The organism is Streptomyces coeruleofuscus (assembly GCF_039532725.1).
Lineage (GTDB): Bacteria > Actinomycetota > Actinomycetes > Streptomycetales > Streptomycetaceae > Streptomyces > Streptomyces coeruleofuscus.
The window spans coordinates 1-217,524 of record NZ_BAAASE010000015.1; the positions used below are offsets into that span (position 1 = coordinate 1).

General features: G+C 70.5%; 203 protein-coding genes, 1 rRNA gene, 2 pseudogenes and 1 riboswitch. Of the genes and pseudogenes, 84 read left to right on the plus strand and 122 right to left on the minus strand.

All coding sequences use genetic code 11. The annotated features are described in order from the left end of the window. Positions 1 to 654: thiamine pyrophosphate-dependent enzyme (locus ABFX81_RS38090; RefSeq protein ID WP_346139370.1), on the plus strand; the 654-nt coding region annotated here is incomplete at its 5' end. Positions 655 to 672: 18 nt separating this feature from the next. On the opposite strand, the gene ABFX81_RS38095 is transcribed toward ABFX81_RS38090, so the two are convergent. After that, positions 673 to 1,077 carry a winged helix-turn-helix transcriptional regulator gene (locus ABFX81_RS38095; RefSeq protein WP_086847170.1) on the minus strand — a complete coding sequence of 135 codons (405 nt, stop codon included), beginning with the start codon at positions 1,075 to 1,077 and terminating at the stop codon, positions 673 to 675. 91 nt (positions 1,078 to 1,168) lie between these two features. Here ABFX81_RS38095 and ABFX81_RS38100 point away from each other — a divergent pair, with 91 nt between their 5' ends. Further along, complete coding sequence (locus ABFX81_RS38100; protein WP_086847172.1) at positions 1,169 to 2,023, plus strand: NAD(P)H-binding protein; 855 nt, start codon at positions 1,169 to 1,171, stop codon at positions 2,021 to 2,023. Between the two features lie 196 nt (positions 2,024 to 2,219). Then, a pseudogene (gene rarD / locus ABFX81_RS38105) lies at positions 2,220 to 2,957 on the plus strand (EamA family transporter RarD); the annotation flags it as partial. Here the strand turns inward: rarD and ABFX81_RS38110 are convergent. Beyond that, positions 2,942 to 4,405 carry an MFS transporter gene (locus ABFX81_RS38110; protein WP_346139371.1) on the minus strand — a complete coding sequence of 488 codons (1,464 nt, stop codon included), beginning with the start codon at positions 4,403 to 4,405 and terminating at the stop codon, positions 2,942 to 2,944. The pseudogene rarD and the gene ABFX81_RS38110 overlap by 16 nt on opposite strands. A 91-nt stretch (positions 4,406 to 4,496) precedes the next feature. Here ABFX81_RS38110 and ABFX81_RS38115 point away from each other — a divergent pair, with 91 nt between their 5' ends. Further along, positions 4,497 to 4,952 (plus strand): winged helix-turn-helix transcriptional regulator, encoded by a 456-nt coding sequence (locus ABFX81_RS38115; RefSeq protein ID WP_086847174.1) that lies wholly within the window; start codon positions 4,497 to 4,499, stop codon positions 4,950 to 4,952. Here the strand turns inward: ABFX81_RS38115 and ABFX81_RS38120 are convergent. Beyond that, the gene (locus tag ABFX81_RS38120; protein ID WP_086847176.1) at positions 4,949 to 5,131 is read right to left on the minus strand and encodes a hypothetical protein; all 183 of its coding nucleotides are present in this window, start codon (positions 5,129 to 5,131) and stop codon (positions 4,949 to 4,951) included. The genes ABFX81_RS38115 and ABFX81_RS38120 overlap by 4 nt on opposite strands. Positions 5,132 to 5,154: 23 nt before the next feature. Continuing rightward, positions 5,155 to 5,778, minus strand: a complete 624-nt coding sequence (locus tag ABFX81_RS38125) for an ABATE domain-containing protein (RefSeq protein WP_086847178.1) — start codon at positions 5,776 to 5,778, stop codon at positions 5,155 to 5,157. 21 nt (positions 5,779 to 5,799) lie between these two features. Between ABFX81_RS38125 and ABFX81_RS38130 the strand changes: the two genes are divergently transcribed. Next, a complete protein-coding gene (locus ABFX81_RS38130; protein ID WP_086847179.1) occupies positions 5,800 to 6,273 on the plus strand; it encodes a VOC family protein in 474 nt (157 codons plus the stop codon). Between the two features lie 159 nt (positions 6,274 to 6,432). Then, a complete protein-coding gene (locus ABFX81_RS38135; RefSeq protein ID WP_086847181.1) occupies positions 6,433 to 7,380 on the plus strand; it encodes a M28 family peptidase in 948 nt (315 codons plus the stop codon). Between the two features lie 6 nt (positions 7,381 to 7,386). Here the strand turns inward: ABFX81_RS38135 and ABFX81_RS38140 are convergent, their stop codons facing one another. Next, positions 7,387 to 8,706 (minus strand): hypothetical protein, encoded by a 1,320-nt coding sequence (locus tag ABFX81_RS38140; RefSeq protein WP_086847183.1) that lies wholly within the window; start codon positions 8,704 to 8,706, stop codon positions 7,387 to 7,389. Between the two features lie 160 nt (positions 8,707 to 8,866). Between ABFX81_RS38140 and ABFX81_RS38145 the strand changes: the two genes are divergently transcribed. The 3 genes from ABFX81_RS38145 (at position 8,867) to ABFX81_RS38155 (ending at position 11,217) form a co-directional block, all read left to right on the plus strand. Next, on the plus strand, positions 8,867 to 9,370 hold the full coding sequence (locus tag ABFX81_RS38145) for a DUF6668 family protein (RefSeq protein WP_086847185.1): 504 nt from the start codon (positions 8,867 to 8,869) through the stop codon (positions 9,368 to 9,370). 5 nt (positions 9,371 to 9,375) lie between these two features. Continuing rightward, positions 9,376 to 10,530, plus strand: coding sequence for an amidase family protein (locus ABFX81_RS38150; protein WP_086847187.1), 1,155 nt, complete (start codon positions 9,376 to 9,378; stop codon positions 10,528 to 10,530). Positions 10,531 to 10,635: 105 nt separating this feature from the next. Next, positions 10,636 to 11,217: an NAD(P)H-dependent oxidoreductase gene (locus ABFX81_RS38155; protein WP_086847188.1), complete on the plus strand. Its 582-nt coding sequence runs from the start codon at positions 10,636 to 10,638 to the stop codon at positions 11,215 to 11,217. Between the two features lie 3 nt (positions 11,218 to 11,220). Here ABFX81_RS38155 and ABFX81_RS38160 read toward each other — a convergent pair whose 3' ends face one another. The 4 genes from ABFX81_RS38160 to ABFX81_RS38175 all read right to left on the minus strand — a co-directional run bounded on the left by ABFX81_RS38160 (position 11,221) and on the right by ABFX81_RS38175 (position 15,579). Continuing rightward, on the minus strand, positions 11,221 to 12,099 hold the full coding sequence (locus ABFX81_RS38160) for an ABC transporter permease subunit (RefSeq protein WP_086847190.1): 879 nt from the start codon (positions 12,097 to 12,099) through the stop codon (positions 11,221 to 11,223). Next, on the minus strand, positions 12,086 to 13,072 hold the full coding sequence (locus ABFX81_RS38165; protein WP_346139372.1) for an ABC transporter ATP-binding protein: 987 nt from the start codon (positions 13,070 to 13,072) through the stop codon (positions 12,086 to 12,088). Before ABFX81_RS38165 ends, ABFX81_RS38160 begins: the two co-directional genes overlap by 14 nt. Positions 13,073 to 13,098: 26 nt before the next feature. Then, entirely contained in the window at positions 13,099 to 14,337 is a 1,239-nt protein-coding gene (locus ABFX81_RS38170; RefSeq protein WP_086847191.1) for an outer membrane lipoprotein carrier protein LolA, read from the minus strand. Positions 14,338 to 14,568: 231 nt separating this feature from the next. Beyond that, the gene (locus ABFX81_RS38175) at positions 14,569 to 15,579 is read right to left on the minus strand and encodes a polyprenyl synthetase family protein (RefSeq protein ID WP_086847193.1); all 1,011 of its coding nucleotides are present in this window, start codon (positions 15,577 to 15,579) and stop codon (positions 14,569 to 14,571) included. 530 nt (positions 15,580 to 16,109) lie between these two features. Continuing rightward, positions 16,110 to 16,283, plus strand: a riboswitch (cyclic di-AMP (ydaO/yuaA leader). A 3-nt stretch (positions 16,284 to 16,286) separates the two neighbouring features. Here ABFX81_RS38175 and ABFX81_RS38180 point away from each other — a divergent pair. Further along, positions 16,287 to 17,054 (plus strand): LysM peptidoglycan-binding domain-containing protein, encoded by a 768-nt coding sequence (locus ABFX81_RS38180; protein ID WP_086847195.1) that lies wholly within the window; start codon positions 16,287 to 16,289, stop codon positions 17,052 to 17,054. On the opposite strand, the gene ABFX81_RS38185 is transcribed toward ABFX81_RS38180, so the two are convergent. Continuing rightward, complete coding sequence (locus tag ABFX81_RS38185; protein WP_086847197.1) at positions 17,018 to 17,875, minus strand: Cof-type HAD-IIB family hydrolase; 858 nt, start codon at positions 17,873 to 17,875, stop codon at positions 17,018 to 17,020. The two genes, ABFX81_RS38180 and ABFX81_RS38185, sit on opposite strands and share 37 nt — an antisense overlap. 191 nt (positions 17,876 to 18,066) lie before the next feature. Here ABFX81_RS38185 and ABFX81_RS38190 point away from each other — a divergent pair, with 191 nt between their 5' ends. The 3 genes from ABFX81_RS38190 to ABFX81_RS38200 all read left to right on the plus strand — a co-directional run bounded on the left by ABFX81_RS38190 (position 18,067) and on the right by ABFX81_RS38200 (position 21,386). Next, a complete protein-coding gene (locus ABFX81_RS38190) occupies positions 18,067 to 19,131 on the plus strand; it encodes a GNAT family N-acetyltransferase (RefSeq protein WP_346139373.1) in 1,065 nt (354 codons plus the stop codon). A gap of 18 nt (positions 19,132 to 19,149) precedes the next feature. Then, positions 19,150 to 20,487 (plus strand): glycosyltransferase family 2 protein, encoded by a 1,338-nt coding sequence (locus ABFX81_RS38195; RefSeq protein WP_346139374.1) that lies wholly within the window; start codon positions 19,150 to 19,152, stop codon positions 20,485 to 20,487. 140 nt (positions 20,488 to 20,627) lie between these two features. Continuing rightward, positions 20,628 to 21,386 (plus strand): polysaccharide deacetylase family protein, encoded by a 759-nt coding sequence (locus tag ABFX81_RS38200; protein WP_346139375.1) that lies wholly within the window; start codon positions 20,628 to 20,630, stop codon positions 21,384 to 21,386. A gap of 12 nt (positions 21,387 to 21,398) precedes the next feature. Here the strand turns inward: ABFX81_RS38200 and ABFX81_RS38205 are convergent, their stop codons facing one another. From ABFX81_RS38205 to ABFX81_RS38225, 5 genes are all read right to left on the minus strand, one after another. Then, positions 21,399 to 22,550, minus strand: a complete 1,152-nt coding sequence (locus ABFX81_RS38205) for a glycosyl hydrolase (protein WP_346139376.1) — start codon at positions 22,548 to 22,550, stop codon at positions 21,399 to 21,401. Beyond that, positions 22,547 to 22,987 (minus strand): hypothetical protein, encoded by a 441-nt coding sequence (locus tag ABFX81_RS38210; RefSeq protein ID WP_086847201.1) that lies wholly within the window; start codon positions 22,985 to 22,987, stop codon positions 22,547 to 22,549. The genes ABFX81_RS38205 and ABFX81_RS38210 overlap by 4 nt, the downstream gene beginning before the upstream one ends. Next, positions 22,984 to 24,798, minus strand: coding sequence for a glycosyltransferase (locus ABFX81_RS38215; protein ID WP_086847203.1), 1,815 nt, complete (start codon positions 24,796 to 24,798; stop codon positions 22,984 to 22,986). Before ABFX81_RS38215 ends, ABFX81_RS38210 begins: the two co-directional genes overlap by 4 nt. A gap of 197 nt (positions 24,799 to 24,995) precedes the next feature. Continuing rightward, positions 24,996 to 27,377 (minus strand): polysaccharide biosynthesis protein, encoded by a 2,382-nt coding sequence (locus ABFX81_RS38220; RefSeq protein WP_086847218.1) that lies wholly within the window; start codon positions 27,375 to 27,377, stop codon positions 24,996 to 24,998. Then, the gene (locus tag ABFX81_RS38225; RefSeq protein ID WP_086847205.1) at positions 27,370 to 28,629 is read right to left on the minus strand and encodes a DegT/DnrJ/EryC1/StrS family aminotransferase; all 1,260 of its coding nucleotides are present in this window, start codon (positions 28,627 to 28,629) and stop codon (positions 27,370 to 27,372) included. Before ABFX81_RS38225 ends, ABFX81_RS38220 begins: the two co-directional genes overlap by 8 nt. 310 nt (positions 28,630 to 28,939) lie before the next feature. Between ABFX81_RS38225 and fahA the strand changes: the two genes are divergently transcribed. The 8 genes from fahA to ABFX81_RS38265 all read left to right on the plus strand — a co-directional run bounded on the left by fahA (position 28,940) and on the right by ABFX81_RS38265 (position 38,450). Beyond that, complete coding sequence (gene fahA, locus ABFX81_RS38230) at positions 28,940 to 30,151, plus strand: fumarylacetoacetase (RefSeq protein ID WP_346139377.1); 1,212 nt, start codon at positions 28,940 to 28,942, stop codon at positions 30,149 to 30,151. A 263-nt stretch (positions 30,152 to 30,414) separates the two neighbouring features. Then, the gene (locus ABFX81_RS38235; RefSeq protein ID WP_346139379.1) at positions 30,415 to 31,353 is read left to right on the plus strand and encodes a M56 family metallopeptidase; all 939 of its coding nucleotides are present in this window, start codon (positions 30,415 to 30,417) and stop codon (positions 31,351 to 31,353) included. Positions 31,354 to 31,533: 180 nt separating this feature from the next. Next, the gene (locus ABFX81_RS38240) at positions 31,534 to 32,322 is read left to right on the plus strand and encodes a GntR family transcriptional regulator (protein WP_346139380.1); all 789 of its coding nucleotides are present in this window, start codon (positions 31,534 to 31,536) and stop codon (positions 32,320 to 32,322) included. Positions 32,323 to 32,355: 33 nt separating this feature from the next. Continuing rightward, entirely contained in the window at positions 32,356 to 32,583 is a 228-nt protein-coding gene (locus ABFX81_RS38245; RefSeq protein ID WP_086840040.1) for a 4Fe-4S dicluster domain-containing protein, read from the plus strand. A gap of 15 nt (positions 32,584 to 32,598) precedes the next feature. Then, complete coding sequence (locus ABFX81_RS38250; RefSeq protein ID WP_346139381.1) at positions 32,599 to 33,960, plus strand: ABC transporter substrate-binding protein; 1,362 nt, start codon at positions 32,599 to 32,601, stop codon at positions 33,958 to 33,960. After that, positions 33,957 to 34,835, plus strand: coding sequence for an ABC transporter permease subunit (locus ABFX81_RS38255; RefSeq protein WP_086840038.1), 879 nt, complete (start codon positions 33,957 to 33,959; stop codon positions 34,833 to 34,835). The genes ABFX81_RS38250 and ABFX81_RS38255 overlap by 4 nt, the downstream gene beginning before the upstream one ends. Beyond that, entirely contained in the window at positions 34,819 to 35,616 is a 798-nt protein-coding gene (locus ABFX81_RS38260; protein ID WP_346139382.1) for an ABC transporter ATP-binding protein, read from the plus strand. Before ABFX81_RS38255 ends, ABFX81_RS38260 begins: the two co-directional genes overlap by 17 nt. Before the next feature lie 11 nt (positions 35,617 to 35,627). Beyond that, positions 35,628 to 38,450 (plus strand): fumarate reductase/succinate dehydrogenase flavoprotein subunit, encoded by a 2,823-nt coding sequence (locus ABFX81_RS38265; protein ID WP_428837257.1) that lies wholly within the window; start codon positions 35,628 to 35,630, stop codon positions 38,448 to 38,450. A gap of 43 nt (positions 38,451 to 38,493) precedes the next feature. Here the strand turns inward: ABFX81_RS38265 and recQ are convergent, their stop codons facing one another. From recQ to ABFX81_RS38340, 15 genes are all read right to left on the minus strand, one after another. Then, the gene (recQ, locus tag ABFX81_RS38270; RefSeq protein WP_346139383.1) at positions 38,494 to 40,566 is read right to left on the minus strand and encodes a DNA helicase RecQ; all 2,073 of its coding nucleotides are present in this window, start codon (positions 40,564 to 40,566) and stop codon (positions 38,494 to 38,496) included. Positions 40,567 to 40,944: 378 nt separating this feature from the next. Continuing rightward, complete coding sequence (gene nuoN / locus ABFX81_RS38275) at positions 40,945 to 42,594, minus strand: NADH-quinone oxidoreductase subunit NuoN (RefSeq protein WP_086840036.1); 1,650 nt, start codon at positions 42,592 to 42,594, stop codon at positions 40,945 to 40,947. Continuing rightward, positions 42,591 to 44,162: an NADH-quinone oxidoreductase subunit M gene (locus ABFX81_RS38280; RefSeq protein WP_086840034.1), complete on the minus strand. Its 1,572-nt coding sequence runs from the start codon at positions 44,160 to 44,162 to the stop codon at positions 42,591 to 42,593. The genes nuoN and ABFX81_RS38280 overlap by 4 nt, the downstream gene beginning before the upstream one ends. Before the next feature lie 5 nt (positions 44,163 to 44,167). After that, a complete protein-coding gene (gene nuoL / locus ABFX81_RS38285) occupies positions 44,168 to 46,132 on the minus strand; it encodes an NADH-quinone oxidoreductase subunit L (protein ID WP_086840032.1) in 1,965 nt (654 codons plus the stop codon). Positions 46,133 to 46,147: 15 nt separating this feature from the next. Next, positions 46,148 to 46,447 (minus strand): NADH-quinone oxidoreductase subunit NuoK, encoded by a 300-nt coding sequence (gene nuoK / locus ABFX81_RS38290; RefSeq protein WP_003992252.1) that lies wholly within the window; start codon positions 46,445 to 46,447, stop codon positions 46,148 to 46,150. Beyond that, positions 46,444 to 47,286 carry an NADH-quinone oxidoreductase subunit J gene (locus ABFX81_RS38295; RefSeq protein WP_086840030.1) on the minus strand — a complete coding sequence of 281 codons (843 nt, stop codon included), beginning with the start codon at positions 47,284 to 47,286 and terminating at the stop codon, positions 46,444 to 46,446. The genes nuoK and ABFX81_RS38295 overlap by 4 nt, the downstream gene beginning before the upstream one ends. Beyond that, positions 47,283 to 47,924, minus strand: a complete 642-nt coding sequence (gene nuoI, locus ABFX81_RS38300; protein ID WP_086840028.1) for an NADH-quinone oxidoreductase subunit NuoI — start codon at positions 47,922 to 47,924, stop codon at positions 47,283 to 47,285. The genes ABFX81_RS38295 and nuoI overlap by 4 nt, the downstream gene beginning before the upstream one ends. Continuing rightward, positions 47,917 to 49,293, minus strand: coding sequence for an NADH-quinone oxidoreductase subunit NuoH (nuoH, locus tag ABFX81_RS38305; protein WP_086840026.1), 1,377 nt, complete (start codon positions 49,291 to 49,293; stop codon positions 47,917 to 47,919). Before nuoH ends, nuoI begins: the two co-directional genes overlap by 8 nt. Further along, complete coding sequence (locus tag ABFX81_RS38310; RefSeq protein ID WP_086840024.1) at positions 49,290 to 51,794, minus strand: NADH-quinone oxidoreductase subunit G; 2,505 nt, start codon at positions 51,792 to 51,794, stop codon at positions 49,290 to 49,292. Before ABFX81_RS38310 ends, nuoH begins: the two co-directional genes overlap by 4 nt. Then, on the minus strand, positions 51,791 to 53,137 hold the full coding sequence (nuoF, locus tag ABFX81_RS38315) for an NADH-quinone oxidoreductase subunit NuoF (protein ID WP_086840022.1): 1,347 nt from the start codon (positions 53,135 to 53,137) through the stop codon (positions 51,791 to 51,793). The genes ABFX81_RS38310 and nuoF overlap by 4 nt, the downstream gene beginning before the upstream one ends. Next, positions 53,137 to 53,997, minus strand: a complete 861-nt coding sequence (gene nuoE / locus ABFX81_RS38320) for an NADH-quinone oxidoreductase subunit NuoE (RefSeq protein WP_086840020.1) — start codon at positions 53,995 to 53,997, stop codon at positions 53,137 to 53,139. The genes nuoF and nuoE overlap by 1 nt, the downstream gene beginning before the upstream one ends. Next, positions 53,994 to 55,316, minus strand: coding sequence for an NADH-quinone oxidoreductase subunit D (locus ABFX81_RS38325; protein ID WP_086840018.1), 1,323 nt, complete (start codon positions 55,314 to 55,316; stop codon positions 53,994 to 53,996). Before ABFX81_RS38325 ends, nuoE begins: the two co-directional genes overlap by 4 nt. Beyond that, complete coding sequence (locus ABFX81_RS38330; RefSeq protein ID WP_086840016.1) at positions 55,313 to 56,053, minus strand: NADH-quinone oxidoreductase subunit C; 741 nt, start codon at positions 56,051 to 56,053, stop codon at positions 55,313 to 55,315. Before ABFX81_RS38330 ends, ABFX81_RS38325 begins: the two co-directional genes overlap by 4 nt. After that, positions 56,050 to 56,604 carry a NuoB/complex I 20 kDa subunit family protein gene (locus ABFX81_RS38335; protein WP_018528252.1) on the minus strand — a complete coding sequence of 185 codons (555 nt, stop codon included), beginning with the start codon at positions 56,602 to 56,604 and terminating at the stop codon, positions 56,050 to 56,052. Before ABFX81_RS38335 ends, ABFX81_RS38330 begins: the two co-directional genes overlap by 4 nt. Positions 56,605 to 56,617: 13 nt before the next feature. Continuing rightward, entirely contained in the window at positions 56,618 to 56,977 is a 360-nt protein-coding gene (locus ABFX81_RS38340; RefSeq protein ID WP_003974383.1) for an NADH-quinone oxidoreductase subunit A, read from the minus strand. 724 nt (positions 56,978 to 57,701) lie between these two features. On the opposite strand from ABFX81_RS38340, the gene ABFX81_RS38345 reads away from it, so the two are divergent. Continuing rightward, positions 57,702 to 58,550, plus strand: a complete 849-nt coding sequence (locus ABFX81_RS38345; RefSeq protein ID WP_086840014.1) for a C40 family peptidase — start codon at positions 57,702 to 57,704, stop codon at positions 58,548 to 58,550. A 128-nt stretch (positions 58,551 to 58,678) separates the two neighbouring features. On the opposite strand, the gene ABFX81_RS38350 is transcribed toward ABFX81_RS38345, so the two are convergent. Then, positions 58,679 to 60,502, minus strand: a complete 1,824-nt coding sequence (locus ABFX81_RS38350; protein WP_086840012.1) for an FAD-dependent oxidoreductase — start codon at positions 60,500 to 60,502, stop codon at positions 58,679 to 58,681. Positions 60,503 to 60,590: 88 nt separating this feature from the next. Here ABFX81_RS38350 and def point away from each other — a divergent pair, with 88 nt between their 5' ends. After that, positions 60,591 to 61,217 (plus strand): peptide deformylase, encoded by a 627-nt coding sequence (gene def / locus ABFX81_RS38355; protein ID WP_086840010.1) that lies wholly within the window; start codon positions 60,591 to 60,593, stop codon positions 61,215 to 61,217. A 90-nt stretch (positions 61,218 to 61,307) separates the two neighbouring features. Here def and ABFX81_RS38360 read toward each other — a convergent pair whose 3' ends face one another. Next, entirely contained in the window at positions 61,308 to 62,600 is a 1,293-nt protein-coding gene (locus tag ABFX81_RS38360) for a geranylgeranyl reductase family protein (RefSeq protein ID WP_086841667.1), read from the minus strand. Between the two features lie 97 nt (positions 62,601 to 62,697). Here ABFX81_RS38360 and ABFX81_RS38365 point away from each other — a divergent pair, with 97 nt between their 5' ends. Together ABFX81_RS38365 and ABFX81_RS38370 are read left to right on the plus strand one after the other, a co-directional pair. After that, a complete protein-coding gene (locus ABFX81_RS38365) occupies positions 62,698 to 63,228 on the plus strand; it encodes a GNAT family N-acetyltransferase (RefSeq protein WP_086841666.1) in 531 nt (176 codons plus the stop codon). Between the two features lie 110 nt (positions 63,229 to 63,338). After that, positions 63,339 to 63,650: a PASTA domain-containing protein gene (locus ABFX81_RS38370; RefSeq protein ID WP_086841664.1), complete on the plus strand. Its 312-nt coding sequence runs from the start codon at positions 63,339 to 63,341 to the stop codon at positions 63,648 to 63,650. A gap of 10 nt (positions 63,651 to 63,660) precedes the next feature. Here ABFX81_RS38370 and ABFX81_RS38375 read toward each other — a convergent pair whose 3' ends face one another. After that, the gene (locus tag ABFX81_RS38375; protein ID WP_086841662.1) at positions 63,661 to 64,356 is read right to left on the minus strand and encodes a demethylmenaquinone methyltransferase; all 696 of its coding nucleotides are present in this window, start codon (positions 64,354 to 64,356) and stop codon (positions 63,661 to 63,663) included. Between the two features lie 146 nt (positions 64,357 to 64,502). Here ABFX81_RS38375 and ABFX81_RS38380 point away from each other — a divergent pair, with 146 nt between their 5' ends. After that, positions 64,503 to 65,540: a glycoside hydrolase family 18 protein gene (locus ABFX81_RS38380; RefSeq protein ID WP_086841659.1), complete on the plus strand. Its 1,038-nt coding sequence runs from the start codon at positions 64,503 to 64,505 to the stop codon at positions 65,538 to 65,540. A 55-nt stretch (positions 65,541 to 65,595) separates the two neighbouring features. On the opposite strand, the gene ABFX81_RS38385 is transcribed toward ABFX81_RS38380, so the two are convergent. The 4 genes from ABFX81_RS38385 to ABFX81_RS38400 form a co-directional block, all read right to left on the minus strand. After that, positions 65,596 to 66,042, minus strand: coding sequence for a hypothetical protein (locus tag ABFX81_RS38385; protein WP_086841657.1), 447 nt, complete (start codon positions 66,040 to 66,042; stop codon positions 65,596 to 65,598). Between the two features lie 18 nt (positions 66,043 to 66,060). Then, complete coding sequence (mqnC, locus tag ABFX81_RS38390) at positions 66,061 to 67,260, minus strand: cyclic dehypoxanthinyl futalosine synthase (RefSeq protein ID WP_086841655.1); 1,200 nt, start codon at positions 67,258 to 67,260, stop codon at positions 66,061 to 66,063. A gap of 192 nt (positions 67,261 to 67,452) precedes the next feature. After that, complete coding sequence (locus ABFX81_RS38395) at positions 67,453 to 68,226, minus strand: prepilin peptidase (RefSeq protein ID WP_086841676.1); 774 nt, start codon at positions 68,224 to 68,226, stop codon at positions 67,453 to 67,455. Continuing rightward, positions 68,223 to 71,219, minus strand: a complete 2,997-nt coding sequence (locus ABFX81_RS38400) for a BTAD domain-containing putative transcriptional regulator (RefSeq protein WP_346139385.1) — start codon at positions 71,217 to 71,219, stop codon at positions 68,223 to 68,225. The genes ABFX81_RS38395 and ABFX81_RS38400 overlap by 4 nt, the downstream gene beginning before the upstream one ends. 531 nt (positions 71,220 to 71,750) lie before the next feature. Between ABFX81_RS38400 and ABFX81_RS38405 the strand changes: the two genes are divergently transcribed. The 3 genes from ABFX81_RS38405 (at position 71,751) to ABFX81_RS38415 (ending at position 74,215) form a co-directional block, all read left to right on the plus strand. Then, positions 71,751 to 72,419, plus strand: coding sequence for a hypothetical protein (locus ABFX81_RS38405; protein WP_346139386.1), 669 nt, complete (start codon positions 71,751 to 71,753; stop codon positions 72,417 to 72,419). Then, on the plus strand, positions 72,407 to 73,492 hold the full coding sequence (locus tag ABFX81_RS38410) for a hypothetical protein (RefSeq protein ID WP_086841651.1): 1,086 nt from the start codon (positions 72,407 to 72,409) through the stop codon (positions 73,490 to 73,492). Before ABFX81_RS38405 ends, ABFX81_RS38410 begins: the two co-directional genes overlap by 13 nt. Positions 73,493 to 73,576: 84 nt before the next feature. Further along, the gene (locus ABFX81_RS38415; protein WP_086841648.1) at positions 73,577 to 74,215 is read left to right on the plus strand and encodes a hypothetical protein; all 639 of its coding nucleotides are present in this window, start codon (positions 73,577 to 73,579) and stop codon (positions 74,213 to 74,215) included. 55 nt (positions 74,216 to 74,270) lie between these two features. Here ABFX81_RS38415 and ABFX81_RS38420 read toward each other — a convergent pair whose 3' ends face one another. Together ABFX81_RS38420 and ABFX81_RS38425 are read right to left on the minus strand one after the other, a co-directional pair. Further along, a complete protein-coding gene (locus ABFX81_RS38420; RefSeq protein WP_346139388.1) occupies positions 74,271 to 74,747 on the minus strand; it encodes a hypothetical protein in 477 nt (158 codons plus the stop codon). A gap of 9 nt (positions 74,748 to 74,756) precedes the next feature. Then, positions 74,757 to 79,283: a DUF6531 domain-containing protein gene (locus ABFX81_RS38425; RefSeq protein ID WP_346139389.1), complete on the minus strand. Its 4,527-nt coding sequence runs from the start codon at positions 79,281 to 79,283 to the stop codon at positions 74,757 to 74,759. A gap of 180 nt (positions 79,284 to 79,463) precedes the next feature. Here ABFX81_RS38425 and ABFX81_RS38430 point away from each other — a divergent pair, with 180 nt between their 5' ends. Then, positions 79,464 to 79,820 carry a hypothetical protein gene (locus tag ABFX81_RS38430; protein WP_086841642.1) on the plus strand — a complete coding sequence of 119 codons (357 nt, stop codon included), beginning with the start codon at positions 79,464 to 79,466 and terminating at the stop codon, positions 79,818 to 79,820. A 64-nt stretch (positions 79,821 to 79,884) separates the two neighbouring features. Here the strand turns inward: ABFX81_RS38430 and ABFX81_RS38435 are convergent, their stop codons facing one another. Beyond that, complete coding sequence (locus tag ABFX81_RS38435) at positions 79,885 to 80,112, minus strand: hypothetical protein (RefSeq protein WP_086841640.1); 228 nt, start codon at positions 80,110 to 80,112, stop codon at positions 79,885 to 79,887. A gap of 440 nt (positions 80,113 to 80,552) precedes the next feature. Between ABFX81_RS38435 and ABFX81_RS38440 the strand changes: the two genes are divergently transcribed. After that, positions 80,553 to 82,382 (plus strand): protein kinase domain-containing protein, encoded by a 1,830-nt coding sequence (locus ABFX81_RS38440; protein ID WP_086841638.1) that lies wholly within the window; start codon positions 80,553 to 80,555, stop codon positions 82,380 to 82,382. Positions 82,383 to 82,842: 460 nt separating this feature from the next. On the opposite strand, the gene ABFX81_RS38445 is transcribed toward ABFX81_RS38440, so the two are convergent. From ABFX81_RS38445 to ABFX81_RS38485, 9 genes are all read right to left on the minus strand, one after another. Then, the gene (locus ABFX81_RS38445) at positions 82,843 to 83,313 is read right to left on the minus strand and encodes a pilus assembly protein TadG-related protein (RefSeq protein WP_086841636.1); all 471 of its coding nucleotides are present in this window, start codon (positions 83,311 to 83,313) and stop codon (positions 82,843 to 82,845) included. Positions 83,314 to 83,324: 11 nt separating this feature from the next. Further along, positions 83,325 to 83,750 (minus strand): TadE/TadG family type IV pilus assembly protein, encoded by a 426-nt coding sequence (locus ABFX81_RS38450; protein ID WP_086841671.1) that lies wholly within the window; start codon positions 83,748 to 83,750, stop codon positions 83,325 to 83,327. Between the two features lie 45 nt (positions 83,751 to 83,795). Further along, positions 83,796 to 84,176, minus strand: a complete 381-nt coding sequence (locus tag ABFX81_RS38455) for a TadE family protein (RefSeq protein ID WP_086841634.1) — start codon at positions 84,174 to 84,176, stop codon at positions 83,796 to 83,798. A 110-nt stretch (positions 84,177 to 84,286) separates the two neighbouring features. Beyond that, a complete protein-coding gene (locus tag ABFX81_RS38460; protein WP_086600464.1) occupies positions 84,287 to 84,538 on the minus strand; it encodes a hypothetical protein in 252 nt (83 codons plus the stop codon). A gap of 57 nt (positions 84,539 to 84,595) precedes the next feature. Then, positions 84,596 to 85,504, minus strand: coding sequence for a type II secretion system F family protein (locus ABFX81_RS38465; protein ID WP_086841669.1), 909 nt, complete (start codon positions 85,502 to 85,504; stop codon positions 84,596 to 84,598). An 11-nt stretch (positions 85,505 to 85,515) separates the two neighbouring features. Continuing rightward, positions 85,516 to 86,457, minus strand: coding sequence for a type II secretion system F family protein (locus tag ABFX81_RS38470; protein ID WP_346139407.1), 942 nt, complete (start codon positions 86,455 to 86,457; stop codon positions 85,516 to 85,518). Positions 86,458 to 86,503: 46 nt separating this feature from the next. Beyond that, the gene (locus tag ABFX81_RS38475; protein ID WP_086841629.1) at positions 86,504 to 87,811 is read right to left on the minus strand and encodes a TadA family conjugal transfer-associated ATPase; all 1,308 of its coding nucleotides are present in this window, start codon (positions 87,809 to 87,811) and stop codon (positions 86,504 to 86,506) included. Next, on the minus strand, positions 87,808 to 88,710 hold the full coding sequence (locus ABFX81_RS38480; RefSeq protein WP_086841626.1) for a hypothetical protein: 903 nt from the start codon (positions 88,708 to 88,710) through the stop codon (positions 87,808 to 87,810). Before ABFX81_RS38480 ends, ABFX81_RS38475 begins: the two co-directional genes overlap by 4 nt. 17 nt (positions 88,711 to 88,727) lie before the next feature. Then, positions 88,728 to 89,462 (minus strand): SAF domain-containing protein, encoded by a 735-nt coding sequence (locus ABFX81_RS38485; protein WP_086841624.1) that lies wholly within the window; start codon positions 89,460 to 89,462, stop codon positions 88,728 to 88,730. 451 nt (positions 89,463 to 89,913) lie between these two features. On the opposite strand from ABFX81_RS38485, the gene ABFX81_RS38490 reads away from it, so the two are divergent. The 3 genes from ABFX81_RS38490 (at position 89,914) to ABFX81_RS38500 (ending at position 94,033) form a co-directional block, all read left to right on the plus strand. Then, positions 89,914 to 90,630, plus strand: a complete 717-nt coding sequence (locus tag ABFX81_RS38490; protein WP_086841622.1) for a hypothetical protein — start codon at positions 89,914 to 89,916, stop codon at positions 90,628 to 90,630. Between the two features lie 156 nt (positions 90,631 to 90,786). Further along, on the plus strand, positions 90,787 to 92,808 hold the full coding sequence (locus ABFX81_RS38495) for a hypothetical protein (protein WP_346139390.1): 2,022 nt from the start codon (positions 90,787 to 90,789) through the stop codon (positions 92,806 to 92,808). Next, a complete protein-coding gene (locus ABFX81_RS38500; protein ID WP_086854114.1) occupies positions 92,798 to 94,033 on the plus strand; it encodes a hypothetical protein in 1,236 nt (411 codons plus the stop codon). Before ABFX81_RS38495 ends, ABFX81_RS38500 begins: the two co-directional genes overlap by 11 nt. Here ABFX81_RS38500 and ABFX81_RS38505 read toward each other — a convergent pair whose 3' ends face one another. Beyond that, positions 94,034 to 95,206, minus strand: a complete 1,173-nt coding sequence (locus ABFX81_RS38505; RefSeq protein WP_428837258.1) for an LCP family protein — start codon at positions 95,204 to 95,206, stop codon at positions 94,034 to 94,036. 35 nt (positions 95,207 to 95,241) lie between these two features. Then, a complete protein-coding gene (locus ABFX81_RS38510; RefSeq protein WP_086854116.1) occupies positions 95,242 to 97,167 on the minus strand; it encodes a glycosyltransferase in 1,926 nt (641 codons plus the stop codon). Positions 97,168 to 98,028: 861 nt separating this feature from the next. On the opposite strand from ABFX81_RS38510, the gene ABFX81_RS38515 reads away from it, so the two are divergent. The 9 genes and pseudogenes from ABFX81_RS38515 to ABFX81_RS38555 all read left to right on the plus strand — a co-directional run bounded on the left by ABFX81_RS38515 (position 98,029) and on the right by ABFX81_RS38555 (position 104,931). Continuing rightward, positions 98,029 to 98,700 (plus strand): hypothetical protein, encoded by a 672-nt coding sequence (locus ABFX81_RS38515; RefSeq protein WP_086841206.1) that lies wholly within the window; start codon positions 98,029 to 98,031, stop codon positions 98,698 to 98,700. Beyond that, a complete protein-coding gene (locus ABFX81_RS38520) occupies positions 98,691 to 99,782 on the plus strand; it encodes a hypothetical protein (RefSeq protein ID WP_428837259.1) in 1,092 nt (363 codons plus the stop codon). The genes ABFX81_RS38515 and ABFX81_RS38520 overlap by 10 nt, the downstream gene beginning before the upstream one ends. Before the next feature lie 40 nt (positions 99,783 to 99,822). Beyond that, complete coding sequence (locus ABFX81_RS38525) at positions 99,823 to 100,122, plus strand: hypothetical protein (protein ID WP_086841208.1); 300 nt, start codon at positions 99,823 to 99,825, stop codon at positions 100,120 to 100,122. Continuing rightward, positions 100,119 to 101,474, plus strand: a complete 1,356-nt coding sequence (locus tag ABFX81_RS38530) for a spectrin repeat-containing protein (protein ID WP_086841210.1) — start codon at positions 100,119 to 100,121, stop codon at positions 101,472 to 101,474. Before ABFX81_RS38525 ends, ABFX81_RS38530 begins: the two co-directional genes overlap by 4 nt. Positions 101,475 to 101,483: 9 nt before the next feature. After that, positions 101,484 to 101,897 carry a hypothetical protein gene (locus tag ABFX81_RS38535; protein ID WP_086841212.1) on the plus strand — a complete coding sequence of 138 codons (414 nt, stop codon included), beginning with the start codon at positions 101,484 to 101,486 and terminating at the stop codon, positions 101,895 to 101,897. Then, positions 101,884 to 102,516 carry a hypothetical protein gene (locus tag ABFX81_RS38540; protein WP_346139391.1) on the plus strand — a complete coding sequence of 211 codons (633 nt, stop codon included), beginning with the start codon at positions 101,884 to 101,886 and terminating at the stop codon, positions 102,514 to 102,516. Before ABFX81_RS38535 ends, ABFX81_RS38540 begins: the two co-directional genes overlap by 14 nt. Positions 102,517 to 102,559: 43 nt before the next feature. Continuing rightward, positions 102,560 to 103,201: a hypothetical protein gene (locus ABFX81_RS38545; protein ID WP_086841214.1), complete on the plus strand. Its 642-nt coding sequence runs from the start codon at positions 102,560 to 102,562 to the stop codon at positions 103,199 to 103,201. A 412-nt stretch (positions 103,202 to 103,613) separates the two neighbouring features. After that, positions 103,614 to 104,269 (plus strand): annotated as a pseudogene (locus ABFX81_RS38550) (hypothetical protein). Positions 104,270 to 104,322: 53 nt separating this feature from the next. Next, the gene (locus ABFX81_RS38555; RefSeq protein ID WP_086841216.1) at positions 104,323 to 104,931 is read left to right on the plus strand and encodes a hypothetical protein; all 609 of its coding nucleotides are present in this window, start codon (positions 104,323 to 104,325) and stop codon (positions 104,929 to 104,931) included. Positions 104,932 to 105,018: 87 nt separating this feature from the next. Here the strand turns inward: ABFX81_RS38555 and ABFX81_RS38560 are convergent, their stop codons facing one another. From ABFX81_RS38560 to ABFX81_RS38585, 6 genes are read right to left on the minus strand one after another with little or no spacing between them, the layout of a single operon-like run. Then, positions 105,019 to 105,561 carry a hypothetical protein gene (locus ABFX81_RS38560; RefSeq protein WP_346139393.1) on the minus strand — a complete coding sequence of 181 codons (543 nt, stop codon included), beginning with the start codon at positions 105,559 to 105,561 and terminating at the stop codon, positions 105,019 to 105,021. After that, positions 105,558 to 106,094, minus strand: coding sequence for a hypothetical protein (locus ABFX81_RS38565; protein ID WP_346139394.1), 537 nt, complete (start codon positions 106,092 to 106,094; stop codon positions 105,558 to 105,560). The genes ABFX81_RS38560 and ABFX81_RS38565 overlap by 4 nt, the downstream gene beginning before the upstream one ends. A 38-nt stretch (positions 106,095 to 106,132) precedes the next feature. Beyond that, the gene (locus ABFX81_RS38570) at positions 106,133 to 106,801 is read right to left on the minus strand and encodes a hypothetical protein (RefSeq protein WP_086841220.1); all 669 of its coding nucleotides are present in this window, start codon (positions 106,799 to 106,801) and stop codon (positions 106,133 to 106,135) included. Continuing rightward, complete coding sequence (locus tag ABFX81_RS38575) at positions 106,782 to 107,378, minus strand: hypothetical protein (protein WP_086841222.1); 597 nt, start codon at positions 107,376 to 107,378, stop codon at positions 106,782 to 106,784. Before ABFX81_RS38575 ends, ABFX81_RS38570 begins: the two co-directional genes overlap by 20 nt. A gap of 33 nt (positions 107,379 to 107,411) precedes the next feature. Further along, positions 107,412 to 108,638 carry a putative T7SS-secreted protein gene (locus ABFX81_RS38580; RefSeq protein ID WP_086841224.1) on the minus strand — a complete coding sequence of 409 codons (1,227 nt, stop codon included), beginning with the start codon at positions 108,636 to 108,638 and terminating at the stop codon, positions 107,412 to 107,414. Then, positions 108,635 to 108,946, minus strand: coding sequence for a type VII secretion target (locus ABFX81_RS38585; RefSeq protein ID WP_086841226.1), 312 nt, complete (start codon positions 108,944 to 108,946; stop codon positions 108,635 to 108,637). The genes ABFX81_RS38580 and ABFX81_RS38585 overlap by 4 nt, the downstream gene beginning before the upstream one ends. 153 nt (positions 108,947 to 109,099) lie before the next feature. On the opposite strand from ABFX81_RS38585, the gene ABFX81_RS38590 reads away from it, so the two are divergent. Further along, positions 109,100 to 109,780: a hypothetical protein gene (locus tag ABFX81_RS38590; RefSeq protein WP_086841228.1), complete on the plus strand. Its 681-nt coding sequence runs from the start codon at positions 109,100 to 109,102 to the stop codon at positions 109,778 to 109,780. A gap of 67 nt (positions 109,781 to 109,847) precedes the next feature. Here ABFX81_RS38590 and ABFX81_RS38595 read toward each other — a convergent pair whose 3' ends face one another. Beyond that, positions 109,848 to 110,147 carry a WXG100 family type VII secretion target gene (locus tag ABFX81_RS38595; RefSeq protein WP_082319687.1) on the minus strand — a complete coding sequence of 100 codons (300 nt, stop codon included), beginning with the start codon at positions 110,145 to 110,147 and terminating at the stop codon, positions 109,848 to 109,850. A 346-nt stretch (positions 110,148 to 110,493) separates the two neighbouring features. Between ABFX81_RS38595 and ABFX81_RS38600 the strand changes: the two genes are divergently transcribed. Continuing rightward, positions 110,494 to 115,140 carry an FtsK/SpoIIIE domain-containing protein gene (locus ABFX81_RS38600; protein WP_086841232.1) on the plus strand — a complete coding sequence of 1,549 codons (4,647 nt, stop codon included), beginning with the start codon at positions 110,494 to 110,496 and terminating at the stop codon, positions 115,138 to 115,140. Positions 115,141 to 115,145: 5 nt separating this feature from the next. After that, entirely contained in the window at positions 115,146 to 115,811 is a 666-nt protein-coding gene (locus ABFX81_RS38605) for a hypothetical protein (RefSeq protein ID WP_086841234.1), read from the plus strand. On the opposite strand, the gene ABFX81_RS38610 is transcribed toward ABFX81_RS38605, so the two are convergent. Together ABFX81_RS38610 and ABFX81_RS38615 are read right to left on the minus strand one after the other, a co-directional pair. Further along, positions 115,726 to 117,480 (minus strand): protein kinase domain-containing protein, encoded by a 1,755-nt coding sequence (locus ABFX81_RS38610; RefSeq protein WP_086841236.1) that lies wholly within the window; start codon positions 117,478 to 117,480, stop codon positions 115,726 to 115,728. The genes ABFX81_RS38605 and ABFX81_RS38610 overlap by 86 nt on opposite strands. A 92-nt stretch (positions 117,481 to 117,572) precedes the next feature. Continuing rightward, positions 117,573 to 118,421 carry an MqnA/MqnD/SBP family protein gene (locus tag ABFX81_RS38615; RefSeq protein WP_086841238.1) on the minus strand — a complete coding sequence of 283 codons (849 nt, stop codon included), beginning with the start codon at positions 118,419 to 118,421 and terminating at the stop codon, positions 117,573 to 117,575. 319 nt (positions 118,422 to 118,740) lie between these two features. Between ABFX81_RS38615 and ABFX81_RS38620 the strand changes: the two genes are divergently transcribed. From ABFX81_RS38620 to ABFX81_RS38630, 3 genes are all read left to right on the plus strand, one after another. Then, a complete protein-coding gene (locus ABFX81_RS38620; RefSeq protein WP_003992177.1) occupies positions 118,741 to 118,944 on the plus strand; it encodes a cold-shock protein in 204 nt (67 codons plus the stop codon). A gap of 140 nt (positions 118,945 to 119,084) precedes the next feature. After that, positions 119,085 to 119,336 (plus strand): glycine zipper domain-containing protein, encoded by a 252-nt coding sequence (locus ABFX81_RS38625; RefSeq protein ID WP_086841240.1) that lies wholly within the window; start codon positions 119,085 to 119,087, stop codon positions 119,334 to 119,336. Positions 119,337 to 119,587: 251 nt separating this feature from the next. Then, positions 119,588 to 120,247 (plus strand): methyltransferase domain-containing protein, encoded by a 660-nt coding sequence (locus ABFX81_RS38630; protein WP_086841242.1) that lies wholly within the window; start codon positions 119,588 to 119,590, stop codon positions 120,245 to 120,247. A gap of 7 nt (positions 120,248 to 120,254) precedes the next feature. Here the strand turns inward: ABFX81_RS38630 and kstD are convergent, their stop codons facing one another. The 6 genes from kstD to ABFX81_RS38660 all read right to left on the minus strand — a co-directional run bounded on the left by kstD (position 120,255) and on the right by ABFX81_RS38660 (position 128,744). Next, positions 120,255 to 122,036: a 3-oxosteroid 1-dehydrogenase gene (gene kstD, locus ABFX81_RS38635; RefSeq protein ID WP_086841245.1), complete on the minus strand. Its 1,782-nt coding sequence runs from the start codon at positions 122,034 to 122,036 to the stop codon at positions 120,255 to 120,257. Between the two features lie 89 nt (positions 122,037 to 122,125). Then, positions 122,126 to 123,337, minus strand: coding sequence for an MFS transporter (locus tag ABFX81_RS38640; protein WP_086841247.1), 1,212 nt, complete (start codon positions 123,335 to 123,337; stop codon positions 122,126 to 122,128). A gap of 87 nt (positions 123,338 to 123,424) precedes the next feature. Next, entirely contained in the window at positions 123,425 to 124,024 is a 600-nt protein-coding gene (locus tag ABFX81_RS38645; protein WP_086841249.1) for a TetR family transcriptional regulator, read from the minus strand. A 55-nt stretch (positions 124,025 to 124,079) separates the two neighbouring features. Then, positions 124,080 to 125,201, minus strand: a complete 1,122-nt coding sequence (locus ABFX81_RS38650; RefSeq protein WP_086841251.1) for a substrate-binding domain-containing protein — start codon at positions 125,199 to 125,201, stop codon at positions 124,080 to 124,082. A 108-nt stretch (positions 125,202 to 125,309) separates the two neighbouring features. Continuing rightward, positions 125,310 to 127,193, minus strand: coding sequence for an AMP-dependent synthetase/ligase (locus ABFX81_RS38655; RefSeq protein WP_346139408.1), 1,884 nt, complete (start codon positions 127,191 to 127,193; stop codon positions 125,310 to 125,312). 267 nt (positions 127,194 to 127,460) lie between these two features. Further along, positions 127,461 to 128,744, minus strand: a complete 1,284-nt coding sequence (locus tag ABFX81_RS38660; protein ID WP_086841255.1) for an acetyl-CoA C-acetyltransferase — start codon at positions 128,742 to 128,744, stop codon at positions 127,461 to 127,463. A gap of 90 nt (positions 128,745 to 128,834) precedes the next feature. Here ABFX81_RS38660 and ABFX81_RS38665 point away from each other — a divergent pair, with 90 nt between their 5' ends. Together ABFX81_RS38665 and ABFX81_RS38670 are read left to right on the plus strand one after the other, a co-directional pair. Continuing rightward, positions 128,835 to 130,142 carry a 3-oxoacyl-ACP reductase gene (locus tag ABFX81_RS38665; RefSeq protein ID WP_086841257.1) on the plus strand — a complete coding sequence of 436 codons (1,308 nt, stop codon included), beginning with the start codon at positions 128,835 to 128,837 and terminating at the stop codon, positions 130,140 to 130,142. Then, positions 130,142 to 130,987 (plus strand): MaoC/PaaZ C-terminal domain-containing protein, encoded by an 846-nt coding sequence (locus tag ABFX81_RS38670; protein WP_086841260.1) that lies wholly within the window; start codon positions 130,142 to 130,144, stop codon positions 130,985 to 130,987. The genes ABFX81_RS38665 and ABFX81_RS38670 overlap by 1 nt, the downstream gene beginning before the upstream one ends. On the opposite strand, the gene ABFX81_RS38675 is transcribed toward ABFX81_RS38670, so the two are convergent. The 9 genes from ABFX81_RS38675 to ABFX81_RS38715 form a co-directional block, all read right to left on the minus strand. Then, on the minus strand, positions 130,975 to 131,664 hold the full coding sequence (locus tag ABFX81_RS38675) for a TetR family transcriptional regulator (RefSeq protein ID WP_086841262.1): 690 nt from the start codon (positions 131,662 to 131,664) through the stop codon (positions 130,975 to 130,977). The genes ABFX81_RS38670 and ABFX81_RS38675 overlap by 13 nt on opposite strands. Before the next feature lie 79 nt (positions 131,665 to 131,743). Beyond that, positions 131,744 to 133,045, minus strand: coding sequence for a cation:dicarboxylate symporter family transporter (locus tag ABFX81_RS38680; RefSeq protein ID WP_086841263.1), 1,302 nt, complete (start codon positions 133,043 to 133,045; stop codon positions 131,744 to 131,746). Positions 133,046 to 133,107: 62 nt separating this feature from the next. Further along, positions 133,108 to 133,185 (minus strand): putative leader peptide, encoded by a 78-nt coding sequence (locus ABFX81_RS38685; RefSeq protein ID WP_330219385.1) that lies wholly within the window; start codon positions 133,183 to 133,185, stop codon positions 133,108 to 133,110. 165 nt (positions 133,186 to 133,350) lie between these two features. Next, positions 133,351 to 133,656 (minus strand): DUF4229 domain-containing protein, encoded by a 306-nt coding sequence (locus ABFX81_RS38690; protein WP_086841307.1) that lies wholly within the window; start codon positions 133,654 to 133,656, stop codon positions 133,351 to 133,353. Positions 133,657 to 133,760: 104 nt separating this feature from the next. After that, positions 133,761 to 134,285, minus strand: a complete 525-nt coding sequence (locus tag ABFX81_RS38695) for a GNAT family N-acetyltransferase (protein ID WP_086841265.1) — start codon at positions 134,283 to 134,285, stop codon at positions 133,761 to 133,763. Positions 134,286 to 134,301: 16 nt separating this feature from the next. After that, complete coding sequence (locus tag ABFX81_RS38700; protein ID WP_086841267.1) at positions 134,302 to 134,952, minus strand: UdgX family uracil-DNA binding protein; 651 nt, start codon at positions 134,950 to 134,952, stop codon at positions 134,302 to 134,304. Between the two features lie 73 nt (positions 134,953 to 135,025). Further along, positions 135,026 to 136,189 carry an aminofutalosine synthase MqnE gene (gene mqnE, locus ABFX81_RS38705; protein ID WP_086603781.1) on the minus strand — a complete coding sequence of 388 codons (1,164 nt, stop codon included), beginning with the start codon at positions 136,187 to 136,189 and terminating at the stop codon, positions 135,026 to 135,028. A gap of 38 nt (positions 136,190 to 136,227) precedes the next feature. After that, positions 136,228 to 136,683, minus strand: coding sequence for an Lrp/AsnC family transcriptional regulator (locus ABFX81_RS38710; RefSeq protein ID WP_059424549.1), 456 nt, complete (start codon positions 136,681 to 136,683; stop codon positions 136,228 to 136,230). 80 nt (positions 136,684 to 136,763) lie between these two features. Further along, a complete protein-coding gene (locus tag ABFX81_RS38715) occupies positions 136,764 to 137,450 on the minus strand; it encodes a UbiX family flavin prenyltransferase (protein WP_086841270.1) in 687 nt (228 codons plus the stop codon). Positions 137,451 to 137,541: 91 nt separating this feature from the next. Here ABFX81_RS38715 and ABFX81_RS38720 point away from each other — a divergent pair, with 91 nt between their 5' ends. Further along, positions 137,542 to 138,144, plus strand: coding sequence for a rhomboid family intramembrane serine protease (locus ABFX81_RS38720; RefSeq protein WP_086841272.1), 603 nt, complete (start codon positions 137,542 to 137,544; stop codon positions 138,142 to 138,144). Here the strand turns inward: ABFX81_RS38720 and mqnP are convergent. Both mqnP and ABFX81_RS38730 read right to left on the minus strand, forming a co-directional pair. After that, complete coding sequence (gene mqnP, locus ABFX81_RS38725) at positions 138,134 to 139,036, minus strand: menaquinone biosynthesis prenyltransferase MqnP (RefSeq protein WP_086841274.1); 903 nt, start codon at positions 139,034 to 139,036, stop codon at positions 138,134 to 138,136. The two genes, ABFX81_RS38720 and mqnP, sit on opposite strands and share 11 nt — an antisense overlap. Then, complete coding sequence (locus tag ABFX81_RS38730) at positions 139,033 to 140,484, minus strand: menaquinone biosynthesis decarboxylase (RefSeq protein WP_086841276.1); 1,452 nt, start codon at positions 140,482 to 140,484, stop codon at positions 139,033 to 139,035. The genes mqnP and ABFX81_RS38730 overlap by 4 nt, the downstream gene beginning before the upstream one ends. Positions 140,485 to 140,551: 67 nt before the next feature. On the opposite strand from ABFX81_RS38730, the gene ABFX81_RS38735 reads away from it, so the two are divergent. From ABFX81_RS38735 to ABFX81_RS38745, 3 genes are all read left to right on the plus strand, one after another. Next, on the plus strand, positions 140,552 to 140,854 hold the full coding sequence (locus ABFX81_RS38735; protein ID WP_086841278.1) for a PLD nuclease N-terminal domain-containing protein: 303 nt from the start codon (positions 140,552 to 140,554) through the stop codon (positions 140,852 to 140,854). A 521-nt stretch (positions 140,855 to 141,375) separates the two neighbouring features. After that, a complete protein-coding gene (locus tag ABFX81_RS38740) occupies positions 141,376 to 141,981 on the plus strand; it encodes a DUF6232 family protein (RefSeq protein WP_086841283.1) in 606 nt (201 codons plus the stop codon). Beyond that, the gene (locus tag ABFX81_RS38745; RefSeq protein WP_086841284.1) at positions 141,978 to 142,325 is read left to right on the plus strand and encodes a hypothetical protein; all 348 of its coding nucleotides are present in this window, start codon (positions 141,978 to 141,980) and stop codon (positions 142,323 to 142,325) included. Before ABFX81_RS38740 ends, ABFX81_RS38745 begins: the two co-directional genes overlap by 4 nt. Position 142,326: 1 nt before the next feature. On the opposite strand, the gene ABFX81_RS38750 is transcribed toward ABFX81_RS38745, so the two are convergent. Continuing rightward, on the minus strand, positions 142,327 to 142,440 hold the full coding sequence (locus tag ABFX81_RS38750; RefSeq protein ID WP_346139409.1) for a DUF397 domain-containing protein: 114 nt from the start codon (positions 142,438 to 142,440) through the stop codon (positions 142,327 to 142,329). Then, a complete protein-coding gene (locus ABFX81_RS38755; protein ID WP_086841289.1) occupies positions 142,388 to 143,347 on the minus strand; it encodes a Scr1 family TA system antitoxin-like transcriptional regulator in 960 nt (319 codons plus the stop codon). Before ABFX81_RS38755 ends, ABFX81_RS38750 begins: the two co-directional genes overlap by 53 nt. A 105-nt stretch (positions 143,348 to 143,452) precedes the next feature. Here ABFX81_RS38755 and ABFX81_RS38760 point away from each other — a divergent pair, with 105 nt between their 5' ends. Further along, entirely contained in the window at positions 143,453 to 144,058 is a 606-nt protein-coding gene (locus ABFX81_RS38760; protein WP_086841290.1) for a DUF7848 domain-containing protein, read from the plus strand. A 51-nt stretch (positions 144,059 to 144,109) separates the two neighbouring features. Here ABFX81_RS38760 and uvrA read toward each other — a convergent pair whose 3' ends face one another. Further along, entirely contained in the window at positions 144,110 to 146,614 is a 2,505-nt protein-coding gene (gene uvrA, locus ABFX81_RS38765) for an excinuclease ABC subunit UvrA (protein ID WP_086841292.1), read from the minus strand. A gap of 81 nt (positions 146,615 to 146,695) precedes the next feature. Here uvrA and ABFX81_RS38770 point away from each other — a divergent pair, with 81 nt between their 5' ends. Next, positions 146,696 to 147,427, plus strand: coding sequence for a MerR family transcriptional regulator (locus tag ABFX81_RS38770; protein ID WP_086841294.1), 732 nt, complete (start codon positions 146,696 to 146,698; stop codon positions 147,425 to 147,427). 160 nt (positions 147,428 to 147,587) lie between these two features. After that, positions 147,588 to 148,985 carry a condensation domain-containing protein gene (locus ABFX81_RS38775; protein WP_086841296.1) on the plus strand — a complete coding sequence of 466 codons (1,398 nt, stop codon included), beginning with the start codon at positions 147,588 to 147,590 and terminating at the stop codon, positions 148,983 to 148,985. 39 nt (positions 148,986 to 149,024) lie between these two features. Here ABFX81_RS38775 and ABFX81_RS38780 read toward each other — a convergent pair whose 3' ends face one another. The 12 genes from ABFX81_RS38780 to hemL form a co-directional block, all read right to left on the minus strand. Continuing rightward, complete coding sequence (locus ABFX81_RS38780) at positions 149,025 to 150,233, minus strand: MFS transporter (RefSeq protein WP_086841297.1); 1,209 nt, start codon at positions 150,231 to 150,233, stop codon at positions 149,025 to 149,027. Positions 150,234 to 150,241: 8 nt separating this feature from the next. Next, positions 150,242 to 152,947 (minus strand): SAV_2336 N-terminal domain-related protein, encoded by a 2,706-nt coding sequence (locus tag ABFX81_RS38785; RefSeq protein ID WP_346139395.1) that lies wholly within the window; start codon positions 152,945 to 152,947, stop codon positions 150,242 to 150,244. Continuing rightward, positions 152,944 to 153,927 carry an AAA family ATPase gene (locus tag ABFX81_RS38790; RefSeq protein WP_086848363.1) on the minus strand — a complete coding sequence of 328 codons (984 nt, stop codon included), beginning with the start codon at positions 153,925 to 153,927 and terminating at the stop codon, positions 152,944 to 152,946. Before ABFX81_RS38790 ends, ABFX81_RS38785 begins: the two co-directional genes overlap by 4 nt. 36 nt (positions 153,928 to 153,963) lie before the next feature. Then, positions 153,964 to 156,075, minus strand: coding sequence for a VMAP-C domain-containing protein (locus tag ABFX81_RS38795; RefSeq protein WP_346139396.1), 2,112 nt, complete (start codon positions 156,073 to 156,075; stop codon positions 153,964 to 153,966). Between the two features lie 16 nt (positions 156,076 to 156,091). Beyond that, positions 156,092 to 156,469, minus strand: a complete 378-nt coding sequence (locus ABFX81_RS38800) for a CU044_2847 family protein (protein WP_346139397.1) — start codon at positions 156,467 to 156,469, stop codon at positions 156,092 to 156,094. Between the two features lie 146 nt (positions 156,470 to 156,615). After that, positions 156,616 to 157,695, minus strand: a complete 1,080-nt coding sequence (gene ccsB, locus ABFX81_RS38805) for a c-type cytochrome biogenesis protein CcsB (protein ID WP_086848359.1) — start codon at positions 157,693 to 157,695, stop codon at positions 156,616 to 156,618. Beyond that, positions 157,692 to 159,434: a cytochrome c biogenesis ResB family protein gene (gene resB / locus ABFX81_RS38810; RefSeq protein ID WP_086848357.1), complete on the minus strand. Its 1,743-nt coding sequence runs from the start codon at positions 159,432 to 159,434 to the stop codon at positions 157,692 to 157,694. Before resB ends, ccsB begins: the two co-directional genes overlap by 4 nt. 3 nt (positions 159,435 to 159,437) lie before the next feature. After that, positions 159,438 to 160,208, minus strand: a complete 771-nt coding sequence (locus ABFX81_RS38815; protein WP_086848355.1) for a cytochrome c biogenesis protein CcdA — start codon at positions 160,206 to 160,208, stop codon at positions 159,438 to 159,440. Positions 160,209 to 160,221: 13 nt separating this feature from the next. Beyond that, positions 160,222 to 160,869 carry a redoxin family protein gene (locus ABFX81_RS38820; protein WP_086848353.1) on the minus strand — a complete coding sequence of 216 codons (648 nt, stop codon included), beginning with the start codon at positions 160,867 to 160,869 and terminating at the stop codon, positions 160,222 to 160,224. 66 nt (positions 160,870 to 160,935) lie between these two features. Further along, the gene (locus ABFX81_RS38825) at positions 160,936 to 162,225 is read right to left on the minus strand and encodes a polysaccharide deacetylase family protein (RefSeq protein ID WP_086848351.1); all 1,290 of its coding nucleotides are present in this window, start codon (positions 162,223 to 162,225) and stop codon (positions 160,936 to 160,938) included. 119 nt (positions 162,226 to 162,344) lie between these two features. Beyond that, positions 162,345 to 163,046 (minus strand): histidine phosphatase family protein, encoded by a 702-nt coding sequence (locus tag ABFX81_RS38830; RefSeq protein WP_086848349.1) that lies wholly within the window; start codon positions 163,044 to 163,046, stop codon positions 162,345 to 162,347. Then, positions 163,043 to 164,359, minus strand: coding sequence for a glutamate-1-semialdehyde 2,1-aminomutase (gene hemL / locus ABFX81_RS38835; protein ID WP_086848347.1), 1,317 nt, complete (start codon positions 164,357 to 164,359; stop codon positions 163,043 to 163,045). The genes ABFX81_RS38830 and hemL overlap by 4 nt, the downstream gene beginning before the upstream one ends. A 287-nt stretch (positions 164,360 to 164,646) precedes the next feature. Here hemL and ABFX81_RS38840 point away from each other — a divergent pair, with 287 nt between their 5' ends. The 3 genes from ABFX81_RS38840 (at position 164,647) to ABFX81_RS38850 (ending at position 166,652) form a co-directional block, all read left to right on the plus strand. Beyond that, the gene (locus ABFX81_RS38840; RefSeq protein WP_346139398.1) at positions 164,647 to 165,288 is read left to right on the plus strand and encodes a hypothetical protein; all 642 of its coding nucleotides are present in this window, start codon (positions 164,647 to 164,649) and stop codon (positions 165,286 to 165,288) included. Positions 165,289 to 165,365: 77 nt separating this feature from the next. Continuing rightward, complete coding sequence (locus ABFX81_RS38845; RefSeq protein WP_086848342.1) at positions 165,366 to 166,058, plus strand: NAD(P)H-binding protein; 693 nt, start codon at positions 165,366 to 165,368, stop codon at positions 166,056 to 166,058. Positions 166,059 to 166,175: 117 nt separating this feature from the next. Next, entirely contained in the window at positions 166,176 to 166,652 is a 477-nt protein-coding gene (locus tag ABFX81_RS38850) for a tautomerase family protein (RefSeq protein ID WP_086848340.1), read from the plus strand. A 39-nt stretch (positions 166,653 to 166,691) separates the two neighbouring features. Here the strand turns inward: ABFX81_RS38850 and ABFX81_RS38855 are convergent, their stop codons facing one another. Then, positions 166,692 to 167,276 (minus strand): LmrA/YxaF family transcription factor, encoded by a 585-nt coding sequence (locus ABFX81_RS38855; RefSeq protein ID WP_086848338.1) that lies wholly within the window; start codon positions 167,274 to 167,276, stop codon positions 166,692 to 166,694. Positions 167,277 to 167,396: 120 nt separating this feature from the next. On the opposite strand from ABFX81_RS38855, the gene ABFX81_RS38860 reads away from it, so the two are divergent. The 4 genes from ABFX81_RS38860 to ABFX81_RS38875 are packed head-to-tail and all read left to right on the plus strand — an operon-like array spanning position 167,397 to position 170,208. Beyond that, complete coding sequence (locus ABFX81_RS38860; protein ID WP_086848336.1) at positions 167,397 to 167,828, plus strand: tautomerase family protein; 432 nt, start codon at positions 167,397 to 167,399, stop codon at positions 167,826 to 167,828. Continuing rightward, the gene (locus ABFX81_RS38865) at positions 167,821 to 168,831 is read left to right on the plus strand and encodes an alcohol dehydrogenase catalytic domain-containing protein (RefSeq protein ID WP_086848335.1); all 1,011 of its coding nucleotides are present in this window, start codon (positions 167,821 to 167,823) and stop codon (positions 168,829 to 168,831) included. Before ABFX81_RS38860 ends, ABFX81_RS38865 begins: the two co-directional genes overlap by 8 nt. Then, the gene (locus ABFX81_RS38870; protein WP_086848333.1) at positions 168,824 to 169,528 is read left to right on the plus strand and encodes a hotdog domain-containing protein; all 705 of its coding nucleotides are present in this window, start codon (positions 168,824 to 168,826) and stop codon (positions 169,526 to 169,528) included. Before ABFX81_RS38865 ends, ABFX81_RS38870 begins: the two co-directional genes overlap by 8 nt. Before the next feature lie 26 nt (positions 169,529 to 169,554). Then, the gene (locus ABFX81_RS38875; RefSeq protein WP_086848332.1) at positions 169,555 to 170,208 is read left to right on the plus strand and encodes a M15 family metallopeptidase; all 654 of its coding nucleotides are present in this window, start codon (positions 169,555 to 169,557) and stop codon (positions 170,206 to 170,208) included. Between the two features lie 86 nt (positions 170,209 to 170,294). Here the strand turns inward: ABFX81_RS38875 and ABFX81_RS38880 are convergent, their stop codons facing one another. Next, complete coding sequence (locus ABFX81_RS38880) at positions 170,295 to 171,134, minus strand: alpha/beta fold hydrolase (RefSeq protein ID WP_086848330.1); 840 nt, start codon at positions 171,132 to 171,134, stop codon at positions 170,295 to 170,297. A gap of 66 nt (positions 171,135 to 171,200) precedes the next feature. Here ABFX81_RS38880 and ABFX81_RS38885 point away from each other — a divergent pair, with 66 nt between their 5' ends. Next, positions 171,201 to 171,680 (plus strand): MarR family transcriptional regulator, encoded by a 480-nt coding sequence (locus tag ABFX81_RS38885; RefSeq protein WP_086848328.1) that lies wholly within the window; start codon positions 171,201 to 171,203, stop codon positions 171,678 to 171,680. Between the two features lie 94 nt (positions 171,681 to 171,774). Next, positions 171,775 to 172,584 (plus strand): GNAT family N-acetyltransferase, encoded by an 810-nt coding sequence (locus tag ABFX81_RS38890; RefSeq protein WP_086848324.1) that lies wholly within the window; start codon positions 171,775 to 171,777, stop codon positions 172,582 to 172,584. Positions 172,585 to 172,612: 28 nt separating this feature from the next. On the opposite strand, the gene ABFX81_RS38895 is transcribed toward ABFX81_RS38890, so the two are convergent. Then, on the minus strand, positions 172,613 to 173,695 hold the full coding sequence (locus ABFX81_RS38895; protein WP_428837260.1) for a LacI family DNA-binding transcriptional regulator: 1,083 nt from the start codon (positions 173,693 to 173,695) through the stop codon (positions 172,613 to 172,615). A 139-nt stretch (positions 173,696 to 173,834) separates the two neighbouring features. On the opposite strand from ABFX81_RS38895, the gene ABFX81_RS38900 reads away from it, so the two are divergent. After that, entirely contained in the window at positions 173,835 to 174,434 is a 600-nt protein-coding gene (locus ABFX81_RS38900; protein ID WP_086843877.1) for an antibiotic biosynthesis monooxygenase, read from the plus strand. 33 nt (positions 174,435 to 174,467) lie between these two features. On the opposite strand, the gene ABFX81_RS38905 is transcribed toward ABFX81_RS38900, so the two are convergent. The 3 genes from ABFX81_RS38905 to ABFX81_RS38915 form a co-directional block, all read right to left on the minus strand. Next, entirely contained in the window at positions 174,468 to 175,886 is a 1,419-nt protein-coding gene (locus ABFX81_RS38905; RefSeq protein WP_086843879.1) for an ATP-binding protein, read from the minus strand. Continuing rightward, complete coding sequence (locus ABFX81_RS38910) at positions 175,887 to 176,606, minus strand: response regulator (RefSeq protein ID WP_086843881.1); 720 nt, start codon at positions 176,604 to 176,606, stop codon at positions 175,887 to 175,889. Between the two features lie 117 nt (positions 176,607 to 176,723). Next, positions 176,724 to 177,800: a CE1758 family FMN-dependent luciferase-like monooxygenase gene (locus ABFX81_RS38915; RefSeq protein WP_086843883.1), complete on the minus strand. Its 1,077-nt coding sequence runs from the start codon at positions 177,798 to 177,800 to the stop codon at positions 176,724 to 176,726. Positions 177,801 to 178,079: 279 nt separating this feature from the next. Between ABFX81_RS38915 and ABFX81_RS38920 the strand changes: the two genes are divergently transcribed. After that, positions 178,080 to 178,415: a YnfA family protein gene (locus ABFX81_RS38920; RefSeq protein WP_086843885.1), complete on the plus strand. Its 336-nt coding sequence runs from the start codon at positions 178,080 to 178,082 to the stop codon at positions 178,413 to 178,415. Between the two features lie 34 nt (positions 178,416 to 178,449). On the opposite strand, the gene ABFX81_RS38925 is transcribed toward ABFX81_RS38920, so the two are convergent. Further along, a complete protein-coding gene (locus tag ABFX81_RS38925; RefSeq protein WP_086843888.1) occupies positions 178,450 to 178,884 on the minus strand; it encodes a nuclear transport factor 2 family protein in 435 nt (144 codons plus the stop codon). Between the two features lie 122 nt (positions 178,885 to 179,006). Here ABFX81_RS38925 and ABFX81_RS38930 point away from each other — a divergent pair, with 122 nt between their 5' ends. Further along, positions 179,007 to 179,783 carry an SDR family NAD(P)-dependent oxidoreductase gene (locus tag ABFX81_RS38930; protein ID WP_086843890.1) on the plus strand — a complete coding sequence of 259 codons (777 nt, stop codon included), beginning with the start codon at positions 179,007 to 179,009 and terminating at the stop codon, positions 179,781 to 179,783. Continuing rightward, a complete protein-coding gene (locus ABFX81_RS38935) occupies positions 179,783 to 179,941 on the plus strand; it encodes a hypothetical protein (RefSeq protein WP_346139400.1) in 159 nt (52 codons plus the stop codon). The genes ABFX81_RS38930 and ABFX81_RS38935 overlap by 1 nt, the downstream gene beginning before the upstream one ends. Before the next feature lie 26 nt (positions 179,942 to 179,967). Here the strand turns inward: ABFX81_RS38935 and ABFX81_RS38940 are convergent, their stop codons facing one another. Then, a complete protein-coding gene (locus ABFX81_RS38940; protein WP_086843892.1) occupies positions 179,968 to 181,161 on the minus strand; it encodes an RtcB family protein in 1,194 nt (397 codons plus the stop codon). A gap of 171 nt (positions 181,162 to 181,332) precedes the next feature. On the opposite strand from ABFX81_RS38940, the gene ABFX81_RS38945 reads away from it, so the two are divergent. The 3 genes from ABFX81_RS38945 to ABFX81_RS38955 all read left to right on the plus strand — a co-directional run bounded on the left by ABFX81_RS38945 (position 181,333) and on the right by ABFX81_RS38955 (position 184,568). After that, positions 181,333 to 182,187 carry a hypothetical protein gene (locus ABFX81_RS38945; protein WP_086843894.1) on the plus strand — a complete coding sequence of 285 codons (855 nt, stop codon included), beginning with the start codon at positions 181,333 to 181,335 and terminating at the stop codon, positions 182,185 to 182,187. Positions 182,188 to 182,320: 133 nt separating this feature from the next. After that, the gene (locus ABFX81_RS38950; RefSeq protein ID WP_346139401.1) at positions 182,321 to 183,211 is read left to right on the plus strand and encodes a DUF3558 family protein; all 891 of its coding nucleotides are present in this window, start codon (positions 182,321 to 182,323) and stop codon (positions 183,209 to 183,211) included. 112 nt (positions 183,212 to 183,323) lie between these two features. Next, positions 183,324 to 184,568 carry a DUF2637 domain-containing protein gene (locus ABFX81_RS38955; protein ID WP_086843898.1) on the plus strand — a complete coding sequence of 415 codons (1,245 nt, stop codon included), beginning with the start codon at positions 183,324 to 183,326 and terminating at the stop codon, positions 184,566 to 184,568. A gap of 51 nt (positions 184,569 to 184,619) precedes the next feature. On the opposite strand, the gene lysS is transcribed toward ABFX81_RS38955, so the two are convergent. Continuing rightward, positions 184,620 to 186,365, minus strand: a complete 1,746-nt coding sequence (gene lysS / locus ABFX81_RS38960) for a lysine--tRNA ligase (RefSeq protein ID WP_086843899.1) — start codon at positions 186,363 to 186,365, stop codon at positions 184,620 to 184,622. Between the two features lie 149 nt (positions 186,366 to 186,514). On the opposite strand from lysS, the gene argS reads away from it, so the two are divergent. After that, the gene (argS, locus tag ABFX81_RS38965; RefSeq protein WP_086843901.1) at positions 186,515 to 188,278 is read left to right on the plus strand and encodes an arginine--tRNA ligase; all 1,764 of its coding nucleotides are present in this window, start codon (positions 186,515 to 186,517) and stop codon (positions 188,276 to 188,278) included. A gap of 77 nt (positions 188,279 to 188,355) precedes the next feature. Here the strand turns inward: argS and ABFX81_RS38970 are convergent, their stop codons facing one another. After that, positions 188,356 to 188,739: a peptidase inhibitor family I36 protein gene (locus tag ABFX81_RS38970; RefSeq protein WP_086843904.1), complete on the minus strand. Its 384-nt coding sequence runs from the start codon at positions 188,737 to 188,739 to the stop codon at positions 188,356 to 188,358. A 319-nt stretch (positions 188,740 to 189,058) separates the two neighbouring features. Between ABFX81_RS38970 and ABFX81_RS38975 the strand changes: the two genes are divergently transcribed. Both ABFX81_RS38975 and ABFX81_RS38980 read left to right on the plus strand, forming a co-directional pair. Next, entirely contained in the window at positions 189,059 to 189,877 is an 819-nt protein-coding gene (locus tag ABFX81_RS38975; protein ID WP_086843906.1) for a peptidoglycan-binding protein, read from the plus strand. Beyond that, on the plus strand, positions 189,874 to 190,791 hold the full coding sequence (locus tag ABFX81_RS38980) for a helix-turn-helix domain-containing protein (protein WP_346139402.1): 918 nt from the start codon (positions 189,874 to 189,876) through the stop codon (positions 190,789 to 190,791). The genes ABFX81_RS38975 and ABFX81_RS38980 overlap by 4 nt, the downstream gene beginning before the upstream one ends. 12 nt (positions 190,792 to 190,803) lie before the next feature. Here the strand turns inward: ABFX81_RS38980 and ABFX81_RS38985 are convergent, their stop codons facing one another. Next, positions 190,804 to 191,304 carry a mycothiol transferase gene (locus ABFX81_RS38985; RefSeq protein ID WP_086850347.1) on the minus strand — a complete coding sequence of 167 codons (501 nt, stop codon included), beginning with the start codon at positions 191,302 to 191,304 and terminating at the stop codon, positions 190,804 to 190,806. Positions 191,305 to 191,390: 86 nt separating this feature from the next. On the opposite strand from ABFX81_RS38985, the gene ABFX81_RS38990 reads away from it, so the two are divergent. Next, positions 191,391 to 192,176: a DUF4253 domain-containing protein gene (locus ABFX81_RS38990; protein WP_086850348.1), complete on the plus strand. Its 786-nt coding sequence runs from the start codon at positions 191,391 to 191,393 to the stop codon at positions 192,174 to 192,176. Positions 192,177 to 192,185: 9 nt separating this feature from the next. Here the strand turns inward: ABFX81_RS38990 and ABFX81_RS38995 are convergent, their stop codons facing one another. The 3 genes from ABFX81_RS38995 to ABFX81_RS39005 all read right to left on the minus strand — a co-directional run bounded on the left by ABFX81_RS38995 (position 192,186) and on the right by ABFX81_RS39005 (position 195,331). After that, positions 192,186 to 193,019: an arylamine N-acetyltransferase gene (locus ABFX81_RS38995; protein WP_086850349.1), complete on the minus strand. Its 834-nt coding sequence runs from the start codon at positions 193,017 to 193,019 to the stop codon at positions 192,186 to 192,188. An 86-nt stretch (positions 193,020 to 193,105) separates the two neighbouring features. Then, positions 193,106 to 194,329: an aminotransferase class I/II-fold pyridoxal phosphate-dependent enzyme gene (locus ABFX81_RS39000; protein ID WP_086850350.1), complete on the minus strand. Its 1,224-nt coding sequence runs from the start codon at positions 194,327 to 194,329 to the stop codon at positions 193,106 to 193,108. A gap of 99 nt (positions 194,330 to 194,428) precedes the next feature. Further along, on the minus strand, positions 194,429 to 195,331 hold the full coding sequence (locus ABFX81_RS39005) for an SAM-dependent methyltransferase (protein ID WP_086850351.1): 903 nt from the start codon (positions 195,329 to 195,331) through the stop codon (positions 194,429 to 194,431). An 86-nt stretch (positions 195,332 to 195,417) separates the two neighbouring features. Between ABFX81_RS39005 and ABFX81_RS39010 the strand changes: the two genes are divergently transcribed. Continuing rightward, entirely contained in the window at positions 195,418 to 195,774 is a 357-nt protein-coding gene (locus ABFX81_RS39010; protein WP_086850352.1) for a hypothetical protein, read from the plus strand. A gap of 22 nt (positions 195,775 to 195,796) precedes the next feature. Here the strand turns inward: ABFX81_RS39010 and ABFX81_RS39015 are convergent, their stop codons facing one another. Next, entirely contained in the window at positions 195,797 to 197,254 is a 1,458-nt protein-coding gene (locus tag ABFX81_RS39015; RefSeq protein WP_346139403.1) for a helix-turn-helix domain-containing protein, read from the minus strand. A gap of 228 nt (positions 197,255 to 197,482) precedes the next feature. Between ABFX81_RS39015 and ABFX81_RS39020 the strand changes: the two genes are divergently transcribed. Beyond that, positions 197,483 to 198,193 (plus strand): DUF4232 domain-containing protein, encoded by a 711-nt coding sequence (locus tag ABFX81_RS39020; protein ID WP_086851973.1) that lies wholly within the window; start codon positions 197,483 to 197,485, stop codon positions 198,191 to 198,193. Here ABFX81_RS39020 and hemB read toward each other — a convergent pair. Further along, entirely contained in the window at positions 198,187 to 199,185 is a 999-nt protein-coding gene (hemB, locus tag ABFX81_RS39025; protein WP_086851974.1) for a porphobilinogen synthase, read from the minus strand. The genes ABFX81_RS39020 and hemB overlap by 7 nt on opposite strands. 315 nt (positions 199,186 to 199,500) lie before the next feature. On the opposite strand from hemB, the gene ABFX81_RS39030 reads away from it, so the two are divergent. Beyond that, on the plus strand, positions 199,501 to 200,889 hold the full coding sequence (locus ABFX81_RS39030; protein ID WP_346139404.1) for an FAD-binding oxidoreductase: 1,389 nt from the start codon (positions 199,501 to 199,503) through the stop codon (positions 200,887 to 200,889). Positions 200,890 to 200,913: 24 nt separating this feature from the next. Here the strand turns inward: ABFX81_RS39030 and ABFX81_RS39035 are convergent, their stop codons facing one another. From ABFX81_RS39035 to ABFX81_RS39055, 5 genes are all read right to left on the minus strand, one after another. After that, positions 200,914 to 202,620: a uroporphyrinogen-III synthase gene (locus ABFX81_RS39035; protein WP_086852384.1), complete on the minus strand. Its 1,707-nt coding sequence runs from the start codon at positions 202,618 to 202,620 to the stop codon at positions 200,914 to 200,916. Continuing rightward, a complete protein-coding gene (gene hemC / locus ABFX81_RS39040) occupies positions 202,617 to 203,576 on the minus strand; it encodes a hydroxymethylbilane synthase (protein WP_086852382.1) in 960 nt (319 codons plus the stop codon). The genes ABFX81_RS39035 and hemC overlap by 4 nt, the downstream gene beginning before the upstream one ends. Then, entirely contained in the window at positions 203,573 to 205,327 is a 1,755-nt protein-coding gene (locus ABFX81_RS39045; RefSeq protein ID WP_086852380.1) for a glutamyl-tRNA reductase, read from the minus strand. Before ABFX81_RS39045 ends, hemC begins: the two co-directional genes overlap by 4 nt. Beyond that, the gene (locus ABFX81_RS39050; protein ID WP_020275182.1) at positions 205,324 to 206,088 is read right to left on the minus strand and encodes a redox-sensing transcriptional repressor Rex; all 765 of its coding nucleotides are present in this window, start codon (positions 206,086 to 206,088) and stop codon (positions 205,324 to 205,326) included. The genes ABFX81_RS39045 and ABFX81_RS39050 overlap by 4 nt, the downstream gene beginning before the upstream one ends. Positions 206,089 to 206,401: 313 nt before the next feature. Continuing rightward, positions 206,402 to 206,680 carry a glutaredoxin family protein gene (locus ABFX81_RS39055; protein WP_086603661.1) on the minus strand — a complete coding sequence of 93 codons (279 nt, stop codon included), beginning with the start codon at positions 206,678 to 206,680 and terminating at the stop codon, positions 206,402 to 206,404. Between the two features lie 161 nt (positions 206,681 to 206,841). Between ABFX81_RS39055 and ABFX81_RS39060 the strand changes: the two genes are divergently transcribed. From ABFX81_RS39060 to ABFX81_RS39070, 3 genes are all read left to right on the plus strand, one after another. Next, positions 206,842 to 207,759, plus strand: a complete 918-nt coding sequence (locus tag ABFX81_RS39060) for an HAD-IB family hydrolase (RefSeq protein ID WP_086852378.1) — start codon at positions 206,842 to 206,844, stop codon at positions 207,757 to 207,759. Between the two features lie 363 nt (positions 207,760 to 208,122). Continuing rightward, the gene (locus ABFX81_RS39065; protein ID WP_086852376.1) at positions 208,123 to 208,893 is read left to right on the plus strand and encodes an ECF subfamily RNA polymerase sigma factor, BldN family; all 771 of its coding nucleotides are present in this window, start codon (positions 208,123 to 208,125) and stop codon (positions 208,891 to 208,893) included. A 236-nt stretch (positions 208,894 to 209,129) separates the two neighbouring features. After that, positions 209,130 to 210,377, plus strand: coding sequence for a DUF5667 domain-containing protein (locus tag ABFX81_RS39070; RefSeq protein WP_086852374.1), 1,248 nt, complete (start codon positions 209,130 to 209,132; stop codon positions 210,375 to 210,377). 78 nt (positions 210,378 to 210,455) lie between these two features. On the opposite strand, the gene ABFX81_RS39075 is transcribed toward ABFX81_RS39070, so the two are convergent. From ABFX81_RS39075 to rrf, 9 genes are all read right to left on the minus strand, one after another. Next, on the minus strand, positions 210,456 to 211,511 hold the full coding sequence (locus tag ABFX81_RS39075; RefSeq protein ID WP_086852372.1) for a 1-acyl-sn-glycerol-3-phosphate acyltransferase: 1,056 nt from the start codon (positions 211,509 to 211,511) through the stop codon (positions 210,456 to 210,458). Between the two features lie 14 nt (positions 211,512 to 211,525). Further along, positions 211,526 to 212,587: an NAD-dependent epimerase/dehydratase family protein gene (locus tag ABFX81_RS39080; RefSeq protein WP_086852370.1), complete on the minus strand. Its 1,062-nt coding sequence runs from the start codon at positions 212,585 to 212,587 to the stop codon at positions 211,526 to 211,528. A gap of 202 nt (positions 212,588 to 212,789) precedes the next feature. After that, positions 212,790 to 212,888 carry a 30S ribosomal protein bS22 gene (locus ABFX81_RS39085; protein WP_003948845.1) on the minus strand — a complete coding sequence of 33 codons (99 nt, stop codon included), beginning with the start codon at positions 212,886 to 212,888 and terminating at the stop codon, positions 212,790 to 212,792. Between the two features lie 156 nt (positions 212,889 to 213,044). After that, positions 213,045 to 213,257, minus strand: a complete 213-nt coding sequence (locus ABFX81_RS39090; RefSeq protein WP_004984898.1) for a helix-turn-helix domain-containing protein — start codon at positions 213,255 to 213,257, stop codon at positions 213,045 to 213,047. Positions 213,258 to 213,386: 129 nt separating this feature from the next. Further along, the gene (locus ABFX81_RS39095; protein WP_086852368.1) at positions 213,387 to 214,202 is read right to left on the minus strand and encodes a phosphatase; all 816 of its coding nucleotides are present in this window, start codon (positions 214,200 to 214,202) and stop codon (positions 213,387 to 213,389) included. A gap of 84 nt (positions 214,203 to 214,286) precedes the next feature. Next, on the minus strand, positions 214,287 to 215,459 hold the full coding sequence (locus ABFX81_RS39100) for an acetoin utilization protein AcuC (RefSeq protein WP_346139405.1): 1,173 nt from the start codon (positions 215,457 to 215,459) through the stop codon (positions 214,287 to 214,289). Continuing rightward, positions 215,410 to 216,624, minus strand: a complete 1,215-nt coding sequence (locus tag ABFX81_RS39105) for an MFS transporter (protein ID WP_346139406.1) — start codon at positions 216,622 to 216,624, stop codon at positions 215,410 to 215,412. The genes ABFX81_RS39100 and ABFX81_RS39105 overlap by 50 nt, the downstream gene beginning before the upstream one ends. A 75-nt stretch (positions 216,625 to 216,699) precedes the next feature. Next, on the minus strand, positions 216,700 to 217,344 hold the full coding sequence (locus ABFX81_RS39110; RefSeq protein ID WP_086846169.1) for an HAD-IA family hydrolase: 645 nt from the start codon (positions 217,342 to 217,344) through the stop codon (positions 216,700 to 216,702). A gap of 61 nt (positions 217,345 to 217,405) precedes the next feature. Further along, positions 217,406 to 217,522 (minus strand): 5S ribosomal RNA (gene rrf / locus ABFX81_RS39115). Positions 217,523 to 217,524 lie beyond the last annotated feature (2 nt).

Below are 217,524 nucleotides of genomic sequence, written 5' to 3' on the forward strand. Positions count from 1 at the left end.
AACCGGATCTACGGTCTGACCAAGGGCCAGTACTCCCCGACCTCCGAGGTCGGCAAGATCACCAAGTCGACGCCGATGGGCTCGCTGGACGCGCCCTTCAACCCCGTGTCGCTGGCGATCGGCGCGGAGGCGTCGTTCGTGGCGCGGACGGTCGACTCCGACCGCAAGCACCTGACGGAGGTGCTGCGCCAGGCCTCCGCCCACCAGGGCACGGCCCTGATCGAGATCTACCAGAACTGCAACATCTTCAACGACGGCGCCTTCGACGCCCTGAAGGACAAGCAGCAGGCCGAGGAGGCCGTGATCCGGCTGGAGCACGGCAAGCCGATCCGCTTCGGCAGCGACCTGGCCAAGGGTGTCGTACGGGACCAGGTGACCGGTGATCTGAAGGTGGTGGCGGTGACGCCGGACAACGAGGACCAGGTGCTCGTCCACGACGCGCACGCCGAGTCCCCGACCACGGCGTTCGCGCTGTCCCGCCTCGCCGACCCGGACACCCTGCACCACACCCCGATCGGTGTGCTGCGCTCCGTCGACCGGCCCGTCTACGACACACAGATGGCCGACCAGCTGGACAACGCGATCGAGCAGCACGGCAAGGGCGACCTGGCCGCGCTGCTGGCGGGCGGCGACACCTGGACGGTCGTCGGCTGAGCACGACCCGCCGTACGGCTACGAGGCCCGGGACTGCTGGGAAGCGGCCCGGGCCTCGTCGTACGCCCGGCGGGCCTTCTCCACGTCGTCCATGCGCCGGTCCGTCCACTGCGAGAGCGCCCGCACCTGCTCGGCGGCCTCGCGGCCCAGGTCGGTGAGGGAGTAGTCGACGCGGGGCGGGATCACGGGCTTGGCGTCGCGGTGGACGAGGCCGTCGCGCTCCAGGGTCTGGAGCGTCTGCGTGAGCATCTTCTCGCTGACGCCCCGGCCTCCGTAACCACTGATCGCCCGGCGCAGCTCGCTGAACCGGTACGGGCGGTCCAGAAGCTCGATCAGCACGAGCACGCCCCAGCGGCTGGTGACGTGCTCCAGCACCAGCCGGTTCGGGCACAGGGCCTCAGCCTCGCCATTACTTACTGCCATGCCAGTACCTTACTTCAAAGTGGGTACTATCCAAAAGTTAGCGCTCCTCTTAGGGTTAGTGCCATCGCACCCCACAAGGAGAGCCATCACCATGAGCATCGTCGTCACCGGAGCCACCGGAAACCTCGGCCGTCACGTCGTGGAGCAGCTGCTGGAGAAGGTCCCCGCCGAGCAGATCACCGCGGTCGTCCGCAACGCGGAGAAGGCCGCCGACTTCGCGGAGCGCGGTGTGAAGATCGCGCTGGCCGACTACAACGCGCCCGCGTCCTTCGACGGCCTCTTCTCCGCCGGCGACAAGGTGCTGCTGGTCTCAGGCAACGAGTTCGACAAGGGCCGTGTGCAGCAGCACAAGGTCGTCATCGACGCCGCCAAGGCGGCCGGTGTGGCCCTGCTCGCCTACACCAGCGCCCCGGGCACGCTGACCGCCGCGCTCGCCGACGACCACCGTGGCACCGAGGAGCTGCTGCTGGACTCCGGCGTGCCCTACGCCCTGCTGCGCAACGGCTGGTACCACGAGAACTACACCGAGAACCTCGCCCCGGTGCTGGAGCACAACGCGGTCGTGGCCGCCGCCGGTGAGGGCAAGGTCTCCTCCGCCGCCCGCGCCGACTACGCCGCTGCCGCCGTCGCCGTGCTGACCGGCGAGGGGCACGAGAACAAGACGTACGAGCTGGGTGGCGACACCGCGTGGAGCTTCGCCGAGTACGCGGCCGAGCTGAGCCGCCGGACCGGCAAGGAGATCACCTACAACCCGGTCTCGACCGACGTGCTCACCGGGATCCTGACCGGCGCCGGCCTGCCCGAGCCGCTGGCGCAGACGCTCGCGGGCGTGGACGCCTCCATCGAGAAGGGTGAGCTGGTCGTCTCCACCGGCGATCTGTCCCGGCTGACCGGCCGTCCGACCACCCCGTTCGCCGACGCCATCGCCGCGGCGCTCAAGGGCTGAACTCCCCCGGCGGACACGCCCTTGAGCCGCCCCACCCCCGACTGTCATGACCGTATACCGATACGGGCATGACAGCCGGGGGCGCTCGGCGTTACCGTCGTGAACGCGGAACACACGTACGGAGGAGGGGCCCGTGAGCGGCAAGCCGAGGGGTGAGCGGCACATAGGACTGCTGAACGGCTTCGCGGCCTACGGGATGTGGGGCCTCGTCCCGCTGTTCTGGCCCCTGCTGAAACCCTCCGGGGCGCTGGAGATCCTGGCCCACCGGATGGTGTGGTCGCTGGTCTTCGTGGGAGCCGCCCTGCTCGTGCTGCGCCGCTGGGCCTGGGCCGGAGAGCTGCTGCGCCAGCCGCGCAGGCTGGGCCTCGTCGCGGTCGCCGCGACCTTCATCACCCTCAACTGGGGCCTGTACATCTGGTCCGTGAACTCCGGGCACGTCGTCGAGGCCTCGCTCGGGTACTTCATCAACCCGCTGGTCACCATCGCGATGGGTGTGCTGCTGCTGAAGGAGCGGCTGCGGCCGGTGCAGTGGCTGGCGGTCGGGACCGGCGGCGCGGCGGTCGTCGTACTGACCGTCGGCTACGGCCGGCCCCCGTGGATCTCCCTCGGCCTCGCCTTCTCCTTCGCCACGTACGGGCTGGTGAAGAAGAAGCTGAACCTCGGCGGCGTGGAGTCGCTGGCCGCCGAGACCGTGGTCCAGTTCCTGCCCGCGCTCGGCTTCCTGGTGTGGCTGACCGCGCGGGGCGACTCCACGTTCACCACCGAGGGCGCGGGGCACGCGGCGCTGCTCGCCTCGGCCGGGATCGTCACCGCGCTGCCCCTGGTCTGCTTCGGCGCGGCCGCCATCCGCGTGCCCCTGTCCACGATCGGCCTGTTGCAGTACCTGACGCCGGTCTTCCAGTTCCTGCTCGGCGTCTTCTACTTCGGCGAGGCGATGCCGCCGGAGCGCTGGGCCGGGTTCGCGCTGGTGTGGCTGGCACTGACACTGCTCACCTGGGACGCCCTGCGCACCGCCCGCCGGGCCTCCCGCGCGCTCACCAGCGAGATCAGCGCGCCCAGCACCACCAGGACCAACGGCACGATCAGCGCCACCCGGAACGCCGACAGCGTGGCCTCGGGGCCGGACCCGGTGGACGCCAGGCCGTAGACCGCGGTTACCGCCGAGATGCCGATCGCGGAGCCGAACTGCGTCGCCGTGGTCAGCAGCCCGCCCGCCAGGCCCTGCTCCGACTCGTCGACCCCGTCCGTCGCGGCGATCGTCAGCGGCCCGTAGGCCAGGGCGAACGCGAGGCCGGACAGCAGCAGCGTCGGGAACATCATCGCGTAGGACCAGTCCATGCCCACCGGCAGGAACAGGGCGTAGGCGGCCACCGCCAGGAGGAATCCGCCGAGGATCACCCGGGCGTTGCCGAAGCGGGCGACCAGTCTCGGGGTGAGCGTCGGTGCGAGGACCGCGTCGATGCCCATGACGATCAGGGCGACGGCGGTCTGGAAGGACGACCAGCCGCGCAGTTCCTGGAGGTAGAGCGTGACGACGAACTGGAAGCCGAAGAAGGCGCCGAGGAAGAGCAACGCCCCCAGGTCGGCGCGCACGACCGGGCCGTGGCGCAGGATCCCGAGGCGGACGAGCGGGTCCGGGCAGCGACGTTCGAGCGCGACGAAGGCACCGGCCACGAGCAGAGCCGCGAGCCCCGAGACCACGGTGAGCGGCCAGTCGTGCAGGCCGTGTTCCAGGCGTACGACGGTGTAGGCGGCCAGCAGCATGGCGCCGGCGGCGGTGATCGCGCCGGGCAGGTCGAAGGTGCGCCCCCGCGCGGGTGGGGCGTCCTGCCGGGGTACCAGGCGCACGGCCGCGACGAGCAGGGCGGCGGTCAGCAGTACGGGCGCGAAGAACACCCAGCGCCAGCCGAGCTCGGTGAGCAGGCCGCCGATGACCAGGCCGAGGGAGAAGCCGGCCGCGCCGGTCCCCGCGAAGACCAGCAGGGCCTTGTTGCGCTTCGGCCCCTCCTCGTAGGACGTGGTGATCAGGGAGAGCGCGGCCGGGGTCATGAACGCGGCGGCGACGCCGGTGACGAACCGGGCGACGACCAGCATCCAGCCGTCCGTCGCGAGGCCGCCGAGTCCGGAGAAGGCGAGGAAGACGGTCAGCCAGAGCAGGAACATCCGCCGTCGGCCGAGCAGGTCGGCTGCCCGGCCGCCGAGGAGGGTGAAGCCGGCGTACCCGAGCACGTAGGCGCTCAGCACCCAGGCCGCCGTACCGGTGGCAAGGCCCAGATCGGAGCGGATGGCCGGGATCGCCACCGCCATCATCGCGACGTCGGCGCCCTCAAGGAAGATCGTCCCGCACAGGACGAGCAGCAACGCCCAGGCACGCGTGCCCATGAGTCAACACTCCTCTGGTCAAGGTCGGTTACGCAAGCGAGGGTCGGTTCCCTCTTGTAACCACGACCACCCTGCGGCAGCATCGACAGACATGGAAGTAGGCACTTCGAAGTCACCGAGTAACTGCGAGAGCACCATGGATTACGGCGACGCCGATCCCTTCCAGTGGGACACCCGCGAGGACTGCCAGGTCCGGCAGATCCTCGACCGGATCGCCGACAAGTGGTCGCTGCTCGTCATCGCGCTGCTGGACAACCGGCGGCTGCGCTTCACCGAACTGCGCCGGGAGATCGACGGGGTCAGCCAGCGGATGCTGACGGTGACCCTGCGGTCGCTGGAGCGGGACGGCCTGGTGAAGCGGACGGTGCACCCGGTGGTGCCGCCGCGGGTCGAGTACGAACTGACCTCCCTCGGCAGGACGCTGCACACCACCATCCAGTCCCTGGTCACCTGGACGGAGCGGCACCAGGACGAGATCGCGGCGGCCCGCAGCGCGTACGACGCCCGCGAGGCGAAGGCTCGGGGCGAGGAGGCTACGGCGTCCTAGCGGGCCCTGGCAGGCACGGGGTCCTGGCGGGCCCTGGGGGGCACGGCGTCCTGGCCGGCCCCGGAGGTCACGGCGTCCTGGCCGGCCCCGGAGGTCACGGCGTCCTGGCCGGCCCCGGACGTCACGGCGTCCTGGCCGGCCCCGGACGTCATGGCGTCCTGGCCGGCCCCGGACGTCATGGCGTCCTGGCGGACCGCGCGGGCTACGGCGTCCCAGGAGCCCGGCGCGACCGGTGTGCCCGGGCCTTCTCGCGGTTGCCGCAGTGCTCCATCGCGCACCAGCGGCGGCGGCCCGGGCGGGAGGTGTCGACGAAGAGCAGGTAGCAGTTGTGGGCGCCGCACTCGCGGACGCGGTGTGCGTAGGGGCCGGTGAACAGGTCGATCGCGTCCCGGGCGATCGTGGAGAGCAGGTGGGATCCGGTGGCGCCCGGGGCCCAGGCGCGCGTGCCGTCCGGCTCGATGCGGGCGACGAGCGGGGGCCCGGCCGCGGCGCTGTTGACGACGTCCAGGTGGGCGGCTCGCAGCGGGCGGCCGTGGGCGCGGTCGGCGGCGAGGGGGAACACGGCGTCGCGCAGCGTGCGGACGCGCTCCAGCTCGTCCTCCGTGACGGTGATGTCCAGGCCGTCCGGGAGGCGGCTGCGCGCGGTCCAGGCGACGAGGTCGGCGGGCTCGTGCAGCACCTCGTAGCGCGCGAACTGACCGGGGCCGCCCGCCGTCAGCAGCTCCAGGCACAGGGCGCCGGGATCGAAGCGGTAGGCCTTCCCCTGGTGCGAGACCAGTGTCAGGCCGGGTGTCCGGTCCGGCGTTTCCCCTGCGCGCCCACTCATGTAACCAGTATAACTGGTTACATGACTCAGACCCCGGCATCACCCGCCCCCCTGCACTGGAAGATCGCCATCGACGCGAACGACCCGCACGCGCAGGCCGACTTCTGGGCCGCCGCCCTCCGGTACGAGGTCGAGGACAACAGCGCCCTCATCGAGAAGCTGCTCGGCTTCGGCGCCCTGCCCGAAGAGGCCACGGTCGAGTTCCACGGCCGCCGCGCCTTCCGGGACCTGATCGCCGTGCGGCACCCCGAGGACCCGTTCGAGGAGGAGAGCGGGACCGGGCTGGGGCGGCGGCTGCTGTTCCAGCGGGTGCCGGAGGCCAAGACGGTCAAGAACCGGCTCCACCTCGATCTGCACCCGGGCGAGGGGCGGCGCGAGGAGGAGGTCGCACGACTGGAGGGACTCGGTGCGCGTGCGCTGCGGCGGGTGGCCGAGCAGGGGGGCGAGTGGGTCGTGATGGCGGACCCGGAGGGGAACGAGTTCTGCGTGCAGTGACCTTCCCGTGAGCACCGGCGGCCCGGTCCACCTCAACGCCGTGGCCAGATACGTCCCTTGACGGAGAGTCAGTACCAGCTTCACCATCCAGGCACCCCATTCACCGTGGGCTGCCTGTGGCCACCCCACGGGCTTCCCGAAGGAAGTCGGAGCCCCCACATGAAGCTCTCCGTTTCCGCGCGTGCCGTGGCGGCCGGTGCCGTGGCCACCGCCATGCTCCTGACCGGCGGGGCCGTGGCGGACGCCGCGTCCGCTCCCCCGAGACCGGCCGCCGCGCCCGACATACCCCTGGCGGGCGTCAAGGCCCACCTGTCCCAGCTCCAGTCCATCGCCACCGCCAACGGCGGCAACCGCGCGCACGGCCGCCCCGGCTACAAGGCCTCCCTCGACCACATCAGGGCCAAGCTGGACGCGGCCGGATACACCACCGCGATCCAGCAGTTCACCGCCTCCGGCCGCACCGGCTACAACCTGATCGCCGACTGGCCCGGCGGCGACGCGAACCAGGTCGTGATGGCCGGCTCGCACCTCGACAGCGTCTCCGGCGGACCCGGCATCAACGACAACGGCTCCGGCTCGGCCGCCGTCCTGGAGACCGCGCTCGCCGTGTCCCGGGCGCAGTACAAGCCCGCCAAGCACCTGCGCTTCGCCTGGTGGGGCGCGGAGGAAGTCGGCCTGGTCGGCTCCCGCCACTACGTCAGCCGGCTGGCCACCGGGGACCGTTCGAGGATCAGCGCCTACCTGAACTTCGACATGATCGGCTCCCCGAACCCCGGCTACTTCGTCTACGACGACGACCCGGCGATCGAGAAGACCTTCAAGGAGTACTTCGCCGGCCTCGGGGTACCGACCGAGATCGAGACCGAGGGCGACGGCCGCTCCGACCACGCGCCCTTCAAGAGCGCGGGTGTGCCGGTGGGCGGCCTGTTCACCGGGGCGAGCCGGGCGAAGACGGCGGCGCAGGCGGCCAAGTGGGGCGGTACGGCCGGGCGGGCCTTCGACCGCTGCTACCACTCCTCCTGCGACACCACCGCCAACATCGACGACACCGCCCTCGACCGCAACAGCGACGCCGTGGCGCACGCGGTGTGGGAGCTGTCGCGGTAACGGCGCCTACTGGTTGCGGGCGCGTTCGGTCAGGCGGCCCATGCGGGCGCGGGCCGACTCCAGTTGCTCGATCTCCTCGGCGGCGGGGCCTTCCTCGGCGGCGAGTTCGGTCCACAGCCCGATCAGGTCCCGGCCCAGCTCCAGTCCCACCGCCGGGTCACGCACCGCGCGCCAGGCGGTGGCCGCGCTCTGCACGTTGCCGTAGGCGGCCTCCGCGTCGCCCGTGCGGCGGTGGGCACCGGCCAGGTCGAGGGACAGCCGGAAGGCACGGAGCGGGTCGCCCGCCAAGTAGGCGATGTACGCGGTGAGTTCGCGCAGCCGGAGCACCTCGGGGTGCTCCGGCCCGAGCGTCCCCGACGCGTCCGCGACGGTCTGGTCCGCCAGCCCGGCCGCCGCATCGATCCGGCCCTCCTTGACGGCCTCGTTGATCCGCGCGACCGGCTCCGCGAGGAGGGCGGGAGCGCCCGGGGCGCCGATGGGTTCGTCGCCGAGCATGGCCTCCGCGACGGCGTCGAAGCCCCGGACGGGAGTCGGCTTGGCGTCGGCTTCGGCCGCGAGCAGCTCCGCTTCGGACATCGGCAGGGGTTCCCGTGTGCGGTTCGGACCCGGGCCGGTTCCGGGGACGGGGAGCGGCCTGACGTCCATGAGCGGAGGCGGCCCGAACTCGCCGGTCGGGGGTGCGACGGTGCCGGGGGGCGCGGCCGGGCTCGGAGGTGTGTCCTCCGGCTCGGGGTGCGGCGCCTCCGGTACGGCTCGCGACTCGAACGCCGGTGGGGGCTGATCGGCCGGCTGCGGCTCGGGGACCGCCCGCAGCGGGAACGTCGGGGCCGTGCCACGGCCGGGCTCCGGTACGGGGCGCAGGACGTGCGTGGCCCTGTCGTCCTGTGGGTCCTGTCGCTCCGGCGCGGGCGGCGGCGGGGCGGGCGGCTGCGTCGCGGCACCCGCCGCGGGCGTTTCCGCGGCGACGGCGCCCTCCGGCGGGGCGGTGCGGACCGGCTCGGCGGTGAAGCGGCTGGAGCCGTCCGGGTCGACCTGGAGCGGCACGACGTAGCCGATGCGCTCGTCGTGGACCGTGGCGAGGACGGGGTGGCCGGTGGCCTGGGCGATGTGGTGAAGGCGGTTCAGGACGGCCTGCTGGATCTCCTCGCCGGGGGCCGCGAAGACGGGGACACCGCCGACCGACGCACCGTCGGAGACGGCCCCCGCGCCGGCTCCCACCGGGTCCGTTCCGGCCCCGGGGACACGGACGTCGATCGGCGCCGCCGGGGTCGCCGCGTGTGCGGCCTGCTTCTGTTCCCGCTTCTTCTCGCGGCTGAGTCGAGCCATCGTCCCCTCATTCGGCGTCGTACACCTAGTGTCGAGTGTGTCCGCTCGCTCCGGTTTCTCACGTCACCGCGGTGTCACAGGCTCGTCCCAAGGGTTCCTGGGCCCGGCATGGATCGTTCCGGATGGCATGAGGATCGAGAGTACGAGGGAGGAGAGGGGCATGCAGACAGGCATGCGACAGGGGCCGGAGATCTGGATCCGCGGCCCGGTGACCAGCCAGGAGCCAGGGGCGCCGGGGCCCGCTCGCGCCCATGCCGCGGCACGGCGTTTCTCCTGGGTCGGCACACACGGCGGCGCGGGCGTCTCCACCCTCGCCGCGGTCTACGGCGGTCATGACAGCGGCCGCGCCTGGCCCGGGCCGGGCGACCCGGCGTCGGTGCTGCTGGTCTCGCGGACGCACGCGGCCGGGCTGGACACGGTCGCCGGGGCGGTGGAGATCTTCCGGCGGGGTCAGGCCCCGCCCGGGCTGGACCTCGACGCCGTCGTCCTCGTGGCGGACGCTCCGGGCCGGCTGCCGCGTCCGCTCGCCCAGCGGGTCAGGTCCCTGGAGTCGGTCATCGACGTGTACCGCGTGCCGTGGGTGGCGGCCTGGCGGCTGGGCGAGCTGGGGCATCCGCCGCGTGAGACCTCGGCCCTGGTCCGGCTGACGGGAGCGGCGCGCTGACCCCGGTGCCCCTGCCGGCCGGGGAGATCGCGGCGGGCGTACGGGCCCGGGAGCTGCGCGCGGTCGACGTGGTCGCCGCGGCGCTGGAGCGGATCGAGCGGGCCGATCCGGAGCTGTGCGCGTTCGTCGAGGTGTGGCACGAGGAGGCGCTGCGGCGGGCGGGCGAGCTGGACGCGCGCCTCGGCCGACGGGCCGGGAATGTCCCCCGAAAGGAGGACGCGCTGCCGCTCGCCGGGGTGCCGATCGCCGTGAAGGGGCGGCACGGGCTGCGTGCGGCGGAGCCGCTGCTCGCGGCCGGTTGTGTCGCCGTGGGCGCGACCTCCGTGCCCGGGCCGGGAACGCCCTGGCAGACCTGGGGGCTCGGCGCTCGTGGCCGGACGGTCAATCCGTGGCGGGCGGACCGTACGCCGGGCGGCTCGTCGGCCGGGGCCGCGGTGGCGGTGGCGGCCGGGCTGGTGCCGCTGGCGACGGGCAGCGACGGGGCCGGTTCGGTGCGGATCCCGGCGGCGTGGTGCGGGGTCACCGGCCTCAAGACCACGGCCGGACGGCTGCCCTCCGGCGACCGTACGGGGCTCGCCGTGCAAGGCGTGCTCGCCCGCTCGGCGTCGGACGCGGCGAGCTGGTGGCGGGTGGTGTCACAGGAGCCGGTGCCGGCCGGCACGCCTCTGCCCGTCACCGCCGCCTGGTCGTCCGACCTGGGCTTCGCCGGGCCCGACCCGGAGCCCGTCGCCCTCGCCCGGGCGGCGGTCGAACGGCTCGCGGCGGCGGGTGTCGTACGGCTCGTACGGCCGCGGGCGCCGCTGCGGCTGATGGATCCCGGGCCCGCCTGGCTCGCCCTGCGCACGCGCGGTGCCGATCCGGGCGAAGCCCACCGCGTCCGGGCGGAGAACGACCGGCGCCTGGCCGGACTGTTCGCCGACGCGGAGCTGCTGCTGACGCCGACCACGCCCACCGCACCGCACGGGCACGACGGCCCGGGCGATCGCTACTCCACCTCTCTCACCTGGGCGTTCAACCTCAGCGGGCATCCGGCGCTGAGCGTCCCGGCGGGCTTCGGCGGCGACGGCTGCCCGGCGGGACTGCACCTCGTGGCGCCGCACGGCCGGGAGGCGCTGCTGCTGGCCGTGGCGCGGGAGGCGGAGGTGCGTACCGGGAGCTGACGGGCGGCCTTCGCAGGCGACGGGTGACCCTGGCGGATTTGGATGCACGCGCATATGATGCATGCGCGTGCAATTGATGTGCGCCTACCTTCTGAGGGGATACCCATGACCCGTCGCTTCCTCTTCGTCCTGGGCAGCGCCCGTGCCGACGGCAACACCGAGCTGCTCGCCCGCCGGGCCGCCGAGCAGTTGCCCCCGGACGTCGAACAGCAGTGGATCGACCTCGCCGAGCATCCGGTGCCCGACTTCGAGGACCTGCGGCACGACAGCGACCACGTCCGCCCGACCGAGGGCAACCTGGCGCTGCTGCTCGACGCCACCCTCGCGGCGACGGACATCGTGATCGCCTCGCCCCTGTACTGGTACTCGCTCTCCGCACAGACCAAGCGCTACCTGGACTACTGGTCGGGCTGGCTGCGCACCCCCGGCCTCGACTTCAAGGCGACCCTGGCCGACCGCACCCTGTGGGGCGTCACCGCGCTCGCGCACAGCCAGCCGGAGGTGGCCGACCCGCTGGTCGGGACGCTCAACAACTCGGCCGCGTACATGGGGATGCGGTTCGGCGGGGTGCTGCTCGGCAACGGCAGCAAGCCGGGTGACGTGCTGAACGACACCGAGGCACTCGCCCGCGCGAAGACGTTCTTCGCGCAGGAGGCGCCACCGGCCCGGTTCGTGTACGAGGACTGAGCGCTACGCGGTGATGTCCTTCGTCGTGAAGCGCGCCCAGGCCGCCGAGCCGAACACCACCGCGTACAGGGCCTGGAGGCCGAGGTTCTTCATCAGGTCGTCCCAGTACACGGGCTCGCGCATGAGGTCGGCGAAGGACAGCCAGTAGTGCGAGAAGAAGTACGGCTGGAGGGCGTGCAGTTGCGGGATCTGGTCGAGGATCTGGACCGTGATCAGCAGGCCGACGGTGGTCGCCATCGCCGCGATGCCGCTGCCCGTGAGCGTCGAGACGAACAGTCCGAGCGCGGCGACGCCGATCAGTGACGCGGCGACGGCCAGGGCGATCAGCAGGGCTCTGCCCAGGCCCTCGGCGAAGCTGATCTGCGTGCCGGAGATGGTCGTCAGGTCGCCGAGCGGGAACAGCAGCGCGCCGACCGTCAGCGCCGAGACGGCCACGACGAGGGTGGCGGCCAGGCAGAAGATGACGACGGTCGCGTACTTGGTGAGCAGCAGACGGCTCCGGCCGGCCGGGGCGACCAGCAGGTAGCGCAGCGTGCCGGCGTTCGACTCGCCGGCGATCGCGTCGCCCGCGACGACACCGATCGCCATCGGCAGGAAGAACGGGAGGGTCGCGGCCAGCGCGGTGAAGACCAGGAACAGGCCGTTGTTGGTGATCTGCGAGATGAAGGCCGGTCCTCCGCCGCCGCCACCGCCGGGCGACGAACCGTCGCTCGTCTCCATCTTGACGGCGATGCCGACCAGGACGGGAACGGCCGCCAGCACGGCGAGCAGCGCGAGGGTGCGCCAGCGCCGGAAGGTGGTGGTGAGCTCGCTGCGCAGCAGCCCGAAGGTCCACAGCGGGCTCACCGGCCGTACGCTCTCCACGACTTCAGCCCGCGACATCGAAGCCCTCCCCGGTCAGCGCCACGAACGCGTCCTCCAGCGAGGCGCGTTCGACCGTGAAGCCGCGCACGCGCACACCGGCCGTCACCAGCGCGCTGTTCACGTCGGCGAGGTCGCTCTCCGGTGGTTCGCCGGTCACCCGGTCGTCCGTGACGACGACGTCGCCGACGCCCTGCTCCTTCAGCACCCGGGCCGCCTCCGCCGGATCCGGCGTGGTCACCACCAGCCGGCCGCGCGCCCCGGCGGACAGCTCGGCGACCGGGCCCTGGGTGATCAGGCGGCCCTGCGTCATCACGGCCGCGTGCGTGCAGACCTGCTCGATCTCGTCGAGCAGGTGGGAGGAGAGGAAGACGGTCGTGCCGTCCGAGGCCAGCTCCCGTATCAGGGTGCGGATCTCGCGCATGCCCTGCGGGTCGAGGCCGTTGGTCGGCTCGTCGAGCACGAGCAGCCGGCGCGGCTGGAGCAGCGCGGCCGCGAGGCCCAGGCGCTGTTTCATGCCCAGCGAGTAGGCCTTGGCCTTCTTGCCCGCGGCGGCCGTCAGGCCCACCCGGTCCAGCGCGGCGGCGACCCGGGCCTTGCGGGTGCGCGGATCGGCGGCCGGGTCGGCGGAGTCGTACCGGATCAGGTTGTCGCGGCCGGAGAGGAAGCCGTACAGGGCCGGGCCCTCGATGAGGGCGCCGACGTGCGGCAGCACTGCGCGGGTGGACCGGGGCATGGGCCGCCCGAGCACCCGTGCCGTGCCGGCGGTGGGATCGATGAGGCCCATCAGCATGCGGATGGTGGTGGTCTTGCCGGAGCCGTTGGGGCCGAGGAAGCCGAAGACGCTGCCCGCCGGGACGGTCAGGTCGAGGCCGTCGACGGCGAGCTGTCCGCCGCGGTAGCGCTTGGTGAGCGAGCGGGTGGCGATGACCGGTTCCCCGGCCTCGGCCCGCACCTCGCGGTGCTCCGGCTCCGCGGCGGACAGTTCGCCCATCGGCTTCCTCGTTCTCTTGAGAGGACTTACTTCCCGGCGTCGGCCGCCTTCACGAGCGCGTCCTTGGTGACGGCGCCCACGTAGACCTTGCCGTCGTCGGTGATCAGGGCGTTGATCAGGCGGGTCGAGAAGACCGTGCCCGAGCCGAACTTGCCGGTGACCTTGTCGCCGAGCGAGTCGATGAAGCCGCCGAACTCGCCGCCGGCCTTGCCCGAGGGCACGCCCTCGCCGCCGGTGTCGAAGGTGGCTATGGAGCTCCAGCCCTCGCCGATGGTCTTCATGCCGTCGAGGCCCTTGCCGAGGTCCTCCCCGGCCTTGGGGGCGTGCTCGCGCGGTCCGCCCTTCTCGAAGCCCTTGCCGAAGTCCTTGTCGGAGCCCTTGCCGGCGTCCTTCTCCTCGGTGACCTTCGCGCCCTTGGGCGGGGTGAAGTCGAAGGTGGACGCGGCCGGCTTGGCGAAGCTGACCTGGGTGAAGCCCGCGTCGACGACGGCGGCGCCGCCGCTCGCCGGTGTCAGCGTGAACTTCAGCGGCATGCCGGTCTCGGCGTCCACGGCCACGCTGACCGCGCCGACCGTCGAGCCGGACTGCTTCGGCTTGACGACCAGCTTGTAGGCGTCCCGGCCGGCGACCTGGGCGGTGCCGTCCACGCTCACGGATGTCGTGTCGTCGACGGCCTTCAGGGCCTCCTCGGCGAAGTCCTTCGGCGTGGCCGGCGGCTGCTCCTTCTCGTGCTCCGGGCTCTCGGAGGCGGTGCCGTGGTAGACCTCGTTCGACTTGCTGTCGTAGCCCCAGACGTCCTTGCCGTTGTGGACGAGGCTGTACTCGGCGGCGTTCTCCAGCAGGGACAGCTTCTGCTTGTCCGGGCCGTCGGCCGCGATGCGCAGGGTGTGCGTGCCGGAGGCCAGTTCCGTGAGCTTGGCCGTCGGGTCGGCGGAGGAGCCGCCCTCGCCCTGGCCCGCGGCGCCGGACATCAGGCTGCTCTCCAGGCCGCCGAGGTCCGGCAGGCCGAGGTCCGTGCTGATCTTCACCGTGCCGGACAGCTGCTGGACGTCCGACTTGGCGATCTTCTCGATGAGCTGCTGGGCGGTGATCTTCGGGAGGTCGGGGTCACCGGAGTCGGCGAGTGCGGGGACCAGCCCGATCGTCGCGGCCGCCACCCCCATCACCGTGACCGGGACGACGTACCGCGCGGCTTTGCGCCGCCCGGAGCGCCGCTCGTCGGCCTCCCCGCCGGTCGTGCTGTCGTCGGATGCGTACGGTGCCATGTGTGCCCTACCTCCGTGATCGGCGGCGGCTGTCCGTGTCGTCCACGCACTCGTCCCTGAGCCGCCATTCTCACCCGAACTGGTGAGGAGTGGTGTTTTCCGTGGTGTCCATCTGACCAAATCGGCCAGGGAGATACGTCAGACCCCGGGCTCAACTCCACGTACTGCTGCGGTATGACACGACAGGGCTGCTTCTCCCCCGACCCGTAGGGGTCGTGCAGGGAAGAAGGGCTAGCCGGCCCGGTGCACCACCGCGTCGGACAGCTCCACCAGCGCCGTCTTCGCGGTGCACTCGGGCAGCGGCGCCAGCGCCGAGCGGGCGTCCTGCGCGTAGCGGATCGTGTCCTGGCGGGCCTGTTCCAGCGCCGGGTGGGCGCGCAGCAGGCGCAGGGCCTCGGCGTGCCGGTCGTCGTCGGTGAGGTCGGAGTCCAGCAGCTCGCACAGGGCGACGTCGTCCGCGAGTCCGAGCCGGGCGGCGCGCTCGCGCAGCCGCAGCACCGGCAGCGTGGGGATGCCCTCGCGCAGGTCGGTGCCGGGGGTCTTGCCGGACTCGTGGGAGTCGGAGGCGATGTCCAGGACGTCGTCCGCGAGCTGGAAGGCGACACCGAGCCGCTCGCCGTACTGGGTGAGCACGTCCACGACCGTCTCGTCGGCGCCGGACATCATCGCGCCGAACCGGCACGACACCGCCACCAGGGAACCGGTCTTGCCGCCCAGCACGTCCAGGTAGTGCTCGACGGGGTCGCGGCCGTCCTGAGGGCCGGCCGTCTCCAGGATCTGCCCGGTCACCAGCCGCTCGAACGCCTCGGCCTGTACCCGCACCGCCTCCGGGCCGAGGTCGGCCAGGATGTGCGAGGCGCGGGCGAAGAGGAAGTCGCCGGTGAGGACCGCGACGGAGTTGCCCCAGCGGGCGTTCGCGCTCGCCACCCCGCGGCGCACGGCGGCCTCGTCCATCACGTCGTCGTGGTACAGCGTGGCAAGGTGGGTCAGCTCCACGACGACGGCCGACGGCACGATCCCGGGCGCGTACCGGTCGCCGAACTGGGCGGAGAGCATCACGAGCAGCGGACGGAACCGCTTGCCGCCGGCCCGGACCAGGTGCTGGGCGGCCTCCGTGATGAAGGGCACCTCACTCTTGGTGGCCTCGAGCAAGCCTTCCTCGACAGCCGCCATCCCGGCCTGGACATCGGCTTCCAGAGCCTGGTCCCGCACGCTCAGCCCGAACGGCCCGACGTCGGTCACGAGGGGTCTCCTGTCTGCTGGTGTCTGCCGGTGTGTCTGCTGGTGTGTGCCGGTGATTACGCGGTTTGTCGATAGGTCGCTGCCATCACTCGAGTCAGCGTATCCGGTCACGTTTCGATCACCGCCAGCACCCATGGTTACAGGCCGGGCGGTATCCGATCACGACCGCAATATTTTCGATCAGCTCATAAGAGCAGACATTTATCGACTTACCAGGAAGTACTGGGCTATGTGCGATTTGCCGTATTGAGTAAGCAAATTCCTCTTGGCGTGCATTGCCCCATGGACTTGTGATCAGTGAGTTGAATCACGTTATCCCCTGTGACGCCCCACTCCGGCACCAACCCGTACCTCCTTCCGCCGAACGTCAGTTGAGCCTTGGCTCCCGCAAAGGATCAAGCGGCTCATATCCCCCTGACCAAGGTCGACCGGCGCGACGTGTGACTCAGGTGCTTGTTCCCGACATGTGCTCTCGCATACGTTCCGGGCCTGTCCGGCGGACGCCGAATCCTGCCACCGCCCGGACTCCCCACACGAACCCACTCACTCACGCATGGCAGGAGCGGGGGACCCAGGTAAGTCGCCGGTCCGCACAGCGGAACGGCTCGGGGTGAAGCCGCCCACGGCATACAGCACCGTGGGCGGCCGGGCACCTCCCGGCCCGAACCCGACAGCTCACCTCGCAGGCGTCGGAGAGGAATATCGCCATGCCCCGAGGCAAGCACCGTCGCCCCAGAAACAACCAGCTCACCCGCCGTGCCGTGGCCGTCGGCACCGGCGGAGCGGCACTCACGCTCCCGCTGCTCGGCGCGACGCAGGCCAGCGCCGCCCAGCCGAGCCAGAGCGCACCCGCCGCCGCACAGTCCGTGCCGCAGGCGGCCCAGCCCGCCAAGTCCCTCACCTACACCGTGGCCAAGGGCGACTCGCTCTACCGCATCGCGGACAAGTACGACGTGTCGGGCGGCTGGAAGCAGCTCTACAAGGACAACCGCTCCACCGTCGGCGACGACCCGAAGCTGATCCACCCGGGTCTGAAGCTGAAGGTGAAGACGGCCGAGGCGGGCGCCGCGAAGAAGTCGGCGACCAAGTCCTCCGCCCCCGCCAAGCCCGCCGGTGGCGTCGCGAAGGCCACCCAGGCCTCCGCGAAGACCTACGCCGACAACCTGGACGGCTGGATCCGCGAGGCGCTGGACATCATGGCGCAGAAGGGGATCCCGGGTTCGTACGACGGCATCTACCGCAACGTCATGCGCGAGTCGTCGGGCAACCCCCAGGCCATCAACAACTGGGACTCGAACGCCGCCAAGGGCACCCCGTCCAAGGGTCTGCTCCAGACCATCGACCCGACCTTCCAGGCCTACCACGTGGACGGCACGTCGTGGGACCCGTACGACCCGGTCGCCAACATCACCGCGGCCTGCAACTACGCGGCCGCCCGCTACGGCTCGATCGACAACGTCAACGGCCCGTACTGAGCCGTCCGAGCCGTCCCGCCCAGCAGTCGTTCGAGGACGACGGCGATGCCGTCGTCCTCGTTCGACAGGGTGACCTCGTCGGCCACGGCCTTGAGTTCGGGATGGGCGTTGGCCATCGCCACCCCGTGAGCGGCCCAGTCGAACATCGGGATGTCGTTGGGCATGTCGCCGAAGGCGACGGTGTCCGCCGGCCGCAGCCCCAGGTGCTCGGCCGCCAGCGCCAGACCCGTCGCCTTGGTGACGCCGCACGGCTGGAGCTCGACCGTGCCGGGCCCCGACATCGTCACCGTCGCGAGTGAACCGACCACCGAGCGGGCCGTCGCCGCCAACTCGTCGTCCGTCAGGTACGGGTGGCGCAGCAGCACCTTGCTGATGGGCTCGCCCCACAGCTCGTCGCGCCGGTCGACCCGTACCGCGGGCAGGGTCGGGTGCGGCATGAGATAGCCCGGCTCGATGAGCGTGAGCCCGTCGACCCCGTCCTGGTCGACCGCGGCGTACACCTGCCCCACCTCGGCCTCGATCTTGCCGAGGGCGGTCTCGGCCAGTTCCCGGTCCAGCGTGATGGACCACAGCAGCCGGTCCGCGCCGGCGTCGTACACCTGCGCGCCCTGCCCGCACACCGCGAGCCCCGTACAGCCGAGGTCGTCCAGGAGCGGCCGTACTCTCGGCGCCGGCCGGCCCGTCACCACGAGGTGCTGGGCACCGGCGTCCGCCACCCGCGCGAGCGCGGCGAGGGACCGGTCGGACAGGGTGTCGTCGCCGCGCAGCAGCGTCCCGTCCAGGTCGGTGGCGATGAGTGAATATGCGATGGGTGCGGCCATGATCAGAGAATACGGACAGCGCGCCCCTTCGTTTCATCGCGCGTCGGACGCCGATTGCCCGGTTGAAGGCCTCTGCACCAGTTGCAACAACATGGTCCGCTACCTACCGTCAGGGCCGTCTCGGGCGGTACCTTCCAAGTGTCCAGGGGGGACTTGATCGGGGGGTCAGGTTGAGCAGTGGGCGCATACGTGTGGCTCGGCCCGGAGAGCTCGGCGAGGGGGAGAGGGAGCGCTGGCGCGCGCTGCGCGCTGCGTCGGAAGCGCCGCGCAACCCCTTCATGGAACCGGAGTTCAGCGATGCCGTCGGTCTGGTGAGGCCGCGGGCGCGGGTCGCGGTGGTGTACGAGGGGCTGGAGCCGGTCGGCTTCCTGCCCCATGAGCGGGGCCCGTTGGGGCAGGGCCGGGCGATCGGACTCGGCGTCTCGGACGCGCAGGGCGCGATCCTGCGGCCCGGCCTGGACCTGGACACGGGTGAACTGCTGCGGGCCTGCGCGCTGTCGAGCTTCGCCTTCGACAACCTGGAGGCCGAGCAGCGGCTGTTCGTCCGGTACGCGGCCGAGGAGCACGCCACCTACGTCATCGACGTGGAGAAGGGCTACGAGACGTACGAGTCGGTGCTGCGCGCCCAGTCGCCGAAGTTCCTGAAGACGACTTTGGCCAAGGAGCGCAGGCTGGGCCGGCAGGTCGGCGACCTGCGGTTCGTCTTCGACGAGCGCGACCCGGCCGGGCTGCGCACCCTCATGGAGTGGAAGTCGGCGCAGTACCGCAGGACGGGCCGCCGGGACCGGTTCGCCCGGGAGTGGATCACCCGGCTCGTGGGGCGGCTGGCCCGGACCCGGGCGCCGGAGTGCAGCGGCACGCTGTCCGTGCTGTACGCCGGGGACCGGCCGCTGGCCGCGCACTTCGGGCTGCGCTCGGCCTCGGTCCTGGCCTGCTGGTTCCCGGCCTACGACCCGGAGTTCGCGAAGTACTCGCCGGGTCTGGTGCTGCACCTGCGCATGGCCGAGGCGGCGGCCGCCGAGGGCATCGGCATGCTCGATCTGGGGCGGGGTGCGGCCGAGTACAAGGACGCGCTGAAGACGGGCGAACTGCCCGTGTACGAGGGCGCGGTGACGCGTCCGGGGGCGGGCGCGGCGCTGCACTGGCTGAGCCGCGAGCCGGCGCGCCGCGTGCACAGTTTCGTCCGCGGCAGGCCACAGCTCGCGTCGCTGGCCGCGCGGACCCTGAAGGGCGTGGCTCGGCTGCGCCGTACCTGACGACGAGGGGGTGGGCGCATGGCGCGTTCGGCACGTGCGCAGGAGGAGATACGGCGGTTCCTGGACATCGGGGCGGTGCAGGTCGCCGAGCTGGACCTCGACGGCGACGAGGCGGTGCTCAGACCGGGCCCGGGGAGTCCACCGGTGACGCACGGCGAGGTGTTCGTGCTGGTCAGGCGAGGTGGGCGGCCCGTGGGGACGCTGCTCGCGCGAGTACCGGAGGGGGCGGACGCGAAGTCCGTGCTCACGGCGCGGGCGCGGGCGGAGTGTGCGCCGGCGCCCGCGCCCGCTCGTGGACCCGGGGCAGCCGGCGACCCCGGGGAAGCCGGCGAGTCCGGGGCAGCCGGCGAGTCCGGGGAGCCGCCGTACGCGAGTGTCGTCATCGCGACCCGGGAACGGGCCGGGCAGCTGGCCCGGGCGCTGGACTCGCTGCTGGCGCAGGACCATCCGCGGTTCGAGATCGTGGTCGTGGACAACGCTCCCGTGACGAGCGAGACGCGGGAGCTGGTCGAGCGGAAGTACGCCGAGCGCGTGCGGTACGTCCGCGAGCCGGTGCCCGGCCTCGCGGTCGCGCACAACACGGGGCTCGCGGCCGTGCGGGGCGAGGTGGTCGCCTTCACGGACGACGACGTCGTCGCCGATCCGCGCTGGCTGACCGAGCTGACCGCGCCCTTCGCCGCCGACCCCGGACTGGGGTGCAGCACCGGGCTCATCCTGCCCGCGCGGCTGACCACCCCGGCCCAGGTACTGCTGGAGAGCCACGGCGGCTTCGCGAAAGGCTTCACTCCAAGGACGTACGACCCGGCGCGTCCCCCGGGCGACGAGCCGCTGTTCCCGTTCACGGCGGGGCGGTTCGGCTCGGGCGCCAACATGGCCTTCCGGACGGCCGCCCTGCGGTCCGTCGGCGGTTTCGACCCGGCCACCGGTGCCGGCACGGCCGCCCGGGGCGGCGACGACCTCTACGGCTTCGTCCGCGTCCTCGCCCAGGGCCACCGGCTGCGCTACACCCCGTACGCACTGGTGTGGCACCACCACCGGGAGACCTGGCGGGACCTGGAGACCCAGGCGTACGGCTACGGCGCCGGACTCACCGCCTATCTCACCGCGGTGCTCGTGAACCGCCCGGCGCTGCTGCCGGCGTTCCTCGCGCGGCTGCCCCGGGGCCTCGCCCACGCCCGCACGCTGACCGCCGTACGCGAGACGGAGGGCGGCGGGGCGCCGGGCGACCACGACGTGCGGACGCACCCGTGGCCGCGGCGGCTGTCGCGGTTGCAGCGCAGGGGGATGGTGTACGGGCCTGTCGGCTATCTGCGCGCGCGGCGGGCGCTGCGCGCGCGTGTTGAGGGGGCGAGATGAGGGCGTCTGCACGCACGCGTGGTGAGAGGCGAGGGGACGGCAGAGGCCGGGCGGAGCGGGGTGCGCAGGACGGTGAGGGGCCGATATCGCCACCGGGTGCGGCCGGCTCCCCGGCCATCCCGGTCTTCCTGTACCACTCCGTGACGGACGACCCGCCCGACTGGATCGCCGAGTTCACGGTCACGCCGAAGCAGTTCGCCGCACATCTCGACGCCGTGGTCCGCAGCGGCCGTACGCCCGTCACGATCAGCGCGATCGCCGACCACCTGGCCGGGCGCGCACCCCTGCCGCCCCGGCCCGTGCTGCTCACCTTCGACGACGGCTTCGCCGATCTGCCCGGCCCCACCGCCGAGGCGCTGGCCGAGCGGGCGCTGCCCGCCACCGCCTATCTCACCACCGGCGCCATCGCCCCGGGCGGCCGCAGTCTGCTGCCGCCCGCGCCGATGATGACCCTGGACCGGGCGGCGGAGCTGGAACGTTACGGCATGGAGATCGGCAGCCACACGGTCACGCACGCACAGCTCGACACCCTGTCCGGCAAGGAACTGGCGTACGAACTGCGCTCGTCGAAGGCCGTGCTGGAGGACGCCCTCGGGCACGAGGTCCGCCATCTCGCCTATCCGCACGGCTACAACAGCCCGCGCGTGCGGGCGATGTCGGCCCGGGCCGGCTACGAGACGGCGACCGCCGTGCGGCACGCGCTCAGCTCCGACCGCGACGAGCGCTACCGCATCGCCCGGCTCATCGTCCGGCGCACCCACACCGTCGCCGACGTCGAGGGCTGGCTGGCGGGTGCGGGCGCCCGGGTCGCGCCGTACCGGGACGGGCCGAAGACGATCGCGTGGCGTTGGTACCGGCGGGCCCGCGCGGTGGTGCGCGGGCCCGAGTTCGCGGGCTGATCCCCGCCCGGGTTACTTGAGCGGCTGGTTGAAGTAGGGGTCGGCGACGGTCTCGCGCAGGCTGTCCCAGGCCGCGTCGTTCGCCAGGGCCAGGTTGCAGTGCGGTCCGGGGTCGCGGTAGTTCCACTGGAGGGCGGCCTTGACGCCCTCCAGGCCCTTCAGCACCCCGGGCACCTGCGCGTACCACTCGGCCTGCCGCTGCGGGCGGGCCGAGTCCGCGGCGGTGCCGAACTCGGAGAGCATCAGCGGCTTGTCGTCGGAGATGTTCTTACGGATCCACTCGTGCGCGGCGTGCTGCGTCTGCGCGAAGCTGAGCCAGCCGGTCTTGTGGCAGCGGTAGTAGTTGTACTGGTTGTAGCCGACCCAGTCGACGTACTCGTCGCCGGGATACATCGCCTTCATCTCGTCGGCGTTCTCGAGGTAGCCGGTGGTGATCCACGTCCACACCACGTTGTCGACGCCCAGTTCGCGGAACCGGTCGTGGATGTGCCGGTACGCCTTCACGTACTCGGCGGGGGTGCCGTTGTCCGGGGTGCGGGTGTCCATCTCCAGGTCGAAGGAGAGGAACACCTTCTTGCCGTAGTCCTTGATGCGCTCGGCCTGGACGTCGATGACGGTCCTGTCCAGCTCGCCGGAGGCGATCTGCTTCCAGGTCGGCTGCTGCTTCTTCGTGCCGCCCCACCACTTGCTCTCCCAGGACAGCAGCAGCAGGCGGTCCTCGCCGACGCGCTGTTCCTCCGGGGTGAGCAGCTGGCCCTCCCGGCGGGTGCCCTCGGGCAGGGACATGTCGTGGTACGTGTACACGATGTCGAGCTCACGGCCGACGCGCTTCTCGTAGGCGCGGACCTTCTCCGGCAGGTCGTTCCTCTCGTGCGGCACGAACGCCCCGAACCAGGCGCCGCAGGGCGGTTCCAGGAGCGCCGTGGGGCGGCAGTCCGCCTTGGAACCGGCGGCTCCCGGGTCCGGCCCGGAGGCGTTCCGCAGGGCGAGTGCGCCGACCAGGACCGCGCTGACGATCGTGGCGGACGTGATCAGCAGACGGCGCCGGCTCGATGTGAACGGGCCGGCGGACGGCTGCTCCTCGTGCGGCTGGGGCCTCCTGCGGTGCTGTCCGGTCGTGGTCGGCTTGCGGCGGAAGGGACGGTGGGGACGGTTGAACCTCACGGAGCAGAACCCTTCGGTGTCCTCGGTGTCGTCCTCGGCGGCGGGGAGGCGCGCAGCGGCGGGCAGAACGCGGCGAGTGTGGTCAGCAGCGTCAGCGTCAGCAGCAGCCGTTGGGCGCTGAAGGTGTGGGTGGCGATCAGCACGGTCGCGACGAGCATCACGGCGCCGATGCTCAGGAACAGCACCAGCATCAGCCGCTCCAGCAGGTCGGAGTGGCGGGTGAAGTCCGGGTCCCGGCGCTCGACGGGCCCTTCGGCCGGCCGCGCCCCCAGCGCGGGGGCGCAGACTCTGACCACGACCGCGCCCGGGCCCGCCGCCAGGAAGAGGACGACGGCGGCGCCCCGCAGCGGCGATCCGCCCGGCAGCGCGAGCGCGGCGAGCGCGAGCCAGCCGCCGAACGGCGGCAGCATCCGGACCACGAGTTCCTGCGGTGTCATCGCTCCGCTCCCCCGCCCTGCTTCAGTACGTAGAGCCATCCGGCGCTGTTCTCCGCCACGAGCCGGAACCGTGGTGAGGCGGCGACGGACTTCTGTATCCGGTCCAGCTGCGCCTCGTCGAGCTGTCCGTTCATCTCGGAGTTGGCCAGCTGCCCCTGGGTGAGCAGGAAGTAGGCCCGGGCCGGCCGCTCCACCCCGGCCATGTCACTGGCGAGGGTGCCGGCCGGGTCCTCGACGATCCGGTCGACGTGGCTGCGGGCGTCGTCGAGGAACCAGTAGTGGTCGACGCTCCAGTAGGAGGCGTACGCGAGCGGGTAGTTGCGGTTGGCGGCCACGACGAGCGAGCCGTCGGGCGCCTGGTCGAAGAGCTGCCGTACGAGGGCCACTTCCTGCGGCGGGAAGTAGTTGATCCGGTCCTTGCCCGAGTAGGCCGGGACGAACGCCAGGGTTCCGCCGAGCAGTGCGGCCAGGCCCACCCATGTGCCGGTCCCCCGTCCGCGGCCCCTCACGGGGGCGGCCTGCCGGCCGGCGGCCTCCTTCGCCGCGGCGTCGGCGGCCAGCGTACGGACCTTGGGCAGCAGCGCGGCGGCGGCGAAGAACGCGGCGCCGGGCAGCATGAACAGCAGCACCCGGAAGATCATCTCGCTGCCGTAGCTGCTCGCCGCGAACATCGGCAGCGGGGCCGCCGCGATCAGCAGCAGGGGCCGGGCCCGGTGCCGCAGCACCCGTTGGCGCAGGACGCCGAGGGCCGCGAGCAGCAGGACGGAGCCGGACAGCAGCCGGGCCGCCCAGGAGGTCGCGATCGCTCCGGTGCCGGTCGGGGTGGCGCCGTACCCCGTCTCCACGTTGGCGCCGACGTCGCCGACGGAGCGGATCATGTCCGGCATCGCCGCGGACAGGAAGGGCAGCGCGGCCGTGAGACACCAGGCCAGGAAGATCACGACGGTGGTGACCACCGGGACCCAGTCGCGGTAGCGGCGGCTGAGGCACAGGGCGAGCAGGCAGACGACCAGCATGCCCGGGGTGAGCTGGTGGGAGATGACGATCGCCGTGATCATGACGGTGAGCACCAGCGTCCACACGGCCGGCCGGGGCCGTCCGCGCTGCCCGGCGGACCGGCCGAAGCGGCGCAGGACCACGGCCAGGACGCCGACGTGCAGCGCGTAGGCCACGGACTGGGGGGAGAAGTAGTCCTGCCCGACCCAGTTGGCGACGTAGAAGAGCCAGACCGCGGTCCAGATCAGCCGCCGGTCCTCGGTGAAGGTGCGGTAGATCAGCAGCAGCGGGACCAGCAGCATCAGGCTGGAGACCAGGGGCCACCAGGCCATGAACATCGCCGCCGAGTCCACGCCCAGCAGCCGCATCAGGGCGGCCTGCGCGGCGAAGAAGCCGGGCCACTGGTCGTACACCGCCATGTCGCCGACCTGGTCGGCGGTTTGCAGACCGCCCGCCGTCAGCAGGTGGTCGATGACCGCCTCGTGCTTCCACGCCCAGGCGTACAGCGGGGTCGGGTAGACCACGGCCTGCGTCACCCGCTCCATCACCAGCAGCCCGAGGACGTACGCCGCCGCCCAGGCACCCGGCCGGCGCGGATCACGGACCGTGAACCAGAACCCGGTCGTGAGCACCACGAGACCGGCCCAGAAGGTGGGGTGCAGCGCGGTGACCAACCCGTAGTCGTCGAGCCGCGAGACGTCTGTGTGCCGCATGGCGTACGCCCACAGGGCGAGCGCGACGAGCAGCGGTACGCCGGGCCAGGCCGGAGCACGCCGCCCGGACCGGGCAGGGGGCAGGTCGGACAGGTCCGTCACGGGCTCATGGGCGGGGCTCGACGACTCCGAGGAGGAGGGGCTGGAGGACTGGCTGGAGACTTCGGGGCTGCTGCCGGGGGTGCTCGCGCCGTCCCGTGCGGGTGTGGGTTCCGGCGTGGATCTCTCCCTCGGAGTTACTGGCGGACGCACGGTGGTTCCCCCCTGGCGGTTCGGCTCTGTTCGGCTCTGGAGCTTGATCAGTCGCTGGGTCGGCCGTTCGGCCTATTGCGGTGCGGTAGCCCCATGGCCGACGCGACGCGGCGACAGACCGGCAGGAGCAGGACGAGTACGGCGAGTACGGCGAGCAGGGGCGGCGCGACCGGTGCGAGCGCCTCACGCCACACCCAGCCGCCGACCGCGACGAGATACAGAACCCCCCAGCGCCCCGGCCACGGCAGCCGCCCGCCCGCGCTCGCGAGCAGCAGCCACAGCGGTACGAGGCACAGCAGCTGGCAGACCGGCGGCGCCCAGCGAAGCAGCGGCTCGGGCCCGTCGAGCCCGAACGCCTCCGCGAGGAAGCCGGCCGTCTTCCCGTACAACGCCCCGTCCACAGGCCGCGGTTCCCGCCCGAGCGCGACCGGTGCGGCGTACAGGGAGAGCAGGGCGGCGTACAGCGCCGTGCCGGGCAGCCACGGGTCGCGGCGGGTGCACAGCGTGACGGCGGCGACGAACACCACGAGCAGCAGGCCTCCCGCGGTGAGCGACGGCAGCGGCAGGCCCTCCAGCAGCTGACGTCCCGTCAGTGCCGCTTCGGTGGCACGGTCGAGCCAGGGCAGGTCGCGCAACGGCGCCCAGAAGAAGACGGTGGCGACGGCGAGCAGGCTCCAGAGGGCGCCTCTCAGCCGCCGCTCCCGGGTGTCGTCCTCGGCACCGGCGGTTGCCTCGTACCCGGGGGTGTCCTCGTAGTCGGCGGATTCCTCACGCTGAGGTGCTCTCGGCTCCCCGTGACTGCCGCGGTCCTCGCCCGCGTCCGCCGGCTCGACGGCCTCGGCGCTCGCCCCCTTCTCCGCGGCGACCGGATGGTGCGGCCCGTCCGGATGCTGCGGCCGCACGATCAGCGCCAGCGTGTCCGCCTGGAGCGCCTCACGCTCATATCCGGGGCGCCCTATGAACAACGTGACCGTGTCCTCGTCGCCCTCCTTGGGCTGGTACGCGGCCCGGCGGGCCCAGGTCGTGCCGTACCCGGCGGTGGCGTTCAGTTTCGCCCAGCGGGTGCCGTAGGAGGGATGGGAGGGATCGGCGGGCGTACGGACCGCGGGGGCGCTGTCGTTGCGCCGCAGTGCCGCGCGCAGCCCGGCCGTGGAGACGACGGCGATCAGCGTCATGCTCAGCAGCACCGCCCAGCCGGCACCCGCGATCCCGGCCGGGGTGAACAGCACGGCCGCGCTGCCCAGCACCAGGACGCACATGGCGCCCTGGAGCGCGGCGAGCACACCCGTGCGCCCCTGCACGCGCAGTACGCCGATGTACAGCTCCACCACCACCCGCGGCAGCGCGCCGAGGGCGAGCAGCCGCAGCACGGTCGAGCCGTGCTCGGCGTAGTCCGGGCTGAAGGGCGTGAGGATGTAGGGGGCGAAGAGGACCAGCACCAGCACGACCGGGACCAGCAGCAGCGTCATGCGCCGCAGGGCACCCCGGACTCCGTCGGCGAGCTGTCGCGGGTCGTGGGAGGCGTGCGCGGTGAGGGACGAGGCCATGTTGATGGCCATGAACTCCATCGTGCCGCCGACGGTGTACGCCACGTAGAAGTAGCCGTTCTCCGCGGCGCTGAAGCGGACCGCGACCATCACCGGCAGCAGGTTGATCATCGCCAGGCTGAACAGCGCGCCCAGCGAGTCCCCGGCCAGGAAGCGGCCCATGTCGCGGAATTTCGGGGGCTCTTTGTCGCGCTCGAGTTCGGCCTGGCGGGGGATGAGCCGACGGAAGATCAGCCAGCCCAGCGGCAGTGTGGAGAAGGCGATCGCGACGGCCCAGGAGACGAAGATGCCGAGGACGGGCAGCGTGCCGGCGAAGACGGCCAGCAGGACCAGCTTCCCGACCGAGAACACCGCGTTCCCGGCCGGCACCCACTCCGCCTTGCGCAGCCCGGTGAGCACCCCGTCCTGGAGCGTGAGCAGCGCCCAGGCCACGCACGCCGCGACGAACACCGCGCCCGCCATGGGCGTGCCCAGGGGGGCGTACGACGCTCCCCACGCGTCGAGGGTGAGCAGGAAGACGGCGGCGGCCAGCGCCACGATCAGGGAACTGGCCGCGTACGTGCCCCACACCAGCCGCCCGGTCTCCCGTCCCGCGCGCGGGACGAAGCGGACCACGGCGCCGATCATCGTCGTCGCCGTGATGCTGGCGAGCAGCCGCATCGCGGCGATGGCGGCGGAACCCTGGCCGACGGCCTCCTCGGAGTAGTAGCGGGCGGCCACCAGCCAGAACCCCAGGCCCAGTACGGCGGACACGCCGGTGCTGAGCATGAGGAAGTACGCGTTCTTGAACAGCGAGTCGTGCGTGTGCTCGTCGACGGCGGGCTTCGGACCGCCGCCGTCGGCGCGCGTGGTGGCGGGCTCGTGCACCTGGATCTCAGCCACGGGACTGATCCAGCCTCCCCGGGGCCGGCCTGCCGCGGGGCGGTTCACCCGGAGCCTCGACCGGCCGTGCCCCGGACCGCTCCAGCACCTCGACGACCGTCCGGGCCCGCAGCGGGTCCACGGGCAGCGCGTGCCGCGCGAACCAGCGGGCCGCCTCGGGGGCCGGTGAGGGGTCGGTGAACTCCGCGCCGGCGTAGTCGTCCAGGGGCGGGTCGTAGAGGTAGCCGACGACGACGCCTTGCCGTGCCAGCGCGGCGATCGCCGCGTCCCGGTCCGCCACGAACAGCGGGACGCGGAACAACGGCTGGGTGCCGTACGCGTCACGCGGCTTGGCCCAGGGCGTGGACAGCAGCAGCTCCGTGCCCGCCCGGCAGGCGTCCAGCACGTCGTCCAGCCGGTCGAGCTTGTGCCCGATGCGCCGCAGCCGCAGCCGGCCGGACTCCTGGCGGTAGTCGTGCATGTCGACGCGTACCCAGGGGTGGTGGGCGTCGAGCCCGGGCGCCCGGCGGGCGGCGCGCGCGAGTTCGTCCGGGCGCAGCGGCATCCGGATCTCCTCCCGGTCCGCCAGTCCCAGCAGCCGGATCGCGGCCCAGGCGGCGCGCCGCAGCCGCAGCCCGCGCACCGCCCCCTCCGCGTACGGCCGGATCGCATAGGCGAGTTCGGAGCTCAAACGGCGCGGTGCGAGCAGTCCCGCGCAGGTCTTCCCCACCGCCTCCCGCAGCCCCGGGTCGGCGAGGGAGAGCATGCCTCCGGCCTTGGCTCCGACGTGCTTGGACAGGCTGAACGCGGAGGCGTCGCCCCACGCCCCGACCGGCCGGTCCCCCACCCGGCTGCCGATGGCGTGTGCCGCGTCCTCGAACAGCGGGATGCCCAGCGCGTCGCACTTCTGCCTGAGGCGGGGCGCCGGGTCCGGGTTCCCGTACAGGTTCGTCGTGAGCACGGCCGACACCGATCTCCACGTCCCGTCCGGCACGGCATCGATGTCGATGGACGCGTCGAGCGGGTTCAACGGCGCCTGCACGGGGCGCAGTCCGGCCGCGAGCACGACGAAGAAGATGACGTCGTCGTTGACCGGCGACATCAGCACCCGCCCGCCGGGCGGGCACCAGTGGCGCAGCGCCACGTACAGCCCGAAACGACATGACGGTACATACACACATTCCCGGCCGAGCCGCACGCGCATGGTCTCTTCCAGCCGTTTGAGCTGCGAACCATGCCGTACCGAGCCCGGACCGGCCTCCCCAATGGCCATCCGCCCCCCTGGTGTGCCGTCGGAACGCCCCCTCCCCGAGGCCTTCCGGCACCCGCCCAGAGTCGCCCCGTTCGCACCGCTCCGTCAAGATTGCGTCGCGTCCTGTGGATAACTTCCGGCACGTACGAATGGGGCGTCCCGTCCGCCGCGCCGGAGTCGCACCGTCCGGTCCCACCCGGGCCCACCTGCCCCGTTCGTCCGTGTCCGCCTCCTCGGACACTGCCCAGGACCGGTGTGCCACCCGTAACGTGTGGCACGACCACGAACACGTGGCGACGACATGGCACACCCGAAAGCGAGGCAGCACCCGATGCCCCCCTTCGATGTCCCCGAGGGCGACCCCTTCGGTCCGCACAACCTGCCGTACGGCGTGTTCTCCCTGCCCGGTTCCTCCCACCGGACCGTGGGCGTCCGGCTCGGCGACCACGTGCTGGACGCCGGCGCGGCGGCCCACGCCCTCGGCTCCCCGTACGCCTCCCTGCTCGCGCGGCCGACCCTCAACCCGCTGCTGGCCGCGGGCCGCACCGCCTGGTCGGACGTGCGCCGGGCGCTGACGGCCTGGGTGTCCGTGCCGTCCCACCGCGAGACCGTCGAGCCGATGTTCCACCCCCTGTCCTCGGTGACCCTGCACCTCCCCTTCGAGGTCGCGGACTACGTCGACTTCTACGCCTCCGAGAACCACGCCCGGAACGTCGGCCGGATCTTCCGCCCCGACGCCGAGGACTCCCTGACCCCCAACTGGAAGCACCTGCCGATCGGCTACCACGGCCGCTCCGGCACGGTCGTCGTCTCGGGCACGGACGTCGTACGCCCCTCGGGGCAGCGCAAGGCGCCCGCGGACCCGGCTCCCGTCTTCGGTCCGTCCGTCCGCCTGGACATCGAGGCGGAGGTCGGCTTCGTGGTCGGCGTGCCGTCCCGGATGGGCGAGCCGGTGTCCCTCGACGACTTCCGCGAGCACGTCTTCGGCCTGTGCCTCCTCAACGACTGGTCGGCGCGCGACATCCAGGCCTGGGAGTACGTCCCGCTCGGCCCGTTCCTCGGCAAGTCCTTCGCCACGTCGGTGTCGGCGTGGATCACCCCGCTGGACGCCCTGGAGGAGGCCCGGGTGGCCCCGCCGGCCCGGACGCACGAGCTGCTGCCCTACCTGGACGACAGCGGCGAGGAACCCGGCGGCTACGACCTGCGGATCACCGTCGCCGTGAACGGCCACGTCGTCTCCGAGCCGCCCTTCTCCACCATGTACTGGACGGCCGCCCAGCAGCTGGCCCACATGACCGTCAACGGCGCCTCCCTGCGCACCGGCGACCTGTACGGCTCGGGCACGGTCAGCGGCCCGGCGGACCGTGAGCGCGGCTCCCTCCTCGAACTGACCTGGAACGGCCGCGACCCGCTCGAACTCCCCGACGGCAAGCGGACGTTCCTGGAGGACGGCGACGTGGTGACCCTGTCGGCCTGGGCCCCGGGGCCGGACGGTGTGCGGGTGGGGCTGGGCGAGGTGACGGGGCGGGTGGTGCAGGCCTGACGGCGCTCCAGACTCCCCATAGGGCTCCGGGTCTGGCCGACAGTCGCCCCTCCCGGCGCTTCTGATGCCGCTCGACTCCTGACTCACACCGCCCGGCACCGTCATACTGGGCGTCGGGCGGTGTGCCCGCACGTACGCGGTGCACGGCACGTTCGAGGCGCTCGCCGGTGTGCACTTCAGCCGCGTCACCGGTGCGCTCGGCAGCCGCCCTCCCCCGCACGACCCGTAGCCGCCCCTCTTCCGACCGACCGGAGCCCGTGGCCATGACTGTCTGCCTGCTCCTGCTGAGCGTTGTCGCCGTGACGGCCGCCGTACCCGTTCCCCGGGCGCTGACCCGGGCCGACTGGCCCGAGCGGGAACCGGTGGTCGCGCTGTGGGTGTGGCAGTGCCTGGTCGCCACCGTCCTGCTGTGCTGCGTGACGGCACTCGCCCTGGGTGCCGCCGCCGTCTTCGGCACCGTCCGCGCCCAGCTCTTCGCCCCGGCGCCGCCCGCGGTAACGGCGGCGTACGACCTGTCCACCGCCCCGCCCGGGGCGGCCGCCCTCACCCTGCTGCTGGCCTGCGGTGCCGCCTGGACGACCGCGCTGCTCGCGCGTGAACTCGTCGAGGCGCGCCGGCGCCGCGCCCAGGCCCGCGCCCACCTCCGCGAACGCGCCCCCGACCTGCCGGCCGGACTGCCCGCCGCCCGCGGCCCCCTCCTGGTCCTGGAGGACGAATACCCCGACGCCTGGTGGATGCCCGGCAGTCCGCCCCAGCTGATCGTCACCACGGGCGCCCTGCACCGCCTCACGGACCACCAGCTCGACGCCGTCCTCACCCACGAGCGCGGCCACGCCCACGCCCGCCACGACTGGCTGCTGCACCTGTCCACCGCCCTGGCCACCGGTTTCCCCCGAGTCCCGCTGTTCGCCCACTTCTGCGACCAGACGCACCGCCTGGTCGAACTGGCCGCCGACGACACGGCGTCCCGCCGCTGCGGCCACCTGACCACGGCCCTGGCGCTGATCGAGCTCAACCAGCACCGCGGCGTCCTGTCCTGCGCCTCCAGCCACCGCCTGCTGGGCGAGCGGGTCGACCGGCTCCTGGAACCGCCGCCCCGGCTGGGCCGTCGGCACCGGGCCCTGACGACCACCACGGCCGCACTGGTACCGCTGCTTCCCCTGCTGATCGCGTTCGCGCCGGGTCTGACCGCCCTGTCGTAACCGGGCGGGACCAGAGGCCGGTGGCGAGTCTCTGTCACAGCCGTGCCGGACCGGCGGCCGGTGGCGGATCTCCTCACCGGCCCGCCGAAAACCCAGCTCAACGACCGAACCGGTCGCACTCCCGATGGCGCAACATTCCCGCAACACCACTTTTCCTATCGGATAGGTATGGTCCGAGCCATGCCCAGTGACCGCATCCGAGACCACGCCGGACAGGGAGCCGCGACCACCGTCGCCGCCCACCGCGCGCGGCGCCGGCTGCGCGCCGACCGGGCCCGGCAACTGGCCGACCTGCTCCGCCGGCAGTTGCTCGCCGGCGCCTTCCCCGAGGGCACGCTCCCCCACGAGTCGACCCTCGCCGCCGACTACGGCACCAGCCGCAACACGGTCCGCGAGGCTCTCGACCTGCTGCGGGCCGAGGGCCTGGTGGAACGCCAGCCCGGCGTCGGAACCGTGGTCGTGGCCCACAAGTACCCCCACGGCCTCGACCGTCTGATGGGCCTCGCGGAAACCCTCCGCGAACACGGCCGGGTCACCAACGAGGTCCGCACGATGGGCCCCGCCCCGGCACCCGCGCCGGTCGCCGAACGCCTTCACCTCGCGCCCGGCACCGACGTCCTCTGCATCGAGCGCCTGCGCCGCCTCAACGGCCTGCCCCTGTCCCTCGACCTCACCTACCTCCCCCTTGACATCGGCACCGGACTGCTCGGCGCCGACCTGGAGAACACCGACGTCTTCCGCCTTCTGGAAGCCGTCACCGGACAAGCCCTCGGCCACGCCGAGATCACCCTGGAAGCGGTCAGCGCGGATCCCCACTCGGCAACCGTGCTCGAGGCCCCGCGCGGCGCCGCCGTCCTCATGCTGGAACGCCTCACCCACCTCGCGGACGGCCGGCCGGTCGACCTGGAGTTCATCCGCTTCCGCGGCGACCGCATCACCATGAGCGGCCTGCTGCACCGGTCCCGGTAACCAACCCGCTCGCGCAGATTCCTGGAGACAGCCATGACCTTGGCGCCCCAGCGGGCCGACGTGCCCGTGACCATCGACGAGTCGAAGTGCATCGACGGCTGCACGCTCTGCGTGGACATGTGCCCGCTGGACTCCCTCGCCACCGACGAGCGCAACGGCAAGGCCTACATGCATGTCGACGAGTGCTGGTACTGCGGCCCGTGCGCGGCCCGCTGCCCCACCGGAGCCGTCACGGTCAACATGCCCTATCTGCTCCGGTGAGAGGCCCGAACTCCCATGTCCCGAACCTCCCTGAAACGCACAGCGGTCACCGTCTCCGCGATCGTCCTCCTGCTCCCGTTGAGCGCCTGCGGCGGTGACGCCGAGGCCGGCAGCGGCTCCACGGTCACCGTCACCGTCGGCTACCAGTCCCGGACGATCAACACCGTCACGGCGGGCACCCTCCTCCGCTCCCTCGGCTCCTTCGAGAAGCAGCTCAACGCCCTGCACGACGGCGTCCGCTACAAAGTGGACTGGCAGGACTACGCCACCGGCGCGCCCATCACCGCCCAGATGACCGCCGGGAAGATCGACATCGGCTCGATGGGCGACTTCCCGCTGCTCATCAACGCGGCCCGCGGCAAGCAGCTGAACAGTCCGACCCGGCTGGTCTCGGTCACCGGCTACAACCTGCGCGGTGGCCTCAACACGGTCGTCACCGCGCCCGGTTCGAAGCTGACCTCCCTGAAGGACCTGAAGGGCAAGAAGGTCTCCACCAGCGTCGGCTCGGCCGCCGACGGCACCCTCGTGCGGGCGCTCCAGCGCGCCGGCATCGACCCGGACAGCGGCATCGAGAAGCTCAACCAGCAGCCGTCCGTCGGCGCGTCCGCCCTCGCGGCGGGCAGCACGGACGCGCTGTCGCAGTTCGTCGCCTGGCCCGGCCTGCTCGCCTACCAGGGCAAGGCGAAGGCGATCTACGACGGCGCCCGGCTGAACCTGCCCACGTTCCACGGCGTCACCGCACGCGAGGAGTTCGCGAAAGAGCGGCCGGCCGTGCTGGAGGCGTTCCTGAAGGCCCAGGCGGAGGCGACCGACTACCTGAACGAGCACCCGGTGGACGCCGCCGAGAAGGTCGCGAAGGCGACCGGCCTGCCCGCCGAGGTCGTCTACCTCTACAACGGCGCTCACGGCATCGCCACCTTCGACCCGGCGATCAAGCCGCAGCTCGTCTCCGCGCTGAAGCAGGACGTCTCGGTCCTCAAATCGGCGAAACTCACCGGCGACGTGGACGTCGACTCCTTCGTCGACGACCAGTACGTGAAGAAGGCCCTCGGAGCGAAGGCGTACGCCGAGCGTCTCGCCACGAAGCCGGCACCGGCCGCGAGCGAGGCCTGGCCCAAGGGCGCCTCCAAGACCGTCACCTTCACATCCCCCTCCGAACTGCTGCGTTACGTCGCCGGGCACCGCGACGGTCTCCGGGCCGCCTACGTCCCCGACACCACCACCGGCACCCTCTGGTTCGCCGACAAGGCCGTGTGGGTGGCCGACGGCGGCAAGCTGCTGCCCTTCGTCGCCCCCGACACGGCGCAGGCGTACGCCGCCGGGCACGGCGGGGCGCGTGTCGTCTCCTACGCCGACGCTCTGGAGCGGGCCTCGTGAAGCGGTATGTGCTCCGGGTGATCTCGTTGGCCGCCGCCCTCGCCCTGTGGCAGGCACTGACCAGCCTGAATGTCGACCTGTGGCTGCGCTTCTCGCAGTTCCCGACGGTCACCGAGGTGGCCCGGGCCTTCGCCGCCCGGATGTCCGGGCCGGACTACTGGACGGACCTCACCGACAGCCTCATCCGGATCCTCACCGGCTTCCTGCTGGCCGCCGTCCTGGGCGTGGCCACGGGCGTGCTCGTGGCCCGCTCGCGTCTCGCCGAGGACCTGCTCGGCCCGGTGCTGGAGGTGATCCGCCCGATCCCGGCCATCGCGCTCGTCCCCGTCGCGATCCTGCTGTTCCCCTCCAACGAACAGGGCATCGTCTTCATCACCTGCACCGCCGCCTTCTTCCCTGTCCTGGTCTCCACCCGGCACGCGGTGCGCGCCCTGACCCCCATGTGGGAGGAGGCCGTGCGCACCATGGGCGGCGGCCGATGGCGGATCCTCGGCTCCGTCGTCCTGCCGGGCGCGCTGCCCGGCGTGTTCGGCGGCCTGTCCGTCGGCATCGGCGTGTCGTGGATCTGTGTGATCTCCGCCGAGATGATCTCCGGCCAGTACGGGGTCGGTTACCGGACCTGGCAGGACTACACCGTCGTCGACTACCCGGGGGTGTTCGTCGGCATGGTCACCATCGGCGTGCTCGGCTGGGTCACCTCCACGGCCGTGGAACTGCTGGGCCGCCGCCTCACCCGCTGGCTGCCCCGCACCGCGTACGCCCCGGGCGCCCGGCCCTCCGGGCCCGTCCGGTCCCCGAAGCCCGCGCCGACCGCCCCCGCCGCCGTACCCGGCGGGTCCGCATCCGAGGAGGCACGCGATGAGCACCTCGTCTGAGACCGTCCTGAGCACCTCGCCCGAGGCCATCGCCGCCGGCGCCCCGGTCCACGGCACCCGGCTCGCCCTGTCCGGCGCCTCCCTCGGCCGCCCCGGCGCGCCCGCCCTGGACGGCGTCGACCTGGACATCGCCCCCGGCGAGATCCTCACCGTCGTCGGCCCCTCCGGCTGCGGCAAGTCGACCCTCCTGCGCACCCTGGCCGGCCTGCTGCCGCCGCTCGCCGGGGAGGTCACCCAGGAGGGGAGCCCGCTGACCGGTCCCTCGGCCGACCGCGCCCTGGTCTTCCAGGAGGACGCCCTGCTTCCCTGGCGCAGCCTGCGCGCCAACGTCGAACTCCCCCTCGCCATCCGCGGCGTGCCCCGCACCGAGCGCCGGGAACAGGCCCAGGCCTGGCTGGAGCGGGTCGGACTCGGCGCGCAGACACGGCAGTTGCCGCACCGGGTCTCCGGCGGCCAGCGCCAGCGCGTCCAGCTGGCCCGCGCCCTGGCCGCACGCCCCCGCGCCGTCCTGATGGACGAGCCGTTCGGCGCGCTCGACGCGCAGACCCGCGCGGGCATGCAGGCACTGCTGGTCGAGGTGCTGCGCGGCACCGGCGCGACCGTCGTCTTCGTCACCCACGACGTGGACGAGGCGCTCTTCCTCGGCGACCGCGTCGCCCTGCTCGGCGCGGGCGGCCTCATCGCCGTACGGGACGTGCCCCGCCCGCGCGACCGGGGCGCGCACGACGACCCTGCGCGCCTGGCCCTGCGGCGCGACGTCCTCACCTCGCTCGGTACGTGAAAGGCACCCCGGTGACCACCTCCGTGAACCGCCCTGCGGACACCCCCCTGGCCGTCCCGTCCCTCAGCGACGCCGAGGAACTGACCTGTGACGTCCTCGTCGTCGGCGGCGGCACCGCCGGCACCATGGCGGCCCTGACCGCCGCCGAGCACGGCGCGAACGTGCTGCTCCTGGAGAAAGCCCACGTCCGCCACTCCGGCGCGCTCGCCATGGGCATGGACGGCGTCAACAACGCGGTCATCCCGGGCCGCGCCGAACCCGACGACTACGTCGCCGAGATCACCCGCGCCAACGACGGCATCGTCGACCAGTCCACCGTCCGCCAGACCGCCACCCGCGGCTTCGCCATGGTGCAGCGGCTCGAGTCGTACGGCGTGAAGTTCGAGAAGGACGAGCACGGTGACTACGCGGTCCGCCAGGTCCACCGCTCCGGCTCCTACGTCCTGCCGATGCCGGAGGGCAAGGACGTCAAGAAAGTCCTGTACCGGCAGCTGCGACGGCGCGAGATGCGGGAGAAAATCCGCATCGAGAACCGGGTGATGCCGGTGCGTGTGCTCACGTCCGGGGGTCGGGCCGTGGGGGCGGCCGGCTTCAACACGCGCACAGGGCGGTTCGTCCAGGTCCGCGCCGGTGCGGTGATCCTCGCGACGGGCGCCTGCGGCCGCCTCGGCCTGCCCGCCTCCGGCTACCTCTACGGCACCTACGAGAACCCCACCAACGCGGGCGACGGCTACGCCATGGCCTACCACGCGGGCGCCGAGCTCACCGGCATCGAGTGCTTCCAGATCAACCCGCTGATCAAGGACTACAACGGCCCGGCCTGCGCCTACGTCGCCAACCCCTTCGGCGGCTACCAGGTCAACCGGCACGGTGAACGCTTCGTCGACTCCGACTACTGGTCCGGCCAGATGATGGCCGAGTTCGCGGCGGAGGTGGCGTCCGACCGGGGCCCGGTCTACCTGAAGCTGAGCCATCTCCCCGAGGAGTCGGTCTCCGCCCTGGAGACGATCCTCCACTCGACCGAACGCCCGACCCGCGGCACCTTCCACTCCGGCCGCGGCCACGACTACCGCACCCACGACGTCGAGATGCACATCTCCGAGATCGGCCTCTGCGGCGGCCACTCCGCTTCCGGCGTCCGAGTGGACGACCATGCCCGCACGACCGTCCCCCGCCTGTACGCGGCGGGCGACCTGGCCTGCGTGCCGCACAACTACATGATCGGCGCGTTCGTCTTCGGCGACCTGGCCGGCGCGGACGCGTCCCAGTACTCGGCGTACGAAGGGGAGTTGCCCGGCGAGCAGCTCCGGGAGGCGCACGAGCTGATCTACCGTCCGCTGCGCAACCCCGACGGCCCGCCGCAGCCCCAGGTCGAGTACAAGCTGCGCCGCTTCGTGAACGACTACGTGGCTCCGCCGAAGTCCGGTGCCCGGCTGTCGCTGGCCCTGGAGGCGTTCGAGCGGATGCGCGCCGACATCGCCGCGATGGGCGCCCGCACCGCGCACGAGCTGATGCGCTGCGCGGAGGTGACCTTCATCCGCGACTGCGCGGAGATGGCCGCGCGGTCCTCCCTGGCCCGCACGGAGTCCCGCTGGGGCCTCTACCACGACCGTCTCGACCATCCCGCTCGCGACGACGCGTCCTGGTTCCACCATCTCGATCTGCACAAGTCCCCCTCTGGTGCGATGGAGTTCACGGCCCGTCCCGTGGCTCCCTATCTCGTTCCGGTCGAAGGCTTCACGCCCGTCGGCGGCCTGTCCCGTTCCCTCGGCGAGGTCCACGCCGAGGACGTGGCGACGGCGGGGTCGCGGGTTGTGGCGCCGGTGGCGGCCGGGGCCGGAGCGGAAGACTCCGAGCAGGGGCCAACTCCCGGTGAGCGGTACGAGCCCTCCGCTCCCGCCCCGGAGCAGTCCTCCGCCCGCCTGCTCGAACTCGTCGCGCTCGCCGATGAGGAGCCCGAACTCGCCGCCCTCCAGCCGTACCTGAGCGACCCCGTGCCCGCGGTCCGGCGCGAGGCGGTCGCCGTGCTCACCGAGACGCTGCCGCCGGGAACCGGCTCCGCCCTCGCCGCCGCCCTGTGCGACACCGCCGCCGAGGTCCGAGCCACCGCCGCCGCCTCACTGCGCGAGCTCGTCGAGACACTCCCGCCGGAGCCCGAACTGCGCGACGGCCTCGCCGCCGCCCTGGCCGAGCCCGACCCGGTCGTCCGCACCGCCGCGCTGGACGTCCTGCGGGCCCTGCGCCTGGGCGACGTCGACCTGTTCGCGGACGCCCTGGCCGACTCCGACACAGCTGTCCGTATCGAGGCCGTGCGCGCGCTGGTGTCGGTCGACGCCGCCGGCGAACTGGCCCGAGCGGCCGTCACCGACCCGTCCCGCGAGGTCCGGGTGACGATCGCCAAGGGGCTGGCCACGGTGGGTGCGGAACGGCTTGCGGATGACCTCCCGCCGGGCACCGACCCTGCCGCCGGCCTGATCGCCGCGGCCCTCACCGCCCTCCTCGACGACCCCGACGCCCTGGTACGCGCCGCGGCCTACGGAGCACTGGGCACCACCGGCTGCCCGGCAACCCTCACCGAGCGCGCCGTGGCCGCCCTGTCCGAGCAGGCCTGGCAGGTGCGGGCCGGAGCCGCCACGGCCCTGTCCGTCGTCGGCCCCGAGGTGGCCGTCCCCGCCCTCGCCAAGGCCCTCGCGGACGCCAACGGCGATGTCCGCAAGGCCGCCGTCCTGGCACTGACCCGGCACCGCGCCACCGAGGAGGCCCGCGCGGCCCTCGCGACGGCGACGTCGGACTCCGACGCGGATGTCAGGGCGTACGCGGCACGGGCGTTGTGACCGGCCCGGCTCGCCACTCCCCGTGACTGGCCGGAGCCCGGCTCTATATCCAGTCGTCGGGCTCCGGCTCCGCGTCCATCTCCGGCCAGTGGTCCGGCTCCCCCGCGTCCTGACCGGCGGCGGCGTGAGCCGGAGCCTGGCCGGACGCCTGGGCCGAGGGTGAGCCGCCCGCAGGAGCAGAGTCTGAGGGCCCACCCAGCGACGCGAGGACCTCTAGCACGCCCTCCCCGTACGTCGTGAGCTTCTTCTCCCCCACCCCGCTGATCCCGCCGAGCTCGGCCACGGAGCTCGGCCACACCGTGGCGATCTCCCGCAGCGTGGCGTCGTGGAAGATGACGTACGCCGGGACGCCCTGCTCGCGAGCCTGCTCGGCCCGCCAGGCGCGCAGTGCCTCGAAGGCCGGCAGCAGTTCCTCGGGCAGCTCGGCGGCGGCCGTTCTGCTCTTGCGCTCGCCCCGCCCGGAGCCCGAGGACCCCGACGCTCCCGACCGGGAGGTCAGCGGCTTCTTCGGCTCCTTCCGCAGCGGCACCTCCCGCTCCCGCCGCAGCACCTCACCGCTGGCCTCGGTCAGTACCAGCGTGCCGTACTCGCCCTCCACCGCGAGCAGCCCCTGGGCCAGCAACTGCCGGATCACACCGCGCCATTCGACCTCGGTCAGCTCCTCGCCGATGCCGAACACCGACAGCTGGTCGTGGTCGAACTGGATCACCTTGGCGGTCCGCTTGCCCAGCAGGATGTCGACGATCTGCACCGCGCCGAACTTCTGCCCGCGCTCCCGCTGGAGCCGCACTACCGTCGAGAGCACCTTCTGCGCCGCGACCGTACCGTCCCAGGTCTCCGGCGGGGTCAGGCAGGTGTCGCAGTTGCCGCAGGCAGGCTGGTCCGGGTCCTGGCCGAAGTAGGCGAGGAGCTGGCCCCGGCGGCACTGGGCCGTCTCGCACAGCGCCAGCATCGAGTCCAGGTGGGCCTGGGCCCGCCGCCGGAACGCCTCGTCTCCCTCGCCCGACTGGATCAGCTTGCGCTGCTGTATGACGTCGTTCAGCCCGTAGGCCATCCAGGCCGTCGACGGCAGCCCGTCACGCCCCGCACGGCCCGTCTCCTGGTAGTAGCCCTCGACCGACTTGGGCAGGTCGAGGTGGGCGACGAAGCGTACGTCCGGCTTGTCGATGCCCATGCCGAAGGCGATGGTCGCCACCACGACCAGGCCGTCCTCCCGCAGGAAGCGTGACTGGTGGGCCGCGCGCGTACCCGCGTCCAGCCCCGCGTGGTACGGCACCGCCTCGATGCCGTTGCGGCTGAGGAACTCGGCGGTCTTCTCGACCGAGTTGCGCGAGAGGCAGTAGACGATGCCCGCGTCGCCCGCGTGCTCCTCGCGCAGGAAGCTCAGCAGCTGCTTCTTCGGGTCTGCCTTCGGCACGATCCGGTACTGGATGTTGGGCCGGTCGAAGCTCGCCACGAAGTGCCGGGCCGACGGCATGTTCAGCCGCTCGGTGATCTCCTGGTGCGTCGCGTGCGTGGCCGTCGCCGTGAGCGCGATCCGCGGCACGTCCGGCCAGCGCTCGCCGAGCAGCGACAGCGACAGGTAGTCCGGCCGGAAGTCGTGTCCCCACTGGGACACGCAGTGCGCCTCGTCGATCGCGAAGACGGAGATCTTCCCGCGGGAGAGCAGGTCGAGGGTGTTCTCCAGCCGCAGCCGCTCCGGCGCCAGGTAGACCAGGTCCAGCTCACCGGCGAGGAACTCCGCCTCCACCACCCTCCGCTCGTCGAAGTCCTGCGTGGAGTTCATGAACCCGGCCCGCACGCCCAGCGCCCGCAGCGCGTTCACCTGGTCCTGCATCAAGGCGATGAGCGGGGAGACCACCACACCCGTACCGGGCCTGACCAGGGCCGGGACCTGATAGCAGAGGGACTTGCCGGCGCCGGTCGGCATGAGCACCACCGCGTCGCCGCCCGCGACCACGTGCTCGATGACCGCTTCCTGTTCGCCGCGGAAGGCCTCGTATCCGAAGACCCGGTGCAGCGTGGCCAGCGCCTCGCTCGCCTCGGCGCCGAGGGGCCCGGCGGGGCCCCTGCCCGCACCGGTCCCGCTCGCGGTCACCGCGTCCAGTTCCGTCATCACACCCGTCCCGCCTGTAGCGACCATCGTTCCGTCCCCCGTGCGTCGCGCCTCGACCACTGCGTCCACCATAGGCGCCCGCACCGACAGCCCCGGAGTTATCCACAGGCCGCTCCGAACGCCTGCGTCAAGGACACGACAGTCGTTCACACGTTCGCGGGAGGCCCCGCCCGTTTCCGCCCGGTAGCCACCGGCGCGTACACCGGCACCGGGATCTTCCGTGAGCGGATGAAGGTCAGCGTCCCGTTCCCCGTGGATCTGGATCTCACCGGCATCAAACCGCGCCGCCAGAGCGGCGAGTAACCGCCACGACGCACAGGACAGCGGCCCGGCACCCCCTGAGGGGAACCGGGCCGCTGTCTCGCAGCAAGCGGAGCGTCAGCGCACGAACACCCCCGCCTGCCCCGCCAGATCCAGGAAGTACTGCGGTGCCACGCCGAGCACCAGCGTGACCGCCACACCGACGCCGATCGCCGTCATGGTCAGCGGCGACGGCACGGCCACCGTCGGGCCCTCGGGCCGCGGCTCGCTGAAGAACATCAGCACGATGACGCGGATGTAGAAGAACGCCGCGATCGCCGACGAGATCACACCGATCACGACGAGCGGGGCGGCCCCGCCCTCCGCCGCCGCCTTGAAAACGGCGAACTTCCCGGCGAAGCCGGAGGTCAGCGGGATGCCCGCGAAGGCCAGCAGGAACACCGCGAACACGGCCGCCACCAGCGGCGAACGCCGGCCCAGCCCCGCCCACTTCGACAGGTGCGTCGCCTCGCCGCCAGCGTCGCGCACGAGCGTGACCACCGCGAAGGCGCCGATCGTCACGAACGAGTACGCGGCCAGGTAGAACAGCACCGAGGAGACACCGTCGGGCGTGGTCGCGATGACACCCGCGAGGATGAACCCGGCGTGCGCGATCGACGAGTACGCCAGCAGTCGCTTGATGTCGGTCTGGGTGATCGCGACGATGGCGCCGCCCAGCATGGTGACGATGGCGACGGCCCACATCACCGGCCGCCAGTCCCAGCGCAGGCCCGGCAGGACGACGTACAGCAACCGCAGCAGCGCACCGAACGCCGCCACCTTCGTCGCCGCCGCCATGAAACCGGTCACCGGCGTCGGCGCGCCCTGGTACACGTCCGGCGTCCACATGTGGAACGGCACCGCGCCCACCTTGAACAGCAGGCCCATCACCACCAGCGCGGCACCGATCAGCAGCAGCGCGTCGTTGCCCATGGTGTCCGCGAGCGCCGGGTTGACGTCCGCGACCGTACCGTCGACGACCTGCGCGATCGTCGCGTACGACATGGAGCCCGCGTAGCCGTACAGCAGGGCGATGCCGAACAGGGTGAACGCGGAGGCGAACGCGCCGAGCAGGAAGTACTTGACCGCCGCCTCCTGCGACATCATCCGCTTGCGGCGGGCCAGCGCGCACAGCAGGTACAGCGGGAGGGAGAAGACCTCCAGTGCCACGAAGAGCGTCAGCAGGTCGTTGGCCGCCGGGAAGATCAGCATGCCGGCGACGGCGAACAGCAGCAGCGGGAACACCTCGGTGGTGGTGAATCCGGCCTTGACCGCCGCCTTCTCGCTCTCGCTGCCCGGCACGGACGCGGCCTGCGCGGCGAAGGAGTCGACGCGGTTGCCGTGCACCAGCGGGTCGAGCCGCCGCTCGGCGAAGGTGAACAGGCCGACCAGGGCCGCCAGCAGGATCGTGCCCTGGAGGAAGAGGGCCGGTCCGTCGACGGCGATCGCGCCCATCGCCGCGATGCGCGCCTTGGTCGTGCCGTAGCCGTCGGCCGCGAGGGCGACGACCGCGGCGAAGGCGGCCGCGAGCGCGACGACGGACACGAACATCTGGACGTAATAACGCGATTTGCGCGGTACGAACGCCTCGACGAGGATCCCGACGATCGCCGCTCCGACGACGATCAGGGTGGGCGCCAACTGTCCGTACTCGAACTTCGGCGCGTCGATCTTGGTGATCGGTTCGGCCGCGGTTGTCCACAGGCTGTGGACGGCTGTTGCGCTCACTTGGCCGCCTCCACCTCGGGCTGGGGGTCCTTCTTCTGTACGTCGGACATGGTCTGTTTCACCGCAGGGTTGACGATGTCCGTGACGGGCTTCGGGTAGACGCCCAGGAAGATCAGCAGTACGACCAGCGGGGCGACGACCACGACTTCACGCACCCTGAGGTCCGGCATCGCGCTGACCTCGGGTTTCACCGGCCCGGTCATCGTCCGCTGATAGAGGACGAGGGTGTAGAGCGCGGCGAGGACGATGCCGAAGGTGGCGATGATGCCGATCACCGGATAGCGCGTGAACGTGCCGACCAGGACCAGGAACTCACTCACGAACGGTGCGAGACCCGGCAGGGAGAGAGTCGCGAGGCTGCCGATCAGGAACGTGCCGGCGAGCACCGGGGCGACCTTCTGCACTCCGCCGTAGTCGGCGATGAGCCGCGAGCCGCGCCGGGAGATCAGGAAGCCCGCCACCAGCATCAGCGCGGCGGTCGAGATGCCGTGGTTGATCATGTAGAGCGTCGCGCCGGACTGGCCCTGGCTGGTCATCGCGAAGATGCCCATGATGATGAAGCCGAAGTGGGAGATCGACGCGTAGGCGATCAGCCGCTTGATGTCCCGCTGGCCGACCGCGAGCAGCGCCCCGTAGATGATGCTGATCAGGGCCAGCACGAGGATGGCGGGCGTCGCCCACTTGCTGGCCTCCGGGAACAACTGGAGGCAGAAGCGGAGCATCGCGAAGGTGCCCACCTTGTCGACGACCGCCGTGATCAGCACGGCGACCGGGGCGGTCGACTCCTGCATCGCGTTGGGCAGCCAGGTGTGCAGCGGCCACAGCGGCGCCTTCACCGCGAAGGCGAAGAAGAAACCGAGGAACAGCCAGCGTTCGGTGCTGGTCGCCATGTCGAGGGAGCCGTTTGCGCGGGCCTCGGCGATCTCCGTGAGCGAGAAGTTCCCGGCGACCACGTACAGGCCGATCACCGCGGCCAGCATGATCAGACCGCCGGCCAGGTTGTAGAGGAGGAACTTCACCGCCGCGTACGACCGTTGCGTCGCCGCCGTCTTCTCGCCGTGCTCGTGGGCACGGTCCCCGAAGCCGCCGATGAGGAAGTACATCGGGATCAGCATGGCTTCGAAGAAGATGTAGAAGAGGAAGACGTCGGTGGCCTCGAAGGAGAGGATCACCATCGCCTCGACGGCCAGGATCAGGGCGAAGAAGCCCTGCGTCGGCCGCCACCGGGTGCTGCCGGTCTCCAGCGGGTCGGCGTCGTGCCAGCCCGCGAGGATGATGAACGGGATCAGCAGCGCGGTCAGCGCGATCAGCGCCACCGCGATGCCGTCCACGCCCAGTTCGTAACGGACACCGAAGTCCGCGATCCAGGCGTGGGACTCGGTGAGCTGGTAACGCTCGCCGTCCGGGTCGAAGCGCACCAGGACGGTGATCGCCAGGACGAGCGTGGCGAGCGAGAAGAGCAGCGCCAGCCACTTGGCGGCGGTGCGTTTGGCGGCCGGTACGGCGGCCGTGGCGATCGCCCCGACGGCCGGGAGCGCCGCTGTCACTGTCAGCAGAGGAAAGGACATCGGTATCAGACCGCCCTCATCAGCAGGGTCGCGGCGACGATGACCGCCGCGCCGCCGAACATCGAGACCGCGTAGGAGCGGGCGAAGCCGTTCTGCAGCTTGCGCATCCGCCCGGAGAGGCCGCCGACCGAGGCCGCCGTGCCGTTGACGACGCCGTCGACCAGGGTGTGGTCGACATACACGAGGGACCGCGTGAGGTGCTCGCCGCCGCGGACCAGGACGACGTGGTTGAAGTCGTCCTGGAGCAGGTCGCGCCGGGCGGCGCGGGTGAGCAGCGAGCCGCGCGGGGCGACGGCCGGGACCGGGCGGCGGCCGTACTGCGCCCAGGCGACGGCGACGCCGAGGACCATCACGGCGACCGTGGCCAGCGTGACCGTGAGGGCGCTGATGGGCGGGTTGCCGTGGTCGTGTCCGGTGATGGGCTCCAGCCAGTGCATGAAGCGGTCGCCGATGCTGAAGAACGCACCGCCGCCCACCGACCCGACGGCCAGCACGATCATCGGGATCGTCATGACCTTGGGCGACTCGTGCGGGTGCGGCGGGGTGTACTCGCCGCGGGTCTCGGCGGCGGGCTCCACGTCCGGTTCGGCCGGGGACGGAGTCGGGGCGTTGCGCCAGCGCTCCTCGCCGAAGAACGTCATCAGCATCACCCGCGTCATGTAGTACGCGGTGATGGCCGCGCCGAGCAGGGCGCAGGCGCCGAGGATCCAGCCCTCGGTGCCGCCCTTGGCGAACGCCGCCTCGATGATCTTGTCCTTGGAGAAGAAGCCGGACAGGCCAGGGAATCCGATGATGGCCAGATAGCCGAGGCCGAAGGTGACGAAGGTGACCGGCATGTACTTCCTCAGGCCGCCGTACCTCCTCATGTCCACCTCGTCGTTCATGCCGTGCATGACCGAACCGGCGCCGAGGAACAGCCCGGCCTTGAAGAAGCCGTGCGTCACCAGGTGCATGATCGCGAAGACGTAGCCGATGGGGCCGAGGCCCGCGGCGAGGATCATGTAGCCGATCTGCGACATGGTCGAGCCGGCCAGGGCCTTCTTGATGTCGTCCTTCGCGCAACCGACGATCGCACCGAACAGGAGCGTGACGGCACCGACGATGGTGACGACGAGCTGCGCGTCGGGGGCGCCGTTGAAAACGGCTCCGGAGCGAACGATCAGGTACACGCCCGCCGTCACCATGGTCGCGGCGTGGATGAGGGCCGAGACCGGGGTCGGGCCCTCCATCGCGTCCCCGAGCCAGGACTGGAGCGGCACCTGGGCGGACTTGCCGCAGGCGGCGAGCAGCAGCATCAGTGCGATCGCGGTGAGCTTGTCCTCACCGGCGGCTCCGGCGAGCCCGGCCTCCTCGTGACTGCCGAGCACCGGCCCGAAGGCGAAGGTGCCGAACCAGAGGAACATCAGCATGATCGCGATGGACAGGCCCATGTCGCCGACGCGGTTGACCAGGAAGGCCTTCTTCGCGGCCGTGGCGGCGCTGGGCTTGTGCTGCCAGAAGCCGATCAGCAGGTAGGAGGCGAGACCGACGCCCTCCCAGCCCACGTACAGCAGCAGGTAGTTGTCGGCGAGGACGAGGATCAGCATCGCCGCGAGGAACAGGTTCAGGTAGCCGAAGAAGCGGCGGCGCCGCTCGTCGTGCTCCATGTACCCGACGGAGTAGAGGTGGATCAGCGATCCGACGCCCGTGATCAGCAGCACGAACGTCATGGACAGCTGGTCGAGCTGGAAGGCGACGTCCGCCTGGAAGCCCTCCACCGGGATCCAGCTGAACAGGTGCTGGGACATGACCCGGTGTTCGGCGTCCTGGCCGAGCATGTCGGTGAACAGCACCAGGCCGAGCACGAAGGAGGCGGCCGCGAGCAGCGTGCCGATCCAGTGGCCCACGGCGTCCAGCCGGCGTCCGCCGCACAGCAGGACCGCAGCTCCGAGCAGGGGCGCCGCCACCAGCAGCGCAATGAGGTTCTCCACGATTCTTCCGACCCCTTACAGCTTCATCAGGCTGGCGTCGTCGACCGAGGCCGAGTGGCGGGCGCGGAACAGGGACACGATGATCGCGAGCCCGACCACGACCTCCGCGGCGGCGACGACCATCGTGAAGAAGGCGATGATCTGGCCGTCGAGGTTGCCGTGCATCCGGGAGAAGGCGACGAACGCGAGGTTGCAGGCGTTGAGCATGAGCTCGATGCACATGAACACGACGATCGCGTTGCGCCTGATCAGCACGCCGGTGGCACCGATCGTGAACAGCAGGGCCGCGAGGTACAGATAGTTGACCGGGTTCACTTCGACGCCTCCTCGGGCCGCTTGAACGTGGTCGGCTCGATGGCCTTCCGCTCCAGGCGCTCCTCGGCACGCTGCTCCAGGGCTCGCAGGTCGTTGAGCGCCTCCTGCGACACGTCCCGGATCTGGCCCCGCTCCCGCAGCGTCTTGCTGACGGTGAGGTCGGAGGGCGTGCCGTCGGGCAGCAGGCCCGCGATGTCGACCGCGTTGTGCCGGGCGTAGACACCAGGGGCCGGCAGGGGCGGCAGTTGCCTGCCTTCGCGGACGCGCTCCTCGGAGAGCTCGCGCTGGGTCTTGGCGCGCTCGGTGCGCTCGCGGTGCGTGAGCACCATCGCGCCGACGGCGGCCGTGATGAGCAGGGCGCCGGTGATCTCGAACGCGAAGACGTACCTGGTGAACAGGAGGGCAGCGATGCCCTCCACGTTGCCGCCGGCGTTCGCCTGGCCGATGCCGTTGAACTCGCTGAGGGAGGCGTTGCCGATGCCGGCGATCAGCAGGACGCCGAAGCCGAGCCCGCACAGCAGGGCCAGCCAGCGCTGGCCCTTGATGGTCTCCTTCAGGGAGTCCGCCGCGGTGACGCCGACGAGCATCACCACGAACAGGAACAGCATCATGATCGCGCCGGTGTAGACGACGATCTGGACGACGCCCAGGAAGTAGGCGCCGTTGGCGAGGTAGAACACCGCCAGGATGATCATGGTACCGGCGAGGCAGAGCGCGCTGTGCACGGCTCTCTTCATGAGGATGGTGCACAGGGCGCCGATCACCGCGATGGTGCCGAGGATCCAGAACTGGACGGCCTCTCCGGTGGAGGTGGAGTAGGCGGCGAGCTGGGTGGTCATCGGTCGATCACCTTCTCCGACGCCGGTTCCGTCCCGCCGAAGGTCGAGTCGCCCTCCTGGACGACCTCGCCCTTGGAGTGGGCGACCTGCCGCTCCGTACCGGGTGCGGCCTCGGTGACCAGGCCCCGGTAGTAGTCCTGCTCGTCCGTCCCCGGGTAGATGGCGTGGGGCGAGTCGACCATGCCCTCCTCGAGACCGGCGAGCAGCTGCTCCTTGGTGTAGATGAGGTTGGCCCGGCTGGAGTCGGCCAGCTCGAACTCGTTCGTCATCGTGAGCGCGCGCGTGGGGCACGCCTCGATGCACAGGCCGCACAGGATGCAGCGGGCGTAGTTGATCTGGTAGACGCGGCCGTACCGCTCGCCCGGCGAGTAGCGCTCCTCGTCGGTGTTGTCCGCGCCCTCCACGTAGATGGCGTCGGCGGGGCAGGCCCACGCGCACAGTTCGCAGCCGACGCACTTCTCCAGGCCGTCGGGATGGCGGTTGAGCTGGTGCCGTCCGTGGAAGCGCGGAGCCGTGGTCTTCTGCTGCTCCGGGTACTGCTCGGTCAGCCGCTTCTTGAACATGGCCTTGAAGGTCACGCCGAAGCCGGCCACCGGGTTCTGGAACCCGGGCTTGGTGTCCTTCGGTTCCTCAGCCATCGGACGCCTCCTTTCCATCCGTAGTTCCGCCCAGAGATCCGTCACTCTGAGTATCGGGCCCACCACTGACAATCAGCTCCCGCTCACTGCGCGAGCGGCGTCGCGGGACCGGTGGAAGTTCCTGTCCCGGCAGTGGCGGTACGGGGAATCCGCCCGCCATCGGGTCGAAGGCGGCCGGGGTCTCGGCCGGCGGCTCGGCCTGCTTCGCCTTCTCGCGGAACATGTCGACGACGAAGGAGAGCACCAGCAGGGCCAGGACGCCGCCGCCGACGTAGAGGGCGATGTCGGCGAAGTCGTAACCCTCGTTCCTGAAGGCACGCACGGTCGCGACGAGCATCAGCCACACCAGCGAGACCGGGATGAGGACCTTCCAGCCGAGCTTCATCAGCTGGTCGTAGCGGACGCGTGGGAGCGTGCCGCGGATCCAGATGAACATGAACAGCAGCAACTGGACCTTGACCGTGAACCAGAGCATCGGCCACCAGCCGTGGTTCGCGCCCTCCCAGAAGGTGCTGATCGGCCAGGGGGCCCGCCAGCCGCCGAGGAACAGCGTCGTGGCGACGGCCGAGACGGTCACCATGTTGACGTACTCGGCGAGCATGAACATCGCGAACTTGATCGACGAGTACTCGGTGTTGAAGCCGCCGACCAGGTCGCCCTCGGACTCCGGCATGTCGAAGGGGGCGCGGTTGGTCTCGCCGACCATCGTCACGATGTAGAGGACGAAGGAGAGCGGCAGCAGCAGGATGTACCAGCGGTCGGTCTGCTGCTCCACGATCGTCGAGGTCGACATCGACCCGGAGTAGAGGAACACGGAGGCGAAGGCGGCACCCATCGCGATCTCGTAGGAGATCATCTGCGCGCAGGAGCGCAGGCCGCCCAGCAGCGGGTAGGTCGATCCGGAGCTCCAGCCGGCGAGGACGATGCCGTAGATGCCGACCGAGGCGACCGCGAGGATGTAGAGCATCGCGATCGGCAGGTCGGTGAGCTGCATCGTGGTGCGCTGGCCGAAGATCGAGACCTCGTTGCCGGCCGGGCCGAAGGGGATCACGGCGATCGCCATGAAGGCCGGGATGGCCGCGATGATGGGCGCGAGGACGTACACCGCCTTGTCCGCGCGCTTGACGATGACGTCTTCCTTGAGCATCAGCTTGATGCCGTCGGCGAGCGACTGGAGCATGCCCCAGGGGCCGTGCCGGTTGGGGCCGATGCGCAGCTGCATCCAGGCGACGACCTTGCGCTCCATGACGATGGAGATCAGCACGGTCACCATCAGGAAGGCGAAGCAGAACACCGCCTTGATGACGACCAGCCACCAGGGGTCGTGGCCGAACATCGAGAGGTCTTCAGCGGCGAGGTACGGGCTCATGCCTCCACCTCCTTGGGGGCCTCGCCGGCGAGGGCCGCCGGGCCGATGCGGACGAGGGAGCCGGGCCGCGCCCCGGTGTCGGAGGCGACGCCGGCACCGGTGGAGTTCAGCGGGAGCCACACCACCCGGTCCGGCATCTCACTGATCTGGAGGGGGAGTTCGACAACTCCCTGGGGGCCGGTCACCGCGAGGAGGCCGCCCTCCGCGACGCCCGCCTCGGCGGCCGTCGCGGGCGACACACGCGCGCGTGCGGCGTGCCGGGTGCCGGCTAGTGCCTCGTCACCCTGCTGGAGGACGCCCTGGTCGAGCAGCAGCCGGTGTCCGGCGAGCACCGCCTCACCGGCGGCCGGACGGGGCAGGACGCCCGCCGTCTCCAGGGGTTCGGTGGCCCGCGGGCCGTCCCAGGCGCCGAGCCGGTCGATCTCCGCGCGTACGGTGCGCAGATCGGGCAGTCCGAGGTGGACGTCCATGGCGTCGGCCACCATCTGGAGCACGCGCGCGTCGGTGGGCGCGAGGCGTCGGGTCATGTGGTCGGGCTTGAGCGCGGCCTCGAAGAATCGGACCCGGCCTTCCCAGTTGAGGAAGGTCCCGGCCTTCTCGGCGACCGCGGCGACAGGCAGCACCACGTCGGCCTTGCGGGTGATCTCGCTGGGCCGCAGTTCGAGCGAGACCAGGAAGCCGACCTCGTCGAGTGCCGCACGCGCGCGTGCCGGGTCGGGCAGGTCGGCGATTTCGACGCCCGCCACCAGCAGCGCCTGGAGTTCGCCGGTCGCGGCGGCCTCCACGATCTGGCCGGTGTCGCGGCCGTAGCGGTGCGGGAGACCGGCGACGCCCCAGACGCCGGCGACCTCGTCACGCGCGCCTGGGTCGGTTGCCGGACGTCCGCCGGGCAGCAGCGACGGCAGCGCGCCCGCCTCGACGGCGCCACGCTCCCCGGCCCGGCGCGGGATCCACGCCAGCCGCGCTCCGGTCGCGGAGGAGGTGCGTACGGCGGCGGTCAGGCCGCCGGCCACCGCGGCCAGCCGCTCACCGACGACGATCACGGCCCCCTCGGCGCGCAGCGCCTCGGCGGCGAGAGCGCCGTCGTCCTCCAGGCCGACGTTGCTCGCGAGCGCGTCCAGCCACTCGGTCTCCGTGCCGGGGGCCGCCGGCAGCAGCGTCCCGCCGGCCTTCTCCAGACCGCGCGTGGAGTGCGTGGCCAGGGAGAACACCTTCTGCCCGTGCTTGCGCCAGGCCTTGCGCAGCCGCAGGAAGACGCCGGGCGCCTCCTCCTCCGCCTCGAAACCGACCAGCAGGACGGCGGGTGCCTTCTCCAGTGCGGTGTACGTGACGCCCGTACCGTCGAGGTCCCGGCCGCGCCCGGCGACCTGGGCGGCGAGGAAGTCGGCCTCCTCGCCGCTGTGCACGCGCGCGCGGAAGTCGATGTCGTTGGTGTCGAGCGCCACGCGCGCGAACTTGCTGTACGCGTAGGCGTCCTCGATGGTGAGCCGGCCGCCGGTCAGGACGCCGGTGCGGCCCCGTGAGGCCAGCAGCCCCTGGGCCGCGATCTGGAGGGCCTCCGGCCAGGAGGCCGGTTCCAGCTCACCCTCGGCGTTGCGCACGAGCGGCGTCTCCAGCCGGTCCCGCTGCTGCGCGTACCGGAAGGCGAACCGCCCCTTGTCGCAGATCCACTCCTCGTTGACCTCGGGGTCGTGGGCGGCGAGCCGCCGCATGACCTTGCCGCGCCGGTGGTCGGTGCGCGTGGCGCAGCCGCCGGAGCAGTGCTCGCACACCGACGGGGACGAGACGAGGTCGAAGGGGCGGGAGCGGAATCGGTACGCCGCCGAGGTCAGAGCGCCGACCGGGCAGATCTGGATGGTGTTGCCGGAGAAGTACGACTCGAACGGGTCGCCCTCGCCGGTGCCGACCTGCTGGAGCGCGCCCCGCTCGATCAGCTCGATCATCGGGTCGCCCGCGACCTGGTTGGAGAACCGGGTGCAGCGGGCGCACAGCACGCACCGCTCGCGGTCGAGCAGCACCTGCGTGGAGATCGGGACGGGCTTCTCGTAGGTCCGCTTGCGGCCGTCGAAGCGGGACTCGGCGTCACCGTGCGACATCGCCTGGTTCTGGAGCGGGCACTCGCCGCCCTTGTCGCAGACCGGGCAGTCCAGCGGGTGGTTGATGAGCAGGAGCTCCATCACACCCTTCTGGGCCTTCTCGGCGACCGGCGAGGTGAGGTGGGTCTTGACCACCATCCCGTCGGTGCAGGTGATGGTGCAGGACGCCATGGGCTTGCGCTGGCCCTCGACTTCGACGATGCACTGGCGGCAGGCGCCGGCCGGGTCGAGGAGGGGGTGGTCGCAGAACCGGGGGATCTCGATGCCGAGCTGTTCGGCGGCCCGGATGACCAGGGTGCCCTTGGGCACGCTGATCTCGACGCCGTCGATCGTCAGCGACACGAGGTCCTCCGGCGGGACCGCCGCCTCTCCCCCGCCTGAGGGAGCGTTGGTGGTCACGGTCATGCGGTCACCTCCGTGCGGTCGGCCCAGGCCGTCGACTTGGCCGGGTCGAAGGGGCAGCCCCGGCCCGTGATGTGCTGCTCGTACTCCTCGCGGAAGTACTTGAGCGAGGAGAAGATCGGCGAGGCGGCGCCGTCGCCGAGAGCGCAGAAGGACTTGCCGTTGATGTTGTCGGCGATGTCGTTCAGCTTGTCGAGGTCGGACATCTGTCCCTTGCCGGCTTCGATGTCGCGCAGCAGCTGCACGAGCCAGTACGTCCCTTCGCGGCAGGGCGTGCACTTGCCGCAGGACTCGTGGGCGTAGAACTCGGTCCAGCGCGTCACGGCCCGCACCACGCAGGTCGTCTCGTCGAAGCACTGGAGAGCTTTCGTGCCGAGCATGGAACCCGCGGCGCCCACTCCTTCGTAATCAAGAGGGACGTCGAGGTGCTCGTCGGTGAACATCGGGGTCGAGGAGCCGCCCGGCGTCCAGAACTTGAGGCGGTGCCCGGGGCGCATCCCGCCGCTCATGTCGAGGAGCTGGCGGAGGGTGATCCCGAGCGGCGCTTCGTACTGGCCGGGGCTGGCGACGTGGCCGGACAGGGAGTAGAGCGTGAAGCCGGGCGACTTCTCGCTCCCCATCGACCGGAACCATTCCTTGCCCCGGTTCATGATCGCGGGAACCGACGCGATCGATTCGACGTTGTTCACCACAGTCGGGCACGCGTAGAGGCCCGCGACGGCAGGGAAGGGGGGACGAAGCCGCGGTTGACCCCGGCGGCCTTCGAGCGAGTCCAGCAGTGCTGTTTCCTCACCGCAGATGTACGCGCCCGCGCCCGCGTGCACGGTGATGTCGAGGTCGAGTCCGCTGCCCTGGATGTTCTCGCCGAGGAAGCCGGCCTCGTAGGCCTCGCGGACGGCCGAGTGCAACCGCCGCAGCACCGGGACGACTTCACCACGCAGATAGATGAAGGCGTGCGAAGACCTGATGGCGTAACACGCGATGATCATGCCCTCGATGAGGCTGTGCGGGTTCGCGAAGAGGAGCGGGATGTCCTTGCACGTCCCGGGCTCCGACTCGTCGGCGTTGACAACCAGATAGTGCGGCTTTCCATCCCCCTGGGGAATGAACTGCCACTTCATGCCCGTGGGGAAGCCCGCGCCGCCGCGCCCGCGCAGACCGGATTCCTTGACGTACGCGATCACGTCGTCCGGCGACATGGCGAGCGCCTTGCGAAGCCCTTCGTACCCGTCGTGCCGCCGGTAGACGTCGAGCGTCCAGGACCTGTCCTCGTCCCAGAAGGCCGACAGCACCGGTGCGAGCAGCTTCTCGGGGCTCATGTCTTTCAGCTCGGGTGCCAAGGTCATCACTCCCCCTCCTCGGCGGTGGGCCCGGCCGGGTGGGCCGGGTCGGAGGCCGACGTGTCCTGCGGCGCGTCGTGCGAGCTCAAGTGCTCCGTCGGTGACGGCTCGTGCGGCTTGTCGTCCCGGGGCGCCTCGCCGCGCGGGTGCACCACGCGCGCGGGAGCGGACTCGCCCTTGGCGAGCTTCAGGCCGATCAGGGAGGCGGGTCCCGCGCTCCCCCCGGACTCGACGGCTCCGTCCCGCTCGTCGGGGAAACCGGCCAGGACCCGGGCGGTCTCCTTGAAGGTGCACATCGGTGCCCCGCGGGTGGGGGTGACCGGCCGTCCCGCGCGCAGGTCGTCGACGAGGCGCTTGGCGCTCGCCGGGGTCTGGTTGTCGAAGAACTCCCAGTTGACCATCACGACCGGCGCGAAGTCGCAGGCGGCGTTGCACTCGATGTGCTCCAGGGTGACCTTGCCGTCGTCGGTGGTCTCGCGGTTGCCGACGCCCAGGTGCTCCTGGAGCTCCTCGAAGATCGCGTCCCCGCCCATGACGGCGCACAGGGTGTTGGTGCACACCCCCACCTGGTAGTCACCGCTCGGCCGGCGGCGGTACATGGTGTAGAAGGTGGCGACCGCGGTGACCTCGGCCGTGGTCAGGCCGAGCATGTCCGCGCAGAACCGCATCCCGGTGCGCGTGACGTGGCCTTCCTCGGCCTGCACGAGGTGCAGCAGCGGCAGCAGGGCGGACCGGGAGTCCGGGTAGCGGGCGATGACCTCGCGCGCGTCGGTCTCCAGGCGGGCCCGGACGTCGTCCGGGTAGGCGGGTGCGGGCAGTTCGGGCATGCCCAGGCTGACGCCCCGCTCGGAAGAAGAGGTGGTCACCGGTCGACGCCTCCCATCACGGGGTCGATGGACGCGACGGCGACGATGACGTCGGCGACCTGGCCGCCCTCGCACATCGCCGCCATGGCCTGAAGGTTGGTGAAGGACGGGTCGCGGAAGTGGACCCGGTAGGGGCGGGTGCCGCCGTCGGACACGACGTGCACCCCGAGTTCGCCCTTGGGCGACTCGACCGCCGCGTACGTCTGTCCCGGCGGGACGCGGAAGCCCTCGGTGACCAGCTTGAAGTGGTGGATCAGGGCCTCCATGGAGGTGCCCATGATCTTCTTGATGTGGTCGAGGGAGTTGCCGAGGCCGTCAGGGCCCAGGGCGAGCTGGGCCGGCCAGGCGATCTTCTTGTCGGCGACCATGACCGGGCCGGGCTGGAGCCGGTCCAGGCACTGCTCGATGATCCTGAGCGACTGGCGCATCTCCTCCAGCCGGATCAGGAAGCGGCCGTAGGAGTCGCAGGTGTCGGCGGTCGGGATCTCGAAGTCGTAGGTCTCGTAGCCGCAGTACGGCTGGGCCTTGCGCAGGTCGTGCGGCAGGCCGGTGGAGCGCAGGATCGGTCCCGTCGCGCCGAGGGCCATGCAGCCGGCCAGGTCGAGGTAGCCGACGTCCTGCATACGGGCCTTGAAGATGGGGTTCCCGGTGGCGAGCTTGTCGTACTCCGGGAGGTTCTTCTTCATCTTCTTCACGAACTCGCGGATCTGGTCCACCGCGCCGGGCGGCAGGTCCTGGGCGAGTCCGCCGGGGCGGATGTACGCGTGGTTCATCCGCAGGCCGGTGATCAGCTCGTAGATATCGAGAATGAGTTCACGATCACGGAATCCGTAGATCATGATCGTGGTGGCGCCGAGCTCCATGCCGCCGGTGGCGATGCAGACCAGGTGCGACGACAGCCGGTTCAGCTCCATCAGGAGCACGCGGATGATCGAGGCGCGGTCCGGGATCTGGTCCTCGATGCCGAGGAGCTTCTCGACCCCGAGGCAGTACGCCGTCTCGTTGAAGAACGGCGTCAGGTAGTCCATGCGCGTCACGAACGTGGTGCCCTGCGTCCACGTCCGGTACTCGAGGTTCTTCTCGATGCCGGTGTGCAGGTAGCCGATGCCGCAGCGGGCCTCGGTGACGGTCTCGCCGTCGATCTCCAGGATCAGGCGGAGCACGCCGTGCGTGGACGGGTGCTGCGGGCCCATGTTGACGACGATGCGCTCGTCGTCGGCGCGGGCCGCGGACTGGACGACCTCGTCCCAGTCGCCACCGGTGACCGTGTAGACGGTGCCCTCTGTGGTCTCCCGAGGGGAGGCGTGCGAAGTGCTCATGAGTACGACCTCCGCTGGTCCGGAGCCGGGATCTGGGCGCCCTTGTACTCGACGGGGATGCCGCCGAGGGGGTAGTCCTTGCGCTGCGGAAAGCCCTGCCAGTCGTCCGGCATCATGATCCGCGTCAGGGCGGGGTGGCCGTCGAAGACGATGCCGAAGAAGTCGTACGTCTCGCGCTCGTGCCAGTCGTTCGTCGGATAGACCGAGAACAGCGACGGGATGTGCGGGTCGCTGTCGGGGCAGCTGACCTCCAGGCGGATCACCCGGTTGTGGGTGATCGAGCGCAGGTGGTAGACGGCGTGCAGCTCGCGGCCCTTGTCGTTCGGGTAGTGGACGCCGCTGACGCCGGTGCACAGCTCGAAGCGCAGGGCCGGGTCGTCGCGCAGGGTCCTGGCGACCCTCACCAGGTGCTCGCGCTCGATGTGGAAGGTCAGCTCGTCGCGGTCGACGACCGTCTTCTCGATGGCGTTGCCGGGGAGCAGGCCCTGTTCCTCCAGGGCTCCCTCCAGCTCGTCGGCGACCTCGTCGAACCAGCCGCCGTAGGGCCTGCTCGCCGGTCCCGGGAGCCGGACCGAGCGGACCAGGCCGCCGTAGCCGGAGGTGTCGCCGCCGTTGTTCGCGCCGAACATGCCGCGCTGGACGCGGATCTCCTCGCCGCCCTGGCCGCGCTGGCCCGGGAGGTTCGAGGCGCTGAGGTCCTTCTCGGGGTTGACCCCGTTGTCGTTCGCGTCGCTCACCGCAGCAGCCCCTTCATCTCGATCGTGGGTAGGGCCTTGAGCGCCGCCTCCTCCGCCTCGCGGGCCGCCTCCTCGGCGTTCACGCCGAGCTTGGAGCTCTGGATCTTCTGGTGGAGCTTGAGGATGGCGTCCATCAGCATCTCCGGCCGTGGCGGGCAGCCGGGGAGATAGATGTCGACCGGCACGATGTGGTCGACGCCCTGGACGATGGCGTAGTTGTTGAACATGCCGCCCGAGGAGGCGCAGACCCCCATGGAGATCACCCACTTGGGGTTCGGCATCTGGTCGTAGACCTGCCGCAGCACCGGCGCCATCTTCTGGCTCACCCGGCCGGCGACGATCATCAGGTCCGCCTGGCGCGGCGAGCCCCGGAAGACCTCCATGCCGAAGCGCGCCAGGTCGTAGCGGCCGGCGCCGGTGGTCATCATCTCGATGGCACAGCAGGCGAGGCCGAACGTGGCGGGGAAGACGGACGACTTGCGCACCCAGCCCGCGGCCTGCTCGACGGTGGTCAGCAGGAAGCCGCTCGGCAGCTTTTCTTCGAGTCCCATGACTTGTGGCCCCTCAGTCCCATTCCAGGCCGCCGCGCCGCCATACGTACGCGTACGCGACGAAGACGGTGAGCACGAAGAGCAGCATCTCCACGAGCCCGAAGATCCCCAGGGCGTCGAAGGTGACGGCCCAGGGGTAGAGGAAGACGATCTCGATATCGAAAATGATGAAGAGCATCGCCGTCAGGTAGTACTTGATCGGGAAGCGCCCGCCGCCGGCCGGCGTGGGGGTCGGCTCGATACCGCACTCGTAGGCCTCGAGCTTGGCGCGGTTGTACCGCTTGGGACCGATCAACGTGGCCATGACCACGGAGAAGATCGCAAAGCCTGCCCCGAGGGCTCCCAGTACGAGGATGGGCGCATAAGCGTTCACCGCTCCTCGCTCCTCTCAGTCGGCACTGACTGCTGGCGGTTTGCGTCGGGCTCACTTCGGCCCCACCTGTCCCTCGAACCCCGCCTGCCCCGGCGAAGATCGGGAACATGTGAAGCAGGTCACAAGCCCAACCGCGTGCATCTTATGCCCGACCCTCTGTGATCTGCGACACGGGGTATTGCACAAGCTTTGTGATCTCCACCACCTGACGATCGATCATGAAGTCGGATGAGCGGTGATCTTCACACTCGAAGCGTCCGAGTGATCACCAGAGGTGACATTTTGCCTCGTCAGCGCAGGCCGGAGGGGGCGTCTCAATATCAAGAGGGTTCCCTTGCATGCAAATTGGCGAAGGAGTCGATCTCTTGATAGAGGCGCGTTCACACATCGGTGGGCGCGTGAAGCGGGGTGTGGACGCGTGCATTCGTTCACGATCTTCGCGAGGCCGTGATCCGGCCGTGATCTACGGCGCCGGACGCGCCCGCTTCGGCAACCGTTCCGTGACCTCCGTCACATGCATGAGAGGCGCATGAGAACGGGGCTTGGCCAATCAACCCAACCGATGGTAGGTGCGGGGCAATTCGGGCGTATTGATCAAAGACCGTGATCACAGGCTGGTCACGGGGGGCCCGCAATGTCCGTTACGGCGTCAATAAAGGGCCTCGTGCGGGGTTTTTGAGGGCCCGATTGAACAACTGTGGCGCAGCCCACGTTTCTTGAAGATATGAAGGAGCCCCTGGTACCGGTTGTTCCCATGTCCCACACCGCTCACATACGCAGCCACCGGAAGCCCCGCCGCAGCGCGACCTCTTCGATCGCCCTGCGTGCCGGAGTTGCCGGTGGCGTTCTCAGCATGGCAGCGGCGGGTGCGTCGGCCTCGGCGAACGCCGCCGAGCCGGTCACCCAGACCATCGAACTGCCCACCCTGACGGCCGACATGTCCGCCCAGGTCGCCCAGTCCGCCGCCGCCACCCAGCAGGCGGCCGCGAATTACGAACTGCGCGCCGAGCGTGACGCCGCCGCCGCCAAGGCAGCCGCCGAGGCCAAGAAGGACCTCGCCGAGGCGAAGAAGAAGGCGGAGGCCAAGAAGAAGGCCGCCGAGGCCGCCCGCAAGGCCGCCGCCGAGCGCGCCGCGCGCAGCGCCGAGCGCGCCACGCTCTCCACCGCCTCCGCCTCCGCGTCCGCGTCGGCCTCCACGTCGGTCTCGGCGCCCTCCAGCGGCAGCGTCGCGACCGTCATCGCCTTCCTGAAGGCCCAGGTGGGCGACGCCTACGTCATGGGCGCCACCGGTCCCAACGCCTGGGACTGCTCCTCCCTCGTGCAGGCCGCGTACAAGCAGGTTGGTGTGGACCTGCCGCGCGTCTCGCAGGACCAGTCGATGGCCGGCACGGACGTCTCGCTGTCCAACCTCCAGGTCGGCGACATCCTCTACTGGGGTGGCAAGGGCTCCGCGTACCACGTGGGTGTCTACATCGGAGACGGCCAGTACCTGGACGCGGCCAACCCGTCCAAGGGCGTCGTCATCCAGGACCTGTCGGGTTACCCGGCGGACGGCGCGGTGCGCGTCCTCTGAGGCCGCGCCCGCACCGAATTCACGCATAACGGGTCAGAGGGCCGTTGCCGAACGAGGCAACGGCCCTCCCGGACCGTCCGGAACACCCCCCGTGGGCCGTCAAGGCCCTCCATGGCCCCTCAGGGCGCCTATCCGAGGTCGAAGGTGTTCGGCAGTCCCAGCCGGTACCGCAGTTCGTCCACGCGCTTCAGAGGCTCCAGCTCCGGCGGCCGGTACAGCTCCCAGACCCGGCAGCGCGCGGCGTCCGAATTGTCCGCCTCCAGCAGGGCGTTGACGGCGTGCCGCGCGGACTCGTTGGCGCCCTCCATGGAGGCGAGGTCGACGTCCGTACGGACGTAGTCGCCCGCGAGGAAGAGGTTCGGCACCTTCGTGCGGGCGGTCGGGCGGTTGCCGAGCGTGCCCGTGGGGTGGACGAGGAGCTGTTCGCGGTTCCGCGGGTCGGGGCCGCCCAGGCCCGTCACCGCCGGGTCCATGAACCAGCCCAGCCGGTCCTCGTCCCGCAGGGTCGTCTCGCCGGCGTCGTTCAGCCCGTCCTTCAGCTGCGCCCAGAGCTCGGCGACGACCTCCTCCCTCGTGCACTCCTTGGCCGTCTTGCCGTACAGGATGCCGGGCTTGTCCCACTCCGAGATGATCGCGGAGAGACAGTCGCGGGCCCGGCCGTCGCCGTAGTCGCGCGAGAAGTCCCGTACGTCCCAGAACTGGGCCTGGCCGATGGCGGTCACCGACCAGGGCGAGTCGAGGCAGTTGACGTGACCGTGCACGACCGGGGTCGGGGTGCGCAGGTAGAACATCACGCCGGTCATCCAGTCCGTCCGGAGCGCGTCGCACCGGGCGAGCTGCGGGTCGGCCGCGCGCAGGGCCCGGCCCCAGGTGAGGCGGGCGTGCTCGACGGGCAGCGCGCTGACGTAGTGGTCGGCGGTGACCGTGCGCTCCCCGCCGCCGTCGCGGTCGGAGACGCGGACGCCGGTCACGCGGCCACCGTCGTAGAGGACCTCGTGGACCTGCGTGCCGAGGACGAACTCCACGCCGAGTGAGCGCAGGTGGGTCTCCCAGGGATCGATCCAGGCCTCGCTCGTCGGGGCGTTCAGGACGCGGTCGACGTCGGCGTCGGGGCCGTCCATGCCGCGGCCGAGCAGGCCCCACAGCAGCAGGGCCTCGATGATGACGCGACCGACGGTCCTGGTGGACGCCACCTCCGCGCGCGTGGCGACGAGATTGCGGGTCTGGCCGATACCGAGGAGCGTGCGGTACTCCTGGCTCATCTCCTCGGCGCGGATGAAGTCCCACCAGGCGACCTGCTCCCACTGGCCCTCGCGGCGGGCCTCGCAGCTGGTGAGGTGGACGAGGAGACGGTTGGCGAAGTAGGCGGCCTCGTGGGCGGGCAGGCGGGTGCCGAGGTCGAGGACGGACAGGATCTGGTCGCGGATCCAGGACGGCGTGAGGTCGCCGGGGCGCGGCGGGGTGGTGGCGCGGCGGAGCGGGAAGTGCAGGTCCGGCCGTCCCGAGCCGCGGGCGAACAGCGCCTCGGTGCCGGAGCGGAGGTTGCCGCGGACGCCGTCGGCGTTGCCGGCGAAAGGGATGCGGCGCATGGTGTCCGGCAGGTTCCGGTAGAAGCCGGGGAAGAAGCGGAAGCCGTGCTCGCCGGGGAGCGGCCGGCGGCCACCGGTGCCCGTGCCCGGGACGTCCATCGAGCGGGCCTTGCCGCCGAGGGCGTCGTAGTACTCGTAGACGGTGACGGCGTAGCCGCGCTCGGCGAGTTCGTGGGCGGCGCTGAGGCCGGAGACGCCACCACCGAGGACGGCGACGCGTCCGCCGCCGCCGGGGGCCGGTGCGGCACCGGCGATGCCGGACCCCAGGGCGACGGCCCCGGCGGCTCCCCCGGTGGCCGTGAGGAAGCGTCTGCGGGTGTGGCCGGACTGCTCCTGGGACTGCTGCGCGTGTTCTGTTGTCATGATTCCCGGAGGGTAGGCAGGGGCGTCCGGTGCCGGAAGCCCGGTTCCCGCCACTCACAGCATCCTCACCATCACAGGGAGACAGCAGATGCCCAGCGTTTTCGTGCAGGGACGGCCCGTCGACTCCTACCCTCGGCTCGCGCCCGAGGCCGGGAACGGGAGGGTACGGCGGATCACCGAGGTCGGCGAGGAGGTTCTGCACAAGCCGTGCCGGGACGTCACCGAGTTCGGTCCGGACCTCGCCGCGCTGATCGACGACATGTTCCTGACCATGTACATCGCGGACGGAGCCGGACTCGCCGCGAACCAGGTCGGGGTCGATCTGCGGCTCTTCGTGTACGACTGCCCGGACGACGACGGGGTGCGGCACGTCGGGCACATCGTCAATCCGGTGCTGGAACCGCTCGACCCGGCGGGCCGGCGGCTGCTCGACGACGGCGAGGGGTGCCTGTCGGTGCCGGGCGCCGCGATGGACGTACCTCGTCCGGACCGGGCCGTGGTGCACGGGTACGACCGGGACGGCGAACCGCTCGTCATCGAGGGCACGGGCTACTTCGCCCGCTGCCTGGCGCACGAGACCGACCATGTGAACGGGCAGGTGTACCTGGACCGGCTGTCCGGGCGGGAACGCAAGGACGCGCTGCGGCAGATGGCGGACCGGCGGGACGAGGTGCTCGCGCGCCGGGCCGCCAACGTCGCGGCCCTGAGCGGCTGACCGGGCCTTCGGCGCCGAAGGCCCGGGGCCTGGGCCTGGGCCTGGGCCTGGTCAAACCTTCGGCGCCGAAGGCCCGGGGCCTGGGCCTGGTCAGGCCTTCGGCGCCACCTTGCTCAGGCCGTTGATGATGCGGTCCATCGCGTCGCCCCCGGTCGGGTCGGTGAGGTTCGCGAGGAGCTTCAGCGTGAACTTCATCAGCAGCGGGTGCGTGAGGCCGCGCTGGGCGGCGATCTGCATGACCTTCGGGTTGCCGATGAGCTTCACGAAGGCCCGACCGAGCGTGTAGTAGCCGCCGTAGGTGTCCTTCAGGACGCGCGGGTAGCGCTGGAGGGCCAGTTCACGCCCCGCGGGGGTCGAGCGCGCGTGGGCCTGGACGATGACGTCGGCGGCGATCTGGCCGGACTCCATGGCGTAGGCGATGCCCTCGCCGTTGAAGGGGTTCACCAGACCGCCGGCGTCGCCCACCAGCAACAGCCCCTTGGTGTAGTGGGGCTGGCGGTTGAAGGCCATGGGGAGGGCGGCGCCGCGGATGGGCCCGGTCATGTTGTCGGGGGTGTAGCCCCAGTCCTCCGGCATGGACGCGCACCAGGCCTTCAGGACCTCGCGCCAGTCCAGCTCCTTGAAGGAGTCGGAGGTGTTCAGCACGCCCAGGCCGACGTTCGAGGTGCCGTCGCCCATGCCGAAGATCCAGCCGTAGCCGGGCAGGAGACGGTCCTGCGCGCCGCGGCGGTCCCACAGCTCCAGCCAGGACTCCAGGTAGTCGTCCTCGTGGCGCGGGCTCGTGAAGTACGTCCGCACGGCCACGCCCATCGGGCGGTCCTCGCGGCGGTGCAGGCCCATCGCGAGGGACAAGCGCGTGGAGTTGCCGTCGGCGGCCACGACCAGCGGGGCACGGAAGGTGACCTCGCGCTTCTCCTCCCCCAGCTTGGCGTGCACGCCGGTGATACGGCCCGTGCGCTCGTCCAGGATCGGCGCGCCGACGTTGCAGCGCTCGAACAGCCGGGCGCCCGCCTTCTGGGCCTGCCGGGCGAGCTGCTCGTCGAAGTCGTCACGCTTGCGGACGAGGCCGTAGTCGGGGAAGGAGGCGAGATCCGGCCAGTCGAGCTGGAGCCGCACGCCGCCGCCGATGATCCTCAGGCCCTTGTTGCGCAGCCAGCCGGCCTCTTCCGAGATGTCGATGCCCATGGCCACCAGCTGTTTGACGGCGCGTGGGGTGAGGCCGTCGCCGCAGACCTTCTCGCGCGGGAACTCGGTCTTCTCCAGCAGTAGGACGTCGAGTCCCGCCTTGGCGAGGTGGTAGGCGGTCGTGGAGCCGGCCGGCCCCGCGCCCACGACGATCACATCGGCGGTGTTCTCGGAGAGCGGCTCGGTCACGACGGTCACGGCGGGATCTCCCCAAGTTCGAAATCTGCGTGCCGACCGGCACAGGACATGGGCAGTCTATGCAGCGGCGATCGTCACCTGCTGAAGGGCTGCCTCCATGAACCGAGCTCTCCCCGCCGTGCGGCTGCGCGTCCCCACCCACGAGGACGCGTTCGTCTGGCACCGGCTCTTCGACGACCCGGACGTCATGGAGTTCCACGGCGGCAGGGCCGCCGAGCTGTCGGTCTACGAGGAGCTCACCGCCCGCCAGCGCCGGCACGACGCCGAGCTCGGTTTCTGCCTGTGGAGCATGCTCGACGAGTCCGGGCACGTCATCGGCTTCACGGGCGCCCAGCCCTGGGAGCGGGACTGGGGGCCGGCGGGCCAGATCGAGATCGGCTGGAGGCTGGGCCGGGAGCACTGGGGCAAGGGCTATGTCACCGCGGCCGCCCGGCAGACGCTGGAGCGGACGCGGGCGGCCGGCGTCCCGGGCGTGGTGGCGATGGTCGACGCCCGCAACACCCGGTCCATCGCGGTCGCGCGGCGGCTGGGGATGCGCCTCGCGCAGACGTTCACGACACCGGCCTCGGAGCGGTCGGGACACTGCTACCGGCTCGACCTCCGGCCACCGCCCGTTGACGCTGCGTAGTCGACTGTCACAGAAAGACATCTGTCGCTTCCGGCCGGTGTGGGGCGGGAGTTACCCTGCCTGTACCGCTGGGGGTGACATCTGTGCACATATCCCGCAAAACACCCGATGTGCGTGTACCGCGTCTTGTGGGCCTGATGGCCGTGGACGCGCGGGAGACGGCCCGGGCGCAGGGCCTGCTCCTCAACGCACCGGACCGGCCCGACTTCCATCTCGCCGTCGTCGACTACGTCGTGCGCCAGTATCCGCGGCCCGGTGCGGCGGTGCCGCGGGAGTCGATGGTCTACGTGTGGTTCGACTTCGGCCCCGGCGAGGGCGGCGGGGGCGTGCACGAGCCGCGGATCCCGAAGCCGCCCAGGGGTGGTCTCCAGCGGGAGCTGGACGAGCCCGGCGACCCGTACATGGTCCTCAGCTCCCCTTAGCGCCTTGCGGTCAGCTCTTCTTGAAGCCCCGGTGCAGGGCGACGATCCCGCCGCTCAGGTTGCGCCAGGCCACCCGCGACCAGCCGGCCTCGCCCAGCCGCCCGGCCAGCGCGGGCTGGTCGGGCCAGGCCCGGATGGACTCGGCGAGGTAGACGTAGGCGTCGGGGTTGGAGGACACGGCTCGCGCCACCGGCGGCAGGGCGCGCATCAGGTACTCGGTGTAGACGGTGCGGAACGGCGCCCAGGTGGGGTGCGAGAACTCGCAGATCACGACCCGTCCGCCGGGCCGGGTCACCCGGTACATCTCCCGCAGGGCGGCATCCGTGTCCTGCACGTTGCGCAGCCCGAAGGAGATGGTGACGGCGTCGAAGGTGTCGTCCTTGAAGGGGAGCCGCGTCGCGTCACCGGCGGTGTAGGGCAGCCAGGGCTGCCGCTGCTTGCCGACCCGGAGCATGCCCTGGGAGAAGTCGCAGGGGACGACGTACGCGCCGGTCCGGGCGAAGGGCAGCGAGGACGTGCCCGTGCCCGCCGCCAGGTCGAGGACCTTCTGCGCGGGGCGCGCGTCGACCGCCTTGGCGACCTCCTTGCGCCATCGCCGGTCCTGGCCGAGGGACAGCACGTCGTTGGTCAGGTCGTACCGTTCCGCCACGTCGTCGAACATCGAGGCGACTTCGTGCGGCTGCTTGTCCAGGGATGCGCGGGTCACGGGCCCATTGTTGCAGTACGCCCACCCGGGAGAAGCCGCGGCTTCCGCCGTGACACGGCGTTCCATGCCGCCTCGGGAGACGTTCGCGGCCGGGAAACGTACTTGGTGTGTACCCCTGAGGTCTCACGAGAACGGGAGCACGTGTCATGAGGAGTCACCGGAAGCCGGCGGCGGTCGCACTGGGCTGCCTGGTCGCCCTGGTCGCCACGGCGTGCTCCGAACAGGGCGAGGCGGCTCGCCCGGCGCCCTCGCTGCCGGCCGCGCCCGGCACCTCGCCACCCGCCTCCTCCTCACCCCCTGCCGGGGCCGGCACCGCGTACGCCCCGTACGTGAGCGCCGCGGAGGCCGCCGGCACCGAGTCCGCCGGCTCCCCGACGACGTACAACCTCGCCTTCGTCCTGGCCGACGGCGACGACTGCACCCCGCGCTGGGACGGCACCCAAGCCATCGGCGACCCTGCGGTGAAGTCCCGTATCGCCCGGCTGGTGAAGGACGGCGGCCAGGTCCGGGTCTCGTTCGGCGGCGCCTCCGGCAAGGAGCTCGCGGCGGCCTGCGACAGCGCGACGGAACTGGCGGCGGCGTACGGCAAGGCCCTCGACGCGGCCGGTGCCACCCGGGCCGACTTCGACGTCGAGGGCGACGAACTGGCCGACTCCGGCTCCGTCGCCCTGCGTTCGGAGGCGATCGCGCTGCTCCAGAAGGAGCGTACGGATCTGGAGGTCTCCTTCACGCTCCCGGTCATGCCCTCCGGCCTCGGCAAGGACAGCCTGGCGCTGCTCGGCTCCGCCAACGACAACGGCGTCCAGGTCGCCACGGTCAACCTGATGACGATGAACTACGGCACCTCGTACGACGGTGACATGGGCGGCTACGCGATCACGGCCGCCAAGGCCGCGCACTCCCAGCTGAAGAAGGTCTTCGGCACTTCGGACGCGGCCGCCTGGCAGGGCATGGCGCTCACCTCGATGATCGGCGTCAACGACGTCGACGGCGAGACCTTCACGCTCGCCGACGCGGCCGAGGTCCGGGCCTTCGCCGAGGAGAAGGGCATCGGGTGGGTGTCGATGTGGTCGGCCGCGCGGGACCGGCAGTGCGCGAACGGCTCCACGCCGGGCCAGCCGGCGACCGATTGCAGTGGGGTGAGGCAGGCGCCGGGGGCGTTCGGGGAGGCGTTCGCGGGCTGAAGGATCAAAAGGGTGCTGCAGAAGGCCCGCCTCAAAGCCCTTCACGACGACGCCGTCAGCGCCGCCTGTGCACCAGCCGCCCCGCGCACACCGTCGCGACGCACTCCCCCGCCTCGTCGAAGACGGCGAGGTCGGCGCGGCCGGTCGGGACGATCGCGGTGCGGCGCGCACTCGGCAGGACGACGACGTCGTTGCGGTCGGCCGCGGACCGGAGTTCCGGCGAGTCGACGTACTCCTCCAGGACCGCGACCGCGCCGAGCTTCAGCACCTCGTGGACGCGTTCGCGCGGGCTCGGGGCGTCCGGGAGCGGGCCCTCGTGGACTCGGGCGGGACCGAGGGTCCCGGGCCACCTGCGGACCCTGGCCCGGGGGAACGCCTCGCGGACGTCGTCGAGCTTTCCGACGGCACCGATCCGGTCCCGTCCGACGGCAACGGCACCGCCCTTGACGGGCTCGGAGTCCCAGGTGACGCGGACGGCGTCGGCCGTGTGAATGGTTTCCAACTGCCTCTCCGTGCCGACTCAGTTGGAGGCGAGCAGCTTCAGCTCGGGGTGAGCCGTGCCGCCCTCGATGGCCGTGGAGGAGATGTGCGAGACCACGCGGTCGTCGACGGGGTCGTTCGCCGGGTCGTCGTGCACGACGAGGTGCTCGTACGTGGTCGCCCGCTGCGCGGGCACCCGCCCGGCCTTCCGGATCAGGTCGATGATCTCCATCCGGTTGGAGCGGTGCTTGGCGCCCGCGGAGGAGACGACGTTCTCCTCCAGCATGATCGAGCCGAGGTCGTCGGCGCCGTAGTGCAGGGAGAGCTGCCCGACCTCCTTGCCCGTGGTCAGCCACGAGCCCTGGATGTGGGCGATGTTGTCCATGAACAGCCGGGCGACCGCGATCATCCGCAGGTACTCGAAGAGGGTCGCCTGCGTCCGGCCCTTCAGGTGGTTGTTCTCGGGCTGGTAGGTGTAGGGGATGAAGGCGCGGAAGCCGCCCGTGCGGTCCTGGACGTCCCGGATCATCCGCAGGTGCTCGATGCGCTCGGCGTTGGTCTCGCCGGTGCCCATCAGCATGGTGGAGGTGGATTCGACGCCCAGGTTGTGCGCGATCTCCATGATCTCCAGCCAGCGCTCGCCGGACTCCTTCAGCGGGGCGATGGCCTTGCGGGGCCGCTCGGGCAGCAGCTCGGCACCGGCACCGGCGAAGGAGTCGAGCCCGGCGGCGTGGATGCGCTGGATCGCCTCCTCGACGCCGACCTTGGAGATCCGGGCCATGTGCTCGACCTCGGACGCCCCCAGGCTGTGGATGACCAGCTGCGGGAAGGCCTGCTTGATGGCGGAGAAGTGCTTCTCGTAGTACTCGACGCCGTAGTCCGGGTGGTGTCCGCCCTGGAACATGATCTGGGTGCCGCCCAGCTCGACCGTCTCGGCGCACCGGCGCAGGATGTCGTCCAGGTCGCGGGTCCAGCCCTTGGCGGTGTCCTTGGGGGCGGCGTAGAAGGCGCAGAAGCGGCACGCCGTGACGCAGACGTTCGTGTAGTTGATGTTGCGCTCGATGATGTACGTCGCGATGTGCTCGGTGCCGGCGTACCTGCGGCGGCGTACGGCGTCGGCGGCGGCGCCCAGCGCGTGCAGCGGTGCGTCCCGGTACAGCAGGAGCGCCTCGTCGGGGGTGATCCGCCCACCGGCGGCAGCACGGTCGAGGATGGGCTGAAGGTCGGCCTTCTCGGTCACCGGGCGTCCCTTTCGTAAGGGTTGTGGACGGACCAGCCCAGCGTACGCCAGCCGTTCGGGGCGCTGGACGCCAGGCCTTGGGGCCCTGAGGACGTCAGGCCTGGGGCCCTGAGGCACGTCGGACCTTGGGGACCTGAGGCACGTCGGGCCTTGCGGCGCTGAGGCACGTCGGACCTTGGGGCCCTGAAGACGTCAGGCCGCGTAGGCCCCGGCCAGCAGTCCGAGGAGGGCGCCGGAGATCAGGAACGGCCCGAAGGGGATGGCCGTCTTGCGCCCGGCCCGCCGCGCGACGACGAGGGCACCGCCGTACAGCGCCCCGAGCAGGAACCCGGCGAACGTGCCGAGCATCACCGTCGGCCAGCCGTACCAGCCGAGTACCGCCCCCGCGCCCAGGGCGAGCTTGACGTCGCCGAAGCCCATCCCCGCGGGGTTGATGAGGAACAGCACGAAGTAGCCGCCGCCCAGCGCGAGCGAGCCGAGCAGGGCGGTCGTCCACTCCCCCGCGTGTTCGGGCACGAGCGCGGTGAGGCCGAGCAGGACGAGCGCGGCCGCGGCGAACGGGAGCGTGAGCGGGTCGGGCAGCCTCCGCACCCGGAAGTCGACGGCCGTGAGCAGCACCCCGACGGGCGCGAGCAGCAGCCACACCCCGAGCTCGGGCCGGGTGCCGGTGGCGGCGGCGAGGGCGGCGCAGACGAGGGCGGTGGCGATCACCAGTGGTGTCGTACGGGGCCCGTATCCGGCCTCTTCGCGCTCCGCGCCCTCTGCACCCGCCGCGCCCTCTGGGCCCTGCGCGCACTCCGGGCAGGAGGCCCGTCCCAGCCAGCCCTTGAGGGCGTGCCCGCCGGGGCACCGCTCCCGCCAGGGCTCCCCCGAGGGGGCCGAGAACCGGTAGGCCGCGCGCGGCAGAAACGCACCCGCCGCCGCGCCCCACAGCGCGGCGGCGATGACCAGGATCCCGGTGTTCATCCCACCGCGGCGATCGCGTCGCGCCACGTCGGCAGCAGCTCGTCGAGCAGTGCCTCGGTGCGCGGCGGCAGGCCTCGGGCCCCGCTGCGGCCGATGAGATCGGTGGCGAGCGCGGTCAGCCGGGAGGTGTCGCCGGTGGCGTGGGCGGCGCGCAGCAGCTCGTGCCACAGGCGCTCGTCGGCCGGGGCGGTGCGCAGGGCGGCGTTGAGGGCCTCGATGGCCTTCTCGGCGCGGTTCTTCTCCATGTGGAACTCGCACAGCGCGAGCCCCGTGTCCGCGACGAGCAGCGGCAGCTGGGCGTCGACGATCTCGTGGGTGAGCCACCGGTAGCGGCCCTCGGGCCGGTCGGCGAGCAGCGGCCCGCGCACCAGCACGAGCGCGTCGGTGAGCAGCCGCCCGCGCACGGCCCGGCTGTCGACGCCCTTGCCCTGCGTGGCCTCGTGGTAGAGCGACCGCAGGACGTCCAGGTCGGAGACGACGGACTTGGCGAGCGTGAGCCGGCCGCTGCTGTCGGTGCCGAGGCGAGGGGTGCCGTCGGGGTCGGCGCCGAGCCAGTCGCGCAGCCGGTCCAGCAGCGCGCCCCGTACGTCGTCGGTGACGCCGCGCGGCCACAGCGCCGAGGACAGCACGCGCGGGTGCACACCCTCGCGGTGCAGGAGCAGCAGGGCGAGCGCCTCGTGGAGGAGGGCGCTGCGGTCCCCGTCCGGGGTGTCGAGGCCGATGATCTCGTACGGCCCGACGAGCCGGGCGTAGACGGCCGGCCGCCCCTGCTCGCTGATGTCGACGAGGAACGGCGGCCTGTTGGCCGGGCCGCCGTCGGGCCGGTTCTCGGGGTCGGCGTCGACGAACAGCTCGACGACGGCCCGCTGCTGGGCGGCGGGCAGCAGCTGGGCGTCGAGTTCCAGCCCGAGGAGGGGCGCGAGCAGCTTGCCCTGGCCGGTGATCTCCATCTCCCACGCGGCGCCCGGCAGGTCACCGGTCTCGGTGCCGACGAGGTAGCCGATGCCGAGGCGGCCGGCGTCGGCGGCGAGTTCGGCGAGCTTGACGGCGTCCTCGGCGGACGGCTGGGCGGCGAGCAGGACGAGGTGCGGGGCCCAGCGGGTGTGCTGGGCGGGCCCGGTGCGCCCGGTGAGGACGGAGTCGTGCCCGGCCGCGCCCAGGGCGCCCCGCCGCTGCCGCGTCTCGGCCTCCATGGTCTCGACGAGCGCCTCGACGTCCTCGAGGTGCCGGATCCGGTTCGGGGCGAGAGGCGTCAGGTCCTGCCCGAAGCCGACGAGCGTGATGGTCATGCGGTCGGACCACCCGTTGGTCGCCAACTCGGCGGCGACGGACGCGAAGACGGCGGCCCGGTCGGCCTCCCGGCCGGAGAGGGAGACGATGCCGGGCACGGCCTCCAGGTTGAGCAGCAGCCGCGAGTCGTCCATGGTGCCGAGGCTGACGAGCCCCGGGTAGGGCGCGGCCGTGTCGACGTCCTCGTAGCGCTCGGCGTCCGTCCGGGCCAGCATCCAGAAGGTCTGGTCCTGCCCCTGCTGCCAGGGGGCGGGCGGCTTCCCGGCGGGCTGGGCGAGCTGGAGGTGCAGGTCGCCGTTGCTGAGCCAGGCGGCGTACACGACCGGCAGGGGCCGCGACTCCTCGGCGAGGGAGGCGGCGAGACCGCGCAGGCTCCGGTCGAGCAGCCGCACGCCCTCGGGGTCGGCGCCGACGAGCAGCGCGTCCTGGACGTCCTGCGCGTCGCCGCTCGGCGTGGGCGGCTCCATACCGCGCCGCCCGCCGACGGCCCCGAACGCCGACTGCCAGAGCGCCTGCCGGCGCCGCCGCCCCAGGGCACCGAGGAGACCGGCGGCGAGGAGGGGTGCGGTGAGCAGCGCCTCGGGCAGACCGAAGGAGCTGTCGGACTCGGCTCCGACCCCGGTGGCCTGCTGGTGGCCGGTGTCGGGAGCGGGCCGCTGCTCGGGCAGGGAGACCTGGGAGGTGGAAGGACCACCACCGGCGTGCTCGTGCCCGCCGCCCTGGGCACCACTGCCGCCGCCTTGGGCGTGGTCCCCCGTCTGGGCGTAATCGGCGATCTGCTGCTGCACGTCCGGCGACACGTTGGGAGCCTCGTCGGGCATCTCGACGAGCTCGCCACCGCGCGCGTCGCCCGGCATCTCCATGATCCATCCGGGCCGGATGAGACTGGCCTCGGAGAGCTTGGACCCGTCCGGCTGGACGCGGTCCTTGTTGAGCTCGAAGATCTCCTTGTAGCGACGCCCGTCACCGAGGTGCCGTTCCGCTATCTCCCACAGGGAGTCGTGGTGACGCCCCTCGGGCGGCTGGATCCGGTAGTACTTCGTGTCGCCCTGCTTGGCGGTGCTGCCACCGGCGTCGGCGTGCGAGGCGGCGTGCGAGGCCTGCTCGGCGAGGGCGGCCGCGGTGTCGGCGGCCTGCTCCTGCTGCTGGGCGAAGAGACCCGGGGTCTGCTGGGCCGCGGCGGAGGCGGGCTTGTGGTTGGCGTCGTAGCCGCTCTGCCCGAGCTGCGACAGACCGGGCGCGAAGCTGGCGGCGGTGGCGCCGACGAGCAGCAGCGCGGCGACGAGCTGCCGGGCGAGCAACTGACTGGGCCCGGCACCCGGCACCCGCCCCGGCACACCGACACCGGACAGCGCGGCCTTCATCTCCACCAGCACGCAGGCGGTGAACTGGGCCCACGCCAGCCACACCACGACGGTGAGGATGTTCAGGAACGTGTCGACGGTGATCTCTTGCTGAAGCCAGTCGAGGCTCGGCACCCCGTTCGGCAACGGCCACCCGATCTGCGTGGCCAGCGCGCCCGGCACACCGACGAGGAGAACGGCCAGGGCGACGAACGCGAAGAACGCCTTGACGAAGTCCCCGAACGACCGCCGCCGGATCCTCACCGGCTGCGGCGTCCGATTCCTCGGAGCCGTCGTTCCCGTCGTTCCCGACGTACTTCCCGTCGAGCTTGACGAGCTTGAGGTGCGGCGTCGCGGCATGGCGGGTGTCCTGGGGTCGTGTGTGGAGTGCGGTGAGGCGAACTGTGGGCCTAGAGGTGTGCTGAGCCTACAGAGATCTTATTGACTCTTATTGAGGTCGTCGAAGTGCGTAGGAACCGAAGGTCGTTGACGTCCGATTTGCCCTCGTAGGTGGCTGCGCTCGCGCCTGCGACCGAGCGGCAGGGTTCGCTACCTTCGCGATTGCCACGCACGCTCCTCACATTCCCCACGCATCCGCTGCGACCCCGACGGGGCGTGACGAACCCCTGATGGTTTCACTGCCGCACACACCGAACTTCGGGGGAGGAAACGTGGCCCGCCGCGCCCTGACCACCACTGCGACCGAGCTGAAGGGTTACCGGAAGGTGACGCGTTCCCCGAGGCGCTCCAGCGTTCGCAACTGCCACGCCATGCTCCCCACATTCCCCACACATTCCGTCACTGCTCCCCAAGGTCCCATTACCCGCCCCTGATAGCTTCGTTCTCTGCCGCACACATCAGACGATGATCCAACACCGGGGGAGAACGCCCGTGGCCCGCCGCGCTCTGAAAACGACAGCCGTGACGCTCACCGCGACAGCGGCACTGCTGCTCACCGCATGCGGCGGTGGCGGCGACGACTCCTCGGACGACATCAAGGGAGCGGACAAGGGAGCAAGCAGTCCTACCGCTTCGGCCCCCGGCTCGGCGTCGACGGACGTCGACCGGCCTGACGTGAGTCTTCCGAAGGACCTCGACTTGGTCTTCGACTTCGAGAAGCCGTCGGACCAGGACAGCGCGGCAGCCCTCGCGGACGCCGCCAACTACATCCGAGCGCTGAACCACGGCATCACGGAGCAGGATCCGGGCGACCCCGCCTTCCAGTTCTACTCCTCGGGCCAGGCTGCCCAGTACGCGCACTCGCAGATCAAGGAGTACGTGGACGGCGGCTGGACGCTCACGGGCGAGGACCGGTACTACCAGGCCGAAATCAGCCCGGGCGACGAGTCGGAGAAGGTCAAGACGGTCAGCGTCACGTTCTGTGAGGACCAGTCCAAGGTCTACGGCAAGGAAGTCAAGTCCGAGAAGGTCCACCGCACGAAGGAAAGCCTGGCCAGTTTCCAGAAGTTCACCATCCTCATGACGTCCGTGAAGGGCAATCCGGTGTGGCGCGCCCAGCAGGTCACCGTCGAGGGGAAGGCGGAGGCATGTCGAGGCTGACCACATCCAGGCGAACGCAGCTCATCGTGGCCTTGGCGGCGGGATCCCTCGTCTGCACCGCCGGCCCGGCTTACGCCAACAAGCCGGTCTCCGGCGAGGCGACGCCCCCCGGCGCACAGGGCGGAGCTGACGGCAAGGGAAGCCTCTCCGCCTCCGTCTCCAACATCCAGGTCACGTATCCGAGCGGTGGGGGTGGCGACGGCAAGGAAGGAAACCTCGGCACAGTCGATCCCAACTGGAAGCCGCCTGCCTGCTGGTACGAGCCCGCCTTCACTCCGGAGCAGCTCAAGCACTTCGTGGACACGGACAGCGGCGGCGACGTCGGAATCCACGAGTCCTGGTGGGGCAAGGGGCTCTGGACCGATCACTACCGGGACGGCAAGCCGGCGGACAACTTCGATCTGCAGGCGCCGACGAACAGCACCGCCGAGGGCTACAAGAACTACAACCTCGGCAAGGACGGCTACTTCTGGCGCGGCGTCGCCCCCGACCCCAACGACTCGGAGTCCTGGGACTGCGGCCGCATCATGTTTTGGGTCGACGCCGGCGAGGTCCCGGACGACCCGAACACGCCCACCCCGAAGACACTCGCCGAGTACGCCTACAACAAGGTCAAGGTCCCGGACACGAAGGTCGACCTGAAGCCGGCGGGCAAGTCCACGGTCAATCTGCCGACCTGGGTCTGGCTGGACAAGGGCACCTTCAAGGAGGTCAAGGTCCGCGCCGAGCTCCCGAACACGGGCCTGTGGGCGGAGACCACCGCCAAGCCGGTCGCCCTGCACCTGGAGCCGGGCACCGAGGACGCCGAGGTCTTCCCCGCCTCCGGCGACTGCGAGATCAACGAGGACGGTTCGATCGGTACCCCGTACACCAAGGGCGACGCCGAGAAGACCCCGCCCTGCGGCATCCGCTACCTCCGCGCCACCAACGGCACCCCGTACCAGCTCTCCGCCAGCGTCACCTGGCAGATCACCTGGGAGGGCTCCGACGGCACCGGCGGCGCCCTCCCCGACGGCACCTTCGAGACCACCCAGGACATGAACGTCCAGGAGATCCAGTCGATCAACCGCTGACGCGATGGGAGCGCTGCGTGGGGTCGCGGGGAGCGGGCGGCTGCGTTCCCTGCCGCACACACCGAACATCATGGGAGACGAACCGTGGCACGCCGCGCTCTGAGCACCACCGCCGCCACGCTGACCGCGACGGCGGCACTGCTGCTCACCGCCTGCGGTGGAGGTGGTGACGACAAGTCGTCGGACGGCATCAAGGGCACGGATTCAGGGCCGAGCCCGTCGGCATCGTCACCGCCCGGCCCCGAGCGCCCTGAGATCACCATCCCGAGCAGCTTCCGGTTGACCTTCGAGAACTGGACAAGCGGCGATCCCGTCGAGCAGGCCGTGCTCAACGACGGCAAGGAGGAAATCCGGGCCGGGTACGCGGCGATCATCGAAAACGACCCCGACAGCGAGGCCGTCGCCTTCTACGACACAGAAGGGGTTCGCGGGCTGACCAAGGAATGGATCAAGTCCTACACGGACAAGAACGTCACCGTCATCGGCAAGCTGCCCGCCTTCAATCCCAAGGTCAACCTAGCAGGGAACGGCAAGGGAGCATCGCTCAGTTACTGCACGGACGAAAGCGCGGCGAAGACCAGGAACCGCAAGACCAGCGAGGTCGAGGGGAACCCGGCAGGCACGGACCCCTACGTCCGCTACTCGGTCTCCCTGGCGAAGAACGAGCAGGGCGTGTGGCAGAACGCGTCGGTGCACTCCGAGCGAGGGGCATGCTCCAGGTGAGGATGCAGTACTGGCTTCGAGAGCACCCAGGGCATGAACGGTGGCCACCCTGCGGTCAGACGGACGGGTTCTCGTTCGAGACCAGGGCCGCCGTGAAATACAGCGGCAGACCGTCTTCGGGGTCCACGGGGACCTCCTGGGATGTCCAGCGGTTGAAGGCGATCGTCAGGTCGAGCACGACGGGTTCCTCGGGGTTGGAGTCGTCGATTCGGTATCCCGCCTCGGAGAACGCCTGGAGCAACTGACGAGCAGGAGTCCGGAAGACGTCGAATCCGCGCCACATGACACGCAGGTCTGAGTCCTCCTCCTCGGGAGCCGAGACATCGACGGCATTGACCGTTTTCTGATCCTTGAGGACGACGACGACGTCGAAGTCGTCCCCCATAGCCTGAATCTGCACCGTGGGATCATGATCGAAGGGCCCCATCACGCGCACTTCGCCCCAGGAAGCAGCAGCTGTGACGGCCTCCTCGAACGGCATCCCCATGGTCACCGGCGGAACACCATTCGGAGGGTCCAGGATGATTTCCATTGTCTTGCCTCACTTCAGCAGGTCGTAATTGATCGCCCAGCCGTTGTCGGACAGCATCTTCTGCAGACCGGCGTTGTCCTTCAAGCTGGCGACCATATCGGCTATATGCTGGTCATATTTCGTACCGAAACGCGCACGGATGTCGTCGATGTCCATCTTCATGGCCTCGTCGAACTTGCCCTGATCGATCAGGTCACGCTGCGCATTGCGCCATGGAGTGGCCGAGTAGCCGCGCGAATCCGTACTCGAGACGAGCCGGTGGTCACGCCGCTCCATGCGAATGGCAGGACCCATATGGTCGGTCAGGCTGAGATGAGCGTAAGCCGCCTTGGCCGGTATGTGGTTGATCTCATTGCCCTTACGCGCGGGCGAAAGCCTCCCGTACCAGCCACCGAGGTCTGTACAGACCAGGCCGAAGGGGTCGCTCCATGTGAACGGGTTGGGGACATAGGAATAGTTGTTGGGGGCCGCGTCCAGTCCGAGTGGGTCCGGTGCTATGTATCGGGCGTTCTCCGCGTCGTAGTAGCGCCGGACGTTGTAATCCAGCCCGGACTCGATGTCGTGATACTGGCCCGGAAAGCCCAGCGGACACGCTGGTTCATTCCCCGCGGTCTCGAACGGCACGCCCCAGACCGAGGTATGGCGCCTCCAGTGAATGCTTCCGTCACCATCGACGAGTTCGGTCGGTGTGCCGACCAGATCGGTGACGATCGCGTAGAATCTGGCGTCGATCTCCTCCTGGCCGCCCGCATCTCCGCCGGACGCCGTGAAGACCCGCTCGGTCTGCGCGAGTGGCCTGTGCTCGCCCGGCTGCCAGTGCCATGTGGTCGCCCTCGACGCGCCGTCGCCCTGGGGCTGGATCCGTTCCGCGAGGCGGGTTCCCTCCCAGGCAAAGTCGGTCTGCTCGATGACCGTGCCGTCCTGCGCCAGCAACTGCTTGGCGATGCGGCGACCGTGCGGGTCGTACAGGTAGTGCCAGTGGCGGTCGTCAGGAGTGACGACATCGGTCAGGCGGTCGAAGGCATCCCAGCGGTACTGCCACGTCCGGGATCCACCCGACAGCAGGCGCCGCGTGACGGACACGACTCGGCCTTGACCGTCGTATGCGTAACGGGTGCGCCCGCTGCGGCGCAGCAGCAGTCCCTGATACTCCCGGTCCACGACAGGCGCGCCGGCCTGGCCTCCCGGCTCGGGTACTCCCCCGCTGTGTGCGAGGTTGCCGGCGGCGTCGTACGCGTAGTGCTCCCGCCGGCGCGGAGAGTTCGCCGCGAGGACCCTGCCGTGGGCGTCGAGGTCGAACCGGTCATGCCCCTGGACGCTGTCGTCGTTGTCCGTCAGGAAGTTGTCGGGACGGTAGCCATAGGTTCGCCGCCAGACCTCGACGCCTCGGCCTTGGCTGCCGAGAGCACGTCCCGTGGCGTACAGGACCTGACCGGTGGTCCGGCCGACGGCGTCCCACGACTGGCTGAGCGAGGCTCCCGCGCCCAGCCTGCGTTCGGTCTCGCGCCCCATGGAGTCGTAGCCGAGCTGAACACTGATGCCCTTGGTGTGCAGCGCTGTCAGACGGTGGCCCGCATCGTACTCCCATGCGGTCACGGCCCCGGAAGAGGTGCGGCGGCGTATTCGGCGCCCCATGAGGTCGTAGTCGAGTTCCAGTGACCGGCCGTTGCACGTCTCCCGCAGAACTGCGCCGAGTTCGTCCCGCTCGTAGGTGACCACGGCGTCCGGCCCTGCTGCCTCCATGAGGCGGCCGACCCGGTCGTATCGATAGTGGATCACTCCGTCGTCCGTCGCCTGGCTCAGGAGGTTCCCCCGGGAGTCGAAGGCGCAGACGAGCCGCTGCCCAGCGCCGTTGGTGCGCTCGACGGGTTGCCCTGCCGCGTCGTACCCGTACGTTGTCTCTCTGCCGCTGAAATCACGTTCGCGCGACAGATGCCCGGCCGCGTCATAGCTGTACGACCAGGTGTGGCCGAGGGCGTTGGTGACAGCCGCGAGGCGGAGCTCCGTGTCGTAGGCATACTCGATGCGTGATCCGTCCGGGCACGTCACGGCGACGGGGAGTCCGAAGGGCCCCTGCTCGTAACGCGTGACGGCGCCTGCGGCGCTCGTGAAGGAGACCGGGTTGCCTGCCGCGTCGTGCTGCCAGAACTCGGCCGAGCCGTCCGCCAGCCGACGTTCCAGCAGTCTGCCCTCCGGCGTCCATGCGAGCGAGGTGACCGCCCCCATGGCATCGGTGATGCGGACCACCTGCCCCAGTGCGTTCCGTTCGTAGCATGTGGTGTGTCCGAGTGCATCGGTGACGGTGTGAGGCAGACCCGCTGCGTCATTGGCAATCCGGTACGAAGCGCCCAGTGGATCGGTGATCTGTGACCTTGCGCCCCTCTCGTCGTACGAGAAGCGCGTCGAGGCACCGACCGGGTTCACCATCCCTGACAGACGGCCCCGTTCGTCATAGCTGCGCTCCCAGCGGGCGCCGTCGGCTTCGACGAGGGCGATGGGCCGGCGTTCCTCGTCGTACTCGGCCCGCACGGTGGAGTTGTCGGGAAGGCGTACCTCGACGAGGTCACCCCGGCCGTCGTAGGTGTAGCGGGTGGTGCGGCCCAAGGGGTCGGTCTCGGACAGCAGTCGGTCGTACCTGTCCCACTCACGCACAATCGTTCCACCCACGGGGTCGATCTCCCGGACCACTTGAAGGTGATCGTTGAGTTCGTACGTGGTGGAATGCCCGAGCGAGTCGGTGTACACCGTCCGCCCGGCCGCTTCGTCGTACTGGAACGTGCTGCTGAGCAGGCCGTCCGGGCCGGTCGTCCGCACGCAGCGGCCTTGGGCGTCGTATGTGTAGCGAAACACCGTACCGATGCGGTCTTCCCAGCCGCTGATGCGGTCCTCGTCGTCATGGAAGAGCTTCTCCGCGTGACCGGAGGCGTCACGGACATGCGTGAGTCGCCCCTTGCGGTCGTACCCGTATCGGCACAGCGTCGGAGTATCGGGTGCACTCGCGAGGGAGAACTCGGTGATCCGGCCGGACACGACGGACACGTCGATGCGGTACCCACCGCTGTGCGAGACGCCGAGGGGCATACCCTCCTCGTCGTAGAAGACCTCGATCGAGTTTCCGTGATCGTCTGTCATGGCGACGAGGGACAGCTCTGCCGGCCGGTGCGGGGTGACCTGAGCGAAGTGGAGTTCCTGGCCGATCTCCCGCTGGCTGACAACCATCGGGCTGGCGGCCGTACCGTCCCAGGAAAGCTCCCAGCGCGGCCCCTCGACCGGCATGACCGTCAAGTACCGCTCAGGCGTCGGGTATTCCAGCACCATGCCGTCCTCGGTGACCAGACGGACACCGAACTGTTCCAGAAGCAACCGCTGGTCCAACGTCGAGGTCCATGAACGCCCGAACCAGCGGCCGGCGCGCTGATCCGTGACGTAGTGCCGCCGGAGAATCAGCGGAAGCACGCCCGGCAGGAAGACGTCGTCCTCGGACATGACCATCTCACCGGTGGCGACGTCGATCGGATCGTTCTTGCACGTGCGCTTCAACATGCTCAGTGCGCTCTTGCGCAGGTTGCCGCCGAGCCCCTTGGCCATGCCCCTGAGGCCGACCTTGCCAAGGCCCTTCAGGCCCTTGGCGAGGCCGCCGAGGGTGGTCAGCCCCTTCATGCCGGGTATGCAATCCAGGGCAGCGAGCCCCACGTCCCATAGGGATGCCTGTCCCTTGGAGTATTTGTAGAGCGTGTCGGCCAGGACGACCGCCGCGGCGATCAGCACGATCGCACCCAGGATCGGGCCACCGATGATCATCGCGACGATCCCGACCACCGCCACGACGACCTTGCACACCGCGACGATCGTGTCCCAGTTGTCGACGAACCAGTCGCCGACCTCCTCCCACCACGACCGGTTCTGAATACCGGCATCCGAGGCCTCGTCGATCTTCGACTTCGCCTCCCGGGCGGCCTCCTCGCGCATCTTGCGCGCGTCCTCGGCCATCTTCTTCGCCGCCGCCAGCGCATCCTGAGCATCGGACACGTCCGACTGCGCCTTGGACTGATCCGACTTGGCATGCTGCACATCCCGCGTCGCGGCACGCACCTTCGCCTCGTCCGGCTTCTCAGCGCTCTTGCTGCCGGTCGGGTCGTCCTTGTACTTGTCCGCCTCCTTGCCGGCCCGCGTCACCCACGAATCAGCCGAGGCGAGACGGGACTGGGCCGAGGAGAGGTTGTCCCGCGCCTCACGCCCCTTGACCAGAGCCTTGTCCGCCAGCGACTGCGCCCGCTCCAGCTTCGGCCAGAAGTCCGCCAGCGCGTCCCCGCACATCTCGTAGGACTTCTTCAGCTTCTTGAGGTTCTTCGGGACGTCGGCGAAGTCCTCCTTGAAGACGTCCGCCGACTTGCCCGCCCACTCAAGCAGCGTGCCCTCCCCCGCCATGCCCTTGACCAGACGCAGCGCCTCGGAGACGTCATCGGCGAAGTCGTGAAGATGCTTCGCAAGCGTGCGCACCCGCTGCGGATCACCAGGCGTCGGATCCTTGTCCAAGTCCAGGACATGCCAGTCCGCAGGCCTGTGCCCCGCCATACCGCAACCCCCGTCACGTGCACACCAACGTCAACAACCGTATGCACACGTGAACTTACAGGGCACAGCCGTTCGACGGGAAGATCGGCTCGGGGTACGGTGCAGGTGGGATCAGAGCGTTGGACGTTGGGGGGCTGCCATATGGGCAACGGCAAGAGCGACCTCGCGCTCCCACTGACCGAGTTGGAGAGCTACGGGCGCCGGCTGCGTTCCATCAAGACACGTCTGAATCACACGAAGAAGCTCTTCGAGTCTTACAAGGACGACATCGGCGACGGCAGTGTCAATGACGCGCTCGGGGATTTCGAGTCCAACTGGGAGGACGGACGCGAGGACATCACGCAGCAGCTCGATGCGCTGGCGAGTATGTCCGATGCCGTTGTCCGTGAGTTCAAGAAGCTTGATGACGAACTCGCCAAGCAGGTCAACGATGCGATGAAGACCGAGGACAAGCGAGGCGGGAAGGGCGGCAAGGGGAAAGCCGGCGGCGGCAAGTAAAGCCGCGCCCTTGACGTGAAAAGGCCCCGGATACGGAGATCCGGGGCTTTTCGCGCGGCTGGAGTCAGGAAGCGACCGCGGCGTTGAGGTGCAGGTCCGCCGCGATGCCCGCGGGCGAGACGGCGAGGCCCACGCCGCCGCCGAGACCGGCGTTGACGCCGGCGGCCGACGTCTCGACGTAGAGACCGGCCGCGGCGCCGGCACCCGCGGTGCCGCCCGCCTGGCCGCCGGCGATGGTGTCCAGCTCGGCGTCGGACATGTGGGCGGTCTGGATCTGCGGGGTGAAGGCCATGGAGGGCGGTTCCCTTCGTTCAATAATTCGAAGTGCTCGAGCGCGACCGATCAAAGCACGTCGGGTGAAGAGTCGGCCAGTCAGCGGTTATGAGGGTGCGATGGATTCCGGTGACCGAATTCATGTGTGTGACCATTCGGTCACCGAAATGCTCGTCGCCTTCACAAGTTCGACTCCTGCGCGGTATCAGACTGCAATGCACGGCGGGGTAAGTGAGTGGTGCTCAGTTCGTGCCCTGGTTTGTCACGACCTCACCGTGAACGGTGTGCAGATCCGTCGAATGTTCGGGATCACCGGTTCACCGGCTGGATCTTCTGCACCGTCACGCCCTGGCGCGGTCCGGACGCAAGGGCGATGGTCATACTCCGGCCGCACCACCGACCGCTCCCACCCCTTCCGTAACATGGCGTAGCCCCCACAAGCTCCGGAAGGACTCCCCCATGGACGCACTGTCGCCCGACGACGCCCAAGAGATAGCCGGTTACCGTCTCAGGGCACGGCTGGGCGAGGGCGGCATGGGCATGGTCTACCTGTCGCACACCCGGGGCGGACAGCCGGTCGCACTCAAGGTCGTCCGGCGGGAGTACGCGCAGGATCCGGAGTTCCGCAAGCGTTTCGCCCAGGAGGTCACAGCAGCACGTCGGGTGCAGGGGCCGTACACCGCACCCGTCCTCGACAGCTTCACCGACGGTCCCGAGCCGTGGCTCGCGATCGGATACGTTCCCGGTCCCTCTCTCGCGTCCGCCGTGTACCAGCACGGGACGCTGCCGCTGCGTACGGTGTTGCAGTTGACTGCCGGTATCGCGGAGGCACTTCAGACGATCCACGGGGCCGGCGTCATTCACCGGGATCTCAAGCCCTCCAATGTCCTGTTGGCCTCCGACGGCCCACGTGTCATCGATTTCGGCATCGCCCGCGCCGCCGACACGACAGCGTTGACTGGTACGGACGTACGGCTCGGGACGCCTGCGTACATGGCGCCAGAGCAGGCCATGGGCGGTGACGTCACGCCTGCTCTGGACGTCTTCGCGCTCGGTCTTGTCGCATACTTCGCGGCGACCGGTCGGCACCCCTTCGGCGAGGGTGCCTCGCACGCGCTGCTGTACCGGATCGTCTCGAACGAACCTGATCTCGATGCGTGTCCGGAAGAACTGCGTGGCGTCGTCGTCGGCTGCCTGGCCAAGGATCCGGCCGCCCGGCCCACTCCTGGGCAGATCATCGAGGCGTGCAACACCCTGGCCGGTACAGAGGGGTTGATCCGGCATGAGGGCTGGTGGCTGCCACCGGCCGTGCAGGAGCAGATCAGCCTGCAGGAGGAGACACTTCGCCTGCATTCCTCTCCCGCGCCGACCGCAACGAGCTCCTCGCCGACACCTCCGGTCCCCACCCAGCCGGGGCTGCCTCCTCAGGCCGCCTTCGCGGCCGCCGCGCCGACACGGCCGGCACACTCCCCGGGGGATGCGTTCGTGGCCGCGGCTCCCACCGCCCCTTCGTACCCTCCGCAGTCGGCACCGGCCGCTGGAGCCGAAGCGCCGGCCCGTCCCGCCAAACCCCGTCCTAAGGCACTGATCACCGTGATCGCCGTCGTTGCGGCGCTGGCGGTGGGTGGGGGTTCCGTCGCCGCTTACCAGGTGATGACGGACGACTCGAGGGACATCACCGCTTCCGGCGACGCCCAGGACCTTTCCGGAGGAGCCGACCCCGCTGCCGGCACGGCCACCTCCCCCAGCGCCTCGCCCACGATCACGGACGCCCCGAAGTCGGAAGCCGGCTGGCAGATCAGCGCACGGGACAAAAACCTCGTGTTGCGGGCGCCGAAGTACATCCCCACCGCCGAGGACATCGGATCGGGGACGATGTGCAGGCCCTCCGACGCGACGATCCTCGACATCAACGACCTGAGCGTGGAGACCGGAGCCGGCTACATACCGTCCTCCGGCGGCTGGCTCACCTACACGGACTGCCCTGACCCCATCAAGACGAACGGGATCCGGCTCGCCGACGACGAAGGCTCCTACGGCACCACCGCCGAGCGGCGCCCCACGCCCACCGCCTGCCGCGGCTCAGCCCTTGAGGGCTCGCTCCCCAACCCCATCCCGCTCAGCCGGATCAGGGACGACTCGCTTCTCAAGGCAGGCACCGGTCTCTGCGTCGTGTCCGGCGAGGGCGCCGTCACTCACCTCTGGATCACCAAGGTCAACGCGGGGACCGCCGACAACGACCAGCTTCGCACCTACGTGGCCACTGCCACCCAGTGGAAGCCCGAGTAGCCGTCCGATGCGAGGCACACACCTCCCGCGTCGGCATGGTCAGTTCACGCGTACGCACGTCGTGGGGATCTGACCGCCCCGGACGACGTACCAGTCCCTCCCGTACCGTCCGCAGGCGCGGTACTGCGGGCCCCCGCGGTTGAACGTCATGACGCAGCTGTGAAGTCGGTCCCCTCGGTGGACGTAGTGATCCACGGGGCTGTTCGGCCGGGCTGAGAATTCGTCCTTCGCCGGTCGGCGTACGGCGACCTTCTTCCCCGTCACCGTCAGCCATACGCACTTGCCCCGCGGTGCAGCCGAGCTGGCCACCGCGTCGGCGGCAGGCACGGCCGTCAGCATCAGTGATCCCGCGAACGCGGTCACAAGGGCCGAGTTGATCCACCGTTTCATGCCCGGACCAACGGCGAACGGCGTTGACAGCAACGGCACCTGGTCGGGGTTCACCCGCAGTAGTGGCCGCTCACCCGACTTCGTTCTCCGCCACCGCCTGCCCGTGGACGACCACGTCACCGCCGTAGAACATCCCGGTGAAGACCGGGGAGTAGGTGAGCTGCACCTCGACCTGTACCTCCTCGGCGTTCGCCGCCACGCAGTGGGTCGCCGCGATGTCCGGGCCCGTCATGTCCATCTCGCGGGCGAAGGTCTTCACGCGGGCGTTGCAGTTCTCGAAGTTGATCGGGGCCGGGCCGCCCTCGTTCTCGTAGAGGGCCTCGCGGTCGATGTCCTGGGCGGCATAGCGGGCGGCCTGTTCGGCGATGTCCGCGGCGCGTTCCCGCTTGGAGATGGACAGGCCGCCGTCGATGACGAAGGCCGAGAGCGAGATGAAGACGAGCGCGAAGATGATGACCGCGCCGGCGCCGGAGCCTCGGTCGTCCAGCCGCTCGTGGCGGGACGACAGCCAGGTACGGAGGGCGGTGGTCTTGAAGGACATGGTCAACTCCCTCAGCCCGCCTTCCTCTTGAACGGGTCCAGCGGTGCCGTGAAGGATCCGGACATCCGGGTCTTGATGTCCAGGCCGACCATCGCGAGACCACGGACCTGACAGCTCACCTCGACGGTGAACAGGTCGGCGTCGGCGAAGCCCGCGCTGGTCTTGGTGACGGTCACCGGGCCCGTGCAGACGTCCGTGAGATTGGCCTGGGCCGCCTTGCGCGCTTCCGCCATGGCGTTGCCGACGTCCCACTGGAGCGATCCGGCCCGGGCCGCGTCCCGTGCGGCGCCGTCGATCGCTCCGCGTCCCTCGACCATCTGACCGAAGGCCACCAGGACGAGGATGAAGAGGATCATCACCGGCGCGAGGATCACGACCTCGACCGTGGACAGGCCCCGGTCGTCCCGGGCCACCGACAGCCCCTCCTCGCCCCGCAAGGCCTCGACCGGGGACCGACGGTCCCGCAGGGAAGAGACGTTCACCTAGTTCCCCTCATCCCGCACGAACCGCTCCACCGGTCCCACCGACTGGGCGTGCACGGTCATATCGAGCCCGGGGAACACCGTCGGGACCCGTGCCGTGATCTCCACGCCCACCGTGTTCTGCTCCGGCTGGAGCAGCTCCACGTCGGGTGACAGCACCAACTTGGGGCCCAGTTGTCTGATGTAGCTGTCCACCACGTCCCGTGCCTCGCCCCGCCAGGCACCCGGCTGTTCGTCGGCCGTGGCGCGGGCCTTCCGGGCACCTGCCTGGGCCGCCGCCTGGGCCACGTGGTCGGCGAAGAAATACAGCGCGAACTGCACCGTGGCGAAGATCATGAAGAAGAGCACCGGGGTGAGCAGCACGAACTCGATCGCGGTCATGCCGGAGTCGCCGCGGGATGCCGCCGACTTCCGTACGGCTTCCACCCTGCGGCGCACCCATCTGCCCACGCTCACGTGCAACCCCGTCAACCCCGTTGTCCGTACGACGCTCAGCAGGTGCCGCTCTGGTTGGCGCCGTTGATGCAGTTCTCGACCTTCTCGGCACCACCCTCCAGCGCGCGGTTGATGATCGCGGCGACGACGCCGACGATCGCCACCACCACGGCGGAGATGATGACCCACTCGACCGCGGAGGCGCCGCGGTCGAGTTCGCCGGACCGGGCACGCTCCACGCGGCCCTGCAGGAAGACGACCAGGAAGTCCACCGCCGGGATGCCCGTGTGGAAGTTGCGTCCGTTCATAGGGGTTGTCCTCTCAACTCAGCTGATTCTGTGGGCGGTCGGATGGGCGAGCAGCTTTCACACCTGGAACACCCGCATCGCCGCCGGGTAGATCAGGAACACCAGGAAGCCGGCGCACAGCAGCAGCTGGGCGACGAGCATCGACTGGGACTTCTCGCCCGCGCTGCCCTCGATCTCGGCGAGTTCGCGGTGCCGCATGGTCTCGGCCCGGGAGGCGAGGGACTCGCGCACCTTGGCACCGTCGTCCGCGACCAGGGCCAGGGATGCGGAGAGGTCCTTGAGCTCCTCGACGCCCAGTTCCTCGCCGAGCTGGCCGAGTGCCTGCCACTGGCTGACGCCGGTGATGCGGGCGTCGGACAGGGCGTTGCGGATGCGCTGGTTGGCCCAGCCTTCGGAGATCTCGGCCGCCGCCATCAGCGCCTCCGGCAGGCCGCGTCCGCCGGCGAGGCTCATCGACACCAGGTCGAGGTACGCGCCGATCACACGCCGCAGGTCGCGCCGCTTCTTGGCCGCGTCACGCCGGATCTCCAGGTCGGGCAGGAAGAAGAAGACCGCCGCGCACAGCAGCGCCAGCCACACCGGGATGATCGGGCTGTCGGCGATGGCCAGCGTCCAGACGATGGCGAAGAGGAACGGACCGAAGAACAGGCCCGCCACCCCCAGCAGCACCTTCGTCGCCAGGAACTTCTCCCAGCTGCGGTCCAGGACCGCCAGGTCCGCCCGCAGCGAGCGCTGCTCCCAGCCCTGCTGGAGGTAGAACTCGGCGACCCGCTGCCCGACTTCGGCCCGCAGCGAGCCGAACCGGCTGGTGTCCGCCTGCCGCCGCGCGGACTCGTAGGCCGAGCCGCGCGCCCGCATCGCGTCGATCCGCGCGACCTGGGAGATCGCGCTGCGCTTCGACGGCATCAGGGCACGCACGAGGACGTAGATGCCCAGGCCGATGACCGCGCCGACCGTGATCGGCATCGTCAGGTCGTTCACCGTCGTACCCCCTCTTCCGGCTGGAGCGTCTGCTGCGCGGGCGTGCGGGGCCGTACGAACTGGATCGACGACTCGTCCCGGACGAGGAAGCGCTCGGGCGTCTCGATGGCCGACAGCTTGCGCAGCCACCAGAAGCCCATGGCGAACAGGGCGCAGACGCCGGCGAGCACGACCTGGCCGAGGGGGGAGCCGTACGGCTCGACGAACTCACGGTTGAAGATCGACAGGCCGAGGACGAAGGCCACCGAGACGGCGACCACGATCTGCACCGATCGCCGCGTGGACGCCCGCTGCGCCATCACCCGCTGCCGCATGTCCACTTCCTCGCGCGCCGACTTCGCCAGCGCGCCCAGCACCTGGCGCAGACCGGGCCCGCGCAGGCGGGCGTTGAGGATCAGGGCCGCGACGATGATGTCGGCGGAGGCGTCGTCGATCTCGTCGGCGAGGTGCTGGAGCGCCTCCGGCAGCGGGGTGCGGGCGCGCAGGCGGTCGACGAGGGCGTCGAGGTGGGGGCGCAGGACCGGGGCGGCGGCGCGGGCCGAGGCCGGGATGGCCTGCTCCAGGCCCACCGCGCCGGCGATGGTGTCGCGCAGCGACTCGGTCCAGGAGGCCAGGGCCTCCACGCGCTTCATGGCGGCCCGCTCCTCGCCGGCGCCGCCGAACAGGCGGTCCCAGAAGAAGACGAGGACGCCGGCCGCGATGCCCGCGACCGCCCAGCGGGTGAGGAGCAGGACGACCAGGCCGACGATGGCGGCGAGCGAGCCGCGCTGGCCGGCGAAGCGGATGAGTTCGCTCGCCCGCTCGGCGGCCTTCTGCTTCTCGTGGTCGGGCTTGACGGGCAGTCCGCGTACGGCGACGAGGAAGAGCGCGAGGCCGCCGCCGACGGCGACGCCGCTTCCTATCGAGTACAGGACGGTGGTGGAGAACAGGCCGCCCATGGAGCCGAGCGAGCCGATTGCTGCGAGAGTCGTGTTCATCCCCGGCTCACCCCCAGGTCCCGGACGGCCGGTAGCCGTGTGCCATCAGTTCCTCCAGGCAGGCCAGTGGGGCGTGGGGCACGATCCGGCCGTCGGGGGCCTCCGCGAACACCTCGCTGGACAGGACGCGTCCGTCGACGCCGTTGACCTCGCGGACGGAGGTGACCATGCGCTGGAGGCGGCCGCCGTTGCCGAAGTCGTTGCGCCGCTGGATGAAGACGACGAAGTTCACCGCGCCCGCGATCAGCAACTGGCTGGCCTCGATGGGCAGCCGCTCGGAGGCCTGCAACGCGTAGGTGGAAATACGGTTGAAGACCTCGCTGGAGCTGTTGGCGTGGATCGTGGACAGCGAGCCGTCGTTGCCCTGCGACATCGCGTTGAGCATGGTGACGATCTCGTCGCCGAGGACCTCACCGACGATGACGCGGGAGGGGTTCATACGCAGCGAGCGTCGCACCAGTTCCGCCATCGAGATGGCGCCCTGGCCCTCGGAGTTGGGCAGGCGCTCCTCGAAGGCGACGACGTTGGGGTGCAGGTCGGGGAAGGTGTCGAGCCCGAGCTCCAGGGCCCGCTCGACGGTGATGAGGCGCTCGTGCGGCGGGATCTCGTTGGCGAGGGCGCGCAGGAGCGTCGTCTTACCGGCGTTGGTGGCACCGGCGATCATGATGTTCTTGCGGGCGCGGACCGCGCAGGCCAGGAAGTGGGCGACCTCGGGGGTCAGCGTGCCGTTGCCGACGAGGTCCGAGATGAACACCTTGCCCATGCGCGCGCGGCGGATGGACAGCGCGGGTCGCCGGGCGACGTCCATGACGGCGGACAGCCGCGAACCGTCCGGAAGCCGCAGGTCGAGCTGCGGGTTGGCCGAGTCGAAGGGGCGGGAGGACAGACCCGAGTAGGCGCCGAGGACCTGGATGAGCTCGATGAGCTCCTCGTCGGTCTCGGCGACGGGGTCGCCCTTCACCTCGCGCCCGTCGGCGTAGCCGACGAAGACCTGGTCGCACCCGTTGATGTCGATGTTCTCGACCTCGGGGTTGTCCAGCAGCGGCTGGAGCCGGCCGACGCCGAACAGCGCCGCGTGCACGGCGGCCGCGTACTGCTCCTCGGTCTCGGCGTCCAGCGGCGTACGGCCCGCGTTGATCTCGGCGCGGGCGTACTCCTCCAGGATCTGGGCTATGACGGCGCGGGCGTACTGCCGTTCGTCCTCCGTGGACATCGGAGTGACGTTGTTGATCTGGTCCTGTCGGCGCTGCTCGGCGATGCGGTCGCCGGCGTCCTGGCGGAACCGCTTGACCAACTGGTGGTCGACAGCGGTCATGTGCCGGCCCCCGCGTGGCCCTGCATCTGGCCCGGGTGGTTGTGCTGGACGTGGTGGGCCTGCTGAACCTGGTGGGCCTGGTTCGCCTGGGCGGAGGCGGCCCAGGCGGCGCCGTACTGCTGGTACAGGTCGGCGGCGACCTTGCGGGCCGAGCGGATCAGCAGCGACTTGTCGAGACGGCCGCGCCTGCGGCCGGCCAGCTGGTCGGCACCGGCCGGGTCGTCGGCGATGGTGCCGACCACGCGGGCGCCGGTCTGGGCGTGCACGAGCATGTCGTTGACCTGCGAGGCGAGCTTGCCGGCGTTGCCCGTGTCGGCGATCAGGACGACCCCGATCACCGGGTTGGCCAGGCTCGCGGCACCGCGCGGGCCGCCGTGCAGCTTGCCGGCCAGCGTGGCGGCACGGTCACGCACCCGCGCGATCGCCTCGGGCTCGGTGCGGGAGAGCAGCAGCACGAGCGAGGCGTGCGGGAACAGCTCGACGGCAGGGGTGTCCCCGCTGATGCGTCCGCAGTCGGCGATGACGTCGGCGGCGGCGTTCGGGGAGTCGGCGAGGGAGGCGAAGGCGTGCCCGAGGGTGGGCCACAGCCCGGCGAGCCCGGCGGCCTGCTCGGCGATACCGAGCCCGACGAGCACCTCCAGTCCCCCGCTCAACGGCTGTACGTGGTCCCAGAGCTGGTCCGGCACCAGGCCGCGGCGCGCGGTCGCGGCGATGGACAGCATGCCGGTGTTGGGGTTGAGCGGTCCGCCGTGCGCGGCGGCACTGCGGTAGACGAGGTCACCGCCCGCCGGGTCCGTCTCGGCGAGCAGGACGCGCCGCGGCCAGACCGCCGCGAGGGCGACGGCCGCGGTGGTGACGCCGGGGGAACCCTTGTCGGCGGCGAGAGCGATGAGCGCCATGGGTTGGGTGCCGCCTTCTAGTTGCCGGACTTACCGGAGACGAGAACGAGAGCGACCTCGCCGTTGGAGGCGGCCTGGGCCAGGTCGGCGGCCTTGTCGCTGTCGACGGTCAGGGTGACCGCCAGGTTGGTGCTGCTGACGAGTTCGTCGCCGGAGCTCTTCGCGCCCGGGACGTAGGTGACCTGGGCCTGGTCGACGATGACGGAGTTACCGGCAGCCGACGAGGACGAGCCGCTGTTGCTGTTACCGGCCCCCGAGTCGGCGCTGACGCGGTAGGCGGCGACGGTGTCGCCCCGCTGGAGCCCGGTCGGGTACTGCCCCGCCTTGAGCGAGAGTCCGACGGTGGACTTGCCGGCGGCGACGCCGCCCTCCTCGCCGAACATCTGGCCCATGACGACGGTGTCCTTGTAGATCGTCGTCCGTGCCTTGAGGTTCTTGAGGGCGCTCAGCTGGTTCCACTTGACGTAGTTGATGCTGTCGTCGGCCGCCACGAGCGCGGAGGTCACGTCGTCAGCGGTGACGGACTCGCCCTGCTGGATGTCCCGCGTCACCTTGACGACCTCGACCCGGTCCCCGACCTGGAGCACGAGCATCGTCGCCCCCAACGCCCCCACCAGAATGAGCAGCACCGCAAGCGCGGCCAGTGCCGGTTTGCGCTCGCGAGGTGGTGTGGGAAGCCGGTCTCCGACCGACGGCTGAGCCGGAGCGGCGGAACGACCGGCGCCCGCCCCCGTACGCTCTTGGATCTTCACGCAACCGCTCCCCGTACACCCAAGATTATGTCTGTCAATTTGCCTTCAAAAGTGGACACTTCACCCGCACCCTCCCACGCGAAAAAATGCGGGATGGGCCGGACGTACCCGCCCCACCTGGGCGAATAGCCAGCACTGGGGGGGAGTGTCAAGCCATCGCACCGTATCAGCCGCACATAAGCCCCTCAAGGCGCGTCCGGCGTCACGCACCTCACCACGCGCACCGTTACTCATCTGCAACTTCAAGGCTGGACAAACCCGTTGATGGCGGCACGCGGACAGGCCCATTGCTGTGCGGCAGCGAATTCGGCACGGGGGGACGCCTGGTGGGCGGGCGTCCGGCCGCCGGGGTCTTCGTCACATACCGGCCATGAGGCCCACACCATTCACTCACGTGATACCGGCGTGGCCGTGCCATGATCTTCGCTTTGTCCCCCACGAGGAGTGCCCCATGAAGCGAGCCGCGCTCGCCGTCTCCACCCTGTCCCTGCTGTCCCTCACGGCGTGCGGCGGAAGCGCCGACTCGGACACGGCGACCGGGGAGCCCCGGCCCACCGCGACCCGGGCGAAGCAGGCGACCCCGGCCGAACGGCTCGCGAAGCTCATGATCACGAAGGCCGACGTGCCGGGGCTGGACGTGAAGGCCACCTCCAGGGACAAGGGGGACGACAAGTACGTCTTCGCCAAGTCGCCGGAAGACGTCACGGTCGACAAGCCGGCCTGCGCCCAGCCCGCCTACGCGACGAACCAGCTGCCTGTCGGCGAGCCGCAGGGCGACCTGACCCACTATGTCCCGCAGGGCAACGAGTTCACGTACATCACGCTCACGACGTACGCGCCCGGCAAGGCGGAGGCCGCGTTCGCCGGGCTGGCCAAGGGCGTCGAGTCATGCGGCGACGGCTTCACGGCGAAGGCGAACGGCTCAGTCACGTACGACTCCGTCACCGCCGAGGAGCCGGTGGCGAAGGCCGGTGACGAGTCACTCGCCTTCCGCGCCACGATGCCCTTCCAGGGCATCACCCACACCCTGCACGCCCAGGCCGTCCGCAAGGGCGATGTCATGGCCGTCTACGTCTCCGTGGACGGCATGGCCATGGTCCAGGACAGGCCGGGCGACGCGAAGCTCCCGGCGACGGTGGTGAAGGCCCAGAACGCGAAGCTGGGCTGAACCGCCGGGTACCGGATTCGCAACCGGCGGCGATCTGTAGCACTCGCGAAGCCCCGAGTAAAGTGCGGCCCGGACAGCGATCGGACCGTCGGGGGCACACCGGTGAGAACAGTCAGGGCGAGCGAACACGCAGTAGGGATAGGGACATTGGGGGCATTGAGCCCCCATCGGACCCGCGTCCTCCCCCTGCTCCTCCTCGCCCTCTGCTCGCTGACGGCTCTCTTCGCAACCGCCACGCCGGCCCGGGCAGCGGACAGCGCTCCCGTCACCCAAGCCGCGTACTTCGCCGACCGCCTCCGCCAGGACCCGGTCTACGTCACCGACCAACTCCCCCGCGAGATCCCCCGGTCCACGGCCCCCGACTTCGCGAGGCTGGCGAAGAAGACCGGCGTCCCGACCTACGTCCTGGTCCTGCCCGGCGAGAGCGGCGTCGACGGCAGGCAGTTGCTCGGCGCGGTGCACGACCGGCTCGGGCGGGACGGGTTGTACGTACTGGTCGACGACATGCAGGTCGCGGAGGCCACCGCCTACGGGGTGCGCGCGCCTGCCGACGCCGCCTCGACCGTCGCGCAGTACGAGCTTCCCTTCGACGCGGGGCCGTTGCGCAGTTTCGAACGCTTCGTCGACGTCGTCGCCCTGGGCGGGGAGAAGGCCGCGGCCCGTGCCGAGGCAGCGCGTGAGAAGTACCCGGACGACGGACCCGCCGACATGTACATCGGCCCGTCCGACCGCAAGAACCAGTCGTTCCTCACGGGGATCCTGCTCACCGGCGTACCCCTGCTGATCCTGCTGACGGCCGGGTACGCCAGGCGCCGCCGCCGGCGTTCCGGGGCCGAGCGGCGCATCCCCCGTTGGGTCGTCCCCGGCGCGGCCGTCCTCACCGCCACCGCCATCGCCCTCACCGCCCCCGCCGTCTTCGACCAGACCAGGTCGAGCGCGGCACCCCCGCCCACCCCCGCCGACCTGTCCGCCCGCGTCGAACGAGTGGCGGCGGGCCTCAAGCAGGACCCCGTCTACGCCGATCCGGAGAGCCCGCGGGTGCTCGACGCCCGCCAACTGGACCGGCTGCACGACCGGATCCGGGACTTCCGGCGCTCCGCAGGAGGTGGCCCGGTGTTCGTCTCGGTGGTGCCGCAGACCCCCGAGAGCGAGTCGGCCGGTGACTCGATGCTGTTCGCCGCGGCGGTGCACGCCAAGGTGCGCGAGGACGGGCTGTACGTGGTCGCCGATCCCGACGACGGCACGATCGACTTCTACAACCACGGCCTGCGCCGGGACACCGACCACCTGTCCTTCAACCTGCCGGACTCCGTCACGTTCGGCGACAGCAGGGCGGACGAGGCCGACGACCACCTCCTCGGGGAGCGCCTCGACCGGCTGATGGACTTCCTCGACGAGACCCCGCGCACGGACCGGCCCGGATCGGAACCCGCACCGGCCCCCGCCCCGAGGGCCGCCGACGAGGACGCCCTTCCGCCTCTCTTCGCCACCGACTTCACGCCCGGCCTGTTCGTGGGCGCCTTCCTGGCACTCCTGCTGTCCGGGATCGCGGCCGGGGCGGTGTGGATCGTGACCGCCCTGCGACGGCGGCGTTCACCCGAACCCGAGCCGGCCGGCCTCCTGCCCGTCACCTCCCCGACCGAACCGTCGGCGTCCTACCTCCGCCGCACCGCCTATGCGGAAATCAGCGCACTGACCAGGGAGTTCACCGGCTCCGAGGGGCAAGCCCGCGCCTGGGACTGCCTCGACGCGGCGATGCTCCTCCTGGACGGCGACCCGGACCGCGCCCGGAGGCCGGGCACGGATCCCGCGACCCTCACGGCCGTCGTCGTACTCGCCCGGGCGGGCCGGGCCGCGCTCACCGGCGACACCAACGACCTGTGCTGCGGCGTCAACCCCCTGCACGGGCCCGCCGTCAGCCGCCACCACGTACGCGTATCGGCGGAGGCGGCGGAGGGCAACCGCAGGCGCCTGCTCCCCGTCTGCGAGCCCTGCCGCGACACGGCCATCGCCCAACCGAGCGGCATCCCGGGCAGGTTGCTGAGGCTGCCCGGCTCCGCGTCCGGTGACGGCGGCCGACCGCCCTACTACGACGCGACCGACGGCCCGCTGACCGCCGTACCCGGCGGCATCGCCCGGCTCATCGACAAGGTGAGGGAGACCGCAGGTGTCCACTGACGTCAAGCGCGTTGTCACCGTCCTCGCGGCGCTGCTGCTGGCCGCGCTGACCACCGCCCCGGCCCGTGCGGCGGACGGCGACGCCCCGAGCGCCGGGCAGCGCATCGCCGAGGCCCTGCGCACCTCGCCCGTCTACGTCGACGAGGCGTACGCCGAAGCCGTACCGCCCTCCCGGCAGCGGGAGTTGGCGGAACGGATCCGCCGGACGGGCCTGCCGATCAAGGTCGTTCTCACGCCGCTCACCAAGGGCGACGCCTTCGACGGCGACTCCGACGACCTGGCCGGAGTCGTCCGCGACCGGCTCCCGGACCAGCGCGAACTCATCCTCATCACGACGGACGGCGACTTCCCGGACTCCCTGAACGGCTACGAGTGGCCCGCCGACACCCACCAGGCCCGGGACGCCGTGACCGCCGCCGGTTTCCTGGACGAGACGCGGGACGCGGGGCTGGCCGACCTGACCGCCAAGGCGGTGGAGTTGGTGGCGGAGGGAAAGGGCACAGAGCGGTACGAGGAGGCGATGAAGGACCTGGACGACGCCGCCCCCGCACGGAAGCGGGAACACGGGGAGCCCGGCGACTCGCGGTGGTGGCTGTGGCCCCTGGTCGCCGTACCGGCCCTGATCCTGGCGGCGCTCGCGACCCGCGCCCTGGTCCGCTCCCGCTCTCGCAGGGCCCCTCATGCCGTTCCCCAGCTGGTGTTCGCCACGGCCCGCGCGGCCGACGAGGCGGAGCTGCGGCGCCGGGGGGAAGCGGAGGTGCTGGCCCTCGGCGAGGCGACCCAGGCGGCCGGTGTCGCCACGACACCCGGTCTCCAGCGCGCCCTCGACGCGTACGCCGCCGCGGGCAGGGTCCTCGACGAGGCCCGGGGCGTGCCGGACCTGGCGGGCGTCCTGGCCCTGGCGCAGGAGGGCCGCGACGCCCTCGCCGGCTCCCCCGGTCTGCCCCTCTGCTTCTTCGACCCCCTGCACGGCCGTGCCGCCCTCCGCACCGGCTGGCGACCGCTGGGCCGGCGGGACCGGCTCGACGTGGCGGTGTGCCAGGACTGCGCGGACGCGCTGCGGGACCGCCGCGCCCCGGAGGTGCTCACGGACAGGACCGGGGACGGCCGTACCGTCCCCTACTTCGAGATCCCGGCCGGGCGGAGCGTGTGGTCGGCGACGGGATACGGGTCGCTGATGCAGCCACTGGACGGCTTCAACTCCCGCAGAACCAAGACTGGTTGATCAGCCGGGGGGCCGGTCCTCGCGCAGTGCCGCGAACAGGGCGCGGGCCCGCCGGTCGTCCCACTTCACCGCGCTGCCCTGGGGCGTACGCAGGTCCGGGTCGGCCACGGGCACGTTGAGCTGTCTGCCCCCGCCCGACGCGGCCTTCCGCATGGCCTCGAACAGCGACATGAGGTCGGGCAGCTCCGTGCTCTCGTCGACGATGAGCGTGTCGAGGCCGGCGCGCAGGGTCGGGAAGGTCTTGGACGGGTCGGCGAGGGTGGACGGGGTGGCGGCCTTGCGGGCGAGGGCGGCGAGGAACTTCTGCTGGTTGCGGCTGCGGCCCAGGTCCCCCTGCGCCTCCTGCTTGCGCTGCCGTACGAAGGCCAGCGCCTCGGCGCCGTCGAGGGTCTGGCAGCCGGCGGGCAGGTCAGCGCCGGAGTCCTCGTCCCGTACGGGCTTGTCCAGGCACAGGTCCACGCCGCCGACCGCGTCCACCACCCCCACGAAACCGGCGAAGCCGATCTCCGCGTAGTGGTCGATGTGCACGCCGGTGTTGCGTTCCACGGTCCGCACGAGCAGGTCGGGGCCGCCCAGCGAGAACGCCGCGTTCAGTTTGTTCGGCGCGGCCCGGTAGCTCCGGCCGGTGTCGGGATCGACGTACGGCGGGAGGGTCACCCAGGAGTCGCGCGGCAGACTGAGCATCGTGGTGCCGTTCGCCCCGGTGTGCAGCAGGATCACCGAGTCGGTACGGCGGCCCTCGGTCGAGCCGGTGTTCAGCTCCTTGCGGTCCTGCTGCGACAGTCCCTCGCGGCTGTCGGAGCCCACGACCAGGTAGTTGGTGCCCTCGCCGCGCGGCACCCGGCCGGAGAGCGTGCCGAGGTCGACCTGCTGGTTGAGCCGGGTGTCGGCCCAGACGTACGTACCGGCACCGGCGAGCAGCAGGACGGACGACAGCACGGCCGCGGTACGCAGGAACCGGCGGCGCCGGCTGGGGCGGCGCCGGTTCCTGCTGCCGCGGCCGTCGCGTCCGTGAGGCCCGCTGTCGTAGCGTCCGGGTGCGGCGGGCGAGGGCATGCCCGGCAGGGGGGCGGTGCGGGTCGAGGGCGGTGGCGCCAGAGAGGGCGCGGGAGGTTCCCGCCGTGGGGTCCACTCCGGAGGGGGTTGTCGCGGACGGTCGGTCCAGTCGCTCATCGACGCCTCGAAGGTGCTGTGGGGGGTCTCTCGGGTCAGCGCATTGGCACGCTCCTATACGGAACGGGCCCGCCGATCTGTTCAGCGGCCGTCCCGGAGCGCTTCATCCGCTGCCACCTCAGCCGACTGCCGAGCAGCAGCGCGACGAGCGACTGGATGACGACGAGATACATCAACTGCCGGTAGACGACGATCTGGAACGGCATCGACCACAGGGCCCGGACCGGCTCGCCGTCGAGTCTCAGCGCGTAACCGGAGCAGACGATCTGCACGCCGAGGAACGCGAACCACACCGCGGCCGACTCCCACGGGTCGCGGAACAGCACCCCGTACAGGGCGTAGACGTCGATGACGGGCGCGAGCAGCGGCAGGGCGACCTGGAAGAGCGCGAGGTAGGTCAGCCCGCGCCGCCCGAACCGCCCGGCGGGCCCCATGCCGAAGAGAGCCCCGCGATGCTTCCACATCGCCTGCAACGTGCCGTAACACCACCGATAGCGCTGCCGCCACAACTGCCGGAGCGTGGTGGGCACTTCGGTCCAGGCGACGGCGGACTCCTCGTACAGCACCCGCCAGCCGGCCCGCCACAGGGCCATCGTCAGGTCGGTGTCCTCGGCGAGCGTGTCCTCGCTGACCCCGCCGACGCCGATCACCGCGTCCCGGCGGAACGCCCCGATGGCACCCGGCACGGTCGGCATGCACTCCAGCACCTCGAACATGCGCCGGTCGAGGTTGAACCCGAACACGTACTCCAGATGCTGCCAACGGGCCAGCAGACTGCGCCGGTTGCCGACCTTGGTGTTGCCGCTGACGGCCCCCACGGCGGGATGCGCGAGCGGCTGCACGATCCGCTCGATGGCATCGGGCTCGAAGACGGTGTCGGCGTCGACCATCACGACGATGTCGTACCGCGCTTGGGCGAGCCCGGTGTTGAGGGCGGCGGCCTTGCCGGAGTTGGGCTGCCGTACGACCTCCACCCGCGGATCCCCCATGTTCTCGGCGATGTCGGCGGTCCGGTCGCTCGACCCGTCGTCGATCACGATGACCTGGAGTTCCCGATGGGTGGAGTCGAGCAGCGAGCGCAGGGTCGACCCGATCCCGGCCTCCTCGTTGTACGCCGGGACGAGCACGGTCACCGGCCCGGACCCCTCACGCATCCAGGGCGCCCCGGTCCGGAACCGCTCCAGCCGTCGCACATGGGCCCGGGCGAACAGGGCGAGCAGCAACAGCCGCAGCACGCCGAGCCCACCGGCGACGCCGAGGATCCAGATCATGGCGGTGGAGAAGACCTGCCCGAGACGCGTGACCTGGATCAGCCCTGTCCCCAGCCACTTTTCGACGAGGGACGGGGGCGCGTACGGAATCAGCCCGAGCCCTTGGGACACGGTGGTGAACCGGTCGACACTCCGGTCCCCCAGCAGCCTGCGCGCCTCCAGATAGGCGCTCTCCGTCTGGCTGAGCTGCCGCACGATCCCCTGCGCCGGCTTGCGCGACCCCTTGTCGGCGGCGACGAGCACGTACCCGTACCCGGTGGCCCGCCGCGCCGCCTGCCACTCAGAACCGCACAGGGTGTCGGGGGTGGTGGTCCGCGGCATGCGCAGCAGATTGGTACGCACTCCGGTGGCTCCGGCCAGTGCGCTCTGGGTCAGTTCGAGCTCGGACCGGAAGCGGGGCGCGGACGACTCGCCCAGGACGGCTCCGGTGTAGGTGTTGGATCCGATCTCGTGCCCCTCGGTCCGGATCCGACGGACGAGTTCCGGGTGCCGGGCTGCCTCTGCACCATGCAGGAAGAAGGTGGCGCGAGCCCCGTTCCGCTTGAGGAGTTCGAGCAGCCGAGGGGTCCAGACGGGGTCGGGCCCGCCGTCGAAGGTGAGGGCGACGGTCCGGGCGGGCATCGAACCGGACCGGATCCCGTCCCGGTTGATCCCGATCACGGGCCCGCCCTTCGCGACGGCCTCCGGCACGGGCGAGGCACAGGGCGTCCGCTCCTTCGCGGCGTCGACCTCGTGCTGGGTCCAGCCCTCGAAGAGCAGGAGGGCGAAGACGAGGGGGAGGGTGAGGGCGAGTAACAGCCAGTGGGCTCGGGGGTCTCGGGACTGTTTGTGACGGGCCTTGCTGCGGCGGGTCGGGGTGTGGGGGGACTCGGCGGCGGTCAGGGGGCGTCACCGCCCCCGGGCCCGGACCGGGCACCGACTCCCGCGGGCCGTCTTCTCCACGCGCTTCCGTAGAACTCACCGGGTGAAGCGGGCGCCTTCTTGCTGCGGGAGTTACGCATGGGGCGCGAGTGTAGTTTCGGAGGTCTGGCTGTAGGGGCGGAACGGTGAGCTTCACAGGGTTCATGGGGTTCATAAGGTTTACAGGGAGGCAACGGCATGACCGCGCCGATGGGCGTCACGGAGGCGCTGGCCGATGCGGGCGTACCGGTGACGACTGCTTAGCCACGCCTTCGCCCGCCGGGCAATGCAGCCGGCGAAGGCTGGCGTTCCCGGGCCTGGGGCGTTCCGTGACGGATCCTGGCTGCGCGTCGAGAGGGAAGAGCGCCGCAGCGAACTCCACATGTGCGTGCTGCAGGGCCCCTCCTCCGCATGACTAACGTGCCTCGGCCTAGCGAACCGTCCCCGGGAACACCAGGGCGCCGGACGCCGGACACGGCGGCACCCGGCGCCGTTCCTGCTTGAGCACAATCAAGACACAGCCAGTCCCGCGAGGGGCCCTTACATCCCGGATTGCCCCTGTCCACGCGGAAGTTCGCTCTGGTGAAACCGGAAACCTCACCGGTAGCGTCAGAGCCCTAACTGAACTTCTGTTTCTCACGGGGAGCCACTGTGAAGCGCCGCCCATTGCCCGTTGCTGCCGCGCTGGCGGCAACGGCGGCCCTGCTGTTGACGGCCTGCGGTAGCGGGGACGACAAGTCCAGCGGAAACGACAAGATCGCCGGAGCCGACCAGGGATCGGAGACGCCGAAGGAGTCGGCATCGCCCTCGGGGGCACCGGCCGGCGACAAGCCGGACGGCGTGGACGTGTCCCTGCCCAAGGACATGAACCTGGTCTTCGACTGGGACAAGCCGAAGGACAAGAACGAGGCGGCTGCGATGGATGACGCGGCGAACTTCCTCCGTGCGATCTACCGGGGCGTCGACAAGCGCACCACCAAGGACGCAGCCGTGACCGCCTATGCCACCGGAGAGGGACTCCACTACGCGCAGGTGCAGATCAACGAATGGATCAAGGGCGGTTGGACCGCGACCGGAACCCGTCGCCACTACGACGCCACGACCCGGTCCGCCCCCAACGGCAAGTCCGTCGAGGTCGCGTTCTGCGCTGACACCGGGAAGTTCTACGGCAAAGAGGTCAAGACCGGGAAGGTCCTGAAGACCGAGTCGAGCCTCAAGGACTTCGGCTACTACAAGATCGTGATGGTCAAGGTCCCCACGGCCGAGAGCCTGTGGCAGGCGTCCAAGGTGTTCGTCGAGACGAGCGCGGAGAAGTGCCGGTGAACAAGTGCCGAGGTCCGGTCCTGAGAACCGGCACCGCTGCCCTGGCCCTCGCCTTCAGCGCTCTTCTCCTCGCCGCACCCGATGCCGCGGCGGAGCCGGTGGACTTCGGCAAGGGCGGTGGCACGGAACAGAAGGGCGGCGGCGACGCGACTGGCATCTACGCCGCCGCCCGCATCCAGTACTCCGGATCCGTCACCAAGGACGGCAGCACCGGGAATGTGGCGCCGGCGGACGTCAACTGGACGCCTCCGCCCTGCTGGTACGCCCCCTACCTCGGCGCCAAGGACTTCAAGAAGAAGATGTCCGAGGACCTTGAGCGCCAGCTGAACACACCCGGCATGGGCGGCACCGCGGGTTCGGCCCTGGGCCAGACCAAGCGGCACTACGAGGACGAGTTCGGCTGGGACGGAAGCCCCGGCTACAAGGACTACAACGTCGAGAACGACGGCAAGGGCATGTTCTGGGCCGGCGTCGAGAACCCCAACGAGCCGGACTACCTCAAGCGGACCTCGTGCACCGACCTGCCCTTCTGGGTGGAAAACGGGGAGGCCCCGCCGGCCCGTTACGAAGAGGCCATCAAGCCGGAGATGCTCGCCGCGCTCGCCTACCAGCACATGCAGCTGCCCGACACGAAGGTCACCCTCGCGCCCGAGGCGGAGACCAAGGTGAACCTGCCGACCTGGGCCTGGCTCGACAAGGCCGTCTTCGACGAGGTCCAGGCCACCGCCGCCATCAACGTCCCCGGCTTCAACATCCAGGCCACCACCACCGCCAAGCCGGTGGCCCTCAAACTGGAGCCGGGCACCAAGGACGCCGAGACCTACCCGGCCTCCGGCGAGTGCGTCATCAACGCCGACGGCTCCATCGGCGAGCCGTACGCCAAGGGCAAGGCCGACGAGACCCCGCCCTGTGGGCTCAAGTACCTGCGCTCCTCCGGCAACGGAACGTACAAACTCCAGGCCACCATCACCTGGGACATCGCCTGGACAGGCACCGGCGGCACGGGCGGCGACCTCCCGAACGGCACGTTCGGCAGCGAACAGGCGGTCACCGTCCAGGAGATCCAGGCCGTCAACCGGTAATCCGACAGCAGCGCGTACACACACGGGGGGAGGGTCATCCATGAGCGACTCGGACCTGACGGTCGACTACGAGTTCCTCGCGGACTGCGAGCGCAAGCTCGGGCAGCTCAAGAAGACCTTCGAGGACATCGAGAACCGTCGCGACGACATGAACAAGCACTGGGGCTCCGGTGCCATAGCCGACGTCATGGAGGAGTTCGTCGACAACTGGGACGACTACCGCACCCGGCTCGTCGAGTCACTCAAGTCGGTGGGCGAGATGGTGGCCGGAACCAAAAAGGCGTTCGAGGACCTGGACGAGCAGTTGGCCAAGCAGGGCAAGAAGAAGCAGAAAAAGTGACACCTACATCCAAGCGCCGTCCGGTCGACTGGCAGCCGCTGTGCGACTCCGACCCAGTGCCTGGTGATCCGGAGGAGATCCGCGCCGAGGTCAAGCACATGGTCTCGGTTGCCAAGAAACTCCGGGACCAGGCAAAGAACCTCAAGGCGATCAGCGACGAGGACACCCTCAAGGGCAAGTACGTCAAACGCCTGCGCGAGGAGTCCGGCACGCTGGAGAAGCACATGCGGGAGGTGGCCAGCCGGTACGAGCGTGTGCACGGCCATCTGACCAAGTGGTCGAACGAGCTGGAGGACTTCCAGAGCGACGCCGACAAACTCCTGCGCGAGACCAAGGAAAAGCAGGAGGAGGTCGAGGCCGACAAGGCCAAGAAGGCCGCCTCGGAGGACAAGGACATCCCGCACCCGTCCACCAGCGGCACCAGTCCCGCCGACGATCCCCTGCAGCCGTACCGGACCCGTCTGCACACTCTCACCGGCGAACGGAGCACTCGCGCCAACCACTACGCGGGGAAGATCCGCGCCGAGATCGAAGACGTGATCGAGGACTCATGGTGGGACGACGTCAAAGGCTGGGTCCATGACAACGCCGACCTGATCAAGGCCTTCATCGACGCTTTCGGCTGGATCGCGACGGTTGCGGGCTTTGTGGCGCTCGCCATTCCCGGCTTGAACATGCTCGTGCTCGGCATCGCGGGCCTCACCATCGCCCTCAGACTCCTGCTCGTCGCATCCGGCGACGCCACCTGGACGGATGTCATCTTCGACGTCGTGGGTGGGCTGCTCGTCGTGGGCGGTCTCGGGGCCGCCGCGAAGCTCGCCAGCGGCGCCAAGGCGACCGTGGGCGCCGCTCAGGCGGCCCGAACCGCCGGCCTGAGCAAAGGGCTCAGGGGTGTCAAGAGCATCATGGACGACACCGGGCGGTTGATGACCAAAGTGCCGCAGGGACCGGGGCAGCAGGCCCTCGGGGCGGCTCGTAACTCGATGCGCAAGTCCATCTCACAGAACGTCGGCCTGGTCGCCAAGAGTCCGCTAAGGGTCAGCCCGTTGTCGACGCTGGTACACCTCGGCGACAAGGAGATGGCCGGCATGGCGAAGATGCTGCAGGCGAACAAGGCTGCCTTTCCGGAGGCCGCTGGGGCCGCCGCGGACAAGGCGTACAAGTCCTATCAAGTGGGCCTCGGCATCGCCTGGACAGGCATGGGGATGGACGTCATGGACAAGGCGCTGGGGAAGAGCGACCTGACAAGCTTGACCAACGAAGAGTTCGGAAGCGGCGAAAAGCCGTACAACGCGGCGTACTCGGACTGGAAGGACAACACGTTGAAGCCCGCCCCCGACACCCACTGGTAAGGAATGACCATGGACCTGTACTCGGCGCAACGCATTGTCGAGGCCGAAGCCGCCCGCACTGGCATCGGCACCGGCCCCAACCGGCGGCTTCGACTGACGTTGTTCATCGGAATGCCGCTCTTCCTGCCGGTCTTGGGAATCATGATCCTGGTACCGAAATCCCTGATGAATGACGTGCTCTACGTCTATGAGGCCGGGATCGTCGGCTGCCTCCTACACTACGTCTGGGTGTTCGCGAAGTACCCGCGTCATGCGAGCCGTCCCCCCTACCTCACCAGAGATCTAGCCATGGGGGGCGGTTTCTTCCTGCCCTCGCTGTTCTTCGGGTTCTGGCCGGGCATGATCGCCGCCCCGGCGTGGGCGCTTTTCGTAGGCATTGCCTACGCCGTGGAATTGACACGGGGGCGCAATGACCACCGTTGAGCACCGCCGGGCCCCGAACGGCTTCAACCTGGTACCGCCGCCCGGCTGGGAGGTGATTCCGCTGCACTCGGGTACCCGGGAAGCGATGGACCGCATCGTCCGGAAGGCCGTGGCGCAACTGCCTGTCGGCTTCCCCAAGGACGACATTCCGCAGGCCCGGCTGAAGCTCACCCAGGAGCTGAAAAAGGTCGTCCGCCGGGCCAGCGCCAAGGGGGGAATGACCCTCTACCTCCCCACCGAACGTCTCCACGGCATCGCGCTGCCCGTCTCGATCGTGGCCTCCGAGCCGATCGAGATTCCGCGGGTCAGACCCGAAAGCGGCCCGGAAGCGGTCCTGGCCGCGCTCGCCTCCGAGATCCCCGGAGCCGAGGTCCGCGAGCTCGACGACACCGCGGCCCTGCGATCGGAGCGAGAGGTGCCCGCCGATCCGGAACAGGGCGTCGAGGTCGCTCACCGGCGGGTCGAGTACCTCGTGCCGATTCCCGACAGCGCGCCTGACAAATACCTCACCTTCTCCTACAGCGCGCTGATCGCGCCCGGCTCGGATCCCGCCTTCTACGACACCCTCGTGGAGCTGTTCGACGCCGTCATGAGCACCTTCCGCTGGAGCTACTCCTAGGGACCCGCCCCCACTGCCCACGCCTCGACGAAAGAGACCGCTCATGTCAGACGGCACCCTATGGAGCGCCGACCTCGGTGCCCCGCTCCACATCGACACAGATGCCGACCCGGGCCTCTGGGGCTATCTCCATCTACAGATCGACAGACGAACCTTCAAGGAATGGCTGGACCAGCACCTGATCGGCCTGGCCACCATTCACGACATCGAACTCACCCGCAAGCTTCGCCGCTTCCACAAGAACTTCTACGAGCAGACAATCGTCATCCTGCGGGACAAGCTCCAGGCCGACGAGGCGTTCATCTACCACCCCGTTCCCCTCACCTACATGCCCCTGGTGGTGCACGCCACCCGCATCCACTGCGAAGTCCCCGACGCGGCCTCCTGTGAAGGGCTCAGCGCGCCGACCGTGCCGCACCCGGACATCCCCGAGTGGCAGCAACGCACCGGCAGCATCGCTTTCGCCTCCCCGCATCTGGGCGAGGACGGAGCCCGGGTCACTCGCTCGTACCCGGCGGACAGCACGATCATGATGACCTCGGTGACCTACCACTGGCACACCCCGCCCGGCGTCCCCGACGTGTGCCTGCGCGGGCACCACGACGATCCCGAAGTGATGGCTGCGGCCATGGAGGCACTGGACGACTTCGCGCGGACACTCCGACTTCCCGGCACGGCCCATTGACCGGCGTTGCCTGGGGCGAATTCAAGCGGCGAGCGTTGCTGAGCGGCATTCCGCATGCCTGTCCAGGACGCCAAGTACTACAGCTTCAGGTCCTGTGACTGCTTTGACGACGGTGAGGTCCGCCTACTTGTTCTGGAGCCGGGCCAGCTGTTCTTGGACACGGCGACACCCGCAACAGCGCATCTTTCGTCGGGACGCCAGAGCGAACGGACGCCGGAGGCGGCGGCATCCGACGCCGTCCCCTGCATGAGCACGATCAGGACACAACCCAGCCCTGCGAGAGACCCATACTTCCCGAATTGCCCCTGCACTCTCGGAAGTTCGCACTGGTGAAACCAAGAACCTCAGCGATACCGTCGGTGCTCTTGACTGAACTTCTGTCTCACGGGGAGTCCCTGTTAAGCGCCGCGCTTTGCCAGTTGCCGCGCTGGCGGTGACGGCGGCCCTGCTGTTGACGGCCTGCGGTAGCGGGGACGACAAGTCCAGCGACAACGACAAAACCGCAGGCGCCGGCCAGGCAGTGGAGTCCCCGAAGGAGTCCGCGGAACAATCGGGGACACCGGCAGGGAACAAGCCGGACGGCGTCGACCTGTCCCTGCCCAAGGACATGAACCTGGTCTTCAACTGGGACAAGCCGAAGGACAAGAACGAAGCGGCGGCGATGGACGACGCCGCGAGCTATCTCCGTGCCATCTACCGGGGCGTCGACAAGCGCACCACCAAGGACGCGGCTGTGACCACCTACGCCACCGGTGATGGGCTGCGCTATGCGAATACTCAGATCGACGCCTGGATCGACGGCGGCTGGACTGCCACCGGAACACTGCGCCACTACGACGCCACCACGCGGTCCACTACGAACGGCAAGTCGGTAGAGGTCGCGTTCTGCACGGACTCAGGGAAGTTCTACGGCAAGGAAATCAAGACCAAGAAGGTTTCCTCAAGACCAAGCCCAGCCTAGAGGACTTCGACTACTTCGAGATCGTGATGGTCAAGTTCCCCACAAGTACGGACCTGTGGCAGGCATCCAAGGTGTTCGTCGAGACGGCGGCGGAGAAGTGCCGGTGAGCAGATCACGACTGTCCGTCAACAGGTGACCGGGCGAGAAGGAGACGGAAAGCATGGGAGGCACGGCCAAACCCCGACGCCGCAAAGCAGCTGCCCCTTCGCTGCAGTACGAGCGACATGCGGGCAAGCGGCGTACCAGCGGCAAGGACGCGAGGAAGGGCGAGTTCGTCTTCGGCTGCCTCATCTTTCTCTGCATCACAGGCGGCATCGTCCTCCTGGCAGTCGTCGACATGCTGTGGGGCGACGACACCTGGCAGTGGGCAGCAGAGGCGTGGCCGGGCGGGGCCTACGCCTTCGCCGCATGCCTGGGGGCCCTGGCCCCGTTCCTGGTGCTTCTCTCGGTATGGTCGCTGAGCAGCATGAAATGGAAGTCCTGGAAGGCCCACCCCGCCCGCACGCTGGTCCGCACGGGCCTCGGTGTCACATCCGCAGCCGCGCTCGTGCCCTACGTGAGCCTCGTATTCAACGCCCAGGACACCGGCGAGTGGGGCCGCGGCCGCGACACCGCACCAAGCTGGGTGTTCAGCAACTATCCGTGGCTCTGGGCAGTGGGACTGCTCTCCACGATCGTCACGATCACAGCACTCGTCCGCGCGGCCTTCGTCATCAACGACCGCCGACGCCCGGAAGCCGAAGAGGCCACTCAGCCGACGGAGCCCTGACGGTCTACTGAGGCACACGATGAGCTGGCCCGACTCAGCCGCTGCGTCGAAACCGCGGACATTTCCGCATGAGCACGCGATTCCGCGCTATCCCTGACGCGCCGCCCGGCTCCTCCCCTTCCCCTTCTTCCGAAGCCTCCGCACCCGTTCCCGCTCCAACACCGCCCGCTCCGCAGCCCGCGCACTGGTCCAGCGGTGGACGGACCAGCCCACCAGACCTGCACTGAGGACATAGGCCAGCAACGCGCTGCCGGTCCCGGGGATGTACGCACAGCTCTCCGACCGGCAGTTCCTGCCGGGCAATCCGCTCAAGAGAAGGAAGAACGGCCCGAACGCCGCCGCACAGCAGACCGCCGTCCCCACGGCGTGCAGCCCTCGCGCCATGCGGGTCCCGTCCGAGGCCCCGGAGGCACAGCGCAGCCAGCCGGCCACCCCGAGCACGGTGACCACACCGAGGCCACCACCGACCATCCAGGCACCCCCGGGCAGGTCCACCAACCCCGGAACGGCCACACGGGCGAATCGCTTCCCCAGGCCCATGACCAGCAGGATCACGCCCGCGCCGACGACCAGCCCGAGAATCACCCCGACCACCCCCAGGCCGCCTCGCAGACCTCCTGCCCGCGTCATACGACCCACCGCAGAGACCCCGCAATGGCATCGCACAACTGCTCCATCGGGCCCGACATCCCAGTGAGCGGAGCCGAGAAGGAGAGCGTCAGGTAACCCACCCCGCCGGGCATCAGGGCATGAACACTCAACGTCGTGGCGCCAAGAACGCGCACCGCGGCACCCGCCGGGAGATCCACCACCGACACCTGCCGCCGTCCTGGGCCTTCAGGCTCCCGCAGTTCGAGCCAGGCCGCGTACTTTTCCGGATCAGCGGGGGTGTTCCCCAGCGGCATCATGGACACGAGGAGCGAGGCCGGGAGGCCGCCGTTCCGCGTGGTCGTGAGGAGGAAGAACTCCATGGCACCGCGCGCACGGCCGGCTTCGGCGGTGTTGCGCAGCGTGGCCCACACGTCTTGTTGCAGCTCCGCGGGCACGCGTCGGCCCTCTGCCTGCCGGTCCACATAGGTCTTCAGCTGAGCGCGCCAGCGATCCTGCATGAGGTCGATGCGGAACCACTCCCGCGGAACCAGCAGCCGGTAGTCCCTGGGCACCCCCGCCCTTGATGAGGCATCGCCAGGTGCTGTCTCCTTCACCCCGGCATCACCAACGGATCCCCGTCGACGTCGAAGAAGCGGACGCTCTTCACGATGCCGGCGAACATCGAGGAGAAGACGTCCCACCCTTCGACCGTCGGCGTTCCCATTTCCAGCAGCAGTACCGTCCCGTTGTTCAGGGGTATCTGAACCTGTATGAACGACGTCCAGATCGGCTCGTCCTGCCCCGACTGCGTCAGGCTGCCGTCGATGCTGGAGGAGCGGTTGCCGACGCATGTCACCGCCGGGCCGCAGGGCAGCTGCACTTCGCCGATCTGTCCGAGCTCCAGGTGCCGCATCGTGGTGGCGATGAAGCCCACCGGATTGCTGCCGGCTCGCTCATCGAGGTCCAGGAGGCTGACGTTCACCGTCGCTGTGCAGCGGACACCGTCGACCTCCGTGGTGACGAAGCCCGCGTACTGCACGCCCGCCTCGATGAACTCGTCGTAGTGCGCCACGCACATCGCGGCGTACTGCACCTGCACTTCCTCGTCGGCACCGGGCAGCGCCTGCTTGGCCAACTCGACCAGTTGCTCACCCAGCTCTTCCAAGTCATCAGCCTCGAAAGGCAGCTCGAGGAAGCCCTCCGGCATGATCCAGCGAACCTCTATGCCGCCGCTTTCTGTGAGGCTGCGCTGGGCTTCGTCAACGGTGTCCGTGGTCATCTGCGCCTTTGCTCTCGGACTCTTCGCGATCAGCCACTTCGGGACGGAATCTCGCGGCGAAGGGGTAGGGCCCGTAGTGCGGGTAGTGAGCGGGGATGTCAGCTCCTCCCCGACGAGCGACGTGGGCGATCTGCCGGTACTTTGCCGCCCGGGCCCGCAGGTTCTGCCGGACCGGATCGCCCCATTGTGAAATCGCACTTCGCACGAAGAAGAAGATCTCAAGCGCCAGGACGGCTCCGGCGACGGCCAGATAGGCGTTGCGGGCTGCTGCGGTCTCCCAGTACTGAGCCACGCCGGCCCAATAGGTCACGGCCCCGAAGCCGACGAGCGCCAGCGGCACTCCGTGCTTGAACCCCGCGTTGAACATGTCCTCTTCGTCGACATGACGCCGGCGCAGCAGTTCGAGCACCGCTCGGTCGTCCAGGAAGTCGAACCGAAGCTCTCGTCGAGCTTCCTCCGCGGCCCGCTTCGCCTCGGGCACGGCAGCGATCACCGAGCTCTCGACCAACGTAGCCACGTCACCGCCCCGCCGGCCGATGAACTCCCGCGGCCCGAGGTTCCGATTGTCCTCGCTCATGACTTCTGTCCTCCTTGAACGGATTGCCAAGCCTTAGGCCGCCAGGGCCGCATTGAACGGCTTGGGCGAAACGTTCGGGGCAGGACCGGGTGAGGGAGACGGCGCAGGTGTGGGCGTAGGTGTGGGTGTACTGGCGGCAGGCTCCTGGTAACCGGTCCTCTCTCCGTTCTCGCCGCTGAGCATCCTGTGCAGGGCGCTGCCGAGACCGGCCCCCTTGATCACCCCCGTGATCTTCCTGCCCTCTATCGCGCTGCGGCCTGCCTTGCCCAGAACCCAGTTGACGCCCTTGACGGCGATCCCGTTCATGAAGTTGTCTCCCACACCGCGGAGTGCGGCGGAGCCTCCCACCTTGAGCTTCGCCAGTCCCTTGACACCCTTGAGAGCTTTGATCCCCTTCAGGGCGCCAAGTCCGGGGAACACTCCCAGCGCATCGGCTCCCAGCTTCATCCAATCGACCTTCCCGCCACGCACAGTCATGTCGTAGGCATGGCCGGCGAGCGCAGCCGCGCTGGTCACCACGGCAAGGGCCGCGAATATGGGAGCCAGGAACTGAAGGGGCGGGACGAATGCGCAGATCACCGCAAGCACGGACAGGACGGCCGAGATGTTCGACAACATATCCGCCCAGTCCGCCAGCAGGTTCATGAAACCACCCGGATCCCGGACCGCATCATGGTGCACGACGTTCCTGATATGACGGGCCGCCTTGTCCCCCGCGTCGTCGTAGATTTCCCTGGCATCCTTCACGGCCCTGCGCGCATCACCGATGCGATGCAGGGCCTCATCACGCTTCTTGACCCAGCGCTCGTACTCTTCCTTGTCCGCGGCGGGGATGTTCTGCGCGGGATACTTTTCGGTGAACTTCTTCACCTCGTCGTCCGCGAGGTCATGGTCGGCCTTGGCCTCGCGATAGTCAGCAAGTGCCTTGTCCGCCTTCCGTTGCGCGCGGCGCATTTCACTGGCGAACTGGTCCGAGCTGCCTTCGCGCACATCCTCCCCGATGGCCTTGGCCGCCTCGTCATAGCGCTCGAAGGACTTCTTCAGCTTGTCCGCCGTGCCACCAGCCAGTTCATGGAAGCCCTTTCCGGCCTCACTGTCCCAACCCTCCACCGAGGCGAGCGCCTTGATGACCCGGGACTGCTCTTCGATCATGTCGGCCATCTTGCGCAACTTGCGACCCAGTTCAGCGACTTCCTCCGGGTCACCCGGTGTCGGGTCGTCATCCCACAGAGGCGGCCAGTCGGCGTCCGTCCTGCTCACTTCTTCCCCTTGCTCTGCGCCTTGGCATCCCGGATGGCCTTGGCCAGCTCCTGATCGATGTCGTCGTACGCCTTGGCGGCGGTCCGGGTGAACTCGGCCAGTTGCTCAAGTTCCTTCATCAGTTTCTTCCGGGTCTTCTTCCAGGTGTCCCCGAATTCCGAGAAGGCGTCCTTGAGGCCACCGTGGCCTACCGCCTGGCCGTACTCGTCCGCAGGATTACCGTTCCGCTCGAACTCGCCATGGATCTTGGTCAGATCGCGTGAACACTGTTTGATGGCGGCGAGATCCGCCTTTATGTGGTCCCCCATCAGCGATGCCTCTCTATGGCTCTACAACTTTTCTCGGTGCGAATCTGACGAGCGCGGGCACGATTGCGGACTCCCTCACTCCTCCTGGCGCCCCGTACGAGATACGCTCTCGATACATCAATCCTGTTCCGCGTCGGCGAGGAGAGTCTTGACGTGACATCTACGGACAAGCAGCGCGTGGCAATGGACCGCCTAGGCATCCATGCCGAAGCCGGCGACTGGTGCTGGATCGGCAAGATCCCGCAGCCCCCCGCCGATGTACTCCAGGCCGCAGGCAACCCCCGTCTCCGCCCTGCCAGATTGCCTCCGCTGAGCATGATCGGCGCGGTGCTCGCTGCACCGTTCATACCTCTCCTCATGCTGTTGCGCCTTCTGTCCGACGCGGAAGAAGCCGTCAAGCGATCCCTCGACAGGAAGGAAGAGAAGGAGCAGCGGCGTGCCAAGGAGGAAGAGGACAAGCGCCGGGACGCCGCCATCGCCCAACAAGACCTAGACAACGTCTTCGACGGAAACTGGCACGGCAACGCCGGGCAGTTCCTGCTGCGTTGGTACAGCCACTCCACCCACCACGAGCGCATGCTGCTCGCGACCCAGGAGGGGATCGTCCTGGCGGCTCCGCCGAAGCGCGTCAGCGTGGGGCGGGAGAAGCACATGCAGATCGTCGCCCGGCTTCCCGCCTCCGAGGCAACCCTCGTCGACCCCTTCTCCGGCGAGTTCGAGACGAGGATCCTGCTCATACGTTTCCGCGACGGATCCTGGCTGCGCGTCGACACGGAAGAACTCCGCAGCGATCTTCACATGTACGTGCTCCGGCAGCCCCTGCCCGACAGCTGACGGGCGTCGGCCGGACGCCCGCCCGGTGCGTTCGGCATCCCTGCCGCACCGGGCAGGCGTCTCACGCCTACTTGCGAGCCTGCTTCGCCAGCTCCTCGTCGATCTGCTCGAACTTGTCGGCAGCCATGGTCAGGTAGTCACCCATGCCGTCAAGGCCGTCCAGCGTGGTCTTCGTGCCCTGCACGAACTCGTCGAAGTTCTCGTCGAACGCCTTGGACGAGCTCTTCGTGACGTAGCCGGACTGCACGAGGTTGTTGATGTACTTGCGGAGGCCCTCGAGCTTCTCCTGGAGCTTTTCCTTCTCCTTCACGACATGCTTGGCAGCTTCCCGCATGTCCTGATATGTGATGTCAAGGTCCTTGGCCATGAAGCCGCTTCCTCTCACAACGCCGCAGGGCCAACCCCCGTGGCTCCCTGTTTGCGGACTCATCGGCCTCCCGGCCGAGTTACCGGGTCGCATGTGGCAACCGGTGTGATCGTCCGCTCTTGCGTCAGCAGCTTACGGGTGTGGCCTGGGGTGCCACATCCCTGGCTTGTGAACGAGCCGTCACGAAGTCGTGCACGTCGTTGCCATCGGGAACGTCACGGCACCTCCCCACTGCCCCGCCCCGGCCTGGAACGGATATCGTCGCTACGACTGTGGCCCGCGTTGCGGAAGCGGCCATGGCGACCACAGAGGCCACACCGGCCCAGTGGCACGGGGAGGACTAGTCGTGCGCCTGACTCTGACCGTCGTCGACCCGTACGGCGGTGGTACCGCCGACGTCGTGCTCGATGCCGATCCTGAGTCCACCGTGGGGGACATCGCCCAGGAGCTCGCCAAGCAGGTCGGGCACAGCGGCGCGCAGATCATCCCGCTGGGACAGCACCGCCAGGCGCCGGCCAACAACGCGCCCCTCGTGTACGTCGACGGGTACGCCGTCGACCCGAACGCCACCGTCGTCGGATCCCCCCTGCGCGATGGCGCCGTCGTCAGCCTCCAGGACCCTTCAGGGTGTCTGCCCGGTGAGCCCACCGGACTCGTCGAGCTCCGGGTCGTGGGCGGGCCCGCGGCCGGGTTCGTGCACCGGCTCGGCGTCGGGCGCTACGACATCGGCAGCGGGGCCGCCTCGTACGTCCGTATCGACGATCCCGAGGTCGACGCCCGGGCCCTCACCCTCTCCGTCGCCACGGACGGAACCTGCCAAGTCGCCGTCCACATGGACAAAGAGGTCGTCACCCTCGACGGCAAGTCCCTCGCCGAGGACGAGACGGATGACCAGGGCGAGAAGAAGGGCGAGAAGAAGAGCGGCAAGAAGAAGGGGCAGGACAAGAAGGACGAGAAGAAGAGCGGGCCCACCGACTGGCCCCTCGGTGCTCAGATCGGCATCGGCAACACCCTCCTCGAACTCACCCGCTACACACCCCCCAACGCCGCCCTGAAGTGGTCCGACGACGGCATCGGGCTCGACTACAACCGGCCCCCGCGGCTGCGTCCGCCCGAGCGGCAGACCAACTTCCGGCTGCCGTCGGCGCCCCGTGAGTACGAGGCCCGCCCGCTGCCGTGGCTGATGGCGCTGACGCCGCTCGTCGGTGCCGTCGTGTCCGTGATGATCTTCCAGCGCTGGTACTACCTGATCATGGCCGCGCTGAGCCCGTTCCTGCTCTTCGCGAACTACTACAACGACAAGAAGCACGGGCGTAAGTCGCACGCCAAGCAGGTCCAGGAGTACGAGGAGCAGAAGGAGCGGATCGAGAAGGACGCCCAGGACGCGCTCGTCGTCGAGCGGAATGACCGGCGGCATGCGATACCCGACCCGGCCACCGTGCTCGCCCTCGGGACCGGGCCGCGTACCCGTCTCTGGGAGCGGCGGCGCACGGACCGGGATCATCTCCTTCTCCGCGTCGGGACGGGGCAGTTGCCGTCCGAAGTCGTGCTCGACGACCCCGAGCAGGACGATCACCGTCGCCAGGTGACCTGGAAGATCGAGGACGCCCCGGTCGCGCTGCACCTGCGCACCCTCGGCGTCATCGGCATGGCCGGGCCCGGGGATTCCGCCCGTGCTCTCGGGCGGTGGGCCGTCGCGCAGGCCGCGGCGCTGCACAGCCCGATGGACGTGCAGTTCTACGTGCTGAGCGAGAACACCGCGCAGGAGTCCTGGGACTGGGTGCGCTGGCTGCCGCACGCCCGGCCGTCCGGCGGGCAGGACGTCAACGTGCTCATCGGGACCGACGCCGAGACCGTCGGCGCCCGCATCGGCGAGCTGACGCAGATCCTCGACGCGCGCAAGAAGGCCGCCGAGCAGAACAAGTCGCAGGGTGGTTCGAGCTTCAGTGACCCCGACATCGTCGTCGTGTGGGACGGGTCGCGGCGGCTGCGGTCCCTCCCCGGCGTCGTACGGCTGCTGCGCGAAGGGCCCTCGGTCTCCATGTTCGCCCTCTGCCTCGACGCCGAGGAGCGGTTCCTGCCCGGCGAGTGCCAGGCGTACGTCGTCGCCGAACCGAAGGCCGAGGAATACGAGCAGGCCCAGCAGGTGCAGCAGCAGGCCCAGCAGGTCGCCGGTGCCTTCCCCTCCTTCCAGGCCTGGCACACCACCGACCCGCAGCCCGAACAGGGCGGCCGCGTCGAGAGGTTGCGGCTGCGTGTGGAGGAGGCCGGTGCGGAGCGGCTGAAGGACGTACGGCCCGACTTCGTCTCCCCCGCCTGGTGTCTGCGGCTCGCCCGGTCGCTGTCGCCGCTGCGGGACATCAGCGGCGAGACCGAGGACTCGGCCCTCCCGGGCTCGAGCCGGCTGCTCGACGTGCTCCAGCTGGAGCCGCCGACGAGCGACGCGATCACGGCGCGGTGGCGGATGGGCGGGCAGTCGACGCTCGCCGTCATCGGTGAGTCGTACGACGGGCCGTTCGGGATCGACATCCGCAAGGACGGCCCGCACGGTCTCATCGCCGGTACGACCGGTTCGGGTAAGTCGGAGCTGCTCCAGACCATCGTGGCGGCGCTGGCCGTGGCGAACACCCCCGAGAACATGACGTTCGTGCTGGTCGACTACAAGGGTGGCGCGGCCTTCAAGGACTGTGTGCATCTGCCGCACACCGTCGGCATGGTGACCGACCTCGACGCCCACCTGGTGGAGCGGGCCCTGGAGTCGCTGGGGGCCGAGCTGCACCGGCGCGAGCACATCCTGGCGGCCGCCGACGCCAAGGACATCGAGGACTACCAGGACCTGGTGCGCCGGGACCCGTCGCACCAGCCGGTGCCCCGGCTCCTCATCGTCATCGACGAGTTCGCGTCGATGGTGCGTGACCTGCCCGACTTCGTGACGGGCCTCGTGAACATCGCCCAGCGAGGGCGGTCCCTCGGCATTCATCTGCTGCTGGCCACGCAGCGGCCCAGTGGTGTCGTGTCGCCCGAGATCCGCGCCAACACCAACCTCCGTATCGCGCTGCGCGTGACGGACGGCGGCGAGTCGACCGACGTCATCGACTCGCCGGAGGCCGGGCACATCTCCAAGAACACCCCGGGCCGCGCCTACGCCCGGCTCGGGCACGCCTCGCTGGTCCCCTTCCAGTCCGGACGCGTGGGAGGACGGCGGCCCGGTGCTGCCGACCCTGCCGTGCTCATGCCCTGGGTGGGCCCGCTGACCTGGGAGGATCTCGGGCGGGCGGCGCTGGCCAAGCCGAAGGCCGAGGCCCGTGAGGACGAGGAGATCACCGACCTGAAGGTCCTCGTGGACACCATCCGCGACGCCAACCGCTCGCTCGGCATCCCACCCCAGCACAGCCCGTGGCTGCCCGCCCTCGACGAGACGCTGCTGCTGGACGAGATCGAGGTGCCCGCGTTCGCCGGCGGCCCCGGCAAGCTGCCGCCGGCTCCCTACGGCATCGAGGACCTGCCGGCCAGCCAGTCCCGCCGCCCGGTCGTCGTGGACTTCTCGTCCTTCGGCCATCTGATGATCGGCGGTGCCCCCCGCAGCGGCCGCTCCCAGGTGCTGCGCACCCTGGCGGGCTCCATCGCCCGCACCCACTCCGTGGCCGACGTGCACCTCTACGGCATCGACTGCGGCAACGGCGCGCTCAACGCGCTGACCCGGCTGCCGCACTGCGGCGCGGTCGTCGGCCGTAACCAGACCGAGCGGGTCGTGCGGCTCGTCAACCGGCTCAAGGGCGAGATGGGCCGCCGCCAGGACCTGCTGTCGGACAAGGGCTTCGCGGACATCGGGGAGCAGCGGGCCTCGGTGTCCGAGGACGAGCGGCTGCCGCACATCGTGGTGCTGCTGGACCGCTGGGAGGGCTGGGTGCCCACCCTCGGCGAGATCGACCACGGCTCGCTCACGGACGAGTTGCAGACGATGATGCGCGAGGGCGCGAGCGTCGGCATCCACCTGGTCCTGACGGGTGACCGGACCCTGCTGGTCGGCCGTATCGCGACCCTCACCGAGGACAAGTACGGTCTGCGTCTGGCCGACCGCAGCGACTTCTCGGCGCTCGGCATCCCGGTCCGCAAGGTGCCTGAGGAGATCCCGCCGGGCCGTGCGTTCCGCAACGAGTTCGGTACGGAGACGCAGTTCGCGCTGCTGGCCGAGGACACCAGTGGTCAGGGCCAGGCCGCGGCGCTGGCGTCGATCGGTGAGGCGGCCACCGCCCGTTACGCCGAAGTACCGCGCTCGCGCCGCCCGTTCCGCGTGGACAGCCTGCCCAGCCGTATCTCCTTCCCGGAGGCCTGGGAACTGCGCGACCCGGAGGCGTCCCGCTCGCGTCTGTGGGGTCTGGTCGGTATCGGCGGCGACGAGATCGTAGGCTTCGGCCCCGATCTGGCGGAGGGCGTACCGGCGTTCGTCGTCGCGGGTCCGGCCAAGTCGGGCCGCTCGACGGTCCTGCTGAACTTCGCGCACTCCTTCCTGGCCCAGGGCACGCGCCTGGTCATCGCGGCACCTCGCCAGTCGCCGCTGCGGCAGCTCGACGGTACGGAAGGCGTCCTGAAGGTCTTCACCGGCGACGACATCGACGAGGACGAGTTCGAGGAGCTCGTCGACCAGGCGTCCCTGGAGGAGCCGATCGCGGTGCTCATCGACGACGGGGAGATCCTGGAGGACTGCGACGCCGAGAGCCAGCTGAAGAAGCTGGTCTCCCGGGGTGCCGAGCGTGGCCTCGCCCTCGTCATCGCCGGTGACGAGGAGGACGTGTGCAGCGGCTTCTCCGGCTGGCAGGTCGACGCGAAGAAGGCCCGCCGCGGCATCCTCCTCTCCCCGCAGGAGTCCTCCAGCGGCGACCTCGTCGGCGTCCGCCTGTCGCGCAGCATGGTGGGCGGTCAGGTCGCGCCCGGCAAGGGGATGCTGCACCTCGGTGACGGTGAGCTGCGTACGGTCGTGGTTCCGGGCTGACGGCGTTGTCCAGGGGATCGGCGAAGCCGAAGCGGAAGAAGGCGGCCGGGGCCGCGCTGCGGTACGAGCACCGGCCGGGGCGGGCCGCCGCCGAACAGCCCAGGAAACGGGACTGGAGTTGTCTGGGGGGCTGTGCGATTCTCGTCGGTTTCGCCGCTCTGATCACGCCGCTGGTGCTCTTCGATACGTACTGGGGCCATGACGTCTGGGGCGGCCTCGCGCCCGGGTGGCCCGGCGGGGCGTACGCCTTCGCCGCGAGTGTCGGTGTCCTGGTGCCGCTGGTGTTCCTCGCCTGGGTCTGGCCCCTGACCCGGATGAACTGGAAGAAGAGCAAGCCTCGTTCGCTGGCCTGGGCTGCCGCCTCGCTGCCCGGGCTGGCGGCGGGGTACCTCGTCGCCGGTGTGATCATGACGACCACACGGCCCAAGCGGCGCCGCGACTGGGACTACGACTGCTACCGCGAGGGCGGGCCCTGTTGGGTGCATGTGCACCATCCGTACCTGTGGGTCGTCGGTCTCGTCGCCACCCTCGCCGCGGCCGCGCTGCTGATCACCCTGTTCTTCAAGTACGGCGGCCGGTCCTCCGCTACCGCACCTTCGACATCCGAGCCCGAGGACGCCCCGACTCCTCGCTCTCCGACCGGTACTGGAGATCGTCACCCACCGTCGTGAGGCGCACGGTCGTGGGGGCCGGGTTGCAGCCTCTGTGGTTGGTCTTCGCGCCGACCGACGTCGCGACGAGCTCCTTCTTCGTCACCTCTTTCAGGGTCAGCACGTCGACGCAGACGCCGCCGATCTGGTCGGTCTGGCGCAGGCGGCCCAACTCCTGGCCGACGGTGACCCGTTCGACAGTGATCCGGAACGTGCCGAGGGGCAGCCTGCCGTCGAGGGCGCTGCCCTGGCCCTCCCAGGTGCCGAGGTAGGCGGCGGGTACCGCCCCGGAAGGCGCGGAGCTCGCGGTCGCCGCGGGTGGGGAGCTCGCGTTCGCCGCGGGTGGGGAGCCGGGGCCCGCGCCGGAGTCGCTCGTGTCGTCGTCGGAGGTCCGGTCCGGCAGCAGGTCGAAGACGAACACCGAGCCGATCGTCACGGCCGCCATCGCCCCCGCGACCGCCAGCGCCACGGTGCAGCTCAGCCTCCGCACCCGCCCGCCGTCCTCCGGCGCGGACGTGGCCGCCACGGAGACGGAGACCTTGCCGGGGCGGCGGCCGGCGGGCGCGGTGGTGTTCCCCGGGTCGCCGTCCCGGGGTTCGGGTACGGCGGCGGAGGGGTCCGTGGGCGCGGGCATCACCGGCGGTGGCCCGAACACGCCGGCGCTCGCGGCCCCTGCCGTACCCGTAGCCGCCGGCTCCACTGCCTGCGCCGGATCCTCCGCCTCGGCCGCGGCCGCGGCCACGGCCAGGCTGCTGAAACCGACCGGCCCCGACAGCCCCACGCCCTCCGCACCCGTCGCCTCCAGGTTCAGCAACCGCACGGCGCTCCGGCTGACCTGTTCCACCAGGGCCCCCGGCAGCCACCCGCCCGCCACCAGCCGGGCCGCGCCGTCGGGAGCCAGTTGCCGGGCCACCTCGGCGGGGGCCGGCCGTGCGCCCGGGTCCTTCGTCAGGCAGGCCGCCGTGAGCTCGCGCAACTGCCCGTCCAGGCCGCCGAGTTCCGGCTCCTCGTGGACGACCTTGTAGAGCAGGGACGCCGAGGAGTCCCCGGGGAAGGGCGGTTCGCCGGTCGCCGCGTACGCCAGGACCGCGCCGAGTGAGAAGACGTCCGCGGCGCCTGTGACGCCCTTGCCGAGGATCTGCTCGGGTGACATGTAGCCGGGCGAGCCGATCGACACGCCGGTGGACGTCAGGGACGCCGTACCGTCCGTGGCCCGCGCGATCCCGAAGTCGATCAGCAGCGGCCCGTCGAGCGTGAGCAGTACGTTCGACGGCTTCACGTCCCGGTGGACCAGGCCCAGTTCGTGCACCGCCGCCAGCGCCTCGGCCAGCCCCGCCCCCAGCACCCGGACGGTGTGGGCCGGCAGCGCGCCGCCCCCGGCGACCGCGGCCGACAGCGAGGGGCCCGCCGCGTACCCCGTCGCCACCCAGGGCACCCGCGCGTCCGGGTCGGCGTCCAGGACGGGTGCCGTCCAGGCGCCGCCGACCCGGCGGGCGGCGTCGACCTCGCGGCGGAAGCGGGCCCGGAACTCCTCGTCCAGGGCGAAGTGCGGATGGACGATCTTCACGGCGACCGTACGGCCGCCGGCGCTGCGCCCCAGGTAGACCCGGCCCATGCCGCCGGAGCCCAGCCGGCCGAGCAGCCGGTAGGGCCCCACGACGGTGGGTTCGTCGACTTCGAGCGGCCGCATGGCGTCACCCCTCCCCCGTAGGCGCCCGCAGGCCTCGCCGGCCCCCGTACGCGCGCTCCCCCCAGCAGAGTAGTGCGGGAGCGCCGGGCCGCTCATGGCTGGAGCAGGTCCACCTTCACGTCCGCGGGGAAGCCGGTCGTCGGGCCGACGCGCCGGGCGAACTCGGCGACCGCCTCCAGCTGCGGGCCGCCGAAGCGGAAGTCGAGCGTCGTGAAGTACTGGGCGAGGGTCTTCTCGTCGAAGTCCTCCCAGCGGGCGGCCTGCTCGGCGACCTTGTCGACCTCTTCCAGGGAGAGGTTGCGGGAGGCGAGGAAGGCCTCGTGGACCTTGCGCGTGAGGACCGGCTCGCGCTCCAGGTAGTCGCGGCGTGCCGCCCAGACCGCGAAGACGAACGGCAGCCCGGTCCACTCCTTCCACAGCCGGCCCAGGTCGTGCACGTCCAGGCCGAAGCGCGGGCCGTCGAGCATGTTCGCGCGCAGCGCCGCGTCGCCGATGAGGACGGCCGCCTCGGCCTCCCGCATCATCAGGCTGAGGTCGGGCGGGCACGTGTAGTAGTCGGGCCGTACGCCGTAGCGCTCGGCGAGGAGCAGCTGGGCGAGGCGGACGGAGGTGCGGGAGGTCGAGCCGAGGGCCACGCGGGCGCCGTCCAGCCGGTCCAGCGGGACCTGCGAGACGATCACGCAGGACATGACCGGGCCGTCGCAGCCGACGGCGATGTCGGGGAAGGCGACCAGCTGGTCGGCGTGCTTGAGGAACTCGACCAGGGTGATCGGGGCGATGTCGAGGTCGCCCTGCACCAGCTTCTCGCTGAGCTTCTCCGGGGTGTCCTTCGTGAGCTCGAAGTCGAGGAGCGTGCCCGTTCTGGCGAGCCCCCAGTACAGGGGCAGGCAGTTCAGGAACTGGATGTGGCCGACGCGCGGCCGGGTGCGAGGATTGTCCACATCGTGAGGCTAGCCCTCTTGGAGTACGGGCCCGCGCCCGGCCCCGCGGTGGGCCCGTGACCGGCGGCCGGCGCCTTCACCGCCAGTCGGCGGAGGATGTTCAAACATTCGGGTGACGTGATCTTGACCCCTATTGCATTCCGGGGGCTGCGTGCTAGGCTCATCGCAAGTTGCAGTTTGGTTTCCCTTGCAGTACAGAGCCTGCGGAGCATGTGACCGCGGGCTCTCGTCATTCTCAGACGTATGCAGTTGTGCAGAATTCATCTTCACACTTGCTGGTTCTGGAGCAGGGCAACCCTTTTGGGCCCAAGGAGGGCTTATGGCTACCGGAACCGTGAAGTGGTTCAACGCCGAAAAGGGCTTTGGTTTCATCGCCCAGGAGGGCGGCGGCCCCGACGTCTTCGTCCACTACTCCGCGATCAACGCGAGCGGCTTCCGCTCTCTCGAGGAGAACCAGCAGGTGTCTTTCGACGTCACGCAGGGCCCGAAGGGCCCGCAGGCTGAGAACGTCACGCCGGTCTGATCAGTAGTACCCAAGGAGCCCCGCGCCGTCAGGCGGCGGGGCTCCTGCCTTTTCTCCCCACACGTGTCTCCCTATGCCCTTCCTTACGCCCCGGTGAATTCCCGGCGAATTCCTCCCGTGGGGCGTGGGAGGATGCCCGGATGGAGAGAGACCCGGAGAACGACGGGGAGACCGGCGACACCCCCACCCCTGCGGACAAGCGCCTGGCATCGGGTGTGTCCCTCGGCCTGTCCATCGGCACGGCGGTAGGAATCGTCCTCGGCCTGACCGTCTTCGACAACCTCGGCCTGGGCCTGGCCCTGGGCCTCTGCCTGGGCACGGCGATCGGCGCGGGGGCAGGGGTCGGGGGACGGCGTGCGGGCGAGGACCGCGGGGACGGGCCTGCGCAGTAGGGCCGGGGTGACAGACCTGTGCAGGCAGTAGGGCCGGGGCGACAGACCTGCGCAGGCAGTAGGACTGGGGCGACAGACCTGCGCAGGCAGTAGGGCCGGGGCGACAGACCTGCGCAGGCAGTAGGGCCGGGGCGACAGACCTGCGCAGGCAGTAGGACTGGGGCGCCACGCCTGCGCAGGCAGCAGGGCCGGGGCGACGGGCCCTCGCGGTGCGGACCGGCGGTGTCAGTCCCTCGCAATATGGTCGGGCCATGACCGAAGCCGACTTCCTGACCGAGACCCGTGTCTTCTACGACGCCGTGGCGGAGGACTACGCCGTCCACTTCAGTGACCCGCCCGTGGCCATGCCGTTGGACCTCGGACTGCTGTACGGCTTCGCGGAGCTCGTGGGCGCGGGGGGCGAGGTCGCCGACCTCGGGTGCGGGCCCGGGCGGGTGACGGGGTACCTGGCGTCACGAGGCCTGTCCGTGTTCGGGCTGGACCTGTCGGAGTCGATGCTCGCGATCGCCCGGCGCGAGAATCCCGGGCTGCGGTTCGAGCAGGGGTCGATGCTGGAGCTGGACCTGCCCGACGGCTCGCTCGACGGGGTCGTGTCCTGGTACTCGACCATCCACACGCCGTTCGACCGGCTGCCGGACGTGTTCGCCGAGTTCGTCCGCGTCCTGCGGCCCGGAGGGCATCTGCTGCTCGGCTTCCAGGTCGGTGACGAGCCCCGCCGCTACGAGGAGGCCTTCGGGCACCAGGTGGCGCTGGACTTCCGGCGGCGGCAGCCGGAGCGGATCGCCGCCCTGCTGGAAGCCGCCGGTTTCGTCCTGCGCTCCCGTACCGTCCGGGAGCCCGACGAGGCACTCGGGGAGCCGGTCCGCCAGGCGTGCCTGGTGGCCCGCAAGCCGCCGGAGCCGATTTCCTAGCCGCCCCCTACAACACCCCTGCGGCATCCCTCGCCGCGATGTACCCGAAGGTCATCGCCGGCCCGATGGTCGAGCCCGCGCCCGCGTAGCTGCGGCCCATCACCGCCGCGCTGGCGTTGCCCGCCGCGTACAGGCCTCGGATCACCGAGCCGTCGGGGCGCAGCACGCGGGCCCGGGCGTCCGTCCGCATGCCGCCCTTCGTGCCGAGGTCGCCGGGGACGATGCGGAAGGCGTGGAACGGGGGGAGCCGGAGGGGTGCCAGACAGGGGTTCGGGAGGACCGACGGGTCCGTGTAGTAGTGGTCGTAGGCGCTGTCGCCGCGGTGGAAGTCGGGGTCCTCGCCCCGCCGTGCCTGGGAGTTGAAGCGGTCGACCGTCGTACGCAGGGCCGCCGGCGGGACGCCGATCGACGTGGCCAGGGCGTCCAGGGTCCAGGCCTTGTGCGCGGCGCCCGAGTCGTACCAGTCGTCGGGGAAGGGCAGGGCCGGCAGGACGTCCTTGAAGAGGTACCGGTTGCGGTAGTTCTGGTCGACGATCAGCCAGGACGGGATGGCCGGATCCGTGTCGTGGACGTCGTACATGGTGTGGACGACGTCGCTGTAGGGCGCGGCCTCGTTGACGAAGCGCCTGCCGGCCCCGTTCACCAGCAGGCCGCCGGGGAGGGTGCGTTCGGCGAGGCAGAAGTACGGCTGGCCCGGGACCGGGATCGCCGGGCCAAACCAGGCGTCGTCCATCAGGTCGAGCGCCGCGCCGAGCCGCTCCCCCGCCCGGATCCCGTCGCCGGTGTTCTCCTTGGCGCCGACCGTCCAGTCCGTGCCGATGGGCTGTCGCTGGTAGCGGTCGCGCATCGCCGAGTTGTGCTCGAAGCCGCCGGAGCCGACGATCACGCCCCGGCGGGCGCGGATCAGGCCGGCGGCGCCGTCGCGGGTGACCACGGCTCCGGTGACCGTGCCGTTCTCGACGTGCAGATCCGTCAGGGGCGTGTTCAGCCACACCGAAACCCCGGCCGACCGCAGTCCCGCGCGCAGGCCGGCCGCCAGCGACTGGCCCATGGTCAGCGGCTTCTCACCCCGCAGGGCCGCCGCCGTCCCCCGCGCCAGGCACTGTGCCGCCACGGCCGCCCCCTTGGCGTTCACCGCGGCCAGAGCCAGCCACTTGTAGTCCGCGCTGAAGACCACCATGCCGGCGGGAACGTCCATGTACGGCGGGTTGAGACGGGCCAGTTCGGCGCCGAGGATCCTGCCGTCGAGCTGGTCGGGCTCGATGGAGCGGCCGTTCGCCAGACCGCCGGGCAGTTCGGGGTAGTAGTCGCTGTAGCCCTCCATCCAGCGGAAGCGCAGGGGGCTGTGGGCCATGACGTAGGAGATCGCCGCCGGGCCGTGGGTGAGGAAGGCCCGCTGCCGGTCGGCGGGGACCTCCGGGCCGACGACGGCGGCGAGGTAGGCGGCGGCCTTGGCCGGGGTGTCGGGGACACCGGCCGCGAGGATCACCGGGTTGTTCGGGATCCAGATCCCGGCACCGGAGCGGGCGGTGGAGCCGCCGAAGGTCGGGGCCTTCTCCACGACGACGCAGCTCAGCCCCTGCCCGGCGGCGGTCAGCGCGGCGGTCATCCCGGCCGCGCCGGAGCCGATGACGACGACGTCGTACGTGCCGAGCGGGGGTAAGTCGGCGGCGTGGGCACCCCGTTGCACTCCGGCGGCGGCCGCGAGGCCGGCCCCCGCGGCACCGGCCAGCACTCGTCTTCGGGAAGGGGTGCCGGCGGGTGGTGCGGAGTTCGTGTAAGTGGTCATGGACGCTCCAGCCCGAAGAGGAACGCGAAGGAGTGGGGAATGTCGCCCGGGGGCCTTGCAAAGTCAAGAGCCATGCGGGCAGGGCGAGTTCAGATCCGGTCCCGGAGGGTGGGCCCTGCGCAGGCCGGATGCCGTGGGGGGCGGGTCGACGCGGTGGGCGTTCCTGACCGCCGGAGGGTGATTTCGGGCAGCAGCGTCGTCAGCCCGAGGACGGCCATACCGGCACCGAGCCAGAGGGCGGCGCGCAGGCCCCAGGCGTCGATCGCGACGGCGCCGAGCGAGGAGCCGAGGATGACACCGAGGGTGATGAAGGAGGAGTGGACGGTGTTGACCAGTGGGCCGGCGTTTCCGGTCCGCTGGACGCGGGTGACCATCGCCGGGTTCATGGTGACGCCGACCAGCCCGATGCCGAGCATGCAGACGACGGCGGATACGGGCGCGTCGGCGAGGAGCGCGAACCCGGTGAGGAACAACGCGTTGAGCAGGAGGCCGACGGCGAGGACGGCCACGGTCCGACGGTCGGCGAGACGGCCGACGACGGTGTTGCCGACGACGGTTGCGGCGCCGTAGGCGATCAGCAGGGCGGGGACGGTGCCGGTGGAGAAGCCGGTGACCTCGGTGAGGATCGGGTTGAGGTAGCTGAAGGCGGAGAATGTCGCGCCGATGATCAGCGTGCTGGTGGAGAGCACCAGCCAGAGCTTCGGATTCCGGAAGACGCCGAGTTCCTCGCGGAGTGAGCCGCCGCTGCCCGCGCGCTCCAGCGGGGGTATTCCGGCGAGAGTCACGGCTGCGGCGACGAGTGCCAGCGCCGAGATCGCCCAGAACGCCGCACGCCAGCCGAACCGCTCACCCACCAGGGTGGACAGCGGCAGGCCGAGCAGCGTGCCGAGCATCAGCCCGTTCATGACGACCGCGATCGCCCGGCCGCGCACCTCCGGGCGGGTGAGCTGGACGCACAGCGAGACGGCGACACCGAAGAAGGCCTGGGACGCCACGCCGGTGATGATGCGGGCGGCTGTCATCACCGCGTAGCCGGGTGCGGTCGCGGCGATGACGTTGCCCGCCAGGAAGACGGCGAACAGCGTCATCAGCGCCGTACGTGGCGCGAGCTTGGCCACCGTCATGGTCAGGAAGGGGCCGCCGGCCGCCATGGCCACGGCGAAGGCGGTGATCAGGTATCCGATCTGCGGGACGGTGACGTGCAGGCCCTCCGCCATCTGGGGCATCAGCCCGGCGACCACGAACTCGCTGGTCACCATGGCGAAGATGCCGAGCGCCAGTATGTACACGGCACGGGGCACGGTGAGACTCCTTTGCGGAAGCGTTATGGATCGAACAGTTCAAAACCTGGCCACGAAAAAGCCCGAGATCCGCCGGGCGGGCTGGATTCAGGGCGCCAGCGCGCCTACTGCTGTTTCGGCGATCGCCTCCAGGTCGGCCCGGTCGGCGCCGCCCTGACTGGAGACGCGCAGACCGGCGACCACCGCGTTGAGAAATCGGGCCAGCGCCTCCGGGTCGCGCGAGGCGGTGATGCTGCCGTCGCGCCGACCGGCCTCCATCACGGCGCGGAAGAGGGCGAGGCGCCGCATGGTGTCGCGCTCCAGCACCGCGGCCGCCTCGTGATCGCGCGCGGCCAGCTCCACGACGGTGTTGACCCCCAGGCAGCCCAGGGCCCGTCCGGAGCCGGCCTGGCACTCCGCCTCGCTCTCGACGACCTGGGCGAGCAGGGCACGCACCCGGTCGATAGCAGGCCGCTCCACGTCGTCCAGGACTGCCGTCTGAGCCGCCGTCATGGTGTCCAGGTAGCGGGCGAGGGCCCGCCCGAACAGGTCGCGCTTGCTCTGGAAGGTGTTGTAGATGCTGCTGCGCCCCAGACCGGTGGCGTCGCACAGATCCTGGGTGGAGGTGGCCTCGTAGCCCCTCTCCCAGAAAACGCGCATCGCCGCGCCCAGGGCCCGCTCCTCGTCGAACTTCCTCGGCCGGGCCATGGCAGGACGCTAACAGTTTTGGATTGATGATTCCAATACGTCGGACCCGCGTCGGCTACTCGAGGCCGATCGCCGCGCAGTCCGCCTTGTACTTGGCTGTGCAGATGTCCTTGACGGTGTAGACCCCGTCCGTGATCACCGTCTCCTTGATGTTGTCCTTGGTGAGGGCGACCACCGGCACCAGCATCGCCGGGATGTCCTTCGCCGTGGGGCTGTCGACCGTCTCCCGGGTCAGCGCGGCGAACTCGATCGTGCGGCCCTGGACCTTGGCCACCGCGATCTTCGCGGCGTTCGTCGCCTCCAGCAGGAACGACTTGTACACGGTCATGTACTGCTCCCCCGACACGATGCGCTGCACCGCGTCCAGGTTGGCGTCCTGCCCGGTCACCGGCGGGATCCTGGAGGCGCCCGCCTCCTTCATCGCCTCGATGACGGCGCCCGCCATGCCGTCGTTGGCGGAGTAGACGGCGGCGATGTTGTCCAGCCCGACGGTCCGGATCGCCTTCTCCATGTTCGCCTTGGCGATCGAGGGCTTCCACTCCTTGGTGTCGTACTGCTGGACGATGTCGACCGCGCCCTGGAGCTCGCTGAGCGCGCCGTCCTTGAACCGTGCCGTGTTCGGGTCGGCGGGGTCGCCGTTCATCATGACGACCTTGCTCTTCTCGGCCTCCTCACCGAGCTCCCCGACGATGGCGCGGCCCTGCACCTGTCCGACGAGTTCGTTGTCGTGGGAGACGTACGCGTCGATCGGGCCCTCGGCCAGCCGGTCGTAGGCGATGACCGGGATGCCGGCGTCCTTGGCCTTCTTCACGTCCGAGGCGATCGTCTTGGAGTTCAGCGCGTCCACCAGGATGACGTCGACCTTGTCGTCGATCATCTGCTGGAACTGCTCGCTCTGTCTGGACACGCTCGCCCCGGCGTTGGCGTACTTCACCTTGCCCTGGTCATCGGTGAGGGAGGCGACCTCCTCCTTGATCAGGGGGTAGTCGAACTTCTCGAAGCGTGCCGTGTCCCGGTCGGGCAGCAGCAGGCCCACCGTGATGTCGTTGCCCTTCTTCACGCTCGTGGAGTCGTCACTCCCGCCGCCGCAGGCGGTGAGGGACAGGGCCGACACGGTGACCGCCAGGGCTATGGACAGGGGCCGCACAGCGGGCCGACGGGTGGTACGCGCTTTCACTGGTGGTGCCTTCCGATGGGGGGAGCATCGCGACGAGGTGGCTAGAAAGCCAACGTGCAGACGCCTTGTGGCGTCAAGAACCCCGTGTGAAGAGATCGCAAAGGTGCCTCACCGCGTGTACAGAGCCTCCACTTCCGCCGCGAAGGAGCGCATCACCGCCTCGCGGCGGAGCTTCATCGACGGGGTGAGGTGGCCGGCCTCCTCGGTGAAGTCCTCGGGGAGGATCGCGAAGCGGCGGATGGACTCCGGGCGGGAGACCATCTTGTTGGCCTCGTCGACGGCGCGCTGGATGACGGAGCGGAGTTCCTCGTCGTCGACGAGGAGTTTGGGCGGTACGGGGTGTTTGCCGTTCATCTGGCGCCAGTGGGTGATGCCGTCCGGGTCGAGGGTGATCAGGGCCGAGACGAAGGGACGGCCGTCGCCCAGGATGATGCACTGGGAGATCAGCGGGTGGGAGCGCAGCCAGTTCTCCAGTGGCGCCGGGGCGACGCTCTTGCCGCCCGCGGTGATCAGCAGTTCCTTCTTGCGGCCGGTGATCGTCAGGTAGCCCTCGTCGTCCAGTTCGCCGATGTCGCCGGTGGCGAGCCAGCCGTCGGGGGCGGCGGGTACGACACCGCCCGCCTGGGGATCCCAGTAGCCGCGCAGGACGTGGTCACCTGCGAGGAGGATCTCGCCGTCGGCGGCGATGCGGACGCGGGTGCCGGGCAGGGGCCAGCCGACCGTGCCCAGGCGGGGTTTCAGGGGCGGGGTGACGGTCGACGCGCCCGTGGTCTCCGTCAGGCCGTAGCCCTCGAAGATCTCGATGCCGGCTCCGGCGTAGAACGCGGCGAGGCGGCGGCCCAGGGGGGAGCCGCCGCAGATGGCGTAGCGGACCCTGCCGCCCATGGCGTTGCGGATACGGCGGTAGACCAGGGGGTCGTAGAAGACCCGGGCGGTCCTCAAGGCGCGGGAGGGGCCGGGTCCGGTGCCCGTCTGCTGGGCCTCCAGCGCCTCGCCGTAGCGCTGCGCCACCGCCGCCGCGCGGTCGAAGGACGTCACCCGGCCGGCCGCCTCGGCCTTGGCGCGGGCCGAGTTGAAGACCTTCTCCAGCATGTACGGGATGGCGAGCAGGCAGGTCGGCCGGAAGCTCGCCAGATCGGGGAGCAGGTTGTCCGCCTTGATGCTCGGCGCGTGGCCCAGCCGTACGCGGGCGCGGACGCAGGCGATCGCCACCATGCGCCCGAAGACGTGGGACATGGGCAGGAACAGCAGGACCGAGGCCTCTTCGCTGGTCTTGGCCCGGAAGACGGGATAGAGGAGCTCGATCGCGTTGTCGACCTCGGCGAAGAAGTTGCCGTGGGTGAGCGCGCAGCCCTTGGGGCGGCCGGTGGTGCCCGAGGTGTAGACGAGGGTGGCGAGGGTGTCGGGGCCGAGCATGCCGCGCCGCACCTCCACCTCCTGGTCGGAGAGGTGGGCGCCGGCTTCGGCCAGCCGGTCCACGTGGCCCTTCTCCACGACCCACATGTGCTTCAGGTCGGGCAGGCGTTCGCGCTCCGGGCCGAGTGCGGCGGCCTGCCCGGCGAACTCGGTGACCAGGGCGACCGCACCGGAGTCCTGGAGGATCCAGCGGGCCTGGAAGACGGAGGAGGTGGGATAGACGGGGACGGTGACCAGACCGGCCGCCCAGGCCGCGAAGTCCAGGACCGTCCACTCGTAGATGGTGCGGGCCATCACGGCGATCCGGTCGCCGGGCGTCAGCCCTTCGGCTATCAGCCCTTTCGCGACGGCCAGCACCTGGTCGGCGAACTGCGCCGCCGTGACGTCGCTCCAGCGCCCGTCGGCGTCCTTGCGGCTGAGCGCCACGCCGTCCGGGTCGGCGCTCGCGTTGTCGAACGGCAGGTCGGCGAGCGACCCATGGGTCCACGGCGGCGCCAGCGGCGGTACGGACGCCTCCCGCACCGCCCCGTCGAGCCGCCGCGTCTCGGGCTCGACCAGGACCGGTCCGCCGTACATGTCACCGTAGGCGGAGGAGGGATGGACAGTGGACACGGGCGGCTCCTGGGGCGCGCAGCGAAGGAACTGCTTGCTGCGATACGTACGTGCCTCGCACGCCGAGGCGCTCAACCGGCTGAATCCCCAGAAAGGGGTTACTGCCGGTAGGAACGGGATCGTACGGGCCTCACGTGGCGGGTTTGTGCGGGTTCGGGGATGGTCCGGAGCCAGGCCTGTGCATTCTCGGGGGTTACGTGAGGGTCCTTCAGGTTCGCCTCGCCGTCGCCCTCAGGCCCGCTCCAGGATCGCCGTCACCCCCTGTCCGCCCGCCGCGCAGATGGAGATCAACCCGCGGGCGGGCGCGTCCCGTTCGGCGAGCAGCTTGGCCAGGGTCGCCACGATCCGGGCGCCGGTGGCGGCGAAGGGATGGCCGGTGGCGAGGGACGAGCCGGCCACGTTCAGCCGGGCCCGGTCCACCGTGCCCAGGCCCCGCTTCTCCCAGGCCGCGAGCGTCGCCAGCACCTGGGAGGCGAAGGCCTCGTGGATCTCCACCAGGTCGAAGTCGGCCAGTCCGAGTCCGGCCCGCTCCAGCATGCGCGGGACCGCGTACGCGGGCGCCATGAGCAGCCCGTCCTCGCCGCCGGCGACGTCTCCGCCGACGAAGTCGACGGCCGCCGTCTCGTACGCGGTGAGATACGCCAGCGGCTCCAGGCCGCGCTCGCGGGCCCACTCCTCGCTCGCCAGCAGTACGGTCGCCGCCCCGTCCGTCAGCGGGGTCGAGTTGCCGGCCGTCATGGTCGGGTCGGGGTGGTCGAGGCCGAACACCGGCTTCAGGGAGGCGAGTTTCTCCGCGGTCGAGCCGGGGCGCAGGTTCTGGTCGCGGGCCAGGCCGCGGAAGGGGATCACCAGGTCCTGGAAGAAGCCTCGTTCGTACGCCGCCGCCAGCCGCTGGTGACTGGCCGCCGCCAGTTCGTCCTGCGCCGCGCGGCCGATGCCCCGGGCGCGGGCGGTGACGGCGGCGTGTTCTCCCATGGACAGGCCGGTGCGCGGCTCGGCGTTGCGCGGGATGTCGGGGACGAGGTGGCCCGGGCGCACCTTCGCGAGGGCCTTCACGCGGCCGCCCAGCGACTTCGCCCGGCGGGCCTCCAGCAGGATGCGGCGCAGGGAGTCGTTGACGCCCAGGGGCGCGTCGCTCGCCGTGTCGGCGCCGCCCGCGACCGCCGACTCGGCCTGGCCGAGGGCGATCTTGTTGGCGGCGGCGATGACGGCCTGGAGTCCGGTGCCGCAGGCCTGCTGGATGTCGTAGGCGGGGGTGGCCGGGTGCAGCTTCGAGCCGAGGACCGTCTCGCGGGCGAGGTTGAAGTCGCGGCTGTGCTTGAGGACCGCGCCGGCCACGAACTCGCCGACCGCGCCCGGCCCCTGGAGCCCATATCGCTCGACCAGGCCGTCGAGGGCGGCGGTGAGCATCTGCTGGTTGGAGGCGGTGGCGTACGGGCCGTCGGAGCGGGCGAACGGGATGCGCGCTCCGCCGACGACCGCCACGCGCCGCACCGACATCTTCTGGGGGCTCATCTCGACCGCTCCTCGCCTGTGACGTAGCCTTACCTGCGGTAACCTTACTCCAGAGTAAGCAAGTGGCAGTCATCCGAGCTGGGAGTCGCCATGGCCGACCGCTATCTGAGCTTCACCGCTACCGGGCCCGGCCGCTTCCTCACCCGCCGGCTCGGCCTGCCCCAGCCGGCCGCGCTGACCCGCTGGTCCCCCGAGCGGCCCGCCCTCGACGGCGGCCTGCGCCACCTCACCGCCGGCAGGTCCGGCCTCGACCTGGCGCCGGTTCTCGCCCGCACGGGGATCGGCCCGGCCGGCTCCGGCCGCGCGGCGGCCGTCGTGCTGGACGCGAGCGGGGTGCGGGACGTCGAGGGGCTCGCCGAGGTGCACGCGGCCCTGCACCCCGTCGTACGGTCGGTCGCCGCGAGCGGGAGGGTGGTCCTGCTCGGCGCGCCGCTCGACCCCGCCGACCATCACCAGGCCGCCGCCCAGCAGGCCCTGGAGGGCTTCACGCGCTCCCTGGGCAAGGAGATCGGCCGGGGCAGGACCGTGAACCTGGTCCGGCTCACGGACGCACCGGCCGCGGAATCCACCCTCCGCTTCCTGCTGTCGCCCAAGTCGGCGTATGTGAGCGGCCAGGTGATCGAGGTCGGGGCGGGCGAGGAACCCGCCACGCCCGTCGACCGGGACCGCCCCCTGGCCGGCCGCACCGCCCTGGTCACCGGCGGCGCGCGCGGCATCGGCGAGGCCGTCGCCGAGACACTCGCCCGGGACGGGGCCCGGGTCGTCGTCCTCGACGTACCGCAGGCCGAGCAGGACGCCCGGCGCGTCGCCGACCGGCTCGGCGGCACCGCGCTGCTCCTCGACATCACGGCCGCCGACGCGGGCTCGCGGATCGCCGAGGCCCTGCCGGACGGCCTGGACCTGCTGATCCACAACGCGGGCATCACGCGCGACCGGCGACTGGTGAACATGCCCGCCGAGCGCTGGATGCCGGTGCTGGAAGTGAACCTGGCGAGCGTGCTGCGCACGACGGACGCGCTGCTGAAGGCGGGGACGCTGAACCGGGGCGGCCGGATCGTGGCGACCGCCTCGATCGCGGGCATCGCCGGCAACGCGGGCCAGACCAACTACGGGGCGAGCAAGGCGGGCATCGTCGGCCTGGTCCGCTCCCTCGCGCCGCGCGCGGTCGCCGAGCACGGGGTGACGGTCAACGCGGTCGCGCCGGGCTTCATCGAGACGAAGATGACGGCCGCCGTCCCGCTGTTCATCCGCGAGGCGGGCCGCCGCATGAACTCCCTCGCGCAGGGCGGTCTGCCGGCCGATGTCGCGGAGACCACCGCCTGGCTCGCGCACCCGGCCTCGGGAGCGGTCAACGGGCAGGTCGTACGCGTATGCGGCCAGAGCCTGCTGGGGGCGTGATGGCCGACGCCGCTCTCGTCCTCACCGGGTCCCCCTCCCTCGCCCCGCTCCTCGCGCGCGGTGCCCTGCTGTCCCCCTTCAAACGCCCGGCCCCCGACGCGGAGTTCCCGCGCATCCGGCTCGTCCTGCCCGGCCTGCGCGTCGACCTCGCGCGGCTGGCGGCGTACGAGCGGGTCTGCGGGTTCCCGACCGGGGACGACGCGCTGCCGCCGACGTATCCGCACGTGCTGGGTTTCCCCCTGGCCATGCGGCTGATGAGCGGCCGGGACTTCCCCCTGCCGCTGCTGGGACTCGTGCACACGTCGATCACGATCACCCGGCACCGGGCGATGCCGGCCACCGGCGCGTACGAACTCACGGTGTACGTCGAAGGGTTGGCGCCCCACCGCCGCGGCACCGAGGCGACCGTCGTCACCGAGGTGCGGGAGGGCGGGGAGGTCGTATGGGAGTCGAGGAGCACGTACCTCGCCCGGCACCGCACGCGACGGACCGCCGGGGCTCCCCGGGAGGAGGTGCGCAAGCCGCTGCCGGCCGTGGCCGAGTGGCGGCTCGCCGAGGACGTCGGACGGCGGTACGCGGCGGCGTCCGGCGACCGCAACCCGATCCACCTCCACCCGCTCACCGCCCGTCTGTTCGGCTTCCCCCGGGCCATCGCCCACGGCATGTGGACCGTCGCCCGCTGCCTCGCCGCACAGGGCACGCCGGACTCCTGCCACGTCCGCGCGCGGTTCCGGGCACCGGTCCTGCTGCCCGGGACGGTGACGTACGCGGCGCAGGACGGCCGGTTCGAACTGCGGGGCCGGGAGGACCGCCTCCACTTGACGGGGGACCTCTACTCCACCTGAGTGCCCGCCTGCTCCTCCGCCTGAGTCCCTGCCCGCTCCTCCGACGGTGACCAGGGCCGCCCCGCCATGAGGTCGCCCAGCCCCGCCCAGGCGAAGTTCATCATCGTGGCCGCGGCCTGGCGGGCCGTGACGCCCGGGGTGGCGTTGGCCCAGGCGGCGAGCGACTCGGCGGCGCCGACCAGGGCCTCGGCGAGACCGGCGACCTCGCGTTCCGGGAGGTCGGGGTCGCGGTGGGCCTCGCGCGCGGCGGCGAGGATCAGCTGGGTCACGAACGCGACGATCTCCTCGCGCATCGCGGCGACTTCGGAGGCGAAGGGCTCGCCGTGCGTGCGGGCCTGGAGGTGCAGGACCGCCCAGGCGTCCGGGGTGCGCGCGGTGTGCGCGAAGAACGCGCCGAGCCCTTCCCATAGTTGCCGGTCGGCGGGCAGATCGGGCCGGACACCGGCCCGCACGGCCTCGACGAGTGCCTTGGCCTCGCGGCGGATGCAGGCGGTGAAAAGATCTTCCTTGGAGTTCAGGTACAGGTAGACCAACGGCTTGGACACGCCCGCGAGTTCGGCTATCTCGTCCATCGACGCGGCCATGTACCCCCGTTGTCCGAAGATCTGCACGGCGGCGTCCAGCATCTGCTGTTCACGGACCGCACGCGGCATCCGCTTGGTCTTCACGGCACCCATACCGCTTAGCGTACGGTCCCCCCGGCCGGCCCCCGGCCGGGAAACCGGAGGAGGGCCGACCGGGGGGGGCGTCGGCGCGTCAGGCCGCGGCAGGGACCTGCTCGGGCCGCGCCTCGCGCGGCTCGTCCAGGGAGGAGCCGTCGGCCGTGGCGTAGGCCGTGCGGTCGAGCAGGTTCTCGCGGGCGGAGACCAGGACCGGGATCAGGGCCTGACCGGCGACGTTGGTCGCGGTGCGGATCATGTCGAGGATCGGGTCGATCGCGAGGAGCAGGCCCACGCCCTCCATCGGCAGGCCGAGGGTGGAGAGGGTGAGGGTCAGCATGACCGTCGCGCCGGTGAGACCGGCGGTGGCCGCGGAGCCGACCACCGAGACGAACGCGATCAGCAGGTAGTCGCCGACGCCCAGCTGGATGTCGAAGATCTGGGCGACGAAGATCGCGGCGATGGCCGGGTAGATCGCGGCGCAGCCGTCCATCTTGGTCGTCGCGCCGAACGGCACCGCGAAGGACGCGTACTCCTTCGGCACGCCGAGCCGCTCGGTGACCTTCTGGGTGAGCGGCATCGTGCCCACGGACGAGCGGGAGACGAAGGCGAGCTGGATCGCGGGCCAGGCGCCCTTGAAGAACTGGACCGGGTTGACCTTGGCGACGGTCGCGAGCAGCGTCGGGTAGACGCCGAACAGCACGATCAGGCAGCCGACGTAGATGTCGGCGGTGAACGTCGCGTACTTGCCGATCAGGTCCCAGCCATAGGTGGCGATGGCGTTGCCGATGAGGCCGACGGTGCCGAGCGGCGCGAGCCGGATGACCCACCACAGCGCCTTCTGGAGCAGTTCGAGGACGGACTCGCTGAGGGCGAGGATCGGCTGGGCCCTCTCACCGAGCTGGAGGGCGGCGATACCGGCGACGGCGGCCATGAAGACGATCTGCAACACGTTCAGCTCGGTGAACGGCGTGATGACGTCGGTCGGCACGATGCCGGTCAGGAAGTCGATCCAGGAGCCGGTGTCCTCGGGCTTCCCACCGTCCTTGGGGGTGAGGCCGGTGCCGGCGCCCGGGTTGGTGAGCAGGCCGATGACCAGGCCGATGCTCACCGCGATCAACGACGTGACCATGAACCACAGGAGGGTGCGCGAGGCCAGGCGGGCCGCGTTGTTGACCTTCCGCAGGTTGGTGATCGAGACCAGGATCGCGAAGAAGACGAGCGGGGCGACGGCGAGCTTCAGCAGGCCGATGAACGTGTCACCGACCTTCTCCAGGGTGGTGACCAGCCAGGACAGGTCCTGGCTGCGGGCGAGCCAGCCGAGCAGCACACCCAGGACGAGACCGGCGATTATCTGGGCCCAGAAGGGCAGCTTGAAGGATTTCGTGTGTGAGGACACGGAATGGCTCCGTAGAGGGACGCGTAGGGACTGACGTGGGAGACGACGGGGGTTGCGTTACGTCAGGGACGACAGGTAGCGGACGCGCACCGACAGAGATCCACGTGCAGGCGCGCCACGAGCGGAACGCTCAGGGGCATGGGGGGCGCGACTGCTGACTTCATGACATCGACCTTAACACCTGAAGTTTGAGGACCTCAAAGCCTGCCTTTGACAGGCTGAAACGCGACCCCACCCACACATGACAAAGCGCCCCGTTTCCGAGCAAGTACGGAAACGGGGCGCTGTACGCCTGTACGGGACTCTTACGAGGTCTGGGTCTGGCCCTGCGCCCGGGAGGTGTCGTCGACGTCGTCCTCCTGGCTGCGGTTGGCCTCCATGCTGGCCTTCATCCGGTCCACCCGCTGCACGATCTGCACGGACGCCCGGTCCCGCTCCTTGCGCAGCACCACGAAACTGATCGGCGCGGAGAGCAGCAGGGCGAGCATGACGATCCACAGGCCGTTGCTGGCGCCGAGGCCGCGGGGGGCGAGGCCGGAGTAGACGAGGCCCCAGACGACCACGAGGCAGCCTGCGAAGATCCCGAGGCGCATCAGCGTGTAGCGGAGCATCTCAATCCACTCTTCCGGTTCGAACGGCCAGAACGCACCCAAAGGGGCACCGTCCAGTGAAGCACGCCGGGGCGTCGATCTTGCAGGGGGGTGCGAGGCGGGAGTCAGCCGAGCGGCAGCAGCATGATGACGTCGTCCCGGTCGTCGCCGGGCGCCACGCGGATCGCGCCGGGGACGCGGCCGACCTCCTTGTAGCCGCAGGACTCGTAGAAGCGCTCCAGGCCGAGACCGCCCCGGCAGGTGAGGCGGATCGTCTCGATGCCGTCGAGGCCACGGGCCGCGTCCGCCGCGGCGGCCAGCAGATCACGACCGTAACCCTTGCCCTGATGACGCGGGTGCACCATCACCGTGTACAGCCACAGCCAGTGCGTCATCAGGTGGTGCGTGTTGAGGGTGAGGAACGCGGTCGCCGCGACGCGCCCCTCCTCGTCGTGCCCGACGAGCAGCCTGACCCGCCCCTCCGCCATCAGCGCGAAGTGCTGCACCAGCGAGGGACGGATGTCCTCGCGTGTCACCGGCGGTACGAAGCCGACGGCCCCGCCGGCGTTGGAGACGTCGGCCCACAGGTCGAGGATGCCGTCGCGCAGGTCGGGCGTGACGGCGGAATCCAAGGTGAACGTAAGGGGCATGGCGCGATTGTAGCCATTACGCCAGTACTCGCGCCGCCACTTTCAGGTCCGACAGCAGCCCCCGGTACGCCGCCTCCCGGTCGTCCGCCCGCAGCACCGACGACGGGTGCACCGTCGGCACCAGCCGCTCCGGCCGGCCGTGGATCTCCTCCTCCAGCACCGTGCCGCGCACCTGCGTGACCCGGAAGGAGGACCCGAGCAGCGCCTTCCCGGCGGTGGCGCCCAGGACGACGATCAGCTCCGGCTCCACGACCGCGAGCTCCGCGGCCAGCCAGGGCCCGCACGCGGTCATCTCCCGCAGGGTGGGCGCCTTGTGGATCCGGCGCTTGCGCGGCTCGGCCTGGGTGAACTTGAAGTGCTTGACCGCGTTGGTGACGTAGGCCTCGGAGGGATCTATCCCCGCCTCCTCCAGCGCACGGTCCAGGAGCCGCCCGGCAGGCCCGACGAACGGCTTCCCCTGCCGGTCCTCCTGATCCCCGGGCTGCTCCCCCACGAGCATGACGCGAGCGTCCTTGTTCCCGTCCCCGAACACCGTCTGGGTGGCGTCCCGGTGCAAGGGACACCCCCGGCACTCGGCAGCGGCCCGCCGCAGAGCGGGCAGCCCACCGCGCTCAGGAACGAACGGTTCAGCGGTATAGGCGTCCTCAGGCGCCTTGGTGGCAACCATGCCCTCCGGGTACCCCACCCAGGGGCGCGGGGAACTGCGCGACCAGCCCCGACGCACCCGCACCCGAAAACGGTCACACACGCATCGGCTGCGGCGACTCCCGACGCTCAGGGTCAGGCCCTTCATACTCGCGAATGATCTCGTACCGCGTGTTCCGCTCCACCGGCCGGAATCCGGCATCGCGAATGAGATCCAGCAGGTCCTCACGGGTCAGCTTGTTCGGCGTACCGAAGTTGTCCGCGTCATGCGTGATCTTGTACTCGACGACCGAACCGTCCATGTCATCGGCGCCGTGCTGAAGCGCGAGCTGCGCGGTCTGGACGCCATGCATGACCCAGAAGACCTTGACGTGCGGCACGTTGTCGAACAGCAGCCGCGACACGGCGAAGGTCTTCAGCGCCTCCGCCCCCGTCGCCATCTGCGTCCGCGCCTGGAGGCGGTTCCGCACCTTGCCGTCCTGCACGTCCACGAAGTCGTGCTGGTAGCGCAGCGGGATGAAGACCTGGAAGCCCCCGGTCTCGTCCTGGAGCTCACGCAGCCGCAGCACATGATCCACCCGGTGCCGGGGCTCCTCGATGTGGCCGTACAGCATCGTGCACGGGGTCTTCAGACCCTTCTCGTGCGCGAGCCGGTGGATACGGGACCAGTCCTCCCAGTGGGTGCGGTGGTCCACGATGTGCTGCCGGACCTCCCAGTCGAAGATCTCCGCACCGCCGCCGGTCAGCGACTCCAGCCCCGCGTCGATCAGCTCGTCCAGGATCTCGGACGCGCTCATCCCGGAGATGGTCTCGAAGTGGTGGATCTCCGTCGCCGTGAAGGCCTTCAGCGAGACGTGCGGCAGCGCGGCCTTCAACTCCCGCAGCGAGCGCGGGTAGTAGCGCCACGGCAGGTTCGGGTGCAGCCCGTTGACGATGTGCAGCTCGGTGAGGTTCTCGCCCTCCATCGCCTTCGCGAGCTTGACGGCCTCCTCGATGCGCATCGTGTACGCGTCCTTCTCCCCCGGCTTGCGCTGGAAGGAGCAGTACGCGCAGGAGGCCGTGCACACGTTGGTCATGTTGAGGTGACGGTTGACGTTGAAGTGCACGACGTCGCCGTTCTTGCGCGTGCGCACCTCGTGTGCGAGGCCGCCGAGCCAGGCCAGGTCGTCCGACTCGTAGAGGGCGATGCCGTCCTCACGGGTCAGCCGCTCACCGGAGCGGACCTTCTCCTCCAGCTCACGCTTGAGCCCGACGTCCATTTGCACACCTTTCTCCGACAGCCCGACCAACCGTACGCCTACGCCTCTTCCGGCAACTCCCCGACCCGGTTCTCCCACTTGGTGGAGAGCACGATCGTCGTACGCGTCCGGGACACGCCCTTCGTGCCGCTGAGCCGCCGGATGATCTTCTCCAGGCCGTCCACGTTCTCCGCCCGCACCTTGAGCATGTACGAGTCGTCGCCCGCGATGAACCAGCAGTCCTCGATCTCCGAGAGATCCCTCAGTCGCTGCGCCACGTCCTCGTGGTCGGTGGCGTCGGAGAGCGAGATGCCGATCAGGGCGGTGACACCGAGGCCGAGCGAAGCGGCGTCGACGGTGGCCCGGTAGCCGGTGATGACACCGGCCGCCTCCAGCCGGTTGATGCGGTCGGTGACGCTCGGTCCCGACAGTCCGACGAGGCGTCCCAGCTCCGCGTAGGAGGCCCGGCCGTTCTCCCTCAGGGCCTGGATGAGCTGCCTGTCCACCGCGTCCATTGCGATCGAAGCCTTCCGCTGAAGTTGTCTGAAAAGTCTGTGGTTGTGATGACGTACAGGTGCCGTGCAGGGGGTGTGGCTCAGCCGGCGCGGTGTGATCCGCCGCCGAGCTCACCTTGCCAACGGCGGTAGAGCCCGTGCGGCACGCCCGCCGAGTCGAGTACGCGTCCGGCGACGAAGTCCACCAGGTCCTGGATGTGCGTCGCGCCCGCGTAGAAGGCGGGTGAGGCGGGTACGACGGTCGCGCCCGCGTCGTCGAGGGTGACCAGGTGCCGCAGGGTCTGACCGTTCAGCGGGGTCTCGCGCACGGCCACGATCAGCTTGCGTCCCTCCTTCAGGGTCACGCTCGCCGCCCGCTGCAACAGGTCCTTCGACAGCCCGAGCGCGACCCCGGCCACGCTCGCGGTCGAGGCGGGCACGATCAGCATGCCCTTGGTGGGGTACGACCCCGAGGAGGGCCCGGCGGCCAGGTCGCCGGCGCTCCAGTGCCGTACGGCGTCGATGTCGACGGAGAAGGTGTCCGGCTTGCCGTCGGCGCCCCGGGACAGCCATTCCCGCAGGTCGTCCCGCCAGTGGGCGTCCCGGAAGGAGATCCCGGTCTCGTCGAGCAGGGTGAGCCGGGAGGCCCGGGACACCACGAGGTCGACGCTCTCACCGGCGGCGAGGAGCGCCCGCAGCACGGCAGCGGCATACGGGGTGCCGGAGGCACCGGACACCCCTACGATCCAAGGCGTACGCGGTGTCTCGCCTGGCTTGACTGGGTTCACAACACCGAGCCTATCCGGCGTCGCAGGGTGGGAACCGGCCAAGGGGGGCCGGGCGTTCCCCGGAGGGGACGAGCGAGCGCTGGGGGTCGCCATGTCGGGTGTCGGAGCCGGTTGGTCACGCGGCGACCGTGCGATGGCCGCGGGCAAGCTGGTGCTGGCCTGGATCGCGCTGCTGTGGCTGCTGGAAGTGGTGGACGTGGTGAGCGGCCACGCGCTGGACGGCCTCGGCGTCACCCCGCGCACCCCGTCCGAGCTGGCCGATGTCGTCCCGTCGGCCTTCATCCACTTCGGTTTCGCCCATCTGGCCGCGAACACGGTGCCGCTGCTGGTCCTCGGCTTCCTCGCCGCGCTGGCGGGGCTGCGCCGTTTCCTGCTGGTCTGCGCGCTGATCGTGCTCGTCGACGGCCTGGGCGTCTGGCTCATAGCCCCGGCCCACACCAACACCGCGGGCGCCTCCGGCCTGATCTTCGGCCTGTTCGGCTTCCTGCTGGTCAGCGGTTTCGTCGAGCGCCGCCCCTGGGGAGTCCTGGTCGGCATCCTGATCGCGGCGATCTGGGGCGGCTCCATCCTGGCGGGCCTCGCCCCCACCCAGACGGGCGTCAGCTGGCAGGGCCACCTGCTGGGCCTGCTGGCGGGCGTGGCGGCGGCGTTCGTGTTCCGCCGCCGGGCCACGCCGCCGGCGCTCACACCGTGAGGCCACGCACCAGCAGATCCAGCAGCGCGCACACGAACAGGGCAATGCCGATGAAGCCGTTGACGCTGAAGAACGCCCTGTTGACCCGGGACAGGTCGTGGGGGCGGACGATGGTGTGCTCGTAGAGGAACGCGGCGGCGACGATCAGGAGGCCCAGCCAGAAGAACGCGCCGGCGTCGGTGGCCAGGGCGTACCAGACGAACAGGGCCGTCGTGAGGGTGTGGCAGACCCGGGCGCCCCAGATCGCCGCCGGGATGCCGAAGCGGGCCGGGACGGACATGACGCCGATCTCGCGGTCCGTCTCGACGTCCTGGCAGGCGTAGATCAGGTCGAAGCCGCCGATCCAGATGCCGACGGCGAGACCGAGGATCACCGCGTCCCAGGACCAGGACCCCGTGACCGCCAGCCAGCCGCCGACCGGGCCCATCGCCTGCGCGAGGCCCAGGATGGCCTGCGGGAAGTTCGTGAACCGCTTGCCGTACGGGTAGACCACCATCGGGATCACCGCGATGGGCGCCAGCGCCAGGCACAGCGGGTTGAGCAGGGCCGCCGCGCCGAGGAAGACGACGAGGGCGATCAGGGCCCCCGTCCACGCGTGCCGGACCGACATCGCGCCGGTCACCAGTTCGCGGTGCGCCGTGCGCGGGTTCCGCGCGTCGATCTCGCGGTCGATGATCCGGTTGACCGCCATCGCGAAGGTGCGCAGGCCGACCATGCAGACGGTGACCAGCAGCAGCCGGCCCCAGTGGACGTTCTTGTCCCACTGGTACATCGCCGTGAGCGTGGCGATGTAGGCGAAGGGCAGCGCGAAGACCGAGTGCTCGATCATCACCAGCCGGAGGAAGGCCTTCGTGCGTCCCGGCTGGGGGATCGCGGCGGATGCGGAGGTCACAGGCCGTACTCCTTCCAGCGGCGGTCCACCTTCGCCGCGGTCTCCGGATCGGACTCCACCATGTCGGGCCAGCCGCCGTCGCGCGTGTAGCCCTCCTCGGGCCACTTCTTCGTCGCGTCGATACCGGCCTTGCCGCCCCAGAACTGCTGGTAAGAGGCGTGGTCGAGGTGGTCGACGGGTCCCTCGACGACGCTGAGGTCGCGGGCGTAGTCCGTGTTGCCGAGCGCCCGCCAGGCGACCTCGTGCAGGTCGTGGACGTCGCAGTCGGAGTCGACGACCACGATGAGCTTGGTCAGCGACATCATGTGCGCGCCCCAGACGGCGTGCATGACCTTCTGCGCGTGCTTCGGGTACTTCTTGTCGATCGAGACGATCGCGCAGTTGTGGAAGCCGCCCGCCTCCGGCAGGTGGTAGTCCACGATGTCCGGCACGATGATCTTCAGCAGCGGCAGGAAGAAGCGTTCCGTCGCACGACCGAGCGGTCCGTCCTCCGTGGGAGGCCTGCCTACGACGATCGACTGAAGCAGCGGCCGCTTCCGCATCGTCACGCAGTCGATCTTCAGGGCGGGGAAGGGCTCCTGCGGGGTGTAGAAGCCGGTGTGGTCGCCGAAGGGGCCCTCCGGCAGCATCTCGCCCGGCTCCAGCCAGCCCTCGATGACGACCTCGGCCTGCGCGGGCACCTGGAGCGGCACGGTCTTGCAGTCGACCATCTCGATCCGCTTGCCCGCGAGGAACCCGGCGAACAGGTACTCGTCGATGTCGCCGGGCAGCGGGGCCGTGGAGGCGTACGTGACGGCGGGCGGGCACCCGAAGGCGATGGCGACGGGCAGCCGCTCCCCGCGCCTGGCCGCCACCTGGTAGTGGTTCCGGCTGTCCTTGTGGATCTGCCAGTGCATGCCGATCGTGCGCTTGTCGTGGCGCTGGAGGCGGTACAGCCCGAGGTTGCGGATGCCCGTCTCCGGGTCCTTGGTGTGCGTGAGCCCCAGGTTGAAGAAGGAGCCGCCGTCCTTCGGCCACGTGAACAGGGCGGGCAGCTGCTCCAGGTCCACGTCGTCCCCGGTGAGGACGACCTCCTGCACCGGACCGTCCTTCACCTTCTTCGGCGGGACGTGCGTCATCGCGCCGAGCTTCCCGAAGGCCTCGCGCACGCCGACGAACCCGTGCGGCAGCTCGGGCTTCAGCAGCCCGCCGATCCGCTCCGAGATCTCGGCGTACGACTTCAGGCCCAGCGCCTTCAGCAGGCGCCGGTCCGTGCCGTACACGTTCATCGCGAGCGGCATGCCCGACCCGCGTACGTTCTCGAAGAGCAGCGCGGGACCGCCGGCCTTCTGCACCCGGTCGACGATCTCCCCGACCTCCAGATACGGGTCCACCTCGGCCTTGATGCGCTTGAGGTCGCCCTCGCGCTCCAGAGCCCTGAGCAGCGAGCGAAGATCGTCGTAAGCCATGCGGTCCAGTATCCCCGAGCGGCTACCCTGGCCCTGAACCGCCCACCGCTTTGCTGAGAGGCCGCGCATGCTCCGGGTACTGATGTTCCTCGTGCCGCTGGCGCTGAGCGTGTACGCGTTCATCGACTGCATCAGCACGAAGGACGACGACATCCGTCACATGCCCAAGCCGCTGTGGGCGATCCTCGTGCTGCTGTTTCCGCTCGTCGGCTCGATCTCCTGGCTCATCGCCGGGAAGAAGCGGAGCGCGGTCGCCGGCGGCGGCCGTCCCCGTCCCCGGCAGTGGGTCGCGCCCGACGACAACCCCGACTTCCTGAAGTCCCTGGACGAGGAGAAGCGGGACGACGATCCCAAGCGGGACGAGTCCTGAGCGACGCCGGCGTCCAGCCCGGCCGAACAGCCCCCTGGGCCAAGGTCTTCGGAGCGTTCGTCCTCGCCCTGATCACGGCAATCGTCGCCGCCTACGGCATCGGCGCCTACCGCGAGGCGGAGAGGGAACGCTCCGCCTTCGAGGCCACCCGTGAAGACGCTCGACGCTTCGCGGACACCCTCTCCCGGAGCGTCACCGGTCGGGCCATCGATCGGCGGGACGCGCAGCAGGCCTTGAACAAGGCGGTGGCGAAGGAACACGGCCTGCTCCTCTCTGTGACCCCTACCAGGGACGGCACGCGCGTCATCGTGCAACTCAGCCGCTTCTACCGGCGCTCTCTGCCCCTCTTCGGCCCGGCCGACACCGTGACCCGCCGCTGCTTCGCCATCGACTTCGACAGTTCGGCCCAGCACACGCGGATCACTTCGCAAACGACTTGCTCTCGGGCAACGCATGGTCGTCAATAGTGATCAGACAGTTACGGCTGTCACTCAGAACCCGTCGGCCCTCAGAAGGACTTCATGGAGACCCAGCAGCCGCCTGGGCAGTGGGACGTCCCGCCGCCGCCCGCCACTCCGCCCCAGGCCATGACCGACATCGAACTGCGCGTCAGCAAGCGGCTGTTATGGGTCGGCGGCGCGGCCTATCCGCTGCGGAACATCGCGCGGGTGTACACCTTCACCCTCCACCCGAGACGCAAGGAGGCGGTCATCCGCTTCCTGACACGCACCGTGATCACCCTTGCCGTGGCCATCGGTCTGTCGATCATCGGCAGCGTGACCTTCCTCGCGAGCGAGTCCACGGGCAGCGGACTGCTCACCTTCGTGTGGCTCGGCTCCGGCGCGGCGCTGATCTACTTCCTCGTGGACATGCTCTCCGTCGTCACCGCCCAGTCGCACTACGTCCTCGCCATCGAGACGGCCGGCCCCTCCACCGCGGTGGTGACCAGCCGGAACCCGCAGCACCTGGACCAGCTCGTGGGCTACGTCGCCGGCGCGCTGGAGAACCCGGAGACCGAGTTCCATGTGACGGTCGAGCGTCTCACCATCAGCTCGCCCAACAACTACTACTTCGGCGACAGCGTGAACATGTACGGCGGCAACGGCAACGTGGGGATGGCGAAATGAGCGGCAACAACTACTACTACGGCGACAACGTCAGCATGCACGGCGGCAGCGGCAACACGGGCATCGTGAAGAACGGGGCGACCGGCGACGCCATGGATCCCACCCTGCGGCTGGCCATCGCCGAACTGCTCCAGGGTGTCCGCGAGTTGCGCGAGCAGCTTCCGCAGCCCAGCGCGCAGCTCATCGACGAGTCCCTGCCGGTGCTGTCGGCTGAAGCCGCGCCTCCCGAGGAACGGCACCGTGCGCTGATGGCTGTCGCCGCGATCGCCGCGGCCGTCGGGGCCGTGGGCCAGCCGGTGGCGGAGGCGGCCAACCGGATCCTCCAGATGCTGAGCGGGCAGTAGTTCAGCGCACGCCGGAGAGGAAAGCGGACCAGGCGGACCGGGTGACGAGCAGGACCGGTCCGTCAGGGGTTTTGCTGTCGCGGATGGGGACGGCGCCGGGGGTATCGGGGGCTATTTCGATGCAGTTGCCGCCGTTGCCGTCGCTGTAGCTGCTCTTGACCCAGGTCACAGTGCCGAGCTCGTTCCGGTCCATAGTGCTCGTACCTCTCCATCGCCTCGTGGATCAGAGCGGCGGACTGGGGAGCTGACAGGGCGTCCGCCCTGAGCACATCATAGAACTGGTTATAGCGCTCGTAGATGGCCGGATCGTTGGTGAAGTGGCCGCGGTTGAGGGACTCCGAATAGAGCCACTGGCGCCCTTCGGGCAGGGTGATCAGGGACATGGAGCCACTGGGGCGGACGATTTCGAGGGGGCCTGCGGGCGCGACCTGGATGCGGATGTTGGGGCGCTGCGCGACGCTCAGCAAGTGCGCGCACTGGTCCCGCATGACAGTCGGCCCACCGACCACGTTGCGCAGGCAGCTCTCGTCAAGGACGACGATGTACAGCGGACCGCCATCGGCGAGGAAGCGCTGCTGTCGGCTCATCCTGGCTCGGACGCGCTCCTCCAGCTCCACCCCGCTCACGTAGCGCGAGGCGAGCGTCCGGGCGTAGTCCGACGTCTGCAACAAGCCCGGGATGACCCGCTCCTGGTACTCCCGCAAAGTGACGGCCACCTCATCCATCTCAGCCCGCCGTCGAAACCAGTCAGGATGCTCCACCTGCGGATACCAGTCGATCCGCCCCCACAACCGCAGCAACACCCCACCCGTGCCAAGAAGTTCGTCGCACTTCTTCGCGAAAGCCTCCTGCGGAACCCTCGTGCCCGCCTCCACCCGCGCCACGTGCGACCGGTCGCACGGGATCTGCCTCGCCAGGCCCTCCTGCGTGAGCAGCGCCGCCTCGCGGAAATGCCGCAGCACCTCGCCGAACACGGCCGCCGTGCTCGCCCCCGACTCCGCCCCGCCGTTCCGTCGGCTCACGGCCTCCCCCTCCGTGACAGTGCACCGGTGTCACACGCCAAGCATTGAACCGGACTGTTCCCCTGCGCAACGCTCGATACACCCAGAGTTACGGAGGTGCACGGGATGGAACCGGGAACGCTCGTCTACGACCCTGCGACGGGCAAGGTCGGCGAGTATCAGGACAACACCGGCCCGTATGTGATGCTGCGCCCGGTCGGCGGCGGCCGGGAGTGGCAGGCGGACCCGGCGCGGATCCGGGTGGCCACCCTGGAGGAACGGCTCAGCGCGGGCGTACGCGCGGCCAACGCCCGTTCCAGGGAAGGGCTGTCGCCCGATCCGAACCGGCCCCCCGTACCCGTGCCCGGGTGCGCGGTGTGCGAGGAGCTGGCCGTCCGCCGGGACCAGGCACGGGCCGCGTTCGACGGGAGTGCCGTGACGGACGCGAACGTGCTGCTGCGCCAGCACCAGCGCAAGGAGCACGGTGGGGAACCGGCGGGGCGCCGGATCTTCCGGTACGTCCCGTACTCGATCGTGCAGGACGCGTCGGCCCTCCCGGAGTACCAGGCGTACTGCGTCTCGGGAGAGGACGAGGACTGCGGGGCGAGCTCGGGCCCGCGCCCGTCCCCGGCCGAGGTGGAGGAGTGGCAGCGCAGGCACACCCAGGAGACGCGGCACCTGCGCTACCGCCGCAGCTTCGCCGACTACGCGGTGCTGGAGAGGCAGGGCTGACGGGGCACGACGCCGCCGAGGAAGCGGGCGAACCCGAGAGCCCGGCGCAGGTCACCCTGCCAGAAACCCGCCTGTCCGAGAGGCCCGCACGGCCGCCACCTCCCGCGGGGTCCCCTCGGCCACCACCCGGCCCCCGCCGGCCCCGCCGACCGGCCCGAGGTCGATCAGCCAGTCCGACGCCCGCATGACGTCGACGTTGTGCTCGATGGTGATGACGGAGTGCCCCGCGGCCACCAGCCGCTGGAGCACGTCCAACAGCCGTGCCGAGTCCGCCGCGTGCAGGCCGGTCGTCGGCTCGTCGAGGACGTAGAGCGTGCGGTCGGCCGCCCGGCGTCCCAGTTCCTTCGCGAGTTTCAGGCGTTGCGCCTCACCTCCGGACAGCGTGGGCGCGGGCTGGCCCAGCGGGAGGTAGCCGAGGCCGACGTCCGCCATGCGCCGCAACCGGCCGGCCACGGCGGGCACGTCCCGGAACACCCCGAGCGCCTCGTCCACCGTCGCCTCCAGCACCTCCGCGATGTCGTGCCCCTGGTACCGCACCGCCAGCACCTCCGGCCGGAAGCGGCGGCCCCGGCACCCCGGGCAGCGCACCTCCACGGCCGGGAGGAAGTGCATGCGTACCGTGAGCACGCCCGCGCCCTCACAGCGTTCGCAGCGTCCGCCCGGCACGTTGAAGGAGAACCGGCCCGCCGTCAGGCGTCCTTCGCTGCTCGCGGCGAAGACCTCGCGGATCGGTGTGAAGACGTCCGAGTACGTCGCCGCGTTGGAGCGCGGGACGCGGCTGATCGGCTCCTGGTCGATGAGGACCACCTTGGACAGGTGCTCCCAGCCGTCGATGCCGTCGTGTTCGGCGGGGAGTTCCCCCGCCCCGTGGAAGTGGCGGCGGGCGGCGCGGCCCAGGATGTCCAGCATCAGCGTCGACTTGCCCGAGCCGGACGGGCCCGTGACCGTCACCAGGCGGTTCAGCGGGATCCGTACGGTCACGTCCTTGAGATTGTGGGCCCGGGCCCCGCGGATCACGACCGCCGTGCCGTTGCCGCCGCGGTCACGGGACTCGGGGGCGGGCAGCCGGCCCGACAGATACGCGCCGGTCACCGAGCCTTCGGCCCGGCCCACCTCCTGCGGCGTCCCGGCCGCCACGATCCGTCCGCCGTCCCGGCCCGCCCCCGGGCCGACGTCCACCACGTGGTCCGCCGCCCGCAGCACGTCCAGGTCGTGCTCGACGACCAGCACGGTGTTGCCCAGGTCGCGCAGGCGGCGCAGGACGCCGATCAGGCGGGCGGTGTCCGAGGGGTGCAGGCCGATGGTCGGCTCGTCGAGGACGTAGAGCACGCCGGTCAGGCCGGAGCCGAGCAGGGCGGCCAGCCGCAGCCGCTGGGTCTCCCCGGCGGAGAGGCTCGGCGTGGACTGCTCCAGGCTGAGGTAGCCGACCCCGACGTCCACCAGGCGCCGTACCCGCTCCTCCAGGTCGGCGACGACCGGCTCCACGAGCAGCCACTCGTCCCCGGCCGAACGTTCCTTCAGGGCGGCCAGCCAGCCGTCGAGTTCGGTGAGCGGCAGCCGTGCCGCCTCGACGATCGTCAGTCCGTGCACGGTCACCGCCCGGCTCTCCGGCCGCAGCCGGGTGCCCTCGCACTCCCCGCAGGGCTGCTTCACCAGGCCCTGTTTCTCGGCCCGTTCGCGGTACTCGGGGTCGTCGGCCCGCTCGGTGTACCGCCGCAGCAGCGCGGTGGCGACCCCTTCGAAGCGGCCCGCCGCCACGGTCGTCGGCGCCTCGATCTCCGGGAAGTGCCGCCGGAACTCCGGGCTTTCGACGCCGTGCACCAGCAGGTCCCGCTGCGGATCGCCCAGTTCGTCGACCGGGAGGTCCGGGTCGAAGGTGAAGCCGTAGTGGCGGGCGGCGGCCCGCAGCGCGGTGAGGTTCCACTCGGTGAGCTTCGGGTTCCAGCCCCGTACCGCGCCCTGGGCCAGTGAGCGGGAGCCGTCGACCAGGCGCCGCACGTCGGGCCGGATCACCTCGCCCAGGCCGGTGCAGGACGGGCAGGCGCCCGCGGGCTTGTTGAAGGAGAACGAGCCCATCACCAGTTCGGGCACGAGGGTGCCGCAGTGCGGGCAGGGGGTCTGCTCCCCCTCGGCGTCGTCGTCGGCCGTGGTGCCGGCCTCCGCCTCGTTGGCGTACGACGGCGGGATGCTCTTGCCGCACCCGGGGCAGGGACGGGTCCCGATCCGCGACCACAGCAGCCGCAGGTACGTGAACACCTCGGTGACCGTGCCGACCGTGGAGCGCGGGCTGCGGTTGGTGAGGTGCTGGTCGACGCTGATGGACGGGGACAGACCGCTGATCGAGTCGACGGCGGGTTTGCTCACGAAGCCGGTGACCATGCCCAGCGACTCCAGGTACTGCCGCTGGCCCTCCCGGTGGAGGGTGTCGAATGCGAGCGTGGACTTGCCGGAGCCGGACAGGCCGGTCAGGACGACCAGCTTGTTCTTCGGGAGGGAGAGGGAGACGTTCCTGAGGTTGTGGAGGCGGGCGCCGGTGACACGGATACTGTTGTCCATTCCTTCAAGTCTTCCATTGAAGTGCGGTGTTGAGACTTTCCAGGCATCAGCGGTGGTTCTCCTGCCGTAACCTTCAATTCGATGACCAACGAACGCCGTCTCCGCCCCGTCGACCTCGCCCGGCTGGCCGGTGTCTCGACGCAGCAGATCCGCAACTACGAGGACGCCGGGGTGCTGCCGCCCGCCGCGCGGACCGCGTCCGGCTACCGCGTCTTCGGAGACGTGCACCGCGCCGCGCTGCTGGCGTACCGGGCCCTGATGCGGGGGTACGGGCCGGTGAAGGCGACGGAGATCATGCGGTCCCTGCACGACGGGGACGTCCCGGGCGCGCTCGCGCTGGTCGACGCCGCGCACGCCGCCCTGCACGAGGAGCGGGTCTCCCTGCGGGCCGCGAGCGAGGCCCTGGAGCTGCTGGCGCTGGAGCCGCCCGCGCTGCCACGGTCCGGCGGGCTGCGCATCGGGGAGGTGGCCGCACTGCTGGGCGTACGGACGTCCGCGCTGCGGGTGTGGGAAGGGGCCGGGCTGCTCACGCCGGGGCGCGAGCGCGGCACGGGGTACCGGGTCTACGAGCCCGCCGATGTGCGCGACGCCCGGCTCGTGCACACGCTGCGCCGCAGTCACTATCTCTTCGACCAGATCCGTCCGGTGCTGGAGGGCCTGAGGCGGGAGGGCAGCAGCGAGGCGCTGCGGGCGGCCGTCGCGGCGCGCGGGGAGGCGCTGACGGCTCGGAGCAGGGCCATGACCGGGGGCGCGGCCGCCCTCCACGCCTATCTGGAGGTCAGCGCGGGTGGGCCGGGACCATCAGCCAGGTGATGACGGCCACCCGGCGTCAACCGAGCGCACCGGCCAGGGCTCGCATCGCAGTTCGAGATGCCATCCGATCCATTGAAAAAACGCCGACACCGGGTGTCGCCGGTAGCGGGTTCGCCATTCCTTTGGTCGGGTCTATCCCACCTGCGAACGGAGACCCCCTGTGCGAATGACTGATATCCAGCGCTGCGAGGTCCGACCTGGGCGACTCTTCGAATGGACACTCAGTCCGGCGACTGTCGCAACGGCGAAGGCTTTGCCCGAGGACTCCAGGCCGCCGGCGTACATCCAGGAGTCGCACATCCGGACCGCGCGGTCCGTCCGGGAGGACGGACTGTTCGTGCCGACCTGGCTGGGCGCGGCGTTCGACATCCCGGGACGGGCCGACCTGGACGCGCTGGGCGAGGCGCTGCGCAGCTGGACGCTGCGGCACGAGACCCTGCGCAGCGGTTTCCGCTGGGCGGGTGGGCCCGGCGACTCGATCCGCCGCTTCACGCTGGACCCCTCCTCCGTGTCCCTGCACCGCGAGGACGTCGGCGACTTCGACGACGCGGCGGCCCTGGCCCAGCACCTCCAGGACCGCTTCGACACCACGGCGGACGCCCTGCGCTGGCCCAACCTCATCTACACGGCGGTCGTCCGGGACGACTGCACCAGCGTGTACATGGCCTTCGACCACAGCAACGTCGACGCCTACTCCATCCACCGCATCCCCGCCGAGATCCACGAGCTGTACGAGGCCGGGGTCGCGGGCCGTGCCGAGGGGCCGGAGCCGGTGAGCAGTTACGTCGACTTCTGCGAGGCCGAGCGGGCGGACGCCGACCGCATCGACGCGGACCACGACATCGTCGCCCGCTGGCGGGAGTTCATCCGGCGTTGCGGAGGACGGCTGCCGAGCTTCCCCGTGGACCTCGGCGTGGAGCCCGGGGGCGAACTGCCCACGCAGAAGTTCATGCGCGAGATGATGGTGGACGCGGATGCCGCCGCCGCGTTCGAGTCGTACTGCCGCCCGTACGGCGGGAGCCTGGTCGGCGTCCTCGCGGCCACCGCCCTGATCGTCCACGAGATCGGCGGCGAGCCCGTCTACCGCACGGTCGTGCCGTTCCACACGCGGGTGAAGTCCCAGTGGTCGCAGTCGGTCGGCTGGTACGTGGGCGGCGCCCCGATCGAGATCCCCATGTCCGAAGCCACCGACTTCCCGAGCGCCCTGCGCACCGTGCGCGCCGCCCTCCAGGCCAACCGCCGGCTGGCCCGCATCCCCCTCGCCCGTGTACTCCACCTCCTCGGCACCGACTTCCGCCCGACGTCCCCCGACCTGTACTCGATCGTCTCGTTCGTCGACACGCGCGGTATCCCCGGCTCCGAGAACTGGGCGGACCGCAAGGCGTACGGGCTGCTCAGGGTGTCCTACGGCGACCAGGTCTGCGCCTGGATCACCCGCCTCCACGAGGGCCTGTGGTTCGCCGGCCGCTACCCGGACACGGACATCGCACACAAGAACATGCGGCTGTACGCCGAGCGGCTGGGGGATCTGATCACCTCGGTCGCCGTCACGCCCTGAGCGTGGCCGGGCTGAGGCCGCTCATGGCTGCTCGCCGGGTCATTCATCGTCTCCGCCGTGCTGGACGCGCAGGAGCAGGAAACCGATGGCCGTCATGGTCCCGGCGAGCCCGCAGCCGAGCCAAAGGGTGTCGCTGCCGAAGCGGTCGTAGGTGTATCCGCCCGCAGCTGCGGCGAACGTGCCGCCCAGCGCCCAGGCGAGGGCTGTGACACCTTGGTAGCGGCCTTGGGAGGCCTTCCCCGCGAAGCGGGCGGTGAGTTCCATGCTGATGGGGCCGCTGATGATCTCGCCCGCTGTCCAGACGGTGACCGTGAGGGCGAGGAAGGCGGCAGAGGCCGCCCAGGCTGTCACGCCGAACCCCAGGCCGATCAGGGCCGCCCCGAGCGCGAGCATGACGAGCGGAGGGAAACGGGACAACAGGGGGCCCGCGGGCACCTGGAAGAGGCAGATCAGCAGGCCGTTCAGAGCGATGAGCACCCCGCAGGTGGCCGGGCTGAGGCCGATCTCCGACATGGCGACCGGCAAGGTGACCGTCATCTGCTGCAGGACAGCGCTGATCACGGCGAAGAGGGCAGCGCACAGCAAAAACGGCTTGTCGGCCAGAAGGCTTCGGAACCCTTCACCCCGGCCCGCGGTCGCCTCGCGTGATGTGCGGGCCGGTTCGGGGACTTTCCTGTACAGGATCAACGCGCACAGCGCGGTGGCGCCCGCGTCGGCCAGGAACAGCAGGCGGTAGCCGACCTCGGCCGCCACCCCGGCGAAGATGACCGAGACGGCGAAACCGAGGTTCATCGCCCAGTGGTTCAGGGAGAAGGCACGGACGCGGTCCCGCTCGGCCAGTATGTCGTTGATCAATGCGCTGGTGGCGGGACGGGATGTCGCGGCGAAGAACCCGATCAGGAAGGCCGATCCCACCAGGGCCTCGTCGCTCGTGCTGAGCCCCAGGGCCACGGTGGCGGTCGCCGTGGCGGCATGGGACACCAGCAACACACGACGGCGGCCTACGTGATCGGCGGCGGACCCGCCTGCCACGGAACCCGCCATGCCGCCCATGCCGACCACCGCCGCTGTCAACCCCGCGAACCCGACGGATCTGCCCTGGGAGGTGGTCAGGTACAGCGTCAAGAAGGGTACGACGAAGGTCCCCAGCCGATTGATCAGCGTGCTGCCCCAGAGCCACCAGAACGCCTCGGGCAACCCGCACAGCGCACGGGCCGAGGAGGCTTGGATCGAACGCGCCGACAGCATGGACCACCTCAGGCCGGACGATCGCCCAGACTGTCCAGCAGGTTTTTGACGTGCAGGGTTTGCGGGGCCTCGGATCCGACAATCTCAGAGACTTCGGGCAGCAGGTTCTCAAGGAGTCGCCGAGCCTGGGCAGTATCTCCCGTCCGGGCGGTCCAGAGGGCGAATTCGGCCCGACAGGACAGGAAGACGGGGTGCTCCGGAGGCAGGACCGCGGCGATGTCGACCAGCAGGTTACGCATCCTTTCGAGTGCGGTCTCCGGGTTTCCCAGTACCCCAGTCCAATGGGCGATCCGCTGCCGGACCGCGTATGGATACGAGTGTGCGGGCCCGAGGGCGCTATAGAGCCCGGGCAGCGCCTGCTCCAGTCGAACGACCGCGGTGGCGGGTTCTCCCGCCAGCGCGGTCCAGTGAGCGAGTTCGGCCTCAGTGATCGGGCGAAGCTTGTGTTCCGGCGGCGCGATCCGCTCGACGTCGCGCAACAACCGCTCACACATCTCACGGGCCTCCAAGACCCGCCCGCTCTGCCCGGTCCAGGAAACGATGTTCGCCCGGGTGTTGAGGGTGGCCAGGTCGTCGGGGCCGAGCAGCCGCTCCTGCCGGCTCAACAGCTCGAGATGACGGCTCACCGCCTCTTCTGCGAGTCCGGCAACAGCGGTCCAGTAGCTCATCAGACGGCGAGTTTCCAGACAATCCAGGTTGTCGGGGCCGAGCAACCGCTCCTGTGTCTCGAGAAGTGTGGCCATTTCCTGCATCGCCTGTCGGGGCCGCCCGGCCGTTCCCGTCCAGTCGGCAGCCAGCCTCGCGACGCCGAGCACCCGCAGGTCGTCCGGTCCTAGCAGGTGCTCCAGTTCCGTCCGCAGTTGACGAAGCAGACGCGCGGCCGACTGCGGGGCTCCGGCCAGGCCGATCCACTCCGCGAGATCGCGGCGGCCGGCATACACGGGGAAGGTCTCCGCACCGTGTGCGCGGACGAGTTCCTCCAAGAGGACTTCTCCACGCGAGACGGCGCCGTGCCAGTCACCGGCGGCGACGAGAGCCGCGAGTTCGGGGTCTTGGCTCGTAAGGGATGTCATAGGGGTGCCGTCGCCCGAGAAAAGCTGCCCCTCAGCAGGTGCCATCGGACCAACGCCGGGGCCCGGTTCCTCCGCCACCAGCCCGAAGTGGTGCATCAGCGGTGTCGCCGTCACGGCGAAAGCGCCCGCTCCCGGTGGAAGGCGAAGGGAACCGGAGAGGTCGGAGCGGAGGGCCGGGAAAGTACGTGTACCAGATGCGGGAGCCCGCAATGCCTCGCTGACAAGGCGCCCGGTGGCCAGGAGCTCACTCGACGGGACGGTCTCCAGCAAGAGGTCACGCAGGCCGGGGCGGAAGTCGTAACAGGCGAGGGCCGGGCGGGCGGGGTCGCGGCGCTGCCTCAGCAGCCCACCGAGCAGCACCTCCGCCAGGACTGCCGGGTCGCACCGGCCGAGGACGGCGCGCTGCACCGTACGCATGAGGCCGAGCGTAAGCGGGCGGATCGCCGCCAGGTGACCGGCCAGGCGGAAGGCCTCCGGGGAGGCCGCCCGGCGAAAGCCTTGGAGTCGGCCCCGCAGATCCGCGCGTTCACCGCCGCGCCGGACCGGTGCTGCGGCGTCCTGCGTGTTCCGATCTCGCCAGGAGTGGCGCCCGGCGAGGATCACCGGCAGCGTGGTGCGGGTTCCGTTCGCCACGAGTGCCGCCCACTCGACGAGCACCCTGGGGTGGATCTCCAGGACCGGCACCGGGATCCCTGTGGGTGCCGCGAGGCCAAGCGGCAGCCAGGGATCTTCGACGACGAGCGCGGTGTTCGCTGCACCCGGGCGGCGGCCACTGAGCACCTTCGGCTCCGGGCGCAGCGGAATGCCGGCCCACAGGCGACGAGGTAGGGGTTGCAGGATGGCAGTAGGGCAGTGTTCGGCGCACTGCGTCAGCAGTGGGTCGACATCGCCCAAGTGCCATCCCTCCCCGACGGCGTCGGACATGACGAGGATGGCTGTGCGGCGGTCGGCGGCGCACAGGGCCTTGGGGGTGACCCGCGGACTGCCAGGGCGGAAGGGAACACTGTGCAGGACCGGGCCGCCCGGTGTCCTGGTGTCAAGCCCGTAAGCACGGACCCTGCGGAAGGCTCCCGCGCGGTCGAGAACGGCTCGCAGCTCCCTGAAGGTCTCCTCCCACACACGCATTGACACTCCGTCGTCGACGACGAGAGCGACGTCCAGCCACTTTTCGTGTTTTGGCTTGAGGACCACGTCGAGGACGCCGGTCTCCGCGATGAGATCCACCGTGCGGGCGTCGTCGATCTCGTCGGAGCCCTCCGTGTGCACGGGACGTCCAAGGCGTTTCAGGGCGCGTCCGATGGCCAGACCGGCAGGCAGGGCCCGCCGGTCCGGAAGGTTCACTAGGTTTCCCGTCGTTCCGGGCACGCCGTCGCCGCCGTAGCCGAAAAGGTCGGTCCCCTCGCCTCCCGCACCGTGCGTCCGGCGACCGGGGAAGGCCGATGGTGAGTCGTCTGCGAAGACGTCGAGTCGACGGGGTGGTACGGCGCTGTCGGGCGGGTCCTCGGAGCCGAACCGGCCGTCGGAGGGGAGACGCATGGCGAGCCAGAGGATGTCCACCAGTTCCGCAGGTCCGAGGGACACGCCCGCCCGCGTCAGCACGTCGTGCAGCCGCTCGATGATGCCCGCACTGGCGTCCGTCATTCCGTGACCGGTCCCGCCTCCTCGAGCGGTCTGAACACGGCGGAAACCAGGCTTTCCCTGCTCATGTCCACGCCGGTGATCCGGAGATGGACAGCGTTGAGTAACTGGTCTGTCGCGAGGGCTGTTTGGTCTCGGTCCCGGCGGTCGAGAAAGGTTTCAATCAAATCCTCGGCCGCGCGCAGTCCGTCGTCGCCGAGGTGAGCGCGGACGATCTCCTTGAGCTGATCCTCCGTCGGCTCCCGCAGGTCCAGGCGTACACAACGCCTCAGGAAGGCGGCGGGGAAGTCCCTCTCTCCGTTGCTGGTCATCACCACCACGGGGAAGTCCTCACAGGCTACGACCCCCTGATGGACGGGCCGGCGTTCCCTGGTCCCGGTCAGCATGACGGGGATATCGGGACCGTCGTCCGGGAGACGGACGAGTTCGGGGATCTCGAAGGAGCCCTCCTCGAGCACCACCAGGAGGTCGTTGGGCAGGTCGATGTCGCCCTTGTCGATCTCGTCCACAAGAAGGACACGAGGTGCGCCGGGCCGGCTGACGGCGAGGGCTGTTCCCAGGGGGCCCAGCCTGATGTAGTCGCCGACGTCCGGTTCCGGGGAACTCATCTCGTGAGCACGGCCGGTGTCGCGCAACCGACCGATCGCGTCGTACCGGTAGAGCCCGTCGACCAGAGTGGTCCTGCTGTTCACGGGCCACGTGAGCAGATTGCCAAGACCGAGTTCCGAGGCGATGGACGCGGCGAGTGACGACTTGCCCGTGCCCGGCTTGCCCGTGACCAGGAGCGGGCGTCTCAAATGCAGCGCGGCATTGACGACGTCCGCCTCCTCAGCACCGATGCGGTACCTGAGGGCAGGCCGATCGGCCGCACCGACCCGCCTCGAGAACCTGCGCCAGGGAGGCGCGGGCGGCAGGGTGGGCGGCTGCTGCCCCACCTCGTTCGTGCCGCGGTAGAGCTGCCAACTGTCCATGTCCTGTGACATGCGGTGGATATCTCCTCACGTTCCGGCGGAAGCACGTCAAGGCGAGGGGTCGCTCAGCCGCAGGGCTTCTGGGAGATTGTCGGGTCCGTCCCACACTAAGGCCAGCCTTGTGCCGATGCTGCCGGGTTCGGCCGCAACTCTCGCTTCGTATACCCGTCTTGGCAGCTCGTTGGGCGCAGCCCCCTGTGCCAGTTCGATCAATGCCTGGCCGAGTTCCGTGCGCGTCGAGGGTCTGGCCCAGACCACCCCCGGGACCCCGACCGCCAGTGCGATCACGCGGAGTCTGACCAGTTCTGTGTCGGGGCTGATCAGGGCGACCGCGCACACGGGGCTGGCGGCGCCACGCTCCTGTATCACGGGGTCGTGCCGCTCCAGTAGTACCAACCTGCCCGACAACAGCGCCTGCCACCGGTACCGCAATTCGGACGCGAACGTCCTGCGGCGGAGTTCGGGGCAGCGCAGCACGCACAGGAAGTCCTTGCCGAGCACGGCTGGGAAGAGATCGTCCTCGTGGTAGATCCACTGGTCGAAGGGGAGGTCCAGTTCGTCAGGGGTCACGAAGCACTCGACCGTGGGCAGGGCACCGGGAGCGCTGTGCGGCGCGATGTCCTCCAGTAAGGTGCGCAGTTCGGCCAGAAGGCCGGTGAGTGGCACCGGCCGGTCCTGGGTCCGATGATGTGTCACCCCGCCGAGGGCGTCTGTGGCCCGCAGAACGTAGCTGAAAGCGTCGGAGTTCCCGGCCCGCCACAGCTGGACTTGCACCACTGGTGCGTCGATGGCGGCGTCGAGAGATTCGATGGCCTGCGCGCGGTGTTCCAGCAGGCTTTCGCTGACGTCCAGACGCCGTGCGACTGCATCGTTCCATGCACGCAGTGCGTGCTGGGTTTCCTCGGCTGTGGTGTGCGCGGCGGCGAACTCGACGAGCCGAAGCAGCCGGGGCACTCTGCCGCGACGGGATTGGTAGGCCTCCAGAACGGCGACGGCCTCGGGCCATTCCAGGCCGGTCAGTGAGGGACCGAGCTGCAACGCCCTGGCGGCCGCGTCCTGCGGGCCGGGCAGGGATGCGGAGTCGGAGTCGGGTTCCGTCCCGATGAGCAGCTCCAGCAGTTCCCGGTGTTCCAGGGCGGTGAGGAACTGGTCCGGGGCGGTGGACAGGGCGGTCCGCCGGACCCAGCGCCGATCGTCCTCGCTCACAGTGCGGGAGTGCACAAGCGCCAGCAGCGTGGGGATACCTCTGGGCCGAGAGAGCGCCATGCGAGCGATCCACTCGTGTGAGGCATCAGCTCCGGGCCCCTGGCCGGGGAGTCCCAGTTCCCGTACCAGCCGGTCCGCGCACTCGGCCCGGTCCGCAGGGGAGACGAGACAGGCGCGCAGGGGGCCGAGCAGTTGCAGGATCAGCGAGGTACGGCGGCGGTCGTCCCTGGCGGGGCGGGCAGACGCCGGCCAGGTTCCGTCGCCGCCGGCTTCGAACCGCGTGTGGACATCCCAGACGGGGACTGCGAAAGCGCGCTGTCCGCGTCGGCCCACCACCAACCCGACGACCTGCTGCAGTTCCCGATCCCACAGTGGAGATCCGCTGTATCCTCCGACGATCCCCTGCGCCGACGCGGGGCAGTCCAGCACGATCCAGTGGTCTGTGACGCCCTGCGCCGTGGCGGCTGCGATGGTGCTCGGCGCACCACTGCCGAACCAGACGTAGCTGACGGTGCCGACTCGGCAGCGGCCGATGTCCGGAGGCCGGACATCCGGTAATCGTGTGGCGCTCAGGACCGACAGCGATCGATCTTCCGAACAGACCGGCGCGTCCTCGATGCGTAGCAAGGCGAGGTCCCCTGCCCATTCGGCGTCACCGTCGCGCGCCGGCTGACCGTCGGGACGACCGGCGGGGAGCCAGCCCTCCAGCTTCGCTCGGAAACGGTGTTTCGCAAAGGCACCGGGCAGCGCTACGGACAGGGTCGCGAGAACGTCGTCCGGTCCGGCGGGCCGCTCCTGCGCCAAGGACGGACGACCCAGGATCTGGTTGACGACATGAGCACATGTCAGGACCAGGTCAGGCGCGATCAGAACACCTCCCCCGAACGCCCGGGGGTCCTGGTCCCGGTAGAGCGCGGCGTGCGCGACTTTCACAGCGTAGTCGGGGTCCTCCACGGGTGGCTGCTCCGCGTTACCCGGCCTCAAGCCGTGGCTTCCAGGTGGCCGAGACCGTGAAGGCCGCCTCGCCCAGGGTGTTCGTGATCCCCAGCTTGAGATCCTGCGACAGCCGGAAGCCGAGCTCGACCGACACCTCGTCCGGCGGATGAGCCGCGGACGACACGGCCTGTTGTACCGCGTCCAGGACCGAACCGAGCGGCTGCAGTACTTCGTTGAGCGCCCGACCGGCATACGCGACCACCCGCTCACCGCGCCCCACGGGTACCACGGCTTCCGTGCCCTCGGGCAGATCGGGAAGGTCCGGGTGATCAGGATGCCCCGGTTCGGCCGACTGGGGGCTGCGCACCTCCAGGAGAACGCCGGTTCCGTCGGTCAATGTCAGCTCGACCAAGTCTGGCATTCGTTCATCCTGACACAGAAAGTCACCGTCGGGTACCCGTGAGTGTTCAGCACGGATACGGGCGCGTGGTTACCCGCGCGCAAAAGGCCGGTTCCCGTGACTCACGTCGCGGGAACCGGCCTTTTCGCCGGTACGGGCTAGACGCCCGCGTACGAGTGCTTGCCGGAGACGAAGATGTTCACGCCGTAGTAGTTGAACAGCCAGCAGCCGAAGGCGACGAGGGCCAGGTAGGCGGCCTTGCGGCCCTTCCAGCCGGCGGTGGCGCGGGCGTGCAGGTAGCAGGCGTAGGCGACCCAGGTGATGAAGGACCAGGTCTCCTTCGGGTCCCAGCCCCAGTAGCGGCCCCAGGCGTCGCCGGCCCAGATGGCGCCCGCGATGATCGTGAACGTCCACAGCGGGAAGACGGCCGCGTTGACGCGGTAGGAGAACTTGTCGAGCGAGGCGGAGGACGGCAGCCGCTCCAGGACGGACGTCGCGAAGGTGCCGGGCGTGCCGCCGCTCGCGAGCTTGTTCTCGTAGGAGTCCTTGAAGAGGTACAGGATCGTGCCGACCGCGCCGACGTAGAAGACCGCGCCGCAGAAGATCGCCGTGGAGACGTGGATGTACAGCCAGTACGAGTGCAGGGCCGGGACCAGCTGGTCGCTGGCGGTGTAGAGGACCGTGACCGCGAGGCCCAGGTCCAGCAGAACCGAGGTGATCAGGAACAGGCCGAGCCAGCGCACGTTCTTCTTCAGCGCCAGCAGTCCGAGGTACACGCCGACGGCGACCGTGGAGAACGTGATGTTGAACTCGTACATGTTGCCCCACGGCGCCCGCTCCACCGAGGCCGCGCGGGCGACGACGCCGCCCAGCTCGATCAGGAAGGCGAGCACGGTGAGGGAGATGGCGATGCGGCCGTACAGGTCGCCCTGTTCGTCACCGCCGTGCGCCCCGGGCCCGTCCGGCACGTCCCGCTGACCGGTCGCGGCCCGCACGGTGACCTTCGGCCGCTCCAGGACGGCGGTGCCGCCCGCCTTGTTCACGGTGACGGCGGGCGCCTTCTTCGCCTCCGGCTCGCTGGTGAGCGCGGCGGCGGTCCGGGCGACCTTGCTGCGGCTGCCGAAGAGCCATTCGGCGATGTACGCGAAGAACGCCAGGGTGTAGACGGCCATCGCGGAGTAGATCAGCGTGTTGCTGATGTTCGCGAGGTTTTCGTTGGTGGCGGCGGCGAGAGTCACTTCTCAGCCCCTTCGGCAGGTACGGGGGTTTCGGTACCCGGCTCCTGGTCGGTGTCGGGGGAATCTGCGGGGTCGTCGGGGCCGGGCGCGGCCGGTGCCTCGTCGTAGAGGATCCCGGCGAGGTCGCCCAGCTCCTCGGGGACCTTGGCGGACTCGCTGCGGCCGAGGCCGGCCATCTCCACGACGGTGACGCCGTCGGCGCCCTTGACCGCGCGCACCCAGACGCGGCGGCGCTGGATGAACAGGGAGGCGGCGAGGCCGCCGATGGCCGCGAGGGCTCCGGCGAGGGCCCAGCCGCCGCCGGGTTCCTGAACGACCTGGAAGCCGGCCCACTCCTTGATGTCCTTGCCGAAGGTGACCGAACCGGCGCCGTTGGGGAGCTCCATGGTCTCGCCGGGCTTCAGCAGCTTCTTGAACAGCTTGCCCTGGGAGTCCTTGAACTCCTTCATGTTGCTCTTGTCCATCTGGTACACGCTCTGCGGGATGCCGGAGTCGGCCCCCAGGTCGCCGTGGTAGGCGGACAGCGCGAGCACCGGGGAGTCCAGCGCGGGGAACTGCGACAGCATCGTGCCGCTGGCGGAGCCGCCGAAGGTCGGCACGAAGAACGCGTTGAAGCCGAGCTGTTCCTTCTTGCCCTCGGGGTTGCGGTAGCCGTCGAGGACCTTGACGACGCCGGAGGAGGTGACGTTGGCGTCGAGCGGGAGCAGGGGTACGGCGTCGTCGAAGACGACGTTGCCCTTGGCGTCGCGGACGGTGATGACCGGGGCGTAGCCGTGGCTGACGAGGTAGACCTTGGAGTCGCCGATCTCCAGGGGGTGGTTGACCTTGACGGTGGTCTTCTCGTCCTTGCCGTAGGGACCGTCGCTGTAGGTGAGGTCGGCCTGGTAGACGCGCGGGGTGCCCTTGTTGGGGCCGCTGCGCTCGTAGGTGCCGGTGAACTTCTTCAGGTTGAAGCTGAACGGCACCAGGTCGTCCGACGTGAAGAGGTTGCCGGACTTGAAGTCGTCGTACTGGGTGAGGGTGTTGGAGAAGCCGTCGCCCTCGACGATCAGCTTGTTGCCCTCGGACTTGTACAGCTGGCCCCAGGCGAAGGCGACCAGCAGCACGATGAGGGCGATGTGGAAGACGAGGTTGCCCACCTCGCGCAGGTAGCCCTTCTCGGCGGCGACGGCGTCACCGGCGAGGTGGGCGCGGAAGCGGCGCTTCTTCAGCAGGGCCAGGGCGGCGGTGTGGATCTGCTCGGGTTCGGCCGTGGTGCGCCAGGTGGTGTGGGCGGGCAGCCGGTTCAGCCGGCTGGGGGCGCGCGGCGGGCGGCCGCGAAGCTGGCCCACGAACTGCCAGGTGCGGGGGACGATGCAGCCGATGAGCGAGACGAACAGCAGGATGTAGATCGCGGAGAACCACACCGAGCTGTAGACGTGGAACAGGCCGAGCTTGTCGTAGACGTCCCCGAGGGTCGGGTTGGCCTTGCGGAAGTCGGCGACCTTCGTCTCGTCCTGGCCGGACTGCGGGATGAGCGAGCCGGGGATCGCGCCGAGGGAGAGCAGCAGGAGCAGCAGCAGCGCGACCCGCATGGAGGTGAGCTGCCGCCAGAACCAGCGGGCCCAGCCGATGACGCCCAGGGAGGGCAGGTTGGGCGCGTCCTCCGTGGGGGCGGTGGACAGCTGGGAGCCGGCGTCGCCCAGCTCCTGGGTTTCGGCGGCGGTCGGGGCCGGGTCGGAGGCGGTGGTCTTGCTCATCGATCAGATCCCCACAGTGAAGCCGTCGGACCAGACCTGCATCTCCTGCACGATGCGGTCCCACGCGCCGGTCAGCAGCAGCAGACCGGTCACGATCATCATGGTGCCGCCGATCCGCATCACCCAGACGTAGTGGCGCTTGATCCAGCCGAAGGCGCCGAGGGCCTTGCGGAAGGCGACCGCGGCGAGCACGAAGGGCACGCCCAGGCCCAGACAGTACGCGACGGTGAGGGCGGCACCGCGTCCGGCGCTCCCCTGGTCGGAGGAGAGGGCCAGCACGGAGGCGAGGGTGGGGCCGATGCAGGGCGTCCAGCCGATCCCGAACAGCGCTCCGAGCAGGGGCGCGCCGACCAGCCCGGCCACCGGCTTGCGGTGGAGCCGGAACTCGCGCTGGGTGAACCAGGGCATCAGGCCCATGAAGAAGACGCCCATGAGGATCATGAGCACGCCGAGCACCTTGGACAGGACGCCCTTGTGCGCCTGGAGCGTGTCGCCGAAGTAACCGAACAGCGCCCCGGAGGAGACGAACACGGCGGTGAAGCCGAGCACGAACAGGGAGGCGCCCGCGACCATCCGGCCGCGCCGCGCCTCGGCGAGATCGGTGCCGGCGACCCCGGTGACGTACGAGAGGTAGCCGGGCACGAGCGGCAGCACGCAGGGCGAGAAGAAGGAGACGAGTCCGCCGAGCAGCGCGATGGGCAGGGCCACCAGCAGGGCGCCGTTGAGCACCGTGCCGTTGGGGTCCGCGACCGCGGCGAGGGTGAGCGCGCTCACGTCACTACTCCGCTCACTTCTCGGCGACGACCGGCTTGAGCATCTTCAGCAGCCGTTCCTCGCTGAGCGCGGACAGCGAACGGGCCGCGATCTTCCCGTCCCGGTCGAGGATCAGGGTGGAGGGGATCGCCTGCGGGTTGAGGGTGCCCCTGCCGAAGCGCAGCAGCAGCTTGCCGGTCGGGTCGTAGAGGCTGGGGTAGGTGATGTCCCAGTCCTTCTCGAAGGCGAGCGCGGCGCCGGTGGAGGTGTCGCGGGTGTTGATGCCGACGAACTGCACGCCCTTGCCGGCGTACTCCTTGGACACCTTCGCGAAGTACTTGGCCTCGGCGCGGCAGGGGTTGCACCAGGAACCCCACACGTTGAGGACGACGACCTTGCCCTTGTAGTCGGCGACGTCGAGGGTCTTGCCGGCGATGGTCTTGCCGGACAGGTCGGGTGCCGGGGTGCGCTCACCCTTGGCGACGGTCGCGGTGCCGTCGGTGCCGGTGACGAAGTTGGTGTTGCCGCCCCCGCCGGAGGTGCCGCCGGAGCCGCACGCGGTGACGAGCAGCGCGGCCACGGCGGCACCGGCGGTCAGGGCGGCGCGGCGACGGACCCGGGTCGAGCGGGTCGTGCGGGTCGAGCGGTTCGAGCGCAGGGGGGCGCGGCTGGCGGCACTCATGTGAAAAGTTTCGCATGTCCGTTCCGGGGCTCTCGCCCACCCCCCTTGCGGGTGGAAAACCGCATTTCAGGCGGCGTTCCGGGAGGGGGTACCGGCACCTCCCGGGGTCTCCTCGGCGAACCCCTTCCAGCCACCGGCCGGTTGCTGCCCGACGTCGAGCGTGCGGAGCTTGTCGAGCACCTCGGGCTTCTGCACGTCCAGCCAGTCGACGAACTGCCGGAAGGAGACGAGGCGCACATCCGCGCCCTTCTCCTTCTCGCGCGCGATGTGCTTGAAGGCCTCCTCCACGGCGTCCATGTAGATGCCGCCGTTCCACTGCTCGAAGTGGTTGCCGATGAAGAGAGGTGCCCGATTTGTCTCGTATGCCCGCTTGAATCCCTGGATGTACGCCTGCGCCGACTGTTCCCGCCAGCCCGGGTAGTTGTGCGCCGGAGCCTTCGTGGTGCTGATGGACTGGTTCGCCAGCATGTTGTAGTCCATGGAGAGGACCTCGAAGCCACGGCCGGGGAAAGGTATCTGCTGCAACGGCAGGTCCCAGAGACCCTGCCGCTTCACCGGCCAGACCTGACGGCCGCCGGGCGAGGAGGCGTCGTAGCGCCAGCCCAGCTCGCGGGCGGTGGGCAGCAGGTTGTCCCGGCCGAGCAGGCAGGGCGTACGGCCGCCGATGAGTTCCTTGTCGTAGTCGAACGGCAGCGGGGGCAGATCCCTCCAGCCGGTGTTGGTGCGCCACTGCTTCACGAAGGACTTCGCCTGGTCGATCTCGCTGCGCCACTGCCGCGGCGTCCAGTTCTTGACCGAGCCGTGGACCTCACCGCAGAAGTGCCCGTTGAAGTGGGTGCCGATCTCGTGACCCTCCAGCCACGCCCGGCGGACGTTCTTCAGCGTGTCCTTGATGTGCGCGTCGGTGAGGTAGCCGATGTCGGAGGCGCCGCGCGGGTTGTTCGGCGGGTCGTAGAGGCGCTTCTTCGACTCGGGCAGCAGATACAGCCCGGACAGGAAGAAGGTCATGCTCGCGCCGTGCTCCTTGGCCAGGTCCAGGAAGCGCGGGAAGAGTCCGTTGCCGACCTCGCCGGCGCCGTCCCAGGAGAACACGACGAACTGCGGCGGGGTCTGACCCGGCTCCAGCGGCTCGGGCTTGCCGGGCTGGTGGGGCTGCTTGCCGGTGTAGGCGGTGGAGCCGTCACCGATGGGCCGGGCGGCCGGCTTCGGCTTCGACCCGCCTTGTGCGGAGTCTCCGGAACCGTCGGCATGGCTGGAGTCATCTGACCCGGTGAGTCCGCCGCACCCGGCGAGCGAGACGGCGGCCGCGGCCCCCGCGCCGATTCCGAGCATTCCCCTGCGGGAGTAAGGGCGCATTGCATCCCCGTTCATCACGTTCTCTGGTGGTCACCCAGTCAGAGGACGTGACGAACGGGGAGGTTCCGCTGATATTTGCAGATTCCGTAACGAGACGGTCAGAAGCGAACAGAAAGGGCCTACGCCCCGAACGCCTTGTCCTTCCCCTTCACCGGCTTGGCGCCCGCGAGGAGATGGGCCGGGACGAGATCGCGGGCCGGCTCGGTGTAGCCGACAGAAACGATCCTGTCGCCCCGGTACGTGAAGCTCGTCAGCGAGGCGAGCGTGCACTGCCGCTTGCGCGGGTCGTGCCAGAGCCGCCGCCGCTCGACGTACGACCGCACGATCCAGATCGGCAGCTGGTGGCTGACCACGACGGCCTCGTGTCCCCGGGCCCGGTCCTTCGCGGTGCTCAGCGCGTTCATCATCCGCACGACCTGGTCGACGTACGGCTCGCCCCAGGACGGCCGGAACGGGTTGATCAGGTGCCTCCAGTTGCCGGGCTTGCGCAGCGCCCCGTCCCCGACGCCGAACGTCTTGCCCTGGAAGATGTTGCCGGCCTCGATCAGCCGCTCGTCGGTGGCGAGGTCCAGCCCGTGTGCCTTGGCGATCGGCTCCGCCGTCTCCTGCGCCCGCTCCAGCGGGGAGGCGACGACGTACGTCACATCGCGGGACGCGAGGTGCTCGGCGACCCGGTCGGCCATGCGCCGGCCCAGCTCGGACAGGTGGTAGCCGGGCAGCCGCCCGTAGAGGATGCCGTCCGGGTTGGCGACCTCGCCGTGCCGCATGACGTGGACGACGGTGAGGTCGTCGTCCGTCTCATGGGTCGTCTCGTTGCTCATGCCGTGGCCTCCGCGGCGGCTCGGGCCGCCGCCGGGAGGGCGTCGGCGATCCGCTGCACGGCCCGCTCGTCGTGCGCGGTGGAGACGAACCAGGACTCGAAGGACGACGGCGGCAGGTAGACGCCGCTCGCGAGCAGCGAGTGGAAGAACGCGGTGAAGCGGAAGGACTCCTGCGCCTTGGCGTCCTCGTAGTTCCGCACGGGCCGGTCCGTGAAGAACACGGAGAACATGTTGGAGGCGTTCTGGAGCGTGTGCGCGACGCCCTCCTTGGTCAGCGCCCCGCTGACGAGCTCCTGGATCTGCTTCGACACCGCGTCGACCTTGTCGTAGGCGGCGTCGTCGAGGAGGCGCAGCTGGGCGAGCCCGGCCGCGGTGGCGACGGGGTTCCCGGAGAGGGTGCCGGCCTGGTAGACGGGCCCGGCCGGGGCGAGATGAGCCATCACATCCGCACGCCCGCCGAAGGCCGCCGCCGGGAACCCGCCGCCCATGACCTTGCCGAAGGTCATGAGGTCGGGGCGGACCCCGTCGACCCCGTACCAACCGGCCCGGCTGGTACGGAACCCGGTCATGACCTCGTCGGAGACGTAAAGGGCGCCGTTCTCGGCGCAGAGGTCCTTGAGGCCCTGGTTGAAGCCGTCCGCGGGCGGTACGACGCCCATGTTGCCCGGGGAGGCCTCGGTGATCACGCAGGCGATCTCGCCGGGGTGGGCGGCGAAGGCGGCGCGTACGGCGTCGAGGTCGTTGTAGGGCAGGACGATCGTGTCGCCGGCCTGGGCACCGGTGACGCCCGGGGTGTCGGGCAGCGCGAACGTCGCGACGCCGCTGCCGGCGGCGGCGAGCAGCGAGTCGACGTGCCCGTGGTAGCACCCGGCGAACTTGACCACCTTGCTGCGCTGCGTGAACCCGCGCGCGAGCCGGATCGCGGACATGGTCGCCTCGGTCCCGCTGGACACGAGCCGCACCTGCTCGACCGGCTCCACCCGGGCGACGATCTCCTCGGCGAGCGCGACCTCGCCCTCACCCGGCGTGCCGAAGGACGTACCGCGGGCGACGGCGTCCTGCACGGCGGCGATCACCTCGGGGTGCGAGTGCCCCAGGATCATGGGCCCCCAGGAGCACACGAGGTCGACGTACTCCCGCCCGTCGGCATCGGTCAGATACGGCCCCTTGCCGGACACCATGAACCGCGGTGTGCCGCCGACGGCGCGGAAGGCCCGCACCGGCGAGTTCACGCCACCGGGTGTGACGGCCGCCGCACGGTCGAACAGAGCCTGCGAGGCCGGTGCTTCATACGGATATGCCAGTTCGCTCATGACCTGCGACTTCTCCGACCTTCTCCGACGACGTCGGACTCCGGGTGTGAGTGACCTGTTCAGGGTAGGACAGTGCCCGGCAACCGGTCCCCGAACCTCCGTCGTCTGCGAGACTGGGACGTGATACACACAGCTCAAACGGCCGAGGGTGGTCGGAGGCTGCGTAGATCCCGCGGGCAGATGTTTCAGCGCACGTTTCGGCGAGCGGCCGCGGGGGAGGTCACTGACACGATGATCGGGTTGCGCGGCGGGGGCGACGCGTCCTAGAAAAGCAGTCGGGTGGAGATATGCATCGCGGTGGCGGACTGGGCGAGGGGACTGATGACCTGGGTCCTCGACGTGCCCGGCGGGGAAGGCACCGGCGCGAGGCGGAGGAAACGCAGGAAGCACGTCGGACTCAGGATCTGCCGAGTGAACCGGAGCGGCTCGACGGACGTACAGAACGCCGAGTGGACGATCTTCGGGCCGGGAGCAGCGGGAATGGTGGTCGGGTGGGGGTGACGTACAAGTACTTCGGCGCGCCGGACGGCGCGACCGCGGCCCGCGTCCCGATCTCGATGCGCCCCGAGGAACTCGGCGGCGACGAACTCGGCATGAACGGCATGTTCACGAAGATCAAGCCGGAGACCATGGCGGCGATGGTCCTGACGGGCATCGAGGGCATTCCCCTGCACAAGGTGCCGCCCCTGGAACTGGTCGTCCTGCACCCCGACTACGCGGTCGTGAAACTCCCGATGACCGTCGTCGACCCCCTGCGGGGCATCGGCGAGGAGTCGGTGGGCGCGGCGGCCTTCATCTGGTCGACGGTCCCGGACCGGGGCGGGCCCCGGGACGCGTTCAACGTGTACCAACTGCTGCACGAGTGGCAGGACTTCTCGCATCGGCTGCATGAGGCGGGGCACCAGCCGTATTGCCTCGTCTGGCCCTGAGCTGGGGTTTCGTGGTGTTCGGGCGGGGCTTTCGGGCTCCGCCCTCGTCATGTGCCGGTGATGCGGGGATCGGCCGGATGATCGTCGGTGGCGCGAGCGGCTCGGCTCACCGGCGGCGCGAGGAGGGGCTGATCCGGCACCTCGGCCTCAGCAATGTCGACGCTGCGACCGGCCCCACTGGTCGTCATGTCGTCGACCTGGCCCTGCGCTCGGGGGACCAGGTCACCGCCCTGGTCCGTCACCCGGCGGCGCTGGGCGACCTGGCGGACCAGGTCACTCTGCTCGCCGGAGACGCGACCTCCCGCCGCGACGTATCCACCGCCCTGGCCGGTCAGGACGCCGTCGTCGCCGCCCTCGGCAGAGGCAATTCGGTGGTCGCGGACGACCTCTTCGCACACTCCTCGGCCGCCCTGATCGCCGCGGCCGGGGAAACTGACGTTTCCCGGCTGGTGTGGCTGTCGTCGTTCGGGGTCGGCCACACGTTCGCGTGGGCGAGCGGCCCTCAGAAGGTGATCTACCGCACGCTCCTGCGGGCGATCTACGCGAACAAGGAGATCGCCGACGACAGCATCCGCTCCAGCGGACTGGACTGGACCGTGGTCTACCCGACGAGGCTGACCCACGGCCCGTCCAAGGGTGCGTACCGCGCGGCCGACCGGCTGCCGATGAAGGTCAACCCGACGATCAGCCGGGCGGACGCCGCCGCCTTCATGCACCGGGCGGCACACGGGAGCGAGTGGATCCGCCGCTCGGCTGTCATCTCCGACTGAGCATCCGCCTCCCCGTCGATGACAGTCGTCGTCGTTCATGACAGCCGCAGTTTATGACAGTCGTTATAGGCGGGTGTAGCCTGACGCCGTCTATAACGACTGTCATAGGAGGATGCCATGACGATCATCACGGTGAACGCCCCGAAGGGCCGTCTCAGTCAGGAGCAGCGCCGGAAGCTGGCCGGGACGCTGACGGACGCGGTGCTCGTGCCGGAGGTCGGGCAGGTCGCGCCGGCCGCGCGGGTCGAGTTCCAGGTGCACTTCACCGAGCGTGAGGCCGACATGATGGCCATCGGCGGGCGGCTCCTCGCGGATACCGGACCGGACGCCGACGTCATGGCGATCGACGTGACGGTGATGGACGGGGACTGGCGGCAGGAGGTCCGGGCCGAGGTCATCGAACGCGTCCTGGCCGCGATGGCCGACGCCTGCGGCCTCCCCGAGCCGTCGCCGGCCTGGTGGGTGACCTTCCGGGTGATCGACGAGGGCAGCTGGGGGTCGCGCGGCGGCGTGCTGTCCGTCCTCTCCCTCCTGGACAGCGGCGTGTTCACCGAGGAGAAGGCCGAGGCCGTGCGTGCCGCGCTCGGCGCGTGACGCGGATCCGTCCCACCGGTCCCACCGCCTTGGCGGGCGTCAGTGCTTGATCGCGCCGACGACGAGCGCCTGCAACTGCTCGGCGGTGTCGTCGAGCGGCTGCGCGCTGCGCTTGGCGCGGCACATGGCGACCGTGCCCTCGACGGCCGCCACGACGAGCGTCGCGAGTTGCGCGGCCTGTTCGGCCTCGGCCCCGTGCTCCCGCAGTGAGGCGGCCAGCAGGCTCTCCCACTGGGCGAACACGTCTGCCGCGGCGGCCAGAGCGGGCGGGACCTCGTCAGCCGGAGGCTCCTCGACGGCCACGGCCAGCACAGGGCAGCCGGCGTGGAAGTCGCTCTCGACGACGATCTTGCGCCACAGGGCGAGGAACGCCCGCAGCCCTTCGACCGGCCCCGACTCCAACTCCTTGCGCAGGCTGCGGGCGACCCACTCGCCCGTGTACCGGACGGCTTCGGTGGCCAGCTGCTGCTTGCCCTCCGGGAAGTAGTGGTACGTCGAGCCGAGCGGCGCCTTGGCGTGCTTGGCCATCTCCCGGATGCTCGTGGCGCTCAGACCACGCCGACTGATCATGTCGGCGGCCCCGGCCACGATCCGCTCGCGCGACGGCGTTCTGCGCTCGGCCACCTGTGCACATCCCCTCTGGCTATAACGGCCGTCATAGTCTACCGTGACCTCTCGTTATAACGACTGTCATAGAAAATGGCTGTCGACGAACAGTGGCTGTCGACGATTCGAGGAGCTGCCATGCCGATGATCAGGCTGACCGTCCCGACCGGTGCGCTCACCGCTCAGGGGCGCACGACCGTCCAGCGCGGCCTGGCCGCCGTGCTGCTGCGCTGGGAGGGCGCGCCCGACACCTCCTTCTTCCGCGCTCAGGCGTGGAGTTACCTCGTCGAACTGCCCGAGGGTGCCCAGACCACCGCCGGGGACGACGAACCGCGCTTCCTGGTGGAGGTCACCGTTCCGCAGGGCGCCCTGTCCGAGCGCCGCAAGGCGGGCCTGGTCGAGGAGGCCACGAGGACCGTCCTGGGCGCCGCCGGCCTCGGCCCGGACGACACGCTGCGGGTGTGGGTGCTGGTGCACGAGCAGCCCGACGGCACCTGGGGCGCGGGTGGCTCCGTCGTCCGGTACGCCGATCTGATGGCACTGGCGAAGGGGCAGCGCACCGATGCGTGAACTGACCTACGTCGCCAAGCGCACCGTCGAGTGGCGGGAAGCACCCGACCCCAGGATCCAGTCGGACGGTGAGGCGATCGTCGCGCCGGTGGCCGCCACCCCGTGTGACGTCGACTCCTCGATCCTCGCCGGGCACGGCTTCATCGAGCCGCCCTTCGCCCTCGGCCACGAGTGCGTCGCCCGGGTCGTGGAGACCGGCGACGCCGTCACCACCGTCTCCCCCGGCGATCTCGTGGTCGTCCCGTGGTCCGTCAACTGCGGCGGCTGCGACCGCTGCCGGGCCGGGCTGACCGCGCACTGCACCGCCGTGCCCTACATGGCGATGTACGGCGCACCGATCGGCGGCGACTGGGGCGGGCTCTTCTCCGACCTGGTCCGCGTGCCCTACGCCGACGCCATGCTGGTCCCGCTGCCCACCGGCCTCGACCCGGTCGCCATGGCCTCCGCCAGCGACAACTGGTCCCTGGCCTGGCGCCTGGTCGCACCCCACCTCAAGGCCCGCCCCGGAGCACGGGTACTCGTCGTCGCCCGCGGCAGCATCGGCCTGTACGTGTGCGACATCTCCCGCGCGCTCGGCGCCTCCGACGTGCTCTACGTCGACCCCGACCCCGAACACCGCGAGCTGGCCCGCGCGTTCGGCGCCGCCACCACCGAGACACTGGAGCCCCTCCCGCAGGGCTACGACATCGCCGTCGAGGCCACCGGCCGCGTCGACCAGCTCGGCCTGGCCGTCAAGTGCCTCACCCCGGAGGGGATCTGCGAGAGCGCGGGCAACCACTTCCGCCCCGGCGAGCTGCCCCTGCTCGACATGTACCTCAACGGCGTCACCCTGCGCATCGCCCGCGACAACGTGCGCGCCCACATCCCCGACGCCCTGCGACTCGCCGCCTCCGGCAAGGTCGCCCCCCAACGGGTCGTCTCCCACGTCATCGACTGGGAGGACCTTCCGGCCGCGCTGCCGGAGAAACACCTCAAGCCGGTCTTCGTCCGGGCAGATGTCTGACCGCCCCCGGCTTCCGCGCACCGGCACCGGCACCGGCACCGGCACCGAGGAACTGGAGCGCCGGAAGGCGGCCATCACCCGCCTCGGTCACGAACTGCGTGCTCTGGTGGAAGCCACCGTCCGCACCGACGCCTCCCCGGACACCCTCCACCGCGTGGCGGACGGCGTCCGCACCGTCACCGGCCGGCTCACGGGGCGACGTCGCGCACGAGGCGAGATCCCCGAGGTGGACGAATTCCCCGCGGGGCCGCGGTTCTACAGCCCCGTCACGGGAGCCGGCAGCCCGCTCGCCCCGCCGATGCGGGTCACGGCCGCCGACGACGGCCTGATCGGTGAGTGCACCCTCGCCGGCACCCACGAAGGCCCGCCCGGCTACGGCCACGGCGGGGTGAGCGCCATGCTCCTGGACGAACTGATGGGCCGCGCCTGCGCGGCAGCAGGGACGCCCGGCCTGACCGTCTCCCTCCAGATGCGCTACCACCGCCCGGTCCTGCTGGAAACACCCCTGCGGATCACCGCGCGCGTCACCGGCACGGACGACCGCAAGATCTTCGTGAACGGTTCGATCACCAGCCGGACGGCCCCGGACACCGACCTCGTCACGGCCGAGGGAGTCTTCGTCCCCCCCGACCCCGACCGCACCCGCGCCCTGTTCCCGGGGCTGCAACGGGTGATGGCCGAAGAGCTGCGCGGCTGAGTCGGTCCCTGCGTCATGATCGGCGCATGACCGAGATCGTGCTGATGTCAGACGCCAGAATCGCGGCGATCCCCGTGGCCGACTGCGGGGAAAGGCTGCTCGACGTCAGGGTGCGGGAGTCCATCGCCGTCGACCCTCGCAAGGAAGACGGGTCGGGCGCTTTCGCGCACCTGCGGGAGGGTGTCCTGGCACGCCTGCTGAAGGCTCAGGAGCTGCTGCCGGACGGCGTTCGTCTGCTGTTCGTCGAGGGGTACCGGCCGCCCGCCCTCCAGCGTTCCTACTTCGAGCAGTACTCCGACGTCCTGCGGGCGGACCATCCGGGCTGGTCGGCGGAACAGGTGCGGGAGGCCGCGAGCCGCTACGTGTCACCGCCCGAGATCGCCCCCCACAGTGCCGGAGCGGCGGTCGATCTCACCCTCATGTCCGCCGACGGGCAGGAACTCGACATGGGGACGCGGGTGAACGCCAGTCCGGAGGAGAGCGACGGCGCCTGCTACACGAACGCCCCCGGCATCCCACCCCGGGCACGCGACAACCGGCGGCTGCTCGGCGACGCACTGACGGCCGCGGGCCTGGTCAACTACCCGACCGAGTGGTGGCACTGGTCGTACGGCGACCGGTACTGGGCCCTGGCCACCGGTGCGGAGCACGCGCTCTACGGGGCGCGTGAGCGGGCTTGAGTGTCACGTCGTCATCGGAGGCGGGGCGGTCCGGCGCGGCGGGCAGGTCGCTCGTGACGGACCGGTTGCCAAGGCGGCCGCGGTGCTCAGGCCAGGAACTCCGCCAGCAGGCGGTTGAGTTCGGCAGGACGCTCGGTGGGGAGGGAGTGGTGGGAGGCGTCCCGCAGGGTGATGACTCTCGCTTTGGGCAGGAGCCGGCGTGCGGCGGCCGCTGTGCGCGGCACGTCGTGAACCCGGCTGTGTTCGGCCAGGAGCACCAGGGCCGGGACGGTGCAGGCCCTCAACTGCTGTGTCCTGGGGCGTCGCATGGCGACGACCTTCGACCGCCGGGCGGTGGCGGTACTGTCCAGGAACGCCCGCCACACCGGGTCCGCAGGGGTACGGCCGGTCTCCCACCGGTGGAAGGCCCGCACGCGCTCCGCGGTGGGCTTCAGCAACACCGGCAGCCCGTGCATGAGGTAGCGCGGGCTCATGCCGGCAAAGCAGTTGGTCGGGTCGAGCAGCGCGAGTCTGCCGAGCCGGTGGGGCGCGTGCAGCGCGTGGTTCAGGGCGATCCAGGCGCCGTAGGAGTGGCCGCACAGGTGTGCCCCGTCCAGGTCCAGCTCGTCGAAGAGCGCGTCGAGCCAGGCCACCAGGTCGCCGACGCCGCGCAGTGGCGCCCCGTCGTGCACGCTGCGACCGATGTCGCCCATCAGGTCGACGGCGTACACCCGATGGGTGGAGGCCAGGGCTTTGACGTTGGCGAACCAGACCATCGAGGTTGATCCACCGCCGGGCAGGAGCACGACCGGAGCGCCGTCCTCCGGGCCGCAGATGTGGACCCGCGTGCTGCCGTACGGGGACGGAACGTCGACGCTGTGGACCTCGACGGGCCACTGTCGCAGGACGGCGTCGTACGCCGCGAAGAAGACCGCCTCGTCACCCATGGCCCCGCCTTATGATTACTCGGTCATCAATAATCTCGACTATCGAGATAGTACGGGAGTGAGAGCGTGGACGACCAGGACCCCGGCCTTCAACTGGTCCACCTGCTGCGAGCCGTCACGGTCGAACTGGACCTTCTCGCCGCCGAGTTCGCCGGCCGTGAAGGGCTGCATCCCACGGATGTGCGCGCACTGATCCACCTGCTCGACGCCGGCCGGGAGGGCGTGCGGGCCACCCCTGGATGGCTCGGAGCGCAGTTGGGTGTGAACTCCGCCTCGACCACTGCCCTGGTCGACCGGCTGGAGCGGCTGGGGCTCGTGCGCCGGGAACGGGACACGCGCGACCGCCGGCGGGTGCTGCTGGTCGTCCAGGACGAGGCCGTCACCCTGGGCTGGTCGTTCTTCGGGCCGCTGATCCACGAGATGGTCGCCGAGATGCGGTCCTTCGAGGAGCAGGAGCTGGCCACGGTGCGGCGTTTCCTGCTGGCCATGCGCGATGTCGCCGCCGCACGGCGACGGGCCCAGCAGGACAGCTCCGCCCGAGGGTGAGCACATGAGCGGGATGAGGCACCCCCGCGAGGGGCAGGACGAGTACGGGGCACGGCCGACGCCCGTGCTCCGTCGCCGACCTGGGGGGATTTTCATGCGCGATCTCACGGACTCGATCGAATCGATGGAGCAGCTCGCCGCGGTGTGGCGGGTCATGGTGCTCGACCGGGATCCGCGGGCGGACGTCCGCGATCTGCCGGGGATCGCCGTCCGCTGGGCCGACTGCCGGTTCGCCTTCTGGGACTGCGTCACCCTGACCGAGCACGGCACCACCGCCGGGCTGCTGAAGCAGCGGCTGAACGAGGTCGCGGAGATCATGCGGTCGAAGAAGTGCCCCGGTTTCCTGTGGGTCTTCGAGGATCTCCTCGGCGACGAGGCACGCGCGGGGCTCGGGGACGCCGCCGAGCGAGCCGGGCTCGTGCACGCCTTTCCCGGCACGGGGATGGCGGGGGACTTACTGCCCGTTCCCGATCCCGCCCACCCCGACCTGACGTTCGTACGCGTGACCACCGATGAGCAACTGCGCGCCTTCGCCGACCTCAACTCGCGTGCCTACGGGTTTCCGTTGGAGGACGGCCGTGACGGTCTCGGCCGCTCCTCGCTGTGGAAGAACCAGGTGTACGCCTACCTGGGCGTGCGCGACGACGACGGCACTCCCGTGACCTGCGCCGCCACCGTCGAGGCCGACGGCCGTCTCTTCGTGCTGCTCGTCGCCACCGATCCGGCGTGGGAGCGCCGGGGATACGGGGAAGCGGTGACGCGCAAGGCCCTGCACGAGGGCGGCCGGGCCACCGGGCTGACCCGGGCGACCCTGCACGCCACCGCCGCCGGAGCGCCCGTGTATCCGCGCATCGGGTTCGAGGCGAACTCACCGATGAGCTTCTTCGCCCTCGCGGGGGACTGACACCGGCCCTCGGCAGCGGCGCGTGCCCTCAAGCGCCCCCGCCCCGCGTCTCCTCGCCCCCCGCGTGTCGCTCGCCCTCGTCCCGGGGCCGGGCCACCGGCGCGGTCGTGGCCCGCGGGAGCACATGCGTCGGGAGCACGACATGCCGCTGGTGGTCAGCCCCGGGGTCGTCGATGAGCTTCAGCGCGAGCTCGCCGGCCTCGCGGCCCATGTCCGACGGTGACTGGGCGACCGTGGACAGGTCGAACCAGTCGGCCAGCGGCTGGTCGTCGAAGCCGAGGACGGAGATGCGTTCGGGTACGGCGATCCGCGTCCTGCGCAGGTTCCAGATGAGGGCGACGGCGACCTCGTCCTGCTCGGCGAAGACGGCGGTGGGCGGCTCGCGCAGGCTCAGCAGCATGCCGAGCACCTCGGCGGCGGCGCGCTTGTCGCCGACCCGCGTGGACACCACCAGGTCGTCGTCGAGCGGGACCCCCGCCTCGGTGAGCGCCTGCTGGTAGCCCAGCAGCCGTTCGTTGGAGCTGAAGGAGAAGCCGCTCGCGCCCGCGGTCTGGACGAACGCGATCCGGCGGTGGCCGAGGTTGAGCAGGTGCCGGGTGCCGTGCAGGGCGCCGGCCACGTCGTCGACGTAGACGCTGGGCCGTCCGGCGACATGCTGGCTGACGTAGATCACCGGCATGCCCAGGTCGTCCAGCCGCGCGGTCTCCTCGTCGGTGAGGTCGAAGGAGAACACCAGGAGCGCGTCGGCGTTGCGGCGTGCCGGGAGGTGCTCGAAGAACGCGGTGCGCTCGGCCAGGTCGGGGATCTCGTAGACGTTCAGCTGCATGCCCGCCGCCCGCAGCAGCGGGGCCAGGCTGGAGAGGGCGGATCCCATGAACCAGGAGTCGAGCGTCGGGACCAGCACGGCCACCGTCCCGGTCCTGCCCGTGACGAGGCTCGCGGCCTGCCGGGACACGGCGAAGTTCAGCTCCCGCGCGGCCTGCTCGACGCGGGCCCGCACCTCCGGGGAGACCGTGGACAGGCCGCGCAGCGTGCGCGAGACGGTGGATGTGGAGACCCCGGCCCGTTCGGCGACGTCGGCCATCGTGGGGTGCCGTTGAGCTGGAGGCATGAGCGGACGGTAGCAGCCGTCGGACCGGGCCGGACCGAGCGTCGGGTCCCGACGCCCAGCGACGTAAAGCAGTTGACGACTCCCTGCCACGCCGGGGCACGATCACGGTTCCGCTCCCTTCACGAAGGAGTTCCGTCCGGTGCCCTCAGCCCCCTTCCCGGACCTGACCGTGCCCGGCACATGGGTGATCGGCACGCGGTACGCCGACGGCCCGGAGCAGCAACAGGCCGTCGTGGAAGCCGAGTCGGACGCACTGGCGACCCCGCCCGCCGGGCTCGCCGCCGTCAGCTGGTTCCTCGGTACGGACGGGGAGACGGTGCTGACGCTCGCGCAGTGGACCGACGACACCGCGGTCCCGCCGGCCGGCCCGCCCCGCTACCGGCTGTACCGCAGCCTCGCCGAGGAGCACGAGACGCGCGTCCCGGGGTGTCTCATCACCGCCGCCTTCGACGTCGACGGGCCCGAGCGGCAGCGCGCCTTCACCGACGCGGTGATCGAGGCCCAGCCACGCGAAGGCGGCCACCCCGGGGCGATCTCCGCCCACTTCCTGCACAGCGTCGACGGCAGCCGGGTGCTGCTCTACACCGAGTGGACCAGCGCGGAGGCGCACCAGGAGGCCGCCGAGGCCGGGGACCACGACAAGGGGCACGAGCTCTTCTCCGGGACGGCCGGGGTGCGGCTCACACGCGGTGGGCGGTTTCAGCTGTGTCGCGCCTTGCGGCGGGATCCTGCGAGCTGAGCCTCACGCGGAGGTCCGCCAAGGCAGACGATGTCAGTCGAGCCCCCCGCCCACCGTGAACCCGATCACCGTCCCGCCCCCCTCCCGCCGGAACGCGAACGGCGCTCCCCCGTGCGCGAGTGCCACCTCGCGGACGATGGACAGGCCCAGGCCGGAACCCGGCAGGGAGCGGGCGTCGGCGGCGCGGTAGAAGCGGTCGAAGACGCGGTCGAGGTCCTTGTCGGATATGCCGGGGCCGCGGTCGAGGACCTCGACCCGGATGGTGCCGGGCCGGGCGGGCCCGGCGACGACGATCTCGACGGGGCCCGAGCCGCCCTGGTCGAACTTCACCGCGTTCTCGACGAGGTTGGACAGCGCCCGGGTCAGCATCCCGGGCCGTCCGTCGGTCGTGGTGTCGCCGCTCGCGCGGAGCAGGATCCGCCGGCCGCTGCGGCGCCGGGCGAGGCCCGCCACCTCCTCCGCGATGTCGGCGACGTTCACCCGCCGCGGCGGCTCGGTGTCGGACTGGCCGGCCGCGAGGTCGACGAGCTCGTTGACCAGGTCGGTCAGCTCGCGGGCCTCCTGCCCCAGGTCGGCGACCAGCTCCTCGCGGGTCGCGGGCGGGAGCTCGTCGATCCGGCGGAGCAGGGAGATGTTCGTACGCAGGGAGGTCAGCGGCGTACGGAGCTCGTGGCCCGCGTCCTGGACCAGGCGGCGCTGGTCCTCCTCGGACTGGGCGAGCCGCCCCAGCATGCGGTCGAAGGCCCGGCCGAGCCGGCCCACCTCGTCGTGCCCGGCGACGGGCACCTGGATGCCGAGCCGGCGGGTGCGGGCGACGTCCTCGGCGGCGTCGGTGAGGACGACCAGGCGGCGCGTGATCCGCCGGGCCAGCCACCAGCCGAACAGGCCGGCGGCGATCACGACGGCGGCCATCAGCAGCAGCGTCCGCCGCTGGAGCGCCCGCAGCAGGTCCTCGACGTCGCTGAACTCCTGCGCGACCTGCACCGCGCCCCGGCCCCCGCCGAGGGAGACGGTGGCGACACGGTAGACGTCGTCGCCGACGTCGACGTCCTTGTGCTGGGCCACCCGCCCGGACACGGCCGCCGCGGCGATCCGCACATCGGCGCCGATGACCGGCAGCCCCGGACTGCCCCGGTCGACGACCTGCCCGTCCGGGCCGAGCACCTGCACGTCCGTCCGGGCGGGCCGGACCAGGTCGTGGCCCGGCGCGGCGGACGAGAAGTCGCCGGGCGTCATGCGGTTCTCCCGCACCTCGTCGCGCAGGTCCTGCACGACCTCGTCGAACACGGTCTGCTGGTCCACCCGCACCAGCCGGGCCGCCGCGCTGTACGACAGGATGCCGACCAGGATCGTCACGGCCGCCGTCACCGCCGCGAACGACACCGCGAAGGTGGTGCGCAGCGAGACCAGCTTCGGCCGCCGCCCGTCCAGCAGCCGGCCGAGGCGGCCCACTCAGTCCTCCCGCAGCACGTAACCCACGCCACGCACCGTGTGGATGAGCTGCGGCGCGTCCGGCTCGTCGAGCTTGCGGCGCAGATAGCCGACGTAGACGGCGAGGTTCTTCGAGCCGGGGCCGAAGTCGTACCCCCAGATGCGGTCGTAGATCGTCGAGTGGTCGAGGACGATGCCCGCGTTGCGGACCAGCAGCTCCAGCAGTTCGAACTCGGTGCGGGTCAGCTCCAGCTCGCGGGCGCCGCGCCAGACCCGGCGCGCCTGCGGGTCCATGCGGATGCCGGCCGCCTCAATGAACCGTTCGGGGACTGCCCGGGGCGCCTCGGCCACGGGCGCGCCGCCGACGCCCACCGGGCTGGTGCGGCGCAGCAGCGCGCGCAGCCGGGCGAAGACCTCCTCCACGTCGAAGGGCTTCACCACGTAGTCGTCGGCGCCCGCGTCCAGGCCGGCGATCCGGTCGGCGGTCTCCACGAGGGCGGTCAGCATCAGGATCGGCGTCCGGTCGCCCTCGGCGCGCAGCACGCGGCACACCTGGAGCCCGTCGATGCCGGGCATCATCACGTCCAGGACGAGGACGTCCGGACGGTTGCGGTGGGCCTGCGCCAGTGCCTCGACACCGTCGGCGACCGCCATGACCCGGTAACCCTCCAACGTCAGGGCACGCTCCAGGGCGTTGCGGATGGCGCGGTCGTCTTCGGCGAGCAGCACTGTTTGGGACACGCGTCCAGTGTGCCCCGCCGCCACGGTTCCGGGACCGGACGAGCTGCGCCGGAGCGTCCTTCTTACTGCCCTCTCACCAGGGGACACGCAACCACAGGCCGGGTGCCTACCGTCCTCTCACCCTCGGGCCTGCGCGAGCCGGGCCGCGTGCGTCGGGGCGTCCGGCACGTCCGCCGGGCGGCCCACGGCGAACTCCTTGCGCAGCACCGGCACGACCTCCTCGCCCAGCAGGTCGATCTGCTCCAGCACGGTCTTCAGCGGCAGCCCGGCGTGGTCGACCAGGAACAACTGGCGCTGGTAGTCACCGGCGTACTCGCGGAAGGCCAGCGTCTTCTCGATGACCTGCTGCGGCGAGCCGACGGTCAGCGGCGTCTGCGCCATGAAGTCCTCCAGCGACGGCCCGTGCCCGTAGACCGGCGCGACGTCGAAGTAGGGCCGGAACTCGCGCACGGCGTCCTGCGAGTTCCGCCGCATGAACACATGCCCGCCGAGCCCGACGATCGCCTGCTCAGGCGTGCCGTGCCCGTGGTGCGCGTACCGCGTCCGGTACAGCTCGACCATCCTCTTGGTGTGGTCGGCCGGCCAGAAGATGTTGTTGTGGAAGAAGCCGTCGCCGTAGTACGCGGCCTGCTCGGCGATCTCCGGCGAGCGGATCGAGCCGTGCCAGACGAACGGCGGTACGCCGTCCAGCGGACGGGGCGTGGCGGTGAAGCCCTGCAACGGCGTACGGAACTTCCCCTCCCAGTCGACGGCCTCCTCGCGCCACAGCCGGTGCAGGAGGGCGTAGTTCTCGATCGCGAGCGGGATGCCCTGCCGGATGTCCTGCCCGAACCAGGGGTAGACGGGGGCGGTGTTGCCGCGCCCCAGCATGAGATCCACCCGGCCGTCGGCCAGGTGCTGGAGCATCGCGAAGTCCTCGGCGATCTTCACCGGGTCGCTGGTGGTGATGAGGGTGGTGGCCGTGGAGAGGATCAGCCGCTCGGTGCGGGCGGCGACGTAGCCGAGCATCGTGGTCGGGGACGACGGCACGAACGGCGGGTTGTGGTGCTCACCGGTGGCGAAGACGTCGAGCCCGGCCTCCTCGGCCTTCAGCGCGATGGCGACCATGGCCTTGATGCGCTCGCGTTCGGTCGGCGTCCGGCCGGTGGTCGGGTCGGGCGTGACGTCGCCGACGCTGAAGATCCCGAACTGCATGGTCGCTCACCCTCCAGGTTGTTTACACTTCAACCATACCTCCGGGTGTCGGAAGTGGTAGGGGTCCCCCGTGTCCAGGACGAACAAACGGCTCCGACCACCGCAACCAAACCGTCGCGTCTGCGACGGCGGCGGGACCGTGGTTACGCGGAGGCCGGCGCGGCCGCCCCCGTCACCAGCCCGGCCACGGCAGCGACCCACGCGGAGCGCCCCGCAGGCGCCCTCCACCAGGTGACACCTCAGCCCAGGAACCCCGCCCCGGCGTGCGAAGCTGCCCGTATGCAGATCGCGCGTTCCGCCGCCCTCTTCGTCCTCGCCGCCCTGCTGGAGATCGGCGGCGCGTGGCTGGTCTGGCAGGGTGTGCGCGAGAACAAGGGCTGGCTGTGGGCGGCCGGCGGCGTCCTCGCGCTCGGCGCCTACGGCTTCGTCGCGACGTTCCAGCCCGACGCCCACTTCGGCCGCGTCCTCGCCGCGTACGGCGGGATCTTCGTCGCCGGATCGATCCTGTGGGGCGTGATCGCGGACGGCTACCGCCCGGACCGCTGGGACATCACGGGCGCAGTGATCTGCCTCGCGGGCATGGCAGTGATCATGTACGCCCCGCGGGGAAACTGACCGGCGTTCCGGCCCGGGGCTCAGGGCCGGGTGCTCAGAACGGCTCGTCGGGCAGCAGCCCCAGCTGCCCCAGGAAGTCCATCTCGTCGAAGTACAGGCGGTAGTCGACGATCCGGCCGTCCTTCACGGTGGCGATGTCCACCCCGCGGATCCTGATCTCCTTCTGGGTCGGGGGCAGCGTCTCACCATTGGGCAGTTGCAGCGGCCCGGTGTTCCGTCCGCTGAAGATCCCTTCGTCGATGGCGGTGTCGCCGACCTCGTAGGAGTGCAACGTCTGGAACGTCGCCTCGGGGAGCGCCTCCTTCATCGTCCGCCAGTACTCGACGATGTTGTCGCGCCCGTGCAGCTCGCCCTCGTCGGGAGTGAAGGCGACCGCGTCCTCGGCGTACAGCTCGCTGACGACGTTCAGATCGGCGTGCGTGGTGACCGCGTCCGTGAGCCGGTCCATGACCTGGCGTGCCTCTCCCATGACCAACCTCCAGAGGGAACAGGAGGATCACCCGCCCCCATTCTCCCACCGCGGGGCCCACCTATCCTGGCCGGAGGCCTTCGCACAGAAGTCGGCCCGTCCGCCACGCCCGAGGAGCTCCCATGGCCACCGCCGCCCCGTCCGCAGCCTCCCGCATCGCCGTCGTCACCGGTGCGAGCAGCGGAATCGGCGCCGCCACGGCCCGGCAGCTCGCCGCCGCGGGCTACCGCGTCGTCCTCACCGCCCGCCGCAAGGACCGCATCGAGGCGCTGGCGGAGGAGATCACCAAGGCCGGCCACCAGGCCACGGCGTACGCCCTCGACGTCACCGACCGCGCGGCGGTCGACGAGTTCGCCACGGCCTTCAAGACGATCGGCGTGCTGGTCAACAACGCGGGCGGCGCGCTCGGCGCCGACCCGGTCGCGACCGGTGATCCCGCCGACTGGCGCCAGATGTACGAGACGAACGTCATCGGCACGCTCAACCTCACCCAGGCCCTGCTGCCCAAGCTGGTCGCGAGCGGCGACGGCACGGTCGTGGTCGTCTCCTCCACCGCGGGCCACGGCACCTACGAGGGCGGCGGGGGCTACGTCGCCGCCAAGCACGGCGCGCACGTCCTCGCCGAGACCCTGCGCCTGGAGATCGTCGGCCAGCCGGTCCGCGTCATCGAGATCGCCCCCGGCATGGTCAAGACGGACGAGTTCGCCCTCACCCGCTTCTCCGGCGACAAGGAGAAGGCGGAGAAGGTGTACGAGGGCGTCGCCGAACCCCTCACCGCCGACGACGTCGCCGGCACCATCACCTGGGCGATCACCCGCCCCAGCCACGTCAACGTCGACCTCCTGGTCCTCCGCCCCCGCGCCCAGGCCTCCAACACGAAGGTCCACCGGGACCTGTGATGCCGGACGCCGAACGGGACCAGGACCTCGAACGGCGGCGCCTCGCCCAGGAGACGAAGAACGAACGCCGGATGTGGTGGTGGCTCGCCTACTTCCTCTTCGGCATCCACATCGTGGCGTTCGTCATGATCTACGCGGTGATGCACGCCCCGAAGTGAAGGGGCAGCCGCTCACCAAGAGCGGCTCAGCCCTTCACGCACACGACCTGCTTCAGCTTCGCCACGACCTCCACCAGGTCCCGCTGCTGGTCGATGACCTGCTCGATCGGCTTGTAGGCGCCCGGGATCTCGTCCACGACGCCGGAGTCCTTACGGCACTCCACGCCCCGCGTCTGCTCCTCCAGGTCCTTCGTGGAGAACCGGCGCTTCGCCGCGTTACGACTCATGCGCCGGCCCGCGCCGTGCGAGGCCGAGTTGAAGGACTTGTCGTTGCCGAGTCCCTTCACGATGTACGAACCCGTGCCCATGGAGCCGGGGATGATCCCGTACTCGCCCGAGCCGGCCCGGATCGCGCCCTTGCGGGTCACGAGCAGGTCCATCCCGTCGTAGCGCTCCTCGGCCACGTAGTTGTGGTGCGCGCTGATCTCCGGCTCGAAGGTCGGCTTCGCCTTCTTGAACTCCTTGCGGATCACGTCCTTCAGGAGCGCCATCATGATCGAGCGGTTGTACTTCGCGTACTCCTGCGCCCAGAACAGATCGTTGCGGTACGCCGCCATCTGCGGGGTGTCCGCGACGAACACGGCGAGGTCGCGGTCGACCAGGCCCTGGTTGTGCGGGAGTTTCTGGGCCACGCCGATGTGGTGCTCGGCCAGCTCCTTGCCGATGTTGCGGGAACCGGAGTGGAGCATCAGCCAGACAGAGCCGGTCGTATCCGTGCAGATTTCGACAAAGTGGTTACCCCCGCCGAGCGTTCCCATCTGCTTGGTGGCGCGTTCCGCACGGAACTTGACCGCCTCCGCAACCCCGTCGAACCGCCCCCAGAAGTCCTCCCACCCGGCAGTGGCCAACCCGTGGAACCGCCCGGGGTCGACGGGATCGTCATGCATCCCCCGCCCCACCGGGATCACCTGCTCGACCCGCGACCGCAGCCGCGACAGATCCCCGGGCAGGTCGTTCGCCGTCAGGGACGTCTTCACGGCCGACATTCCGCAGCCGATGTCGACACCCACCGCCGCCGGGCACACCGCACCCTGCATGGCGATGACCGAACCGACCGTCGCACCCTTGCCGTAGTGCACGTCGGGCATGACGGCCAGGCCCTTGATCCAGGGCAGCGTGGCGACGTTCTGGAGCTGCTGGAGCGCGGACCCCTCGACCGTGGACGGGTCGGTCCACATCCGGATCGGTACTTTCGCACCAGGTATCTCTACATACGACATAGCTTCCTCAATCCCCCGTATACGAACAGAAGTATTCAACAGCAAATACCGGAGCCAAGGTCTACGAAAGGGATTCCGGACCGGCGTCCACGGCAGTGCGTGCGATAGACATTGTGTTCATCGGCCGCCCCGCGGCGGCAAGCCGATTTCCGCGTCGAGAGGGGCCACCACGTGCAACGGAAGGCGTACGCACCCGGTATCGCCGCGCTCCTCGCGGCCCTGCTGGCCGGCTGCACCGGCAGTTCGGGCGACGGCGGCCCGACGGACGACTCCAACCCGGGCGACACGGGCACGGCCTCGGCCGCCGCCGAGCCGGGCCGGTACCGCACGCTGCCCGAGCCTTGCGGCGCCGTCGGCCCGAGTTCCCTCGACGAACTCCTGCCCGGCATCCGGCAGATCACCGACAAGGAGCAGCGCGAGAAGGCGTACGAGGGCGAGGCTACGGTCACGTACGACACCGACCGCAAGGTCGGCTGCCAGTGGAAGGTGGATTCGCAGCAGGCCACCGACCATCTGCTCGTCGACTTCGAACGGGTCGTCTCCTACGACAACGCGGTCAGCGACGACAGCCAGGCCGAGCAGCTCTTCGCGGAGAAGGAGGCGGCGGCCCACCTTCCCGAGCCGACCGCCACCGAGTCGGCGACCGTCGGCAGCACCCCGGCCGGCGGTTCCTCCGCCGCTCCGAGCGGCTCCCCGTCCCCGTCGGGCAGCACGTCCCCGTCGGGCTCCCCGTCCCCGTCGGGCAGCACGTCACCGTCGGCGTCCGCCTCCGCCGCCCCGACCGATCTCCAGCCCCGCGTCCTGGAGGAGGTCGGCGACGAGGCCTTCCTCGACGACGAGCTGAGCAGCTCCGGTTCGACGGCCAAGCAGCGGACGGTGACTGTGGCATTCCGCACGTCCAACGTCATCGTGACCATCGAGTACACCGAGCAGCCGACCACCATCGGCGTCGTCCCGGACAGCAAGGAAATGCAGGACAGGGCCCGGAAACTGGCCTCGCAGCTGGCCGATTCGCTGAGCGACTGAGGCCCCTTCACGCCCCCTTCACGCGCACCCGCAAAGCAGCCGAAGGAAGAACACACAGCGGCCTCACCGCGTACCGTGACCACTCGGACCCGTTCCGACCGCAGGAACCACGAGCGTCATGAGTGAAGGAACCATGCAGCGACGAGCACAGCGTGAACAGCGAGACCAGCGAGCGAAGCGACTCCACCGCGTCCTTGTCTGCGCGGCCGCCGTCCCCGTGATGCTGGTCGCCGCCGGCTGCTCCTCGGACTCCGGCTCCGGCGACAGCACGGACAAGGCGGCGAATGCCGCCGCCTCGGCGTCCGCGAGCCCGTCGCCGACCGTGGAGGCGGCGGCGTACGGCAAGCTTCCGGAGCCCTGCAAGGTGCTGTCGAAGAAGACGCTGAAGGACCTCGTGCCGGAGAGCAAGTCCGGCAAGGAGGGCAAGTCGGACGACATCTCGACCCGCGGCAACTGCTCCTGGAACAGCCTCGACAACAACGGCGTCAAGGGCTCGCAGTTCCGCTGGCTGAACGTGTCGATGCTGCGCTTCGAGTCGGACGTCGCCCGCGGCCCGGCCGACAAGCTGGCCCAGGAGTACCTGGAGAAGCAGGTCCAGGACGCCCAGGCCACGGAGGGCGCCAAGAGCACCAAGTCGGAGCCGGTGCCCGGGACGGGCGACGAGGCGACGGCCGTGCGCTACGAGCTGAAGAAGAAGGAAGGCACCTTCAAGCAGCAGACGGTCGTGGCACGCGTCGAGAACGTCGTCGTCACCATCGACTACAACGGCGCGGGTCTGGCCGGCGACAAGAGCCCGAGCGCCGACGACCTGGCGAAGGACGCCAAGAAGGCCGCCAAGGAGGCGGTGGCGGCGGTGTCCGAGGCGAACGGCGCGGGCGGCGGCAAGGCGAGCGGAGCCCCGTCCAAGTCCGCGTCCAAGTCCCCGTCGAAGTCCCCCTCGCAGTCGGCCTCCAAGGACGCCTCGGACGAGCCGTCGGGTGGCGCGTCGAAGTCGCCGTCCAAGAAGCCCGCGTCGAAGAGCTGAACAAGCCCGACGGGAACCGGCCACCCGTCCTCCGCACACATGTGCCACCCTGTTGCGCGCAACAACACGCAAGGGGAGGGGAGTACGGGTGGCCGCGCCACAGCTGACTCGGATGCACCGCGTTCTCATCGGTGTGGTCGTGGCCGGTGCCGTGATCATCGCCGGCATCGGCTTCGCCGGTTCGTACGCGGCGGTCCGCGAACTGGCCCTCAAGAAGGGCTTCGGGAACTTCTCCTACGTCTTCCCGATCGGCATCGACGCGGGCATCTGCGTCCTGCTGGCCCTGGATCTGCTCCTCACCTGGATCAGGATTCCCTTCCCGCTCCTGCGCCAGACGGCCTGGCTCCTGACAGCGGCGACGATCGCCTTCAACGGCGCGGCGGCCTGGCCGGATCCGCTCGGTGTCGGCATGCACGCGGTGATCCCGATCCTGTTCGTGGTCGCCGTCGAGGCGGCCCGCCACGCGATCGGCCGGATCGCGGACATCACGGCCGACAAGCACATGGAGGGCGTCCGCCTCACCCGCTGGCTGCTCTCCCCCCTGCCGACGTTCCTCCTCTGGCGCCGTATGAAGCTCTGGGAGCTCCGCTCCTACGACCAGGTCATCAAGCTGGAGCAGGAACGTCTCGTCTACCAGGCCCGGCTGCGTTCACGTTTCGGACGGGCGTGGCGCCGGAAGGCCCCGGTGGAGTCGTTGATGCCGCTACGGCTGGCGCGCTACGGCGTGCCCCTGGCGGAGACGGCCCCGGCGGGGCTGGCGGCGGCGGGCATAGAGCCCGCGCTGATCCCCCCGCCGCCGCAAGCCGATCCGGCTGCGGTCAGCCGTGCCCCCGGGCCGGCACCCGTCCCTCAGAACGCGGCGCCTCCGGGCGAGCAGCGCCGGCAGCTCGAGAGCCACCGCGACACCGAGCAGCCGGACGACATCCCGGGGCCGGACCAGAGCCCCTGGTTCAGCGCCCCGCGCGAGGTCGAGTACCAGGGCGGCTACGACCCGGCCTACGACCCCGAGCAGTACGCCCAGTGGATCGCGGAACAGCAGCAGGCCGAGCAGTACCTCGACCAGCCTCACGAGGAACCCAGCCCGGAGGACACCGGCAGCTTCCCCATCCCGGTGGGCCCCAACCGCACCCGGGAACTGGGCGACGGCGGCGGTCACCCGGAACCGGACGAGGACGCGTTCTACCAGGTCTTCCGTGAGTCGATAAAGAGCGGGAACGGAGCGCCCACCCCCCGCGGCTTCATCGCCGACGTCGAGGCGACGTACGGCATCGCACTCCCCGAGGCCGAGTCCAAGCGCATGGTGAATCGCTTCTCCAACCGCCTCAACGCGGAACTGGCAGAAGAGCACATCGCCTGAAGGGCATGAGAGAAGGGGCCCTCCTCACGAGGGCCCCTTCTTTTATGCCGCTTACTCCCCGAGCAGGGACCGAACCCGCTCCTGCCCCACCGCCAGCAACAGCGTCGGCAGCCGCGGCCCCGTGTCCCGCCCGACCAGCAGGTGGTACAGCAGGGCGAAGAAGGACCGCTGCGCGGTCTTGATCTCCGGCGGCAGCTCCTTGGGCGTCGCGTCCGCGGAGAACCCGGCCTGCACCTTGGGCACGCCGTACACCAGGTGGGTCAGCCCGTCGAGGGACCAGTGCTCGGCGAGTCCGTCGAGCAGGAGCCGCAGCGACTGCTGGGACGCCTCGTCCAGCGACTTCAGCAGTTCCGCGTCGGGCTCGTCCCGCACGATGGTCCGCTGTTCGGCCGGCACATGCGTGTTGATCCAGGCCTCGGCCTTGTCGTACCGCGGCCGCACCTCGTCGAGCGAGGTCAGCGGCTGCTCCGGGTCCAGCTCGCTGAGGATCCGCAGTGCCTGGTCCTCGTGCCCGGCGGTGATGTCCGCGACGGACGCCAGCGTCCGGTACGGCAGGGGCCGGGCGGTCCGCGGCAGCTCACCGGCGGCCGTACGCACCGCGCGCGAGTGCGCGGCGGCGTCGGCCGGCAGGACGCTGCCGTCGGCGACCTTGGCGTCGAGCCGGTCCCACTCGTCGTAGAGCCGCTGGATCTCCTGGTCGAAGGCGACCTTGAAGGACTGGTTGGGGCGGCGGCGGGCGTAGAGCCAGCGCAGGAGCTGCGGCTCCATGATCTTCAGGGCGTCGGCCGGGGTGGGCACGCCGCCCTTCGAGGAGGACATCTTCGCCATGCCGGAGATGCCGACGAAGGCGTACATCGGGCCGATCGGCTGCTTGCCGCCGAAGATCCCGACGATCTGCCCGCCCACCTGGAAGGAGGACCCCGGGGAGGAGTGGTCGACACCTGAGGGCTCGAACACGACCCCCTCGTACGCCCACCGCATCGGCCAGTCGACCTTCCAGACCAGCTTGCCGCGGTTGAACTCGCTGAGCCGGACCGTCTCGGAGAAGCCGCAGGCGGTGCAGGCGTACGTCAGCTCGGTGGAGTCGTCGTCGTAGGACGTGACGGTCGTGAGGTCCTTCTCGCAGTTGCCGCAGTACGGCTTGTACGGGAAGTACCCGGCGGAGGCGGAACTGCCGTCGTCCTCACCGGCCGCGCCGGAGCCCTCGGCGGCCTCCAGCTCGGCCTCGTCGACCGGCTTCTGCCCCTGCTGCTTCTTGGCCGGGGCCTTCTTCGTCCGGTACTGGTCGAGGATCGCGTCGATGTCGCCGCGGTGCTTGATGGCGTGCAGGATCTGCTCGCGGTACACGCCGGAGGTGTACTGCGCGGTCTGGCTGATCCCGTCGAACTCCACGCCCAGCTCGGCCAGCGACTCGATCATCGCGGCCTTGAAGTGCTCGGCCCAGTTGGCGTGCGCCGAGCCCTCGGGCGCCGGGACGGACGTCAGCGGCTTGCCGATGTGCTCGGCCCACGACTCGTCGACGCCCGGGACACCGGCCGGCACCTTGCGGTAGCGGTCGTAGTCGTCCCAGGAGATCAGGTGCCGCACCTGGTACCCCCGGCGGCGGATCTCGTCGGCGACGAGATGCGGGGTCATGACCTCGCGCAGGTTCCCGAGGTGGATGGGGCCGGACGGCGAGAGGCCGGACGCGACGACGACGGGTTTGCCCGGGGCCCGACGCTCCGACTCCTCGATGACCTCATCCGCGAAACGGGAGACCCAGTCGGTGGTCTCGGTGCTCTGAGCCACGATCGGCACGTCCTTCTTTCTGCATCGGGCAGCCGGTACGGTCGCACGGCTGACCGCACCATTGTCCCAGACCATGTCGCGCCCGGAAAAACGGCTTTACCCGCATGGAATACTGGCCGTGTCTATCGATTCCCTCGAGGAGAACGGCACCCCTTCCTATGGCCTCGGTCACGTCCCTCAGCGACTCCGTCCACCAGCGCCTCGCGGCGGCCCTGTCGGCGGCTCTGCCGCAGGCCGGCTCCGCGGACCCGCTGCTGCGACGAAGCGACCGGGCCGACTTCCAGGCCAACGGGATCCTGGCCCTCGCGAAGAAGGAGAAGGCGAACCCGCGGGAGCTGGCGGCGCAGGTCGTCTCCCGGGTCGAGTCGGGTGACGTGATCAAGGACATCGAGGTCTCCGGCCCCGGCTTCCTGAACATCACGATCACGGACCGGGCGATCACGGAGACTCTCGCCGCGCGCTATGCGGACGACACCGGCCGCCTCGGCGTGCCGCACGCCGAGCAGCCCGGCACCACGGTCATCGACTACGCCCAGCCGAACGTGGCGAAGGAGATGCACGTCGGTCACCTGCGCTCCGCGGTGATCGGCGACTCGGTGACGCAGCTGCTGGAGTTCACCGGCGAGAGCGTGGTCCGGCGTCACCACATCGGCGACTGGGGCACCCAGTTCGGCATGCTCATCCAGTACCTGGAGGAGCACCCGCACGAGCTGGACCACAAGGCCGACGAGGTCTCCGGCGAGGAGGCGATGTCGAATCTGGACCGCATCTACAAGGCCGCCCGCAAGCTCTTCGACGCGGACGAGGCGTTCAAGACGCGGGCCCGCCGCCGGGTGGTCGACCTCCAGGCGGGCGAGCCGCGGACCCTCGCCATGTGGCAGAAGTTCGTGGACGAGTCGAAGATCTACTTCTTCTCCGTCTTCGAGAAGCTGGACATGGAGATCCGGGACCCGGACATCGTCGGCGAGTCCGGCTACAACGACATGCTCGCGGAGACCTGCCGCCTGCTGGAGGAGTCGGGCGTCGCGGTCCGCTCCGAGGGCGCGCTGTGTGTCTTCTTCGACGACATCAAGGGCCCGGACGGCAAGCCGGTCCCGCTGATCGTGCAGAAGTCGGACGGCGGCTACGGCTACGCGGCGACCGACCTGTCGGCGATCCGCGACCGCGTCTTCAACATCAAGGCGAACACGCTGCTGTACGTGGTGGACGCCCGCCAGTCGCTGCACTTCAAGATGGTCTTCGAGACGGCCCGCCGGGCGGGCTGGCTGAACGAGGACGTCAAGGCGGTGCAGCTCGCCTTCGGCACGGTCCTCGGCAAGGACGGCAAGCCGTTCAAGACCCGTGAGGGCGAGACGGTCCGCCTGGTCGACCTGCTGGACGAGGCGATCGACCGTGCCTCGGCGGTGGTCCGGGAGAAGGCGCAGGACCTCTCCGAGGAGGAGATCGCCGAGCGGGGCACCCAGGTCGGCATCGGCGCGGTGAAGTACGCGGACCTGTCGACGTCGGCGAACCGCGACTACAAGTTCGACCTGGACCAGATGGTCTCGCTGAACGGCGACACGTCCGTCTACCTCCAGTACGCCTACGCCCGTATCCAGTCGATCCTGCGCAAGGCCGGCGAGGCCCGCCCCGTCGCGCACCCCGAGCTGGAGCTGCATGAGGCGGAGCGTGCGCTCGGCCTGCACGCGGACTCGTTCGCGGCGACGGTGGCGGAGGCGGCGGCGGAGTACGCCCCGCACAAGATGACGGCGTACCTGTACCAGCTGGCGTCCCACTACACGACGTTCTACGACAAGTGCCCGGTCCTGAAGGCCGAGTCGCCCGAGCAGATCGAGAACCGCCTGTTCCTCTGCGACATCACGGCCCGCACCCTCCACCGGGGCATGGCCCTGCTGGGCATCCGGACGCCCGAGCGGCTCTGAGCCCGGCTCCTTTCCGTGACAGGCCGAGGGCGGCACTCCCCCGTGAGTGCCGCCCTCGGCGTATCAGGAGCCGTGGATCACTTGCAGTTGACCCACGAGTTGGACTTCATGTAGCGGCTCACGCTGCCGGTCTCCTTGTAGCCCCTCGGGACGACGCCGCTGGACCCGCCGTGGTTCTTCTCCGAGAACCACTTGAAGTCGCAGGACGCGCCGTGGTTGTACCAGGACTTGAAGCTCTGGAACACGGCGTACTGGGTCAGGTCCTTGTTGGTCCCGGCGACCTTCTGCATGCGGCCGGTGTAGTTCTGCCCGGCCCAGACGCAGAACCAGCCGGACGGACAGTCCGAGGCGGCCTGCGGCGCGGCCTGTGCGGCACCGGCCGTTCCCGCGCCGCCGGCCAGCAGACCCCCGGTCAGCGCGAGGCCCCCGGTCATGACAGCGAGCTTCCTGGTCATACGCATGCTGTGTCCCCCTTCGTGGGCGGGCCGACCGCACCGGCCGGCTCGTGAACGAGACTGCGGCCCGGGGACCCGGCTGCGCCACCGTCGCCTCCGAAGTGACGTACTCGCGGGACGTCCCACACGCTGACCTGCGGTGACACCGCCCGCCGGGACGGTACGGCGGGACGGTGCGGCGGGACGGTCGCGGCGGGCGTGGCCGAATCGGTAGGGGGCGGCGCGGGGAAGGGAACCGATGTATGGGGCACCTCGTGGATGCTGATGCAGAATGCGGCGGTGACGGGACCGCTGACCACGGTCCAGGAACGCGAGTGGGGGGAACATGTCGCGTTGGAAAGGGCTGCCCGAAGAACTGGATCCGCGCGTACGGCGGTTGGTGGTGCGCTTACGCCGGGTGAAGGACCACAGCGGACTGAGCCTGCGCCGGCTCGCGGCCCAGACGGGTTACAGCACGTCGTCCTGGGAGCGTTACCTGGCCGGCAGGTCGCTCCCGCCCAGGGAGGCCGTGGAGGCGATGGCCCGGCTCGGCGATGACGACCCGGTCCGCCTGCTCGCGCTGCACGAGGTCGCCGCGGAGGCGTGGGGCAAGGGGGCGGACCGGCAGAGCGAGCCGGCCGGGGCCGGGCCGGGAACCGAGCCCGTGACCGACCTCGGAACCGAGCTGGGGACCGAGCTGGAAACCGGCGCGCCCCGGCCCCACGGCCGGGCCCTGCGCGTCACGCTCATCGCCGGGTCCGTGGCCCTGGTGCTGGCCGTCGCCGCCGCGGTCCTGCTGGCCGTACGGCTCACGGACGGCGAGGGCGGAGCATCCGCGGCCGACCTCACCGCCTCCGCCGCGACGGCACCGGGATCACCCGGGGAGTCGGAGCCGCCCAGGTACACCTGCCGGGCGGAGCGGATCGACGGCCGCTGGTACGCGGGCAACAGCCGCACCCAGAAGGCCATCCTGGCGAACGGCCACGCCGGACCGGAGGTGGCCGAGGCCCAGTGCCTGCTGCGCGAGGCGGGACTGTCCCCGGGGGCCGTGGACGGCATCTTCGGTCCGCACACGGAACGCGCGGTCAGGTCCCTTCAGAAGCGGGCGAACCTGGTCGTGGACGGCATCATCGGCCCGCACACCTGGAAGGCCCTGCGGGAATGACACGGACCCCGCCGGGCCCGCTGCCGCCGGAACGCGCCCGCCTCGCCTCCGTGCTGACGGAGTTGAAGGCGGGCACGGGCCTGAGCCTGGCGGCCCTCGCGGCGAAGACGACCTTCAGCAAGTCGTCCTGGGAGCGCTACCTCAACGGCAAGACACTCCCGCCGCGCCAGGCGGTACAGGAGCTGTGCCGCCTCGCGGGCGAACCGGAGGGCCGGTGTCTCGCGCTGTGGGAGCTCACGGAGTCGGAGTGGAGCGGCCGCGCGGCGCCGACCACGCCCACGCAGAAGGCCACGCCCCCACAGAAGGCCATGCCTACGCAGAAGCCCACGCCCCCGCCCACGCCAGCACCGACCCAGATGCCAGCGCCCGCGGAGACGCACGCGCCCCCGGCGGCGGAGGTCAGCCCCGCCGTCGGCGGCAAGGTCCCGGTCCTGGCGCTGCTCGCGTCGGTGTGCGCGATCGCGGCCGGCGGCCTGTCCGTGGCCCTGGTCCTCCTCGCGGGCCAGTCCGCCGACCCCCGGCCGTCCCCGCCGCCGTCCCCTTCCGCCCCGGCGCCCCGCTGCCGTGCGGCCGCCTGCGAGGGCCGGAGCCCGATGCACATGAGATGCGGCACCGCCCCGCTCACCCTCGCCTCGCACCGCACGTCCACCGGAGCCCACCTCGAACTGCGCTACAGCGAGAAGTGCGAGGCCGGCTGGGCCCGGATGTGGAGCACGCGGATCGGCGACCGCCTGGAGCTGAACCGGGCCGGCGCAGGCCGCCGTCCGCACGCCGCCGAGGTCACGGACGACATCGCCGCACAGTCCTACGTCTACACGCCCATGACCGAATCCCGCCCCGGCACGACCGTCCGGGCCTGCTTCCGCCCGGCGGCGGGAGGCAACCGCGAGTGCTTCGACGCCCGCGTCGTCTGACGGGCCGCCGGGTCAGCGCCGGGCCGTGGTGTTCGCGCCGTCCAGGGCCTCCCGGACGATGTCGGCGTGCCCGGCGTGCTGGGCCGTCTCCCTGATCAGGTGCAACAGGATCCGGCGCGCCGACCAGTACTCGGGTTCCGGCGGCGACCACGGAGTGGTCGGCAGAAGCACACTCCGCCCCAGGTCCGGCAGCCCGGCCACGGCCTCGTCGGTCGCCCGGGCGGCCGCCGCGTACCGCTCCAGCAGCGCGGGGAGCGTCTCGCCCTCGGCCATGCGGTACTGGCCCATGTCGAGCATGCCGTCGGGGAGTTCACCGTCGCCCTCGGTCATGATCTGCGTCCACGCCTCTTCTCCCTGGGCGAGATGCTTCACGATCCCGCCCAGGGTCAGTTCACTGGCGGTCGTACGCCGCGCGGCCTGCGCGTCGGTGAGTCCGCGCACGGTGATGAGCAGCAACTCCCGCTGTTCCGCGAGCGCCTGCGACAGGTCCGTCTTCTCCGGGGAAGTGGTCATGGGAGGACCGTAGGGAGCGATTAGGTCAGACGGTGTCCTCCATGGGACCGGTCCGATTGTCAGTGGTCGCCTCTAGAGTCACGACCATGGCGACTCTTCCCAATCCCCTGCCGAAGCTGGCGGCAGACCCGAGCGGCAGCGCACTCGGACTCCGGCTCCCCGCCGGGTCACTCGTCGACACCACGGACGAGGGCCCCTGGCGCGAGCCGCTGTTGTGGTACGCGGACGAGCGGGCCCTCCCGGGTGGCTGGGCGGCGCTGGAGCCGGCCCGTCGTACGGGACTGCTGCCGGTCGTGCTCGACGTGGGGGACGGGCATGACGGGCCGGACCGCTGGGAGTTGCTGCCCGGTGAGGTGTCGTACCCCGGGGACCACGAGGCCGAGGAGGTCCTGGAGGAGTACTGGGAGGAGTACGCCGCGGAGGGCCACGCATGGCCCGGGCCGGCCGGTCCGTTCCCCCACGCGCAGGACCCCGACGCGGCCGCCGCCGGGGCCGCGGACGCGCTGCTCGACGGCGGAGGCCCGCTGAAGGACCCCCGCCTCGCCCTCGTACCGGCCCGCCGCAGCGCCGACATCCCCACGGCGATCGGCTGGACGGGCCCGGCGAACCACGAGGGCGACACGGCCCGGCTCAGCGCGGTGCTGCGCTCCTGGGAGGACCGCTTCGGCATACGGGTCGTGGCGCTCGGCTTCGATCACCTGCTGGTGTCGGTCGCCGCCCCGCCCGTCAGCTTGGCCGACGCGGAGGCCGTGGCCGCCGAGCACTTCGCGTTCTGCCCGGACAACGTCCGGCAGGGCGCCGACCCGACGCTGCGGTCCTACGCGGAGCACCAGGTGCTCGACCAGCGGGTCTGGCACTTCTGGTGGGACTGACGCGCCCCGTCAGCCGGTCAGCAGCGTCACCCCCTCCGGCGCGGTGATGCCGAACTCCTCCTCCAGGAGCCGTCGCGCCTCCGCCTCATCGGTGACCTCCCGCTCGGTGACCGTCCCGTCGGCGCGGGTCTGCGTGAGGAGCCGGCCGTCGAGGAGGAGGTGCCGCGTGGCGCCGATGTGCTGGGCGTAGAGGCGCTGGGCGAACGGCGAGCGCGGGTTGGTGGCGATGTGCCAGTTGATGACGTCGTAGTCGGGCTTCTCGAAGTGCTCCAGGGTGAAGGCGTACTGCCCGGTCCAGTCGTCCTTCTCCTGGTCGTGGACCTGGAGCAGCCACATCTCCAGCGGACCGTCGTGCGGCACGTGCACCAGGCGGTGCCGCCGCCCGGCCCCGGTGAACTCGACGTCCGCGATCAGCGGCACCGGCTCCAGGAGCGCCCCGATCGCCCCGAAGCCGACGTCCGCGAGGTACGGCTGTGATTCGCCGGGGACGTGGGCCAGCAACGCCATGTGGGTGCGCGGCCGGCTCGCGATGGTGTCGGCGCCGACGACGACCCGCGCGGCCAGCCGGGTCACCCGGAAGCCCAGCGCCTCCAGGGCGCAGGCGAACAGCGTGTTGTGCTCGTAGCAGTAGCCGCCGCGCCGGCTGTGGACCAGCTTGGCCACGAGGTCGGCCGGATCGAGGGAGGGGGCTGTGCCGCGCAGTGCGTCGAGATTCTCGAACGGGATGGCCCGCATGTGCGCCAGATGCACACCGCGCAGGGTGGCCGCGTCGGCCCGCCGCTCCCCCTCCCATCCGATCCGCCGGAAATACGCGTCGAGGTCGAACTGTATGGAGTCCAGCATGGCGTCACCGTAACGACACCGGTCCCACCCCGTCCGCGGTCCGCAGCAGGAATCGCCGCTCCGCCGTTGGTCCTAGGCCGGCGGTCTCAGGGGGTGTCAGCCCGCAGTCCCTCCCCCAGCCTCCGCAGCCCTTCCTCGATCTCCTCCGGCGTCTGCGTCACGAAGCAGAGCCGCAGGGTCGTGCGGTCGGGTGTGCCGGCGTGGAAGGGGGCGCCGGGGACGTATGCCACGTCGTGCCGCACGACCTGCGGCAGCAGGGCCGTCGTGTCGTACGGCTCGGGCAGGCGCGCCCAGAGGAACATGCCGCCCTCGGGCCGGGTCCAGACCGACCCCTCGGGCAGCGCGCCGGGCAGGCCCGCGAGCATGGCGTCCCGGCGTTCCCGGTACACGCCGGCGACGCGCGTGACGTGGGCGTCCAGGTCGTGGTCGGCGAGGTACCGGGCCGCGGCGAGCTGGTTGACGGTCGGCGTGTGCAGGTCGGCGGCCTGCTTGGCGACGGCACAGGCGCGCCGCAGCTCACCGGGCGCGCGCAGCCAGCCCAGCCGCAGGCCGGGCGCCATGACCTTGGAGAAGCTGCCGAGCAGGACCGTACGGTCCTCGGCGCCCGGGTGGGAGGCGATCCACGGCAGGCGTGCGCCCTCGTAGCGGAGCTCCCCGTAGGGATCGTCCTCGACGATCCACAGCCCGCGCCGGGCGGCGACGGCGGCCACGGCGGCGCGCCGCTCGGCGGGCAGCGTGCGGCCGGTGGGGTTCTGGAAGGTGGGCACGGTGTAGAGCAGCTTGGGCCGCTCGCGCGCCACGAGGTCCTCCAGCGCCTCGGGGTCGACTCCGTGCTCGTCGCCGGGCACGGCCACGATCCGTGCTCCGGCCAGGCCGAAGGCCTGAAGGGCCGCCAGATAGCAGGGGTTCTCGACGAGGACGGTGTCCCCGGGTTCGAGCAGTGCGGTGGTGAGGAGCGAGAGGGCCTGCTGGGAGCCGGTGGTGACGAGGAGATCGTCGGGAGCGGTCGGCAGTCCGCGTGCCGTGGTGCGGTCGGCGAGCGCGGTCCGCAGCGTGGGCTCGCCCTCGGTCGTGGAGTACTGCAACGCCCGTGCGGGTTCCTCGGCGAGGACGGCCCGGTACGCGGCCGCGATGCCCTCCGCGTCGAACAGCTCCGGTGCCGGAAGCCCGCCCGCGAAGTTGATCACCTCGGGGCGGGCGGTGACGGCGAGGATGTCCCGCACGGGAGACCCGCCGACCGATCGCGCCCGCGCGGCGAGCGGCGGCACGGGAGAGTGGGCGGGCGCGGGTGCGGGCTCGGTGACGGTCATGACGCGGCTCCTTGGACTGCGGTGGCGGTCGTGCGCCGCAGCCTAGGGAAGTACGTGCCGCCTACAAGCACATTTCCGCGATCCGGACGCACGCCCGGCTCAGCCCTTGGCGGCCGTCCCCGCGTAGACGTTGATGTCCGCGTCCGTGACGTCGTTGATGTCGTGGTAGCGGACCTTCTCGATGTCGTCGAGCCCGGCGAGGTACGACTCGTCCGGCCGCTCGGGGACGGGAGCGGCGTGGTCGGGCCGCCAGCGGTGGGCGGGGACGATCCCCGGGTCGGCGATCTCCAGGGAGTTCTCCGTGAAGAACCGCTCCACCTCCGCCCGGGACCGCAGCACGAAGGTGAACCCCCGCTCGGTGTACGTCCGCTGGACCGCGCGGATCTTCTCGGGGTTGAGGTCCTCGGTGAGGTGACTGAGCACCAGCCGGCTGCCGACGGGCAGCGCGTCCAGCAGCTCGCGCACCAGCGGGTACGCCTCCTCGTCCGCGACGAAGTGCAGGATGGCGACCAGGCAGAGCGCGATCGGCTGGTCGAAGTCCAGCGTCTTGGCGGCCTGTTCCAGGATGCGGGCCGGATCCCGCAGATCGGCGTCGATGTAGTCCGTACGCCCCTCGGGCCCGCTCGTCAGCAGGGCACGCGCGTGCGCGAGCACGACCGGGTCGTTGTCGACGTACACGACCCGCGAGTCGGGCGTGATGCGCTGCGCGATCTGGTGCACGTTCTCGGCGGTCGGCAGTCCCGTGCCGATGTCGAGGAACTGCCGGATGCCGTCCTGCTCCACCAGCGTGGTCACCGCTCGGCGCAGGAAGTCGCGGTTGTGCCGTACGTCGAGGTACCCGCGCGGATTGGCGGCGAGCGCGGCGGCGGCCGCGTCCCGGTCGGCCGGGTAGTGATCCTTGCCCCCGAGGAAGACGTCGTAGACGCGGGCCGGATGGGCCTTGCTGCTGTCGATCCTCCCCTGCAGCTCGGCGGGATCCTGGCTGAGGGCGTCACCGGTCATGGACGTCTCCCTGAAGAGTAGGTGGTTCAATCAGCAACCACTTCGGCGGTCAACAACCTAACGGTTCAGGTGATTTGATGGTGCCCATGCAGCCCGACCAGCCGCCGACGACGACCCTGTGGCGCCCCACCGGACCCAAGGAGCTGGAACTGGTACGGGAGCTCGACTGGCGCGCCTGGCCGCCCCGGCTTCCGGAGCAGCCGATCTTCTACCCGGTCCTCAACGAGGACTACGCCATCAGGATCGCGCGCGACTGGAACGTCAAGCACGACGGCGCCGGCTTCGTCACCCGGTTCGAGGTCGACTCCGGCTTCCTGCGCAGGTACCCGGTCCGGCAGGCGGGCGGGGAGACGATCCTCGAACTGTGGGTACCGGCAGAGGAACTCGACGAGTTCAACGCCCACATCGTCGGCAGGATCGAGCTGGTTCACGAGTTCCGCTGAGTGCAGTCCCGAGCGCCGGCCTTCAGGAGTCGGTGGTCCCGGCCTCGACCCACTTGTCGCCGCCCAGCGGGAACTCGTACGCCGGCCGCCCGTTGTTGCCGCTCGTGCGGAAGGGCCGGCCCCGGTCGTCCACCCTCAGCGTGCCGCTCCGGTCGCCGCTGGACCAGCTCAGCTCCAGGTACCAGCTGACGTCGTACGCGGAGGCGTCGGCCCGGATGTAGTAGACCTCCGGGTCGGACTCGCTCACCGAGAACGGGAAGTCGTCGTGCCCCGCCTCCGGGACGACGGCGGGACGCGCGGCGTCGAGAGCGACCGTGAAGGAGCGGGTCGGGACGTTGCCGCCGCAGCCGACGCCCGGGTAGCCCATGGCGTAGTCGTTCCAGGCGAGCGGTGCTCGCTTGCCGGCCATACGGACCGTCAGCCCGTCGACGACCACCGTCTCCTTCCCGGTGCCCTGCACGGTGACCTTCAGATACTGCTCCCCCGACGGCACGGCGCCCATCGCCCCCACCCAGGCGGGCGCGTCCTGCTCCGGCGGCGGCGGCCCCACCTGACCCGGAGGCCGGTTCACCAGGTAGCGCTGGGCACAGGGGCTCTCCCAGACGTTCGGGTCGGTGTTCACGGTGAGGGGGGCGGGGCCGGCCGGGGCGGTGGCGTCCCGCCCGGGGCGGTCGGCGCCCGCGCCGGTGCCGGAACCGGTGCCGCTGCCACTGCCACTGCCGGTGGCAGAGGCGGAGGAACTGGGTGCCGCGGAGGCGGCTTTCTTTCCGCCGCCCTTCTTCTTGCCGCTGCCGGGGGAGGAACTGCCCGAGGGCGACACCGATGCGGCCGAGCCGCCGTCCGGCTGCTGCCGGTGCCCGCCGGAGACCGCCGCCGAACCACGATTCCCGTCGTCGTCCGCCCCGCCGTAGGGAATCGCCACGGCGAGCCCGACCCCGGCCAGGACGACGGCCACGGCGGCAGCGGCGAGCAGGGCGGGACGTGGACGGCGCGGGCGCCGGTCCACCGGCCCCGCTGAGACCACCTCGCCCGGCTCCTCACGGACGTCCTCGCCCGACTCCTCCGGAAGGCCTGCTTCCGAAGAAGCCTCCACCGCGGACACGGTCTCCGCGGTCACGGTCTCCGCGGACACGGTCTCCGCGGTCACTGCCTCCGGGGTCACTGCCTCCGGGGTCACCAACTCGGGTTTTTCGGTCTCCGCGGCCGGAGCGGCGACGGCCCCTTTGCGCCTTCGGTCGGCATCCGCCAGCACCCACCGCCGATGCAGCTCGACAAGCTCCCCGGGCGACGCCTTGCACAGCCGGGCGAGTCTCTCCACGGGCGCGTAGTCGGTGGGTACGGCATCCCCGTTGCAGTACCGGTGCAGCGTCGACGTACTCATGTGGAGCCGCTTGGCGAGCACCCCGTAGCTCAGCCCGGACCGCTCCTTCAATTCCCCCAGCAACGCGGCGAAGTCCGCCGCGGCCGTGCCTTCCGACACCTTTCCTCCATCCCCCATGTCCCGTTCCCCCGTTCCAGGGGAGGGTCGTTTCCCCTGGTCAAAGCCTGTGCGGGCGTTCCAGCGTCCCGGATCGTCCGCCGGCCGTGGCGGCCGGGACGGATCACCGCACAAGCTCTGGTCATCCAAGCACGCCGCTCCCGGCCGACCGGTAGAGCGGCTCGCTCAGGCCTTCTCGCCAACAACGTTTGTCCGAAAGGGAACCACCTCATGCGCAAGTACCACGCTCTCCCCGTCGCCCTCCTGGCCGCCCTCGCTCTCACTGCGTGCCAGGACGGCACGGGCACTCAGGACGAGGGCGCGGCCAAGCCGCAGCTGACGGCGACGGCGAACACCGCGCCCACCGACGCGGCCTCCGACAAGGCGGGTGACACGGCTGCCGACACGGCCACGGTCGCGAAGACAACGAAGGCCACGCAGGCAACGAAGGCCGCGAAGGCCAAGGGCACGAGCGCGAAGGGCACGAAGCCCGGAACGGCCGCCGCCCCCGCCGCCCGTGTCTCCTGCAACGGCACCAACACCACCGTCACGGCCAAGCCGGTCCGCCGCCCCATCAACCACATGCTGATCACGGTCAAGAACACCGGCTCGAAGGCGTGCGACCTCACCTACTACCCGGTGCTGCGCTTCGACGAGATGCAGTGGGTCCCGCAGCCGATCGAGGAGTCCAAGCCGCAGGCCGTGACGACCCTCGCACCCGGCGAGTCCGGCTACGCGGGAGTAGCGCTGTCGGCGGCCGACGGCAGCGGCTCCGGTGGCACCACCGGCCGCAAGCTCACGGTCGGCTTCCAGGGCCGCACGCCGCACAGCAGCGGCGGCCCCTCGGCGATCCCGCAGCTGCCCTCCGAGGGCGTGTACTACGACAGCTCGCTGACCGTCACGTACTGGCTGCACGACATGGAGCAGGCCCTGGCCTACTGATCCTTGAGCCGCTGGGCCACTTCGGTGGCCCAGTAGGTGAGGATGTTCCGGGCGCCCGCCCGCCGGATACCGGTCAGGCTCTCCATGATCGCGCGGTCCCGGTCGATCCAGCCCTTCTCGGCGGCGGCCTCGATCATCGAGTACTCACCGGAGATCTGGTAGGCGGCGACGGGCACGTCCACGGCGTCCGCGACCCGGGCGACGATGTCCAGGTAGGGCCCCGCGGGCTTCACCATGACCATGTCGGCGCCCTCCTCGAGATCGAGGGCGAGTTCCCGCATGGAGTCCCGCACGTTCGCGGGGTCCTGCTGGTAGGTCTTCCGGTCCCCCTTCAGGGACGAGCCGACGGCCTCCCGGAACGGCCCGTAGAAGGCGGAGGCGTACTTGGCGGTGTAGGCGAGGATGGCGACGTCCTCCCGCCCGATCTGGTCGAGGGCGTCACGGACGACGCCGATCTGCCCGTCCATCATCCCGCTGGGGCCGACCACATGGGCCCCGGCGTCGGCCTGCACCTGGGCCATTTCGGCGTACCGCTCCAGGGTCGCGTCGTTGTCGACCCGCCCCTGGTCGTCCAGCACCCCGCAGTGCCCGTGATCGGTGGTCTCGTCGAGACACAGATCGGACATGACGAGCAGGTCGTCACCGACTTCGGCCCGTACGTCCCGGAGGGCGACCTGGAGAATCCCGTCCGGGTCGGTCCCCGGCGTCCCGAGCGCGTCCTTCTTCGACTCCTCCGGCACGCCGAACAGCATGATCCCGGAGATCCCCGCCGCGACGGCCTCCGCGGCGGCCTTCTTCAGACTGTCCCGGGTGTGCTGCACGACCCCCGGCATGGCCGAGATCGGCACCGGCTCGCTGACACCCTCCCGCACGAAGGCCGGAAGAATGAGATCGGCAGGGTGCAACCGGGTCTCGGCGACCATCCGACGCATGACGGGAAGGCTCCGCAAACGCCGCGGCCGCGTACCAGGAAAAGATCCGTACGTCGTCATGCCACCTACGCTACGCCCGCCCAAAACCCCCCGATGCCGACGCGATGTCGGCAGCAACCCCGCAAACCCGAGTCCGCAACCCGCGGGCATTCGTGCCGCCCAGGGCGGCACGGGTGGGCGCGGGCGGCACCCCGCGGCGCCGGGTTGCGCACCCCACCTGCCCCCAGCCCCGACGCCGAGCACCCCGAACCCACCGCCCCCGCATGCGGCCCCCCACCCCCCAGGTCCATCCTGAAAAAACAAGGACAAGGACCCCGACGGCCAACACAACCCCCGCCGCCGCCGTCCCTCCGTACGCCACCCACGGAGGACGCGATGACCACCCGCCACGACACGCCCGACATCTTCGCCCTCTCGGAAATCCACGGCCCGGTCCTGCGCCCCGGCGACCCCGCCTACGCCGACGAAGTCACCGGCTTCAACCTGGCAGCCCTCCACACCCCCGACGTGGTCATCGGAGCATCAGCCCCCGACGACATCGTCACCGCCATGCGCTGGGCCAAGGCCACCGACACCCCCGTCGCCGTCCAGGCCACCGGCCACGGCGCCAACTTCCCCATCGAGCAGGGCCTCCTGATCAACACGGCCCGCATGACCGACGTACGGATAGACCCCACCACCCGCACGGCCACCATCTCCGCGGGCGCGAAGTGGAGCCACGTCATGGCTGCGGCCGCCCCGCACGGCCTCGCGGGCCTCTCCGGCACCTCCACGGACGCGGGCGTCATCGGCTACACCCTCGGCGGCGGACTCCCCGTCCTCGGCCGTGCCTACGGCTACGCCGCCGACCTGGTCCGCTCCTTCCAGGTCGTCACCCCGGACGGCCGGCTGCGCGAAACGGACCCCCAGCACGAACCGGAACTGTTCTGGGCCCTGCGCGGCGGCAAGGGCAACGTGGGCGTCGTCACCTCACTCGTGACCGAACTGCTCCCGCTCCCCCGCCTCTACGGTGGCGGCATCTACTGCCCGGGCGAACACACCGAGGCCCTGCTCCGGGCCTGGGCGGAATGGACCCGCACCGTCCCGGACGAGATGTGCAGCGCGTTCACGATCCTGCGCCTGCCGCCCATCCCCCAGATCCCGGAGCCCCTGCGCGGCGGTTTCTGGGCACGCGTGGCGATCGCCTGGCCCGGCCTGCCGGCCGAGGGCGAGGCACTGATCGCGCCTCTCCGCCAAGCCGCCCCCGTGGCCGTCGACACGGTGGAGGTGATGGACCACGCGGCCCTGGACCGCATCCACATGGAACCGCAGGACCCGCTCCCCGCGAGGGAGTCGTGCCTGCTCCTGCGCGACCTGACCCCCGACGCCATGAGCACGTTCCTGGAGCAGGTCGGCCCCGCCGCCGGCGCCGACCACCCCCTGCTGATGGTCGAGATACGCCACATGGGCGGCGCGATGTCCCGCCCCTCCCCCGTCGAGGACGCCGTCTGCTCCCGCGACGCCCTGTACTTCATCGACTCCGTCGGCATCCTGGCCGCGCCCCCCGCCGCCGAGGCCATCGAACAGGCGACGCAGCAGCTCTACACGGCCATGGCCCCCTACGGCACGGGCCACACCATGGTCAACATCCACGGCACCCCGGGCGACGAACAGGACCGCGCCCGCGCCTGGACCCCGGAGGTCTACGAACGCCTACGCCACGACAAGGCCACCTACGACCCGTCCAACCTGCTCCGCTACGGCCACGCGGTGACCCCCGCGTAGCCGCAGCCGGCGCAGTCGATACGCCTACGTCGTCGAACGCCGCCGCCGGGCCCCCGGCCGCCTCTCACTCGGCCGCGTCACCGGATCCCCGGCCTCGAGAGCGGCAGCTCTCCGCTTCGCGCCGAAGTCGGCCAGCGCCTCCGCCAGCTTGTGCACGGACGGCTCCGGAGCCATCACGTCCACGCGGAGCCCGTGCTCCTCGGCGGTCTTCGCCGTGGCCGGCCCGATACAGGCGATGACGGTGACGTTGTGCGGCTTGCCGGCGATACCGACCAGGTTCCGCACGGTCGACGACGACGTGAACAGCACGGCGTCGAACCCGCCGCCCTTGATCGCCTCCCGCGTCTCCGCCGGCGGCGGCGAGGCCCGCACGGTCCGGTAGGCCGTGACGTCGTCGACCTCCCAGCCCAGCTCGATCAGCCCGGCGACCAGCGTCTCCGTGGCGATGTCGGCACGCGGCAGGAACACCCGGTCGATGGGGTCGAAGACCGGGTCGTAGGGGGGCCAGTCCTCCAGCAGCCCCGCCGCGGACTGCTCCCCGCTCGGCACCAGGTCCGGCTTCACGCCGAAGGCGATCAGCGCCTTGGCCGTCTGCTCGCCCACGGCCGCGACCTTGATGCCCGCGAAGGCACGCGCGTCGAGCCCGTACTCCTCGAACTTCTCCCGCACGGCCTTGACCGCGTTCACCGAGGTGAAGGCGATCCACTCGTAGCGGCCCGTCACCAGGCCCTTGACCGCCCGCTCCATCTGCTGGGGCGTGCGCGGCGGCTCGACGGCGATGGTCGGCACCTCGTGCGGCACGGCCCCGTACGACCGCAGCTGGTCGGAGAGCGACACCGCCTGCTCCTTGGTGCGCGGCACGAGCACCTTCCAGCCGAACAGCGGCTTGGACTCGAACCACGCGAGCTGGTCGCGCTGGGCGGCGGAGGAACGCTCCCCGACCACGGCTATCACCGGCCGGCCGCCCTCGGGCGAGGGCAGCACCTTGGCCTGCTTCAGCGTCTGCGCGATCGTGCCGAGCGTGGCGGTCCAGGTGCGCTGCCGGGTGGTCGTACCGGCGACGGTGACCGTCATCGGGGTGTCCGGCTTGCGGCCCGCGGAGACGAGCTCGCCGGCCGCCGCGGAGACGGAGTCCAGGGTGGTGGACACGACGACCGTGCCGTCCGACGCCCCGACCTCCGTCCAGCACCGGTCCGACGCCGTCCGCGCGTCCACGAACCGCACGTCCGCGCCCTGCGCGTCCCGCAGCGGCACACCGGCGTACGCGGGCACACCGACGGCGCTCGCGATACCGGGGACGACCTCGAAGGGCACCCCGGCGGCGGCGCACGCCAGCATCTCCTCGGCGGCGTACGTGTCGAGTCCGGGGTCCCCGGACACCGCACGCACGACCCGCCTGCCGCCCCGTGCGGCCTCCATGACAAGATGTGCGGCATCCCGCACCGCGGGGGCGGCGACGGCGGTTGACGTGCCGTCAACTACCGTCAGCTGGGGCGCTCCTGTGCCCGGACCCGGCTCCTGGGAAGGATCCGAGTCCGTGTTCACTTCGGAGACGCCCTGCCTGGCGTGCTGACGTACGACGTCGAGCACTTCGTGCTCGGCGACGAGGACGTCCGCGTGCGCCAGCGCCTCGACGGCGCGCAGAGTAAGCAGTCCCGGATCTCCGGGTCCGGCACCCAGGAAGGTGACGTGCCCGTGTTCAGGACCGGCGGAAAGGGTGGTGGGGCTCAATGTGCTCGCTCCCCCATCAGACCGGCCGCGCCCTGGGCGAGCATCTCGGCCGCGAGTTCGCGACCGAGCGCCATTGCCCCGTCGTGCGTCTCGGGCACGGGACCGGTGGTGGACAGCTGCACCATCCGCGTGCCGTCGGTGGTCCCGACGACGCCGCGCAGGCGCATTTCCTTGACAATCTGCCCGTCGGCCAGAAGGTCGGCCAGCGCGCCCACAGGGGCGCTGCAACCGGCCTCCAGGGCGGCGAGCAGTGACCGCTCGGCCGTCACGGCGACCCGCGTGAACGGGTCGTCGAGTTCGGCGAGCGCAGCGACGAGGTCCGCGTTGCCCGCGGCACACTCGATCGCCAGTGCCCCCTGGCCGGGGGCGGGCAAAACCGTGTCGACCGACAGGAAGTCGGTCACTTCGTCACCCCGGCCGATCCGGTTCAGTCCGGCGGCGGCCAGCACGACGGCGTCGAGCTCACCGGACCGTACGTATCCGATCCGGGTGTCGACGTTGCCGCGGATCGGGACCGTCGCTATGTCCAGGCCGTGGCTGCGCGCGTACGCGTTGAGCTGGGCCATGCGGCGCGGCGAACCGGTACCGATGCGGGCCCCGCTCGGCAGGTCGGTGAACTTCAGCGCGTCCCGGGCGACGATCACGTCCCGCGGGTCCTCCCGCGCGGGTACGGCGGCCACCACCAGCTCGTCGGGCTGCGTGGTCGGCAGGTCCTTCAGCGAGTGCACCGCGAAGTCGACCTCGCCCTTGAGCAGCGCGTCGCGCAGGGCGGTCACGAACACACCCGTGCCGCCGATCTGGGCGAGCGCCTCACGCGAGACATCGCCGTACGTGGTGATCTCGACGAGCTCCACGGGCCGCCCGGTCACCCGGCTCACGGCCTCGGCCACCTGCCCGGACTGGGCCATGGCGAGCCTGCTCCGCCGGGTGCCGAGCCTCAGCGCCTTGTCGTTCATGCCGGCCCTCGGTCTTTCTCTGTGCTGTCCTCGGCCCGGGAGACGGCGGCAACCGTCTCCGGGTCGAGGTCGAACAGGGTCCGCAGCGCGTCCGCGTACCCGGCGCCGCCGGGCTCGGCCGCGAGTTGCTTGACCCGTACGGTCGGCGCGTGCAGCAGCTTGTCCACCACGCGCCGCACGGTCTGGGTGATCTCCGCGCGGTGCTTGTCGTCGAGGCCGGGAAGCCGTCCGTCCAGGCGGGCGATCTCACTGGCCACGACATCGGCGGCCATGGTGCGCAGGGCGACCACGGTCGGCGTGATGTGCGCGGCCCGCAGTGCTGCCCCGAAGGCCGCGACCTCGTCGGAGACGATACGCCGGACCTGGTCCACATCGGCAGCCATCGGAGCGCCCGCGGATGCTTCCGCCAGCGACTCGATGTCCACCAGCCGCACTCCGGTCAGCCGGTGTGCGGCCGCGTCTATGTCGCGCGGCATCGCCAGGTCGAGCAGGAAGAGCACGGGTTCGGGCCGCGGCGGCTCGTCGGCCGGCGCGGGCCTGCGCCGCTCGGGGATGCGCCCGACGGTGGCCACGGTCGCGGCGAGCGCGGCGATGGCGTCGGCGTCCGGCGTGGGGTCGAGCGGACCGGCCGTCCCCGGCCTGGCCGCGCGCTGGGCGCCGCCCACCGTGCCGTTGTCCACCCACGCCGCGTGCTGCTCCAGGTCGGCGGCGGCCATACCGGCCACGGCCGCCTCGCCCAGCACGGAGAACCCGGCGGTGCCCTGTACCGCGGGCAGGTCCAGCGGGCAGCCGTCCTCGCCGCCGAGGCCGGTGGCGGGCAGGTTGCCCCGCCCGGCGCCCGTGGCCGCCGTCCCTCCCGGCTCACCGTCCGGGGCGGGCGTTCCGTCGCCCACGGCCGACGGCGCGGCCGTACGGCCCTCCACCGCGGCGGCGACCGACTCGGCCGTCATGACGAGGCCCGTCGCGCCGGTGCAGGAGACGGCGACGTCGGCACGTGTCAGCTCGAACGGCACCGACTCCATCGGGACCGCGCGGGCCAGCACGTCCGTGTCGTCGCCCTCGGCGAGGATCTGCGCGAGGCGCTCGGCGCGGTCGAAGGTGCGGTTGGCGACGACGACCTCGGCGACCCCGGCCCGCGCGAGCGTCGCGGCGGCCAGGGAGGACATCGACCCGGCGCCGATGACCAGGGCCTTCTTGCCCCGGGCCCAGGTCTCCACATCGCCGCCCGCGGCCAGTTGCTCCAGGCCGAAGGTGACCAGGGACTGGCCGGCGCGGTCGATGCCGGTCTCGGAGTGGGCGCGCTTGCCGACCCTCAGGGCCTGCTGGAACAGGTCATTCAGCAGCCGGCCCGCGGAGTTCAGCTCCTGCGCGCGGGCCAGGGAGTCCTTGATCTGGCCGAGGATCTGCCCCTCGCCCACGACCATCGAGTCCAGCCCGCAGGCCACCGAGAACAGGTGGTGGACGGCCCGGTCCTCGTAGTGCACGTAGAGATAGGGAGTGAGCTCCTCCAGGCCGACCCCGCTGTGCTGGGCGAGCAGCGTGGACAGCTCGGCGACACCGGCGTGGAACTTGTCCACGTCGGCGTAGAGCTCGATGCGGTTGCAGGTGGCGAGCACCGCGGCCTCGGCGGCCGGTTCGGCGGCGACCGTGTCCTGGAGCAGCTTGACCTGCGCGTCCGCGTTGAGCGAGGCCCGCTCCAGGACGCTGACCGGGGCGCTGCGGTGGCTGAGTCCGACGACGAGGAGGCTCATGCCGGCATCACGGCGGGCATGTCCCCGTCGGGTCCCTGGTCGGCGGAGTCGCTGCGCGCGGCGGCGGCCGGGACGCCACCGTCGGAGGCGGCGGCCTCCTCGCCGGCCTTGCGCTGCTCGTGGAAGGCGAGGATCTGCAGCTCGATGGAGAGGTCGACCTTGCGCACGTCGACGCCGTCGGGGACGGACAGCACGGTCGGCGCGAAGTTCAGGATGGAGGTGACCCCGGCGGCCACGAGCCGGTCGCAGACGGCCTGCGCGGCACCGGCGGGGGTGGCGATGACCCCGATCGACACGCCGTTGTCCTGGATGATCTTCTCCAGGTCGTCGGAGTGCTGCACGGGGATCCCGGCGACGGGCTTGCCCGCCATGGCCGGGTCGGCGTCGATCAGCGCGGCGACCCGGAAGCCGCGGGAGGCGAACCCGCCGTAGTTGGCGAGGGCGGCGCCGAGGTTACCGATACCGACGATCACGACGGGCCAGTCCTGGGTGAGGCCCAGCTCGCGGGAGATCTGGTAGACGAGGTACTCGACGTCGTAGCCGACGCCCCGGGTCCCGTAGGAGCCGAGGTAGGAGAAGTCCTTGCGCAGCTTCGCGGAGTTGACCCCCGCCGCGGCCGCGAGCTCCTCGGAGGAGACCGTGGGCACCGAGCGTTCCGACAGCGCGGTCAGAGCGCGGAGGTACAGAGGAAGCCGGGCGACGGTGGCCTCGGGAATCCCTCGGCTGCGGGTCGCCGGTCGGTGAGTTCGGCCAGTTGCCACGGTGCTCCTGCGGGTAGAGCGGGGCTGTAGGCGGTCATACGTCCCTACATGACCGCCCCGTCGAAAGCAGGCTATGTCTTTGTGAACGCGTGCACAAAGATGGTGTCCGATTTGCCCGGCCAACGTGACCGGGGTCACGCGCCCCCGGCGCACTCGTGGGGAACCGGCGCGCTCGCACCACTGTTCCTCTACTTCTGGGGGCAAAACCGCACACACTCCTCTGTGTATCCCGCCCCCGAGACCAGCCGCCGTCGATCCTAAGCGACGTTCCGGCCTCTTTGGACTACTCGGTCAGTTGCTGGACCGGCCGGGATCAGTCGGTCAGCGCCTTGCGCAGGCGGTCCTCGTTCACACGCCAGAACGTGTGCTGCCTGCCGTCCACCAGCACGACCGGGATCTGTTCCCAGTACTGGTCGTGCAGTTCCCGGTCCTCGGTGATGTCCTTCTGCTCCCAGGGGACACCCAGATCACCGCACACCTTTTCCACAACGACCTGTGCGTCATCACACAGATGACAGCCGGGCTTGCGGATGAGGGTGACGAGCCGGTCCCGAGGGGGCCTGCGACGGAAGAGGGGACTCATGTCGGCCATTGTCGCGCGCCGGCGAACAAGGGGAACCCTCGCGGACGCGTCGGCGGACAGGCCCGCCACGCCCGTCCGGGCGACATCTGTAACGACACACTCGCCGAGAGTTCACACGCTCCAAACCTCTCGACTCCGGAACCCCCGAACAAACTGGCTATGCTCACGCCATGGCCGCTCTCGGATGGCTCACTCCCCGTAGGCGCTCCGCCACGGCGAGGAGCGTTTTGGCAGGCGAGGCCTCGGCGGAGGCTGCCCGCAAGTCCTCACAGGAGGCCGCCGGCACGACCGAGGAACCGCAGTTCCCGGTCCACGGCGACGACCAGGCCGCCGCCTTCTTCGACCTGGACAACACCGTCATGCAGGGCGCCGCCCTCTTCCACTTCGGCCGGGGCCTGTACAAACGGAAGTTCTTCGAGACGCGCGAGCTGGCCCGGTTCGCCTGGCAGCAGGCGTGGTTCCGGCTGGCCGGGGTCGAGGACCCCGAACACATGCAGGAGGCCCGCGACTCGGCCCTGTCGATCGTCAAGGGCCACCGCGTCGCCGAGCTCCAGTCGATCGGCGAGGAGATCTACGACGAGTACATGGCCGAGCGCATCTGGCCCGGCACCCGCGCCCTGGCCCAGGCCCACCTGGACGCGGGCCAGAAGGTCTGGCTCGTCACGGCGGCCCCCGTCGAGATCGCCCAGGTCATCGCCCGCCGCCTGGGCCTGACCGGCGCCCTGGGCACGGTCGCCGAGTCGGTCGACGGCGTCTACACGGGCAAGCTCGTCGGCGAACCGCTGCACGGCCCCGCGAAGGCCGAGGCGGTCCGCGCGCTGGCCGCGGCCGAGGGCCTGGACCTGACCCGCTGCGCCGCCTACAGCGACTCGCACAACGACATCCCGATGCTGTCCCTGGTCGGCCACCCCTACGCCATCAACCCGGACTCCAAGCTGCGCAAGCACGCCCGCCAGCTCGACTGGCGGCTGCGTGACTACCGCACCGGTCGCAAGGCGGCCAAGGTCGGCATCCCGGCCGCGGCCGGCGTGGGCGCGGTGGCCGGCGGCACGGCGGCGGCGATCGCCCTGCACCGCCGTCGCCGCTGACGACCGATCAGCCCACGGCCGATCAATCCGCGACACCTTCGTTTTCTGGATGACAAACGCCGTAAATCCAACTGGCGTACCCCCACAACCTCGCATCCAGTCCTCTTGGCTGCACACGGCCACAACACGCCCTGGACCCGGCCTCAATTCGAACCGTTCCGATCAACAACCGCTCACGTTGCGGCACTTGATGCGGCGTCAATCGGTTACCGAAGCGACGTAATCGATGATTTGAGCAACTCGGTGTAGCAGGGCCTACACGAAGCGTTATTCTCCTCAGACGCAATCCGGTACCCCTCCGTCGCTACGACGGGTGAAAGGTCCCGCACTGCACGTGATGGAAGCTCTGCCTCTGGGAGTCCCGTGTACCCACACGTCGGGGTTGACGCCTCGGGCCTGGCTACGCTGCGCGCAACGGTCCTCGACCTGTTGCGCGGCTTCGTCCCCACCGCGTACGCCGGCCCCGCATTCGCCACCGCCGCACCCGTAGGCCCGTGCTATGCACTGGCCGACGGCAGCGCCGCGGTCGGCAGACGAGGGCGCCCGTCCGGCGCGGCCACCGCCCGACGGCCGGCGGCGGACAGCGACAGCGCCCGCATGATGGACCTCGTGGAGCGCGCCCAGGCCGGCGAGTCCGACGCCTTCGGCCGCCTCTACGACCAATACAGCGACACCGTCTACCGGTACATCTACTACCGGGTCGGAGGAAAGGCGACTGCCGAGGACCTCACGAGTGAGACCTTTCTGCGCGCCCTGCGGCGCATCGGGACCTTCACCTGGCAGGGGCGAGACTTCGGCGCCTGGCTGGTGACGATCGCCCGGAACCTCGTGGCGGACCACTTCAAGTCCAGCCGCTTCCGCCTCGAGGTCACCACCGGCGAGATGCTCGACGCCAACGAGGTCGAGCGCTCCCCCGAGGACTCCGTCCTGGAGTCCCTCTCCAACGCCGCCCTGCTCGACGCGGTGCGGCGACTCAACCCCCAGCAGCAGGAGTGCGTGACACTCCGCTTCCTCCAGGGCCTCTCCGTCGCCGAGACCGCCCGCGTCATGGGCAAGAACGAGGGCGCCATCAAGACCCTCCAGTACCGGGCCGTCCGCACCCTCGCCCGACTCCTCCCGGAAGACGCCCGCTGACCGGACCGTACGCTCGGCGACGGTCAACTCACTGTCCGTGAAAGTCCGTTGACTTCGGCATCCGATCATCCGGCGTCCGTAACCCAAGTGCCGCGCCACTCGTTGTGCGGGATGCAGGCTCCCTGTGGTCACCCCCTGACCGGCTCCGATCACTCGATCGTGTGGTCGTGGTCAGGGTGTGCAACCCTCAGGACCCCCTGGGGAGTCGACCGTCATGACGAGAGGAGGTGCCGCCAGTGATCGCGAACGTATCGGCGCACCGGCGGGCGAACGCCTTCGCCCAGGCCCTTCAGGAGCAGTCCGAGCAGGGTACGGCGGCCGAGCAGTCCGAAGGATCGGCACCGACCCCGGCCGCCGCGGAGCGGACCGAACAGGCACGCCTGCTGGCGCTGGCCTCCGGTCTCGACGCGCTGCCCAAGCCGGAGCTCGACCCGGAGGTCAAGGTCGTCCAGCGGGCCCAGCTGGTGGCCGCGTTCGAGGCCATGCTCCAGGAGGGCACCGCGGGAGGCGGGGCGACGGACAACGCAGTCCCCGAACAGCGCTCCTCCCGGGCCCGCGGCGCCCACCGCGCGAGCCCGCTGAAGAAGCTCCGGCCGCGGTCCCGCCTCGCCAAGGGCCTCACCGCGGGCGGCCTCAGCGTCGGCGTGGCCGCGAGCGCCTTCGGCGGAGTCGCCGCAGCCAGTTCCGACGCCCTGCCCGGCGATTCGCTCTACGGCCTCAAGCGCGGCATCGAGGACGTCAAACTCGGCCTCGCCGACGGAGTCGACGAGCGCGGCCGGGTCTATCTCGACCACGCCTCCACCCGGCTCAGCGAAGCCCGCCGCCTGATGGAGCGGGGCCGCAGCGGCCCGCTGGACCACGAGTCCCTGGGCGAGATCCGCCGTGCCCTGTCCGGCATGCGGCACGACGCGTCGGAAGGCCACCGGCTGCTGAGCGAGGCGTACGAGCGCGACCCGGACTCCCTGGAGCCCATCCAGGCCCTGTCCGCGTTCTCCCGCTCCCACCGCCAGGCCTGGGGCGAACTGCGCGAGAGGCTCCCCGTCCAGCTCGGGGACGTCAGCGAGCAGGTGTCGTCGGTGTTCGACGCCATAGAGGAGGACGTCGCCCCGCTGCGGTCCCTGCTGCCCGAGCCCCCGGCCCGCAGCGGCGGCGAAGGCAAGCGGCAGGGCGCCTCCGAGTCGGCCTCCACCGGCTCCTCGGCCACCGACCGGTCGGCCCGTCCCAGCGACAGTGGCCGCGGCCACTCCGACGAGGGCGGCACCGGCTCCGGCAGCCCCAGCCGCTCGGCCGGCTCCGGCAGCGACAGCGACGGCCTGCTCGGCGGCAACACCGGCGGCCTGCTCGACCCGCCGCAGGACAGCGACGCGAGCACCTCACCGTCGGCGGAAGGCAAGACGCCCGTCCCCGAGCCGGACGTGACGCTCCCGCCGCTCCTGCCCGACCTGCTGCCCGGGCTGGGCATCGACGGCGAGGACGCGAACTAGCCGGAGGCAAGACAGTGGGGGCGCCCCTCCCGAGGGGCGCCCCCATCGTCATGGGCACTGTCTCAGTCCTGCACTGCCTCAGAAGAAGACCGACCGGCGCTGCACCAGCAGCTTGTACAGGGTGTGCTGGATCTGCTCCCTGACCTGGTCGGTCAGGTTGAACATCAGCATCGGGTCCTCGGCGGCCTCCGGCGGATAGCCGTCCGTGGGGATCGGCTCGCCGAACTGGATCGTCCACTTGGTCGGCAGCGGAACCGCCCCGAGCGGCCCGAGCCACGGGAACGTGGGCGTGATCGGGAAGTACGGGAAGCCCAGCAGCCGGGCGACCGTCTTGGCGTTGCCGATCATCGGGTAGATCTCCTCGGCCCCGACGATCGAGCAGGGCACGATCGGCGTCCCGGCACGCAGGGCGGTCGAGACGAAACCGCCGCGGCCGAAGCGCTGGAGCTTGTAGCGGTCCGCGAAGGGCTTCCCGAGGCCCTTGAAGCCCTCCGGCATCACCCCGACCAGCTCACCCTGCTCCAGCAGCCGGGACGCGTCCTCGGCACAGGCCAGGGTGTGACCGAGCTTGCGGGCCAGCTCGTTGACCACCGGCAGCATGAAGACCAGGTCCGCGGCGAGCAGCCGCAGATGCCGGCCCGCCGGGTGGTTGTCGTGCACGGCGACCTGCAACATCAGGCCGTCCATCGGCAGGGTCCCGGAGTGGTTGGCGACGATCAGGGCGCCACCCTCGGACGGGATGTTCTCGACGCCCTTCACCTCCACCCGGAAGTACTTCTCGTACAGCGGGCGCAGCAGGGACATCAGGACCTGGTCGGTCAGTTCCTCGTCGTAGCCGAAGTCGTCGACCTCGTAGTCCCCGGTGAGGCGGCGGCGCAGGAAGGCCAGGCCGCCCGCGATACGCCGCTCCAGGCCGCCCTCGCCGCCCTGGGGGCCTTCCGGCGGTTGTTCCTCAGACGTCACAGGAACATCATCCTGCGGAACAGCCCTGGTGGGCAGGGGCTGCACCTCACGGACCGGCGCCGACTCCGTGCCCGGGCGCCGGTTCCCGGTGCTCCGGCGCCGCTGCGGACGCTGCACGGCGCCCCCGCGGGACCGGTCGTCGTCGAACGGAATGACCTTGGCATCCGCCATCGTTGATGCGCTCCTCAGTTGGCGCTCTGCGTCGGGGGGTGACCGCCGCCCGCGAGGGGCAGCGCGGCGATCCGGTCGACGGCCCCCGCAAGGGCCTCCGGCGGAAGAAGTCCGGGACCTTGGCTGCGTGCGAAGTCCGCGAACGTCTCCGCGGTCGTGTACTTGGGCTGGAATCCCAGCGTCTCGCGCATCTGGCCCGTGGCCACGACCCGGCCGTGGGTGAGCAGCCGGATCTGCTCGGGCGAGAAGTCCGACATGCCCAGCGTACGCACCAGCGAGCCCGCCCAGGTGACGGCCGGGAGCAGCAGGGGCACGGTGGGACGCCCTAGGCGCCGGGAGCACTGGGAGAGCAGCAGCACGCCGTCGCCGGCGATGTTGAAAGTGCCGCTGTTGAGCGTGCCCCGCCGCGGCTCGTGCGAGGCGATCCGCAGCACCTCGATCACGTCGTCCTCGTGGACGAACTGAAGCCGCGGGTCGTAGCCGAACACGGTCGGCAGGACCGGCAGCGAGAAGTACGAGGCGAGCGGCGTGTCCGCGGTCGGGCCGAGGATGTTGGCGAACCGCAGCACGCAGACCGCCACGTCGGGCCGGCGGCGCGCGAAGCCCCGCACGTACCCTTCGACCTCCACCGTGTCCTTGGCGAAGCCGCCGCTGGGCAGGGACTTGGGCGGGGTCGTCTCGGTGAAGACGGCCGGGTCGCGGGGCGCGGAGCCGTAGACGTTCGTGCTGGACTTCACGACCAGCCGCCGCACGTTCGGGGACTTCTGGCAGGCACCGAGCAGCTGCATGGTGCCGATGACGTTGGTCTCCTTCAGGGAGGCCCGGTTGCCGCTGCCCAGCGGCGTGCCCGTCACGTCCAGGTGGACGATCGTGTCGGCGCCCGTCTCGGCGAGCACCCGCGCGATTCCGGGCTGCCGGATGTCGGCCTGGACGAAGTCCGCGCCGCCCAGATGGTGCTCGGGCGGCACCGCGTCCACGGCGACGACCCTGTCCACCTCGGGGTCACGCTGGATCCGCCGTACGAACCGGCCCCCCAGCGGGCGGGCCACTCCGGTCACGAGCACGACCTTGCCCAAGATCAGCGCCTTCCTTCCAGAAAACCTCTTGCCCCGCCGCGTTCCCCCGTGGGGCCAACTTAGCGGGTCGGCGTTGCGCTGTGATGACCGCCTGATGCGCGAAGTGACGGAAGCAGCCGGACGTACGAGCCGGAACACGTGTGGCCCCCCACCGGTGGGTGGGGGGCCACAGCAACGCTCTCGCGGCGTCCGCGTCGCGAACTTACTTCTTGTTGCGACGCTGAACGCGCGTGCGCTTGAGCAGCTTGCGGTGCTTCTTCTTGGCCATCCGCTTGCGCCGCTTCTTGATAACAGAGCCCACGACTACCCTCGCTCACTTCTCATCACTCGGTTGTTTGGGCGCCATGGGCCCACACGACCTACGAGGGGCTAGCCTACCCGCCCGAGCGCTGAGGTCGTAATCGAGGAGGCCAGGGTGATCCCGAGTGCCCTGTGAGGGACCACCCCGCCCCAGCCGTCAGGCGGTTTCCACCCCCACATAACTCTCGCGGAGGTACTCGTGAACCGCTTGCTCCGGGACGCGGAAGGACCGCCCCACACGGATCGCGGGCAGATGACCGCTGTGCACCAACCGGTACACGGTCATCTTCGACACTCGCATCACCGAGGCGACTTCCGCCACGGTAAGGAACTGAACCTCGTTCAGAGGCCTCTCGCCAGCTGCAGCCATGACACACCTGAACCTTCCGCACTCGACGGCCACCGGCTTCCCCTTCCGGTGACTCTTCGTCGCTGCGTGCTCACTCCCCAATGTAGGGGCGGGTGATGCGAGTGGGGAAGAGGTGCACCCATCGGCGGCCTACTGTGACAGACACGCCCGATTGAGTACGTAGCGGGTAAGCGGCAGGTAGTAATCAGACCGCACTCCGTCATCAAGTGGAACGACGACGGAGACGGACCCCTCGGCCTCACCGACGAACAGGGCAGGATCGTTCGTATCCGCCGGCCCGATGGCCTCGAACCCCAGCTGACCTGCTCCGCAGACCCACCCGTGGTCCCCGATGACCAGCTCGGGAAGGGGCCCGTCGGCCTCTGCGGCAGCGGCCAACACGGTACGAACCGGGAGAGGTGAGTGCGTATGTGCGCCGGGCTCACAACCGGGGCGTTCGGTGCCGGATCCCCGCACCAGCGCGACTCCTCGTACGTAGTCGAGGTTGTGCGTACGTAGGCCGAACCGGGTCGTTATGTCGACACAGCGACCCTGCGCGGGGGTGAGAACCTCACACCCCGCCGCCGACAGCGCGTCTGCCAGAGCGGCGTAGAAACCGAGCAGCCGGTGGGGGTGCCCGGTGCCGAGGAGCACGGGTGCGCCCCGCCGGGCGGCCTCGGCGAGGCGCTCCGCGAAGGCGTCCAGCGCGGCCAGGGTGCGCTCCGGATCGATCACGTCCTGGCCGGAAATCCGACGGGAATCGGCCGAAACACCGCACCTGTCCGCCATCAGCTCGACCAAATCCCGCTGGCTCCAGACCCCTTCGGGATCGAGACCGAGGAGCACCCGGGGATCCCGGGCGGCGAACAGCCGGTAACTCCGCAGGCTCTCCTCACGAGGCGTGGCCACGGTCCCGGCGAGGCGTGCGCCCACCAGGTGCGCACGAAGGGCTTCGGGGGTCAGCACGAGGCGATCGTGCGCGACGGGCGCCGCACGTGTCCCGGGAACCGGCGAACACAGCACGGTCGGCCTACCAGGAGGCCCACCCGGTCAGGCCAGCAGCCCCCGCAGCGGGAACACCGCCCGCCGAGCCGCCAGCACCGCCTGGTCCAGCCGGTCCGCGGGGTCGTAGCCCTCCTCCCAGCCGGGGAAGGCCACGGGCCAGCGTCCGTCCGTCATCCGCGCCGGGGCCAACTGCCGGGTCCGGGCGAACGCTTCCTGCCGCCAGCCCTCGGGGATCATCGCCTCGGGCTCCACGGCCCGGCCCGCCGCGATCCCGACCAGATGCGTCCACGACCGCGGCACCACGTCCACCACGGCGTAGCCGCCCCCGCCCAGCGCCACCCACCGCCCGTCGGCGTAGTCGTGCGCCAGGTCGTGACAGGCCACCTGCACCGCCCGCTGCGCGTCCAGAGACACCGCCAGATGCGCCAGCGGATCCTCGAAGTGCGTGTCGGCCCCGTGCTGCGTCACCAGCACCTGCGGCCGGAAGTCCGCGATCAGCTCGGGCACGACCGCGTGGAACGCCCGCAGCCACCCGGCGTCCCCGGTCCCGGCCGGCAGCGCGACGTTCACCGCCGAGCCCTCCGCGGAGTCCGCCCCGGTCTCCTCCGGCCAACCGGTCTGCGGGAACAGCGTCCGGGGATGCTCGTGCAGCGAGATCGTCAGCACCCGCGGGTCCTCCCAGAACGCCGCCTGCACCCCGTCCCCGTGATGCACGTCGACGTCGATGTACGCCACCCGCTCGGCCCCGAGCTCCAGCAGCCGGGCGATCGCCAGCGACGCGTCGTTGTAGATGCAGAAACCGGACGCCCCGCCCGGCATCGCGTGGTGCAGCCCGCCCGCGAAGTTCACCGCGTGCAGCGCGTCACCGCGCCACACGGCCTCCGCCGCCCCCACCGACTGCCCGGCGATCAGCGCCGACACCTCGTGCATCCCGGTGAACGCCGGATCGTCCATCGTCCCCAGCCCGTACGACTGGTCCGCCGCCCCCGGCTCCGCCGACGCGGCCTTCACCGCCTCGATGTAGTCCTCCCGGTGGACGAGTCGCAGCGTCGACTCCCCGGCCGCCTTCGCGGCGACCACCTCCACCTCACGGTCCAGCCCGAAGGCATCGACCAGTCCCCGGGTCAGGGCGAGCCGGACCGGGTCCATCGGATGCCCGGGACCAAAGTCATAGCCCGTTACTGCCTCGTCCCACATCAGCTGTGCGCGGCCGCTCATGTCCGCCACCGTATCGGTCCGGTTGAGGCGCGAACGACCGGGCGTACACCAGCGTCACCAGCACCAACACCATCGGCACAACCATGGCCCCGCGGTAGCTCCACGCGTCCCCGAGCGCCCCGACCAACGGCGAACCGATCAAAAACCCCACATAGTTGAAGACATTCAACCGCGCCACGGCCGCATCCGAAGCCCCGGGGAACAGCCTGCCGGCCGCCGCGAACGTCTGCGGCACCAGCACACACAGCCCGAGCCCCAGCAGCGTGAACCCCAGCATCCCCACCCACGCCCCGGGTGCCACCGCCACCACGGCGAACCCGCACGCCGCCACGAGCGCCCCGCCCCGCACGACCGAGACGGCCCCGAACCGCCGCACCCCGAGGTCCCCGATCGCCCGCCCCAGCAGCGTGGTGACCATGTACACGTTGTAGGGCACGGTCGCCATCTGCTCCGAAGACCCGAGCACGTCCTTCAGGTACTTCGCGCTCCAATTGGACACCGTGGAGTCCCCGATGTACGCCACGGTCATCACCAGACACAACGGCAACAGCCACTTGAAGACGACGACCTGGCCCTCGCCCGCCTTCTCCGCCACCGCCGACGCCGCCTCGTCGTCGACGTACCACCGGCTCCCCACCAGCATCGCCGGGAGCAGTACCGCCACGACCGGCAGGTACGACACCCACAGGGCCAGATCCCAGTGCGCCCCCACCCACGCCAGCGACGCCCCCGCGATGCCGCCCAGGCTGTAGGCCGCGTGGAAGCTGAGCATGATGCTGCGCCCGTACGACCGCTGAAGGCTCACCCCGAGCATGTTCATCGACGCGTCCAGCACCCCGACGGCGAGCCCGAACGCCGCGAGCGCGACGCCCAGTTCCACCATCCGCTCCCCGGCCCCGACCCCGAGCAGCGCCAGCAGCACCACGGGCTGCGACCACCGCAGCAGCAGGCTCGGCCGCACCCGCTTCACCAGCCGCTCGGTGGTCACGCTCCCGACCCCGGCGAGGATCGGCACGGCGGCCAGGAAGGCGGGCAGCAGCGCGTCGGAGACCCCGTACCGGTCCTGGATGGCGGGAATCCGCGTCACGAGCAGAGCGAAGGCGACCCCCTGCACCAAGAAGCTGAACGCCAATGAGGCCCTGCCGCGCCGCAGCACATCAGTCATGGCGGCGAGCGTAGGGCCCCGGCCTACCCGTGGGTAGATCCAGCCAAAGATGAATTTTACTCAGCTTCTAAGCCCTCACATGAGCAGCTCAGTCAGCTCCCGCATGTCGGAGAAGAACCGCCGGGCTCCGATGAGCCTCTCCGCCGGAGTCATGGCGGTGAACCCGTACACGTCCATCCCTGCCGCAACCGCAGCCCGCACCCCCAGCGGACTGTCCTCGACGACGGCACAGCGCTCCGGCGCGACCCCCATCCGCTCGGCTGCGTACAGGAACAGATCGGGAGCCGGCTTTCCCCTTCCCACATCCTGCGAGCTGAAGATCCGCTCCTCGTCGAACCACCGATCGAGACCGGTGGTCCGATGCCCCACCCGGATCCGCTCATGACTCCCGGACGACGCCACGCAGTACGGCACGGAGTCGGCGGCAAGCTTCTGCAGGACCTCCTCGACGCCGGCCACCGCCTTCAGGTCCCGCTCGAAGGCCGCGAAGACCCGACCGTGGAACACGTCGTCGAAGTCCACCGGCAACCGCCGCCCGGTCCGCTCCTCCACCAGGTCGTGCACCCGGTGCATGGCGGAACCCATGTAATCCCGGACGGAGTCCTCGTACGACGTCGGATGACCCAGCTCGGTGAGGTAGGCGGCCAGGAGCCGGTTGGAGATGGGTTCACTGTCGACGAGGACACCGTCATTGTCGAAGATCACGAGGTCATAGCGCATCACTCGACCCTAAACGCAGAAAACCCCCGCATCCGAAGATGCGGGGGTTTTCCCAAGAATTGTTCGGCGGCGTCCTACTCTCCCACAGGGTCCCCCCTGCAGTACCATCGGCGCTGTAAGGCTTAGCTTCCGGGTTCGGAATGTAACCGGGCGTTTCCCCTACGCTATAACCACCGAAAC

Coding starts and splice junctions, on each gene's coding strand:
- ABFX81_RS38095 (WP_086847170.1), bottom strand. CDS start 1,077: ATGGCAGTAAGTAATGGCGAGGCTGAGGCCCTGTGCCCGAACCGGCTG.
- ABFX81_RS38100 (WP_086847172.1), top strand. CDS start 1,169: ATGAGCATCGTCGTCACCGGAGCCACCGGAAACCTCGGCCGTCACGTC.
- ABFX81_RS38110 (WP_346139371.1), bottom strand. CDS start 4,405: ATGGGCACGCGTGCCTGGGCGTTGCTGCTCGTCCTGTGCGGGACGATC.
- ABFX81_RS38115 (WP_086847174.1), top strand. CDS start 4,497: ATGGAAGTAGGCACTTCGAAGTCACCGAGTAACTGCGAGAGCACCATG.
- ABFX81_RS38120 (WP_086847176.1), bottom strand. CDS start 5,131: ATGACGTCCGGGGCCGGCCAGGACGCCATGACGTCCGGGGCCGGCCAG.
- ABFX81_RS38125 (WP_086847178.1), bottom strand. CDS start 5,778: ATGAGTGGGCGCGCAGGGGAAACGCCGGACCGGACACCCGGCCTGACA.
- ABFX81_RS38130 (WP_086847179.1), top strand. CDS start 5,800: ATGACTCAGACCCCGGCATCACCCGCCCCCCTGCACTGGAAGATCGCC.
- ABFX81_RS38135 (WP_086847181.1), top strand. CDS start 6,433: ATGAAGCTCTCCGTTTCCGCGCGTGCCGTGGCGGCCGGTGCCGTGGCC.
- ABFX81_RS38140 (WP_086847183.1), bottom strand. CDS start 8,706: ATGGCTCGACTCAGCCGCGAGAAGAAGCGGGAACAGAAGCAGGCCGCA.
- ABFX81_RS38145 (WP_086847185.1), top strand. CDS start 8,867: ATGCAGACAGGCATGCGACAGGGGCCGGAGATCTGGATCCGCGGCCCG.
- ABFX81_RS38155 (WP_086847188.1), top strand. CDS start 10,636: ATGACCCGTCGCTTCCTCTTCGTCCTGGGCAGCGCCCGTGCCGACGGC.
- ABFX81_RS38160 (WP_086847190.1), bottom strand. CDS start 12,099: ATGTCGCGGGCTGAAGTCGTGGAGAGCGTACGGCCGGTGAGCCCGCTG.
- ABFX81_RS38165 (WP_346139372.1), bottom strand. CDS start 13,072: ATGGGCGAACTGTCCGCCGCGGAGCCGGAGCACCGCGAGGTGCGGGCC.
- ABFX81_RS38170 (WP_086847191.1), bottom strand. CDS start 14,337: ATGGCACCGTACGCATCCGACGACAGCACGACCGGCGGGGAGGCCGAC.
- ABFX81_RS38180 (WP_086847195.1), top strand. CDS start 16,287: ATGCCCCGAGGCAAGCACCGTCGCCCCAGAAACAACCAGCTCACCCGC.
- ABFX81_RS38185 (WP_086847197.1), bottom strand. CDS start 17,875: ATGGCCGCACCCATCGCATATTCACTCATCGCCACCGACCTGGACGGG.
- ABFX81_RS38195 (WP_346139374.1), top strand. CDS start 19,150: ATGGCGCGTTCGGCACGTGCGCAGGAGGAGATACGGCGGTTCCTGGAC.
- ABFX81_RS38210 (WP_086847201.1), bottom strand. CDS start 22,987: ATGACACCGCAGGAACTCGTGGTCCGGATGCTGCCGCCGTTCGGCGGC.
- ABFX81_RS38225 (WP_086847205.1), bottom strand. CDS start 28,629: ATGGCCATTGGGGAGGCCGGTCCGGGCTCGGTACGGCATGGTTCGCAG.
- fahA (WP_346139377.1), top strand. CDS start 28,940: ATGCCCCCCTTCGATGTCCCCGAGGGCGACCCCTTCGGTCCGCACAAC.
- ABFX81_RS38235 (WP_346139379.1), top strand. CDS start 30,415: ATGACTGTCTGCCTGCTCCTGCTGAGCGTTGTCGCCGTGACGGCCGCC.
- ABFX81_RS38240 (WP_346139380.1), top strand. CDS start 31,534: ATGCCCAGTGACCGCATCCGAGACCACGCCGGACAGGGAGCCGCGACC.
- ABFX81_RS38245 (WP_086840040.1), top strand. CDS start 32,356: ATGACCTTGGCGCCCCAGCGGGCCGACGTGCCCGTGACCATCGACGAG.
- ABFX81_RS38250 (WP_346139381.1), top strand. CDS start 32,599: ATGTCCCGAACCTCCCTGAAACGCACAGCGGTCACCGTCTCCGCGATC.
- ABFX81_RS38260 (WP_346139382.1), top strand. CDS start 34,819: ATGAGCACCTCGTCTGAGACCGTCCTGAGCACCTCGCCCGAGGCCATC.
- recQ (WP_346139383.1), bottom strand. CDS start 40,566: ATGACGGAACTGGACGCGGTGACCGCGAGCGGGACCGGTGCGGGCAGG.
- ABFX81_RS38280 (WP_086840034.1), bottom strand. CDS start 44,162: ATGTCCTTTCCTCTGCTGACAGTGACAGCGGCGCTCCCGGCCGTCGGG.
- ABFX81_RS38295 (WP_086840030.1), bottom strand. CDS start 47,286: ATGACCACCCAGCTCGCCGCCTACTCCACCTCCACCGGAGAGGCCGTC.
- nuoI (WP_086840028.1), bottom strand. CDS start 47,924: ATGGCTGAGGAACCGAAGGACACCAAGCCCGGGTTCCAGAACCCGGTG.
- nuoH (WP_086840026.1), bottom strand. CDS start 49,293: ATGAGCCCGTACCTCGCCGCTGAAGACCTCTCGATGTTCGGCCACGAC.
- ABFX81_RS38310 (WP_086840024.1), bottom strand. CDS start 51,794: ATGACCGTGACCACCAACGCTCCCTCAGGCGGGGGAGAGGCGGCGGTC.
- nuoF (WP_086840022.1), bottom strand. CDS start 53,137: ATGACCTTGGCACCCGAGCTGAAAGACATGAGCCCCGAGAAGCTGCTC.
- ABFX81_RS38325 (WP_086840018.1), bottom strand. CDS start 55,316: ATGAGCACTTCGCACGCCTCCCCTCGGGAGACCACAGAGGGCACCGTC.
- ABFX81_RS38335 (WP_018528252.1), bottom strand. CDS start 56,604: ATGGGACTCGAAGAAAAGCTGCCGAGCGGCTTCCTGCTGACCACCGTC.
- ABFX81_RS38345 (WP_086840014.1), top strand. CDS start 57,702: ATGAAGGAGCCCCTGGTACCGGTTGTTCCCATGTCCCACACCGCTCAC.
- ABFX81_RS38350 (WP_086840012.1), bottom strand. CDS start 60,502: ATGACAACAGAACACGCGCAGCAGTCCCAGGAGCAGTCCGGCCACACC.
- def (WP_086840010.1), top strand. CDS start 60,591: ATGCCCAGCGTTTTCGTGCAGGGACGGCCCGTCGACTCCTACCCTCGG.
- ABFX81_RS38365 (WP_086841666.1), top strand. CDS start 62,698: ATGAACCGAGCTCTCCCCGCCGTGCGGCTGCGCGTCCCCACCCACGAG.
- ABFX81_RS38380 (WP_086841659.1), top strand. CDS start 64,503: ATGAGGAGTCACCGGAAGCCGGCGGCGGTCGCACTGGGCTGCCTGGTC.
- ABFX81_RS38395 (WP_086841676.1), bottom strand. CDS start 68,226: ATGAACACCGGGATCCTGGTCATCGCCGCCGCGCTGTGGGGCGCGGCG.
- ABFX81_RS38400 (WP_346139385.1), bottom strand. CDS start 71,219: ATGCCGCGACGCCGCACCTCAAGCTCGTCAAGCTCGACGGGAAGTACG.
- ABFX81_RS38410 (WP_086841651.1), top strand. CDS start 72,407: ATGTCGAGGCTGACCACATCCAGGCGAACGCAGCTCATCGTGGCCTTG.
- ABFX81_RS38420 (WP_346139388.1), bottom strand. CDS start 74,747: ATGGAAATCATCCTGGACCCTCCGAATGGTGTTCCGCCGGTGACCATG.
- ABFX81_RS38430 (WP_086841642.1), top strand. CDS start 79,464: ATGGGCAACGGCAAGAGCGACCTCGCGCTCCCACTGACCGAGTTGGAG.
- ABFX81_RS38435 (WP_086841640.1), bottom strand. CDS start 80,112: ATGGCCTTCACCCCGCAGATCCAGACCGCCCACATGTCCGACGCCGAG.
- ABFX81_RS38440 (WP_086841638.1), top strand. CDS start 80,553: ATGGACGCACTGTCGCCCGACGACGCCCAAGAGATAGCCGGTTACCGT.
- ABFX81_RS38445 (WP_086841636.1), bottom strand. CDS start 83,313: ATGTCCTTCAAGACCACCGCCCTCCGTACCTGGCTGTCGTCCCGCCAC.
- ABFX81_RS38455 (WP_086841634.1), bottom strand. CDS start 84,176: ATGACCGCGATCGAGTTCGTGCTGCTCACCCCGGTGCTCTTCTTCATG.
- ABFX81_RS38460 (WP_086600464.1), bottom strand. CDS start 84,538: ATGAACGGACGCAACTTCCACACGGGCATCCCGGCGGTGGACTTCCTG.
- ABFX81_RS38465 (WP_086841669.1), bottom strand. CDS start 85,504: ATGCCGATCACGGTCGGCGCGGTCATCGGCCTGGGCATCTACGTCCTC.
- ABFX81_RS38470 (WP_346139407.1), bottom strand. CDS start 86,457: ATGGGCGGCCTGTTCTCCACCACCGTCCTGTACTCGATAGGAAGCGGC.
- ABFX81_RS38475 (WP_086841629.1), bottom strand. CDS start 87,811: ATGACCGCTGTCGACCACCAGTTGGTCAAGCGGTTCCGCCAGGACGCC.
- ABFX81_RS38480 (WP_086841626.1), bottom strand. CDS start 88,710: ATGGCGCTCATCGCTCTCGCCGCCGACAAGGGTTCCCCCGGCGTCACC.
- ABFX81_RS38490 (WP_086841622.1), top strand. CDS start 89,914: ATGAAGCGAGCCGCGCTCGCCGTCTCCACCCTGTCCCTGCTGTCCCTC.
- ABFX81_RS38505 (WP_428837258.1), bottom strand. CDS start 95,206: ATGAGCGACTGGACCGACCGTCCGCGACAACCCCCTCCGGAGTGGACC.
- ABFX81_RS38525 (WP_086841208.1), top strand. CDS start 99,823: ATGAGCGACTCGGACCTGACGGTCGACTACGAGTTCCTCGCGGACTGC.
- ABFX81_RS38535 (WP_086841212.1), top strand. CDS start 101,484: ATGGACCTGTACTCGGCGCAACGCATTGTCGAGGCCGAAGCCGCCCGC.
- ABFX81_RS38540 (WP_346139391.1), top strand. CDS start 101,884: ATGACCACCGTTGAGCACCGCCGGGCCCCGAACGGCTTCAACCTGGTA.
- ABFX81_RS38545 (WP_086841214.1), top strand. CDS start 102,560: ATGTCAGACGGCACCCTATGGAGCGCCGACCTCGGTGCCCCGCTCCAC.
- ABFX81_RS38555 (WP_086841216.1), top strand. CDS start 104,323: ATGGGAGGCACGGCCAAACCCCGACGCCGCAAAGCAGCTGCCCCTTCG.
- ABFX81_RS38560 (WP_346139393.1), bottom strand. CDS start 105,561: ATGACGCGGGCAGGAGGTCTGCGAGGCGGCCTGGGGGTGGTCGGGGTG.
- ABFX81_RS38570 (WP_086841220.1), bottom strand. CDS start 106,801: ATGACCACGGACACCGTTGACGAAGCCCAGCGCAGCCTCACAGAAAGC.
- ABFX81_RS38575 (WP_086841222.1), bottom strand. CDS start 107,378: ATGAGCGAGGACAATCGGAACCTCGGGCCGCGGGAGTTCATCGGCCGG.
- ABFX81_RS38585 (WP_086841226.1), bottom strand. CDS start 108,946: ATGGGGGACCACATAAAGGCGGATCTCGCCGCCATCAAACAGTGTTCA.
- ABFX81_RS38595 (WP_082319687.1), bottom strand. CDS start 110,147: ATGGCCAAGGACCTTGACATCACATATCAGGACATGCGGGAAGCTGCC.
- ABFX81_RS38610 (WP_086841236.1), bottom strand. CDS start 117,480: ATGCGGCCGCTCGAAGTCGACGAACCCACCGTCGTGGGGCCCTACCGG.
- ABFX81_RS38620 (WP_003992177.1), top strand. CDS start 118,741: ATGGCTACCGGAACCGTGAAGTGGTTCAACGCCGAAAAGGGCTTTGGT.
- ABFX81_RS38625 (WP_086841240.1), top strand. CDS start 119,085: ATGGAGAGAGACCCGGAGAACGACGGGGAGACCGGCGACACCCCCACC.
- ABFX81_RS38630 (WP_086841242.1), top strand. CDS start 119,588: ATGACCGAAGCCGACTTCCTGACCGAGACCCGTGTCTTCTACGACGCC.
- kstD (WP_086841245.1), bottom strand. CDS start 122,036: ATGACCACTTACACGAACTCCGCACCACCCGCCGGCACCCCTTCCCGA.
- ABFX81_RS38645 (WP_086841249.1), bottom strand. CDS start 124,024: ATGGCCCGGCCGAGGAAGTTCGACGAGGAGCGGGCCCTGGGCGCGGCG.
- ABFX81_RS38655 (WP_346139408.1), bottom strand. CDS start 127,193: ATGTACGGCGGACCGGTCCTGGTCGAGCCCGAGACGCGGCGGCTCGAC.
- ABFX81_RS38660 (WP_086841255.1), bottom strand. CDS start 128,744: ATGAGCCCCCAGAAGATGTCGGTGCGGCGCGTGGCGGTCGTCGGCGGA.
- ABFX81_RS38665 (WP_086841257.1), top strand. CDS start 128,835: ATGGCCGACCGCTATCTGAGCTTCACCGCTACCGGGCCCGGCCGCTTC.
- ABFX81_RS38670 (WP_086841260.1), top strand. CDS start 130,142: ATGGCCGACGCCGCTCTCGTCCTCACCGGGTCCCCCTCCCTCGCCCCG.
- ABFX81_RS38675 (WP_086841262.1), bottom strand. CDS start 131,664: ATGGGTGCCGTGAAGACCAAGCGGATGCCGCGTGCGGTCCGTGAACAG.
- ABFX81_RS38685 (WP_330219385.1), bottom strand. CDS start 133,185: ATGCCCCTGAGCGTTCCGCTCGTGGCGCGCCTGCACGTGGATCTCTGT.
- ABFX81_RS38690 (WP_086841307.1), bottom strand. CDS start 133,656: ATGCTCCGCTACACGCTGATGCGCCTCGGGATCTTCGCAGGCTGCCTC.
- ABFX81_RS38695 (WP_086841265.1), bottom strand. CDS start 134,285: ATGCCCCTTACGTTCACCTTGGATTCCGCCGTCACGCCCGACCTGCGC.
- ABFX81_RS38700 (WP_086841267.1), bottom strand. CDS start 134,952: ATGGTTGCCACCAAGGCGCCTGAGGACGCCTATACCGCTGAACCGTTC.
- mqnE (WP_086603781.1), bottom strand. CDS start 136,189: ATGGACGTCGGGCTCAAGCGTGAGCTGGAGGAGAAGGTCCGCTCCGGT.
- ABFX81_RS38710 (WP_059424549.1), bottom strand. CDS start 136,683: ATGGACGCGGTGGACAGGCAGCTCATCCAGGCCCTGAGGGAGAACGGC.
- ABFX81_RS38720 (WP_086841272.1), top strand. CDS start 137,542: ATGTCGGGTGTCGGAGCCGGTTGGTCACGCGGCGACCGTGCGATGGCC.
- ABFX81_RS38730 (WP_086841276.1), bottom strand. CDS start 140,484: ATGGCTTACGACGATCTTCGCTCGCTGCTCAGGGCTCTGGAGCGCGAG.
- ABFX81_RS38735 (WP_086841278.1), top strand. CDS start 140,552: ATGCTCCGGGTACTGATGTTCCTCGTGCCGCTGGCGCTGAGCGTGTAC.
- ABFX81_RS38740 (WP_086841283.1), top strand. CDS start 141,376: ATGGAGACCCAGCAGCCGCCTGGGCAGTGGGACGTCCCGCCGCCGCCC.
- ABFX81_RS38745 (WP_086841284.1), top strand. CDS start 141,978: ATGAGCGGCAACAACTACTACTACGGCGACAACGTCAGCATGCACGGC.
- ABFX81_RS38760 (WP_086841290.1), top strand. CDS start 143,453: ATGGAACCGGGAACGCTCGTCTACGACCCTGCGACGGGCAAGGTCGGC.
- uvrA (WP_086841292.1), bottom strand. CDS start 146,614: ATGGACAACAGTATCCGTGTCACCGGCGCCCGCCTCCACAACCTCAGG.
- ABFX81_RS38770 (WP_086841294.1), top strand. CDS start 146,696: ATGACCAACGAACGCCGTCTCCGCCCCGTCGACCTCGCCCGGCTGGCC.
- ABFX81_RS38780 (WP_086841297.1), bottom strand. CDS start 150,233: ATGCTGTCGGCGCGTTCGATCCAAGCCTCCTCGGCCCGTGCGCTGTGC.
- ABFX81_RS38785 (WP_346139395.1), bottom strand. CDS start 152,947: ATGACGGACGCCAGTGCGGGCATCATCGAGCGGCTGCACGACGTGCTG.
- ABFX81_RS38790 (WP_086848363.1), bottom strand. CDS start 153,927: ATGTCACAGGACATGGACAGTTGGCAGCTCTACCGCGGCACGAACGAG.
- resB (WP_086848357.1), bottom strand. CDS start 159,434: ATGAGCAAGACCACCGCCTCCGACCCGGCCCCGACCGCCGCCGAAACC.
- ABFX81_RS38820 (WP_086848353.1), bottom strand. CDS start 160,869: ATGAGTGCCGCCAGCCGCGCCCCCCTGCGCTCGAACCGCTCGACCCGC.
- ABFX81_RS38825 (WP_086848351.1), bottom strand. CDS start 162,225: ATGCGCCCTTACTCCCGCAGGGGAATGCTCGGAATCGGCGCGGGGGCC.
- ABFX81_RS38830 (WP_086848349.1), bottom strand. CDS start 163,046: ATGAGCAACGAGACGACCCATGAGACGGACGACGACCTCACCGTCGTC.
- hemL (WP_086848347.1), bottom strand. CDS start 164,359: ATGAGCGAACTGGCATATCCGTATGAAGCACCGGCCTCGCAGGCTCTG.
- ABFX81_RS38840 (WP_346139398.1), top strand. CDS start 164,647: ATGCATCGCGGTGGCGGACTGGGCGAGGGGACTGATGACCTGGGTCCT.
- ABFX81_RS38845 (WP_086848342.1), top strand. CDS start 165,366: ATGATCGTCGGTGGCGCGAGCGGCTCGGCTCACCGGCGGCGCGAGGAG.
- ABFX81_RS38850 (WP_086848340.1), top strand. CDS start 166,176: ATGACGATCATCACGGTGAACGCCCCGAAGGGCCGTCTCAGTCAGGAG.
- ABFX81_RS38860 (WP_086848336.1), top strand. CDS start 167,397: ATGCCGATGATCAGGCTGACCGTCCCGACCGGTGCGCTCACCGCTCAG.
- ABFX81_RS38865 (WP_086848335.1), top strand. CDS start 167,821: ATGCGTGAACTGACCTACGTCGCCAAGCGCACCGTCGAGTGGCGGGAA.
- ABFX81_RS38870 (WP_086848333.1), top strand. CDS start 168,824: ATGTCTGACCGCCCCCGGCTTCCGCGCACCGGCACCGGCACCGGCACC.
- ABFX81_RS38875 (WP_086848332.1), top strand. CDS start 169,555: ATGACCGAGATCGTGCTGATGTCAGACGCCAGAATCGCGGCGATCCCC.
- ABFX81_RS38880 (WP_086848330.1), bottom strand. CDS start 171,134: ATGGGTGACGAGGCGGTCTTCTTCGCGGCGTACGACGCCGTCCTGCGA.
- ABFX81_RS38890 (WP_086848324.1), top strand. CDS start 171,775: ATGCGCGATCTCACGGACTCGATCGAATCGATGGAGCAGCTCGCCGCG.
- ABFX81_RS38895 (WP_428837260.1), bottom strand. CDS start 173,695: ATGCCTCCAGCTCAACGGCACCCCACGATGGCCGACGTCGCCGAACGG.
- ABFX81_RS38915 (WP_086843883.1), bottom strand. CDS start 177,800: ATGCAGTTCGGGATCTTCAGCGTCGGCGACGTCACGCCCGACCCGACC.
- ABFX81_RS38920 (WP_086843885.1), top strand. CDS start 178,080: ATGCAGATCGCGCGTTCCGCCGCCCTCTTCGTCCTCGCCGCCCTGCTG.
- ABFX81_RS38925 (WP_086843888.1), bottom strand. CDS start 178,884: ATGGGAGAGGCACGCCAGGTCATGGACCGGCTCACGGACGCGGTCACC.
- ABFX81_RS38930 (WP_086843890.1), top strand. CDS start 179,007: ATGGCCACCGCCGCCCCGTCCGCAGCCTCCCGCATCGCCGTCGTCACC.
- ABFX81_RS38935 (WP_346139400.1), top strand. CDS start 179,783: ATGCCGGACGCCGAACGGGACCAGGACCTCGAACGGCGGCGCCTCGCC.
- ABFX81_RS38940 (WP_086843892.1), bottom strand. CDS start 181,161: ATGTCGTATGTAGAGATACCTGGTGCGAAAGTACCGATCCGGATGTGG.
- ABFX81_RS38950 (WP_346139401.1), top strand. CDS start 182,321: ATGCAGCGACGAGCACAGCGTGAACAGCGAGACCAGCGAGCGAAGCGA.
- ABFX81_RS38955 (WP_086843898.1), top strand. CDS start 183,324: ATGCACCGCGTTCTCATCGGTGTGGTCGTGGCCGGTGCCGTGATCATC.
- argS (WP_086843901.1), top strand. CDS start 186,515: ATGGCCTCGGTCACGTCCCTCAGCGACTCCGTCCACCAGCGCCTCGCG.
- ABFX81_RS38970 (WP_086843904.1), bottom strand. CDS start 188,739: ATGCGTATGACCAGGAAGCTCGCTGTCATGACCGGGGGCCTCGCGCTG.
- ABFX81_RS38975 (WP_086843906.1), top strand. CDS start 189,059: ATGTCGCGTTGGAAAGGGCTGCCCGAAGAACTGGATCCGCGCGTACGG.
- ABFX81_RS38980 (WP_346139402.1), top strand. CDS start 189,874: ATGACACGGACCCCGCCGGGCCCGCTGCCGCCGGAACGCGCCCGCCTC.
- ABFX81_RS38985 (WP_086850347.1), bottom strand. CDS start 191,304: ATGACCACTTCCCCGGAGAAGACGGACCTGTCGCAGGCGCTCGCGGAA.
- ABFX81_RS38990 (WP_086850348.1), top strand. CDS start 191,391: ATGGCGACTCTTCCCAATCCCCTGCCGAAGCTGGCGGCAGACCCGAGC.
- ABFX81_RS38995 (WP_086850349.1), bottom strand. CDS start 193,019: ATGCTGGACTCCATACAGTTCGACCTCGACGCGTATTTCCGGCGGATC.
- ABFX81_RS39000 (WP_086850350.1), bottom strand. CDS start 194,329: ATGACCGTCACCGAGCCCGCACCCGCGCCCGCCCACTCTCCCGTGCCG.
- ABFX81_RS39005 (WP_086850351.1), bottom strand. CDS start 195,331: ATGACCGGTGACGCCCTCAGCCAGGATCCCGCCGAGCTGCAGGGGAGG.
- ABFX81_RS39010 (WP_086850352.1), top strand. CDS start 195,418: ATGCAGCCCGACCAGCCGCCGACGACGACCCTGTGGCGCCCCACCGGA.
- ABFX81_RS39020 (WP_086851973.1), top strand. CDS start 197,483: ATGCGCAAGTACCACGCTCTCCCCGTCGCCCTCCTGGCCGCCCTCGCT.
- hemB (WP_086851974.1), bottom strand. CDS start 199,185: ATGACGACGTACGGATCTTTTCCTGGTACGCGGCCGCGGCGTTTGCGG.
- ABFX81_RS39030 (WP_346139404.1), top strand. CDS start 199,501: ATGACCACCCGCCACGACACGCCCGACATCTTCGCCCTCTCGGAAATC.
- hemC (WP_086852382.1), bottom strand. CDS start 203,576: ATGAACGACAAGGCGCTGAGGCTCGGCACCCGGCGGAGCAGGCTCGCC.
- ABFX81_RS39045 (WP_086852380.1), bottom strand. CDS start 205,327: ATGAGCCTCCTCGTCGTCGGACTCAGCCACCGCAGCGCCCCGGTCAGC.
- ABFX81_RS39055 (WP_086603661.1), bottom strand. CDS start 206,680: ATGGCCGACATGAGTCCCCTCTTCCGTCGCAGGCCCCCTCGGGACCGG.
- ABFX81_RS39060 (WP_086852378.1), top strand. CDS start 206,842: ATGGCCGCTCTCGGATGGCTCACTCCCCGTAGGCGCTCCGCCACGGCG.
- ABFX81_RS39075 (WP_086852372.1), bottom strand. CDS start 211,511: ATGGCGGATGCCAAGGTCATTCCGTTCGACGACGACCGGTCCCGCGGG.
- ABFX81_RS39090 (WP_004984898.1), bottom strand. CDS start 213,257: ATGGCTGCAGCTGGCGAGAGGCCTCTGAACGAGGTTCAGTTCCTTACC.
- ABFX81_RS39100 (WP_346139405.1), bottom strand. CDS start 215,459: ATGAGCGGCCGCGCACAGCTGATGTGGGACGAGGCAGTAACGGGCTAT.
- ABFX81_RS39105 (WP_346139406.1), bottom strand. CDS start 216,624: ATGACTGATGTGCTGCGGCGCGGCAGGGCCTCATTGGCGTTCAGCTTC.
- ABFX81_RS39110 (WP_086846169.1), bottom strand. CDS start 217,344: ATGCGCTATGACCTCGTGATCTTCGACAATGACGGTGTCCTCGTCGAC.